Raw genomic sequence first — 230,686 nt, 5'->3', positions numbered from 1 at the left:
GAGTTCCTGGAGCATATCGAATTTTTACCAATATGATATCTATTGGAAAAGAATAAATACTCACCTCTAATTTAAATTCAATTTGGACTCTATAGACAAGCCCCCCTTTTTCAAAACCTGGAAAACTATGTACTGGTTTGTATTTGGTAATTTGGCAGTAGTCATCCTCTTGTTGTACTGGTTTAGCATCTCTTTTCGATGAGCACTATAGACTTATTGGTATTATTTGGTACACTGGGCTTGATCGTAGGCTATGGCGTATATAAAACTTTGGGAACAGATAACATAGATGGTTATTTGCGAGGAGGTAGCAGCATGAAATGGGGCACAATTGGCTTGTCTGTGATGGCAACACAGGCAAGTGCCATTACCTTTATTTCCACCCCAGGACAAGGTTATGAGAGCGGAATGGCTTTTGTTCAAAACTATTTCGGACTACCGATTGCTTTAATTATTGTGGCGGTGGTCTTTATACCGATTTATTACAAACTAAAGGTCTATACTGCCTATGAATATCTTGAGAAGAGATTCGATAAGAAAACAAGACTTTTAGGAGCATTTTTATTTCTTATTCAAAGAGGGCTTGCGGCAGGTATTACCATTTATGCACCAGCTATTATTTTGTCTACCATTTTGGATTGGAGCTTATCCTGGACCATATTATTAGTTGGTGTTCTGGTAATTATTTACACAGTTAGTGGAGGAACTAAAGCAGTAAGTCTAACCCAAAAGCATCAAATGACGGTTATATTAATCGGTATGGCAATAGCTTTCGGCTTCATTGTTCATTATCTATCAGAGTTCGTTACCCTGTCTGAAGCTCTTCATATAGCGGGAAGTTTGGATAAATTGAATGCGGTAGATTTTTCTTTAGATTTTGAAAAAAGATATACCGTATGGTCTGGAATTCTGGGCGGCCTTTTTTTAGCGCTGTCTTATTTTGGTACAGATCAATCACAGGTGCAACGCTATCTGGGTGGGAAAAATACAACAGAAAGTAGGATGGGACTGATGTTCAACGCCCTTATGAAAGTTCCTATGCAATTCTTTATTCTGCTTACAGGTGCACTGCTTTACGTTTTTTACATTTTCTACCAACCGCCAGTTCATTTCAATCAGCAAAGTCTTGCAGTTGTGGAGAAAAAAATAGGCAATGAGGATCTTGATATCATTACACAAGACCATGATTTTTGGGTCGAAAAACGTAAAGAATCGGCGGTCAAATACAAAGAAAGTCTGAAATCGGGATCCGCCGCAGATCAAGACCAGGCCAAACAGAAACTACAGCTTACGGCCGAACAGGTCAATGACTCAAGAACCGAGATGAAGCATTTGATTGCTTCAACCGACCCCTCGATAAAGATCAAAGATTCCGATTATGTGTTTCTAACCTTCATCCTCAACTATCTACCACAAGGTATCATAGGACTGCTTATAGCAGTGATATTCTCCGCGGCCATGTCCTCGACATCTGGAGAGCTAAATGCGCTAGCTTCCACAACTGTCATTGACTTTTATAAAAACCTTATTGATAAAAACGCAACAGAATCGAAGTATGTAAGGGTGTCAAAATTGATGACCGCTGGTTGGGGAGTTTTGGCAATTTGCTTTGCTTTTATGGCGCATCAGTCTGAAAATCTTATAGAAATGGTGAATATCCTTGGGTCCTTGTTCTACGGTAACATTCTCGGTATATTTCTTGTAGCCTTCTTTTTTAAGTATATAAGGGGAACAGCCGTTTTCTGGGGAGCGATTATCTCACAGGTCTGTGTAGTCTTACTTTTTTTGCGGACCGATATTGGTTATTTGTGGTATAACCTGATTGGTTGCGGAGGTGTGATTCTTCTAAGCCTGGTCCTTGAATTCCTAAGGGTACTACTCAGGCCATCAAGAGGGATGGAGTAGTAGAAATGGGCTGGTAAGATAATGTCAATTGGTAAGGTTTAGCTAAGTGATAAGCAATTTCTAAAATTCATAAATAACGCCAATGTTGGCTTGAAGGCCAAGTGTATCTTCAAAAAGCTTATTAAATTGATACTTTAGTTCAGTATTGATGCCTATATGATCTGACATCACAAAAATAGCACCAGCACCAACAGCTAGTCCTGTTTCAGAAAGACCACGACGACCACCAATAAAGCTAATGCCGGCAATACCATACACTTGTGTGGTGCCTGTCATTAGATAGTATCTACCATCGACGCTAAATACGTTGAGCTTATTGCTGTCTTTGTTTGTTAGATAATGCGAAGCTGCAACAGAGATTACATCGGTGATTAAATATTCGCCGCCAACGCCGAACCCAATCCTATAATCTCCGCCATAAGGAGAAAATAAATTGATCAATCCGGCATTGACCCTAATATCTCCCTGGTTTTGTGCTTGAGCACCATTAGTGGCAAAAAGAACAATTAAGGTTAATGAGACTAATATCGTTTTCATAGTTTAAATTATGATGAATTACTTGTAAAAAGACCGTTTACTTGCTGCAAAGTACAAAAAAAACCACGCCATTGGCGTGGTTCAATATTATAATTGAGTTTGATTCGACCTAGAACATGAATACAACTCCAGCACCAATAACCAATTGGCCGTCACCTGGTGTCTGATATTTTATCTGACCATTGATTCCCATAGAATCACTTAGGCCAAAAGTGGCACCTGCTCCAATATTTAGGCCTGTTTCTGAATCAGATAGTGGGCCAATTTCGTTCCTAATTATACCAATTCCTGCCAGACCATATACCTGAGTATCACCTGTCACGAAATAATATCTACCATCAATGTTGAATGAGGCGATGTTGATATCAGTTCCTCCTACAGTTGATTTGAAATACCAGTCATAAGAAACAGCACCACTGATTGCATCAGCGAATACATATTCAAAAGAAGGCGATAGTCCAAACCCAGCCTTGGAACCATCAGCGTCAACACCGGCTTTTGTTCCAATGACAACACCAATGCCAGCTCTCATGTCTCCTTGCTCTTGTGCCATGGCTCCATTGACGGCGAATAGACTTACTAAAGCGAGTGCGAGTAATTTAGTTTTCATAATTGTAATTTTAGGTTTAAAGATTAACCGGCATCATTGAGAATCCTCCGGTGTGATAAATAACTTACTGTAAGATTGCATTTTTTTTATAAAATGCAAGGGGTAATAAGGATATTTATGCTAATGGAATTAACTGTGAAAAGTGAGAGTATAACTAATTTTTTTCGTTTTTAGAATACTGGTTTTTGAGTATTTTTTCGGCCAACTTATTTTGTGGACTAAATTTCAAATCGTTTTGTCCACCTGTCTTGGAGTGTTTGTAATGCCATTTCCATGCGAATCCGCCGGCGAACCAATCCTCATTCCAATAAGTTTCGAAGAGTGCCCGATAGGCATTGGCCTGTCCCTGTAAATTTACCTTGTGATTAATGCCATCAGTTTTCCAATGGCCGGAAGTGCAAAAATCTACGCTTTGAAATCCGAATTCCGTGAATAGCACTTTTTTAAGATAGGCTTCGGAAAATTTTTGAAGTTGTTCCCTTATCTTAAGGTTCTCCGAAACAAGTTCGGCTATTTCCGGAGTCTTAGATTCACTGGCAGGAAAGTAGGCGTCGACACCTATATAATTCAGCTCTTCCCAAAACTTTATATTTTGGTAATTGTCCCAATTGGCTGAATAGGTGACTGGGCCATGGTAGATTGATCTTACTTGGGAAATTAAATTTCTCCAGAATGATGGGTGAGACTTGGCTATTTGACGCACTTCTGTTCCTACTGAAAGCATTTCAATATTTAGCTCTTCGGCTAATTGACTATAGTGCAAAATATATTTGGTATAACTGGCCATCCATAATTCTAAATCTGCCTGTGATTCATAATTAAGATCACCCGCCCAACCTTGCCCAATGACCCATAAATGAGGCTTTAGCATTATTTTCAGGCCTGATTGCTGAGCCAAAGTAATCGCTTGTCTTATTCCGTCTGTAGTTTCCCCAATCCACTGATTGGGGTGATCAAATTTCACTATCGGCTGAGATGGACTGCAAAAAGCATAGGGAATTATAGCCACCCAATTCGCCTTTACTGCAACAATTGGGTCATAATATTCACTTTTTATTTCATAGGGCGGAGCAACCAAACAAAGACCATTGATTTTGGGCGTAGAGTTTTGCTGCTGTGCACCGCATGAAAATAAACTAATAAGCAAGAATAGTCGAATTTTCATATCCTAGTAGAGTCATTTGGGAGCCACCAAAGCAAAAGCAAAGGAAGTAAATACAAATCAGCGAAAAGTGCAGCAATAAATGAAATACTCACAAAAAGCCCCATGTAAAAAGAAGCGCTAAAATTGGAAAAGCAGAATACAAGAAAACCTGAAGTTAAAACAATGGTAGTTATTAGAATAGGCCTTCCAGTTTCCAAGATGGCCCGTTTAATCGCATAGACTTTATTTTTTTCTCGGTCATATTCATGTTTGAACCGGCTGAGAAAATGTATGGTATCATCTACCACGATACCAAAGGAAATGGCAAATATGACAGAAGTGCTCAAATTGAGTGGAATCGCGAAATAACCCATGATAGCCGAAACGATTAAAATTGGGAATATGTTGGGGATCAAAGTGATGACTACTATACGAAAGGATTTGAACAACCAACCAGCTATCAGAGCAACAATGAACATGGCAATAAGAAGTCCTTTGATCAGGTTTGTAGAAAGAAGCGCGTGACTTTTGTCTACGAGTAAGGTTGTTCCTGTGAGTCTGTAGCCGAGCAATTCTTGATCGACAATGCCAGTCATAGCCTTCAGAAGGTTGTTGTGTTTGATTGTGGCATCCCTGGAACCCAAGTCCTGAAAATACCCCGAAATCTGAGCTTGCAATTTGTGACTCACTCTTGTTGATCGTCTTTCAGGGTGAGTGGTACGAATCCAACGAAATGCCCTATTCCATTCCTTTTCGGTTTCTGGAAGCTTGTAATAGTCTGGTGAACCCTTATGCAAACTTTGGTTGGCGAATCTGACCATTGCGGCAGGGGAGTACAAATCTCCCGCTTTGGTTTGTTCTTTGACAAGTCGTTCAATCTTATCTATTTGCTCAATGACCTCCCTACTGTAAACCTGTCTCGAGCTGTCTTTTGTCCATAAACTCAGTGTAAATGGCTTGGAGCCGGAAAATTCACTATCAAAATAAATGAAATCAGATTTAACAAGATTGTTTTTTGGTAGGTCGTTTACGAGATATGCATCTATTTGGAGACGTAGAAGCCCAATAACACCAATTACCAACAATAAGAGGGTCACCATGGTTATGGTCTTAGTTTTTCTTACAACTGTCAAAAAAACTTTTCTGAGCATAACCTCCATCATATCATGCGTACTGGGTTGGCGAAAGCTAGGTTTAACGATGAAAGTGATGGCTGGAAATAATAAATAGGTAATAATGAACGCAAAAGCAATTCCAGCGGCTGCGTAAATGCCAAGGTCTATGATTGGTTTTACATTGATTGTAACAAGTGTCAAAAAACCAACAGCCGTTGTGAATGAGGTTAATAGTGTAGCCAGTCCGACCTGCCTGACCGCATGGTTAACAGATTCATGGAGGTTGTTAGTTACAGTATATTGTTTTTGAATATGAGAAAAGAGATGAATAATGTCTGACATAGAGACTACGAGAAGAATAGTTGGGATCAAAGAGGACAGAATATCAATTTCCTTGCCCATAAGTGCTATAAACCCGATTGTTGCTACAACAGACAAGCCCGAAATGAGTAGAGATGTAGTAATCATAAAGAGATCTCTCATAAAAATGAGTAGAAGGAAGAAAATCAATACCATGGCCATAAGAATGAATTTGGTAAAATCATCCTTGACTGCATTAACAAAGGCGGATTGTGCAATTGCCTTTCCTGCCACTCGTACACGAGGCGATTGATTTTCAAATACTTGCATAATCATCTCGACATATTCATCAGCGGCCTCCTTGCTAAGGAATCGATTGTGGACAACAATAGCTTTCAGTCCCTTGCCAGATTTGGAGATAAACATTCCCCGATAGAGGGGATGTTGATACAATTTTGAACTATCCCTTTGGAGTTTGAGAGAATCATTGAGGTGTAGCAGCCGAACAGGTAGTAAACCTAAAGGTGTTTTTATTATTGACTTGATGGAGGTTGGAGATAAAACTTGGACCGTAGATTCCGAAGATGCAATTTCAGTTAGCCCGCTGTCTATACTTTTTAAGAATTCCTTATTGAAAACACCGTTTTTGGATTGAAAACCAAGCAACAGGTAATCGTTGTCATATCCGAATGTCTTTGAGAATTTTTGGTAGTAGGAGAGATCCGGGTCGTTTTTAGGAAAAAAATTTTCTAGCTCGTAATCAAATTGCAGTTTGGAGAGTTGAGAAGCAAGTAAACCCAAGACAGCTAGAGTAAGCAGAATGAAAATGATTGAGGTACGCTTGTTGATCATTGTGTGTGGTTATCTCTGATTGAGAAATTTAATGAATTCAAGTTTAATATGACCAACTAGGTAGTTGTACCTAGTTCAAATGCGGTACCTGTACCTATTTCAAGTTTCTTCAACTCAGCCTACATTTGAACTATCGATAAATAACTAATTTATTGGTGAGGGAAATAACCGACCTAACCTTTTTAAGTATTCTTTTAGTAAAGGAGTTAACAACCTAACTAACAAATTTGCTTCATTATTCTTTGGCCAGTTCATAACGTTGATCTGGCTTTTTTTATGCCTCAATGAATCCACTTTTCCCAAGTCATAATCTCTACAATTTAAGAACGTCCATGACGTTTTCTTATTAAATTGTGTAGTAAGGTTAACTTCTAAGAAAATGATGAACAATCGACTAATTACAACGAATCGACTGTTGGCATATCTGATTGCATTCAGTCTTATTTGCACTTCCTGTAGCGATGATGGCGTTGATACGCCGAGCGAACCCGCACCGGAGATTCCTCCAATCACCACGTTTGAAATGGACTTTGAATCGTTTCCTGAAGATCCTGGAGGGCGTCAAATACTGGATCCAAAAGCTGGTGCTCGTTGGGCACAGGCCAGAATCGGCATCGCGGTTTGGAATACGCTCATTGGGGTAGCTACAATAGTTCCTGTAGCAGCATTTAAGGCTTCTATTGCTCAAAGTCCTGAATTTATTGGAGATAATACCTGGCAGTGGACCTTCGATTTTGATGTTGCAGGAATCGCTCATCAGGCCAAGCTTCGAGGTACACTAGTTAGTGATGGTGTAGATTGGAGTATGCTTTTATCCAAGGAGGGTGAGTTTACAGACTATAAGTGGTATGCCGGACACGCGAATGCGACACGTACAGAAGGTTCCTGGACACTTAATTTTGGCCCTGAACAAGACAAGCCATTCTTGCAAATTGACTGGTCCAGAAATACCGACAATACTGTGGCTGAGGTTCGATATACGAGCATAGATCCCGATAATGTTGGTATTGGCAGTTATATCCATTTTGGCATTAACGAGGAGACTCCTTACAATGCATTCTATGATATTTTTGATAAAACCAATGACAATCTGGTTGAGATCGAATGGAATAGAGAAACGAATGAAGGCAGAATTAAGAATCCAAGGTTCTTCGAGGACGAGAATTATCACTGCTGGGATAGCGATTTAGAAAATGTAGATTGTTAGGCTCTTTGGTAGTACTGACATCTTAGAGCAAACATATCATGTAGAAAATATTGTGCTGATGGAGTTAAGGAAGGAGATAGGACATTAGATAGTTTTTTTTCAATTGATGATAGGGAGACATTCTTAGTTTTCCGGTAAATAGCGTAAGTCAAGTTCCTTATAATCCATGGAAAAGTACTCCTTAAGAATTGCTACGTAATAATAGTAAGGCTTGTGCTGAGAAAAAGAAGCTTTTTCATTATAGTAATTTCCGTCCTCGTCCTGTTTCAGTTTTGCGATCTTTTTCTTCGACATTTTTAGCGTGTCTATTGGGACCTTAGGATTAGAAAAGGGCTCTAATTTTCGGATCGCACCAGTTTGAAAATAATTTATATCTTCAACATACCCTGGCATATCAATTTGTATATAGGAAGTAGCTATCAGCCTTTCGATCAACTGATTACTTGACTTTATGTAACTTGTTAAAACGGGTTCAAATGTCCGAAGAACAAGTTCTTTTATGTTCAGAGCGTCAAAACCTTCTATGCCATACGCCCAGTTTTTGAAAAGTAAAGTGCCAAATAGTTTTCCATCTTCCTGGTAATGCATCGGCATTTTAGGCACTAAATCACTTGGGTTAATTATACTGTAACTCATATTGATTTTACAATATTTCACCTCATATTCTTTAGCAAACTCTTCATTACCACACATTGGGTTAGCAAAGGCGTAGGTTTTAAATTTATTCTTGGGTGAAATCTCATCTTCAGATAAGTTTTCTAAATAGGAACGGCTCAGATGTGCTAAAGCTCCACCCTGACTATGTCCAGTGATCATGATGTTGTAAATGCCTTTAGTGTTTAGGTTATTGATTTGTTCAATCAGTATTGGACTGAGTAGAATAACAGCTAAGGCGTAGCCGGAATGTACTGCGGCGGCAGTGTCCGATGCAAACTTGTAGTTGCAATCCTTGTTATTAATTTTGACTACTCCTTCACCAGGTATCATTGCTGAGTACATGTTTTCCACCCAACTGGAAGTTTTGTTCGTTGAGCCTCTGAAATTGATGACTCCTAATTTATCACTTTCGTACACTTGAAACATATTGTCTAAGCCAATCACCTCAGATGTAAATGTTTTCCGATAGTCTTTTGGTACTATTAAAGTATCTGTGCCATATAAGTCTAGAAAAGTGTAGCTGTTACATATAGCGATAAGAGCTTTAGCTTCATCCGGGTCAAAACCCTCCCTGAGTTGCGCAAAAGAAGGGTTCCTGAATCCTAAAATAAGTATTAATAATACTACTCTCATCGACTTGTTTTTTTTACTGACGGTTTTAATTTAATATTTCTTCAAACCATTAACCTCTACCTGGGTGTAAGTTGCATCCTACTGCTTTTTGGTTAGAAACTCATTCTTCAATCAAGAACCTTTCATAATTATTCAGACTAATTTACCCAAGTTGATATCTAATCCGTTTTGTTTTATGTCTTACGAATTAGTTGATGCCAGATCAAAGGAATTACCAGGCCTTTTGGAATATAACTTACGGAATATCACCATAAATGGCAATCGTCATTACCAAAAATGGTGGTTTGATTTTACTTTGGTGTTTCAATACTCGTCATATGGAAGAAGGAGTATTTTAAACAATCATTGATTTCTCTCTTCGGCTCAGGCGACGATTATCATAGGTCATCTACACCGATAAAACTACCTTCGATTCTCCATTGACAAGGGGAGAATCTCGTATGAAAAAGCTATTGATCATGGGTGGTTATGGTAATGTGGGAAAGCTACTGGCTTCCTACCTGCTGCAGCACGTTCCTCATTTTCAAATCACAATAGCTGGTCGCAATCTCACAAAAGCAAAGGAAACCGCAGAAATCTTGATGAATCAGTATCCAGGCAATGCTATATACTATTGTCGAGCTGATGCGGCTAATAAGGCTATGCTTCTGGAAGTTCTTTCCAAAATCGATATGGTAGTTGTAGCTTCAAGTTCTGTCCGCCATATAAGCCATGTGGCTGAAGCTGCCCTTGAGACCAATACTGATTATTTCGATACGCAGTTATCCTCTCCCAAAAAAATTGAAACGTTAAGAAAATACAGAGCAGGTATTCAGGACAAACAGCTCATTTTCATTACCGATGGCGGCTTCCACCCCGGAGTTCCGGGTGCAATGATCCATTGGGCCAAACAGAAATTAGGCACATTAACCCATGCCAGGGTTTATGCGGCATTGAAAATGGATTGGAGCGCATACAATTACACCTATGCTACAATAAAGGAAATGTTGGAAGAGTTTAAGTCTTTTGATCCACCATGGCTTGAAAATGCACAATGGAAAAAAACGAGTTGGACTAATATACCAAAATGGAATTTCGGAGAACCTTACGGTGAGTTGCCATGCACGCCAATGCTGATGGAAGAAATCAGATCCGCCCCTTCCCAAATCAAAGAATTGCACGATACTGGTTTTTTCATATCTGGTTTCAATCCGATAATGGATAATTTCTTGATTCCAATACTTTGGGTGGGTATACATATCTTGCCACCTTTTTTATATTGGCCATTAGGTAGATTATTCGAATGGGGAATCAAGCTTGGAAAACCACCCTTTGGGGTGAAGCTAGTGGCCGATTGCAAGGGAGAAAAAGGATCTATGCAAATTTCTGCTTTTCATCACGATGGTTATGAGATAACCGTTATTGCGATAGTTGCTTGTCTCAAACAATACTTATCAGGTTCTATTTCAACAGGTTTGCATTTACAAGCGTGGGCGGTAGAGCCAGATCATTTTTTTGATGATATGATTCATCTCGGTATTGAAGTTTCAGTTATGGATTATCAAGATGAGCCTATGAGTTAGTAATCTGGATTGAATTCATTATTAAACCCATCTTATCAAAAAACAGGAAGCATTCCCCTACATTGATTAGAAACCAAGTCGCTTTTGTCCGAACCTTGTTGACGTACGGACTTGATCAATGAAAACGTAGTTTGTAGGGCTAGAAAAGATTGTTTTTGAGCAAACACAGATGTCACGTGGAGGGCGACATTATGCAGCCGGGCTTATTTGTCGCGAGTTTATGATGCTTCACCCTTTCAAACATGATTGAAAAAAGAGTTAGTAACTGCTAGGCATTTGAATGTCATGAGGTACATCACGATCGTGCATGAGCAGGGTCAGTTTTTGGCACTATCCTGAATTGTAACTTGCACTCGTCAAGATGGGTTTTATAGACCTGTACAGTCTCATTGTGAGATATTGGAGATCTGAAAAGTTTATGTCTATATAACGCCATCACAGACTCATTAAGGTTAACCATCAAATAAATCTTTCATGGAAACATTAATAATAAACAACTTCGATCAATTTCTGGATGCACTAAACCTCTGCGACATTGGAGTTTATAGTTATGAAGAAGTCATCCATTCAGCAAACATTGATTCGGAAGATCTCTCCGAATTTACCAACTGGAGTTCGGAAGATTTTAGTGCAGTTTCAATCTTGAAAAAAAGCAACTTTGAAGTACTTCTTTATTGCTGGGAACCGGGTCAGCATACTGAAGTTGTAGAGCAAAAAGGATCGGGTTGGTTCCGGGTGATCAATGGACAACTCAACCAAGGGACCTACGCACAGGAAGGCTATATTGAACCGGAATCAATTTCAGAAAAATTGATAAAATCCGGAGAGACTACGAATCTGCCTTCCTTATATAAACTGAGCAACACCGGTGATCAGCGGTGCATGAGTGTCCATTTGCAAGTCAATTAAGTTCACTAATTTTTGCACAGAAGTTGAGATGCAAAAAAGTACTCCAAATTATCTTCCACTGCATGGTTTTCTATCGTTGAGAACTTTCTTCTTGATATAACGAATTGAACATTCGGAAAAGCGGCATTTAATTTTTTTTCGTAAATTAGATGTTGAGATACCTGGACTTATCAAAACAGTCCACTACCACGATTATTCTCATTAAGGTATGCCAATCTGCCACAACAGTTTAGGGTACTATTTACTTAAGTGTTGCTGCGAGTACTAAAAGATATTCCAGTTATCGAGTATATAAAAAAAATGCCATTGTTTTAAAAATGAGAATAGGCCATCATTGGCACAGTTAGCAAAAAATTAATTAGAAACAGGTTATAGGTTAATTTCCGGCTTGATTTCTTAAAAATATCTAAGGCAGTATGATATTGAGATCGATTACAATCATTTTGTTCTTCTATGTTACGGGCGTTCAAAATTCATTTGGACAAAAGGACAATGAGACGCCCTATTTTCTTCGCCTGACCAGCCTAAAAGGTGTGCCCATACAGGCCGTTTATGATATTAAGTTTGATCATTTGGGCTATGCATGGATTGCCTCTCGTCAGGGATTATTTAAGTATGACGGCCATCGCTTTCGAGAGATTAAATACTTCGAAACACAAGATAGTGTGGGATTTAATCCTCATGTTAAAAAAATAGAGATAGGTTCTGATGGAAAGGTTTGGATTGGTTCTCTTTTTAATGGAGTGTTCGAGTACGATTATAACAGAGGTAACTTTCAAATGGTTTTGGCACCGCATGGAGCCAAACTTCGGGATATCAGTTTGGATGACGGATCCTTGTTGACCATTTATACCAATGGTGACCTGCTAAAGTATGATTTTAGGACTAAAAATAAGGTACTGCTGTCTTCAGGCATTTATACTTACAAGGTGCTGCCGGATAAAAAAGGTGGGGCATGGGTGGCCGCTATCAATGGACTTTTGCATATACAAAGAGACTTTTTGTTGCCCAATATAAGTAGATACCTGGATGGTATGGACATTGCGTCCATGGTTTGGGATTCATCAGGATTTATTTGGCTCAGCGATGGAAATGACCTTTTTAAATTTTTCCCTGATACGGGAGATATTGAGCATTTTGAACTGAAGAACAAAAGCGAAACTTTAATCCTAAAAGTACTGAACTTGTTTGTTGATGAAAACTACCTCTGGTTGGCCAATGAAGGTAGCGGTTTAGTGAAAGTCAACAAGCAAACGGCTGAAATTTCCATCATCAGACATGATCCCCTCAACCATAACTCAATTTCTTCCAATACAGTACTATCCGTGAGAGAAGATAAGTTTGGGAATATCTGGACGGGAAACAACCAGGGAGGTGTCAATATTCTACTGGATCAATCTCATGGTATCACCTACCATAAAGGAGGTCCTGACGGTCCATCGAAGAAGGTACTATCTACCTATGTGGAACCAAACGGAGACGAATGGATTGGTACGGATGGCGAGGGCCTGTTGGCCACGATGGATGGTCAACATCGCACCTGGAACCTGACTAGTAACAAAGGCCAAATTGGCAATTATGTTCAGTTTATACTTAAGATTAGAGAAGGAACTCTTTTAATTGGGTCTTACGACTTTGGGCTTTCCATATATAAGAAGGAAACCAATCAAATAAAAAGGGTTTCATCGCTAAGTGATGGAGATCGGCGTTTTGAAATTGGACCCGATATCAGGACCATGTACAAGGATGCGAATTCCAGAATATGGATTGCATCGAAAAAGGCACTTTTCGTAACGGATAGCCTGCTCAACGTACTGAAGGTATTTGACTACAAGACCGATATACCATGTGAGATCGTGAGTTGTATAGATGGAAAAGGGACGGAAAATATCATTTTAGGTACGGTAAAAGGAGAGCTCTATGAAATAGACCTGCATGATTTGTCCTTAACGGCTCTTTCAAACAGGCTGATCTTCGAAAATGATCAGGGATTTCCAAAATTTGATGTCAACAAACTAAAAATTGATGTCAACAGAGCCGTATGGGTAGGCACTAATAATCAAGGTCTGTATACGATGTCTCCTGATCTTCGAACCATAACTAAATTTATGCGCGGAAACTTCAACGAACCATACATAAGTAGCTTGGAGTCAGATCTGTCAGGAAATATATGGTTTAGCACTTCTAATAGCGTTTATCAATACAATGTATCTAACCAAAGTCTGCTCAGTGTTTCTAATAACACCGGGTTTTATAACCATTACCTGAAAAGATCTTCTTTTAGAGATCATAGGGGAGATTTATATTTTGGTGGTACGAATGGCCTGGTGAAAATCACGCCTAAAAACGTAGAGACCAGCCCAACTTATTTACCCTCCATTATTCCGACGGATTTTTTTATTCAGAATGTGAAAATAGTCCCTTCAAAAAAAGGACCCTTACGTTCCGGAATAGAGCAAACCAGGGATATTACACTTGCCTATGACCAGTCAAGCTTTTCATTAGGTTTTACCATACTTGGACAATTGGTAGGTAGCGACTATGATTTGTCTTACAAAATGTCCCCCCTGGAATTGGATTGGCGAAGGTCGGGAAACGACAGAGTAGCCAAATACACTAACGTTCCTCCAGGTACTTACACCATGCAGGTCAAATTAGACAATTCAGAAAATGAAGAGGTAAAACCATTAAAAATGCGCATTACGGTGACGCCTCCCTGGTGGCAGACTTATTGGGCCTATGCCATTTTTGCTATAATTGTCATACTTACACTGGGGCTGTCTTATAGATACCTTTATAAATGGGCCAAGCTCAAACAGTCACTTCATTTGGAAAAAGTGCTACGGGAAAAAGAGAAGTCGCTGAACCAGATGAAAATAAACTTTTTCACTAAAATCTCGCATGAAATAAGGACGCCGTTGACTTTGATCATAGGCCCTTTGATGAAACTAAAGGAAACCTGTCAATATGATTACAAAGCGTCCAACTATATAAATATAGTTCAGTTCAATGCCGAAAGATTGACACACCTGACCGAGCAGGTCCTGGATTTGGGTAAGAAGGAAACCGGAAAACTGACCTTGCGACTCACTAACAAACCCGTGACGGAGCTTTTTGGAGAACTTACAGCTACCTACCATGAAGTGGCGCGTCAAAAACAGCTGGAATTTGAATCCATCTTTCCAGAGCATATCAATAACTTTTGGTGCGACTACGAGAAGCTGGAGCAAATTCTTTTTAACCTGCTCTCTAATGCATTCAAATATTCCCTGGCCGTAGGGAAAGTTGTCCTCAAGGTTGCTGAAAACCTAAAGGAAAGCGAATCTTACCCGGAGGGTTATCTAAAAATTGTGGTCTTGGATCAAGGCAAAGGGATTTCTGAAAATGACCTGGAGCATATTTTTGATATGTTTTACCGATCGCCAAAAGAGGAAATAGATGGATATGGCATTGGGCTGGCGTTGGTCAATGAGCTAGTAAAACTACATGGAGGGGAAATTGATGTGACTTCAAAGGTCGATAAGGGCACTTGCTTTACCGTTAAGCTTCCTTTTGGTAAATGTCACCCCAAAGCAGAAGAACAGGTCTATATCAATATAGATCACGAACAATTGCCTGAAAGTGCCACCTCACCTACAGTCAATAATGAAAATAAAGTTGAAAGTCTTCAATACAGCCTATTGATCGTTGAAGACAATTTGCAAATACTTCAATTTATCAAAGGTTTATTTATTGATAAGTATCATGTATTGACTGCCCACGATGGTCGACAAGGACTGAAAATGGCAAAACAGCATATGCCTGATGTTGTGCTCAGTGATGTAATGATGCCCGAAATGGATGGTTATGAAATGACCTACCATATTAAGAATCATGCGAAAACCTCTCATATTCCAGTGCTTTTGCTTACGGCAAGGGCTGCTGCAAACCATAAAATTGAAGGCTTGGAGAATGGAGCAGATGATTATCTGACCAAGCCATTTGATCTAAAAACACTTCAACTAAAAGTGGAAAACCTCTTAAAAGCAAGAGAAAAAGCGGAGCAATTTATTCGTCAGGAAATATTGGCAGATCCCAAACCGGTAGAAGCGCATAATGCAGAAGAAAGCTTTTTAAAAGAGTTGATTGAAGTCATTGAAGAAAAGCTTCAAGACACAGATTTGAAGATCAATGAAATTGCCAGACTCATGGGTATGAGCCATGTCGTTCTTTATCGCAAGTGCGTCTCTATTACCGGGCACACCGTAGTTGATTTGATAAAAATTACCCGATTGAAAAAAGCGGTAAAGCTTATAGAGGCTGGCCAATATAATATTAGTGGAGCCGCGTACGAAGTAGGCTTCAACGATGTCAAATACTTCAGAAAGTGTTTCAAAGCTTATTTTGGTAAAGCACCTTCCGCCTACATGAACAGTGTAAAAAAAACTAGTTAGCGCAGCCAGAAGCGCTTTAAGTAAGTTTCAACCCCTCTATTTGATTATTTTATACCCCATGCGCTCACGCTGTTTTGTGGACTTTTGAAGCGTTCGATTAACGCATTTTCAGCATGAAACAGATAACCCTTAACAGAGAAGTAAAAGATGGTCTCTGGAGGAGTTTGGAGATTAAGTAAGGAACTTATTGAGTTTGTGTTGTCGATCGAGATGTATTTTAACCAGCAAATTTTTATGAAAAGAACAGCGCATTTATTTCAACTTTTAATTTTTTCCTTTTCAGTGAGCCTCACACTTTCTTTTTGCACGGAAGAAGACACATCGGCATCAGAAACTATTGACCCTGAGGAAGAGAATGCCGAGACACTCACACTCACTCCAAACGAAAGTTTCTTCTCTCCGGTAGGTACCCTGCTGGCTAATCAAAGAGATAAAACTTCGGGCAACGAGTATAATAAAAATGAATACTACGATTACATAAAGGAATGGAAGGTGCTAAGCGACACCATATTATTCGGTGTAAAGATTGCATCCGAAGGTACTTTGCAAGTGATACTTGAGATGGGAATTCCTCAAAGTCAGGAAGGTTCCGTGGTCAATGTATATTTCGCAGATAAGACTGGCGAAGTGATCCTTAAAAATACAGGAGGAGAAACTACATATGTGCCACAAGAAAAAGTTTTGTTTGAAAACGTGGCGCCTGGCTTTTACCTGGTGAAATTGAAACTCAAATCATTGATTGATCCTAACCAGGGTGTAGGAAGGCTTACCAGAGTACATCTCACCGGTAGCGCAGTAGAAGGCGCAGAAACCGTCATGAGGAGGTATCGTCCCAAAGCTGTGCATGCGAAGTGGGGCACGGAGAGTTCTGAGCCTGTGGAGATCAGTGTACACGAGCTGACCGTTATGAATAAAACGGTGGATTGCTATCAACCGATTACTACACCGTTTGGCTATGTAGGCTCTCCATGGTCACTGGATACCGAAACGTTTAGTGGATTCAATTTTTCACTTTGGTCCTACGGAAAAAATGATCCGGTTCCTCCTTTCTATCAGGAAAGTCATTTGATTGCTGTTGGCTCAGGTTTGACATTTGGCGCGTTCGGCCATGAAGGGACAGGGGTAAAACCGAGAGGAGATCATCCTTATATTGATAACGATACCAATACGCAGACTATCGCGGTTCGGATGGAACCTGGAGAAGTTTACAATACATTCTGGAGCTATTACCTTGATCCAAGTGATGGACATTGGAAACTCTATGGTTGTGGTAAAAAATACAATAAGGACGGACTGATTGATGGGCTTTCAACGGGTGCTTTTGTGGAGGTGGCTGGCCCAGCGACCAAACAAAGAAGTGGCCACGAAATTCGAGAGTCCAGGTACAGAGGCTGGCAAATGGATACTTTGGGAAAGTGGCACCTCATCAATACTATGGAAGGAGGTACACAGCCCAATGGCCTTAGCTTTAGGGAATGGGGAAAAGTAGATAACAAGTTTTATATGAAAATGGGAGGTTGGGGCGAACCGGATACGGAAGCTACTACCGTTATACTGGATAACCCAGACCCACTTCCTGATTTCCTTAAAGGCACCTATTTGAATGAATTGTACAAGTTGCCTGCTGAATTTGCGGATCTTGATCCAACCGGAATAGGCGCAAACATGGCAAATGTAAACTTCGAGGTGACAGATTTGGGTACAAATGCGTCAGTCGAAGTATTTTGGGGTATTGCAGAAGGATTAACTAAAGAGGAAAAATGGACACAAAAAAAATCATTCACTGTAAGCTCAGGAACCAATACAGTACAAGTTGATAATCTTATGTCTAAGACTACCTACTACTATAGAATTAAAATTACCAACGATCAGGGGATCACCTGGTCTCTTGATACTCAAAAATTCACAACATTATAAACGGAATAGAATATGAAAACATGACATCTGTATAGCCACTTAACCAATCACATAGGTGGCGTTATTGATCCAATCATATGTTATAAGATAGAAACTGCTTTTACGAATAAGTACTTTTTTAATCTTTAAATAAACATTATGAAAAATTTTACACGTAAAAGCCGGGCAAAACTATTGCTCACATTGGCCATATTTCTCATGGCTTCTTTTCAAAAAACATCGGCTCAGACACTTACGATTGATGCTAACTATAGCTTCTTTTCACCGGTTGGAACCTTAAAGGCCAATGTCTCGAGTAGCACCGGAGGACTTGAATACAATAAGGGAGAGGTTATTGACTATGTCTACAATTGGAAAAACCTTGGAGACACCATTATATTTGGATGCAGGATTAATAACTCTGGGAGCCTGACAATCAAACCAAGAATGGGAGTTCCTGCCAGTCATGCAGGCTCTAAGATTTACGTCTACCTGGATGGTCGGAGAAAGACGGTCACCTTAAGTTCAACAGGAGGGCTTGGAAACTATCAGGACCAAAACAGTGTCACCTTTACCAGTGTCGGCGCCGGGTTTCATGAGATCAAACTGCAAATAAGGTCTCTTGCTGGTAGCGGAGAAGTTGGTCGGCTTAAACAGGTGAAATTGAGTGGAAGCGCAGCGGCCGGTTCGAGCAGGGAGATGCGTAGATACAGGCCTAAAGCCGTCCACGGTAAATGGAAAACGACTAGTAATAATCCAGTAGAAATAAGTGTGCATCAGGTGAAAATTGTTAGTAAAAAGTATACGCATTATTCTCCGATTACCACTCCGTTTGGCTATACCGGATCTGGCTGGGGTGGAACCGAGGACGGCGTTGGAGGATTCAAAGGGTATAATTTTTCTCTTTGGTCCTATGGGCAGAATGATCCGGTTCCTCCATTAGTTGAGTTTAGTCATCTGATAGCTGTAGGCCCGGGACTTGAGTTCGGTGAATATGGCCACGAGGGAACCGGCGTAAAGCCTAGAGGTGACCACCCTTATATCAATACAAATACCAATGTTCAAACGATTGCTGTCCGTACAGTTCCGGGTACTCCATACAATACATTCTGGTCTTATTACCTTGATCCTCACACTGGACATTGGAAGCTGTACGGATGTGGAAGAAAATTAAATGAGGATGGTGTTCTAAAATATCTTGAAGATGATATGGGTGCTTTTTTGGAGGTTACTGGTGGAACCAAAGAAAAGAGAAGTGGACATCGGGTGAGAGAAGTGCGTCACAAAGGGTGGCAATTGGATACCTCTGGGAACTGGCATAAAATAACAACATTGGAAGGTGGTACAGCTGTACAACAGCTTAGTTATCGAGATTGGGACAAAATAAATAACAATGAGTTTATTATGAAAATTGGTGGTTGGGGGCCTGTTGGCACACCCAAAGAAACCATAACCATAAGTAACCCCTCCGCAGTTCCTACCTATCTGCAGGGCGCCTATTTGGATGAACTTTATGAAATGCCGGCTGAATTTACGCATACAGCAGCTGGACAAATAACAGGAACTTCTGCACAACTGAAATATAATGTAACTAAAAAGGGAGCAAATGCGACGGCCGAGGTATTTTTGGGGACAGCTGATAAATTAACGTTTGACTATAAATGGCCCAACTCAAAATCGATCACCATTGGGTCTGGGAACAACACATTTACGCTTAATGGGCTCAATCCAAATACGACTTATAAATACCGTATTAGAATTAAAAACAATAATGGCATCACATGGTCTATGGATACCCAGGAGTTTACGACCACAGGAGGAGGCTCGGGGGGTGGAAACCCAATTCAGGGTTTACGAGCGCATTACAATTTTCAACAAAATCTTGATGATGAATCTTCATACGACCGAGACCTGTCAATAGTAGGAGGTTTTACTCCTTCATATATTTCAGATCACAATGGAGCGGCATCCAGTGCTTATCAAGCACCTGGACTGTCTGGAAATTACCTTGTTAACAATGGCTATAGAGGGGTCAATGGTACCAAGGCTCGTACAGTTACAGCTTGGTTCAAAACCAATACGAGTGGCACGAGAAAAACCATTGTTTCATGGGGTACAAATGCACAAGGTCAAATGTTTAATGTCATGATCGATGCAGGCAAGGTCAGAGTAGAAGGAGGGTCGTGCTCATTAAAATCTGTGGCCCATGGATTGGGTGACAATACATGGCATCATTTGGCAGTAACCTATGATCCGGTTGACGGGGACAAACTGAAAGATGTAAAAATCTATATTGATGGTGTGTTGAATACGAATGAAACAGACGCAGGTGCTTCGTACCGGTCAGAAATACAATCAATCAATACAGTGACCACTGGCATCAATGTGCGTGTTGGATCTGCCTCTTATAATTCCAATTATTTTTGGATTGGCGGACTAGACGATGTTCGGATTTATGCGGATGCTGCTTTATCCGCGTCTCAAATTCAGGATATTGTGAATGGAGCTGGAGCTCGTACGCTCAGAGATGGAGCTTTGGTAAGCTCAAAAAATGTTTCTGCTGGTGATATTTCACTCTATCCAAATCCGATGCAGGATTACTTCAGCATCAACGTCGGAGCCATAGCAAAGAAAGATGAGAAAGCGGCATTGGTTGCTATCTATTCATTAGCCGGTACCTTGAAGCTTTCCACAATGGCGAAAATTAAAAATGCTCACATAGATATTGAGACTAAAGATATTTTGCCTGGCGTGTACATTGTGCGCCTACATATGGATGAAATTTCTAAAACATTTAGGATAACCAAAGAATAAAGAAACTTATTCGTAATAGCGTACGCCTATGGTGGAGGTGATTTTGTTCGCAGAAAAACCTTGTAGGCGTACCTATTCGAATAACTCATTGTTAGTCGTAAGTTGAGGTTTGATACCCTGATTAAACTCTCCTAGAAGGTAGACGATTCTCAAGAGTTTACCTACGACTTTTTAGCACATTTAAGTTTACCAGATCATAATGAATTCGACTGTATGGTTGGTAGGTATATATGTATTGCACGGAAAACCTATGGCCCGCTCACTAATTATTTTTTAAATGCAGCCTCTTTCAATTCAGCAAGAAGGCTAATCCGATTTAGGTCAACTTAAGTGAAGGGGCTCTGGTGTATAGGATGTATAGGAAGACAAAGTGATTAATTCACTTTTGACTAACTACCAAATGAGTAAAGTTGATGTAGTCTCCGTTCTTGATTATCTTTAGTAAGCCTGCCTACTGATTAGAGAAGGTGTATGATTCATTAAAAGAGCAAAAAAGCCTTTAAATTCACTGTAAAGGCATATTGTCAGTTTTATACCCTTTCTTAGATCATTTTTTACCCCATCTTTTGACCCATTGTAAGGGACTTTTGAACTAAAGATTTAAAGGACTCAATAAACATTTATTATTAGAACATGGGAATTGATACAAATACAAACGATCGGCGGAAATTTCTGAAAAACACAGCAATTACTGGAGTAGGTCTTTCATTGCTTAGTCCGGAAATGCTTTTTGCTCAACAAAAGAAAAAGATCAAGTTGGCCTTTATAGGAGTAGGAGCCCGAGGAGTAAATCATGTAAGGCTTGCGCTACAGCGGACCGATATAGAAGTAACAGCTATTTGTGATATAGACAAGAAAGTATTGCAAAGGGCCAAAGACATGACCGAAGAAGCAGGTCACAAACCCGTTCTTTTTGGAGATGGCGACTACGCTTACCGCAAATTGTTGGAAAGAGAAGATGTAGACGCCGTGATCATATCCACACCATGGCTATGGCATACGCCAATGGCCGTAGACACAATGAAAGCAGGAAAGGCTGTGGGACTTGAAGTCGCAGGTGCCATGGACATCAAAGAATGTTGGGACTTAGTGAATGTTCAGGAGCAGACACAAGTGCCATTCATGATCTTGGAGAACGTATGTTATCGAAGAGACGTCATGGCCGTTTTTGCAATGGCCAAAAAAGGGTTGTTTGGTGAACTGGTTCATTTGGAAGGCGGCTACCAGCATGACCTCAGACACGTAAAATTCAACGATGGCCAGCAGTTGTATGGTGGAGGTGTTGAATTTGGTGAAAAAGGATACAGTGAAGCACGCTGGCGAACAGAACATTCAGTGAATAGAAATGGAGATTTATATCCAACCCATGGACTGGGTCCGGTGCATACCATGCTGGACATCAACCGAGGCAATCGTTATGCTTATCTGACAAGTACAGCTACAAAGTCAAAAGGTTTGCACAACTACATTGTCAACCATCCAAAAGGAGGTAAGAATCATCCTAACGCAGACATAGAGTTTAAGCTGGGAGATATAGTAACCACCGTAATCAAAACAGCCAACGACGAAACAATTACCCTAAACCATGATACTAACCTGCCCCGTCCATATTCTTTGGGATTCAGAGTGCAAGGGACAAATGGTCTATGGATGGATCTGAACAATTCGATTTATGTCGAAGGAGTGAGTCCATCGCATAAATGGGAAAGTGACGAAAAATACTTAAAAGAATATGATCATCACCTGTGGCGTAAGCATGAAAAACTTGCAGCAGGTGCCGGACATGGTGGCATGGATTTCTTTGTGCTCAATGCTTTTGTGGAAGCCTTGAAGAGAGATGCTCCTATGCCGCTCGATGTCTATGATTGTGCTACCTGGGCAGCAGTCACCTGCTTGTCCGAAGAATCAATATTGAAAGGGAGTGAACCGGTTCAATTTCCAGACTTTACTCGTGGTAGATGGATGAAGCGGAACCCCATTTTTGGAAGGGAGGAGGTGCCTTTTTGACGTAAAAGACTAAGTGAAATGAATGAGTCAGGTGCTTTATTAGATAAGGCCACCTGAATAGAAAACAACTGGCATTAAAAATTTGATGTAGTTGTCGCCAAAGAAGCAAGCATACTTGGGAGTTGCAATTTTGAAAAAAATGACCACTCTGAGTTTATAGGATAACTTGAGAGTATTGCTTTTCATGTGATGAGAATTAGGTGGAGTGAACCTGACCAAATGTTGCCAATCACCTAGGCAGGATGAACCAAAAGTTATTGGTTTAACTCATCATAGTATTTATGCTTTGGTACCTATATGCCAAAGCCCTTGTAAAAAAAACCAGACCTCAATTTTTTTTTACATAATGAAAGAAAGATGATTAAAATCGTACTAAGAAAAACTAGAGTACCTATACTCAGTAGTTTGTTGATGTTGTTAGTTCTATTGTGTCCGAGCCTGTCTCAGGCTCAGCTCTTACCAAATCATATCACGATATCAGTACCCAGGCCAGATGGCAACGGATTTGTAACCATGGAGCTTGACAAATATGACGTCAGAGACACTAACCATTGCAAGCTATATATTGATCCACAAAATCACACCTCTGCTTCCCACCCCAGTGGGGCGAATCCTTCCAATTTTAATGAGATAACGCTGAATAATACCAATTATCCGGTGAGAACCTATAGAGGTCATGTGACCCAGGAGCCCAATAGTGTGGTGATTGCGGTTATTTGGCCCGGTAATAATACGATGTCTGCGTTTACACAAGAGGGTATTCGCTACTTATGGGATATCGAAGATTTACCAGTAAGTATCAATCTGAATACGGGTCAGGGAAGTGTTACAGTGTCCAATACGCAGGCCTATACACATGCTTCGATAAACGGCAAATCTACTGGCTGGACACCAACCTTCGGTAACGCTCCGTACCCAACGCCAGGTTCAGGCTCTGGGCCTGTAACTAATGGTAATAGCGCACATGGTTGGAAATTGGTGCCTATTGGCTCAGGTTTTAAAAAATTGCAAGTTGCTTATGATGTTGAACCTGAATGGTTCAATGATGCGGGTAAGGCCAATGGGAGCAATCAAAAAATGTTTGCCATTCTTGAGCACGCAACTAATGCATTGGACTTGCAGTTTGCCCGTGATCTGGGGATTCAGCTTCGTTTGACCGGAGTAGTAAAGAGAAACGATACGGACTTGCATACCAGTGGGTCAGATGCCAGAACTACCTGGAGAGAAAATGGGCTGGCCGATAATCCGGGCGCGTCAAACGTAAAACCCAATTCTATCCCTGCACAGCAGATTGTTTATACGCAGCAAGGAGAGGGTAATCCAGTAGCTTTTCAAAGTAGAACACCCTTGGCCGGAGGTAACTATACGAAAGTACCTGTGAGATTGGATGAAAACTCAGGACTTCAGCATGAAATTTCTCATAATTGGGGTGGCGCACATTTTGTTTACCCCAATGATATCATGTCCGGAGGAGGGTCGTGGTTTGGGCCTACGACTAACCAAAGGCACGTGTACAATCGAGAAAACGCCGGTATTTCAGGGAATCTTCCAGTGGCGACCAATGCACAATATGGCTGGAATGTACATCCCTATGCAACACCAGACTTGGCAAGAGCCAATATTGGGCAGTCAATCACGATTGCTGTACTGAAAAATGACTTCGACAGCAACGGAGATGATGTGAAAATAGCCTCCTTTGACGCTATAAGCTCGAATGGAGGAACTGTGACACTAAATAATGGTAATCTGAATTATACGCCCGCACCGGGTTTCCAGGGACGAGATGAGTTCAATTATATCATTTCAGATGGGACTTTGCACAACACCACCTGGGTTCAGGTAGATGTCAATAACGGTGACTTATTGATGCGATATGACTTTGAGTCCGGAGGTGCTATTTTATCAGATCAAACAGGTTCTAATTTTGATGCAACGGCCGTAAACTTTACCGGCTCTACAGCTAACGGAAAAGCAGGCAATGGATGGAGTTTTCCTCAGCTGCCTAACGCAAATGATGATAATGACGACGATGCGCGGGCTTTTGTTTCTTTTGGAGATGTAGTCGACCCTTTCGACGGAGGACACACGGTGTCAATATGGTTCAAAATGAATTCCTATTCAGTCAATGACGGCCAGGATTGTCATATTGTTTCTAACTCTTCTACGGCTATACATAAATTGATTAGTGGATACAACATTTTCATGAATGGTAGTACAAAGAAGCTGACTTTTCAGTTGGCTGAGCAGCTTGATACCACTGATCCTGATGATAAGGGAACAGTCCTGGAAGTAATAGGAAACACTGTGCAGGCCAATACCTGGTACAACGCCGTATTGGTGGTCGATAGATCTACCAATCAAATGCGCGCCTATATGAATGGAGCACAAGTTGGTGCTTCACAATCATTAAAATCTAATGGCATGATCAAGGGCAAGCCAAACGGTGACCGATATACCTCTGGCGCTTTAGGTATATGTACTTATAAACCTAAAAAATACGCTCCATTCGTTGGTACTATGGACGAATTTAGAGTTTATGGAAGAAACTTGACTTCTCAAGAAATCCAGGATTTGTTCAACAACCCTGGCGATCCACTTGGAGGCGGAGATCCACCACCAGCTGCCCCGACAGGCTTGCTCGTTACAGCCGGAAACGGGACAGTATCACTGGATTGGGCGAATAACTCCGAACCTGATCTTGCCAGCTATGCGGTGAAAAGGAGCACAACGAGTGGAGGTGCCTATACACAAATTGCAACAGTCACCTCTAGCTCCTACACCGATAACGGTGTAACCAACGGAACGACCTATTACTATGTGGTCTCAGCAATTGATAATGGAAGCAATGAGTCTCCAAATTCAGCACAGGCACAAGGAACGCCTCAAGGATCTGGTGGAGGAGGCACATTTACCTTCAATCCAATTGACGACGCGTATGTTCGGGAAGCGGGAGCTGATAATATTTATGACCGGACTTACTTGAGAGTAAAAGCAGGAAGTGGTGCTCGCATCTTCACATTCATCAAGTTTACCGTAACCGGAGTATCCGGAAGCGTGACCGATGCAAAACTGAGGCTTTACTCAAAAGATGATATTAATACAGTTCGAGCAAGGCTGGGTGATAGCAACTCGTGGGGTGAAACGACTCTGACATGGAACAATAAACCCTCCCATGGTAATGCCATCAATACCATCAATGTGACCGCGGATACATGGAACGAGTGGGATGTTTCCAGTGCCATTACAGGTAACGGAACCTATACGTTTGTGCTTACCACGAGTACAAATGCCAATCAGTTGGATTTTCAAAGCAGTGAAGATACGAATCAGCCTGAGCTTGTGGTAACCACTGGAAGCGGTGCAAGGATTAGGACTAATGAGGTGGGCTCCAAAGAGTTGCAAGCAGATCCAAAAGCTCTGATTGTTTATCCGAATGCTGTGAACGAGGTAGCCAACCTGCAATTCTGGGTACAGCAGCCAGCACATGTAAACTTGAGCGTATTTGATGTCATGGGCAAAAGAGTGAAAACGCTGATAGACTCATCTAAAAAGGTGGGTACCCATACCATTCAATGGAATTTGATCTCCGATAGCGATCAACGAGTAATTCCGGGTTTGTATATGGCAAGACTAACAGTGAATGGAATTAGCGTTCAAACTGCCAGGATCATATTAAAAGAATAAGATGGTTTAGAACAAGAGAGGTCTGCGCATCGGTAGCCAGCGCAGACCTTCTACTTACTCTTAAATCATCAAATAATAGTTGAAGAAGAGAATAATGAAGATCTGATTCTTCCATAAAAATTGAAGTATTTCTGACTCGGTCAGAATCTAAAAGAAGAGAGATATGAAAAATAAATATTACGAAATAAGTTCAAGAAGAAATCAAAAAGTACCTATCCTGATATTCTTCCAAAGAATAATGTGCCTTTTGGCCTTTCTGATGATGCCATTTTTGGTAGTAGCAGGGGCAGCTAAACAGGGTGCTGCAGACGAAGACCTTACCGTATCAGGTAAAGTGGTCGATGAAGCGGGTGAGCCATTACCTGGTGTAAATATTATAGACAAACAAAACCCGACAAGCGGGACGGTAACGGATATTAATGGTGGATACACTATAACGGTAGATGAAAAAAGTACATTGATTTTTTCTTTTATAGGGTATAAGACCATCGAAGTTCCGGCCAATAGGACCACGATCGATGTTACCCTCGAGCCGGACATTCAATCCCTTAGTGAAGTTGTTGTGATAGGATATGGTCAGGTAAGGAAGAGTGACCTGTCAGGGGCAGTAAGTACAGTAAAGGCTGAGGATATCAATACGGTTCCTACACCTAATTTTGATCAGGCATTACAAGGCCGTGCTGCAGGAGTGTTCGTAACTGCCACAAACGGAGCTCCAGGCCAGGAAACTACAATTCGGATTAGAGGAGGAAACTCTATTACCGCTGGAAATGAGCCTTTGTTTGTTATCGATGGTCTGATTGGTGCTGGAAATTTGTCTACTATTAACCCGGAAGACATTCAATCGATAGAGATATTGAAGGATGCTTCATCTATTGCCATTTATGGGGCACGGGGAGCCAACGGCGTAGTATTGGTGACCACCAAAAGAGGCTCAGCTAATCAAAGCAAATTCTCAATACATCACTATACCGGGATTCAAAAACTACCCTCGTTTGTTGATATGATGAATGGTCAGGAATATGCTGAACTAGTTAACGAATCAGCGATAGCTGCTGGTGATGATCCTGTGTATGCGGATCCTGAACTGATTGGAGAAGGTACAAACTGGCAAGATGTAGCGACACAAACTGCACCTATTACCAGTACAACCCTAAGTTATTCAGGAGGTACTGAAAATACGCAGGCTTACATTTCTGCAAACTATTTCAATCAGGAAGGTATCATCAAAAATAGTGGGTTTAAAAGGTATCAATTTAGGGCAAATGTGACACAGAAGGCCAGCTCATTTCTGAAATTGGGAACAACGATCAATACCAGTTTTACCAGAAGAGAAAGAAACAAAACGAATTTGAACACCTTGCTGAGATTAAATCCAGCTGATTCTGTTTATAACAGCGATGGAGATTTTAACGATGAGGATTCTTTCACTGGAGCCTTTTTCAACAATCCTGTGGCGGACATTGAACAGATTACAGATCATGTGATTACCAGCCGTGTTTTTGGAGGCTTGTACGCCGAGGTTACATTTTTGAAGGACTTTACTTTCCGTCCATCGTTCAACTACAATTTGTCGAATTCTACGACCAATGTATATGAGCCAGGTACTTTGCCAGGTCGGGCTAGAAATAATGAAGGTGGATTTGCTGACATTAGGCAATCGCAGTCCCGAGATTTCCTTACCGAACACACCTTGAGTTATATTAAAACTTTAGCAGAGGATCATTCCATAAGTGCGGTGTTAGGCTTTACTTATCAAAAGGATGTTCAGCAAAGTACTAGAATCAAAGCAGACCAGCTTTTTACAGATGTTGCAGGACTCAATAGCGTGGAGTTGGCTGCAGCCGACCAAAGAGAGATTACGTCTGGACTGACCGAATCAGCGTTGCTTTCCTGGTTAGGAAGAGTGAACTATGTGTATAAAGGTAAGTACATTCTTACCCTGACCGGGAGACGTGATGGATCCTCCAAATTTGGTGTCAACAATAAATACGCTTTTTTCCCTTCAGGAGCAGTTGCCTGGAACCTGAGTGAGGAGTCCTTTATTCAAAGTATGAATATTTTTGATCGCCTGAAATTAAGAGCCAGCTTTGGTTATTCGGGTAATCAAGGAATCAGGGCTTATCAAACCATTGGTGCGCTGAGTGTAAATCAAAGCGCTGCTAGCTTTGGCGGGATTGAATTTGTCGGATTGTCACAAAGCAGATTGCCCAATCCTGATCTGAAATGGGAAACAACCAGACAATTGGATATTGGTTTGGAAGCCAGTTTCTTCGGTGGAAGATTAGGTTTTGAATTCGATTACTATCAGAAGCGTACAGAAGACCTGCTCTTAGATGTAGCACTTCCATTTCAGGTTGGCTTTGATTCGCAATTGCAAAATGTAGGAATTGTTGAAAACAAGGGCTTCGAGCTGATGGTCAACTCTACAGTTGTATCTAGCTCTGATCTAACTGTCGAGTTAGGTTTTAATATATCCAAATATGAAAATGAAGTGGTCTTTCTCAATGATGGTGTAGAGGAAATTATTTTGCAAAGAACAGGTTTGCCCGAACTCAATGCTGCATCAGCTCTAATACCGGGACAACCGCTGGGAGCATTTCTTGGCCTGGATTATTTGGGAACCTGGAAGTCTCAGGAAGAGATTGATGCAGATGGAACGATGCCCACGGCGCAGCCAGGTGATCAGAGATACGAAGACCATAATGGAGATGGTATAGTAGATGCAACTGATGCTCATGTTATAGGAAGCCCTAATCCAGATTTTTTCGGTGGAATTACCTCTACGGTGAAATACAAAGGTTTCCAATTGAATGTTTTCTTACAGGCAAGTGTTGGCAATGATTTGTACGGAAGAGTATGGAATGATTTTGCTTATGGTGATACTCGAGCCAACAACTATCAGTTCGTGGTAGATCGCTGGACACCGGAAAATTCAGATTCTGATATCCCAAGAGCGGATGCAGTACAGCATATTTTGTCTAGTACTGCAGATGTGCATGACGGGTCGTTCTTACGCCTCAAAACCGTCAATCTTGCTTATAACATTCCGCTAAAAACGAAAGCACTTAGCCAGGCTCAAGTGTATTTCACCGGAACCAATCTATGGCTGTTGACTAGCGATGAATTCAGAGGATATGACCCTGAAGTTAATAATGTAACCACCAATGGGAATGGCACATTACAAAGAGGATTTTATCAAACTGATTATCCTCAGAACAGATCCTTCATTATAGGGGTGAAAGTTGGTTTTTAATTCACAATTAAAAGAAGATAACAGATGAATAATTTATATAATAATAAACTGATAAGACTGGTTGTCCTAATGATTGTGATGACCGCGGTAAGTTGCGATGATCTCCTTGAGGAAAATCCAAAGGACTTTATTTCACCCGAAAATTTCTACCAGACGGAAGCAGACGCACTTACGGCGGTTGCAGGTATGTATGCACGTTGGTCGAGTGGAGATCTATTTGGACGTGACCTGGAAATGATTACTATGCACGGAGACCCAGCCGTTTCTCCCAATAGGGTGATTACATTGGCTCAGTCCAGATATGACTATACCTCTACGTTTGGAGATTTTGCTGACATTTGGGAATCACTCTATAGGATAATTGGAGATGCCAACAAGGCTGTGGGCAGACTGGAAGTATCTGAGCTAGCACAAGAGGACAAGGACCAATTTATTGGGGAGGCGCTATTCAACAGATCATTGGCTTACTATTACCTCTCATCGCTATTTGGTGATGTACCGCTGTGGACTGAGGAGCTAACTAATAATGCTGATGAAATTGCCAGTCGTTCAAGAACCGCAGTTTCAGAAGTTCGAGCACAGATCATTGCCGATCTTCTCAGAGCAGCTGGTTTACTTCCAGAGTCGTATGATGATAATTTCGATAAGGTGAGAGCCACAAGGTGGGCAGCCAAGGCACTGTTGGCTAAGACCTATTTGTACCAGCAAGAATGGAGTAACGCGGCTCAGCAAGCAGCCGATATTATAGCCGATTCGAACCACGATTTGCTCTCCAACTATGCAAATGTATTTACAGAAGCAAATGAATATTCTAACGAAATCATTTTTACTGTCGATTTCCAGCAGGAGTTGGTGACTACCAGTAAGGGGCAACGGTATGCACCTCGAAAGAAAGATGAAAAAAAGGCCAACAGAGAGGACTGGATGACTGGATTTGGTCATTATGTAGTGAGGCAAAGTTTTATTGATACTTATGATCCGGCTGATGATCGATTGAATGCTGTCATTCAGGATACCAATAACAATGGTGATAACCTGAACTTTACTTATCTCAGAAAGATGCAGAGAACGGCCAACTCGACAGACAAGCAAGGTCTGAATATGGTGCTGTTTAGGTTCGCAGATATTTTACTTGTACATGCTGAAGCCGCCAATGAAGACAATGATCAGGCCGGCGCGCTGACCAGTATCAATCGAGTAAGACAAAGAGCTGGGCTTGCAGATCTTTCCGGATTGGATCAAAGTCAACTTCGTTTGGCTATCAGACAGGAGCGTGCATGGGAATTAATAGGCGAAAACCAAACAAAGTTGGACTTGATGAGATGGGGTACACTGGTTTCTGAAATCAAAGCCCTACCTGCTAAAGTGGCAGCCGCCGGAGAGAAGAAGGGACTGGTCGATATGGCTCAAATTCAGGCTGATAATATTGCAGACAAACACTTGTTGTTGCCTGTGCCACAGGCAGAATTTGAGAAAAATCCAAGCTTGGGTCAGCAGAACCCGGACTGGGATGGTGGTTTGTGATTTGAGCCTTAATAAGTTTTAAAGCCTAATGTGTTGCTATGATATTGAAATCTGTTTTATTAAAAATGTTGAAAAGGATAAAAAGCATGTGCGCTGAATCAAAATATAAAAACCTCATTGCAGGTGTCCTAGGTTCTTTTTTCTTGTGGTTTTCAATATCATGTTCGGATGCCGATTCTGAGCAATTAAAGGCAGATTTTAGTGTAATAAACAGGGAATGGGTCGGTCCTGAATATTGGGCCAACCCACTCCAAGACTGGGAAATAAAAAACGGCAGTATAGTTTGTAATGTCGCCAAGCCAAACCGGGACCTTCATCTCTTGACCCATGAAGTCAGCGATGAACCAGGATATTTTATGACCAGTGTTCAGGCCAAAGTGTTGAATAGTCTTCCTCCTAGTGACGACAATTGGGTAGGCTTCAAGATCGGCAAAAAAGGAAAATTCAACGATTATCGAGATGACGCCATCTATGGCAAAGGCATAGAAATTGGAGTAACAACAAAAGGTCTGATGTTTGTGCGAAACAACGAAACCAAAGTTCTTGGTACACAAAATATAGATGCTGGATGGCTGCAAAGAGGTTTGGTGCTATCTGTATCTATAAGTGACCATGTTGAAAGTCAGGCTGAATTAGTTTTCAGCCTGACCCAAACATCGGGTGATACGATTCGCACACTGAGGTTTGATGATTGGCAAACGACTAAGTTCAATGGAAGTTTTTCTATTGTGAGTCATTTTCAGCCCCCTGAGGATAAATCAGAGCACCAGGGTACGGCCTTCCTTAATTGGTATTCTGAAGGTAGTAAGTTGAAATATTTTACCGAACGAAAGTTTGGCCCGTTGCTATTTGCACAGTATACCGAACATCAGAAAGAAGTCAAAATGAGTATTCAGATGACGCCTGTTGGCGAATTTGATGATAAAGAAGTTTCGCTCGAGCTAAAGAACAACCAGGAATGGACCAAAGTAAGTGCCTCAGCCATAGATCCTATGACTAGAACGGCTCACTTTCGATTTACAAATCCTTTCCCTATTGAGGATACCCCATTTAGAGCATGCTATTCCTACGTGGATATGAATATGGGGATCAGAACCGATACTCTTATTGGAACCATTAGAGCAGAGCCACTCCAAAAAGATGAACTTGTGGTAGCAGCCTTAAGTTGCAATCGTGACTTGGGGTTTCCGGCAAATGATTTGGTTTCGGCAATCAAATATCACAAGCCTGACCTGCTCTTTTTTGGAGGAGATCAATTGTACGAGAGCACCGGTGGGTTTGGTACTCAACGGACACCCTTGAATAAGGCTACATTGGACTACTTAAGAAAATGGTATCAGTTTGGTTGGGCGTATGGAGAGTTGACTAATAATTATCCTACGGTAACCATTCCCGACGATCATGATGTCTTTCACGGTAACCTTTGGGGAGAAGGGGGACATTCTGTGGCTGATTCTCTAGGACAAGGAGCTAAGGCTCAGGATTATGGCGGGTTCAAAATGCCTGCTACGTGGGTGAATATGGTTCAGAAATCACAGACCTGGCATTTGCCGGATCCTGTTGACCCAGAACCGGTTCAGCAAGGTATCGGAGTATATTTCACTGAGTTGAAGTACGCGGGTATCAGCTTTGCCATATTGGAAGACCGAAAGTGGAAATCAGCTCCTAAAAACTTTTTGCCTGAAGCTGGTATTTACAATGGTTGGCCTGAAAACCAATCTTGGAGTGCTCAGACACAATCTAAGGTGGAAAATGCGACATTGTTAGGCGAGCGTCAGCATCGTTTTCTGGAAGACTGGACGGCTGACTGGAGTGGAGATGCTTGGATGAAAGTGTTGCTTTCTCAAACCATTTTCCATAATATCGGCACACTTCCCAGGAGTGCCATCAATGACAATGTAGTACCCAAACTAAAAATCATGAAGCCAGGTGAGTACCCTTCAGATGATCGTCCTGTATCAGATTTTGATACCAACGGCTGGCCTCAGCAAGGAAGGGACCGGGCGATTCGAACCTTAAGAAAAGCATTTGCATTTCACATCGCAGGTGATCAACATTTAGGTAGTACCTCGCAGTATGGTGTAGATGGATACGACGATGGTGGATATGCTTTTTGCGTGCCTGCAATTTCCAATATTTGGCCAAGAAGGTGGTTTCCTTCGGAGCCAGGTATGAACCCATCTCCCGAATTCCCAAAGGTGACGGGCGGTTTCTTAGACGGTTTTGGTAACAAAATGACTGTAAATGCAGTGGCGAACCCATTTTCAACAGGCCGTAAGCCTATTGAACTGTATGATAGAGCAGCAGGGTATGGAATTGTTAGGCTCAACAAAGAGACTCGAGATATAGTCATGGAGTGCTGGCCTAGATTTCAGGACCTTTCAACAGGTGAAGGCGTGCAGTATCCCGGATGGCCAATAAAAATCAATCAGCTAGACAACTACGGAAAAAAAGCGGTGGCTTATTTACCTGAAATTGAGATAGAAGGCATGGAGAACGCAGTAATAGAAGTCATCAATGAAGCTGATGGCGAACGAGTTTATTCGGTGAGAGTCAAAGGAAAGTCCTTCAGGCCAAAAGTGTTTGATAAGGGTGTTTATACTTTGAGAATAGGAAATCCAGATGGAGAAATGAAGATTGTGAAAAATATCAAAGCAGGCTCGAATGAAAAAATCAATCTCTCTTTTTAGGTGCCAGCGATTATCCGAAGCTCAAAAGGAATCTGACCGATTTAGTTTCCCATTTAAATGAATTAAAAAATAACAATGATCATACTACAGAAACTTCACTTAACCTTATTACAGCTGATATGTTGTGTGTGCGTTATTAGCGGATGCTCGATGAAGCAAAAAACAACGCTAAACACCAAACCTAATATTATCTACATATTAGCCGACGATATGGGGTATGGCGAGTTGGGTTGCTATGGTCAGGACAAGATTGAAACGCCCAATATCGATGCACTTTCGAGAGCAGGTATGAAGTTTACAGAACATTATGCCGGAGCTCCTGTTTGTGCTCCTTCCAGATGTGTTTTGCTAACCGGAAAGCACAGCGGACATACTTATGTGAGAGGCAACGATGGCATGCCTGCAAGAGGAGATGTGTGGAACTATCTGGCTATGGCAAAAGATTCAACGCTAGAAGGGCAAAGACCCATCCCGGCAGGGACAATCACGATTGGGACAAAACTGCAGGAGGCAGGGTATACAACTGCGGTAGTTGGCAAGTGGGGCCTGGGTGGCCCTGGATCCGAAGGAGTGCCGAACAAACAGGGCTTTGATCATTTTTTTGGGTACCTCTGTCAGCGGCAGGCACATACTTACTATCCATTGCACCTCTATGAAAATGAGGAGCGTGTGTACCTAAATAATGATACTGTGGCCTTTAATACTAAACTATCGCCCAATGCAGACCCGCAAGATGAAAGCAGCTACGCGCCGTTTGCTCTAGCGGATTATTCACCCGATCTCATGTTTGACGATATTACGGATTTTGTTGATGAAAATCATCAGAAACCATTCTTCCTCTATTGGGCCACACCTATTCCTCATGCTGCAATTCAGGCACCTAAGAGATGGGTTGATTATTATGTAAATAAATTTGGTGACGAAGAGCCCTATCTAGGGGAGAAGGGGTATTTTCCGCATCGATATCCACGTGCGGGATATGCAGCCATGATTTCATATCTGGATGAGCAAGTGGGGCTTTTGATCAGGCAATTAAAGGAATTAGGCGTTTATGAAAATACACTCATTGTCTTTACTTCAGATAATGGGCCTACCTACAATGGAGGAACAGATTCTCCTTGGTTCGATAGTGCTAAGCCATTTAAAAGTGATTATGGAAATGGAAAGGGCTTCGTGCGAGAAGGAGGGCTAAAAGTCCCAATGATTGCCTCCTGGCCCGGGCATATACAGCCAGGAACCACCACAAACCTGATCTCTTCATTTTGGGATGTAATGCCTACCTTTTGTGATATTGCGGGAGTGGCTACTCCACAGGATTCGGATGGGTTGAGCATGTTGCCTACACTTGAGGGGAAGTCAGGACAGAAGGAGCATGAATTTTTGTATTGGGAATTTCCGTCCTATGGAGGACAGCAAGCAGTCAGAATGGGAAGGTGGAAAGTGATTCGAAAAAATCTTCTTAAGGATCAACCGATAGTCGAACTTTTCGATTTGGAAGAAGACCCATTGGAGACAAATAATCTTGTTGACGATCGTCCTGATATTGTAGAAAAAGCCATACGTTTATTTCAGCAAGAACATCAGGAGCCTGAGGTAGGAAGTTTTAAAATTCCCTTTTTGGGAGATCAAAAAATCTAATAATGACTAAACGTGTAGCGGAACTACCCTATTCAAAAATCGCAAAAATTACATGCCTTGCTTTAGTATTTATGAGCTGGATTTTGCCAGGATTTGGCCAGAGCCAGCCAAATATTATCCTTTTTTATGTAGATGATTTAGGTTGGAGCGATCTTGGGTACATGGGGAGTGAATTTTATGAGTCTCCTATCATAGACAGCCTGGCAGGAGAAAGCATGGTGTTCACCAGTGCGTATGCCAACGCTGCGAATTGTGCGCCTTCGCGCGCAAGTATGCTGAGCGGTCTGTACACACCCAGACATGGTGTTTATACGGTAGCCCCGGCAGCACGTGGAGCCTCATCGCAACGTAAATTGGTTCCTTATCCCACAAAAACGAAACTAGATTCTTCCTTTACCACGGTGGCAGAGATACTACAAAGAAACGGCTATAAAACAGCTCAAATTGGAAAATGGCATTTGGGAAACAAGAGTTCAGATGCTTCCAATCAGGGGTTTGATACAAGCATTGGAGGATTCAAAGGAGGCCATCCCCCAACTTATTTTAGCCCCTATAGAATTCCAGGTTTTGAAGATGGTGAAGCGGGAGAATACCTAACAGACCGACTCACAGATGAAGCATTATCTTTTATTGAAGATTATGCTGACCGACCTTTCTTTTTGTACCTGTCACATTATGCGGTTCACACACCGCTAGAAGCGAAAGAAGAAGACGAAGAGGGTTTTTCAAATAAAGTGACAAAAGATCAGCAAGACAATACAACGTATGCTGCTATGATCAAAAGCGTGGATCGGAGCCTGTCTGATCTGGTAGCCAAACTCGATGAATTAGAATTGTCTGAACAAACTTTGCTGATATTTTACTCAGACAACGGAGGTTTGGGTTCTGTTACTTCGAACAAACCCTTAAGGGGAGAGAAGGGCATGCTCTATGAAGGAGGTATACGGGTGCCCATGTTTTGGCATTGGCCAGAAAAGATCAATTCTCAGACCAAATGTGACGTGCCTGTGATTGGTATTGATCTTTTTCCTACTTTGATGGCCGTGACTGGTATAAACGAGCCTGATTTGCTGCTGGATGGAAAAGACTTAACACCACTTCTTTTTGAGAGCGGAAAACTGGAGTCAAGAAGTCTGTACTGGCATTTTCCAGCTTACCTTCAGGGTCTAAAAAATACCAAATACCCCAACGAGTTGGTCAGAGGTTGGCGAGCTGTTCCTTCCGGTGCGATACGCAAAGGGGATTGGAAACTGATAGAGGATTTTGAAACAGGAGAGTTGTCCTTGTTCAATGTGACTCAAGACATTTCAGAAAAAGTAAACCTGGCGCTTAAAAATCCTGAAAAATTGTACGAGCTGATGAGAGATTTAAAAAGCTGGAGAAAAGAAGTCAACGCACCGGTACCTAGTAAGCTGAACAGCGCTTATTTTGAATAAGCAAGACGGGTAGTCTTTGCTATTCAACGCTAATCTTAAGGCCCTGCCAACACAATGCAGGTCAGATTAGTTGATCCACCTCCCTCTTCACTCGCTCAAAAATCTCAACGGCTTGCTGTTCTGTTTCCGACTCGGTATATATTCGGATAATCGGCTCTGTGTTGGATTTACGGATGTGTGCCCATTCCTGGCCAAAGATGATTTTCAAACCGTCCTCGGTATTTAATTTTTCATCTGCATACACCTTTTGTAGTTTCTCCAAGAGACTGTCTACGTCAATCTCCGGGGTCAGCTCTATTTTGTTTTTAGCAATAAAGGAAGGCGGAGCAGCAGCCTTAAGTTCAGATACTCTTTTACCACTCTTAGCCATGTACGAAAGAAACAATGCGATTCCAACCAAGGAGTCTCTGCCGTAGTGCAGTTCAGGATAAATAATACCTCCATTGCCTTCACCACCGATGACGGCATTGACCTCCTTCATTATTTGAACAACATTGACTTCGCCAACGGCTGAGTCGTATCTTGTTTGATTGTGCTTCTCGGCAATTACACCAAGAGCAGCAGATGATGACATATTAGAAACAACGTCCCCAGGAGTCTGTGACAAAACATAGTCTCCGACAAGCACCAAAGTGTATTCCTCCCCGATAAAAGTGCCGTTCTCATCAATAATCGCCAGTCGGTCGACATCGGGGTCCACCACAAATCCTACGTCAAAGTTGCCTTTTTTGATGGTGTCACAAATATCTGTTAAGTGCTCCGGCAAAGGTTCCGGGTTGTGAGGAAAATGACCTGTAGGTTCACAATATAGCTTTTCAATTACTTCAACACCCAGTGCCTCTAATAACGGAGGAAGTGCCAATCCACCGGTAGAATTGACCGCATCCAATACCACCTTAAACTTTTTTTTTGCTATGGCTTCCTTGTCCACCAATGGAAGTGCCAGGACGTCGTCGATATGCTGCTCAATGGCATCTGGAATTTGCCGAACCTGTCCTAAATGCAATACTTCAGCAAAAGTAAAATCCTCAGCTTCTGCCTGTTCTATGATCTTTTCTCCATCAGAGCCTGACAAAAACTCTCCCTTAGCATTGAGTAGTTTAAGAGCATTCCATTGGATGGGATTGTGACTGGCAGTGACAATGATACCGCCTGCAGCTTTTTCTCTCGGCACGGACATCTCCACAGTAGGAGTGGTGGAAAGCTCAAGATCGAGTACATCAATGCCAAGTCCCACTAGTGTATTCGTAATCAAGCCTGAAACCATCTTACCGGATAAACGGGCATCCCGGCCGATGACTACTTTGACCGGCCCATCGGATTGGCCTTGTATCCATTGGCCATAAGCAGCTGCGAATTTGACAATGTCTAAAGGGGTTAGGTTTTCTGTGGGGCTCCCGCCGATTGTTCCTCTTATACCTGAAATGGATTTGATTAGTGTCATAGATTTTACAAAAATGATTCGATATTTTCTTTACTTATGATGTCTAATGGAAGAAGTATTTCCTTTGGAGCCTGTTTCTTCAATGTAAGAGCATCTGTGAGTAGTGTTGCGGCTAGTTGCGCTTGTTTTTTGGGGTTTTGATTGATTAGGAAATCAATTTCTCCGGATTCCAAATGTTTAATGTTGTCCTCCAGTAAATCGTATCCTACCAAAGAACAATGGATATGATTGTATTTAAGATATTGAGCGAAACGGTAAGTCTTGGAGGTAGTCACAAAAGCGGCAACAATATTTGGGTCATTGTTGAAAAAGGTATCCAGGTGATCAAATTGATCTTGCTGATTTTCTTCTGTGATGTTTATGGTGTGTATTTTCCAACCCTCTGTTTTCTTGTCACTGAAAAAATCTCTAAATCCCACTTCCTTTTCCTGCATATGCATGGCATTGGAAATGTTCTCATTGAAGTGCACGACTAGGATGGTCCCGCTGGTCGCGGTGATTTTATGTAGCAGACCCGCAGCTACCCGGCCACTCTGATGCAGGTCTTGTCCTACAAAGGACAGGAGATAGTCGCTATCCATATGTGTATTGAAAGTGATACAAGGGAGTCCCTTTTCTTGACATTTACTCAGGAAATCAAGGGCTTCGCGATAAAAGAAAGGAGCAAGGATGATCCCGTCGGGCTGACTTTCAAGTACCGCACCGGTCATTCTTTTGAAATCTTCTTTGTTTTTCCTGTCAAAATAGAAGTTTTCATAAGAAACATCAAACAAATCCATCCCAGATTGGGCTGCTTCAATACCAGCCAGTGGTTCCTTCCAAAATACATCGTTTTCTGGAGATGGCATGAGTACCGCGATCCTAATGAGTTGATTGGCCTGCAGCGCCTTGGCCAAAACATTGGGTTGATAATTAATCTCTTTCAGCACCTTCTCCACTTTCTTTCTGGCCACTTCTGATACTTTCCCGCGGTTGTGAATAACCCGATCAACCGTTCCCCTGGAAACCTCTGCAAGCTTAGCTATGTCCTTGGATGTATATCGCATCTTTTTCATTCGACCAAATTGAGTCGAATTGACTATTTAAGCAAATATAATTAAACTTTTGATTTAAGGTTCACGTGAACAAATTAAATGTGCACGTGCACATTTTTGCAATTTTCCTTGTTTTTTGTAGTTTGATTGTTCTCCTTTGTATCAAACAAAAGTTGAGAAGAGCCATGATACAGCAGACCAATGACATCAAAGGAGGCACCGAGCGACTACCTGTAAGAATATTTGAGTCGGATCGGGTGGCATCAATTGCCATAGCAGAACAGATTGCTGACTTGATAAGAGCAAAAGCAAGTGAGGGGAAGCCTGCCGTATTAGGACTGGCCACGGGATCTAGTCCAATCAAGGTGTATAAAGAATTAGTCAGATTGCACAAGAGTGAGGGCTTGAGCTTTAAGAATGTGGTCACTTTTAATCTTGACGAGTACTATCCAATGAAGAAAGACTCCTCCAAGAGTTACCATTACTTCATGCATCACCATTTGTTTGATCATGTGGACATCAACCCTTCCAATATCCATATCCCTAATGGTGAGTTATCCATTGATATGATCCAGGAGTTTTGCAGAACATATGAAGAAAAGATAGATAGCCTCGGAGGGTTGGACTTACAACTGCTTGGAATAGGCAGGACGGGACATATTGGTTTCAACGAGCCAGGGTCACACCTGGAATCCAAAACCCGGTTGATCAAACTAGCCTCGTTGACTCTGCAGGATGCAGCCGAAGATTTTGGTCGTCAGGAATTTGTACCTAAACGAGCCATTACTATGGGCGTCAATAGCGTTTTCAAAGCCAAACGTATTATTCTAATGGCTTGGGGAGAAAAGAAAGCTCCTATTATTAAACAAGCCGTAGAAGGGTCAGTGGACGAAGAGGTGCCGGCCACTTTTCTTCAAAAACATCCAAATGTAGAAGTGATTTTGGATGAAAATGCTGCTTTGCATCTTTCAAGGATAAAGACGCCTTGGGTTTCCTCAGTTTGTGATTGGGATGATCGATTGACCAAATCTGCAGTGATTTGGTTGAGTAAAAAGCTAAACAAACCGATCCTAAAACTCACCGACGAGGACTATCGACAGTACGACCTGAGTGATTTGTTGGCACGTTACTCGGATAGCCAGGAATTGAATGTCGAGATATTCAATCAACTTCAAAGAACCATAACCGGTTGGCCAGGCGGTAAACCAGGAGTGGATGATAAGCACAGGCCTGAGCGTGCAGAGCCTGTTCAAAAAAGATCTATAGTTTTCAGTCCGCACCCGGATGATGATGTAATCTCAATGGGAGGTACTTTCATCAAGTTGTTTGAGCAGGGGCATGAGGTACACGTAGCCTATCAAACCTCAGGAAACATTGCAGTCTTCGACGACGATGCCCGCAGGTTCATGGATTTTTATCAGGACCTTTCAAAAGAACTAGGGCTTAGCGAAAATGTCGTTTCAAAGGCACATCAAGAAGTTACAGATAGTGTGTTGAGCAAGGCAGAGGGTGCTGTGGATACCCAAATGGTACGGACTATCAAAGGTCTGATCCGAAAGGGAGAGGCAGCCTCAGGGGCTCGTCTGGTAGGTTTGCCAGACGAGCGCATTCACTTTCTTAACCTACCGTTCTATGAGACGGGCGCAGTGGACAAAAAAGGAATGGGAGAAGAAGACATTCAGATTCTTGTTGACTTGCTTCAGGAAGTAAAGCCGCACCAGGTATTTGCAGCCGGTGATCTTCGGGACCCACATGGTACGCACAAAGTATGTTTGGATATTATACTGGCTGCATTGTCCAGAGTAAAAGATGAGGCATGGGCCAAAGATTGTTACCTGTGGCTCTATCGAGGTGCCTGGCAAGAGTGGGAAGTAGAAGAAATTGAAATGGCGGTTCCCTTGAGTCCAGTGGATTTGTTGAAGAAACGAAAGGCCATTTTCAAGCACCAGTCACAAAAAGACTCGCCAGTGTTTCCCGGAGATGACAAAAGGGAGTTTTGGCAACGGGCAGAAGATAGAAATCGTGAAACGGCGAGCATTTATGACGAATTGGGACTTACCGAATATGAAGCTATGGAAGCCTTTGTGAGGTATGAATTTTGACCCATGGAAATGCTGGAGGCTTTAAATCAGTTTAGAATCTGCTGTTCTTGTTGCAGGGTTGAATCTCTCGAAGGGGAATTCATCAATGACACGTTTTGGGTGGTCAACTCCAACGGGAAGAAGGAAGATTACCTATTGCAAAGGGTCAACCATAAGATATTCAGGGATGCCAGTGTATTGATGAAAAACATTTCATCAATCTTGAATTATTTGTATTTAAATGAAGCATTTACAAAGTTCAAATCTATCAATCTCCTTGAGACAAAAGTTGGTGGTCATTATTACAGGGATCGTATGGGGTTTTATTGGAGATTATTTCAAATACCAGGCAGGCAAGAGCGACAGAAAATTACGGAGACTCGGGAGGGCGCATATGAGTGGGCTAAGGCATTTGGACGGTTTTTGTCATGTCTGGATGAGTTTCCTGTTCAAAGTCATGAAGAAATTGTATTCACTCGCAAAAGGATTTTGGACAAACTTAAAAAATTCGAACGGGCAACCGACCCATTTTTTAGCGAAAGACGAGAAGTAGTGCAAGACGAGATAGACTATGTCTTTAAATGGACCAAACAGGGAATCATCCTGGATCATTTGTTAGAGCCAGAAGAATATCCAACTATGTCATTGAATAGAACCAGGGTTGCAAACGGTTAGGCCAAATGGATTCTAGAGCCCTGAAAGGTAAGCTATAGCGCTAAATGAATATTGAAAAGAAAGAAATGAATAAACCAAGTTTAGTAGTGTTGGCGGCAGGTTTAGGTAGTCGCTATGGAAGTTTGAAGCAAATGGACCATTTCGGACCTTCCGGGGAAACCGTTGTCGACTATGCCATTTACGATGCGATTGCAGCCGGGTTTGGAAAGATAGTCTTTGTGATTAGAAAACACTTTGAAGCCGAGTTTAAAGAGATGTTCGGTCCCAAAATGGAAGGAAAGGTGCAGGTGGAGTACGTGTATCAGGAATTGGATGCTTTGCCAAAAGGGCTTAGCGTACCTGAAAGCCGCGAAAAACCTTGGGGTACAGCTCATGCCGTAATGATGGCTGCCCCAGTGATCAATGAACCTTTTGCCATTGTAAATGCAGATGACTTTTATGGAAGATCCTCATTTCAAAAGATACATGACCACCTTTCTACTTTGAATAATGAGGAATTGTCGGCTTGCCTGGTAGGTTTTGTTTTGGAAAACACCCTATCAGATCATGGAAGAGTGTCGCGTGGTATATGTCAGGTGGATGAGAATGGTAATTTGAAAGAAATTATTGAGCGCACCCATATTTTCAAAAAAGAAAATGTTGGGGCCTATTTTGAAGATGAAGGAGTAAAAACGGAATTAACAGGTAAGGAAATCGTCTCCATGAATTTGATGGGTTTTACCTCTGTCATTTTTGAGCAGATGGAAGAAGCTTTTGCTAAGTTTTACAAAGAACAATCAGGACATCCAAAGGCAGAATTTTTTATACCTACCACACTTGATAATGTGCGTAAATCGGGAATCAAAGTGCCGGTTCTGATGTCAGAAGAGCGATGGTTTGGAGTCACGTACAAAGAGGACAAGCCCATAGCTCAGCGAAATCTTAATCAACTGGTTGAGAAGGAAGTGTACCCTCACAAACTTTGGACATAACAGTAAAAGACATGAAAATCAACAAAATAATAAACCAGTTTGATATTTCCGGAGAAATACAAGACACACAACCTTTTGGAAGTGGTTATATCAATGATACCTATCGAGCAAAAAACACGGATAATGCTCAACCGGATTACTTGCTTCAAAGGGTGAATCATGAGGTATTCAAAGATGTGCCAGCGATGATGGAAAATATCCGCATGGTAACTGATCATATCAAAAAAAATAGCTCCTTGGATTGGAATCAGGAAACACTGGAAATAGTGAAAACTATTGATGGACAGCTGTTTACCAAGCATCATGACGACTATTGGCGGATGTTCGAATTCAAGAAGGGTACAAAATCATATGATGTGGTTGAAACGCCTGAGCAGGCTTATCAGGGAGCTTTTGCTTTTGGAACCTTTTTTCGACTGTTGTCCGATTTTCCGGCAGAAAAACTAACAGATACTTTACCTGAGTTTCACAATATTATTTTGAGGCTGGAAGCGCTTGAAAAAGCTGTTAAAGATGACGTTCGGGGCAGGGCGTCAAAAGTGAAAGAAGAGATCGATTTTGTTCGGGCTATTGCGTCCCTGATGTGTGAGATTGAACACCTCAAGTTGGGTGGGAAAATACCACTAAGAGTAACCCACAATGACACCAAATTCAACAATGTTCTATTAGACGAAAATGATAAGGGTATCTGTGTGATTGATCTGGATACTGTAATGCCCGGCATCGTACATTATGATTTTGGTGATGGCATTCGCACGAGTACCAATACAGCAAAAGAAGACGAAACCGACTTGCAACTGGTTAATTTCGATATGAAAAAATTCGAAGCCTTTACCGAAGGGTATTTAGACGCTTGTCGAGACATACTAACAACAATTGAAATTGAATATTTGGGTTTATCCGGCGCTTTACTGGCCTACATCATGGGTGTTCGCTTTTTGACAGACTATCTCATGGGAGATGTATATTATAAAATCGACCATGAGAATCACAATCTGGACAGGTCGCGGACTCAACTGGAATTGACCAGGCAAATAACAGAGAGGCAGAAGGACATTAAAAATGTGGTAGCACAAAAATCTAGCCTTGTCTTGTGATACATATACTCCAAACGAGCGAATGATGACACAGAAAATTTTAGTGACTGGCGGAACAGGGTTCATCGGGTCACACACAACAGTAGAACTAATAAAAGATGGCTATGAAGTAGTCATTGTCGATGACCTCTCCAACAGTAAAATTGAGGTACTCGACGGTATTCAGGAGATTACAGGTGTTAAACCTCAATTCTATCAATTTAACATCTGTGATGAAAGAAAATTAATGGATTGTCTAAAGGCAGAACAAATAGATGCCATCATACATTTTGCTGCAAGCAAAGCAGTAGGAGAGTCAGTCAGCAATCCTTTACTGTATTATCGAAATAACCTGGTCTCACTGATGAACTTGCTGGATGCCATGAGACAATTTGGAGTAGGGCACATGGTTTTCTCTTCTTCATGTACCGTATATGGTCAGCCCGACCAGCTGCCCGTGACCGAGGATACCCCATTCCAAAAGGCCGAGTCTCCCTATGGCCATACCAAGCAAATAGGCGAAGATATTTTAAGACATGTAGCGACGGCCTATCCCGAATTAAATTCAATTGCCCTGCGATATTTCAATCCGGTTGGGGCTCATGAATCAGCGTTGATCGGTGAACTGCCAATTGGGGTACCTAATAATCTTATTCCATATATCACACAAACGGCAGCAGGTCTCAGAGACGAGTTGAGCATTTTTGGAGATGACTACGATACGCCAGATGGCACTGCTGTTCGTGACTACATTCATGTAGTTGACCTGGCAAAAGCTCATGCAGTAGCGCTTGATCGACTTTTGAAGGGAGCAAATAAGGAAGACTATGAATTTTTCAATTTAGGTACAGGCAAAGGGTACTCAGTACTGGACGTTATCAAGACTTTTGAAAGGGTAAATAAAGTAAAGGTTAACTATAAAATCGTTGAAAGGAGGGATGGTGATATTGAAAAAATTTATGCCAATACCGACCTGGCCAATAATGAACTTGGGTGGAAGGCAGAACTTGGACTAGAAGATATGTTGAAATCTGTTTGGAAGTGGCAGAAGCATATGAAGGGAAAATCATATTAACTCACTTTAATCCTACTATGCCACGTTCAATTGTAATACTATGATCCGAGCCCTCATAAAGTATCTCATGTAGAAATGCTGTTTGTGAAGACACACGAAGGCAGCCAAATTTTGCTGAACTCAAAGTTGGGTTAATCAAGGTAGTAAGTGCATCGATTGAAAGATACCTTCATCAGTACCACATGAAAATACTTAAAAAGGTGTATTTCATTACACCTTAAATATGGCTATCTATGTGTCTTATTAATAACTAATTGTATCACAGGCTGTATTCGAATACAGACCCTTTCAATTGAATGAAAACCAGAGTAAACAAAGCTCAAATTATCATTCTATCATGGTTGCTATTTGCCGTGATATCCAAGACAGCCTATGCTCAAAATTTCCAGTCAGTTGTTGATTTTGAAAAAGGCATAGGATACCTACCGTTCGAGCAACAGGTAGATACTTTAACCATGATGTATGAGGAAATTGCACCTCACAATCAAAATACATCGCTAGAATATCTTGATCGAGCCATTCAAATCAGTAAGGCATTTAATTACGGAGAGGGGTTGGTACGGAGTTTAACCAAAAAGGGAAATCATTATATAAATGTGGCCGAAGATCTTAAGAAGGCTGAAGCATATTTACTAGAGGGAGTCAAAGCGGCTACAAAGCTGGACAATGATGATCTCCTCCCAGCGCTTTATAACAGGCTCGGAGGTGTAAATTTTAAATATGGAAAGCTGGATGAAGCCTTGTTCTATTTTGAGAAGGGAGAGAAAGTAGCCATTGCACTGCAGAGCGAAAAAGAGATAGTAGATTTTGCGATTAACATAAGCATCCTTCATGTACAAATGGGACATTATGAGCTCGCAATAGCCAGTTTTAGGGAGTGTTTAGATCTAAATGCAAATGATAGACAGTTGGCTATGCTTTACAACAATCTGGGAGTAACCTACTCGAGGTACGGGAATTATGACAGCGCAATTTTTTTCTATAAAAAAAGCATGAATTACTGTGAGCAAGACACAAACCCCAGACGATGTAAGGTGAACAGATTGCACAATATTGCAGTGGCACAGGTACACATGGGAAAGAATAGGGAGGCTCTTGAAAGCTTCACAGAGCTTGAAGGGTTTGTGAAGGATTCTGGCCAACAGGAATTATTCGCACAATTGTTATTCAATAAGGGGGTAGCATTCAAAAGCTTAGAAGAATATGACAGCGCCATTCTTGTGCTCAACAGGTCATTGAAGATCGCCGAAAGCAATCAGTTGGCAATACATCTGAGAAAAATTCACGACGTTTTGGCTTCATGCTATAAAGGGTTGGGACAATACGAGATGGCACTAAGTCACCGCGAAAAGTATATTGATCTGAAGGATAGTTTGTTTACGGTCGAGAACAATAAGCATATAGAGGAATTGTTAGCAAAATATGAGTCAGAAAAGAAGGAAAAGGAAATTGCCTTATTAAAAAGAGAGGGATTACAACAAGAGGTGCTATTGAAAAGTAAGCAAGCAGACTTTGAGCAAAAAAGTCTAACTGATAGCCTGCTATCGCAACGCAAGGAAAATGAGATTTTGCAGTTGAAAGGAAGAAACGAAGTGCAACAGGTGCTCATTGAGAATAGTCAAATCGAAAAACAAAGGCAGGATGGAGAGATGCTATTGTTACAAAAAGAAAAAGAACTGAAAACGGTTGAAGCTAAACGACAATCCCAGTTCAGGAACGCGGTCATTGTCGGATCTGTAATGTTGTTGATACCAGCTTTGATACTCATTTTTGTCTATCAACAAAAAATGAAGGATAAGGAATTGCTTTACGCAAAAACAGAAGAAATCAACAAGCAAAAAATTTTGGAAATCATCCGCGATCATGAGTTGAAAGCAATTAAGGCGCATATTGAAGGTCAGGAGAAAGAGAAGAAACGAATAAGCAGCGACTTGCATGATGGAATTGCCGGGAATTTGGCTGGCATTAAGTTGATGTTGTCAAAAGTTGCTGAAGACACTCAGCAAGATGATCGTCTGATGACTGTGGTGAAAAAGATTGACAACACCTATAAGGAGGTACGAGCCATTACACATCAGTTGAACCCCCCAGGAATAGGCGGTGCATCTTTTAGCCAGTTGATCAGCGATATTCTTCAGGATATTTCATCAGGAAGTTCATTTAGTATCAACTTTATCTGTCACCCTCGAAAAAAACTGGATCAACTAAACGACGATATAAAAATTGAAGTGTATAGAATTACCCAGGAATTGACCAGCAATATCATTAAGCATGCTCAGCCTCATCAGGTGGAAGTACAATTGGTTATGAATGATGATTATGTAAACCTTCTGATTGAAGATAATGGAGTTGGGTTTGATACTAACAAGGCCAGTAAGGGGATAGGCTTGTTGAGTATTCGTTCACGGGTGACTAAGTTGAACGGAACGATAGATATAGATTCTAGCGTAGGAAGGGGAACTATTGTAAACATTGATATTCCAGTAGCGAAGGAGCACGCCGTTTAAAAGTGAGAATGGATGAAGTCAGAAAAAATTAATATAGTGATTGCAGATGACCATCAGATGTTTCTTGATGGATTGACTGCCTTATTGAAAGATGAAAAAGACATCAACCTCGTAGATACTGCTTTAAATGGGAGAGAGGCATTAGAGATTGTCGGTAAATGTGACGTCGACATCCTCATCATGGATGTCAATATGCCTGAAGTAGACGGCATAGAGCTTAATAATAGCATTAAGCAAAATCATCCAAATGTTAAAACCTTGGCACTCACAAGTCATAGCGATCATTTGATAGTTTCAAAACTCACTAAAAGGAAAGTTAATGGGTATCTATTGAAAAATGCCGAGAAATCAGAACTGCTACATGCAATTCATAAGATTAATGAGGGAGAAGACTATTTCTCACAAATGGTAAAAGACAAAGTAGTGGAGAGCTTATTTTCGGATACCCGCGACAAAGAGACCCCGGAGCTAAGTAAGAGAGAAAAGGAAGTTATCAAACTCATTGCTTCACAGTATACAGCTACGGAAATAGCTGAAGAGCTTTTCATCAGCCAAAATACAGTCAATACCCACAGAAAGAACTTACTGACCAAACTCAAACTAAAAAATGTAGCCGGTCTGGTGAAGTTTGCGGTCGAAAATGGATTTGCCTGACTCTGGTCAATAACCTACACTTAAGAGCGACATTATCTGTTTAGAGTACCAATTAATTTAATATCTCACCCATTTCTGGCATTTTTTCATATCCTCTTTTTAAGTGATTTTTTTGGCAAAGCCAAGACCTACATTTGTCTTTAAATACGAACAAATTGGACTTTGCTAATATGATAGTCATGAAACTCTCTTGTGTTTTTCACAGAAAATCGAACATCCAACCCCGGAATATTTCAGATAAAAACCCCACAACAACAATTAGAATCTATTTATCTGTTATGTTCTGGCTGGCTTGTTTACCGCTCTGCGCCCAGGTGCCGACTATTACCTCTTTTTCGCCTTCCAGTGGCCCCGTAGGTACTTCCGTGATCATTTCTGGCACTAACTTTGACCCCACGCTTGCAAACAACACAGTTTTCTTCGGTGCCACGGAAGCTACAGTGACAGCCGCAACAGCTGATCAACTGACGGTGCCGGTACCTACTGGTGCTACCTATGCACCCATTACAGTTCTGGTGAATGGTTTGACTGGTTATTCTTCAGATCCATTTGTTGTGACTTTTAGCAACCCGACCATCTCTACGGCTTCATATGCGCCCTTAGAAGAGCATACAACTGGTTCGTCGCCCAGGGGAATAGCTGTAGGTGATCTGAATAATGACGGTAAGCCTGATTTGGTGGTAGCTAATGGAAGCAGTTCCACGGTGTCAATTTTTAAAAACACCAGTACCAACGGGGCAGTAAGTTATGATCCTAAGGTGGATCTTACCGCAGGGACCACCCCACAGGATGTAGCTGTAAGTGATTTGGATGGCGATGGTAGACTGGATTTGGTAGTGGCAAATCAGAGTGATCATACGATATCGATATATAGAAATACTGGAACGGGCAGCACCATAAGTTTCGCAGATAAAGTAGATTTTACAGCCGGTACCAATCCATATGCTGTGGCTATTGGTGATATTGATGGAGATGGTAAACCTGAGTTGATTACAGCCAATAGATTGAGTGACGATGTAACTGTTTTGCGAAACACCAGTACGATCGGGGCTATAGATGTCACTTCATTTGCATCCAAGGTCGACTTCCCAGTCGGATCATCGCCATATGATGTTGTTTTGGGAGACCTCGACGGTGATGGTAAAGTTGATATAGCTGTCGCTAACAGAAGCGATAACACCATATCAACCTTGAGAAATACAAGTACAAACGGGATAATTGATGCCTCCTCATTTGCAGCAAAAGTGGATCGTAGTACCGGACTAAGTCCTTATGCTCTGGCCTTAGGCGATTTAGATGGTGACGGCAAGGCTGATTTAGCAGTAGCCAATAGAAGTCAGGGGACTGTATCTGTCTTAAGAAATGCGAGCTCAGGTATAGGTGTGATTAGTTATGGCAGAATTGACTACTATTCCGGAACTTCCGCCATAGCAGTGGCTATAGGAGATTTGGATGGTGATAGCAAACCTGACCTGGCAGTGGTAAGCCAAACGGGTAGACTGGTGTCAGTATTCAAAAACACGAGTACCCCTGGAACGATTGATGCGAACTCATTTGCTGATAAAGTGGACTATGATCCAGGCTATTATATTTATGCGTTGGTCTTAGGCGACCAGGACGGTGACCACAAACCTGATATGGTGGTGACCAATCAAATCGGTCATACGATCTCAGTACTGAGGCATACCGGTTCGGATACAGCCACTGACATAACAGCCTTCTCCTTTACCGAGCAAACAGGAGATGCGCTTATCGACGCCGCAGCACATACCATTGACATAGAAGTTGAATTTGGTACGGACCTCACGGCACTGATTTCCACTTTCACACTTTCTCCAGGTGCAACGGCTAAAGTAGGTGGTACATCCCAAGTAAGCGCTACAACCACAAATGATTTCACCAACCCTGTTGTCTACGGCATCACGGCAGGAGACGGGATGACCACTCAGGATTGGACGATCACGGCGACCACCGAATCTCCAAGCACAGAAACTGATATTGTGGAATTCACTCTGGCCGAACAAACTAAGGAGGCCACGATCGATGCAATCACACATACCGTGAATTTAGAAGTATTTTCTGGTACAAATATTACCGCATTGGTACCGACATTTTCGCTTTCTACGGTGGTCACTGCTGCCAAAGTAGGGGCTGTGAAACAGATTAGCGGTATTACACCTAATGACTTCACCAATCAGGTAACCTATACCATCACGGCCGAAGATGATATGACGACCCAGGATTGGGTGGTTACACTTACCGAAGCAGCACCCATAGTTACTATTTCTTCCTTTGCTCCTATCAGTGGACCGGTGGGAACTTCAGTGGTTATCACAGGAGAAAATTTTGATTCCACACCAGCCAACAATGTGGTATACTTCGGTGGGGCAAAGGCGGAGGTAACCGCTGTATCAGCGTCAGAATTGACTGTGACAGTACCCATTGGGGCAACTTATCAACCCATTACAGTACTCACCAATGGTTTAATTGCAGAATCATCCGCTCCCTTTGAATTGACCTTTACCGCAGCCGATATCAATGCCCATTCTTTTGCGACTCATGTGGATATTGTGGCCGATTCTGAACTGTCAGAGGTCATGCTTGGCGACTTGGATGGCGATGGTCAACTTGACCTGGCTTTTGCCAATGGGACAGGTTCTGCTGTATCGGCATCGATAATGAAGAATGCGAGTTCCATAGGAAATGTCAGCTATGAACCTAAGGTTGAATTGACCACCGGATCATCTCAAGTGTCCATGTCTTTAGGAGATCTCGATGGTGATGGCAAGCTGGATTTAGCAATCGTCGATTTCCCTAATAATGTGGTATCCATATTCAGAAATACAAGTGTAAGTGGTATACTTGAAGCTGGTTCGTTTGCTGACAAGGTGGATATCACGACCGGGTCAGGCCCAGTGTCAGTGGCCATTGGAGATCTGGATGGCGATGGGAAACTGGACCTGGCTGTTACCAACAGAAGCGGCAACAGTGTTTCAGTTTTTGAGAATAGGTGTTCGGCTGGTACGATCAGTTTTGCTGAAAAAGTGGATTATGTAACCGGTGCATCCGCTTTCTCGGTTTCGATTCAAGACCTTGATGATGATAATCGTCCGGAATTGGTTGTTGCAAATAGAGCTCATCATAATGTATCAATTTATAAGAATACGAGTACTGTAGGCACAATCAGTTATGCTGACAGGGTAAGCTTTGATGTGGGGACAAATCCTGAGCATGCGGCTATCGGGGATTTAGATGGAGATGATAAGCCTGATTTGATAATTGCTAATAATGGAGGCAGCAAGATATCCGTATTGAGAAATACCACCACCAGTGGGACGATTGATGCTACATCCTTTGCGACTAAAGTGAATTTCACAACAGGGACAAGTCCGCGATCGGTGGCAATTGGAGATTTGGACGGCAATGGTAAGCAGGATATTGCGGTTGCCAATGGTGATGACAGCACGATTTCAGTATTTATGAATACAAGTACGGAAGGCGTTATTGATGCAAATTCGTTTGCCGATAAAGTGGATTTCGATACCGAAGACAGTCCGTTCTTCGTAGCGATTGGTGATCTGGATGGCGACGGTAAGAACGACTTGGTTTCAGGCAATAGCTTCAGCACATCTCTACTTAGGCACAACAGGGCAGATACTGAGATAACAGCGTTTAGCTTACCCGGTCAAACGAGCGCAGCAGTGATTGATTCAGACAATCATACCATTGTTGTTGAAGTTGAGTATACCCCGGATGTGTCAGCATTGATCCCAACTTTCACACTTTCTTCGGGAGCAACGGCTAAAGTGAGTAGTACGACTCAGGTAAGCGGTACCACGGCCAATGATTTTTCTGATCCTGTGATTTACACGGTCACAGCTGAAGATAACACGACTGCACAGGACTGGGCGATCACCGTGACCCTGGCTCCGAACACCGAGACAGATATGACAAGCTTTGGTTTGTCCGGTCACAGTGGTACTTCTGTGTTGGACGCCTCAGCACATACGGTTGGTTTAGAAGTACCTTTTGGTACCGATGTTTCATCACTAGTAGCAACATTCGTATTATCTTCCGGAGCGACAGCCCACGTGAATAGCGTAGCACAGGTAAGTGATGTCACCTTTAATGATTTTACAAGTCCTGTTGTTTACAATATCATAGCCGAAGATGGTGCAACTGCTCAGGATTGGACCGTTACCGTGACCATCAAACCTCCCGGTGTTGAAACCGACATCACGGCTTTTTCTATTCCAGAACAAATTGGAGCTGCTGCAATTGATGATGTCCATCATACCATTGGACTGGAAGTGCCTTTTGGCACAAATGTTTCTTCATTAGTACCCACTTTCACCTTGTCAACAGGTGCAACAGCCAAAATAAATTCAACAACGCAGGTAAGTGGCACCACTTCAAATGACTTTACAAGCTCTGTTACTTACAGTGTCATAGCAGAAGATGGAACAACCAACCAGGATTGGACCGTTTCGGTCACGCTTGTACCAAATACGGCAACTGATATCACTGCTTTCTCTATTCCTCAGCAAACTGAGACAGCTATCATTGATGCAATTAATCACACAGTAAATATTGAAGTCCCTTTTGGTACAGATGTTTCATCACTGGTAGCAACATTCATGGTCTCCTCCGGGGCAACAACTCAAATGAATAGCATCATGCAGGTAAGTGGTAGCACATCCAACGATTTCACAGACCCTGTTATTTACACGGTCACGGCTGAAGATGGGTTAACCACTCAGGATTGGGAGGTTGTAGTTAAAGATAAACCCAATGGAGTACCAACAGTTTCTCCCGCTACGTTCACTATAGATGAAAATGCTTCGGTAGACGAGTTTGTTGGGCAAGTCACGGCTACCGACCCGGATGATGACGACTTGACCTTTTCCATCGAATCTGGAAATGAAGGCAACGTCTTTCAAATAGGTCAAAACACTGGAAGATTGTCCGTGGTATCACCTCTTGACTTCGAAACCACACCTGAATTCAGCCTTGTCGTTGAGGTTGAAGATGGAAAAGGCGGAACTTCTTCAGCAATCATTACCGTAAGCTTGAATGATGTTGATGAGGTGTCCGTTTTAGCGATTAGCGATGCAATCAGAACAGTGGATATCTACCCGAACCCCGTTTCAAGCCTCTTGACTATTCAATGGCATAAGTTCGATCAGGCCATATTTCGTGATTTTTCCGGGCGAGAGGTTTTGAGATCACTCCAAAGAGTAGTTGATTTAAAAGATCTGCGGACGGGGATATATATCTTGACACTCGAGAGTAAATCAAATGAGCAGGTTAGTTTTAGAGTAATAAAAAAGTAGTACTTGTTGATTAATCGTTACTACAAGAATTACTGCACATAGTTTTATTAGACCGTAAGAAATCTAGGTTGATGCCATTATTTTGACAACATTTTAAGATTGTTTAACTCAGTGCATAAAAAAAGACAGTCACATTTTTGTAACTGCCTTTTTATCTAGTAGCGGGAGCAGGACTCGAACCTGCGACCTTCGGGTTATGAGCCCGACGAGCTACCAACTGCTCCATCCCGCGATGTGTATTTTACTTTGCTTTTTTGAGGCTGATAAGTCATAAATTCACCAGTTTTTCCCTCAATTGCGATGCAAAATTAGAAGTACGTCTATTAAAAAACAAGTACCTTTGAGTTTATTTTCTTCTATGAGCAAAACTAATTTTAAATCAGGGTTTGTAAGCATTGTGGGCAAGCCTAACGTTGGAAAATCTACCTTGATGAACGCCTTGGTAGGCGACAATTTGTCTATCATTACTTCTAAGGCCCAGACTACCAGACACCGAATTATGGGTATCCTTACAGGGGATGATTTTCAAATTGTTTATTCAGATACTCCAGGGTTGCTCAAACCACAATACACCCTGCAAGAATCTATGATGAAGTTCGTGAGTGCTTCGTTAGAAGATGCGGATTTGGTACTTTATGTTGTCGATCTGATGGAAAAGCATGACGATGAAGAAATGCTTGATAGAATTGCAGCCGGAGAATCCAAAGTCATTCTTGTCATAAACAAAACCGATCTAAACAAAGGTTCACGCTTGACTGATAAGATCGACTATTGGCAGCTACTTTACCCCGAAGTAGAAATAATGACGGTATCTGCGCTGAGCAAAGAAAATATTGATGTTTTGTTTGCACGTATATTGGCACTTCTCCCCGAACACCCAGCTTATTTTCCAGGTGATACATTAACTGATAAGCCCGAAAAATTCTTTGCTTCAGAGATTATCAGAGAGCAAATTTTTAAGAATTATAAACAAGAAGTCCCTTACAGTACAGAAGTAGAAATCGAGTCATTCAGAGAAGATGAGGATATTATCCGTTTGAGAGCTGAGATTTATGTAGAACGCAAATCACAGAAAGGAATCATTATTGGTAAAGGAGGGGAGTCTATTAAAAAAGTTGGTACCGAAGCCAGAATTCAAATGGAGGCATTTTTCGGAAAGAAAGTCTTTCTTGAGACCTTTGTAAAGGTGGCTGCTGATTGGCGTAAGAAGGACAGCCTACTTAAAAAATTTGGATATAAGGGTTAAGCTTAGCCGGTCATATATATTTTTTTTCTAAAAAAATGATAGGTGGAAAAACTTTCAAATTTACGTGATGCAATAAGAAAGTGCTACTTGATTTATGCTTGTATTTCTTTTTTAGCCTATTTGTGATATTGATCCTGCCAATTTCTCTATGTCCAGAATTGGGGAATTTCAGAACGATGTTCGCGAGAAAATCCGAGGAGAATTGGATCGACGGAACAGATTTGTGAATGCGGTAGAGGTGGAAAGCCAAAAAATGGAGAGAAGGATTGGAAGTACTTCGAATCTTTCGTTAGATGACCTACTTTTGTATGTATCGATTAGCCAACATAGAATTTGAAAAACCAACAAACTAATTTTCTTTGGATAGCTGTTCAAAGAGTCTACATGATCTACGTCGCTACTATGTTTTTAGTGACCTTTCTTCTAAATACGCCCGTGTTTCTGATTGCCATTCTGACAAAATCTGACCGGCTGGGCTTAATAGCGAATCATTATTGGGCGCATGCATTCTTTTTTCTCGTAGGAGTGCCCATGGAGATTATTCAAAAGGGAGACTTAGACAAAAAAGGGACATATATTTTCTGTCCTAATCATTTCTCTTTTTTAGATATCGCCATCACGCCATTCGTGCCGGTCCCATTTAAATTTGTAGGGAAGGTCTCCATAGCTAAAGTGCCTATATTAGGTTTTATATTTAGGAAACTTCATATCACGGTCGACCGGACAAGATTACGTGACAAATATGCTACCTATACCAAAAGTATTAGTGCCCTAATGGATGGTTTTTCATTGACCATTTTTCCAGAAGGAGGAATAAGATCATCAAATCCACCTTTGATGGGAAGTTTTAAAGAAGGGCCCTTTCGAATGGCTATTGAGACTGGTGTCAAAATTGTCCCCATTACACTTGCTGATAATTGGCACATTTTTCCAGATGATGGAAGATATTTTTTTAAAAGACGTAAGTGCAGGGTGGTCATTCATGAACCCATAGACCCCGCCAACTACTCTATGTCAAGGCTGAAAGATTTTCAAGAGGATGTGCGTCAACTGATTCAGAAAGAATTGAATCATCTGAATGCTATTCTCTAATTTGTAGCAAAAAAGCCCAAAGGATTGTTATATTTAATTTCAATGAGGTTACGCCTCAAAATACACCTGTAGAATTGAAAGAAGATGATAGATTTACGAAGTGACACGGTAACAAAACCTTCTGGTGAAATGCTTGAGGCTATGATGACTGCAGAAGTTGGAGACGACGTCTTTGGCGAAGATCCTACTGTCATGATTTTGGAAAATAAAATTGCCAAATACTTTGGAAAGGAAGCCGCATTGTTTTGCCCGTCTGGGACCATGACCAATCAAATTGCGGTTCGTATAAATACCCAGCCTCAGGATGAACTTTTGTGCGATAGAACTTCTCACATTTACAACTATGAAGGTGGAGGGGCGGCTTATAATTCTATGGTATCAATCAAGTTAATGCATGGCGATTTAGGTCGCTTCACCGCTAATGACGTTTTGGAAAATATCAACCCAGATGACATACACTATGCCCGAACATCGATGGTGTCAATTGAAAACACTGTAAACAAAGGGGGAGGGAGCGTATTCCCATTGGATACCATTAAGGAAATAGCCAAAGTAGCAGTGGACAATAAGTTGAAAATGCACCTTGATGGGGCAAGAGTTTTCAATGCACTGGTAAAATCGGGGGAAAATCCTCTACATCATGGAAAGTGCTTTCATACAATGTCTGTTTGTTTTTCAAAAGGACTTGGTGCACCCGTCGGCTCTGCACTACTGGGATCTAAGGAAGCAATTGCTAGAGCAAGGAGAGTACGAAAGGTCTTCGGTGGAGGAATGAGGCAGGCAGGGTATTTGGCCGCAGCCTGTATTTATGCACTGGAAAATAACGTTGCGCGACTCAAAGATGACCACCGTCGTGCCAATCAGCTCGCCAATATGTTCGAAGATAAGATGTATGTTGAAAACATAGTTTCGGCAGGTACCAATATTGTGATTGTGTCTATCACGAAAGACAAATCTGTAAAGCAGCTGCTGGAAGAATGGAAGAAAAAAGGACTATTGGCAGTACCTTTTGGGCCAAATGACATTCGATTGGTTACGCATTTGAATTTTACTGATGATATGCTCCAAAAAACCACCGAAATTCTGGCTTAACTTTTTTCTGCTTCTGCAAAGGCCTTAAATTGATTCATAAACTTTAAGGTCTGTTTGGGGAAGGCACCTTTCATAAAAATACCCATCACTTTCATGAATCCAGTGAATTGAAATTCATTTTCTGAAACCCATTTGGTTTGATTTTCATTTAGAACCTCAAACCGGTTAGAAATAACGTTGTACACTCCTTTGGTCTCATAGGTAGCGGCTAGTTCATCGGGTAAGTTGTTTTTGGTTATAGTTTCGATCATTTCAACGTCCCGCTTATCCATTTTATAATGTAATTTGGATTTAGCTCCGGGTTGGCCAGGTACACCACTTAGTGGCTCAAAACTCACTAATTCCGGCTGCCATTTACTCATGTTGTCTGGATTGTCAAATAGTTCAATCACTTCAGATCTCGGTCGGTCGATGGTAATATCAACAGTGTAGTTCATAAGTAGCGCGTTTGTACTATCTAATATAACTATTCGAAGACCAAAAAAAAAGATGACCTGCCAAAGCCGTCATTTCGACCTAGAGGGAGAAATCTCACACTTTTATGTTATGCACTCAATATTTAGATATTTCTGTACTGAGGAAGAACGAATTCCTTGCAATGCCTGAGTCGCGCAGACAACTCTTTTTGACTTTTGGGAAAGCTCTTGCAAAGTCTATACTACCACATTAATAATCCGTTTTGGAACGATGATTATTTTCTTAGGTGGCTTGCCATCCGTCCATTTTTTTACCAGATCATGGGAAAGCACCTCGGCCTCTATTTCGTCTTTTGGCTTGTCTATAGCAAAGGCAATCTTGGCCCTCACTTTGCCATTTATTGAGATTGGATATTCGTGCGTGCTTTCAGTTAGGTAGCTCTCGTTAAAATCCGGATACTTAGCCAAACTCACACCACCAGAATGGCCTAATTGTTCCCAAAGCTCTTCGGACGTGTGTGGAGCAAAAGGCGACAACGCAATCACCAATTTTTCCAGTACTTCACGCTTATTGCACTTCAAAGCCGTCAGCTCATTGACTGCAATCATCAGCGTACTCACTGAGGTATTCAAAGAGAGATTGTTGATGTCTTCTTCTACCTTTTTGATGGTACGGTGGATGATCTTTTGCTCCTCCTTTGTAGGAGTGTCATTGGAGACAACAAAGTCATCTGACTCATTGTGGAACAGTCTCCAGAATTTCCTGAGAAATTTGAACACACCATCAATGCCATGCGTGTTCCACGGTTTGAACTGCTCCAAAGGGCCTAAGAACATTTCATACATGCGCAGTGTATCCGCACCATATTTGCTCACAATGTCGTCTGGGTTAACCACATTGTAAAGTCGCTTAGACATTTTTTCAACCTCATTGCCGCAGATAAATCTTTCGTCTTCAAGAATGAATTCTGCATCTTTCAAATCAGGTCTCCATTTTTTAAATGCTTCAATATCCAACACGTCATTTTCTACCAAACTAACATCTACATGTATTTTGGTCGTATCATACTCATCCTTCAAACTAAACGAGACGTATTTGTTTGTTCCATTAATTCGGTAAGCCAGACTTGAACGTCCTTGTATCATACCCTGATTCACCAATTTCTTAAATGGCTCCTCTTCCTTCGCAAAACCTTTGTCGCAAAGAAATTTGTTCCAAAACCTGGAATAGAGCAAATGCCCTGTTGCATGTTCTGTGCCACCGATGTACAGGTCTACGTCTTTCCAATAGTCTTTTGCCTCATCGGAGACGAAAGCGTTGTCATTGCTGGCATCCATGTACCTGTACCAGTACCAGCTCGATCCGGCCCAGCCTGGCATGGTGCTTAGTTCCAGTGAATAGGCTTCAGTTGAGCCCTTAGGTGTATAAGTAAAATTATCGGCTCTGGCCAATGGCGGGTCACCATCAGCAGTAGGTAGATATTTGTCAATTTCAGGCAATACAATTGGCAAGTCCTCATCCGCTACTGGATAGGGGGTGCCATCCTTAAAGTAAATCGGAACAGGCTCTCCCCAGTATCGTTGTCTCGCAAAAATGGCGTCACGAATCCTGAAGTTGATTTTTTTACTACCAATTCCTTTTTCTTCCAAAAAAGAAATGGCTCTATCAGTGGCTTCCTGAAAGGTAAGACCCTCAAGCATGCCCTTATTAATAATCTTACCCTCTTTAGTAGGGTTTGCTTCCTCTGAAATGTCCATGCCTTCGTAAATAGGTAGGATGGACAGGTCAAAGTGCTTGGCAAAATCGTAATCGCGTTGATCACCTCCAGGTACGGCCATGACAGCGCCTGTGCCATAGCCAGCAAGTACGTAATCTGCAGCCCAGATTGGAAGTTTCTCCCCGCTAAATGGATGTATCGCATATGCTCCGGTAAAGACACCGGAAACTTTTTTGACATGAGTCATTCGGTCACGTTCCGATTTGTTTTTGGCCGTTTCAATGTATGTCTCAACTTCATCACGTTGCTCTGCAGTCGTAATTTTTTTGATAATGTCCAGTTCCGGAGCCAGTACCATAAAGGTCAGGCCATATACCGTATCTATTCTTGTAGTGAAGACGGTTATAGTGTCGTCATGTCCATCAATATTCAAAGTCATCTCTGCACCAATGGATTTGCCAATCCAATTACGCTGCATTTCCTTAAGTGGATCTGGCCACTCAATAGTGTCGAGTCCCTCGAGTAAACGTTCGGCATAAGCGGTTATTCGCATGCTCCATTGACTCATTTTTTTTCTTACTACAGGAAACCCTCCTCTTTCGGAGAACCCGTCTTTTACTTCATCGTTCGACAGTACTGTACCCATATCAGGACACCAGTTTACGGTAGTCTCTGACAGATAAGTCAATCTATACTTGAGTAAAATGCCTTGCTGTTGAGTTTCATTAAATGCTTGCCACTCGTTTGCAGTAAAATTTACCACATCTTCGTCACATGCAGCATTTACCGAAGCGTTACCACTCTGTTCGAAAATAGCGACGAGATTCTCAATATCTCTGGCCTTGTTGGAATCGTAATCATACCAGCTGTTAAACAGCTGGATAAAAATCCATTGAGTCCACTTGTAGTAGCTGGGATCACAGGTTTGAACTTCTTTGCTCCAGTCAAACGAAAAGCCAATATTTTTTAGTTGATCCTTGTATCTGTTGATGTTTTCTTCTGTGGTCACTGCAGGATGCTGACCCGTTTGAATGGCGTATTGTTCGGCAGGTAAACCAAAGGCATCAAAGCCCATAGGGTGCAGGACGTTGAATCCTTTTGTCCTTTTAAATCTACAAACAATATCTGATGCAATATAACCTAACGGATGACCAACATGTAATCCGGCGCCTGATGGATATGGAAACATGTCTAACGCATAGAATTTGGGTTTGCTTGTATTGACTTGCGCTTTAAACGACTGTTCTTTCTGCCAGTATTCCTGCCATTTTTTTTCAATTTTTTGAAAATCGTATGATGCCATCTGTTTTGTTGGTACTGTTTGATATAAGTGCGCAAAAATAATAGGAATATTGAATTAATTGGCTAGATTAAGGTAGTTGAAATAAGACCAGTGGTTGATAATTTTACAGCTTTAAGAAAATCAGTTGCTAGAGCAAACCTTTGCCCTTATTCAGTGTTGAGAAACAAAAAAGGCAGTTACCTATAATTAGGAACTGCCTTGTGAATCTAGTAGCGAAGACGGGAGTTGAACCCGTGACCTCAGGGTTATGAATCCTGCGCTCTAACCAACTGAGCTACCTCGCCGTTTGATTTTTCGAGGTGCAAATCTAGCCATTGTTTGTTTATTCACAAGTCTTTATAAAAACTTTTGATACATTCGTAGAAAATTCATACATTGAGAAAATTGGAAATCGATATTTAGGATATGAGCAAGTTCAAATTTGTAGGAGAGTATGAGATTAGGGCATCAAAAAAAATGCTATATCCATACCTGTCCTCGGCCAGTGGATTGGCTCAATGGTTTGCTGATGATGTAAATATTGATGAAGATAAAATTTTCACAATCATTTGGGATGGAGAAGAGAACAAAGCCAAAATGGTTTCTCATAGAACGAACTCTCAAGTGAAATTTGAGTTCATAACGGACGACGACGACCCCAACTATGTAGAGTTTAAGATTGATATGAATGAACTGACACAGGAAGTTTTCATTCGAGTCACCGATTATTCTGATATGGATGATGAAAAAGAACTTGAAGAGCTCTGGGACAGTCTGATGTCAGATCTAAGAGAAATTGTCGGCGGATGATCTAAGCATTTTCCAACCTGACCACTATTCCATCACAAACTGCGCATTTCCCTGCAAACAATCCAGGTTTTCCATGTTCTTCGTGACATTTAGCGCACCAGTGTCTACCGCATCCGCGGCAATGAAGTGTTGCTCTTTTCTGGCATCTATTGCAATTGTGCATGATTTGTGTTCTTTAGCTAAATATAATAAATATTAGAAATACCTCATTTGTTTATAGGTAGAGATTGAATTCTTTTTGTGTAATATTTTACAATAAATTGAACCAATTGAGCTTATTATTAGTATAGAATATGTGTGCTCTGCAAAAATTTGTACTTTTGTCTTGCAGAGTTTTTTTAAAAAATCTAGGAGTGATGATAAGAAATACCCATTTGCTAAGTAGTTGTTTTGTACTGTTAGTCTTATTGACTTTTAATAACGCTGTTGCCCAGGAGGGAAAGAAGGATTTCGTTGGTTCTGAAAATCAAGGTTGGATGGTGAATGTTGAAGAAGCTTATCAACTTTCTGAAAAAACTAATAAACCCATCTTGGCTAATTTCACCGGAAGTGATTGGTGTGGATGGTGCAAGAAATTAAAGAAGGAAGTTTTTAGCCAACCCGAATTCATTGAGTGGGCCGCGAATAATGTGATTTTGCTCGAATTGGATTACCCACGAAGAACTGCTTTACCTGAAGCGCAAAAAAGGCAGAATGCAGAGTTGCAGCAGGCATTCCGGGTTACAGGATTTCCCACCATCTGGATGTTCGATTTGGATAGACCTGATGGTAATCGTTTTCAGATTCAAGCTTATGGTAAAACTGGCTACGCAGCTGGCGGGCCTTCTGCATATATTAAGAATTTGGACAAAATGATCGAACTCAAAGAAAAGAGCGTCAACTAGTTGATTTTATCTGGAGTTAAATCCTCGCAATTTTATTTGTGTTAATTTTCTTTTAGTGTCTAAAGGGAAATCTCCCTTCATCATCCAATCATAATACCCTGGTTCTGCTTTCAAAATTTCCTCTACAGGTTTATGTCGATGCTTGCCAAAGTTGAAAACTTCAACGCCATCATCATTGGTTACGAACCTACCAGCTAAATCAACCATGTTGGCGGCTGTAACTTCATGTAAATTCTTCATGTCGTTGGCTATTTTACCAATCACTTTACCCATGGGATTTACGACCTCCTGCCCATCATACCTTTCAACTTGTGCCTTGATGACGGCTGCTGTGGCCAGGGTATCAGCTTCTGCGCTATGCGCATCTTCCAAGGATTTGCCACAGTAAAATTTGTAAGCAGCAGTTAAAGTCCGTTTTTCCATCATATGAAAAATTTTCTGTGCATCAACGAACTTCCTGTTGGATGTATCGAAATCTACATCTACTCTTTGAAATTCTTCTAATAGAAGAGGGATGTCAAATTTCAAACAATTAAATCCACCCAAATCACAGCCGCTGAGAAATTCGGCGAGACTTTTGGCTATTGATTTAAAAGTAGGAGCATCCTTTATGTCTTTGTCATAAATACCATGAATCATACTAGTCTCCACTGGGATTGGAATAGTGGGATTGATTCTCATGGTTTTTATAATTTCATCGCCATCAGGCATGATTTTCACCACTGAGATTTCGACAATTCGATCTGTCGAAATATTAGTTCCTGTAGTTTCCAGGTCGAAAACTGCCAACGGATTTTTAAGATTTAATTGCATTAATGTATGTTCTAATGGTAAATCAGCACGGGCTGATTATTGTATGATGCTAGCAGCCATAGACGCTAAATCTAATCCACCAAATGTCCCTGAGCTCATAAAGATTAAGTTCTTCTCCTGCCAGTTCATATCCAGCAAGTAGGTTTCAAGCTCTGATGAATCGGTGAATACCTTAATGTCTTTTCTGTTAAAAGATTTTTTAATATCCTCTTCAGATATTGACGCGTATTTCTTCTCTTCAATAAGTCCATTATCAAAATAAACAATGGCTTCCTCTGGAGCATTAAAAGCTCCTTTGTAGTTGCCCAAAAAATCTTTGTTCAAACTACTAAAAGTATGCAGTTCATAGCATGCAACTAGCTTTCTTTTTGGATAGAGTTCTTTGAGTGCTGATGCAGTGGCAGCGAGCTTGGACGGTGCATGAGCAAAATCTGTATAAACTGAGGTCTTGGCATTTTGCGCCAAAAGATTGTTGCGCTTGTAGGCTCCCTCAAATGAGGAAATGGCCTCATAAAACTGTTCATCGGTGATTCCTATTCTGTCAAGTATCAATCTTGCTCCTTCCATGTTTTGCATGTTGTGCTTACCAAAAAGCTTAACCGGAGTATCTCCATTGATGACAAACTGTGCATCATTTACTTTATATTTCGGAGTTTTATATGGTACAGGTTTTACGTCGTCTCTTTCTTTCGAAGCGATTTTGTTCGCATGTTTATCTTCGCTGCAGTAGATAAGAGTACCAGCCTTAGGTGTCCTGTCTGCTAATTTCTCAAATTGAGTTAGATAGCTTTCCTCGGTTGGATATACATTGATATGGTCCCAGGATGTACCGCTGATCAATGCTATATGATGATCATATTTTAAGAACTTAGGTTCTGGATCAAGAGGAGAAGTAAAATATTCATCTCCTTCTATAATGATAACGGGCGCATTAGACAATTTGATGGTCTCTTTGATGCCTTCAATTTTTGCACCAATTACGTAGTCAAAATCTTTGCCCCAATAGTTTAATACATGTATAATACAACCGGTAATTGTCGTCTTGCCATGACTGCCGGTGATTACAATTCTTTGTTTATCATCTGCCTGCGCTCTGATAAACTCCGGGTAAGACCAAATCCTGATTCCGAGCTCCTGTGCCTTTAGCAATTCAGGATTATCTGACTTGGCATGCATGCCAACGATGATCGCATCTAATGAGTTATCAATGTTGTCAGCATTCCAGCCCATTTCAGAGGGTAACAATTCATTGGTATTAAGCAGCGAAGCCGCTGGGTCATAAATTTTGTCATCAGAACCACTTACAGTCATTCCCTTGTTCTTTAGGGCGACAGCCAAACTACTCATGACTGCTCCGCCAATGGCTATAATATGGATTTTTTGATGGGCTTGACTCATGCGGTTTTTGAATTTTTTCAAAAATAAGACAATTAGTAAGGTGTGCAAATTAAACCTAAGCTTATAATTTCTACAACAATATTATAAGGTGGTAACGTTTAATATGCAGCTAACAATTGTACTTGAATTTTAATGTGGAAAGTTTGTATATAAGCCACTTGGTTTTTTGAAAGATTACACCGCCCAATTGCATAAGTTTGTTTTTGAATTTGTTGCAACATTTAGTCTAAGGTTTGTTTTAATAATATTATGGCCAATATAGATTCTCCGGATCAGGGAAACATTAAGAAAAAGGTAGGTGCACGAAAGAACAATCCTTCCAAGACGGCATTGGTACCTCTGGGAAAGATGCAACCGCAGGCTGTAGATATTGAAGAAACTGTGTTGGGTGCATTAATGCTCGAAAAGGATGCATTAACTACAGTCATCGATATTTTAAAGCCTCAGAGTTTCTATGACGACCGTCATGCTAAAATTTATGAGGCGATTGTCCAGCTGTTTAACAAGTCGGAGCCGGTAGATATTATGACTGTCACAGCTCAGCTTCGAAAAAACGGAACGTTGGAAATAGCAGGTGGAGCTTATCACATTGCCAACCTGACTACCAGGGTCAACTCGGCGGCGAATATAGAATACCATGCAAGAATTATCACCGAGCAGGCAATCAAACGAGACCTGATTAGAATATCAGCGAAAATTCAGGAAGATGCTTTCGAGGATACCGAAGATGTATTTGAGCTTTTGGACAGAACTGAGCAGGCATTGTTTGAAATTTCTGAATCAAATATAAAAAAGAACTACGCCGGCATGCAGCAGCTCATGCATGAGGCAATCATGGAAATAGAGGCCAGAAAGGAACACAAGGATGGCTTGACTGGAGTTCCCAGCGGTTTTACAGAATTGGATAGAGTGACTGCTGGATGGCAGTCTTCAGATTTGGTGATCATTGCGGCACGTCCTGCAATGGGTAAAACGGCTTTTGTAGTCTCAGCCATGAGAAATGCCGCGGTTGACTTTGGTGAGGCAGTCGCCATCTTTTCCCTGGAGATGTCTTCTATTCAGCTAGTTAACAGGCTAATTTCGGCAGAAGCTGAGTTAGAAAGTGATAAAATCAAAAAAGGAAACCTTGCCGATCATGAGTGGGAGCAGCTGGTACACAAAACGGCCAGACTAACTGAAGCTCCGATTTTTATCGATGACACGCCGGGATTATCTATTCTTGAACTGCGAGCGAAATGTAGAAGGCTTAAAGCTCAGCATGATATCAAAATGATCATTATTGACTATCTGCAGCTGATGTCGGGGGACTCTTCCAAGTCAGGTGGTGGAGCTGGAAACAGAGAGCAGGAAATTGCTTCGATATCGAGGGCACTCAAAGGTATAGCAAAGGAATTGAATGTACCGGTTATCGCTCTGTCACAGCTCAGTAGGGCAGTGGAAACAAGAGGTGGTGACAAACGACCGCAGCTTTCAGATTTGAGGGAATCGGGATCTATTGAGCAAGATGCCGATATGGTTATGTTCCTGTATCGTCCGGAGTATTATGACATCACAGAGGATGAAGATGGCCTACCAACGGCAGGAACCGGTGAGGTCATTATAGCCAAACACAGAAACGGATCCTTAGAGAATGTGAAGCTTAAATTTATTGGTCGGTTTACAAAATTTGCCGACCTGGATGGCTCTATTATGGGGGGGGACTATAGTGGAGGAAACTTTCCTTCTGCCGGAGTTCCAGCTGAATTTGACAACAGTCCTAATACGGTGACATTTCCGTCAAAAGCTAATGATGGGGATGCGTCATCAACACCTTCAGGTGAAGCACCTTTTTAAAATTTAGTAAAACATGAAAGCCTTATTACTAGTTGACGAAAGTCAGGATAAAATTGCCATTCGTGAAATCGAAAAACCAAACCCAGCGTCTGGTGAAGTACTGATTCAATTAAAGGCTGCAGCGTTAAATCATCGCGATCAATGGTGTAGAATTGGACTTTACCCCGGTATAGAATATGGTACGGTTTTAGGCTCTGATGGAGCAGGAGTAGTAGTAGCAAAAGGTGAAGGAGTCGATGACTACTGGCTAGGCAAGGAAGTAATCATCAACCCAAACATTAACTGGGGGGATAACGAGGCTGCTCAGTCTGTTGAGTATCATATCCTGGGTATGCCGTCTAACGGCACCTTTGCTGAATTTGTGTCGGTTGCGGCTGACCGTTTGATGGAAAAACCTTCACATCTAAATTTTTCTGAAGCAGCTGCATTACCACTTGGAGGCTTGACGGCATTCAGAGCGATTTTCACTAAAGCTCAAATACAAGAGAAGCAAAAAATTCTGGTTACAGGTATTGGCGGAGGTGTAGCGCAATTTGCTTTTCAATTTGCAGTGGCAGCCGGTGCAGAGGTATTTGTGACATCGGGTAGCGATAATAAATTACAAACTGCAAGAAAGCACGGAGTCTCAGGAGGATTCATATACAAAGATGAGTTTTGGGTAAAAACAGCATTTAATGAAACTGGAGGATTTGATGCAATTATAGATAGTGCTGGTGGAAGCAGTATGAACGACTACCTTAAACTAATTCGGCCAGGAGGAAGACTCGTGCATTATGGTTCGACTACAGGTTTGCCAAAAAGTCTTGATATGTTTCGGTTATTCTGGTGCCAGGCAAGTATCCATGGTTCGACTATGGGATCGGACTCGGAATTTGTTAAAATGACGGAATTTGTAAATCAAAAGAAGATCAAACCTATCATTGATTCGGTTAGAAGTTTTGATGACATCGTATCTGCCTTTGACCAAATGCATGAAGGCCGTCAGATGGGTAAGTTGGTTGTTACTTTCTAGTTTTCAAGGATTATGAATTCAACCCTTCTGTTTAGTGCCTGGTTTTGTGGGTTGCTATTGGGTACAATAGGTCGTGAACTTCCATAACCTTTGTATTCAAGCCTGAATTCATTGAGCCCTTTAGCCACCAAGTAATCAACTACTGCTTTTGCTCTTGCCTTGGATAATTTCATGTTATATTCTGCGGAGCCTACATTATCTGTGTGACCTTCAATCTCTATTTTTATCCTTCTGTGCTTTTCAAGGTAAGACAAGAGTTTATTGAGTTCCAGATAGGATGATCTTAACAAGTTAGCTTTGTCAAATTCAAAATAAATATTCTGAAGTGTGAATTTTTTTCCTACTTCGGCAGGGCCAAAATAGTCATCTTCAGGACTGGATTTGGCAATTTTGGGATCTGGGAAAATCGATTCAGTTGGATCAACAGGTCGAACCAATACATCATCTATAAAGTAGTAGGCGATCTGGGGTTGAAGATGTTTGGGTGTGCGTTTGTCTCTGACCTTTGAGAATTGACGTTTAGTTTTTTTTGTGACTAATGAAGAATCAGGATAAAAAGTTCCGATAGTCAGGGCAAGCTCTTCACCCTTGGCCGTGAAAATGCCCGAGATTTTGGTCCAACCTTCATAATCTTCAATGATCTGATCAGAAGGACTAACAATCTGAGGCTTGTAGTGCATAAAATTCATTACCTGCCAGTCGAAATTGGGCATGTCACGGGTAAAGTACATGCCCAGGTGATTAATGGCGAATTCACAATTGTCCGCTAGATTCACCCACATTTCTGCATAGTACTGATTTCCAGCTATAAGTGGTTTGGTGAGCTGAACCATGGCAAATTCACGATGATTTTCTGGCACTCGCCAGCCCCTTCCACTTTTTGAAGTGAGATAGGATATCAGGCCAATATAGGCCTCCCCACCATGTGCATTTTGCTCTCCGAAAACGTTCTTTGGTATGCTCATTAGGTCATTTTTACAGCATGCATGAAAGTAATCTGGAGATGGGTCTGCAGTGCCAAACGGAAACCAGGATTTAGTAAACTTGAGTTGGTTCATGGTGAAAGGACATTCCCAAATCTCCTCAAAGCCGGGATTGACGACCATATTCTGACTCTGAACTGACAAAGCCATCGAGAACAAAACCATCCCGAACAACATTCCATTTCTGACCATAAATGCAATATACATTCTCACGGCGATTTCTTCGCTTAGAGAATGTATATTTCAAAATGAGACGAGTAATCTTGTCACAATTTAGATTTTGGAACCGCAGATTGGTAACTCTGGAATATTTGATAATTTGGCCGTTAAAGCCTGTATATCGAGGTTCTCAAATATTGGTGGTTTCTCATTCAAAATCCGAGAGGATTTCAATTCGAAATCTGCGTATTGCCAGGCCTGCGCAAGTTGCTGGGCTACTGCATTTGCCTGCTGTGTATTATTTTGTCCTTTTAGGCTTAGAAGAAGCCCCGTGAGCGCCCATCCATTTTTTGGATATATTTCAAGGTCTTCTAAATAGGTGGTCTCTGCTAATTCAAACTGACCATTCTCTATATAAATGGCTCCGAGGATATGCCGTACGGAAAAGAACCAATCTGGCGGTTCGTTGTAATTTAGTTGGTCCTCTATACTTATAGCTTGCTTCAGTTTGTCAACCACAGAGGCGTATTGTCCTTGTTTGTTCTCGATTTCCGCTTCTAACACTAAAGTCGCGATTTTCACTAAATGATCGACTGTATTTAACTCCCAGATAGATATTTGGCTCAACTCTTCTTTGCCGTTGATAAGTTCTAGTTTCTTGAGTTCTTTAATAGAGGCCTCAAGATTGTTCATTCCTAGATAAGCCATACCTCTGGCATAGTGTCGGATTGCTCTAGGGTACAGAAGGTCGGATTCAGGCAAGGTCAATATTTTCTCCCACTGACCAAATTTCACCAGAATGTAATAAGGAATGATATAGTAGTGCTGCAGCGTGGCCCACTCTGACTGATACATCAATTGTGCATCTGCATTCTGAGCTACTTTGAAAGCTGCCTCAATAGCCTTTTCTCCCCGACCTTCTAATGTGGCCGTTGCAGCCAAAAAATGGTAATTGTGAGGGTAGTAAGCTAGCGGATAAATGCCTTGCGCTTTGCAATTGGTGATGTAGAGGCTGTCAGCTTTTACCGATAATTCTCCTGCTACTGATCCTGCATGGTAGTCTCCAGTTCTTATATAAATATGTGCCGGCATGTGAACCAAATGGCCCGCGCCTGGCACTAAGTCAGTTAGTGTGTTAGCAGCTTCAATTGCTCTGCCTGGGTTTTTGGAAGCCTCTGTCGCATGTATATAATAATGGTTGGCGCCTGGATGATTAGGATTGGCTGCAAGTGTGCGTTCCAAAATTTCTAATATTTCAATTGTCCATTCCTTAGGAGTGCCATCTGTTGTATCCCAATAGTCCCAGGGATGTAAGTCCATGAGAGCTTCTGCACACAGGGTGCTTATGTCATTGTTCTCCGGAAAGTTAATATAAACCTCCCGCATGCCATTTGCGAAATTTTCGTAGCACATCGCAAGCGATTGATCCGTTGCCTTGGGATACCGATCATCAAGCGCCTGAATCATTTGTTGCTCATAATCAGTAATGCCCTGAAGATGAGCTTTTGCTTTTTCGATATAAGCATTGGCTTCTTCAACAAGTGATGAATCCATGGCGCTATTGATATTGGGTCCTAGAACATATGCCATGCCCCAATAGCACATGGCGCAATTATCATCTAGTCGGGCTGCTTCCTTAAATGAACGCATAGCTTCAGCATGGTTCAGTCCATAGGTCAGTATAAGTCCTTGGTCAAAGAACTTCTGACTCCATTTGTTGGAAGTAGTAATCGCGAAATGATTGCCTCCTAAATTGTCAAAGAGAGGTGCTTCAAATTCGGGTTGTTTTTTTTCTTGCGTACAGGCATACATGGCCAAATACATAAGAATGGTAAAGGAAAGTGATAGTTTTCTTAACGTCATGGTACAGGTATTTAATTCCAGATCAAATCTAGGTACGTCTGGGTAGGTGGCTAAAAAACTCCTGTGTACAAAAGGTGAACATGTCAGAATTTAATCCATTATGAAGAACTGGAAGCTTATTACTTTAAAAATCTTCGTTATGGTTTAGTTTTGTGATATTGTTGATACAAAGTCGTTGATGAAGAAAGAAACTTACAACATACTCTTTTTATACACCTTACTATTTGCTGGCATTTGGGCATGCGAGGAGCAAGAAGAGCCGACGGCCAGAGATCCATTGGTGAGTATATTTTTATTGAATAAGGATAGCCTTGATAAGGTTAATATTATTGAAGACTCACTGGATGCCGAACTGGCAGCTTATGATGTGGTTATTGCAAATTTGAAGACTGACGCTGCTTCTTTGGCTGATAGTTTGATTGTACTAACTGACTCCATAGCCAATGGTGGAAATCTGGAAGCTGAGAAAAATCAAGTCATAAACGACCTGGACACACTCAACCTGTATCTGACCGGGGTGGAGAAAGAAGACTCTACAGTAAACGTTCGACGAGCCGAATGGGCCTTGACAGCAGCAACAATAAATTCGGGTTCAGTTCATATTTCCGCAATAGAAAACATAAAGAATGGACTAAGTGTTTTTTATGAAGATAGCAGTACGACTTGGAAACTTCCGTTAGATATGAATGAAGATGGTATTGACGTGAATATCACTATTGATGAAGAAATATATAACCTGGAGTTGTCCTATAATAGATCTACGACGGCGAACGAAAAAAACAGGGTGACTATAGGTACTTCAAATTTCAGTATCATAAAAACAGATTTTAACAACTCAAGCGTATCTTGCACCAATTGCGAGGCCGCAGAAACTACCGTCTATGTCGAGTTTTAAATATCTATTGGCTTTATTGTCTCTGCTGACTTTTCATGCAAAGTCTCAGGAATTCACCGGAATAGACAAGTCAGATGAACAAGCAGTTCTTTCCGAAGAAGATCAAACTCCGATTCCTTTTTTGTCTAGCGCTGCACTTTTGATAGACTATGGTAAACTTTTTGGACAGTTTTTAGATGCAGAATCAAAGTATGAATTGGGTACCCAATTTGAGCTAAAAAACCGTTTTGTAGTGCTGGGAGAATATGGATATGCAACCTTGAATCCCGCTGGCGCTTATCAAAATACAGACTACGAATCAGAGGGAAGTTATTTTAGAGTAGGGTTAGGGTACAAAATTGATATGACGACAAAGAATAACTTATACTTTTCAGTACGATATGCCAAAGCCTTATATTCAGATAGGGGTGTAATAGATATAACAAGCGCTTCTGGAATATTCAATGATCTAATCGATCCATTTGAACGTACCGGCTTATCGGCTGAGTGGTACGAATTATCCATGAGTTCTGAGGCTAGATTATGGAAAGGACTTTATGCTGGTTTTCATTTGAGATTGCGAATTATGAATAAGTATGATCAGCAAGAGCCTTTAGATGTCTATGCGATACCTGGTTATGGACGAACTTTTGACCGCTCAATTCCTGCCTTAAATCTTTATCTAAAATATGCTTTTGAGAGGTTTTAAAGAGCTTTGTTTTTCCATTTAATTTGATACTTCAAAAAACAAAAAACTAAATTGACCAGACCACTTGCAGGTCTCTTGCACTGTGTTAATTTTGCGCATGGCAGAAAAGATTATCATCCTCGATTTCGGTTCTCAATACACACAGCTAATAGCAAGACGAGTAAGAGAACTCAATGTTTATTGTGAAATCCACCCCTTTAGTAAAATTCCTGAGATGGATGACTCCGTTAAAGGTCTCATATTATCAGGAAGTCCCTGTTCAGTTCGTCAGGAAGATCATCCCGATATCAATCTTGGTGCTCTAATTGGAGAGGTGCCTATTTTAGGTGTTTGCTACGGAGCACAGCTAATTGCACACAAATCCGGTGGAGAGATTATGCCTTCAAAGATTCGTGAATATGGTAGAGCTAATCTTTCCAAAGTAGACACTACAAGCGAATTGCTAAAGGAGATTAATATTGACTCGCAGGTTTGGATGTCTCATAGTGACACTATAAAAAGTATTCCGGATAATTTTGAAATTATTGCAAGTACATCTCAAGTAGAAGTGGCAGCATTTCATAGTAAGTCACATCCCGTATGGTGCATACAATTTCACCCGGAAGTAACGCATTCAACTCAGGGTAAGATCATTCTTCGGAATTTTGTTGTTCATATCTGCAAGTGCAGCCAGGATTGGACGCCAGATATTTTCGTCGATGCCACGGTGGCAGATTTGAAAGATCAGCTAGGCAATGATCAGGTCGTACTAGGACTGTCGGGAGGAGTGGATTCTTCTGTCGCAGCTACATTGATTCATCACGCCATAGGTAAAAATTTACATTGCATTTTTGTAGACAATGGTCTGTTGAGAAAGGATGAGTTCAAAGATGTGCTCAAATCATATGAGGGCATGGGGCTTAATGTGAAGGGAGTAGATGCCTCAAAGGAATTCTATAAGGCGCTGGAAGGGCTCACAGATCCCGAAGATAAGAGAAAGGCTATTGGTAGGGTTTTTATTGAGGTCTTTGATGAGGAAGCAAAGAAAATCAAGAATGTCAAATGGCTTGGTCAAGGAACTATCTATCCTGATGTAATCGAATCAGTGTCGGTCAATGGACCGTCTGTTACCATCAAGTCTCATCACAATGTTGGAGGTCTACCAGATAAGATGAATCTGAAAGTCGTTGAACCTTTGAATACCCTTTTCAAAGATGAGGTGAGAAGAGTAGGAAGGGCGTTAGAGATCGATGAAAAAATATTGGGTCGCCATCCCTTTCCTGGGCCTGGATTAGGAATCCGAATTCTGGGCGATATCACGGCTGAGAAAGTTGAAATCTTGCAGGAAGTTGATCATATTTTTATCAATGGATTGAAGGACAATGGACTGTATGATGATGTTTGGCAAGCCGGTGCTATGTTACTACCAATTCAGTCCGTTGGCGTGATGGGTGATGAGAGGACGTATGAGAGAGTCGTGGCGCTGAGAGCTGTGTCAAGCGTCGACGGTATGACAGCGGATTGGTGTCATTTACCATATGATTTTCTGGCTGATGTTTCAAATCAAATCATCAATAGAGTAAAGGGAGTCAATCGTGTTGTTTATGACATCAGCTCGAAGCCTCCTGCAACTATAGAATGGGAATAGATTCAGAACTGATCGGACTTGATCAGTTTGTCTAATTCGCTCAAGATCAAATCGCAGAGCTTACGAAGCTCAGCGATTTGATCTGGAATCAATTCTATGTTTTTTGGAGCTTTGGCATTAGCTTCTAACTCTCTGATTAGCGTCGACAAATTATCGATGTTTAGTAGTAAAAGTGAAGGTTTCAATTTGTGCATGAGTCTTCCAACTGCGTACCAATCTTCTACTTCCCCCTTCTCTTCAATTTCGTCCAACATTTCGGGCGTATTCTTTACGATAGTCATGATCATTTCATAAATAAATTCTCTGTCATGATCGCTGATTTCATACAAGTAGGACAGATCGAGAGGAAGTTCAATTTTGTCTGAAGACATGATGGTATCGTTTTAGTCAGGGATAAATTCAGGGCCAAAATAAATAGAATTCGCCATTTGACTACTAGTATTCGCAAGAAATGAATGCTTGAATGGCTCCTGTTAATTATGATAGATAAAATCTATCATATTAGTATAGTTATTTGTAAATCAAATGTTTATTGTCAATGATATAAAGTATAAGTTTTAATTAAATCCATTGATAATTTAAATACTAACAATCAGGAAGTTTTCAATCCGAGTCTTGGTTAACTGTTTGACAAGTACAGGGAAATATCTACATATTTTGACCATGATCTGTTTTTTGGTGCAATCATAGCAGAGAAAGTAGGAGGCTTCTTCATTCCTTCGGAATCAGCATCACTTCGGTGTAACTCTTCGAGTCTTAAGAGAAATCGAGTTTAAATCTACCTCTGAATAAAGCCTTTTTTTCCATCAGCACCGACGCGTGCTACAAGAGAAGGTGGTCATATATAAACTCGTATTATGAATCTTTTTGTGCTGATAGTTGTAGGTATTTACTGTCTATTGATACTCGAAGGATTATTGAGTTATCTGATGTCTTTCAAATTTCTAGTCAAATAGAAATAGCACGCCAATTTGTACTTTGAAACTTCGCTTATCTGTAAATTGCTGCTTTAAGAAAAGTGTGTTAAATCAACATGTTTAACAACCATCCACCGAGATGGCGCAGCGATTTTTGCGGCGCATCGGTGATCCACAAAATCAAATTTAAAAAAAATGAAAAGGCCTGATTTCGACGATATATACATGGAGCTGGCAGTTAATCTTGCCAAACGCTCGCATTGCATAAAAAGACACGTAGGGGCTGTATTGGTAAAGGAAACCAGAATCATCTCTATTGGATATAATGGACCACCTGCACATACTCACAATTGCGATGAGGAATTTCCTGAAACGGGTTGTGACAGGGATTCTAAAGGGAGTTGCACATTGGCGATTCATGCTGAGCAGAATGCTATTCTTTATGCGGTGAAAAATAACGCATCTGTAGAAGGTTCTAAACTGTATGTTACACTTTCACCTTGCTTATCCTGCGCCCGCATCATCTATTCGATGGGGATTTCGGAAATAATATACCTCAAATCTTATGCTGAATACAAGGGATTGAAGTCTGACGAAGGCATTGATTTTCTGGAAAAGTTTGGAGTTTCTTGTAAAAAGTATTTAGGACAGATTGCTGATTTGACAGCTTTGATTTGAATTAGGAGAGTCTAAAAAAAGGAAGGGGCTGCCTTTTGACGTGCAACCCCTAAACCAACCTAACCTAAACTTACCTCAACAACCTTAAATGTTGTAATTGAATGCTATTCTCAATATAACGATAATCGTGCCAAAAGGATATAGCTATTCGAAATATTTTTATAACGATACAAAGATAACAAGCCGTTGCTACACACAAAAGTATTGTGCGAAAAAAAGTAAAATTTACGGGTATTCGCTATTATTAGGAGAATTACCTAGTAATATGGAACTATATCGGTCCTATTTTTATTCTACTCTTAAACTTGAGCCTAGCAGCCTATGCAAAACCATGAACATGTCGTAATTATTGGAAACGGAATATCCGGAATTACGGCTGCCCGCCATTTAAGGAAGAACAGTGATTGCCAAATTACAGTGATTTCCGGCGAAACTGACTATTTCTATTCAAGAACTGCATTGATGTATATCTATATGGGTCATATGGAGTTTGAACATACTCAGCCTTATGAAAACTGGTTTTGGAAAAAAAATAAAATCGATTTAGTCAAGGCATGGGTCACTAATATTGATCCACAAAACAAGGTATTGAAGCTAGAGGGGAAAGAGGATATTTCCTATAATTCACTCATATTGGCAACGGGTTCTGTTTCTAACAAGTTTGGATGGCCTGGCCAAGATGCTAAAGGGGTTAGTGGTTTGTACAATGCACAGGATCTTCAATATATAGAAAATCATACCAAGGATGTGACTCGGGCCGTAATCATAGGCGGAGGGCTGATAGGTATTGAATTGGCAGAAATGCTTCATTCGAGACAGATTGATGTGACTTTTCTGGTGCGGGAAAAGAACTTTTGGGACATAGTATTGCCAGAAGGTGAAGCAAAAATGATCAATCAAGAGATCCTGGATCATCATATAGACCTAAGACTGGAAACGGAGTTGAAAGAAATAGTAACTAATGCAAACGGAGAGGTTGCAGCAGTTATCACTAATAATGGTGAAAAAATCGAGTGTCAATTCGTTGGATTGACTGTTGGGGTATCTCCAAATGTAAAGTGGTTAAAAGAGACCGGACTTGAAATCAACAGAGGAATCCTTGTGAATCAGTATTTGGAAACTAATCTTCCAGGCGTGTACGCAATTGGAGATTGCGCTGAACATAAATCACCATCACCAGGAAGAAGACCTGTGGAGCAAGTTTGGTACACTGGACGGATGATGGGAGAGGTTGTAGCTCAAACTATCGCTGGGCAGAGGAATACGTATAAACCAGGCATTTGGTTCAACTCTGCCAAATTCTTCAATATAGAGTATCAAACTTATGGATGGGTCAAACCTCAGTTAGATGAAGGCCACCTACAGTTTTATTGGCAAGCGGACGATGGTAAAAAATCTCTAAGGGTTGTTTTTGATGAACAAACATTGGCTGTTATAGGGGTTAATGTACTGGGCATTCGGATGAGACACGAAGTTTGGAATGAATGGATCAGTTCAGAACTTAAGGTTAATCAAATCATGGAACGTCTGGAAGAGGCCAATTTTGATCCGGAGTTTTTTAAAAAATATGAATACAGCATCAGAGAGTCATTCAATAATGAATTTGATTCTATGGCAATTAGAAACCAACGACCTTCTTTTATCAAAAGACTTTTCGCATGAACTATAAATTAATTCAAAATACAGGCCTGATTATTTTTCTCATTGGATTTGGCTCCTTCTTATTGACGTTTAGTAGTGAGAATTATAAGTTAACAGAAACTGCCATTGATCAGGCTCTTAAGGATCCGGTAAAGACAAGTCTTGTCAAAAGTTTTGGTGAAAACGAGCTATTAAAACGAACGTACACCAATGCGTTTGATTTTAACAATAACTTAGAAAAGACTTTTCTAGAGATTAATAAATATCAGTTAGAACGGTTTGGTTTGAATAATGAGCGAATCGATCAAATTGTGAATGCGATTGAAGGAAAGAAATTTACGATGGAAGAGGCTCAGCGTGCATTCAAGACCAAAGATGCGCTGACAGGCTTTCAGTGGGAAGCATTCAAATCGTATGGTGGCTGGCTCGATGGAAGGACTTTTGGATCTGAGGAAGAGCTTCTTTCTTCTTTAGCCATAGTGCAAGACAATATTGCCAAATATGGAGTACTCAATAAAAAGGGTTTCAATGAATATGAAATAAAAGACTTGAAATATCAGTTGACAAAGGCATCCTCGGTTGGTTGGGTTTCATCCTATGCTGGAACATCTTTATTCCTTATTTATGGCTTAAGCATTCTAGGTGCATTGATTTATATTCTGCCTAACAAAAAAGTTCTAGGCCCTGCTGGTATTAAGAATGATGGTACTTTTCATAGCAAAACAACAAACAAAGGTTGGATTGGGATACTATTGGGTAGTTTTCTAATACTTTTCTATATCGTACTCTATTTCTATCCAGAATACATGACGAGCTGGATTATCATGGTTGACCCTGTAAGTCAATGGCTAAAAGGATCAGATGCGGGTCGATTCTTTCTATATGGTTTTATTTACACCCTGGCCATTTTAGTGATGGGTGTTCGTATGATGATCAAATATAGACACAGTAAATACCAGCTTTGGAGAACCACTTCTGTAATGTTCTTTCAACTGGCCTTTGCATTTCTAATTCCTGAAATATTGATAAGACTTAATCAGCCCTATTTTGATTTCAAGAATATCTGGCCATTGGATTATGATTTCTTTTTTGACAACGAGCTAAACACATTGATCAATCATGGTGGTATTGGTCTGTTTATGCTGGGCTGGGGAATCGGACTTACTCTTCTTGGTGTTCCTATTATGGTTTACTTTTTTGGTAAAAGATGGTATTGTTCATGGGTTTGTGGATGCGGAGGATTGGCAGAGACCTTAGGGGATCCTTTTCGTCAGTTGTCGGATAAGTCATTGAAAGCCTGGAAATTTGAGCGCTTTTCTATTCATGGCGTGCTGGTCTTTGCTATCCTCATGACAGTGGGCGTACTATATACCTATTGGACCGGTGAAAGTGAATTACTTGGAATGAGCTCATATAAAATCAGATCTGTTTATGGAGGATGGATTGGAGCTGGTTTTGCGGGAGTGGTCGGCACAGGTTTTTATCCACTGATGGGAAATAGAGTCTGGTGCAGGTTTGGTTGTCCTCTGGCAGCCTATTTGGGGTTGGTTCAGCGATTTAAATCGCGATTTAGAATTACTACCAATGGAGGGCAATGTATTTCTTGTGGCAACTGTTCCACCTACTGTGAGATGGGAATTGATGTAAGATGGTATGCACAAAGAGGAGAAAATATTGTTCGTTCGTCGTGTGTAGGCTGTGGAGTCTGTTCAGCAGTATGTCCGAGAGGTGTTTTGAATTTGGAAAACAGAGCCGATGATAATCGGTTTGAGACAGCAGGTCTTATTGGAAATAATAGTTTTCCTGAGATAAAAAAGTAGCTGTGAAAATTTCACAGCTACAAAATTTTAAATGTTTTGAATAAGTTTGTTTTATACGGCGAAGCTCTCTCCACAACCGCAGGTTCGTGTGGCATTTGGATTCACAAATTGAAAACCTTTTCCATTCAAACCATCGGAAAAATCCAAGGTAGTATCTAGCAGGTAGAACAGGCTCTTTTTGTCAACGATTACTTTGACACCATTCTCGCCTTCAAAAACATCATCCTTGTCAGTGATTTGATCATCGAAAGAAAGGTCATACATCAGACCTGAACAACCACCTCCTTTTACAGAGACTCTTAGGTTGTGATTATCTGTATGGCCCTCAGCCCTCTTTAATTGTACGATTCTGTTTTGTGCTTTTTCAGATACGGTCAACATATTTTGTTTATTTCTGATGGGATTTAAAATACCCATTTGAATGTCCAACTTATAATAGTAGAAAACTCTTCGTCATCCAGAAAAGTTTCACTTTTTTTGCAAATCTAACGATTTATTTAGAATCGGTTTAAATAATTGGCCTACAAATGAAACTAGAACATATCGGTATTGCCGTAAAGAATTTGAGTAATTCTAATCAGCTTTTTGAGCAATTGTTTGGACAGTCAAACTATAAGGTGGAAGCTGTCGAATCAGAAAATGTTTCTACTTCTTTTTTTCAGGTAGGAGAATCTAAAGTGGAATTGCTTGAAGCTACGGATGAGAATAGCGCTATAGCCAAATTTATAGCCAAGAAGGGAGAAGGGATTCATCATTTGGCCTTTGAGGTGAAAGATATTTACGCCGAAATGAAGAGACTTGAAGGTGAAGGTTTCGAATTGATTAACAAAGAACCTAAAAGAGGTGCAGATAATAAGTTGGTTTGCTTTCTGCATCCAAAGTCAAGTAATGGAGTGCTGGTCGAATTATGTCAGGAAATTAAAAAATAATGTCAGAGAAGCAAGGAAAAAGAACAGAAATAGGGGAGATTGGAGAATTTGGTCTGATTGATCAACTGAGCTCAAAATTTACTGTAAAAAACGAATCAACACTTAAAGGTATCGGCGATGATGCTGCTGTACTTGGATCTGGGGATCAATTACAATTACTTTCAACAGACATGCTCTTGGAGGGTGTTCATTTTGATTTATCCTATATGCCTCTCCAGCATTTAGGTTACAAGGCGGTGTCTGTAAATGTATCCGATATAGCAGCAATGAATGGTCTACCCAAACAAATTACTGTAAGTATAGCGCTAAGTAACAGATTTTCTGTCGAAGCAGTAGAGGAGCTCTATAAGGGTATTCAGTTTGCATGTGAGGACTATTCAGTTGATTTGGTTGGTGGGGATACAACTTCATCACCTTCAGGTTTGGTCATTTCTGTGAGCGTAGTCGGGGAAGTGAAAAAGGACAGTATAGTCTATCGGAAAAACGCAGAAGAAAATGATATCATTTGTGTTACAGGTGACCTGGGAGGAGCTTTTCTAGGACTTCAAGTACTTGAAAGGGAAAAGGCAGTTTTTAAGGCTAATCCTGAAATGCAGCCGGAGCTTGAGAAGTATGATTATATTGTTAAACGTCAGTTGAAACCCTCTGCAAGAATGGATGTGATTCATGAATTAAGTGATTTGGGGCTAGTACCCACTTCCATGATTGATGTGTCGGATGGTTTGGCCTCCGAGTTATTTCATATTGCCAAAAGCTCTGAAGTAGGAGTGACCATATATGAAGACAAGCTTCCTATTGCAAAAATGGCGTTCGAGACGGCGGTAGAATTTAATATTGACCCTATGACTTGCGCACTTAATGGAGGTGAAGACTATGAGCTATTGTTTACCATCGGGCAAAATGAATTCGAAAAAATAAAAAATCATCCGGACATTGCAACCATTGGATATGTGGATAAAAAAGAGAAGGGTTTGAAAATGGTGACTAAGAATAATAACACAGTTGCTCTACAGGCACAAGGTTGGAAACATTTTTAGAACAGCTAAGTTCGTATTAATACTTATAACTTCAATAGATTCTTTTTTAATCAGTGACTTTTGGCTTCATAGAAAGGTGCTGTGGTGATTTGCCAAGTCATAATTAGAGTCGATCCAATCAATTTATCCCTATTTATAGTGAGTTCTAAATTCCAATTATTTAGGGATTACCTACCTTATTTAGATCAAGTAATTTTGTTTACACTTTGCATTAACACAGAGTGGCTCTTTTAATTGCGTAATCAAAATTAAGTGATATGAATGGTATTTTTTTAGACCTGAGAGATGATGAAATAGACCTCATGTATCGGACTCCAGCCTTGATAGCCTTACTCGTAGCTGGTGCCGATGGAAAAATTGATTCCAGGGAGATGAGATGTGCGGCAAAATTTGTTTCCGAAGCGCAAGATTTTTGGACACCTTATTTTCATGAAGTAGCTGAAAGGATGCCAATAATAATGGAGCGATCGAGAAAAGAAGCAACTGAAGATTTGGATTTGACCATGACCCGAATTACAGTATCTCTTCGTCAGCTCAATAGTGTATTGCCGAAATTGGCAAGACAGGACGCCATCAAATTTTACGATTTCTTATTACGATTATCTAAAGAAGTTGCAGGCGCTTCTGGAGGCATTTTTGGCTTCAATAAAATCAGCAAAGAAGAAGAGCTGATTATAAATCTACCAATGATAGATAACCCGGCCTATTTTCAACCTTGCTAAGACATCTTGGGAGTCATATTTCATGATGGAAAGTATTTAGATTTCAAATTCGGTAAAAATATTAGCGTAATTCTGCTATTTTTTTAAAATGATCTTAACTTTGTTTAAGTTGAGAAATTGTGGTCACAAGCAGAAATGAATACGTCAATTGAAATACCAAAAAATTCAAAGGTCTATTTGAATAAACCCTATGTTCAGGTTTTCTGGAATCCGCTCAATAAGATATTAACCAGCAGATGGACAGGGTTTTGCACTTATGATGAAATAAAGGCGGTAGCACAGCGAATTATCGATGCGGTCACCTTTGAAGGTGCGAGAAAAGTACTCTACGATGCCAGAGAAATAGAAGTGTTAGATGAAGACTCTCAGCGTTTCATTGCCGGTGATTTCACAAAGGAAATGATCAAGGTTGGAATTGAATATTCTGCTACCGTTTCACCCACAGATACTTTCGCTAAATTTTCCTTAGACGATATTCAAAGCTCAATAAAAATACCGGAGGCCTCAAATAATAAATTCTTCAAGACGGTAGACGATGCTTTTGATTGGCTCAAAAGCAAGTAAGCTTAACAATCTTTAACACCCCATTTTTAACTTCTCACTCAATACTTCGTAATTTTCTTCACAGAAATTAATGACGAATGATTATGTCGAGATATATTAAAATTGGTCTGATAGCCTTTTTGTCTGCTGGAATGGGTGTGTGGATAACTTTTCAGTATATTCAATTTACTGAGCTTCAAGGGTCTCAGTTGGATTTGAAGATTTCGAAAATTGATAAGGACAATACCCACTCGCAATTCATTAATGAGAAGCAAGTCGTATCCAGGTTGCTCCCCGCCGAAGATTTTGTAGATGCTTCTGAGCAGTCAACCAATAGCGTGGTTTTTATCAAAAATCTCAGTGTTATCAATTACCGCACTGGCCATTGGATGGACTGGTTTTTCGAGCCCCGTACATCGCAGCGAATCAGTACTGGGTCGGGAGTTATTCTCTCAGAAGATGGTTATATCGTTACCAACAATCATGTGATTGAAGATGCGGACGAAATTGAAGTTGTGCACAAGAAGCGCAGTTACAAGGGAATTGTTATCGGAGCAGATCCATCCACTGATTTGGCGGTAATCAAGGTTGATGTGAATGGTCTTCCGGCTATTGCTTTAGGGAATTCTGCAAATGTGAGGGTCGGAGAGTGGGTGCTAGCAGTAGGAAATCCTTTCAATTTGACATCAACTGTTACAGCAGGTATAGTTTCGGCAAAAGGCAGGAACATAAATATTCTGAAGGATAAATTTCCGATTGAATCCTTTATACAAACAGATGCTGCTATTAATCCAGGAAATAGCGGTGGAGCGCTGGTCAATCGAAATGGCGAACTGATTGGGATAAATACAGCCATACTCTCAATGACAGGTTCCTATGCGGGGTATGGCTTTGCGGTGCCTATTGATATAGTCAAGAAGGTATTTAACGATATCGTTCAGTACGGAGAAGTACAAAAAGCCTTTTTTGGAGCTGAGTTTGCAGATATCGATAATGAAATTGCCGAAGAATTAAATATTAACGACCTAAATGGAGTTATTATCACTCATGTTCAAAAGGGTTGGGCGGCAGACGAAGCGAATATTGAAAAAGGTGATATTATTATTGAAATCAATGGGGAACCATTACTGGATAAGGCCCAGTTAGAAGAAACGATAGGATACAAATATCCGGGAGATTTGATACAACTCACATTGAAAAGGGGTAATAAGAATGTGACAAAAACACTTGAGTTTACCAACAGGGAGGGGACGAAAGAAGTATTGAAGCGCATGGTTTACGAGTCTCAATCATTGAAAGCTACCTTTGAGTCTATATCCAAAGCCGAAAGAGATTTGTTAGGCGTCGAATCGGGAATTAGGGTTGTTAGTGTTGGAAGTGGATTCTTCAGAAAATTGGATATACCAGAAGGCTTTATTATTACTGAAATTAATCACAGCAATATTGAGACACCGCAAGAACTGGAAGAAATACTAGAAAGGATAAGGGGAAAGGTGATTGTGTCTGGAATTACTACTTCAGGTAGAAAAGTTTACTACCCATATTTATTTTGATAAAGAAATTTAAAATGAAAGCCTAAATGGCTTTCATTTTAAATTTCTTTTTTAGCTCCGAGAAAGAAGACCTGAATCGCGCATCTGTATCAAGCATGTCGTTAACTGATTGGAGTGCATGAATTACTGTGCTGTGATCTCTTCCACCGAAATGGCTACCGATGCTTTTTAAAGAATGATTGGTATAATCCTTTGAGAAGTACATGGCTAATTGCCTGGCAATTACGATCTCTTTTTTACGGGTTTTAGCTTTCAAGTCATCAGACGAAACATTGAAATATTCTGAAACCGTTTTTTGAATATAATCAATGCCAACTTCTGATTCGATGTTCTTAACTATTGATTTTAAAGTTTGCTTGGCCAGCTCAAGATCAATGTCTGTTTTGTTTAGAGAAGAATGTGCCACAAGGGATATTAGTACACCTTCCAACTCTCTGATATTGGTGTCTACACTATATGCTAGATACTCTAATACTTTGTCATCAATAATCAGTCCATCATCTTGAAGTTTCTTCTGAATGATAGCTAGCCTTGTCTCAAAATCAGGGTTCTGTAAATCAGCTGTAAGTCCCCATTTAAATCTGGACACTAACCTCTCTTGAAGTCCCTGCAGTTCGGTAGGAGGTCTATCACTCGACATCACGATTTGCTTTCCATTTTGGTGCAAATGATTGAAGATGTGAAAGAAAATTTCTTGAGTCTTTACCTTATCCTTGAAGAACTGTACGTCATCAATAATCAAGGTGTCAACATTAAGGTAATAATTGGTGAAGTCTTGTAGATTATTATTCTTGAGCGCTTCAATAAATTGATTAGCGAATTTTTCCGAAGCTACATACAGCACAAAGTTGTCCGGTGATTCTTCCTTGATTTTGTTACCAATGGCCTGAGCCAAATGTGTTTTTCCCAGACCGACGCCTCCATAAATCATCAATGGATTGAATGACGTTACACCTGGCTTCGTAGCTACAGCATATCCGGCTGATCGTGCTAACCTATTGCAATCTCCTTCAATGTACGTATCAAAGGTGTTTTCGGGGTTTAAATTGGACTTTTGATAACAGCCGTCAATAGCCTGAAGCGCGAAAGGACTCGCGAAACGCTGATTTTGATCCCCCTTGATTTGTCCAAATTTAGAAATCCCGTTTTTTTGAGCCAAATTCACTGTATATGGCTGATTGGTAGAATTCCCCTGGTCTATAATTACTGAATACTCTAATTTTCCTTCTTCTCCTATTGCAGCTTGAATTGCTGCTTTAAGTACTTGCACGTAATTGTCCTCTAACCACTCATAAAAGAATTGAGAAGGAACCTGGATGGTGAGTACGGGATGTGTAAATTTTATAGGAATAATTGGTGCAAACCAAGTTTTGAAGCTTTGTTCGGGAATTTTAGACCCGACGAATTCTAAACACTTATCCCATATTTTTACATGCATTCGTTTAAAATTGTTGGTGGTTAAAAACTGATTATTTTCAACTTTCTTTCTCTAGCGGACATCAAATTTGAGGAAAAAATAATTAACAAAAAAATCAAATGAGTATTGACTTTTTGGATAATTGTTCTATCATGTATAGGCCTTTGTTTTTTTTTAAAATTCTTTGAAAAATGCAATTTTCAGAAAGATCGCTATAATCGCCTCTGAGGGCTTTATTCGCCACTTTTCAATAATTAATTGGCATTTTTTCCTTCTTCGTGGCGAACACCTTAAATTGCGAATACTACCCAAAAATTATGATAAAAGAATACAATTTTGACGAGTTTGCCATCGCTTCAAGGTCACAATGGAGAGATAAGCTCAACAAAGATCTTGGTACTGATTTGGCCGATCGAATTTCAAATTGGACATCAGAAAGAAATCTCAAGTTGTCAGCTTATCATGACAAAGAAGATGTTAACCTGGGAATGACTGTTCCGGAAGGAGTAAATAGATCATGGAAATATTTACAACCAATTGATTTAGTCGATACAAAAGAATCCGTGCAAGATGCTTTGATGAATGGCGCGGATGGACTTCTGCTCAATGACGTTCTGATTATGAGTTTGGATGCAGTATTTGAACAGGTAGCTCCAGAGCATTGCACATTGGCTGTGACCACGTCTAACGTTGAGAGTTACAAAAAAATCACAACCTGGTGTGATCAAAAAATTGGAACACAGAATCAATCTGATTTCCTGTTATTTTATAATAATGATAAGATCTCTTCAACGGTTACGACTGCGCATCAAAATTTTATGAAGGAGGTTTTTCATATTGGAAGCAGAAAAGGGCACAAAGTAATAAATCTCGATTGTGGACTTGTTCAAAGGAATGGTGGATCAGTTCAGCTCGAGTTATCTTATTTATTGACTCAAAGTGTTTATTACATAAACAGACTGATTGACGAAGGTAAGGACATCAATTCTATTTCTAATAGCTTATTTATTAGCACATCTATTGGATCAAATTTTTTTCTTGAGTTGGCGAAGTTGCGTGCGATGAAAATATTAATGACTCAGGTTCTACAGGCCTATGGTATAGAAAATTTTTCACTTCCTATACATGCCTTTACCTCATCATTGAGCAAATCCATTTTGGATGAAAACACCAACTTTCTTAGATGTACCTCTGAAGCTATGTCAGCTGTTCTTGGCGGAACTGACTATCTCACTATTATTCCACACCACAGTCTACGCTTTGCAAGCAGAATCGCTCGTAATATCTCTAATCTTTTGAAAGATGAGTCGAATTTGGCTAAGACGGAAGACCCAGCGGCCGGTTCCTACTACCTCGAGAACTTGACTGAAAAACTTGCAAGAGAGGTTTGGAAATCTTTTCTAGACATAGAAAAAAAAGGTGGCTTTGAAGCCGCTGTAAGTGAAAGGTTCTTTGAACAAGAAATTGAAAAGGATCTTGAATTTCAAAGAGCTAGAATTGCCTCGGGTAAACGGAAGCTGGTAGGGGTTAATGATTTTGGTAACGAATCTGAACAAATTCCCATCGATAAACACAGACGTGAGAGAGTGTCACTATCCCAAAATTTTGAAGAGATTAGACAACAGGTCGAAGAATATGTATTGGAATACGGCGAAGAGAAGAGACCAATTGCCTATTTGCTAGGAGTAGGAGCAGATGCTAAGATGATCAATGCCAGGTTTACGTTTGCTACAAATTTCTTTAACTGGTCAGGTATTAAGGTAAAAAAAATAGATGAAGAAGAAAAACTTGGAGTAACATCAATAATTATTTGCTGTGGCGCTGATGATGACTATGATGAGGCGACAGTTAGCCCAGCCCTGTTAGGTCTTGAATCGTCAATAATGGTTTTGGCTGCAGGAAAACACAACTCCGCAGCATCAGGGAAAATATCAAGTTGGATAAATACCAGAACCAACAGACTTGAAGGAGTTAGAAGTGTTTTGATGGAAATGGGAGTCATCAAAAAATCATCAGTTTTATGAAAAAGCCAGATTTTTCAAAAATAAGTTTTGACCAATTAGATTGGAAAACTAAAGAAAATAAAGATTTACGAGGTTCATTTAATTCGCCAGAAGGAATCGCAATTAACACACGGTATAATTCTGAAGACATAAAAAATGCAAAGCAGATTGGCTTTAGTGCTGGCTTACCACCTTTCTTAAGAGGTCCGTATTCTGCAATGTACGCATCCAGACCATGGACCATCAGACAGTATGCAGGTTTCTCAACTGCGGAAGAGTCTAATGCATTTTACAGAAGAAATTTAGCGTCAGGTCAGAAGGGACTTTCTATCGCCTTTGATTTGGCTACGCATCGTGGCTATGACTCAGATCATGAACGGGTATCAGGTGACGTGGGTAAAGCAGGAGTAGCTGTCGACTCAATATTGGATATGGAAATCTTATTTGACCAAATCCCATTGGATCAAATGTCAGTTTCTATGACTATGAATGGTGCAGTACTGCCAATTATGGCATTCTATATTGTGGCTGCTGAAGAACAAGGGGTGGATAAATCTCTTTTGAGTGGTACTATTCAGAATGACATTCTAAAGGAATTTATGGTGAGAAACACCTTTGTGTACCCACCAAAACCTTCAATGCGCATCATATCTGACATCTTTAAATACACCTCAGAACATATGCCCAAGTTCAATTCTATTAGTATTAGTGGGTATCATATGCAGGAAGCCGGAGCAACGGCAGATTTGGAATTGGCATTTACACTGGCGGATGGTTTAGAGTATTTACGAACCGGAGTCGAAGCTGGTATAGATGTGGATGTGTTGGCACCTAGGCTTTCATTCTTTTGGGCTATAGGCATGAACCATTTTATGGAAATAGCCAAGATGAGGGCAGCTCGCATACTCTGGGCTAAGATAGTTAAGACTTTTAATCCTAAAAATCCAAAGTCAATGGCATTGAGAACACATAGCCAGACCTCAGGGTGGAGTCTTACAGCCCAGGATCCTTATAATAACATAGCTAGAACTTGTCTTGAAGCCATGGCAGCTGCTTTCGGGCATACACAGTCCTTACATACAAATGCGCTGGATGAGGCGATTGCTTTGCCAACAGACTTCTCTGCTCGTATTGCAAGAAACACACAGATTTACCTTCAGGAAGAAACCGATATTACTAAAGTTGTTGACCCATGGGCAGGTTCGTACTATGTTGAATACTTAACGGATCAGTTGGCGAGAAAAGCATGGGATATTATTACTGAGATAGAAGAAATGGGAGGAATGGCTAAGGCAATAGAGACAGGCATGCCAAAGCTAAAAATTGAGGAAGCTGCTGCGAGAAAACAAGCTCGAATAGATACTGGTAAAGACGTCATTGTGGGAGTAAATAAATATCTTACAGAGGAAGAAACCGATATTGAATTACTCGAAGTTGACAATGACGCAGTTAGGAATTCACAAATCGAGAGATTAAAAAAACTTAAAGCAGATCGAGATCAAAATGCAGTAGATGCAGCTTTAGGAGAACTAACCAAGAGTGCAAATACTGGAGAGGGTAATCTTCTGGACCTATCCGTCAAGGCAGCAAGGGTCAGAGCTTCACTCGGTGAGATATCGACAGCTATCGAAGTGGCTTTTGGGCGTCATGTTCCAAAGACCTCCGCTGTGTCAGGCGTATTTGCTAAAGAGGTAAAAGACAACAAGGAGATTTTGAAAGTACAAGACTTAGTTGAAAAATTTGAAGAGTTAGATGGGCGAAGACCGAGAATCATGGTTGCAAAAATGGGGCAAGACGGCCATGATCGTGGAGCAAAGGTAATTGCTACAAGTTTTGCCGATTTGGGTTTTGATGTTGATATTGGTCCTTTATTTCAAACCCCAGAAGAGGTAGCTAAGCAGGCTACAGAAAATGATGTGCATGTGATCGGAGCATCAAGTTTGGCAGCTGGACATAAAACATTAATCCCTGCACTCATCAGCGAACTGGGAAGACTCAAAAGAGAAGATATAATGGTAATTGCAGGAGGAGTGATACCCCCTAAAGATTATCAGTTCTTATTTGATTCTGGTGTTAGCGGTGTTTTTGGTCCCGGAACTAAAATTGCCGACGCAGCTACAGATATTCTGGAAAAGCTTATCAAGCAGGTGCAGCAATAATTATTGCTGCACGTACATAATCTCCTTTACTGCTTTTACAGTTCTTTCTACGTTAGGAAGAATTTCTTCAATCAATGTAGGAGCATAAGGTAGAGGCACATCCCTGTTGGTAATTCTGTGGATAGGTGCATCCAGATGGTCAAATGCTCTTTTTTGTACAATGTGGCTGATTTCAGCAGAAATTGAAGCAAGAGGCCAGGCTTCTTCTACAATTACTAGTCTATTCGTTTTCTTTACAGATTCGATAACTGTATTATAGTCTATCGGTCTGACAGTCTTCAGGTCAATCACTTCAGCATCAATGCCTTCTTTAGCCAATTCTACAGCAGATGCATTTGCTACTTTCATGAATTTCCCAAAAGAAACGATTGTAACGTCAGCCCCTTGTTTCACTACTTCTGCCAATCCAATAGGGATTAGGTATTCGCCCTCCGGCACCTGTCCTTTATCGCCGTACATCAGTTCTGACTCCATGAAAATAACGGGGTCATTGTCCCTGATGGAAGACTTTAGAAGCCCCTTTGCATCAGCAGGATTGGAAGGCACCACGACCTTCAATCCTGGAGTGTTGGCAAACCAGTTTTCAAAATTCTGAGAGTGCTGTGAACTAAGCATACCAGCGTTACCAGTTGGACCTCTGAACACGATAGGTACATTGAATTGCCCTCCCGACATAGACATCATCTTGGCAGCACCATTGATTACCTGATCGATGGCAACTAAAGAAAAGTTGAACGTCATAAATTCAATGATCGGACGGAGTCCGTTCATACCCGCTCCAACGCCTATACCTGCAAATCCTAGTTCTGCAATTGGAGTGTCGATTACTCTTTTCGCACCGAATTCGTCAAGCATACCCTGACTGACTTTATACGCACCGTTGTATTCAGCTACCTCTTCGCCCATAAGAAATACCGATTCGTCTCTTCGCATTTCTTCGCTCATTGCCTCTCTTAGGGCCTCTCTGAATTGTAATTCTTTCATCTGTTGATTCTTTTTTATCTATCAGGTGGAATCTCCATGTCTTCGTCACTCGTCTAATTTAATAGACTAGGAACATGTTGATTTCATCTGAAATTTATTTTAACCTTATAGCTTGGGTGCGTCGTTTTTCAATAGTTTAAAAACATCCTCGGGATGAATTTTAAGACCGCTAAATTATGACAAAGGGGGCAATATCACAATCAAACGGCAATAAATAGGATGAGAGGGAAACAAAAAAGTCTCACTTCAGGTTAGAAGTGAGACTTTCCATTCAAATGATTTTTAATCTTAGTTTAGCGCCTCAGCTACCTGAGAAGCATAATTTGAAAATTCAAGATCGTTTAACGCCTTTTCTTTCAATTCAGGATCTTTTTCAATAGCCATTTTAAGACTGCTTAACATATCTGCATCGTTTCTTAGTCGAGCAGAAGCTACAGCAGAAGCATAATAAGCTTTTGCAAATTCAGCACTTTGTTCAGTAGCATTACCGAACCCTGTTACAGCATTTTCATAATCTTTGTTTAGCAATAATGCCAAACCTCTATTGAAAGCAACAGAAGTTGATTCTTTAGCAGATTTCAAGGATTCGAAAGCCGCATCGTATTCACCTCTTTTGATTTCCAAAGAACCTTTTACAGCATTCATGCCAGAAGCATGATCAGCTGATGGGTTTTTTTCCAATCCAGCAACTACTGCATCATATGCCTGATTTTTGTCGCCTTGCATTGCATAAGCTGTTGCCATGTTAGCCAATACCTCAGCCGCGTTATTTTTGTTAGATGCAATTTCCAACTGAGTAATTGCCATTTCAACTTTAGAAGTACGGTCAGCACCTTCAGCAGCAGCGGCCATTTCAAGGTATACTGCGCCCAAGTTGTTGTGTGACTGCCAACTGCCATCTTTTTTAGTAGCAGCTTTAAAAATTGCTTCTCTTTCTGTCAAAGAAGGAGTTAAAGTGGCAGCAAACATCAATTCTTCACTTGATAAAGTATCTGCACTTGCAGTTCCTTCTCCAATTTGCTTGGCCAGAACGGCAATTTCAGCATTCGTTTTCTTTTCTTTTACAGTCAAGACTTCAGTCTTGGCAGCCCTTAGGCCAGGATAGATATCTTTGAAGATAGCTTTATACGAATCTAATTTCTGCAAAGCCTTTTCTTTATCTTCGAATACACCAGCACCGTTAACTACTTTTAAAACTTCAGACTTCTGAGCGTCAGATACGCCTTCAAAAGCGCTTAAAGCATCTTTAAATGCTGTCCAATCTTCAACAACAGGCTTAAGAATAAAATTGATAGAGTCAGCCATGTCTTTGTAGTCATATCGTCTCATCTGGCTTCTGTAGTACTTTTCGATAGCCTTGGCTCTATCACCAGACAAACCTGAGTTGATAGTTTCAGTACCTTCAGGAGAGTGAGTACCAGTAATGGTTACTGTTCTAGTTACGTTTTTGTCAGCAATAAAGGCAGCAAATTCTTTTCCTTTTTCACTACGAGTCTCAGAACTTTTCAATACTGAACGTCCTTGATCAAAAAAGAAATCTACGTTAGTTGGAATTAGCTCTTCCTGATCGTTGTATCCATGGAAAGCATATGCGCTGTAGAATTCATCTTCAACTAATCGAGAAGTTGTGATGATACCCTTTGCAGCTTCGTATCTTGGAGTTTCTGCACTTTTTCCGTTTTGATCTACGGCGGTGCCTTGTACTTCTAATACCCCTTGACTCATCGCAGGGTCATACAAGAAACTATAAGAATCGCTTTTTCTTGAAGTCGTCGTTTTACTGTCAGGAAAGTCTGCGGCATCAAATGCCATTTTTCCTACTTCTACATCGTTATCACCAGATTTATAGTAGGTGGTTAGATTATATGCATATTTTTGTGGAAGCATTTTCGCTGGTAGTACCACAGACATGTCGGCTTTCACTGAGTCACCATGTAGTTCAAGTGGATTAGGTACTACGTCTACCTGCTGGGTTGCAGCAAGCTTCACCATGTTGTTCAGGGCACTACAGCCTGATAACATTGTTAAGCCTACAAAAAAGGCTATTACAACATTCGATTTTCTCATTTGAATAATTGTTTTATTAAAATTGATATAACTTTTTGTACTTATTTTCGGAATAATTGCAATAATACGGAAAAAATAAATATATCCTAAACTTATATAACACAAATAAATTGAGCGTTTTACGTTAATTTTGCATCATTATGATAGGAGTACAGGAATTTTTTGAGAAATACGCTTTTGGGGTTTGTACACGACTTGGAGAGAAGTTAAGAATTCCCACGTCCAGTATTAGATTATTCTTTATCTATACATCGTTCCTAACGTTCGGTTCGCCATTGCTAATTTATTTGATGCTGGCTTTCGTTATGAATTTCCGAAAGCACATGCGGAGACGGCATTCGCTTTGGTATTATTGAATGGAGCCCGTTGTTGAGCCTTGAATTTCATTTGCATAAACTGTTTCAAGCTAACTGTCAATTAGGATTTTATTTTTAGGTTTGCATTCCAAATTTCATCATTAATCTATGCTATTAGAATTTGAAAAGCCCATTGCAGAGCTTGAGGAAAAGCTGGCTGACATGAAAATGCTTGCATCCAACAACGATGTCGATGTGAGTGAAGCTGTCAAGTCTCTTGAGAAAAAAATCAAAAAACTTAAAAAGGATACATTTGATAATCTGACACGCTGGCAGCGGGTCCAGTTGTCTCGCCATCCTGATAGACCCTATACGCTTGATTATATTTATGAGATTACCGAAGAGTTTGTCGAAATTCATGGTGATCGAACAGTAAAAGATGACAAGGCTATGGTTGGTGGGTTTGCTTCTATTGAAGGACAAACCGTGATGATTATTGGCCAGCAAAAAGGTCGAAATACCAAAGATCGCCAGAAAAGGAATTTTGGCATGGCTAACCCAGAGGGGTACAGAAAGGCGCTACGCCTGATGAAAATGGCAGAAAAATTCAATAAACCAATTGTTTGCCTTATTGATACTCCGGGAGCATACCCAGGCCTTGAAGCGGAAGAAAGAGGGCAGGGTGAAGCCATTGCCCGAAATCTCAAAGAAATGTTCATGTTGAAGGTGCCAGTGATCTGCGTGATTATCGGTGAAGGGGCCTCGGGAGGAGCCTTGGGTATTGGTATCGGAGATAGGGTACTAATGATGGAAAATTCTTGGTATTCTGTAATTTCTCCTGAAAACTGTTCAACAATACTATGGAGAAGTTGGGATTATAAAGAGCAGGCAGCAGAAGCTTTGAAACCTACCGCAATTGATATGAAAAATAACGGTATGGTAGACGATATCATTAAAGAACCGGTCGGTGGTGCACACGTCGATGCCTCAGCAGCGGCTAAGGAACTCAAAAAGGTACTTCTTGAAAATCTCAAGGTGTTGGATAAAATTTCTCCTGAAGAGCGAATTGATAAACGGATAGAGAAGTTTAGTCAAATGGGTGTTGTGGCTTCATAGTCTGAGATATGATCAGAATACTTGCCAGGTTTATTTTTATTACCTTATTAGGCTGGACAATTAAAGGTACCATTTCTGAAAATACAAAGAAGTGTGTTATTGCGATAGCACCACATACAAGCTATTGGGATTTTTTTATTGGCGTTATTGTACGCCCAATCAAAAATCTACGATCTTCTTTTCTGGTAAAAAAGGAAGTTTATAAGTTAGCACCTATTGGATGGTTGGTTACATATATGGGAGGTATTCCGGTTGACCGCGGTAGAAATAATAGCAATTTGATCGATCAGGTGATTCGTGTCTTCAAAGAACGCGAAGTCATGAGGCTGGCCATTACACCAGAAGGTACTCGTTCTAAAGTGACGGATTGGAAAACAGGCTTTTATAGAATAGCAGTGGCAGCGAATGTACCGATTGTACTTTGTAGTTTTAATTTCGAAAAAAAAGTAGTTGAATTCATGGAGGAGTTTCATCCTTCAGGAAATATGGCCGAAGACATAGCATACATTAGAAGTCAATTTGTTGGGATTCCTGGTAAGCATCCGGAACTTGGAGTTGACTAAATCAGTATATATACCAAAGTCAATGGCATGACATTAATAATTATATTTTTGATAGTAGCCGCAACTCTTCAAGTTGGTATCTTTCTTTATTCAAGAAACCTTAAGAAGCAATGGAAGAGCGATGACGTACTGACTAAATATAATATCAAATCTCGAAGTGACTTGTTTGCAGCCTTGAATCGTCGGGATATTCCAGAAGAAGACCTGACTAAGCTCAACGATATTTATGATCAGCCGGAATAGTATGAATTCCTTCATTAAGAAAATATTCTTAATTCCCATCTGGATATATCAATATAGCATTTCTCCGTTGTTTCCTTCTTCATGCAGGTTTACTCCCACTTGTTCTCAATACACAAAAGAAGCCATTATTAAACACGGTGTATGGAAGGGGATAGGTCTTGGAATCCGGCGTATAGCCAAATGTCATCCCTGGGGATCTAGTGGCTATGATCCCGTGCCTTAATAAGCTAAATGACCTAAATCATGGATTTAGCTATGGCCACTATTTTTAAGACAACAAAACAAAGTTATCTTTGCGGTCTAATTAAACAGAACAACATTGGAAAAGAAAAAAGGATTTTATTGGTCTGAGGAGCGAGAGCCGCATTTCAGAAGGAGAAAGGAAATTCTTGCACAACATCCTGAAGTAAAAGAGCTTTATGGTATTGACAATGGCCTGAAGTTTAAAATTCTTGGTTTGGTCATTTTTCAATTGGTGACGGCACCATTTATTGCCGAAATGGCCTGGTACTGGTACGTACCGATTGCATACATTTTTGGCGCCTCTGTAAGCCATACGATTTTCCTTGCTATTCATGAACTAAGCCATGATTTGGCTTTTAAAAAGAAAGTTTATAATAATTGGTTAGCACTCGTGGCCAATATTCCTATCGTCGTGCCATATGCAATTTCCTTTAAGACTTATCACCTCAAACATCATTGGGAACAAGGTGATGAACATAACGATACTGATTTGCCCACGCAGGTAGAAGCAAAAATATTTCGAGGCTTGGTAGGGAAAGTACTTTGGGCGACCAATCAAATTTTGTTTTACGCGTTCAGACCGATGTTTGTCCACCCAATTAAACTAGAGAAGTGGCACATATATAATATTGTTTTTCAATTGGCTACGATTGGGATCTATTGGTACCTAGTCGGTACCGGGGCAATTATCTATTTGTTGATTTCTATCTTTCTGGCGGGTAGTTTACACCCTTTGGCTGCTCATTTCATTGCAGAGCACTATGTGTTTAAGGAAGGTCAGGAAACCTATAGCTACTATGGGTTTCTCAATAAATTCGCTCTGAATGTGGGATATCACAATGAACACCACGACTTTCCAAATATCCCTGGAACCCGATTGCCCAAACTCAAAGAGACAGCACCGAGCTTTTACGATAATTTGTTCGTACATAAATCTTGGATTAATGTAATCGTCCAATTTATTACAAATCCTAAAATTGGTCTTAGCAGCAGAATCAAAAGAAACAATAGCATTTAGTCTTTTAATATTCTTTTAAGTAGAATAGAAACTCTGCACTAATCCGAGTAATTTCGAGCTTGAAAACAAGTGAGAGAATATGCGAATAGTATTTATGGGGACACCTGAGTTTGCGGTGCCCAGTCTTAAAATTTTGCATGAAAATGGCTATCAAATAGTAGGAGTAATCACTGCCCCGGACAAGCCTAAGGGAAGGGGGAAGAAACTTCAAGGAACACCGATAAAAGAGTTTGCCGAAAGTGTAGGGTTGAGGATTTTACAACCGACAAATTTGAAGTCCGATGAATTTCTTGCTGACCTGTCTGCCTTGAAGGCTGATCTTCAAATTGTGGTAGCATTCCGTATGTTGCCAGAGGTGGTTTGGAATATGCCTCCGAAAGGAACTTTTAACTTGCATGGTTCTCTACTGCCGCAGTACCGAGGAGCTGCACCCATCAACTGGGCAATTATGAATGGGGAGTCGGAAACCGGTGTAACTACTTTTTTCCTTAAACATGAAATCGACACTGGAAGTATAATCTTACAAGATCAGGAACCTATTCATCCTGATGATACTGTTGGCGACGTTTACATCAGACTGATGAATAAGGGAGCTGATCTAGTACTTAAAACGGTTAGAGCTATTGAAGCAGATCAGGTAGAACCTCTACCTCAAATTGAAATACCAAATTTGAAGTCTGCACCAAAGATTCATAAAGAAACATGCGAAATCAATTGGAATCAAAACAGTGAGACCGTTAGGAATTTTATTCGTGGCCTATCTCCTTATCCTGCTGCATGGACCACTATTTCAGGTAAGAAATTTAAAATTTACAAGGCTGAGCATTCCACTGAACGAACAAGCAAGGATAGGGATACGGGAGACTTCATTACTGATAACAAAAATTATCTAGCCATCAATACCACCAATGGCTGGCTTGATATTTTAGAACTCCAAATGGAAGGAAAGAAACGGATGTCAGTAGAAGATTTACTCAGAGGATATAAATTTGACTGAAACTATAACGGATGAAAATAGCATTGATAGCAGCCATGTCCAAAAATCGAGTGATTGGAATCAACAATGACTTGCCTTGGCACCTCCCAGACGACATGAAATTTTTTATGGAAACAACTCAAGGTCACGTTGTGATCATGGGACGAAAAAATTATGATTCTCTACCGAAGAAATTCAAGCCACTTCCTAATCGTACTAATGTTATTTTGACACGACAGGGAGGTTATCAGGTAGAAGATTGTACTGTATTTCATGATATTGATGAAGCTTTTAAGTTTGCCGGAACACAAGGCGAAAATGAGTTATTTGTAATTGGTGGCGGGCAGATTTATCAAATGGCTATGGATCGAGCCGATGTCATTTATCTTACAGAAATAGATGCTGAGATAGAGAATGGAGAGGTCTTTTTCCCTGAGATGGGCGCTGATTGGCGGGAGGTATCAAGAAATCACCATCCCGAAGATGGGAGGCATCAATATTCCTTCGATTTTGTCAAATACGAAAAAATAAGAGATTGAAAGATGAAGTATTTTGAAAATAAAACAATTTGGATAACCGGCGCCTCAAGTGGAATAGGTGAAGGTCTGGTGAAATGTTTGAGTCAAGTGAAATGTAATTTGATCATTTCGGCCCGAAGGGAGGAGCAACTCACCAGGGTAAAAGACGATAATCAAAATACTGCTAGTATCGAGGTACTGCCTCTGGATTTAGCAAACGGACCAACTTTGGAAGATAAAGCAAAGACTGCTGAGACCTTATTTGGAGGTGTTGATATCCTGTTTAATAATGGAGGCATTAGTCAGCGTGATAAGGTGATAAACACCTCTATGGAAGTCCAAAGACAGATCATGGAGGTAAATTATTTTGGCACCATTGCTCTTTCTAAATATTTGCTGCCTGGTATGATAAAAAGAGGCTACGGACACCATGTAGCGGTTACCAGTGCTGTGGGTATCATTAGTACGCCTCTGCGATCAGGCTACTCAGCATCCAAGCATGCCGTTCACGGTTTCTACGATGCACTCAGATCAGAACATTATGATGATGGAATAAAGGTCACCCTCATCTTACCCGGTTATGTAAATACCAAAATATCGTATAATGCTTTAATGGGTGATGGCTCTAAGCAAAACACTTTGGATAAAGCACAAGCTGCCGGATTAACCGTAGATCAGTTAGTAAAAAGATTACTCAAAAGTGTTGCGGCACAGAAGGAAGAAAGCTATATAGGCGGATTCAAGGAAGTTTTTGGCATTTACATGAAGAGATTCTTTCCTGGTATTTTTTCTGTTTTGGTTAGAAAAATGGCGGTAACTTAAATGTATCCATTGAGTTTGTAAGCCGCAACGCCTAGCCATTCCTTGAATAGGATGGTCCAAATTTTCAGTCCGTTCAAGGATGGAATAATGATTTCATCAGGCATAAAGGAAATTTCACCACCATAGTGATCTGTCGGGAAGGTAGAGACATGCAAACCGATTTTATCAAAACACCTTTTCGCTCTATACATGTGAAAGGCACTGGTAATTAGGATAATGCTTTCAGAAGTTTGCAAGTCTAGCAATGCTGAAGAAAATCTTGCGTTTTCATAGGTGTTTCGAGCTTGATCTTCTAGTAAAACATCCACTTTAGAGACGCCACTTTGAAGAACAAAATCTTGAAGCTGATGACTTTCTTTCTTTCCTTCAAATGTCAACATCCCCGAGCCCCCGGTAATTAAAATTTTCTTGATTATACCACGCTTATAAAGATCAACAGCATGGACAATCCTATCTGCCCCTTTGTTGAACTGAATACGATCGAATGGAGGCCTATCAGGGTTTGTAATACCAGACAATACCACTCCATACATATATTTGTCATTTATAGAATTATATGGGATAGGAGCAGGTTCCCAGCTATTAATAGCTAAAGTAGCAATAAATGGGTTAGTGAAAAACAGAAACAATCCGAGGCCCAAAACTCGAAGAAAGAGCTTGTGCTTCCCATTTTTAACAAAGAAGGAAGCAATTACTATCCAGACAATAAGACTGACAGGCATAACCAGCCAATAGATTATTTTAGATAGTATAAAAAACATCGGCCTGCTTACTTACCAAAACTATTGACCACTTTTCTAAACCAATCAAAATATAATGATATAACAAGAAATAGAGACATTAGCCAAATAATCACCACGTTGAAATACAAAGTGTCGTAGTAGTTACCCACGAAGTGTTTCTTTGGAGCATAAAAATGAGATCTGATATCAAGCATATGGTGCGGTGTCGGAACATTGTAAATAGGATATATTTTTTGTATAAGCTCCGTTTTAGTCTCAAGCAGTCTGTTTTCTGCCGTACTATTTTTGAGAAAAAACACGATCGCTTCGTTTTCACTGTCTTTTCTTAATTCTGCAAACGCTTCGGCTTTTTCTTCAGAATCCGTCATAGATTTCGTTAACGCATCGCGATTTGCTGAGGCCTTTTTTAGACGGTTATTATAAATTTTACGCATGATCTTAATGAATTTTTCTGTCTCGTCGAAAACTTCCTTATTGAACTTGTCAGGGGTCAGGTCTTCCAATGACTTGAACTTGTCATTTGGTATACCTCCCAACTGCATTTCTTTTCTCAATTCACTTTGAATAAGCTTCAATTTTTCTTTTACTTTTTGCTTTTTCTCAACATCTCCAGTAGCGAAGTTGGAATGAACAAAGTCGAGATTAGCTTCTATTGCAGAATAGAAATACACGCTTTTGAATTCCGAATTTGCAATTGTCTGATCATACTCAAAGAAATTTTCCTCAAACTCATTGTCTTTGAATTGGGTCACGGCAAGCGCTTCGTAGCCCCATTTGGAAGCCATCAATTCTCCAATGATCGGCACTTTTTTGGAGTTACTCAATAGAGGGTGGAGCTTATCAAAATTGACTACCACACCACTTAATATTAATTGAGGGATTATGAGAAGAGGGATTAGAATATAGATCGTGACTGCAGAATTGAAAGCAGATGAAATATTTAGGCCCATAATATTAGCGAAGCAGGATACACTAAACATTACCAACCAAAAGGAGAATGTCATACCATTGATACCTAATACGAAATCACCAATGAGGACAAACAATAAAGACTGCAAGGCAGACAACCCAAAAAGAATAACCATTTTGGATACCAGATAGCTGAGTCTACTAAGGTTCAAAAATGATTCACGCTTAAGTATTTTTCTGTCTTTAAATATTTCTTCTGCGCTCACAGTTAGTCCCATAAACAATGACACAATGATCGCCATGAAGAAAAAGGCAGGAATGTTTGGATTCTCTTTAAATATATAATCGTTAGAGCCTTCCGGTACGTATCTAATAATAAAGGCAAGAATGAGAGCTAGTAATGGTGCTTCCAATAAATTGATAGCCAGGTATTGCTTGTTGCTAAATTTGGAAGCGATATCACGGCTAGCAAAAATCATTAGTTGTCTGATTCTTCCTGGAATTTTTAGCGTTTTTTCGGGTTCGTCCGGAGATTCTGTAGCTGGTTTGATACTTACACGTTCAGTGAAATAGCCGTTCCAGTCCTGAGGTGATATTTTTCTTTGATCTGTAAGCTTGCCATATTCATCGACTACTTTAGTTTCTATAATATTGAATATTTGCTCAGAATTGACATTACCACACTCTATACATGATCCGGCATCTTTGTCAATCAAATCAACAATATTTTTAAAATATATAACAGCTTCAACGGGGTTGCCGTAATAAATTTGATAACCTCCTACATCAAGAATAACCAGCTTATCAAACATTTTAAAAATCTCTGATGATGGCTGATGTATCACTACAAAGATCATTTTGCCTCTTAAAGAAAGCTCCTTTAATAGATCCATTATGTTTTCTGAATCTCTTGAAGAAAGGCCTGAGGTAGGCTCATCTACAAACAAAACGGATGGCTCTCTCAATAATTCTAGTCCGATGTTGACTCTTTTCCTTTGTCCACCGCTAATGGTTTTTTGAAGAGGAGATCCAACCTTCAGGTTTCTAGTTTCGCTGAGTCCCAAAGCAGACAATGTTTTATCTACCAATTGGTGAAGTTCATCATCGTTTTTATCAGCAAAACAAAGCTTGGCTGCAAAGTAGAGGTTTTCCGATACAGTTAATTCCTCTATCAGCAGATCATCTTGCGGTACATAGCCAATCACACCTTCGACCTTGCCTCTTTCCTTATTAATATCAATTCCGTTAATTCGAACCGTACCTTGGGAAGGTGTCTCGTTACCGTTTAGTACGTTGAGAAGAGTTGACTTTCCAGCCCCACTTCCGCCCATTAACCCTATTAGCTTTCCAGAGCTTTCAGCAATTGTAATATCTCTAAGTCCTTGATGTCCATTTGGAAAAGTAAAGCCGATATTTTCTGCTACAAATGATATTTTCGAATCGATTCCTTCTTCCCTATAGGCAGAAACTACATCGCTATAGTAAATTGGATCAATTTTGCTACCCCTTATTGTACTTCCAGCTGAAAATACAATGATCTTATTTTTTCTAACTGGAATGCCATTTAGTGTAAGCGCAGAATCTCCCATGTATTTCATGAAATACATTTCCAATGCCGGTAGACGGAAGAAAGCTATATATCCTGATAGAAATGATCGTTTTAGATGCTTTGCAGCAGAAGTGGAGCCGTTGGTAGTGCTATCGTCAACGATTAGGATGTTTTCTGCGTCAAGCTGCGATCTCTCTTTTGTAATCACATAAGCCTTAATGTGATCTACAGCTTTGGTTGAAAAATTGAATGACTCACCAATGAGATGAAGAAGTTCCAATTCTCTATCTGAAATTTCACCATCTGCCATTATCACTTCTAGAACTTTGAGAATAACAACTATCTTTTGCTGCTGGGTGAGTTCTTGATTGACTTGCTTGGAAAGAATGCTAATTTCTTTTTGTTCTCCAAATGATACTTCGCGATCTCCTGACATATGGCTGGTCATTTGATCGAAGAGTTGCATATATTTTATGCTCTCGTCTTTACTTAGATTTTCAAGCAAAAAGTCTTCAATTGCGTTTCTTTCGTCTTCAGTTACATCGTCCTCCTTAGCCACTATTGCCAGAAGGTGGATAATGGCTTTTAACAGTTGTTCACTCATAGTTTAGATCGAAATTTACAGATGGTTCTAATCAATAAATATAGGTCAAATTGGGGCATAAATAAAAAAAGCATTGAATAAAGGATTCAATGCTTTTTAGTCAGAGCTAATGGTAGATTACTTTACCATTTCACTTCTAATTCTTTTTACTTCAGAAATAATATCAACTAGCATATCTCGGTTAAGAGTGAAGTTAGGATCACCCTCAGCAATCTTTTTATCAATTTCAGCTAAATCTTCCTGATAGAGAACTCTCAAGATGTCAAATTCAGCTACTACTTCTGCTATGGTCTCATCACTTTTCAAATCCTTTAAAAGCCTAACAACGTCATTCAATGGCTCTTTTTGATCAATAATGATTTTCACCAATGGTTCTAATATTAGATTCCTGCTTGCCTCGGGCAATAAATCTTCAGGGTAAGTGTCTATAACCATTACAGACAAGTAAAGCCCCTCTATATAGCTACCTGAAAGTACTAAGGCAATTGTTTGCAATCTATCTGTTGCCTCTAATTTTTCTTCAGCTACATCCATGGCATAGTTGATCAGATTAGCCAAAGAGTCTCTGTTACCTAAGTTCTTTTCGAACCTTTCCATTAGCTCCAATTCGAATGCAGATGCAATTCCAATTTGATCAGCTAGTTTTTGACAGGCTTCCATATATTTTAAAGCATCCTGTACTTGATCATAAGATGATAAGTATCCTATATCAGTTGCGAATGCCCCAAGGTTCATTGCCGCTTTATCAGTAGAGTTTTCATATTTCGCCACATTGTCAAGGCTATTGATCAAATCTCCATTGAAATCCGATCCAGTAGCTTGCAAGAGGTAAGGAACCTCTGATGGAGGTGGCATATCATGCACCACTTTGTCAATTTCTTCAATGAGTTGGTTTTCAGCTTCTTCAAAGGCTTCAGCCTCGATTTCAGCAGCTACTTTTTTGGAATTACCTCCGCAAGAACAAATGAAAACGGTCAACGCTATAGCAAAGCATAGGTTGATAGTTTGTTTATAGTTGATCATAGTTTGTGTTTTATGAATTTCTCAATGCCAATTTTAATATATTTTTGAATGGATATAAAGCACTGGTTGAAATAATTTGAACCGTTGCGTTCAATTAGATCGTTTTTAAGTGTTAATCGACTATTTATCAGGATTACCGTATTTATTGCTATGAACAAAACAACAATCATCCTTGTGCTGTTCCTTCTCTTTTTTGAGCTTCCTGTGTGTTTTGCTCAAGAAAAGTATGCGACCTTCTATGCCAATGGACAGTTAAAGTCTTCAGGTGCAAAAAATGAGATGGGTAGACAAGGTGAATGGACCTACTATTACCAAAATGGGGATCTGAATGCAATTGAGAGATATGAAAATAATCAGTTGCAAGGTCTATCGATTTCCTATTTCCAGAACGGAAATAAGAAAAGTGAAGAGAATTGGAGGAAAGGTTTGCAAGATGATAGTGCTTTTTTTTATCTGGCATCTGGGAAGTTAAAAAGAAAGGGAGTTTTTCGCTCAGGTTTGTACGAAGGAATCTGGTTGTCATATCACGAAAATGGTGAGCTCAAAAGTAGTGGGACGTACCAAGCTGGGCTTCCTGATGGCCCTTGGGAAGTATACACCGAAAATGGGGTGCTATTTCAAAAAGGTAATTATAATCAGGGCGTTGAAGAGGGTTACTGGGAATTTTACGATGGTGATGGTCAATTAAATTACTCAGGCAGTTACAAGGCCGGAAAAGAGATTGGGGAATGGTTTGAGTATTCAAAAAAAGGAAAGAAGAAACTATACTTTGATTATGGGAAATAACCTGTCGATTGTTTCAGTTCAGTAAAACTGTCAGATTAAGACAATTACCCCAAGTCGGTTTGCTACTTATTTCGAGTTGAATTAATATCGAGGCGAATCATTAACCACAAGTCAGAATGAAAATAATACATACTCTTTTAGTTTGCATTTTCGTAATTTCCGCTTCCTGTTCTGAGGATAGCAAATTGGGACAAAACTTGACTCTTGACGACTTCAAAAAGTCTTTATCTGAGAATATGGGCTATACTGAATTAGTAAATACTTTTGGGGTGCCTTCAGATGATGTTGGTAGCGGTCTGCATATTTACGTCTACCCATTATTGGATCATACCAAAGTACATATTGGGTTTGCAGGAGACAATATTGTTTATGCCTATCAAATGAATTCATCTGATCAGTTAATCTATACGTTGATTGACTAGCTCGATTCAGTACATTGGCTATGGTGTCCAATGCGCATGAAATGAATTTTTAGAAGACCAAAGGGCCCACATAGTGTCATCAAATCGCCAGAGTTAAAGTTAAGTTTTCAATTGAATAAAGGATTCCAAATCAGAAGAAAAAAAATGTGAATCAAATGTTAGATTCAGCTCATTACTAAGGCCGAATTAGTCAATTTTAAACTCGACCTTTGGGGGTGTGAGGCAGTATTTATGTCATCATTAAAAACCAATGTGGCCTCAAGTGAACATTAGATTAAAGCTATTTTTCTCCCTTTGTATATTGCTCAGTTCTTTTGTACTTAAAGGGCAAAATGATAATCCGGTTCGTGCGGAAGGTACTATTCTGAAAATTAATAAGAACCAAAATCCATATTCAAGTAACCAAACCCTGTGGCTAAAAAAAAATGGATTTAGGGCCAGTGAATATGATTGGAACAATGAAGACCTCAATCGTCAATTGGACGCGTGTCTGAAGAGACAAACAGGAGCTAATATTTTTGGAGTAATAGCCGGTGCAAGTGGAATATTGACTCTTCAAAAACTTATCTCGGGTCAAGAAGGTCAGGGGGGCTATTTCTTGCTTTCAATGACTTCAGGACTCATTTCGATTGGAAAATCTAATAAATCCAAGCGTCAGGTTCGACAAATAGAAAAATGGAGATTGGCTCCAGCTTCAGATCGATTAGATACAACCTATCTGCTGGAAGAAAGTAAAAGAGAATTCAGCCTGAAGAGCCCATACAAACCTTCAAAAAACAAATATCTGATTAGAAATGGATTTGATTTGCACGCCTACACCTGGGATAATAGGGCTGTGGATTTAAATCTTGAAAAGGCTATTGCAAGCAGAAGAAGTGGTCACGTCATGTTAGGGATGGCTGGAGGAGCATTTGTTTTGGGTAGTTTTTTCAAAATGCTCTCAGCCATTGTGGAAACTGACGAGGGCAGGAATGATGCAAGTTCTATCGGAAATACATTCTTTATAGCTTCAGGCGGGATGCTGCTGACCTCAGTGATTTTCACTTCATCGGCAAAAAATAAGGTGAGAAAGGCAGAAAAGTTGAGGCGTCTGCCAAAATCTAATAAATCCAGCCTATCAATTAAAGACATGAATTGATCGAAAGTTTATATATTTCCTCACGACAACAATTAAACAAGGCAAAATTAAATCCATGAAGCAACTATATCAATTTTTGCTTTTTTTTCTTCTCAGTATATTTTTTTTCGAGGCGAATGCACAAGACTCGCTACGGGCAGAAAATACAATTTTGAAGGTGCAGCAAATAGAAAGTCCTTATGGCATGTCCAGAACCAAGTTTTTGACGAATAATGGGTTTTCTGTTGAAAATTATAATTGGGAGAATCCTGCCGTAAACTTAAAATTAGAAAGTGCTTTTAGAGACAGGGTGGCCACTCGAGTACTTTTGTGGACAGCAGTCGGTGCAGCTCTCCATGGAGCTTTTTTTTCAACAATCTCTGGAATGGCAGATACTCAGGAGAAGTACGATTCTATTAAGAGAACAAGCAATGGCCTTTTTATAGCAGCTGGAAGTTTAGTCACCGGATCGATTGTGTTTGCTACTACATCAAGAGAAAAACTAAGAAAAGCTGAACGAATCAGAGTACAATCTAAACCTAAAGAATCTACCAATTCAAAACATGATCTATACTAAAATTAGAGCTTTGATATCAATTCAAAGCTTGATCAGGCCATTCTGAACAGAACACTTGGAAAAGTGACTTTGGCTGCGGCCGTAGGATCTTTTGTGCTAGGAGGCATTTCTTATCTAATAAGCGAGATGGCCGATGATGCAGATCAAAAAAATATAATCACAAATCATTATTTAAAGCCTCGGTAGGCTTTGCAGCCGTTTCAGTTGTTTTTTCTCTCAACGCGAGAAACAAGGTTAGAAAGGCCATTGTTTTAAGAGACTAGGCAATTACCTTGTATTGGATTTCATCCATTGCTTCAAGTTTGTCCAGGAGTCCATTATCTGGTTCGATTTTCACCTTTCGAGAAAGTAGGTTGACTTGCATATTCTCCTCTTCATCTACGATGTCAAGCTTGAGCAAACTGCTGCCAGCATATTGAATAGTCAGTTTTTTTATTTCCTGGATTAATCCTTCATTCACATCCTGAAGCCTGATTCTAAGGTTTAGCCCTTTAGTTTTTTCTTCCCGAATCTCGGTAAGTAGATGCATAGACTTCACTTTGAGTTCAAGCTCTTCGCCTTTCCATCTATTTTGTACCCCACATTGAAAGTAAAGAAACCATCCTGTTTCGAAATACTCTTTGAATTTGACATAGTCGTCAGAGAATAAGAAAAAGGTAAATGAGTCGGTAAAGTCTTCCAAGGTAATGGTACCAAAAGGCTTTCCGGTCTTGGTTACGCGATGCCCTACTGCCGAAACCTGTCCAGCGATTTTGATACTGCCTTTTTTCTGAAGCTCTGTAAGATCTCCGTTAAGTTCTTTAATCGCGGTATTACAAAACTGATCAATCTCAAACTTAAACTGATCTAGCGGATGACCAGATATATAAAGGCCAACAACTTCTTTTTCAATTCGAAGTTTCTCCAATTCTGTGAATGGCTCCACGGCTGATACGGTCGGAGTTGGAGTAGATACGCCGGATTCCCCTCCAAACAAGGAAGCTTGAGCACTTGCCTCTTCCTGTTCCATTTTGTTGGCATATTTGATGGCCTTCTCGATCAAGCTCGGCTCGCCGTCATCGGTGATAAGGTATTGTCTTCTATGATAGCTTTCGAAACAGTCGAATCCACCAGATTGAGCGAGCGCTTCAAGTGTTTTTTTGTTAACCGAGCGCAAATTGATTCGGGTGACAAAATCAAAGAAATCTTCGAACTTGCCATTCTCTTCTCGTTCTTCAATGATTGAAATTGCCGCGGCCTCACCAGCTCCTTTGATGGCTCCCATCCCGAAACGGATTTCTCCCGCTTCGTTTACCTGAAAGTCAACGCCTGATTCGTTGACATCTGGGCCCAATACGGGTATTTTTCTTACTCGGCATTCTTCCATAAAGAAGCTGACCTTCTCAATATTGCTCTGGTTGTGTGTGAGCACTGAGGCCATAAACTCGGCTGGATAATGTGCCTTTAGGTAAGCCGTGTGATACGCCACAACGGAATAACAGGTGGAGTGTGATTTGTTGAACGCATAGGCAGCAAAAGCCTCCCAATCTTTCCAGACTTTTTGAACCTTAGTCTCCTCATGGCCTCTTTCGAGACAGCCTTCGACGAACTTTGGTTTGAGCTGGTCCAGCAGTGCCTGAATTTTCTTACCCATGGCTTTACGAAGCATATCGGCTTCGCCTTTGGTAAACCCGGCCATGGACTGGGAGAGGAGCATCACCTGCTCCTGATAGACCGTAATCCCGTAAGTTTCACCAAGATACTCTTCCATCCCATCGAGGTCGTAGACGATGGGTTCAGTGCCTTGCTTACGAGCGATAAAGTTTGGAATATATTCCATTGGACCTGGACGGTACAAGGCGTTCATCGCAATTAAATCTTCAAATCTATCAGGTTTTAAAGAGCGCAAATGCTTCTGCATACCGGGTGACTCGAACTGGAATGTTCCATTCGTTTCTCCACGCTGATACAGTTCATAAGTCTTTTTGTCGTCAAGCGGGATTTCGTCTGGAATAATTAGTATGTCGTGCCTCTTTTTTACATTGGAGCAGGCCGTTTTTATGATCGACAGCGTTTTTAGACCCAAAAAGTCCATCTTCAGCATGCCGGCGTTTTCTACTACGCTGTTATCAAATTGTGTTACTAGTAGATCAGAGTCTTTGGCCACGCCTACAGGTACGTGTTGGGTAATATCGCTTGGTGTTATGATCACTCCGCAGGCATGAATGCCAGTATTCCTTACCGAACCTTCAAGCACTTTGGCTTGCTGGATGACTTCCGACTTCAGACCATGACCTGCTTCCATAGCCTGCAGCTCCTTGACTTCTTTGAAGGCCTTCTCCAAACTGATGCCTGGTCTTTCGGGGATTAGTTTGGCTATTGAATCGGTTTCTGGTAAAGGCAATTCCATCACACGACCCGAATCTCTGATTGAGGATTTGGCGGCCATGGTGCCGTAGGTAATGATTTGTGCCACCTGTGTTTTGCCATATTTGTCTATGACGTACTGAATTACTTTGTCACGACCTTCGTCGTCGAAGTCAATATCAATATCAGGAAGGGATACACGATCTGGATTCAGGAAACGCTCAAATAGAAGGTCATAGGCTATCGGGTCGACATTGGTGATCCCAATGCAATAGGCGACTGCCGATCCCGCTGCCGATCCCCGACCCGGACCAACAGACACTCCCATTTCTCTGGCAGCAGTTGTAAAATCCTGGACAATGAGAAAGTACCCTGGATATCCTGTGTTTTCGATTGTTTTCAACTCAAAATCCAGCCTTTCGTCAATCTCAGAAGTGATTTCTTCGTACCGTTTCTTAGCACCTTCATAGGTAAGGTGACGAAGGAAATTATTTTCACCGCGTTTGCCACCATCTTCTTCGTCTTTAGTGTCTTTGAATTCAGCTGGGATATCAAATGCTGGAAGCAAGACGTCTCTTGAAAGCTTGTACTCTTCGACGGAATCAATCAACACCTGAATATTCTCAATGGCTTCTGGTACGTCAGCAAATAGAGCTTTCATCTCCTCCTGAGATTTGAAATAATATTGATCGTTTGGCAAGGCGTCTCGATAGGCACGACCTCTGCCTACTTCGTCATTGATACTTTTGCCATCCTTAATACAAAGCAATACGTCATGCGCTTTAGATTCCTTTTGGTCCAGATAGTACACATGGTTAGAGGCAAGCGCCTTAATGCTGTGCTTTTTAGAAAACTCGAGAAGTATTTCATTCAGGTGATCCTCTTCAGCCAGTTGATGTCGGTTAAGTTCAATATAAAGATCTTCTCCAAACTGCTCTTTCCACCACAAGAGCGCCTCTTCTGCTTTTTCTTCTCCCTGGTTTAAAGCAAGCGATGGTACTTCACAACGCAGTCCTCCTGTTAAACAAATCAAGTCTTTTTTGTATTCTACAATTAGATCCTTGTCAATTCTAGGATAAAAGCCATAAAGCCCCTCCATATGACCCAAAGAGCAGAGCTTGGCCAGATTGTGATAGCCATTTTTGTTTTTGGCCATTAGCACAATTTGAGTCATTCGGTCCGGATTGTCCTTGGTGAATTTGGTCGTTTTTCGATCTTCCGAAATAAAGAATTCGCAACCCAAAATAGGTTTGATACCTTCTTTGAGTGCCCCTTGAACAAACTGATAACCGGCATACATATTACCCAGGTCGGTAAGGCCTACAGCGGGCATGTTGAGTTCTTTTGCCTTGGCTATTAGATTCTTTATTTTGGGCGTTGCTTGCAGTACTGAGAATTGCGAGTGAACGTGTAGATGACAGAAAGGGGAGGTGATGCTTTTGGCCGCCTCGACATCTATGCCAACGCCTTTATTATCGTCCTTGACCGCAAAATTAGCAGCTGCTAAATCGGGTGCCTCGTATTTGATGTTCTCTTTGGCTGTATCATCGAGGGGAGTGATTACTCCTTCGGTCAAGAGTCCGAAGAAACACTTAGCCGTGGCATCCACATCATATGCAGCGTCATGAGCATCATCGAAACCAACACCAAACAATTTGGTATGTAGCTCCGTCAGCGTAGGCCACTTGAATTTACCACCTCGACCTGGAATAGCCACAAAATCGGTTGATTCGTCCTTGGTGTCAATCGAGTCAACTGCAGAAAGATCATTGGTCCGTTCTTTCCTCAGGTATTCTGCACCAACAATGTTGAGATCAAACTCAACATTATGACCAATCACTGCTTTGATGGTTTTCAGATCTTCTGAGAAGTTGCTTAGAACTTCATTGAGATCGTGTCCTTCCTCTTCAGCGCGTTTAGTTGAGATACCATGAATTTTCTGAGCGTTGAATGGGATAGTATACCCTTCTGGCTTGATAATGTAATTCTTATCACTAATGAGTGAGCCGTCATTTGCGTGTACCTGCCAGGCTAATTGCACCAATCGTGGCCAGTTATCTAAATCCTCAAGAGGAGCATTGTAATTCTTGGGTAATCCAGTGGTCTCGGTATCAAATATCAGGTACATGTTTTTTGCTTTTTGGCTCGAACAAAGTCAGACGAAATTGACTTTAAAGCTAGAAATTTTGCAGTGATAAACGACGGGGAAAAGACGGAAGTTTTCCACAATCTTAATAAAGCCATGAACCTTGTCAGGTTTTAGATTGCGAAGAGATTTTATCCCGCAATTATGTAAGACTTGCCTTCTTGATAATTTTTTTGGCAGAGAAAATCTCGTACTTCGTTTCGTCTATTCCTGTTTGTGATATAACTAAGAACAAATGATTGTTCAGTCAGGTGAATATCTTCAAAATGAATGCAGGGGTAATTTTTTAGTCGTTTGTTTTTTTTGATATCAATGTAACCTTCAATTTCAATCGCATGTTCCTGCAACCATTGACTTCTCTTATATCCCAGTTTGCCGGCACCCCAGATCCAAACCCGAGTTCGATCAATGGCTTTGAGATATTCAGCCAGATATTTTGTTTTGATCTGAAAAAAAGCTTCGGTTCGGTAGCGTCGATCGATTCTGGTCAGTCTCAAGTCTGAGTCAGACCAATCAAGCAGGGGAGTAGTGAGCTTTTCTATTTGATGACCTTTGGCCATAGCACGAAGAAACCATTCATAATCCTCCGGGAAATCTCCTTCTTCTAAATATCCGATATGCTCAAGGGTTGATTTTCGAAACATGAGTGTGGGATTGACTACTGGAAATTCTACAAATCGATTGTTGTAAATCTCTTCCCAAGTCTTAAGACTATTACTCCAATTCACAAAGTGATTGAAATCTTTTAGATCAGTTTGCTCTGACTTGTAGTTGACCTGTGTAGCGGAAATTGAGATATGCGGGGTGTCTTCAAGATGTTTAAGTTGCAGCGCCAGCCGCTCAGGATGTGCAATGTCGTCCGCATCCATGCGAGCGATATATTTTCCTTTTGCGGCTCTCATTCCAGTGTTGGCGGCGAAGACCACACCTTGCCTAGATTCGTTGAAAAGCCTGATTCGAGAATCGGTTTGAACTAGTTTTTCTATAATTTTAAGACTTCCGTCATCGGAATTATTGTTAACTAGAATCAACTCAAAGTCTTTGAATGTTTGACGAATAATACTTTGAACGGCCCGCTCTAAAGTTGTTTTAGCATTGTAGAAGGGAAGAATGACTGAGACAATTACGTAATGCATAAGTCTAAATTAGTCAATTGAGAAAGAGACAAAAAAAGACCGCCAATTGACGGTCTTTATAATTTCTATAACTGCATAGTTCTAAATGTTATCTGAAGAAGCTTTCGCCGCTAGATATTCTCTATTCAGTCTTGCGATATGCTCAATGCTAATTTCCTTGGGGCATACTGCTTCACAAGCTTGTGTATTGGTACAGTTACCAAATCCCTCTTCTTCCATCTGCGCAACCATATTTTCTACTCTGGTCTTGCGTTCTACCTGTCCTTGTGGGAGCAAGGCCAACTGAGAAACTTTCGCAGCCGTAAAAAGCATGGCCGAAGCATTCTTACATGCGGCTACACAAGCGCCGCAACCAATACATTGCGCAGCATCCATAGCCTTATCAGCAATTACTTTCGGAATGGCGATTTCATTGGCATCTGGTACTCCTCCGGTGTTCACATTTACATAACCACCGGCCTGAATGATTCTGTCAAAAGAACTGCGATCAACAACTAGATCCTTATGGACGGGGAAGGCCGCAGCTCTCCATGGCTCAATCACAATGATATCACCATCTTTGAAGCTTCTCATGTGCAATTGGCAAGTTGTGACTGCATCTTTTGGTCCATGAGGTTTGCCATTGATATATAGTGAACACATGCCACAAATACCTTCTCTACAATCATGGTCAAAATGAATAGGATCATTGCCGGCCCTTGACAAGTCTTCATTCAATACATCCAGCATTTCAAGAAATGACATGTCCTCAGATATATCTGAAACTTTATAAGTTTCGAATGCACCTTGATCTGTGGCGTTTTTCTGTCTCCAGATTTTTAATGTTAAGTTCATATCAATTCTTATTTATAGCTTCTTTGAGTCAATTTCACATTTTCGAATTCAAGCTTCTCTTTGTTGAGTTTTTCTTCTTTGCCTTCGCCCTGATATTCCCAGGCGGCAACATAAGAAAACTCATCGTCGATTCTTAAGGCTTCGCCTTCTGGAGTTTGCGATTCTTCTCTGAAGTGGCCGCCACAAGATTCTTTTCTGTTTTGTGCGTCATCGACCATTAATTCACCTAATTCTATAAAATCGGCCACTCTATTGGCCTTTTCAAGCGACATATTCATCTCTTCATTGTCACCAAGTACCTTCACGTTTTTCCAGAACTCTTCTTTGAGAGCTTTGATTTTTTCCTTGGCGATTTTCAAACCTTCTTCGGTCCTGGCCATGCCACAATATTCCCACATAATGTGGCCCAATTCTTTGTGGAAATCATCTACCGTCTTTTCCCCATTGATATTCAAAAGAGTATTGATTCTTTCCTTGACAGCCGTTTCTGCTTTTTGAAACTCCTCATGATCTGTTGGGATCTTGTCGTATGGCATATCTGCCAAATAGTCCCCGATTGTATAAGGCAAAACGAAGTATCCATCTGCTAGTCCTTGCATCAGCGCACTGGCGCCCAATCTATTGGCACCATGATCGGAGAAGTTGGCTTCTCCGGCAGCATACAAGCCAGGAACTGTTGTCATTAGATTGTAATCAACCCAAAGACCACCCATTGTATAATGTACCGCCGGATAGATCATCATTGGCATTTCATATGGGTCATCTCCAGTGATTTGTTTATACATATCGAAGAGATTACCATACTTGCCTTTAATTGTTTCATATCCGTCACGCTTGATTGCATCTGAGAAGTCAAGGAATACAGCCAATCCAGTATTACCCACGCCGCGACCTTCGTCACACATTTGCTTGGCATTTCGAGAAGCAACATCTCTTGGTACCAGATTACCAAACGCAGGATATTTTCGCTCCAGGTAGTAATCTCTATCCTCTTCAGCAATCTTGGCAGCATCAACTGCTTTCAAACCTTTAACGGCTGTTTTAGGAACCCAAATTCTACCGTCGTTCCTAAGTGATTCAGACATCAAAGTCAATTTAGACTGGTGATCGCCTGATACAGGAATACAAGTAGGGTGGATCTGAGTATAGCATGGATTTCCGAAGAAAGCACCTTTTTTGTGTGCCCTCCAGGCGGCTGTTACATTTGACCCCATGGCATTTGTAGAAAGAAAGAACACGTTTCCATATCCTCCTGTTGCTAAAACGACGGCATGAGCACTATGAGATTCAATTTCCCCAGTTATCAGGTTTCTGGTAACGATACCTCTTGCTTGCCCATCGACAATCACAACGTCAAGCATTTCAGTTCTGGCATGCAGCTGTACCTTGCCAGAAGCGACTTGCCTGCTTAAGGCACTGTAGGCACCTAACAGGAGTTGCTGCCCTGTTTGACCCCGAGCGTAGAAAGTACGCGATACTTGAGCTCCACCGAAGGAACGGTTATCTAATAGTCCTCCATAGTCACGAGCGAATGGAACGCCTTGCGCTACACATTGGTCAATAATATTGACCGATACCTCGGCCAGTCTGTGAATGTTAGCCTCCCGACCTCGGTAATCACCACCTTTGATGGTGTCATAAAAAAGTCTAAAAACGGAGTCTCCATCATTTTGATAATTTTTTGCGGCATTAATACCACCTTGAGCAGCGATACTGTGTGCTCTTCTCGGACTATCTTGAAAGCAGAAAGATTTCACATTGTAGCCAAGCTCTCCAAAGGAAGCAGCAGCTGAGGCTCCGGCCAGACCGGTACCCACTACGATGATATCATATTTTCTTTTGTTGGCAGGATTAACCAGTTTGCTTTTGAACTTATGTTTAGTCCATTTTTCAGCTAACGGTCCTTCAGGTATTTTGGAATCTAAAGCCATTATGTATAGGTCTTGAAGTCTTTTAAATGATTAAAATTTAATTCCGAGGTACATGCAAATTGGAATACTCGCAAATCCTAGAGGAATCAGAATGGAATAAATCAATCCTAGTTTCGAAATGAAAGGCGTGTATTTCTTATGATTAAGTCCCATTGACTGAAATGCACTTGAGAAACCATGGGAAAGATGGAAGCTCAAGAAAATCATGCAAACAACATAAAACAAGACGAATAATGGATTTGAAAAAGCAAAATCCACTATTGCGTAACCATTTTGGACAGCTAAACCATCATAAGTCAGCATGTCCAAACTACCATTTTTGAATTCATACCAAAATCCTTTAAGGTGTGCAATGATGAAAATCAAGGTGATGATACCAAGCAATGCCATATTTTTAGAAGCCCAACTACTTTTTGAATCTTTGGTGGCCACCTTATATCGAACATTTCTAGCGGCTTTGTTTTTCATGGCTAGAACTAAACCATCTATCACATGTACGATGATAAAAAAGAAGTTGCCATAAGAAACTATCTTAATGAATGGGTTATTGGCCATGCTATGGGCATAGATATTGAATGCCCGGCCTCCGTCATTGGCGAGAAGTTGCAAATTTCCGGCCAAATGAACAACAAGAAATAAAATTAAGAATAGCCCAGTCAGTGCCATCAAGAGTTTTTTGCCGACGCTGCCTGTTAGTGTTTGTGTAAACCAACTCATACTACGATTGTTGAAAATTTAGATGCTAAATGTTGCCCCAAATATATAGGTGGGGCACATAGCAAGCAATGGAATGCGAAATTCAGTTTTAGTATTTAGACTTATTATAAATTAGAGTTGGGATTTTTGAAAAAAATGCAATTCCGATGCAAATTAAATATTAAGAATGGTGCATGAATTACACCATGAATGCCGTTTATCTTATATCTTTAATGCCAAAGATTCTTTTGTCTCCTATGCGGTTTGGAACAAAAAGAGTAGGGAATGAGTTGAAAGAATTGTTTCAGCATTGAACTTCGATTATAAACCTTTGACTTTGATGAGATATCGTGCAGTACTTAGAGTATTAGGACTATTAACATTGTCTGTTGTTTTTTGCCTTGAGAAAGCAATTGCTACTCACATTAGGGCGGGTGAGATAGTGGCTATCCGAACGTCTAATTCCAGTCTTACTTATAAGTTTACCGTGATTGGATATACTGATACCGGGTCATCTGTGATATTCGGAGGAGGTGAAATTGATTTTGGAGACGGTACTATAGTGAATCTGACAGAGTCAGCAGAGAATAGTGGAACAACCCCACTTGAAGATGAGGTAGCCTATAATTTCTTTGAAATCACACACACATTTTCGGCACCCGGTAAATATACTATTCGATACAATGAAAGAAATAGAAATGCTGGTGTCCAAAATATGTCAAACTCAGTCGACACCCCTTTTTATATCGAGACGACCATACTGATTGACCCATTTGTCGGACTTAATAATACACCGGTATTTTTGGTTCCTCCAATTGACAAGGGAGCCGTAGGTGCAGCGTTCTTGCACAATCCTGGTGCGTATGATAGTGATGGAGATAGTTTGTCATATCGGATTACTACTCCCAAGCAATCTTTTGATCGTAATGTGAATAATTATTTATCCCCAAATGACCCGGAATTTTACGACGGTAATTACCTTCAAGGTAATGAAGCTCAGAATGATGTGCCGGTTTTTACAATTGATCCCATTTCTGGCAATTTGCTGTGGGATGCACCCGGTGCACCCGGTGAATACAATATTGCATTCATCGTAGACGAGTGGAGGAAAATTGAGGGGCAGTGGTTTTTGCTTGGTTCTCTGACAAGAGACATGCAAATAATAATTGAAGATACTGACAATGAGCGACCTGAAATTACCCCTCCACCTGATCTATGCGTAGAGGCAGGTAGTACAATCAATGAAATAATTACAGCTACAGATCCTGATGGCCATGAAGTTAAGATTGAGGCCTTTGGTGGACCTTTTCAGCAGGATATAAATAGCGCTACTTTTACTCCGAGTCCAGCCATTTTTCAAAATTCACCAGCAAGTGCAACATTCAATTGGCAAACGACATGCGAACTGGTAAGACGACGCCCATATGAAGTCCAATTGAAGGCCACGGATAATCCAGATTTAGGCCCTAAGCTTGTTGATTTTAAAACATGGAATATCACTGTTGTAGCTCCAGCACCCACAGGACTTACAGCTACTTCTCAACCTGGTCGCTCTGTTCAGCTAAACTGGAATTCGTATTCAGGCTGCATTGGAGCCAGTCATATGCAAATTTGGAGGAGGGTAGATTCATATGCTTTTCTTGCCGAAGATTGTGTAGTGGGATTGCCAGAGTCTGCGGGTTATCAATTGATTGACACAGTGGATGTAAGTTTAACTACCTATTTGGATGATAATAATGGGAATCGACTTGCTCCCGGGGCAGAGTACTGCTATCGCATTGTGGCTGTCTTTCCTGAGCCTGCTGGAGGAGAAAGTTATGCTTCCTCAGAATCTTGCATTGAAATGGGCCTTACTGCACCAATCCTTGTCGAAGTAGATGTAGAAGAAACGGATGATGAAGCTGGCCAAGTATTTGTAAAATGGCAATTGCCTGAAGACCTTGATTTGAATGATTATGAGTATGAACTAGTTCGGTTCGAAGGACAAGGTGGACTAACCAACCCAGATACAATTGTGACGGACATACAGTATATCCCGGGAGTCAACTTTTTGACTTTTACCGACGTCGTAGATTTAAATACTAAGAGCAGCTCCTATCATTATGTGGTCAACATGATTACATTATCAGATGATAATATTGTAGATTGGTCAGCTCCAGCTTCTACAGTTTGGTTAGAAACCTCTTCAACAACAGAAGCGCTTATTTTGAATTGGGAGGCCCTTACGCCATGGTCGAACATTGTGCAGCCTGAAGTTGGGGATCCTGCTGATAAGTTTTATCACGAGGTTTACAGGTATGCTTTTGATGGATTTATAGCTGAGGAAGATTTGACTACGGCCGACTTTACTTTTTTAACTACTGTAGACGCAGCAGTGACAGGTCTATTTTATGAAGATAAGCACGATGAGACTACAAATCCATTGGATCCGAACATTGTTTACTATTATTATGTGGAGACCAAAGGAAGTTACGGCAATGATTTAATTGAATCTCCTATAATTAATAAATCTCAGTTTAATTCAGCTCAATTGGATGATGGAGTGGCTCCAAATTGCACACCTGTTCTGACATTTGATAGTGATTTTGATTGTGCAAATTATCTATCAGATCAAAATTGCTCGTTTTCCAATTTTTTTAGAGACCTGAGCTGGACTTATGATTTTGGCAATTGCGACAATGATGTAAAAGCCTACCGAATTTATTTTTCAGAGGATGGAAGTGAGGAAGGTTTTGGTGAGAAAGGAGTTGATTATGTGGCGGAAGTGCAGGGTACGTCATTTACTCATACAGGATTGGGGTCTTTCAAGGGGTGTTATCGAATCACGGCTGTAGATAAAGCTGATAATGAAGGGGAATGGGATGTTGAGCAAACAATCTGCGCGGATAATTGTCCAAACTATGTACTTCCTAATGCCTTTTCTCCAAACAATGACAACAATAACGACAGTTTTACGGCCTATTTAACCAATAGCGTAGAAGGTATTGATATACCTCTTTGTCCAAGATTTGTTGAACGCGTAAAATTTGAAGTTTTTGATCGTTCAGGTGGTGTGATTTTTGACTTTGATTCTGACGGCTCGGGAGGTGAAGGCCAAAGTGTCAATAGTATCTTGATCAATTGGGATGGAAATACAAATACAGGCAGGGAATTGCCTTCAGGGGTTTACTATTATGGTGCCGATGTAACTTTTGACGTTCTCGACCAAGAAAATAGTCAGAAGACGATAAAGGGATGGGTCCAAATAGTCAAATAAACAACTTGGTGCTTTATGATGGTGTTTGCAGGTTTTGCAACAGCTCTGTGAATTTTATTCTAAATCATGAGAGAAATCAGAAACTCTTATTTGCACCGCTACAATCAGATTTGGGACAGTCAGTGCTAAGACAATTTGAGCTCCCTAAGGATTATACCAATAGTTTGCTATTCCTGTCAGATGAAAAGCTTTACTCGCATTCAAATGCGGCATTTAAGATTGTTAGTTTTTTAAAGATGCCGTGGCAAATTATTTTAATTCTTCGTTTCCTTCCCACGTCTATTACTGACTACTTCTACAACTTGATTGCCAGACATCGCTACAAATTAATGGGGAAAACAGAGGCCTGTGAAATTCCTGCTCCCGAAAATAAAGGACGGTTTTTAGAATGACAGTTTTGGGTTAAGTTTGCCAGCAAATTTTAATTAAACACAAAGTAAAACGAACGAGTAGGCTCAATTATTAATTTTTCAATTAGAAAATGATTGAATTTCTTGAAAGTTTCGTGTGACTAAAAAAGTAAAATCAAAACACTTGGACCGTCCATGTTCAAATATTTATCTGCTTAAGAAGTAATGATTATTTGAAAAAATGGAAGGTTCCATTTGACTATTAAAAGACAAATCATAAACAAATGAAAGCATACATATTCCCGGGACAGGGTGCGCAATTTACTGGAATGGGTAAGGACCTTTATGAGAGTTCAAGTAAAGCAAAGACTCTTTTTGATAGTGCCGATCAAATACTAGGTTTCGGCATTACTAAAATTATGTTTGAAGGTACAGCTGACGAATTGAAAGAAACTAAAGTGACTCAACCCGCAGTTTTTATTCACTCTGTAATATCTGCACTTGTCAACGAAGATTTTAAACCGAATATGGTGGCAGGTCATTCGTTAGGAGAATTTTCTGCTTTAGTGGCCAATCGTACTTTGACATTTGAGGACGGTCTTAGATTGGTGTCTCAGCGTGCACAGGCTATGCAAAAAGCTTGTGAGCTAAACCCTTCTACGATGGCAGCAATTCTGGGTCTTGAAGATCAGACCGTTGAAGAAATTTGTGAAGGAATTGATGAGGTCGTGGTTGCTGCAAATTACAACTGCCCCGGACAATTGGTCATTTCAGGATCTAATAAGGGTATAGAAGTGGCTTGTGAAAAAATGAAAGAAGCTGGAGCTAAAAGGGCATTACCGCTACCGGTTGGTGGGGCTTTTCATTCACCTCTGATGGAACCAGCAAGAGAGCAATTGGCCTCAGCCATCGAATCCACAAATTTTGCTATGCCTACTTGCCCGGTCTATCAAAATGTGGATGCTTTACCACATGACAATGTTGAGGAAATAAAGTCGAATTTGATTTCTCAGCTTACGGCTCCTGTAAGATGGACGCAATCTGTAGAAAAAATGGTAGCAGATGGAGCCACAGAATTTATTGAATGTGGTCCGGGTAAAGTGTTGCAAGGTTTAGTAAAGAAAATTCACAGAGAATCCGAGGTAAGCGGGATTTAATCTAAGTATGCTTTTACCATTTCCCAATCAAGTGGGATGGGTTTCTCATTGAAGTCATCAGGTAGTAGAAAATCTGATGACTTTTTTATTCTGTCATTTCCTAATGGATGGGTACTCAGGAATTTTAGTTTTTCGTGAAGGTCAGACTGATGTTTCGCTTTCATTTTTAGGAAGAATTGAGCCAATCTTCTCGGATTTATTTGACTGTCAAAGGCTAGCCGTAAGGCAAAATCATCTGCTTCTTCTTCATTGAGCCTATCAAATGAAGTAGATATTGTGAGCTTGCTAAGTTCTGAAATTAGCACTGGATCTCCACCAGTTATGATGCTGAACAAGACCTCTATTCCAATGGTTTTAACTAATTTTTCTACCACATGCCTGTTTTCTGCATGACCGATTTCGTGAGCAAGAATGAGTGCAAGTTCATCAGCAGAACTAACCTCCTCAATAAGACCTGAGAAGATATAAATGTTTCCATTCAAGGCAGTAAAGGCATTTACATCTGGGTTGTCGATCAAATGAAATTTGTATTCATACTGTGCAGAGTCCAAATTGGACAAAAGCCTATTCGTAATGATTTGAAGGGAAGAATCTAATGACCGATTTTGGATTACTTCAAAATCAGTCATTAGATATTCTGTCATAAGTTTGGAGAGCTCAGCTTCGTTTTCCGCCGAAATTGAAAAGGGATTTTTGAACTCTTCGTAGTCATAATAGGAAAACCCTCCCCAAACCAGCAAGAATATGGCTATAAGTATTCCTAACTCTTTCAGTGCGCCCCATTTCATAGTTTAGGCGGTAAATTTACATCGGAAGTTTGGTCTGCCTCATCACGAATTTGGTAAACCTGATGGTAACATAATTTTCCGAAAAACAGGAAATAATACATTTTACCATTTCTGGCCTTCACAGCACCAACGATGCTGAAAGCGAAGTATGCCAGGTTTAAGACTACCATCATGATCAAGTAACCAAAATAGCTATCCGTTGTTTCAAGATTGTCAAAAAGAAAAATTTGGAGCGTCCAATACATAGCGCCAGCATTGACCAAGGTTGTTGGGACTTGACTCCAAAGGGACTGTAAACTATGAAACCGCACAAATCTTGTGTTTCTTTTTTGAACAAAGAAATAAACGACCGAGGCAATTAAATTGATGATTGGTAAAGGAAGACCTGCACCTATGGCAGCAAACATCATGAGATAAGCACCCATGGCGTCTTCCTTTTCCTTTTTGCTCAACTCATTTGGTTGTTCGAGATCGTAATATTCCATATGTTATTTCCCGGAAAACGGCGGATAGTCATCGGTCATATATCCTAGATATAGTTGTACTCTCAATCCCCATCTAAGTGTGCCAACGATAAATTCGTGCCAAGACTCTGGAAACTTACCAGTAAATAGTACGCTCCACCACCCGAGGAACAATAGAACTAAGGTAGCAATGGTTCTGAAAATAAGTAGGATACCATGAGGTATCGCAACGTAAACAACACCGAAAAACAATTTAAGAAGTTGAGTCGATCTACTTAAATTGTCGGGATATGGAATGTCCAGTGTAAAAGCTGGATCCTCTCTCTCCAGTCCAAAGGCAGGATAGCCATCTGAAAGGTTATATAATCGAAGATTTACCCTGGTCGACCACTTCATAAGTTTAACCTGGTACTCGAAAAAACTTTCAGGATAACTGCCGGTAAACATGATAATCACCCAGGATATGAAGGTTAAAATAGACCCCCAAAGACCTAGAAAGGCTAAGATTAACATGTGTGGAAGTACAATGTAGAAGTATCCGAAAAAGGATCTTAGGAGTAATTCACCTCTGGAATAGGACTCCTGGTGCGTAACAGTAAATGTCATAATAGTTATTGTTTGGTTGTAAAATGGAATACCGAATATACATCGAAAATCTTATCATGACAAAATGCTGATATTCAATGGATTTACAGGGATTTTATGCCTATTGAATAGTTGCAATACATTTCAGTTCGATGGCTATTGGGGTTGGGAGGGAGTTGATTTCCACCGTTGTTCTACAGGGCTGATTATCTTTGAAATATTCAGCATAGATGCTGTTGTAGGTCTTGAAGTCTTCTTTCATATTGGTTAGAAAAACAGTTACATCAACGAGTTGATCCCAAGATGAACCTGAGGCTTCCAAAATCAATCGAATATTTTTAAATACCGAATGACACTGTGCTGCGATGTCATATGACTCGATTTGACCGCTGGCATTCAGTTCTACTCCAGGGATTATTTTTGTTCCTTTTTCTCTGGGCCCTACACCAGATAAGAATAAGAGATTGCCGACTTTTCTGGCATGAGGATAGAGCCCAACAGGTTCTGGCGCTTCATTTGAGTTTTTAATTGATTCTTCGTTCATTTCTTTGATATTGAGTTCTAGGCGTTCATTAAGCTTTCGATTTCATCTGCATGAATTGGGATGTTTTTCATCAAGTTAATATGGCCGCCCTTGGTAATTGTGATATTATCTTCTAGTCGGATACCAATATTTTCTTCGGGGATGTAGATGCCTGGCTCAACCGTAAACACCATGCCAGGTTCAAACTTTTTATAAATACTTGCTACATCATGAACATTTAGACCTAAGTGATGAGATGTGCCATGCATAAAGTACTTTTTATACGCTGGCCACTCCGGGCGTTGTTTTTCAATATCTACCTTGCTGATAAGACCTAAAGCCAGTAATTCTCTTTCCATTATTTCGCCAACGGCCTTGTGATACTCCGGAATAGCATTACCAGGTCTGAGTAATTCTGTAGCTTCATTTTTCACCCGTAGTACAGCGTCATAAACTTGACGTTGTCTTTTTGAAAATCTTCCGTTGACTGGGATGACGCGCGTCATATCTGCGTTGTAATTGGCATATTCAGCACCCACATCGAAAAGTATGATATCTCCACTTTTACACTGCTTATTGTTTTCAATATAATGCAGCACACAAGAATTACCACCGGAAGCAATGATTGGGTCATAGGCAAACCGAGTTGCTCGATTTCTTAAGAACTCGTAGGAAAGTTCAGCTTCAAGTTCGTATTCCCACACACCGGGTTTGGTGAATTCCAGTATTCTTCTGAATCCTATTTCCGTGATGTCGCATGCATGTTGTAATAACTCGATTTCGCGTGATTCTTTCACACATCTCAAATCATAGATAAGCGGAGCAATTCTTTCATATTGATGTAAAGAATATTGATCCATGCACCACTTTGTAAAGCGATCTGTCCTGCTTTCAACTTTTGATCCATTACGAATATGCTCGTTTGAGTCGAGATAAATATTGGAACTTTCCGCAAGAATAGTGTTCAAAATTGATTCAAAATCAGTGAGCCATCTAACGTTCTTAATACCTGATGATTCTTCAGCTTCTTGCTTTGTATACTTATGGCCTTCCCATATTGCGATTTCTTTACTTGTTTCCTTTATAAATAGCACTTCTCTGAACTTTTCGTCAGGAAAATCCGGAGCAAGTAGTAGAATGGATTCTTCTTGGTCTATGCCAGATAGATAAAATATATTGGGATCCTGTTTGAACGGTAAAGTGCCGTCCGCAGAGGTTGGCATTATATCACTCGAATTGAATATGGCTACTGAATTTGGCTTCAGCTTGACTTTAAGCTTGTTCCTATTTGTTGTAAACAACTCTTGGCCAATAGGTAAATACTTCATGTTGTCTTATTTAATTATCAATAGGCGAGCGCCTTATCGAGACCGTAAATCTAGCTTTTCTTTAAACGATTCTGATGGGTTAAAATAATTTTTCACCGGATTGTCCTAATCTCTATTATTTATTCGTCTTGAAAATAAATAAGAGGCAAATGCCAAGGTTAGAGAAAACATATTTTGTGAACGCCAAGTCCAGTGATTTCTATGAAGCACTAACTAATCAAACGATTATAAGTCAATGGTCAGGAGCCTCGGCAACAATGAGTGATGAGATCGGAAGTAATTTTTCACTTTGGGGAGGCAGTATAGTTGGTATCAACAATGAAGTATCATCGAACAAGCTCGTACAACAGTGGAAAGAAAGCAGTTGGCCCGAATATTCCAAGGTAGTATTTGGATGGCGTCAGGAATCAAATTTTTTGGTTGTGACTCTTATTCATGAAGATATTCCTGAAGACTCCTATGATGATATAACCATTGGATGGGAAGAACATTACATGAATCCCTTGATTAGTTGGTTAGAATCGAATAATTTATAAACTAAAATATAAAACAATGAAAGAGTATCTTTTTTTATTCAGAGGTGGTGATGCTGCCAGAACAGACCAAACACCGGAAGAAATGCAAGCGCACATGGCCAAATGGGGTGTATGGATGCAGGGGTTAGCTCAGGATAATAAATTAGTAGGAGGGCTTCCCTTGGACAAAGGAGGCAAAGTAGTAAGAAGCGCTGGTGCGGTGATTACGGATGGTCCTTTTGCAGAAGGCAAGGAAGTGGTTGGCGGCTATCTCATAGTCAAATCTGATACACTGGACGGAGCTGTAGAAATATCTAAGCAATGCCCGATATTTGAACATGAAGGAATTGTTGAAGTAAGAGAGTTGCTTCCTATGGATATGTAATTCTAATGTTAAAAGCTATGCTCAAGGAATAGGAAGATGCAATTTTCGTCTTCCTTTTTTGTTTTATCACATGACTTTCTAATTTAAACAAACCAGAACTGGTGAATTCAAGTAGCACATCTTCGAAGACCATAGTTGACAACCTATTTAGAAATGAGTATGGAAAGATGGTCTCACTTTTGGTCAGTAAATATGGTGCGCCTCATTTGACTTTGGCTGAAGATGTGGTTCAAGATGCGATGTACAAGGCCATGCAAATCTGGCCTTATGGAGAGGTGCCTTCTAACCCCGCAGGATGGATCTATCGAGTGGCGAACAATCAGATGATAGATCAATTGCGCCGAATGAACAAGCAAGAGTATACAGAGGACTCAATAATTGATCTGCAAGAGTCATCATTCGAAGCTGATATTAATCCAGATGACGTACTAAAGGACGAACTACTGAAGATGTTATTTGTATGTTGCCATCCACAACTTAATATTGAATACCAGATTATTTTAGCACTTAAAGTACTATGTGGACTAGGAATCAGAGAAATTTCTGCTTGCTTGCTCAAGTCAGAAGCTGCTGTAGCTAAATCTTATACACGAGCCAGACATAAATTGATAGAGGCCAATGCAGATTTTGAATTACCCCCAACCGATGAGCTAAAAGACAGACTATCAGTTGTGCTAAAGGTGATATATCTATTGTTCAACGAAGGTTACAAGCCGAGTCATGGAAAGAAAATCCTTAATGTTGACTTATGCATAGAGGCCCTTCGACTCAATCGACTATTGTTGGAGGCAGATTTTGGCAACCTTCCAGAGACCAATGCATTAGAAGCACTCATGTACTTTCATCTAGCTCGATCAAAGTCCAGAATGAGTGAAGGTGGATTTATCATATCATTAGAAGATCAGGATAGGTCCACATGGGATCAGGAGTTGATCAGGACAGGACATTATTTTCTTAATAGAGCGGTTGAAGAACCTGTATACTCTGAATATCATATTCAAGCAGCTATATCATCCTTGCATTGCGCTGCCAAGTCGTTCAAAGAGACCAACTGGAAAGAGATATTAAGTTTGTACGACGCTATGGTGCTACGATACCCTTCAGCCGTGGCTCAGCTCAATCGGCTAGTGCCATTAGCTCAAGTCGAAGGGTATGACATTGCCATGCGAGAGTTGAAAAAAATTGAAAAAACCGGTTTTCTTAGCAACTATTATTTGCTTTATATAATCAAGGGCCACCTGTTGGAAAAATCCAAAAAGCCGAAACAGGCAAGGGAAGCGTATTGTGCTGGAGTAGATCTTGTTGAGAATGAAAAGGAACGAGAGTACATCGCACAAAAGATTGAGGCGCTCACTAAAAAATAGATATTCATTTCTGAAAATCCTCTGTTTCCAGTATCCAAAATGTATAACTTTGTTACTTCGAATGAGGTAATATGATGGATTACGAGTTGTGGGAATTGCCCAATGGAATAAGGGTTGTTCATAGACAAGTTTCAAATACAAAAATCGCCCACTGTGCATTAATGTTGGATATTGGTAGCCGGGATGAGGGGTTGCACCAGCAAGGTATTGCTCATTTTTGGGAACACATGGCCTTCAAGGGTACCCACAGACGTAAAGCATTTCACATCATCAACCGACTGGAATCTCTAGGGGGTGAATTGAATGCCTACACAACAAAAGAGAAAATTTGTTTTTATGCGGCTGTTCTCGATAGTCACCTAGACAAGGCTGTTGAACTACTCAAGGATATTACCTTCAATTCTATTTTTCCAGATGCTCAGATTAATAAGGAACGACAAGTCATATTAGAAGAAATGGCTATGTACGCTGACAGCCCGGAAGATGCAATTCAAGATCAATTGGATGGTCTGGTATTTAAGGATCATCAGCTAGGCAATAACATTTTGGGTACATCATCTAGCGTCAAATCATTTGATCAAAAAGATTTCCTGGATTTTGTAAGTGAAAATTTGGATACCCGGCGCATGGTTTTTTCTTCAGTGGGTAATTACTCTCTTAAGAAATTGAAAAAGATTGTAGAGAAAAATCTGAAATCAATCGATAATATCAGTTGCGACAGGGAGCGCAGAGTGGTCAATGGCTATGCGCCGCAAAATGAAATTACACCTAAAGACATTACACAGGCACATGTTGGAATAGGTTGCAGAGCATTCGATATTTATTCTGAACAGAAAGTGCCATTCTTTGTGCTTAACAATATTTTGGGCGGTAGTGCCATGAATTCAAGACTTAATTTAAGTCTGAGAGAAAATCATGGTATGGTATATAATATAGAATCGAATTTTCAGGCATTTACTGACACGGGGCTCTTTTCCATTTTTTACGCCACTGAACCTGCGAATTTGGAGAAATCAATTCAGTTGGTTAAGAAGGAAATAAAAAAACTAACTGAAACAGAACTTGGATCCAAACAACTTCAGACAGCTAAAAATCAAATCAAAGGGCAGCTCGCTATGGCAGAGGAGAACAATCAGAATTTCATGCTTATGATGGCTAAAAGTATCCTGGACCACGGAAAAGTTGAAGGACTGGATGCCGTTTTTGGCAAAGTAGACGCAGTTACAAGATCACAGCTTCGAAGATTGGCAAATGAGCGACTCGACTTTGGTCAAATGAGCATTCTCAAATATTTGCCGGTTATACAGGACTAGACGGTTTGTATTAGTCTCATAAATATTTAAATTTCAATGACTAAATTGAAATGATTGAATATGAACTATTGGCTGATCAAAACTGAACCGAATACCTACTCATGGGATGATTTTGTGAAATTGGGAAGAGATCATTGGGATGGTGTGCGAAACTATGCCGCCCGTATGCACATGATGAATATGAAGGTAGATGATTTGGCTTTGTTTTACCATAGTGTAAACGAAAAGTGTGTCGTAGGTGTTGCCAAAGTGGTGAAAGAGCACTATTCTGACCCTACAACAGATGATGACAGATGGGTGGTAGTGGACTTGATTCCCGAACTAAAACTTGATCAAGCTGTTACGTTAGAGCAAATAAAAAATGACAACCGCTTGTCTGAAATGGTTCTTGTCAACAACTCCAGACTCTCGGTACAACCCGTTAAAAAGGAGGAGTTCGACATTGTTTTATCTTTAGGACAGAAATGAACCTTGATGAAGTAAGGGTTTTAGTAGCCTCAGGCTTTTTTTATGTAAGACGATGGAAATGAGAAAAACAGCTTACGTATTGGTATTGCTTATGGCAGGTCTTCAGTTCTTGGCTTTTGGCCAAAAGAGAAAGAAGGATGTAGAAGCAGATACCACAGAACAAGAGTCATTTATAGTTCAGCCAAAAAGAATTGAATTTGAAGTAGGGACTAAGGATGAAGACTTTATCATCATCTCGGCTAAAGAGCGAGGGCTACTGGTAGTAAAAGAAACGCGCAACAGAACTGAATCAGGCTTTGTTTGGGAGCTATATTTAGTGGATAGTCTGCTCAATGTGGTTTGGGATAGAGCAATTTCCATTGACTATGGAGCAATATTCTTAGGATACGACTACAGCGAAGAAGGCTTTTTCTTGCTATTTGGAAAGTCACAATACAAGCTTGATGATATGATCGTCTATCAGACCGATCTTGAGGGAGATCAGATTCTCTCGCATAGCGTCACCCTTGGTGTACCGTTGGAATTAAGTCATTTTGAGGTTGTTTCTAATACATTGATTTATGGTGGGTATTCGAATATGAGGCCAGTAGTTACGGTGGTTGACTTGGACGACCCGAAACCAAAGGTTATGCCTGGAATTTATAATAATAACAGTACAATCATTGACGTTCGAACCGATAAACGCACGAATAACTTTACCGTCGTGATGAGCGAACAAGGGCAAAATAAACAGGTTACAGTTTCCTTAAAGACCTTTACAGAAAAGGGTGAATTGGTTCATACAGAAGTTATCAGTACGGATTATGAAAAGAGCTTGTTGGATGGGGTATCGACAAGCTTCGACAACGGTACGCAATATATTGCAGGTACCTACTCCAAGCGCAAGTCTGAATTTTCCAGAGGACTATATTTGGCCAAATTGAATCTTGGACAGCAGGAATTCATTAAGTATCACGATTATGCAGACTTGGACAATTTTTTTTCATACATGAAAGCCAAAAGAGAAGAACGCATAAAAGAAAAAATTGAAAGGAAGAAAGTCAAGGGTCAAAAAGCTAAATTCAACTACCGATTGTTAATTAACGACATCGTAGAGCGAGAAAACGAGTACATATTGATTGGTGAAGCCTATTACCCTAAATATTCGAATTATGGCAGTAGCAATTTTTATGCGTCAAATAGCTTTGGCGGAAGTGATGGATTTTCAAACCCGAATTTTATAGGTTATAAATACACCCATGCTATCGTTGCAGGGTTTAGTAAAAAAGGTGAATTGCTTTGGGACAATAGTTTCGAAATTAATGACCTGCTGAGTTATTCTCTTAAGGAAAATGTGCAAATCAGTGTTGAGAAGGATCGCATTGTATTGCTCTATGTGTATGAAAATGTGATTAGATCTAAAATCATCCAAAATGACGAAATACTTGAAGGAAAAAGTTTTGACCCCATAGAACTACACTTTAAGTCTGATGAAATCCGTGATAACAATAAAGAAATGGAAGGTTTGGAAAAATGGTTTGACGGCAATTTTTACACTTTTGGGATTCAAAATATCAAAAATCTGAAAGATAAGGATGTAAAGCTCAATCGTCGGGTATTTTACATCAATAAGGTCCAATATCAATAATCTTAAATCTTCTTTCCAATTTATTTTCAAATGTGAATGGCTAGGTTCTATATTTGCCTAATCAAAGACACATGCAAAAGAGACTTCTTCTTAATAGCCACCATCTTAGTATTACCATCTCCCGTCTTTGTTATCAATTAATCGAAAATCATAATCAGTTTGAGAATACAGTCTTGCTGGGACTTCAGCCAAAAGGCATATACCTGGCGGAGAGGATCAAAGCTGAACTTGAACGAGTAATAAACAAAACTGTCCCGCTTGGTTATCTCGATATTACTTTTTATAGAGATGATTTTCGGAGACGTGATGAACCGCTGGCACCTAATGAGACCAAGGTGCCTTTCATTATTGAAGATAAGAATGTAGTGCTGATTGATGACGTTTTATACACCGGACGTTCAGTAAAGTCTGCTATGGACGCCATGGGTGCTTTTGGAAGACCAGCTAAAGTTGAGTTCTTAACCTTAATAGACCGCTCTTATAGCCGAGATATACCGGTAGAGGCCAATTATATTGGTAAACGAGTGAATACAGTTTTATCTCAAAAAGTGTTGGTAGAGCTGACTGAGCAAGGCAAGAAAGAGGATAAAATTTGGTTGATAGATAATTCTGAGAAATGAGCGAGTTGAGTAGCAAACATTTATTGGGTATCAAAAGTCTAACACCAAGTGATATTCAGTTGATCTTTGAAACGGCCGACAACTTTAAGGATGTCATTAATCGCCCGATCAAGAAAGTTCCTTCACTCAGAGATGTTACCATTGCGAATGTCTTTTTTGAAAACTCCACCCGAACTAAACTTTCTTTCGAACTGGCAGAAAAACGCCTTTCGGCAGACGTAATAAACTTTTCTTCTTCAGGAAGCTCTGTAAAAAAAGGAGAAACACTTCTGGACACCGTCAATAATATCCTGGCAATGAAGGTGGATATGATAGTCATGCGGCATTCGTCTCCAGGTGCTCCACATTTCCTATCTCAGCACATTGAAGCAAATATTGTAAATGCTGGAGATGGGACACATGAGCACCCTACTCAGGCGCTGTTAGATGCTTTTTCAATGAGAGAAAAGCTCGGTGAATTAGCGGGTAGGAAAATAGCAATCATTGGTGATATCATACATTCTCGCGTCGCCTTATCGAATGTTTTTGCACTTCAAAAGTTGGGAGCGGAGGTTATGATATGTGGTCCTGCGACATTGGTGCCAAAGTACATTACCTCTTTAGGAGTAAAAGTTGTGACAGATGTGTTTGAAGCCTTGCAGTGGTGTGATGTGGCCAACATTCTTAGGATACAACTCGAAAGACAGCACATTAAATATTTTCCATCTCTCAGGGAATACTCTCAGCATTTTGGGGTCAACAAGAAGCTCCTTGATAGACTAGACAAAGAAATTATTGTAATGCACCCTGGCCCAATCAATCGTGGGGTTGAGATTACAAGCGATGTAGCTGACTCTCACCATTCTATAATATTGAATCAGGTCGAAAATGGCGTAGCTGTTCGAATGGCTGTTCTTTACCTTTTGGCTGGAGCCAATAGATAAAAAAAAGCTCTGAGACTAATCAGAGCTTTTCTAATCAATATAAATCTAATTCTTTATTCATCCAATTTACTCAATCCATTACGGATAAGAAATTCACCGTAGAGCATTTTGAAGTCTTCTACCTCAGGTGATTGTTCCAGTATGTCTTCATACTGAGTCAAAGCATCTAGGGTCAAGCCATTGTCTTCAAAGTACGAAGCTAATATCAGTTTCCCAAGTGGACTGTCTCCTGATATTTCTGACTTCAGTTGTGTAAGTGAAGCCATCATTTCTGCTTCTTTTTCGTCAGAGAGTCTTTCTATTCCATAGTCAGGAGAAAAGAGATCTGGATTATCTTTGACTTTGATGTTAAGAATCACGAGCTGTTCGTTAGCCAGGTTTTCGTCATCTAAATTTAGCTTAATGTAGGGCTTAGTCGTCTCCGCAGATAGTAATTCTTCGTCAAAGATGTTTTTAACACTTACAATATAATAGGCGTCCTCTTCTTCAACCGAATTCCATCGAATCACGGCTTCCGGATTCAAGACGTTGACCGAAGTTGGCAACATGGCCGAAATGGCCGAACCACTTGATCTTTCAACGGCTCCAGTCGCTTTCATATTGGCTCGATAGTTCTCATTACCTCCGTCGCCGTTCATCTTTGCCAATACATAATTAGCATATTTTCCCGCTACTGATGTTTTGGAGTTAGCAAGTTTGGTTTCTAAATCCGTAATTTTTGTTACACCAGGCGCTCTAAGTTCAATAGTTCGTCCAGTTCGGTGCATCAGTCCAATGTAGGCACCGGTAGATGCAATAATCTCATCATCTTGCATAAGGGTTAGCCCGGTGCGTAAGATTACTTTTTTACCATCAGCCGCTTTTTTGACGTGGTTCACACCTTTGTTGGCCAGCACTCTAAATACAAAACTTTTGTTACTATTCTGCGCCATGCCAGAGCTGAAAATCGTAATAAACAGAAATACAAAAATGGTTCTCATTAGGATATAGTTTAGTATTTGTTATTCAAATCAGTGACAATTGAAAGTGATGACTCTTATAGGAAAGAAAAAGGTCATGTCGTTCGGGACATGACCTTTTCATCTTAAAAATCTATTTTCTTATTGCAACCCATTCTTTACTAAGAAGTCATCGTAAAGCGTTTTGAAGTCCTCTACGTCCGGCGAAGCCAAAACGGCTTTTTCATATTGAGTCATAGCATCCAATATCAAATTGTTTTCTTCATAGAATGAAGCAAAAATCAAATTGTTCAATGGGCTGTCCTCGGAAATTTCAGATTTCAAGGCTTGCAAGTTCTCATTGATTGAGGCCGCATCGTCGGAGGACATTCTTTTGATACCATAGTCACCTGACTTAATATCTTCATTGTCCTTAACCTGCACATTCAATATTACTAATCTCTCGTTAGCAAGGTTTTCATCATTAAAATTGATATTGAGACTAGTTTTGGCAGTCTCGGCATTAAAGATCTCCTCATCAAAGATGTTTTTAATACTTACAATATAAGAAGCATCAAGAACCTCTTCCGTTCCTTCCCATCTGATAATGGCTTCAGTGTTTAGAACGTCCACAGAACTTGGCAATAAGACCTTAAGAGAAGCACTACTAGTCGCTCTTTCCACGGCCCCGGTAGCCTTCATGTTTTTTCTGTAGTTAGAACTCAGATCACCCTCGCCTTCACTCATTTTGTTCATCACGAACTTAGCATATTTGTTGGCAACACTAGATTTGGAATTTGCCAATTTAGTCTCAAGGTCTGTGATTTTGGTAATACCGGGGTTTCTCACCTCGATGGTCCTTCCCGTCTTGTGCATCAATCCGATGTACGCACCGCTTGCAGCTATTAGCTCATCGCCAGACATTAAGGTTGCTCCCGTTTTAAGAGGTACAGTTTCTCCACTTTGTCCCTTTTTTACCTGATTGGCTCCTTTGCTTGCCAATACTCTAAAAACAAAACTTTGTCCGTAGCTGGTATTGACTAGAAAGAATATCAGAAGAGTAGATGTTATGAATAATTTAGTTCTCATGATATATATAGATTTATAGATTACAAATTTACAATTTCTTTAGTTCACGAAGTTCTTTTCGACCTTCTTTTGTAAAAAGATTAACAAAGACACCAAAGAATACCTCCAGTGCATCCCCTACAATAAGCACAGCAACAATGGATAAGGTAGTATCGATTTTATAGTTAAAACTATTGAATACGAAAAGACCTAAACTAAATAACGCTGCGGCTTCTATTAATTGTATAAGTTTCGATAATCCGTCATACCACTTAGGCATGACTTTATAGATGACGGTAAACAAAACGATGTTTAGGTATAAAATTACAAGTGCCAATATGTAGCCTATGTTTTCGCTCATTTCATTTATGTAACTCTCAGACATAATCATCGAAAAAGCATTGGCATGTACTACACCACCAAACATATCAGCATGGGTTTTACCTACATAGTTTTTGTTGAGCGGAGTGAAGTATTTATCATCAAGTGCCTTTCTGTCGCCCAATTCACTACCCATATAGCAGAATATAACCGCCTTATCTTTTATGAGTTCGGGAGCAAATTCCATATTTAATACCTGGTACCAATCTAAAGCGAAGTAACTGATAGCATACTCTGTGGCACCATAATCAAATATATTGCCACGATAATTGATAACTTCTACGTCCTTATCTCTTGCTAAAAAACGTGCTACTTTAGCGCTGTCCATGTGTTGAGCGATTTTGACCGAAAAGGCCAGCTCTTCCTGTCCTTTTACACTTTCGCTTACCGCAAATTCTCGGCACATTTTTAGATCATCCTGATCTGCGGCGCCTGTAATAAAATTGACAAATGCAGTCTCTCCGTAACCGAATAGTGGAGGATATGAGACTTCAAGTGAGTCAAAATCATCATCATCGTCAACGTTGAGTAGTTTGCTATACATGACCAGATTTTCAACTCTGGAGAAAGCATCAGATAGTTTTAAATCGCCTAAAGTGTCTTCTTTTGGATACTTAAAAACCATATCCATGCCAATAACCTTTGGCTCGGCTGAATTAATGATATTTACCATGTCTGCAATACCTGACCTAGGTAAATCTCCAATATTTATCAAAATTAAATTTTCTTCCGCCAGGGGGTCCTCACGCAACTGTGAGAATACAATGTCGGTGCTTTCCATATCCTCAAAAACAGCACCTATGGGGTCAAAAACATCAAATATTTTGAAGGCGGTTACTTGGGAAACTAAAAAAGCTAAAACGAGTATAAAGAAAAGCCCATAAATAGTTTCAAGCCAGAATCGTTTGAACATGTCAGTTAGTTAAGATTATTAAGTGTTCTCTATTTAATATGTATTTGGAACAATTGGTAACCTTTCTCTCAATCAAATTTAAAGCTAAACTAATCTTAGATAAATTCAATTATTAATCGACCAACCTTTCCAAATTATCTATAAACATAGGAAATCCACCTATAAGAACTATCGGGATAAGGAAATTTTTGATATTTATCTACGACCTGTTATATCATTGCTATATTTAAATTTTTTATGCATAAATTTTGAATGAAGAGATTTAGCCTTGAGTACTATCTGGATGGATTGCGAGCACAAAACACGGTGGTATTAGCTCAATCCATAACGCTGGTTGAGAGTCGAAAAAGAACTGACCAGGATTTGGCCGATCAACTTCTTAATCATATCTTAAATCAAGAATCGAAATCTGTTCGGATTGGAATTACCGGTACCCCCGGTGTGGGGAAAAGCAGTTTTATCGAAGGTTTTGGGACTTATTTGACTAGCAAAGGAAAAAAATTAGCTGTTTTGGCCATCGATCCGAGTAGTCAACGTACTGGAGGTAGCATCTTGGGTGATAAGACAAGAATGGAAACATTGAGTAGAAATCCCAATGCATTTATACGACCCTCTGCGTCTGGTAGTACGCTTGGCGGGGTCAATAATAAGACCCACGAAGCCATCTTGCTCTGTGAAGCTTCAGGTTTTGATGTCGTTATTGTGGAAACGGTTGGTGTGGGACAATCTGAGACGCTCGTAAATGATATGGTTGACTTTTTCCTGCTTATGATTCAGCCAGGGTCCGGAGATGATCTGCAAGGGATTAAGAAAGGCATCATGGAAATGGCGCATGGCATAGTCATAAATAAAGCGGATGGCGACCAGGAAAAGCTGGCTAAGCGCTCCAAAACTGATCTTTTGAATGCCCTGCATCTGTTTGCGGCAAGCGAAACGGGCTGGTCAACTAAGGTGGAATTATGTTCTTCATTGGAAAAGAAAGGATTTGACCTTATATGGCAAATGATCTTGGATTTTCAGCATATAATGATCGAAAATGGTCTATTCCAAAATAACAGGAGTAATCAAAACGTCCGCTGGTTTGAAAATCGGGTGAATTTTGGTTTGATTCAACACTTATCTGATCATACCGCACTAAAAAAAAATATAAAAGAATTGAGAAGTAAAGTTCAAAGCGGTGAACTTTCAGTTTCTATGGCCACAACAGAAGTATTGACAATCGTCAAACAGCTTTTGACTTAGCCAAACCCAGATCGGCAAACTCAAATGCGGTCTTAACTTCTTGCCCAGATTGAAGTTTATGTTCGTACGTGTGCACTAACACCTCATTTACTTGAACAAAAATAGGATTTCGGAAAATGGGGCCGTCGAAGGCATAGGAGTGAAACTCACCATTTTCACCACAAGGATCTATTTCAGAACCAAATGTATCGAGCATAGCATGACTATATTCTTTGCCACATATGCTGTTGGGGAATAGCGATTGCTTGGCACAACAAATCAGTGTTTTGAAGTCATTGGATAAAAAAGAGCTAGCGAGGTCTTTGGTTTGCCTTTTCCAAAGGGGATAGACTCCTGTTAGACCATTTTTGTGCAATAGTTCATCACGATACCTTTTCAAGTCTTCTAAGAAAATATCTCCAAATCCAATGTGATTAATGCCTTGAGACTTTAGATCAGAATAATAGGCATTTAACGCTTTTTCGTAGTTCGCATTGGTGGAATCCGGCTCGATGGAGATAAAACGAATAGGCAGCCCAATAGAATCAGCTTGTGCACGTATTAGCTCTTGAGAAACACCATGCATAGATACTCTACCGGTTTCGCTAGAAACAGCAGTATGCAACTCTACAATAACATATTTATCATCATTCATAAGATGATGGAGCATCAAGCTGGAATCTTTGCCACCGCTCCAACTAATTGCCAATGGAATTTTTGTCATACTTTGTTGATATAATCGACTGAGAAAATGGATTCATTGAGACTGATTTTTGTAATACTGCCATAATCTACCCGTAAGGTAAAAGTGTCCTTTAAAGGAAGATTGAGTACATAAGATAGAATTGCACGGATTGGTCCCGCATGAGTGACAATGCCAGTCGACTTTCTGTTTTGTGAGATAATACCTTTGAAAATTTCTACTACTCTGGTTTTAAGTTGCTCGTAGGATTCACCATTACTCGGGCCTTGAGTGATGTAGTTTTCCATCCACTGGTTGACGGCAGGCTGTGAAATGTCTTTCCACTTCTTCATCTCCCAATCTCCAAAACTGAGTTCCATCAATCTTGACTCTTCTTGGACTTTCACATTAAAACTCTTAGCTAACTTTGAGCAACGTTTCAATGGACTAGAAAAGATGTAATCCAGTGGTTGTTCAAATTTTTGATGAATATTGCTGGCTTCTGCATCGAAAGTGGGTGCCAGGTCAAGGTCGGTTTGACCATAGCAAATGTCCTTGTCCACTTGAGGAGTAGTGTGTCTGATTAGATATAATTCCATAGCGATAAAACCAATAGGTAAAAGGTAACTTCTGATATTTGTTGTAGTGCTCCTAAGCAATCTCCCGTATATCCGCCGATCCATTTTTTAAAATAGCCGGACAGATACAATTTAACCAAAATAAGAACAGGAATACCGGTTAGTAAATACAGATTTTGGAAATAGATCAACGGGGCAATGCCCATAGCGATTGCTGCCAAAAAACTTCCCTTTTTCATTTGCCTGGCGACGGGTTTAGCCTTCGAATCTTCGTTTTCTCTTGCATACTCATCCGAGAATATCATAAACACCGAGTTGAGGCGACTGATACTATGTCCCGTGATAATAATAAAAACAAGCGTTGTCGCCTGAAGATGATTGCTCAATTCCCATAGCAAAAGGAATTTGAAAAGAATAATAAGTAACATGCCCAAGGCCCCGTAGGCTCCAATAGCTGAATCCTTCATGATTTTGAGGATTTTCTCCTTAGTCCATCCTCCCCCAAACCCGTCACAAACGTCTGCAAACCCATCCTCATGAAATGCCCCTGTAATTAAAATGCTTGAAATCATAGATAAAATAATGGAGATACTGAATGGTAATATTTGCGCTGAGCCGTAAAATACGAGCCCTGCAAACCCTCCAACAATCCAACCGATTAAAGGAAAATACCTGGTTGCCTTGTTGAGCATTTCAGAGGAATGGTCAACCCATTTGGGGCATGGGATACGTGTATAAAACATCACAGCTGTAAGAAATATGGACCATTCTTTTTTCATGCGTTATTCTTTGTTAGAAACGCCTGCACTTTCAAAGCTGGCCATTTGATTCATGAATGCCACACTGGACGCCAGCAGGGGATAGGCTAGTGCACAGCCTGTACCTTCACCCAATCTCATATTCATCTTAAGGACTGGATTTGCCCCAATATATTCTAGCATTTGTCTGTGACCTGATTCGTCTGATTGGTGGCAGAAGATCGCATAATGTCTGATGTTTGAATTGAATGACTGAGCGCAGAGATAGGCTGCACAGGCTATAAATCCATCTACCAGTATGATCATTCCAAGACTAGCGGCTTGCAACATCGCTCCGCACATCATGGCGATTTCAAATCCTCCAACGGCCTGTAGCAGTTCTCTTGTTTCGGAAATCCCTGAATGTTTCGTTTGCACTTGTACCAAAACGTTTACTTTTTTTCTCCATCCTTCGTCGTCCACACCGGTACCGCGCCCTACACATGTTTCAATAGGTATTTGACAAATGTGGCTCATGATCAGACTCGCTGCTGAAGTATTCCCAATACCCATTTCGCCAAACCCAATAATGTTGGAGCCTTCCTCTTGAATCTCAGTTACAATCTCTGATCCCCTTTGCATGGCCAGCTTCAATTGCTCTAACGACATGGCTGGTTCGGTTAGTGAATTCTTTGTACCCATCCCGATTTTTGCATCAATAAGGCCAGGGCGATTGCCGAAATCAAAGTTGACCCCTGCGTCTACAATTTTAAGGTCAATCTGGTGCTGCTCACTAAAAACATTGATAGCGGCTCCACCTCCGAGAAAATTCAACACCATTTGATGGGTGACTTTTTGAGGATAAGCACTTATGCCTTCATTGGCCAGACCATGATCTCCTGCCATTACAACAATAGTCGGTTTGATTAAATTCGGGGTCAAGGTTTGTTGAATTTGACAGATTTGCCTTGCCAGGAGTTCTAATTGGCCTAAAGCACCAATTGGTTTTGTTTTTAGATCTATTTTGTGATCAATTTTAGCATTTAGTTGCTCGTCAGGTTTTGCAATTTCAAAATCTATCATTATTTTAATTTTATAGGAAGGCCTGACACCATGAAATAAGCTTCATCAGCAATTTTAGCAATATGCTGATTCATCCAACCTTGAAGTTCTACAAAGTCACGACCAATTTGAGTATTGCCATGAAGTCCCATGCCAATTTCATTGGAGATTATAATCAGATGCCCTGGATAAACTTTCAGTTTTTCGAATTCGCCTTTGGCCAATGCAAGTGCCTCGTCTCGATTGGATTTTGTTTTGGAAAAAAAATTGGACAGCCACAAGGTGACACAATCGACCACAACGACCCGATTGAGTGGAAGGCATCGACTCAGTTCAAGCGGTTCTTCAATATTAGTCCAACGCTCATCGCGTTCTGCCTGATGTCTTTTGACCCGTTCTTCAAAATTTCCGTCATAGACCTGAGCGGTGGCAAGATAAATCGGATTGTCAGCCAATTCTAGCGCCATTTGCTGTGCATAACTGGATTTACCAGAGCGTTCTCCACCTGAAATGTAAGTGATCATTGCAGTAGACTGGTTTCTATGAAACAATAGTTTTCCGTTTTCACTTTTTTCCCTTTAGAGACTTTAATTTCCTCTTTGAAAAGCGGGCAATTCAAAACCAAGGTATGGTATTCTCCATTCTCACCACACACATCTACACCTTTTTCTTCGAGTTTTTGAATCAGATCGTGAGAGATTTCTTCACCCAAAAAGTCCAACCCGAGTTCGTGATTACAAGAAACGATGATGGCCTTGATACCTGCATCAATCATAGATTCAACAAGTTCGCGCCTACTGCCTTTCCATAATGGTAGGAAAGCCTCGAGTTCAGCAGCAGCAGATACCTTCTCTTCCCACTCCCTATGTTTTTCTATGTCGATATCGCCATAGACCATGCCATCAATTTGATGTATTTTCTTGATGAGTTGAAGGTTGGAAATAAAGTTTTCTTCATAGGTAGTCCATGAGGCAGAAGCCAGTTGAATTGGAACGCCAAGTGCTTTGGCCTGAGCGCAAAGGACCTCTTGAGTTAATCCATGAGATTTCGAATAGGCCTGATTCTCGTCCATCACATTCATGACTACTTTGAGGGTGTCACCATTAGCCAATTGTTGCATGAGAGCGAAACAACTGTCTTTACCACCACTCCAGGAACAACCTATATTCATAATATATTTAATGATGCTGTCTCAGAATTCGACCAAGCCCGTTGTATTGAGAGGAGTGAGATATCTCAAGAGGCATTGTGACCCGATAGAGAACGCTCCGTTTCAGCGGACCGAGTTGTACCTCCTTCAAATTGGAGAGGCTAATTCTGAGACAGCACATATTTAAAATTTATAATTTAAACCAACTGTGGTATTTCTTCCCCTACTGGTAAAGCCGTAGATACCATCAAAATCTTCATCCAAGATGTTGTTGATTCCGCCATAGATTGATAGGTTCTGATCCATTAACTTGTAATTAGCAAAGAGATCTACCAGGCTGTAGGCTTTCAGATCTATCTCTGAAAAAGATCCAAAATCAAAAATTGTTCTTTCTCCGGTATAATTGTATTTCAAAGACACATCCAGGCTTTCAATTAAAGCCATCGTTACGCTAGCACCAAGTTTTACATTTGGGATTCGATAAAAGGTGGTTTCGTCATCGGTGGTTACGTATGCATAATTGGTACGTAAGTTTATTTTTTCGTTGACGGACCATCTTGCATCCACTTCTAAGCCTTTTACTACACGTTCACTAGTGGTATTATTATAAATGCCACCTATCCAATTGCCATCTGAATCAAAAAGACTCTCAAATTGAATTGGATCGTTTTCATCTCTTCTGAAGTAGACAGTGTTTAGCTCAAGAGATTTTCCCAGGTAGAATGAAAGGCCACCTTCATAGTTGGTCGACGTTTCAGGCTTCAAATCAGTATTCCCATAAATGGAATAAAGTTGATAAAGACTTGGTGTGATATAACTGGTTGAAATAGATCCGAGTAATTTAATGGTTACATCTTGATCAATAAATAGCTGGTACGATGGATTGATATTATATACAAACTCAGAACCGTATTCGCTGTGCGTATTAAGTCTTACTCCGGCATGCACATTGAACCCTGAACTATGATCGAAAAAAACTGAAGCAAAAGGGTCTACCAGATTAAAATCATCATAGCCGGTGTCGGGCTCAACGACTTGTTTGGCAGACAGTTTTTGATAATTTACGCCTATCAATGTTTTTATTTGTTCTGTAACTTGATGCTCGTGAGTGATTTCGGTCTGCAAGTTTTTCGATTTGTATTCTGAAGGGAATGAACTTATGAATTCCCTTGTACCGGTATTCAGGAGCAAGTTTACTTTTACATTTCCAGAGCCGTAATTGTAAGTAGGAGTAATGCCAACTCTAAACTGGTTACTATTATTTTGATTTTCGGCATCGACAAACGCAGACCCATCATAATCAGCAGAAAATTCATTGTAACCGGCATTAAATCCCAAGTTCAATTGGTCAGTGACCTGCAGTCCTAATTTAAGTGCCCCGTTCTTTTGATTCATGCCATCCTTTTGAAAGTCGACAGTTGAGTTCTCATCGGATGCAGCTGAAAAACCCTCAGCATCCATAAAGCCCCCGCTTACGGCATAACTTAGTTTGTCTTGTGTACCATTGACATTGGCAGAAAGTTGATGGGTTTTATAAGAACCAAAACTATAATCAACTTGTCCGTGGGTGCCATCGGATGCAGCTTCTTTCAATTTGATATTTATTACCGCAGCCGAGGCCCCGGTTCCGTACAAAGTGCTCAATCCGCCTTTTAGTACTTCTATAGACTCTATTTGGCCAACAGGTAGAAATCTGAGATCGAAAGAAGCATCAATGCCAGACGGGTCATTTAACGGTACACCATCAACAAGTATCAATGTGTTTTTATTTCGCCCGCCCCGTACAAAGTAACTGATGTTTGTACCCGGAGCTCCAAAGTTGCCATCCATTTGTATCCCAGGCACCTCATTGAGTAAATCGGCTACAGATTTGCCTGCGTTTTGTTCTATATCCTTAGCAGTTAACTTGTAAATGCTCTTTCCGGACTTTTCAACAGGGATTTCAAATTTGGTACCTGTTACCACCACTTCATCTAGTGATATGGTGGACAATTCTTCTTCTTGGGCGCTTGCCCAAAATCCAGTCATCAGAAATGCTCCAATGACGCACAAATTTTTGAGATTAATTTTTAAGACTCTCATAGTAAATTTTTAAATGGTTAAAAAAACTATGAGCCTTTGTTAGAAAAAGGGAATAGCAGAATGATTCATGCCGCAGTTCACTTCACTTTTCTCCCGAAAGCTCAGATAAATAGTAATTATCGGCAGGTCTCCTGGCTCTTCGATTATTTTGATTGGCCTTCCCATGACCGATGAAAGTCACAGTGGCTTAAGGGATCAAAATTGAAATCATCTTGAATGATGACGTCTTCGAATTACAGTTGCGGGAACAGCTTTGGAGTTTGTGCGGTGCACATCACCAAATTCCCTTTTAATTCATCCAGAACGTATTCCTTCAGAAACCAATAATTGCCGCAAATCTAGGTAAATAATCGAGGATCGGAAACAATAAAGAAGAAATGCGGTTATTCATCGATTGAGTACAATTGTTGTTATTTGGTGGCCGCAAGTAGCCGTCAGTCATCAATAAGAACCCTGAATATAAAGAACAGGTTTATAGTAGTCGATGAAAATAATTAGTAATAAATTTACTTTTTATGCAACTAAATGTAGAAGACCATCATCTTATAGTTGTGAAACCGTAACGACCGTTTCACGTCTTTAAAGAAGAAATCATAAAGAACCAAAGATCAAAACTCGACTATCATGGGATTATTAGGGCTGTTTAAAAAAGAAAAAAAAGGGAAGAAAGCTACCCAGTGTAGCGTGTGTAAATCACACATGGAAAGAAACGAGGGGTATGCATTGACTACATCCCAGGTAATTACCAGTAAAACTTATTGGGATCATAAGATGGTTGAACCTGAGACGATGTCTTATACTACTCAACATTTCAAGGACAAGGATGAAAATGCCACTAAAATGAGAGGTATCATCTTCGAAAAAACGGCTGAAAAAGATCAGACCTGGATGACTTGCGATACTTGCATTAAGCATTTTGACGTAGATCATGAAGAAACCAAGGTATTGGCTGGAGAATGGTGGAATGCTGAAAATGGTCATAAAATCCCAAATGCAGGAAGAGCCATAGATCATCTGCCGAACGAAGATTATGAATCAATCAAGAACTATGCTACCATGGAAGCTGGTTCTACCTTGATCAGATTATAGGCCTGCAGTATTATTTTCTAAAAGGATAAGTGTTTATTTGCGCGATGAATAGATACCTATCCTTTTTTTTATGGCTATTTTTTCTGGTAGGCTGTACAAGTAGCCCCAAAAAAGCACCAATTAAGGCTTATAAGCCTTCAGGCGGTATTCTTTTTGCCGAGCGATTCCAAATAGAATATAAGGAGGGTGTCAAGTTGATTACCATTGACAAACCCTGGCAGGGTAGTAAAGAACCCATCAAATACCTACTGTACAAGGATTCTATCCCGAATGTTTTTGTTGACGATAACTCATATGTTAAGATTAAAGTCCCGGTTCGGACCATTGTTTGTAACCTGACGACGCAGCTGGCACTTATGGAGGAGCTAGGTGTATCTGACAGGCTGATTGGTTTTGCCCAGACTCAGTTTATTTACTCTCCAGCATTTATTGAGAAGGTGGACAATGGAATCGTGAAAGAAGTGGGACCGGACGGTAGTTTGGACATAGAAAGCATTTTAAACTTAAATCCCGATATAGTTTTGGCCTTTAGTTCGGGTAATGAAAACAGGCAGCTGGAAAAATTGCGCGAATTGGGTGTAAACGTAGTCATGAATGCCGGATACATGGAGACAACCGTGCTAGGTCGCTATGAGTGGATTAAATTTCTTGGCCACCTCACGGGAACAGAAGATATCGCTACACGCATATTTGACGAAAAGGTGATCGCTTATGATTCATTGGCGCAACTTGTAAAAGGGAAAGAAGGGCCAGCAGTCATTACAGGAACATTGTACGGAGGCACCTGGTTTATGCCGGCCGGCGACAACTACGGAGCGAATATTCTAGCGGCTGCAGGAGGGAATTATTTATGGAAAGAGGACCAAAGTACCGGTTGGTTAAGCATGGATTTTGAATCTGTGTTCGAACAAGGGTATGATGCCGACTATTGGATTGGGGTAGCCAGTTACAGCTCATTAGGTCAACTGTTAGAGTCTGACGCGCGATATGCGGAGTTTGAGGCCTTCAAAAAAGGAAATGTGTACGCCTATATGGCCCGGGTCAACGAAAATGGCGCCAATGACTACTTTGAGTCAGGCAATGTCAATCCTGACAAATTGTTGGCAGATCTTATTAAGATTTTGCATCCGGAGTTATTGCCAGATTATGAACTCTATTATTATATGAAGTTGGAATAGGCTAATCTTTTCTTGTAATTTCGTAAAAATCTCCATTCCCTGTTTTGAATAGACCTCTTGTCATACTGATTGCCATCTTTGTTATCACATTCTTATTGGACGTGATGTTTGGCTCTGTTCTTATTCCTTTGGAGGCCATTTGGAACATACTAATGGGACACGCTGTGGAACATCCTGCCTGGGAACGGATTGTATTCAACTACAGGTTGCCGAGGGCAGTCGCTGGTGTGCTAGCCGGTAGCGCACTAGGGTTAAGTGGGCTGTATATGCAGACCTTCTTTCGAAACCCACTGGCCGGACCGTATGTGCTGGGAATCAGTGCTGGTGCCAGTCTGGGTGTGGCTCTTGTGGTATTTGGAGAATCCCTTTGGCTATTGTTTGGCCTTCAGTTTACCTCCGGTTTTTCTATGGCAGTGGGCGCTATTATTGGCTCATTCCTGGTTTTTGCAGTGGTTTTATTTTTTTCAGCCAAAGTCAGAGACAACACCTCACTGCTTATCATTGGCTTGATGTTTAGTAGTGCCACCAGCGCCATTGTGAGCATTCTTCAGTTTTTTAGCAATCCTGAAGACGTCCAGTCGTATTTGATTTGGACATTCGGAGATTTAGGTAGTGTAACAGTCAACGAACTACAGATCTTGTTTCCTCCTATAGTCATAGGCTGGCTAGGATCCGTATTTCTGATCAAGCCTCTAAATATATTTTTGTTGGGCAATCAGTATGCGAAGAACGCAGGCCTAAACATGACGTTGGCCAAATACGGTGTTATCAGCATTACGGCATTGCTATCAGGAACGGTTACAGCTTACTGCGGTCCTATTGCTTTTGTTGGGTTAGCCACACCACATATTGCCCGTATGATTTTGGATACTTCAGACCATCGATTACTTATCCCATTTGTGGGGTTCCTGGGAGCAATTATTCTAATGTTTTGTGATATTATTTCACGGATGCCCGGATTCTCTCATTCTCTGCCATTAAATGCCATCACGTCAATATTGGGCGGGCCTTTGGTTATTTGGTTAATCGTCAAACGAGGTAACATCTCAAACAGCTTCTAGATGACAACGCTAAAGATCATAGGGCTGAATATTGGGTATGGGACTAAAGAAATTGCCAGGGAAATTGATCTGACCCTGGCTGGTGGTCAGTTGGTCTGTTTGCTTGGACAAAATGGAGTAGGAAAGTCTACCTTGTTGCGGACGCTTTCAAACTTGCAAGAGCCTTTGGCCGGCGAAATCAAACTTGATGATAAAGACATAAAAAGGCTGGATCGTCGGGAACTCGCCACTCGCTTAGGAATTATCACTACCGAAAAAATCGGTATGTCTAATATGACAGTTCGTGAGTTGGTGGCACTCGGACGCTATCCCTATACCAACTGGATAGGAAAGGAATCTGTAGAAGACACAGAGAAAATAGAAGAGGCTATTTCCAGATGTAAGATCAATTATATAGAAAATGCCAGATTATCAGCTATCAGCGATGGGCAGTTTCAGAAAGCCATGGTCGCCAGGGTTTTGGCCCAGGATACGGAAATTATCCTAATGGACGAACCTACCGCACACCTGGATGTAGTAAACCGCGTCGAAATGTTTCAGTTACTTGAGACCATTAAAGAGGAAACCGGAAAATCTATTTTGATATCAACGCATGAATTGGACTTATCCATGCAGTTTGCCGACGAGCTTTGGCTGATGAATTTTAATCAGCCGATTATCACAGGAGCTCCGGAAGACCTGGGGTTGAAAGGGGAGATTGAGAAAGTATTTTTTCATGAGGAATTTGTTTTGGACAGCCGAACCGGGCAGGTGAGAATGAAGCATACACCGTCCCGTTACTTTCATCTGACGGGGGAAGACAAATGTGTTTCGTGGGTACAGAAAGCACTCGAGCGCAAGGGATATGGTCTTCGCTCAGATGGAATGACCATCGAGGTCGAACTCAAAGAAAATGTACTGGTCTGGAAACTTCAATCAAAAGAGGGGACTTCTATCCATCGTCTATTGGAAATCATTCGAGACTTATGAGCCAAATTAGAAAAATAAGAGAAGAGGAAATCATATTGGCCAAACATCTACTGGTATTGGGCAAAAAGAACCCCGACGAATACAGTTTTCCGAAGGAAGTGGATGAATATGAAGGGGGAGTAATGGGAAGTATCAACTTTACACTGGGTGATTCGGGCGATTATGCCGGTGATATCGTGCAGGTCGAGTACCATGACCAAGATGGTATTCGCGTATTAATCACGTTGACACAAAATAGCAAAGGAGAACTTTTGGATATGGATTTTTGGAAAGAGAATTTCACCAAACTGCTTCAGTATCCAAAACCGGTTGAAGTAAGTGTCAATACTCGTGGTATTTAGATCTCTATCGTTACTTTGGTTCCCTTTCCAAGCATACTTTTCACAGTTATTTTGCCCTGATGCATGCGGACTATTTGTCGTGATAAACTCAGTCCTATTCCTGAACCTTCTTTTTTGGTGGTAAAAAAAGGCACGAATATGTCGTCAAGGACGTCTGGAGCTATTCCGCAGCCGTTGTCTTCTACGACCACTTGGGTCCGATGATTGGAAGTAGACGAATGGACGCTTATTTGACCATTTTCTACACCGTCGAAGGCCTGTATGGCATTAAGCATTAGATTGAGAATGACCTGTGAGAATAGCTCTCCATCAGCCTGAAAATAAAGTTCATTTTGCTTATAGTTTAACTCTATGTTTTGCGCTTCCAGGGTAGCGCTTAGCAGTATGACACTATCATTAATCAGATCATTAAGGTTGATTTTTTTGATTTTAAGCGGTTTTAGCTGAGTCAGATGTTTATACGACTCCACGAATTGCGTTAATCCCTGACTTCGATTTTCTATCGTTTTCAACCCCTTGAAAATATCCTTTTTGGATTCATCACTTATAATATCATGAATCTTATCGTTTTCATCAATCATCATTTGCGAAATGACGCTGGCCAGCGTCGCAATCGGAATGGCTGTGTTCATGATTTCATGAGTGAGTACTCGAATCAATTTTTGCCAGGACTCCAATTCTTTCTCTTCCAGTTCCTGTCTGATGTCTTGAAAAGAGACGATGGTAAAAGAGGAGGTTTTAATATTGAAATAAGATTTTTTAATAGCCAGCGTGGTCAAATTACCATTTAGCGTCATCTTGTAAGCAAAGTTGACCACCGTGTGATCTGATACTTTTTCTTCAAGCTCAGGGTGATCCTGGAAAAGTCTCTTGACTTTCCTAAAATGGGGAATGTGAAAAAGGTCCCGTGTAGCCTGGTTACTTATTTCTACATTTCCATTTTCATCAAATACAACAATGGCAATGCTGATATGTTCCATTACAGTCTGAAGCAGCAAGTGTTCTGAAGCCCGTTTACTGTTTAGTTGATGAAAAATTTGTGCTATGTCTCTATAGAGCAAATTGAAATTGAACTTGCTATCGTGTCTACCGGATATGGACCCTTGAGAAAAGTCGCCTTGTCTGATAGCCTCTAGAAAGTTGAAAAGTTCCTTTTTCGATCGTTCGATATATCGTATCAGATTGAACACACCGAGAAAAAAGAAAAACACACCCCAAATGCCGAGTAACCAAAATTCGGTTTGTGTGATCAGATAAGCAGCCCCAAATCCCGTGATAAAAATGAAGACCAAACGAAGTATGATAGAAATTCTTGAAGTCAAAATCTAGAGGGCTAGTTGATATTTTTTTATTTTTCTGTAAAGCGTGGTTCTCCCCATGCCAAGAGATGCAGCGGCTTTCGATAAATTTCCCTGATGCTCAGTGACTGCTTTTTTGATGGCTTTGATCTCCCAATCAGATTTGTGCACAGGGCTTTCATAGGTATCTGTTGATACTTCTTTGAGTGCAAGATCTTCTGCTTCAATGATCAACTGATCTGTGAGGATAATGGCTCGCTCTATGGTGTGCTGAAGTTCGCGCACATTTCCCGGCCAGGGATAATCTTTCATCATTCCATGGGCAGATGAAGAAAATTCTATATTCGGCTTGTTGTACTTTTTACTATATAACTGCAGGTAGTGATTAGCAATGGGCTCCACATCCTCTTTTCGCTCACTTAGATCAGGAATATTGATGGTAATGGTATTGATCCTGAATTGCAGATCCTGGCGAAACTCTTCTTTTTCTACCATCAGGTCCAGGTTTGCATTGGTAGCACAGATCAGTCGAATATCGACTTGAACGGAATGTTCGCCACCCAGCGGATGAATCTCACGATTTTGGATGACAGAAAGAAGCTTAGCCTGCTGCGAAGGAGAGATGTTGGCCATCTCATCGAGAAAAATGGTGCCGCCATCTGCCAGTTCGAATTTCCCTTTTTTGTCGGTATGTGCATCAGTAAATGCTCCTTTTTTGTGACCGAAGAGTTCTGATTCAAATAAACTCTCAGCCAGGGCACCCAAATCAACTTTAATAAAAGGTTGATTGGCACGATTGGACTGCTGGTGAATTTGTTTGGCAATGAGCTCCTTACCTGTTCCGTTAGCACCCAGGATCAGCACGGAGGCATCTGTCTTGGCGACTTTATTAGCCGTCTGGATCACTTTTTCCATGGCAATTGAGGCAAATATCAGAGGCGTGGCCGACCCGATGATTCTATTTAATTCGCTTTGCTTTTCACGAAGTTCATTGACCTCTTTTCTTGATTTTCTTAGTTGGTAGGTGTTGATTGCTGTGGCTAGTAGTTTCTCCTTTTCCCAGGGCTTTACCAGAAAATCAATCGCGCCCAATTTCATAGCTTCTACCGCCAACTGAATATCGCCGTAGGCTGTATTTAGGATAACATGAGATTCAGGAAATTTCGATATGATTTCCCTTAACCAAAAAAGTCCTTCCTGACCGGTAGTGGCTCCTTTGGCAAAATTCATGTCCAGGAAGATCACATCCGGGTGCCAGGACTCAATCACGTTCAGAATACGCTTGGGGTCGGCTTCCGTTCTAATATCCTTGAACTTTGACTTTAGGGCCAATTGAGCCGTAAAAAGTACGTCCTTGTCGTCATCAACTATTAATATCCTACCACTTAGCTTGCTCATATTTGAGTATTAGAATTAAAGCAAATCAATTAAATGTTTCATATTGAAACAAGTCCGTGTTTCAATATGAAACAGTTGTAGCTTATTTTTATAAGTCAATTTTTGTAAATAGCTTATAATGAGGTATATAGGAGTTTGGCCTTGTTTTGGACTTGTGATGCGAAAATAGAATGATCATGATCAAGAATTTTATCAAAGTTGCTTTTCGAAATCTAGTCAGGAATAAACTCTATACCACCATTAATGTACTTGGTTTGGCTCTGGGTATTGCAGCCTGTCAGATGGTGCTCAACTATGTCTTGCACGAAACAAGCTATGACAACTGGCACAGTAAGAAGGATCGGATTTATAGATTGATACAGGAAATAGATAGGCCTGATGATTTTTTGAAGTATGCCAAAGTCCCTCATCCGGTGAAACCACTTTTGCTACAGGAATTTCCCGAAATAGAGCAGGTCACAAGGATTTATCCTAGTGCTATTATTGGTGGGAAAATCAAAATGAAATACCAGGAACAACAATACTATGAGGAGGATATCTTTATGGTTGATCCTAACTTTTTTGAAGTGTTTGACTTCGAGTTTTTGGAAGGAAATGAGGCAACTGCTCTGATTCACCCAAATAGTTTAGTACTTACAGAAAAGTCAGCCAGGAAATATTTTGGAAGTACATCTCCCTTGGGTAAAACCATAGATTATAACGGACGAACCAATCTGGAAATCACTGGCGTAATCAAACATGTACCGGAAAATTCTCATATGCAATTCGACTTTTTGATTCCCATGGAATATCAAAGAGATACATGGGTTAGAAATTTCAACTATGATTTTGAGGAGGATTGGATGTGGTCCGGGGCAGCAGTTTACCTACAGCTCAAATCGGGTGTAGATCACAACCAGTTGACTGGCAAACTGCCCACATTTGTTGATACTCACTTTCGCGGAGAGAAGCAGGAAAGGACCACGCTTGATCTTCAACCATTGACAGATATACATCTTGATTCTGATATGAAGGGAGAGATCGGTATTAGCGGAAGCAAAAGCCAATTGTATGTGTTCACCATTATTGCGATGCTCATCCTCATGGTGGCAGCCATCAACTTCATGAATCTGGCAACAGCGAAATCTGTAAAACGGGCCAGGGAAGTAGGTATCAGAAAGGTGATGGGCGCACGACGAACTCAATTGATCTATCAATTTATAGGAGAGGCTTTGGTTATCGCATTGATTGCCATGCTGCATGCCTATTTGATTGCCAATTTGGCCTGGCCAGTGTTCAATCACTTCACTGATAAGAATTTGTCCTTTATGGCTTTTATGACCAATCCAATGATTCTGACAGGAAGCTTTGGAATCACCTTCTTGACTGGTATTCTGGCTGGTGTTTACCCTGCTTTTTTCTTATCTGCATTTCAGCCTGTGAGAACATTGAAAAATGATTTTAAAGGGAATGGAAGCCTTTCGCTCAGAAAAATACTGGTGCTGTTTCAATTTGTGATTTCCATTGTTTTTATCCTTGCCATTCTCGTAGTTGGCAATCAGCTGGATTACTTGAGAAATAAGGATTTGGGCTTCAACAAGGAAGCGATCATCACGATCAACGATCAAGGGAATGCCGGTAAGAATTTCAATGTATTGAAGCAGAGACTGCTGACGAACCGAAAGATAAAAGATGTATACCGTGGGCAGATTCTGGGAGGCACGGTATGGTCTAATTCCGTAGTACCTCAAGGCTTTCACGACGACGAAGCCATTTCTGTCAGTATGCTCTATACAGGGGATAATTTCACAGATCTATTTGAAATTTCCGTGCTAGAAGGGCGAAAATTTGATAAGTCCATTGATATCGACAATGACAACGAAAGGTGCGCTTTCCTTATAAACGAGGCTGCAAAAAGGAGGTTTGGATGGACAGAAGACCCAATTGGCCGAGAGGTTCAATGGATAGGCGGTAATGATAATAAAACCCTGGTCAAGGGAAAAGTAGTGGGGGTGGTAGAGGATTTTAACTACAGATCGCTCTATGAAACAATTGAGCCTATCATCATTATTTTCAGCAATTGGGGGCATATAGCAGTAAAGGTAGATACGGAAAACATTCAGGAGAGCATTGCATTTATCCGGGACGAATGGGAACTGCAAGCCCCAGGCTGGGACTTTGACTTTAGCTTTTTGGATAAAACCCTGGATGCACAATATAAAAAGGAAGAGAACCTGTCACAGGTCATTCGATACTTTGCCGGGCTCGCCATATTCGTTTCCTGTTTAGGTGTGGTTGGTCTGGTGTCGTTTATCGTAGAACAGAAAAGAAAAGAAATTGCCATTCGTAAAACACTTGGAGCATCAGTAAGGCATGTATTGAGCCTGATTTCCTCAGGGTTTATAAAACTCGTTCTGGTATCAAGCTTAATAGGCTGCCCTATAGCCTATTTTCTGATGCAGGATTGGCTGGAAAATTTTGCCTATCGAACTGAACTGGGGCTCGATATTTTTGTCCTGGCCATGATCGGTAATTTGCTAATTGTTTTAATTACTATCACCTCGCACACGCTGCACGCAGCTACAGAAAATCCTGTTAAATCATTGAGACAAGAATAAATCTAGAAAATGGTAAGTGCTTATATAAAAATTGTATTTCGTCAGTTGATCAAAAGCAAAGACTTTTTGGTCATCAATGTACTGGGATTGGCAGTAGCTCTATCTGCTTGTCTGATTATCTGGCAATTTGCCAACTATCACTTGAATTTCGATTCATTTTATGGCCAGGGAGATCAGCTATACCGTGTGTCTTGCCACATCAGGCAAGGAGATATCGAAGATTCACACTCAGCGGCGTTGTCGACCTTGATTGGCCCGACGGCCAATGATCAACTACCCGAAGTGGAGACCTATGGTAGATTCTGGAACATCAGCTATATGAACCATAGCCTGATCTACAAGAATGAGGACGAAATTAGCATGTTCAGCGAAAAGAAAGTTTATCTGGTAGACGCCAGTGTTTTCGATTTGTTCGAGCTTGATTTTGTTTATGGAAGCGCACTTGCATTCGAGGGCAACAATAAAATGGTGCTCTCCGAAAGTTCGGCCATTAAATATTTTGGTCAGAATGACCCTGTGGGTGAAACGCTGACCTTGGCGAGCAACATGGGCGACCATGAATACGAGGTGGTAGGTGTCGTTCGGGATTTGCCGACCCAAACACATGTGCAATTTGATTTGCTCTTGACCTTTGATGCCCACAAAAAGTACTATGAAAACTCAGCCAACTGGCAGCGCTTCAACACCATGAACTATCTGAAGCTTAAAAAACCGGAAGAGGCTGAGGAGGTAGCCGCCGCCATTCAACTAATGATAGATGAAAATGTAACGGCAAAAAAAGACCAACGGGGATACGAATATGAAATCTATTTGGAAGCCATCAAGGATATCCATCTCTATTCTAAGGTTAGCGACTCCTTCAAGACCGGCGCAGATGCTACATTGATTTATGCATTGATAGGGATTACTGTTCTGATTCTGGTCATCGCTTGGATTAATTATCTGAACCTGGCCATGGTCCGCGCCTTTGATCGAATGAGAGAAATTGGTGTCAGGCGTGTGTTTGGTGCTAACAACAAGCAGTTGGCGTCTTTGTTTATCATGGAGGCGCTGCTGGTCAACCTAATAGCGTTTGTGCTGGCGCTGACCCTCTCTCAGTTGGGATCGCCATATGTCAGTCAATTGACTGATTTACAGATTGCTATTTTCAGTCAGCCGCTTGTTTTGATGGCACTGTTGGCCACTGTCTTGTTTGGTGCAGTCATTACAGGCCTATACCCTCTGGCATTACTGAAGGTACTGAAAACCGCAGACGTACTGACGGGTAGAAAAATTAGATCCATAGGCAGACTACAGTTGCGGCAAATGATGATCCTGTTGCAGTTTACTGTTACCTTCATTTTAGTCGCAGGTACAGTGACCATATACAAGCAGATTACTTTTATGAAGTCCGCCGACTTGGGTATCAATATAGATGATACGCTTATTATCAAATCTCCTCCGGCCAATGTTCACAATTCGGAAGATGAAGGTCAACAGGCTTATAACTTATTCAAAACGGATTTGGTAGATCAATCTGCCGTCCGGGCGGTCACCAATGCAGGTGAAGCACCTGGTGAACCCATCAGCTGGAGAGCAACCTCTGTCAGACTCAAAAATGCTTCGGAGAACATCGGTATCAATACAGGTTTGGTCTCCATGGGTTTGAACTATCGTGAATTCTTTGACATTGAATTGCTCGCCGGCCGATGGTACCGACCAGGTGATAGTCCATGGCGCAAGAAAGATTGTGTGATCAATCTGAAGCTGGCTAAAAGATTGGGTTTTGAAAAGCCGGAAGATGCTGTTGGAGCTGAGATTGCGGGATTTTTTGCTCCTGTAATTGTGCGCGGTGTAGTTGAAGATTACCATCATGAGTCCCTGCATGCTGGTTTTGAGCCGGTCATCTACATTTTAAGTGACTGGACAGAATACTATTTTGTGAGATTGAATATTGACAGACAACAGACGCCAGAACGGCAATTTGAACAATTGAAATCAACCATGGCAATTGTAGAAGCAGCCTGGGACCGGGCTTTCATCACACCTATGGATTATACTTTTTTGGACGAAAAGTTCAATCAACAATATCATGAAGATGAGCGTTTGGGTAAAGTTTTTGGCATGTTTGCCTTACTCGCTATTTTTATTGCTGCCCTGGGTTTGTACGGTATGTTTAGCTTTTCCCTAAGGCAAAAAGTAAAAGAAATAGGTATCAGGAAGGTACTCGGTGCTCATGTGATAGACCTGACCAGACTGCTTACAGCTAACTACCTAAAAATCCTATTGATCGCTTATTTGATCTCTGTACCATTATATCTGTACCTCACAGATGCCTGGTTAAATAACTATACTTTCAGAATAGAAAAGGGCCTCTGGATTTATTGGATGCCATTGGTACTGATTATCACCATTTCGATATCAGCTGTCATCACGCGGTTGATCAAATCCATCAATGACAATCCTATTAAGGCCTTAAGACAAGAATAATCATTTCATAGATGCTATATAATTATATCAAAATCGCAATTAGAACGATCCAGCGAGATAAGTTTTTCTCCATTATTAATATCCTAGGTTTGGCAATTGGAATGGCCACCAGCTTGGTTATTTATCAATATGTATCCTTTGAAAAAAGCTTTGATGGCTATCATAAACTGTCGGATCAGATTTTCAGAATCCGAGTGGAGGGACAAACATATGCCGGAGAAATGCAATTTCAAAGTGCCAGATGTTATCCAATTGTCGGACCGACGGTAAAGGAGCGTTTTCCTGAAGTGGAAGAGTATGCCAGAGTTTTTCCTTGGAAAATGATCCTATCCCAACAGGATGATAAGATTGGGAAAAGAGAGTTCAATGAAGATAAAATGTGCTTTGTGGATCCATCATTTCTCGACTTGTTCGATGTCAAGATAGTCAGCGCCCATGGTGAAACACTACTTGAAGAACCCAACACTTTTCTGATTTCAGAGCGTATGGCTGAAAAGTACTTCGGGGAAACAGATCCGGTAGGGAAGACCTTATTGGTTAATGGAACAGATCCGGTTGAAGTGGAAGGCGTATTTGAAAATATTCCGAAAAACTCTCATTTGCAATATGATTTCCTAACCGCCTATCAAACGCTTGGAGGAGGGCACTTCGAGAACAGTTGGGGCTGGAACAATGTGTTCGTCTATTTGAAAATACAGGAAAATGCAGATATTGTAAAGCTGGAAGCCAGTTTTCCCACCATGATAGATGAGTACAAAGGCGATTACTTTGAAGCCACGCAATATCGAGAGGACTTGTATTTGCAACCGCTGAAATCCATCCATTTGAATTCTAATTTTCAGGACGAAGCCAGGGTCAATGGCGACGGAAAAACAGTGAAATATTTGGGCATGATTTCAGTCTTTGTGCTGTTGCTAGCATGGATTAACTATATCAACCTGACTACTGCCAAAAGCATCCAAAGGGCAAAAGAAGTTGGCGTAAGAAAAACTACAGGTGCGTCCAGAAGTTCCTTGATTACTCAGTTTTTAATGGAAGCTTTTTTAATGAATCTCATATCTATCGTTCTTGCCTTGTCACTCGTACAGCTTTTTGTGCCTCTATTCAATGCCTTTGCCGAAATGAATATTCCGTTTGATCTGTGGACCAACGCGCAGTTTTGGTTTCTGCTCACCGGTGTGCTTTTCACGGGTAGCTTGCTTAGTGGTATTTATCCAGCCTTGGTGTTGTCCGGATTTGATCCCATACGGGTATTGAAGGGTTCCTTTACGAAATCCAAAGAGGGGCAAGGAATTAGAAAATTGCTGGTAGTGTTTCAATTTGCTTCTACCGTGATTCTTGTGATAGGGACAGCGGTGATCTTCTATCAGATAGAATATATGCGGAACAAAGATCTGGGGATTGACCTGGAACAAACACTGATTATCAAAGGAACCAATATTTACGAGGGCGATTCCGTTGGAGGGGAAGCTTTGTTGGAGCAAAAAATCAATCTTTTCAATCAACACCTGCAAAGCAGCCCGGCTATCGAAAATGTATCTGTTTCCGAATATATTCCATCCGTTAGTCCACATGGATGGGGAGGATACATCAGGAGGTCGGGTGCAGACTTAGCAGAAGCGCGAGCCTATCAGTTACAAGAAATTGATCATAATTATTTAGATCTGTATGGAATTGATCTTGTAGGCGGAAGAAACTTCAATCAGGATAAAATTACTGACAATAGAAAACTACTCATCAACGAGTCTGCCATGCGTAATCTGGGGTTTACTACTTCTGAAGAGGCCATTGGAGCCTTTGTCATTTTTCCTTTTGTCGGACAAAATGATGAAGAAGGAGAGGTCATTGGGGTTATGAAAAACTGGCATCAGAAATCACTTCATGATGAAGTATCACCCATTATTTTCAGCTACAATCCTTCCCAATTTTCTTATGTTTCGGTGAAAATCAATACTAAAGCTTTAAATGAGGATGTTCAAATGATAGAAGAGACCTGGCAGTCCGTGTTTGCAGGAGTTCCTTTCGACTATTTTTTTGCTGACGATAGTTTTAACCAACAGTACAAATCCGATCAGCAGTTTGGTAAGATTGTACTGTTGTTTTCAGTCCTTTCCATTTTCATTGCAATATTGGGTCTGGCGGGACTTTCAGTTTTCAACTGTGCACAACGTATCAAGGAAATTGGCATACGAAAAACACTTGGAGCCCCTATTTTTCATCTGATATACATATTGTCTTCTGAAGTTCTCTTATTGGTTGGTTTGGCAGCAATCATAGGAATTCCGATTTCTTACTTTGCCTTCGATAGCTGGCTGGCTGAATTTGCATTTGCGGCATCTGTTTCCCACTGGGTGTATGTGCTTCCTGTACTCGGTATTCTATTGGTTTCTATATTAATCATCGGAATTCAGACGGTGAAGACGGCTCTGGGCAATCCTGTGGATTCACTCAGGTATGAGTAGCCCTACTGTTGCTTATGTGTTTTGCGAAAGCGGCTCGCTTTGCGGTGTGATGAAAATCAGAAGTTTGACCATTCAATACAATCGAATTGCCCAGAAATGATTTTTTTTCATGGGTTCGTTTCTGACTATAATTTCTATATTTGAGAAAGAGTCAAAAACTTATTTAAAATAAAATCTAATGATCAAACTAAAAGACATAGACAAGTACGTCGATTCTAAGTTTCAGCGCCTGTTTATCCTCAAAGGCATAGATCTTGAGGTCAAGCAGGGTGAATTTGTAAGTATCATGGGGCCGTCAGGTTCGGGTAAATCGACCTTGCTCAATATCATAGGCATGCTTGATAAGCCATCGGAGGGAGAATATTACTTTCTGGACGAACCCGTGCACAAATTCAGTGAGAGGAAAACTTCCAAACTTCACAAAGAGTACATCGGATTCGTGTTTCAGGCCTATCATCTCATCGACGAACTGAACGTTTATGAAAACATAGAAACGCCGCTTCTTTATAGAGGAGTAAAAGGAAAAGAAAGGGCCAGTATGGTGGCTGAAATGTTGGACAGGTTTCAGATGGTTGCCAAAAGAGACCTGTTCCCGGAGCAGCTTTCCGGAGGGCAGCAACAACTGGTTGGCGTGGCCAGAGCATTAATCGGGGGACCTAATCTATTGCTCGCAGACGAGCCAACAGGAAACCTTCACTCTGAGCAAGGCGAAGAAATTATGCAACTATTCAAAAAGCTAAATGATGAGGGAATGACCATTATTCAGGTGACACATTCTGAAAAATGTGCTGAATACGGATCTCGCATCATCAGGCTTGAGGATGGAGCCATAGTCAGTGATGGCAAATAAGCTTTAGGGCCAAATTATTGAAAACCGAAGTCACTCGCTTCGGTTTTTTTTATTTAGAACAAGGAGTTGTAATAGCTAACCACCGCAATTAAATGGTTCGGGTTGGATAAATCGGATTTATTTTCTTTTATATACCCCTTTAGTTCCTCTTGAAAACCCTGTAGAGCTTTAATGAAAGCCTTTTTTGAAAGCTTTATTCTTGAAATTTTACCACTTTCATCCCGGAGATAAAACTCATTTGTACGACTGAAGCGATCTTTGATTTTCCCATCACTATTGATCATACTGTTTTTGGTGGCCCGCTTTATTTTGACATCTGGCCGTCCCAATAGGGCGTTTTTATCATCCAAAAGAATTAAATAAAAGTCTCCTGACCTCACTTTGCTCTTCTGATCTGGTTTCGGTGGGATATAGTAGAAGGTAAATACGGTGTCCTTATTCTGCAGTTTATAAGAAGTAAGAAATTTGGAGAGGATAAGTGTAGAGTCCTTGGTGAATGGATTTCTGTAGATGATTTGATCGGTGAACAAGTTAAGTTTAAGGTCCACGTCTGTGTATTGGTCTCCCTTAATAGTGGTCAATTCGCCTTTGGTCCAATCATCAAACAAGTAAGGACTTCCCACAATTACTAAACCTGAAGTTTCGCTATCTACTTCAGAGGCCCACTGGCTAAAAATAGACTGGTCAATTGGGTTTAGGGGCACACCCTGCACGGGTACTACCTGTGCATAGTCCAAATGATAAACTAATAAGGCAAGAACCAGAATAAGTTGTCGCATAGGTTTTTAGGTTTGAACATATAACAAACATTTATTGGTCTTCCATTAGCTTCTGTAAAATTACGATCATAGATTTATCCGTAATCCAACGCTCTGTTTAATTGTGCATGCCTATATTTGATTTTGTATTTACCCTGGAAATAATTTAACTAATTCCATAGCTATGGATTGCAAAAAACACACCGCCAAAATTCTCATTTTTATAGTTTCGCTTGTTTTCATTGATACAGCAATGGCTCAAATGCCGGACGAGGATAAGAAACAATTCGAAGAATCTATTAAATGGCTGGAGACAAATCTGGCCTATGTCTATCAAAATAAAAGTACAGGAGAATGGTGGAATAATAACTTTTTCTATAATCCGGAAAATCAAGAAATCAATATAAAAAATGCCAGCTCCGATGTCCCGAATGCAACAGATAAAGACGTTTATTTTGATAGGATAGTAAATTTAAAAGAGTTGGATATGGCCTCCGTGAGAATCGATCATGCCTATTCAAACAAAGGAAGAATAGTAAAAGGGAAAGTATTGCATGTAGATGTGATCGGCAAGACCAAACGAATTCAAAAGCTGTATAATGGAAAACCTTCCTTCAAAGAATTCTTTCTTCAGGTATCTTTTCCAGCTGCCAATGATAGTTTGTTTGCCAAAGCGGACCAATGTAAGAAGCACTTTGAAACCATACTGCAACTGTCTACAAAGGTTTACCCAGCGGTTGATTCACTTCAAAATACAAACTACTTGTTTGATTTGATACCAGGCTTATATAATGGTTCAAACAATAGCCGTTGCGAAATAGTGGAGCTTTTCCCTCATTCATTGGAACTGAAATTCTTCAGAAACGACAAACTCTATAAGAAAAGTGTCATCAGCTATGACGAGTCTAATCATCATTTTATCTATTGGATGGTCAATGTAGCCGGCAGTAGTCATTTCGAACTCAATCTCGACTTTGAAAACAATATTAAGCTTGAAGCAAATGCAGAGAACTATAAGCTTATATTTCCAAATAGCAATCAGTTCTCTATATTGGATGAGGGAGCTACTGTTGACTATAATAGAATAGGTTTTTGATTACTAGATTTTGAAAAAATCCGCTATTCTAATCGGTTTGAGTATTGGGCTGCTACTCAGTTTTTTAAATGCCCTGGACTATTTCCATCTTGTAAGAGTGCTGTCATTTGAATATTATGCAGCAGCCATTGGGCTTTGTTTTATGGCTTTGGGGATTTGGGCTGGATTCAAGCTTGCGAATCCTAACAAAATGCCACAAATAACCTCCGAAGTATCTGTAGAAAATGGGAAGAAAATTAATTTGAGTGAGCGCGAAATAGAAGTGCTTGTTGAGTTGAACAATGGCTTGTCAAATCAGGAGATTGCAGACAAGCTTTTTGTCTCTCTCAATACGGTCAAAACCCACATCAGCAATCTTTATCTCAAACTACATGCGAAACGCCGCACGCAAGCTTTGGCCAAAGCCAAATTGCTGAAAATAGTTGAATAATGGTCATTTCATACTTTTGGGTGAGCTGTATTTCTGTTCATTAGTATACATTTGACTTGAATCAAAACGATAAAACAATGAAAAATCTGGCCTTCAAGTATGGAATCATCTCCTCAGCTGTTATGTGTACAATGGTAGTTATTCCATTGTTTATCTGGGAAACCCCGGCAGAAAATAAATATGGTGAGGTGCTTGGTTATGCCGCCATGATTTTGGCTCTCACCGCCATCTATTTTGGCATAAAGGAATACAAAACTGAGCTGGAAGGCGAACTGTCTTTTAAACAAGCCTTTATTTTTGGCACCTTTGTCAATTTTGTAGCCGCGTTGGCTTTTGGTATTTTCTCTTATGCGTTGTATGCCTGGTTGATGCCTGATTTTCTTCAGCAGTACCTGGATCATTCTATAGCGAAAGTAATGACTGATACTTCTTTGACCGAAAGTGAGCGGGCCACTCAGATCAAATTTATTAATGATAGAGAGGATTTCTTTTTGAGTCCTGCACTTGGTGGCTTGTTGATGTTTGGTACCGTCTTTCCAATTGGATTGGTGATGACCTTGATTTCATCATTTGCATTGAAAAGCAAGTAGCACTACCGAAGGAAACATCTCAAGTAAAACGTAGGATAAAAAAAAAGAGAGCTGAGAGGTTCCCTTTCCACTGGCGCAGATGTCATCTCTGTGTAGCTAGATTGAGATTCACAATCCAAAACCCCTCCATTTTTCATGACAAATATCAAATGTGGATAACTATCCAAAGAAAATTTTTACCAACTCAAATTCTGTGATTAGCACCGTGCCAGCATTTTTTATTGTCAGAACTTGTAGATGGCATCGATTGTAAAGAAAAAGATGAATAAGCCGAAACCATCAGAAGGAAGACAAACGGCATGACGGCATTAATTTTCCTTTCCATCCGTAAGTATCCCAATAAATGAGACTAAAAAAGCTCTTGAAGAACACTTCAAGGGCTTTGGTTTATTTTGGAACTGTAACTTAAGAATCCGCCTTGGGCAGAATGTTCGTTACAATCTTAACTCTTTCGGGGTTGTTGGTTGCATTGCTCATGATGGTGATCACCTTGTTTTGATGACCGATTTTGCCTGTGCTGTTGAAAGTCACCTCGATTTTGCTCGATGCACCGGGTACGATCGGCTCGCGTGGCCAGCTGGAGGCTGTACAGCCACAGGTAGTCAATACGTTGGAAATCACAACAGGTGCATCGCCCGTGTTCGTAAACTCAAAAGTGTATTCCACTCTGTCACCTTGCTCGATGTCGCCAAAATCATGAGACATTTCCGAAAACTTAATAAATGGTCCCGGAGGGGTAGGGTCAAGCAATTCGGCATCCTGTGCCGAGGCAGCCATAGATAAAGAGAGAAGTACAACCAGTGTTAATAAATATTTTTTCATCGCTAGTTTATTAATTTTCTTACTTAACGTAATTCTAAAAGAATTTGGTGTCAAAATTAACCAGAAAAAGTTCATTTTTTGCTCGGGTGATGGCAGTATATGTCCATCGAATAAAATCATCGTCCAATTCTGCATCGCCCAAATAGCCCTGATCTACAAAAACAGCATCCCACTGACCACCCTGACTTTTGTGACACGTCAGGGCATAGGCATATTTTACCTGTAGCGCATTTAGGTATTTGTCTTCCTTCATAGCCTCTTTTTGTTTTTTTCGAGTCAGATCTGCATAATCAATCAAGACGCTTTTGTATAAGTTTTGATTTTGCTCCTGCGTCAAAGCCGGGGTATAGCTATGTAGCCCATCCAGAATGATCTTCGCCTCAAATGGCTCAGCATCGGGGTAATCTGTCAATCTAATCTCTACATCAGCGAATCTGAGTCCGTGCAAATCTTCGAACTTTTTTATTTTCAGAATCTCTATAAAATCTCCATTGGCCAGAAAGCCTGAAGGTACCTGATCGGTAGCGAAGTTGTAATTGTTTCGGGAGATCATGAGTAGGTCACCCGCATCCAGCTCATCCTCCTTGTAGAATAAGGTATTACGGATATAATGATTGTACATCACCGCGTTCTTGTTGGATCTGCAGATGATCAAGGTATTCTCCAGCCCGTATTTGTCATGTGCATAACGCAATCCATCTTCCAACCTTTCACCCGTCATACGATAAATGTCCGGACGCGATTTGGTATTGAACTTAATCTTCTTTTCTTTTTGAAACAAGCTGTTTCGCAGGCCTGTGGCATTTAAAAGAATACCGCTATTTTCTGCCTGCCTGGTGATTTCGGTCAATACACTTTCGACAATGTTCAACTGATACACGTTGGCCAGATGCGTGGGATCCAGGGCCATGCTTTTCTCCTGATGAACAGGTGGAAGCTGAGCGGTGTCTCCTACAAGCAATAGCTTGTTTCCTTCTTTTTCAAAAACGTACTGTATCAGGTCATTCAACAGACTCTTGTTATTATAATCAGCCTCAGAGCTGATCATAGAAGCCTCATCCACAATAAAAATTGTATTGGATTGGTAATTTTTTGTTTGGCTAAACACCGGGCCACTCGATTCCTGACTGGACTTGGCCTTATATATTCGTTTATGTATGGTAAAGGCCGTTTTCTTGGCGTACTGACTGATTACCTTGGCGGCACGTCCTGTAGGAGCGAGCAGTACAAATTTATAGTTGAATAGTGGGAGGACTTTTACCAGGGCAGCCACTATAGAGGTTTTACCCGTACCGGCATATCCTTTCAGTATCATGGTAGGTTTGGTTGTCCTGGCAGCGACAAATTGATCAATAGCTACGAATGCCCTGGATTGACTTTCAGTCGGCTCGTGTTCAAATTTGTTTCGTAATATTTCGGAGGGTAATGGCAATTGTATATGTTTAATCTACCGCAAGTATAGCCACCACTGATAATGGGATCAGAAGAAATCAAAAGTATTTTTGGAAACAGGATACGCATCCGTGTAATGGGCCTTTTGGTGAAGGAAGATCAGGTCCTTCTGGTGGATCATTCCGGACTGAACGCTGAGGATGAGTTGTGGCTGCCTCCGGGTGGCGGAGTGGAGGTAGGAGAAAAAGTTGCCACTGCTTTGATGCGTGAATTTCAGGAAGAAGTAGGATTACGGGTTAAAGTCGGAGAGTTTTTGGGTGTAAATGAATTTATTGCCAGCCCTTTGCATGCTATTGAGCTATTCTTTGTAGTGGAGCAAATCGGTGGTAGATTACAGTTAGGTTTTGACCCTGAAATAAAGGGACATTCCATTTTGAAAGAGGTGAGATGGATGAATATTAATGACCTTAAAATGATACCCAAAAGTTGCCTTCATTGGCTATTACAAGACATTGAAACTATAGACGATCTATTTGCCAAACAGGGATTTTTTAATATTGGAAATAATCCGTAAAATAGCATTTGCTTAAGGCAGAATTACTCTAAAAAATAATTATACTTGCAAAAAATCGAAATTCAAGCATGGAGAAGACAAAAATAATATCAATAGGTTTTTTCGTCCTATCGCTCTTGTTGGCGATATTCTTAGGTAGAAGTATCTTCACTTCTATAAACGAAGCTGATAGAATAGCCAGTATGGAGGCAAAGATCATTAATAAGTTGATGATGATCAGAGAAGCACAAATCGGTTATCAGGCAGTGAATGGTCAGTACACAAGTGATTGGCCTAAATTGAAAAATTTTATTGATTCAGGTCAATTTTATCTGACTTCCAGAATTGAGACTATCATTCCTTTATCTTATGGTGCCGATAGTGTGGTTGTGGAAATAGACACCTTGGGAACCGTGGCCGTCAGAGATTCTTTGTTCTCACCTGCAAAATATCCAAACTTTGATTTGGCAACCTTATCGATTGTACCAGGAACTCAGGATAAAGAATTTGCCATGTGGGCAGACAAAATTGAGAAGAGCAACGTTAGAGTGGACGTAGTAGAAGTGTGGAACACTTCACCCGTTGACCCTAAGAGAAAGGAAGACAATGAATCGAGAACCAAGAAGCCTTTAAGGTTTGGTTCAAGAACAAGTATCACTACTGCTGGAAACTGGGAATAACATAAGATTTGGAAGCTATACATAGCGCAACATACAAACTCGTAAAAAGAATCAAAGACAGTGATTTTGATGTAGACCAACTGCACAATTACTGTCTTTCGATGCAAATAGGGATTCGTGATTTTCAATTGTGTATCACAGATACCCGAAATCATACCTGTCTTTTAATTGAAGATTATATCCTTCAAGACGTCAAAACTATCAATGCCAGATTACAGGTGCTGGCCAAACTTTTTGAAAACCATCACCTTTTGATGGCTGGTTTTTGGCACTCGATTAAGCTTTCGCTAAAGAGTCATAAGTTTTCGTTGGTGCCGGCAACCCATTTTGTAGAAGAATCGGTTAGAGATTATCTTTTGCTCAATTGCACGATCAATGATAGTGTCGAGGGAGAGTATACCTACAGACATTCTTCTTCGAATGTGGTCAACGCCTTTGCTGGTGATAAACGCCTGGTAAGTTGGATCAACTCTCTCTATCCAAATAAAGAAATTGAGGTTATACATCAGGGTAGCACACTGATAGAAGGAATTTTAAAGAGCAATACCCAAAATGATTCCAAGGTTGTATACAGCATTTTGGATCGCGGTATCATGCACATCTTCGTGTCAGAAAACCATAAACTTCACTACTATAATCAGTTTTCCATCAAGGAGGCTAAGGACTATGTGAAGTATATCATGTTGGTGTTTAAGGAGTTCAACCTTAGCCAACGTACACAAAAGGTCGTTCTCTGGGGTAATGTGACTCAAAACTCTGAGCATTATAAGATGTTTTCAAAGTATATAGGAAATATCTCTTTTGGAAAACGTCCCTCACAGCTCAAGTTCAACTATCATTTCGATGAGTTGGCTGATCATCAGTATTTTGATCTGCTAAGCGTTTATTTATGTGACTAAACTGAGAACCATGTCGGAAAAAAAGATTGCTCTTTTCCCGGGTTCCTTTGACCCTTTCACCAAAGGGCACGAAGACATTGTGCGAAGATCCCTGAAATTATTTGACGAGGTGATTATTGCAATTGGATACAACAGTGCCAAATCGAGATATTTCGAGGCAGATTATATGGTAGACAGAATCAAGTCTGCTTTTTTGCCTGAAGATCGCATGTCGGTGATGGTGTACAACGAGTTGACGGCTGATCTGGCCCAAAAAACAGGAGCATCCTATCTTGTTAGAGGTTTAAGAAATACTACAGATTTTGAATATGAAAACAGCATATCTCAGGTCAATAGATATTTGAATGATCATTTAGAAACCGTCTTTTTGATTACCGCTCCAGAGTATGCGCATATTAGTTCTACGATTATTCGGGAGGTTCATAAATACGATGGAGATATCAGTCCATTTATTCCTTACAAACTTTGATATTTCAATTCTCCAAGTTCATCTAGTAGGTCTCGGTATTTGTTCACTACGCGCTTGATCGTTTTGTAGGAGTGCAATACAGCCACGTCTACCTCATTGGCATTCATCCAGACAGTCTTTTGAATGTTCTCAGCTTTCTGAGGCTTCATTTTCGAATCGTCGAGGCAGGACATCCTATACCACGTAGTCTTTTTGAGTACATATTTCTTGTTGCGGATATAGGTATGCCACGTGGAGCAAATAAATTCTTCAGATTTTACCTTTACGCCAGTTTCCTCCTCTACCTCTCTGATCGCTCCTTCACGACGTTTTTCTTTTTTCTCTAGCTTACCTTTAGGGATATCCCAAAGGTCATGTCTCAAAATCAACAGGATTTTGTCATCCTTTTCTACAATACCACCGGCAGCTTCTACGATGTTGAATTTTGACTTGAGATATTCTTGCGCTTTGATCTTGTTCTTAACTCTGATTTCAATTTGCTTTATTTTACTGTACTTTGTGTCAGTCATGATGTGCAGCAGTCTGTTGATGGCCTCATGAGACTTCTCTTTGATCAACACTTTTCCTTTGAGTTTGATAGCTTGAATATCATCTGTATCACTATCTAAAACAACATCGAATTTCTTGTTAGATTGGTGCTGATTACCGCGAATTCTGACCGGAATGTCGTTTATGTATATTTTCATAGCCTATTAAGTACTTGGCGAACATGATAAAAAATCCTTGAGTTTCACAATATTCTTCAAGATATTTTAGGCTCATTATCATTTGATAACAGTCCGTAATGATAAGCAGAAGCTTTTTCAAAATCCTGATTGGCCTCACCGAGCCAGCTATTTCATTGAAGACTTCTTACCCGTAATCTCTTTCCCTGTAGATTTTAACTGTATACTAAAGTATGATGGAGATGAAAAATAATACGACCGGAATGTTAAAAGCCCAGTAATATAAACATGAGGTACCATGTACCTACAGCCGCTATATAACCGAGTAATGCAGGTAAGGAGCCCTTTTTGAAATAATCATTGAATGTGAGCGTGTCTACCTGACCCATGGCAGCTACGCCTGCTGCTGATCCTATTATCAGAATACTTCCACCTGTACCTGCCGTAATGGCTAGGAGAATCCAATAAATAAAATGGATGCCGTCTGGCAGCATCTTAATGGCGGCAGCCGTTAGGGGTACATTATCAAAAAAGGAAGAAAGAAGTCCCAGGGAAGTATGTCCGGTAATTAGGGCGCCGGGGTTGTTTAATATATCGCTTCCGAAAATGGATTGAGCCATGATGTCCAATGTTCCCGCATACTTAAGCGCATCTACGGCTAGCAGTATGCCGACAAAGAAATAGATGGTAGCCATGTCTATTTTCTTGACCAGATTTACAATGTCTCCGGCCTTCTCTTTCAACTTACCTCTTTTAAATTTCACGTCAATCACAATGGCTATGATGCCCAGTCCAAAGAGGATACCAAAGAAAGGAGGCAGGTGAAGCATATTGATCAAAACAGCTACGCCGAATGTTGAAAAGCCGATAATAATGAGCCCCCATTGTGTTGGGAGACCATTTTTCAGATCTCTTCCTATTCGGTCCTCATATTCAATTTTCGCAGTAAGTATGGCCTGCGGAACTATCCAGGCGACTATTGAGGGTAGAAAACCGTAAAGCACGATCTGCCAGGCAGTAAACTTATCAGCCAACCATAGCATAATTGTAGTAACATCACCAACCGGGGACATAGCGCCTCCTGCATTAGCGGCAATTACGGTGTTGATCACGAAAATATTGAAATTCTGTTTTTTGATATACAGGTATCTGCCAATATGAATCATGACAAGTGTACTCGTCAAATTGTCCAAAAGGGCTGAGGCAAAAAATGTAATAAGGCCTAGAATCCAAAATAACTTTCTATTGGAAATATTGAATTTCATCAGGCGCACTTCGACCCAGGTAAAGAACCGAAAATGACCAAGCATTTCTACAATGGTCATAGCACCCATAAGGAAAATAACCAGTTCAAAAATTTCAGCAAAACTATCGCTTAGTGGGCCATGAAGCTGAGCTTTAGTCTGACCAAAGGCAACCGCCATCCACATAATGGTGCCCATAAATAGCGCTAACCAACTTTTGTTTACTTTAAATTTATGTTCGAAGGCAATGCCAATGAAGCCAACAAAAAAAATAGCTAGGAGAATAATTGAGAAAGTGTCCATTTTATCAAGCAGAGGCTTTTATTAATAAATATTAATAGCGCCCGTCGATGTCAGATATTATCTAGGATAACAGGAACTATTTTTGTGCGAATTTAGTATTGAGCCTTGGTTGTTGTAATGACTTTTGAAGCGCGCAAAGGTATTATAAATCAGTCCATCTTATTTGGATTTATAAAATAAAATACAACCCAGGGATATTGATAGGAGAAGGTGGAGAGTTTTCGGAATGGTGTGGTTTTATGATTGGCCCGATAAATCAACAATAGTCTCGGATCATAATTTAAAATATGACTAATTTCGCCACATGATGAACAATGAATCAAATCTTCCGCTAAGTGCTCAAATAGCCACAGAATTATTAGAGATCAAAGCCATCAAACTTCAGCCGAAAGACCCTTTTACCTGGGCTTCTGGATGGAAATCCCCAATTTATTGTGACAATCGAATGACCTTATCGTACCCATCCTTAAGGACATTGATTAAGAATGCATTTGTAAAAGAAATAAAAAGCAGATATCCGGATACAGAGGTTATAGCTGGAGTTGCCACTGCGGGTATTCCTCAGGGAGCGCTAATAGCTGAGGAAATGGGCTTGCCATTCATCTACGTAAGAGACAAGGCCAAATCACATGGCCGAACGAATCGAATAGAAGGACAGGTACAAGAAGGAAAGAATGTATTTGTAGTGGAGGATCTAATTTCTACCGGAGGTAGCTCAATCAAGGCGATCGAAGCACTAAGAGAGGCAGGTATGAAAGTACTTGGGCTGGGTGCTATTTTTACCTATGGTTTTCCTCATGCAGACCGAAACCTGATGCAGGCGAATGTATCTCACTTCACCCTGTCTGATTATCATTCTTTGCTTGATATAGCGGCTTCTTCCAATTTAATTAAAAGTGAGGAGTTGGAATCTCTGAATTCCTGGAGAATGGAGCCTGAGAATTGGAGAGGGTAATTACTTCAAAGTTTAAAGTCATGAGTTTAAAGTTGAAAGTATTTTTTTCATAATCAAAGTTCAACTTCCGACTTATACTTTCTACTTTTTGCTTTCAACTCCTAATACTTCTCCATCACACCTAATCCGAATAAGGCGAAATCGTATTTCACTGGATCCAGTGGATCCAGTTGGCGCAGATTATTGGTAAGCTCTAGAGCTGCTTGCCAATCAGTTTGTTTTCGCTGTAGCAACCCTAATTTTCTGGCGACGCGTTCTACATGAACGTCGAGTGGGCAAATCAATTGAGTGGGGTCGATGGTATTCCAAATCCCAAAATCAACGCCTCTTTTATCCTTTCGTACCATCCATCTCAGATACATATTGAGACGCTTGCAGGCAGACTTTCGCTTAGGTGTTGAGACATGCTTTCTTGTACGATCTGGAGCATCTGGCATCGCAAACATGCTATTGTGAAAGTTGGTCAGGTAAGTTTCGATGTCTCCAGTTTGATCTTCAGTAAAAGCAGTTTCAAGTGATTGATGCCTTTTGTAGTGATGATTGAGGAAATCAATAAAAAACAATGTATCAGTAGGATTGAACGTACGATGCTTAAAACTAAGAAATCTTTTCAAGTCATTCTCCTGATGATTCAGGATAAAATCATGAGGTGACCCATCCATCATTTGGATTAGCTCATTGCACTTATTGATGATGGTTTTGCGTTGCCCCCAAGCCAGTGTGGCAGCAAATAAGCCGGCAATTTCAATATCCTGTTTTTTAGTAAACTGGCGAGGTATCGAAATTGGGTCTTCAGCTACAAAAGATGGCTGATTGTATTTTTCGTAATTGTTATCAAGAAAATGTTTTAGTTCGCTATTCATTTTCCAGATAGCTAACCGTTACGGGCGTCTTTAGGTCTCGGGCGCCAAGTGCCTTATAGGCGGCAGAAGATAGGCGCATGAGGAGTGTTCGGTTCATTGCGCTTTCCGGAAGTTTGCCTACCACGCGAGCTTTAATGGATTGATTGGTCATTTGATTCTTTACTTGAATGGTCGACCCTAGCGGGGCAGTTCGGTGAAGTGCGAGAAATTTTTTGGTATAATCTGTGTCTTCTATTTTCATGACAAACCCTTCTTCTATGGTCTGTTTTCCACCCTCAACCTCATTCGTTTTGGTTTTAAATTGACTATTGTCAGTCCTTACATAAAGGGTGTCAAGTTTCGGGACTTCAGGCGTTTTTGGTCGGACAGAATCGATAACTACCTTTTCAACCGACTTGACTGACAGGCTATCCCTATATATCTCGCTTTCACCAGATACAATCAATTTCTGACCTATAGAAAGGGAGAAGTTTGATAGCCTATTCCATTGCTGGAGATCTTCGATCTCGACCTGATACATTTTTGAAATTCCGAAAAGGGTCTCAGAAGGCTTTACAACATGATGTTTGGTAATTTTTGAAGCTTGATCAACGGCATTGTCCTGAATGGTGCCAGACTTGACCAGGAGTGTGTCGCCTATGCTCAATGTCATATTTTTCAGATCATTAAGTGCAACAAGAGAGTCCAGAGGAAGGCCATACAGCCTTGAAATTGCAAATAGGGTTTCTCCCTGTCTGACTAAGTGAAAATTGTCAGAGACAACGGATTCGATTTTCGGTTCGACTTTCCTTTTCTTCTTGACGAGGGGTATCCGAATCTCGTCATACATTTTCAAACCATCTTTCAAGGAAGTGTTTTGTTTATGTAAGTCCTCAATAGTTACTCCATAGCGTCGGGCAATTGAGTATAAGGTTTCTTTAGGCTCTGCTCTGTGAATGATAAACTTTTTCCCTTTTACTTTTTCCGTTCTCAAGCTGTCAGTTGGATTGATGGAGTAAACCAGTTGAGCGAAACTCATGACTATAGTGAAAAGGAGTAGTCTAAACATCATATATATTGAGGGTATTTTTTTGTGTAACAAATATGGTCTTATTTCTAAATACAAAGAAGGTATCCTTACCAATTCCGGTCAACTGATCTTCAAGCAAAATACATTCCAGCATTTGACCATCAGTTTCCAGAATGGCCAATGAATTGACTAAGCCTTTTTCTGATTCTTCGTAAAACGAGATTAAAAACTTATCGTCCGTCTTCAGATATTCAATTTGCCTACAAGGAACAATGTCGTGAGTACTGAAATATTGTACGAACCATTGGAAATATTCTGATGCCTCCGGATATGCTATGGCATATTGTATTTTAGCTAAGTGATCAATATTATCAACAATGGCCGGTTCATGCTTCATTTCAGTTCCTGAATCCAAGTCCAGATATATCTTTCTACTGGTGAAATTTGGATGAGGAATCTGAATCCAGCCAGGTCCGGATTGAATAATTTTGGTATTAGTCAGGCTAAAGGTGGGATCACCGCCATCCCAATTAAAACTGAGTATATTGGATTGATCCGGATTGTTTTGATCTGAGTATTGATTGAATAAAAGGCTATCCGTTGTGTATGATTTCAGTACCAGTCCACTGTATTCAGGACCGAAGGCTATTGCCTTGACAATCTCCAGGGGGATGAAAGATAGAAGAAGAAATGTTTGTTGTTTTAATGTTGCATCTGCGGTTTCTATCAATAGCAAATTCTCGTCTGCTCCGGGCAGAATCGATTTAATAGGAAAATCAAAAGTTACTTGATGATGATGGGTTGATTTTTTAACCGCCAAAATTTAATATTCGTTTAAGTGATATGGCAAATAATAAATATCTTTCAGGCAAATCTAAAAGTAATCCTTGATGTATAGACGTCTACTTGTTGTAATCTTACTATTCTTAAGTTCTACTGTGGTCAGTCAGGCACAAGATAGTACCTCGACAAAACCACTGGTGTTTCTGATGAAATTGGATGCTGACATAGATCCGCGAACCAACAGATACACAGAGCTGGCATTGGAAGATGCCGTAGAAAGAAATGCCGATTATGTGGTCATAGAGATGGATACCTATGGTGGAGCCCTCAACGACGCAGATGATATTCGCACCAGAGTGTTGGAATTTGAAAAACCCATTTACGTTTTTATCAATAAGGATGCCGCATCTGCCGGAGCGTTGATATCCATAGCCTGTGATAGCATATATATGGCAAAGGGTGCAAGCATAGGAGCTGCTACAGTGGTAACCCAGGATGGTGCCGCAGCCCCGGATAAGTACCAGTCATACATGCGCTCCATTATGCGCTCAACTGCCGAAGCGAATGGCAGAGATCCCAAAATTGCCGAGGCGATGGTAGATCAGGATGTGGAGGTGGATAGTATTTCTACAGAAGGAAAGGTAATCACGTTCTCTACCTCAGAAGCTATCAAGCATGGATTTTGCGAAGCCGAGGTCAAAGGTCTTGATGAAATCATGGATCGGTCCGGAGTAGCTGAATATGACTTGTTTGAGTATGAGTTAACCGCTTCTGATAAGATAATAGACATTTTTATTAATCCGTTCGTAAGCGGTATTTTGATACTGGTGATTCTAGGAGGTATATATTTTGAATTGCAGACTCCAGGTGTTGGATTTCCAATTCTAGCCGCTTTGATTGCACTGGTTTTATATTTCACCCCATACTATTTGAATGGTTTGGCGGAGAACTGGGAAATCATCATTTTCTTTTTGGGTGTGGTGTTGCTTGCGGTAGAGATATTTGTGATTCCAGGATTTGGAGTTGCCGGGATATCCGGCATCACGCTGATGATGGCGTCTTTGATCCTGGTGATGCTCAACAATGACTGGTTTGATTTTTCTTTTGTGCCTGAGGGCGAGTTGACGACTGCCATGTTAGTAGCTTTTTTAGCTGTGGCAGGTGCTTTCGTTGTTATGTTCATTGGTGGAGTTAAACTGACCGAGTCGAGAGCGTTCAAAAGAATTGCGCTTGAAACTACACTTGATAAAGCTGACGGGTATACGTCAAACTTTAAAAAGGAGAGCTTTATTGGTAAAAATGGCATTGCTTATACCATTTTACGCCCGAGCGGGAAAGTAGAAATAGACAACGAAATTTACGATGCCTATACACGAGGAGGGTACATCGAACAAGGTACTGATATTGTAGTGATTGCAGAAGAAGGCACCTCACTCAAAGTAAAAGCTGTTTCCTGATTCACATGACAAGAGAAAAACTATTGAAGATCATCTATTGGACGCTCTTTAGCGGAGCTGTTATATTTCTGTATTTCAGTCTGCGTACGCAGTATTATCAATTAGAATATAGCTTGGTAGCTCTGGCCTTGTGGGGTGGAGCTTTCTTTTTGAATCGATTTGTCAAAAAAGAGGACGCTTCAGAATAGATGAGAGCACTACGAAAGACTAGAAAATGTTTGAATTGCGGAACCCCACTTGACGAAGTATATAACTATTGTCCCAATTGTGGTCAGCAAAATGATGACAAGAATGTTTCCTTCAAAGATTTGTCCAGGGACCTTTTTGAAAATTTTTTCTCTTTTGATTCCAGACTGGCTCACACCTTCGTTCCGTTTTTTTTCAAGCCAGGCCATCTCACCAATGAGTTTAACAAAGGGAGGCGATTTACTTATGCCAATCCCATTCGGTTGTACATTATCGTTAGTGTCTTTTACTTCTTTGTTTTGAATGTAATAGTAGGAGATGCCACTCGTGAGTTTGATGCAGCCATGGATTCACCTGAAGCTGATTCGGTGCAAACAGCTGTTTTAGCAGAATTGGACTCTTCCGATATCAATATAGACAATGGTCCTGTTCAATTCAATATGGCGAGCGAAGACAGTTCTCAGCTATGGCCTATGAATAATGGGCAATGGCAGTTGTTTTTTGAACTTAAAGACAGAGATGAATTAAGCGAAGATCAGTTTTTTGATTCTCTTCGAGTTGAAAACAGACATGCCTTTACCCAATATACAGTCAGGCAAATCATTCGTGTATATAAAAAAGACAAGGAGCATCTGACTTCGAAGATTGTTCAGAACCTCTCCTTGATGATGTTTATTATGATTCCTGTTTTTGCCTTACTGTTGAAGCTACTATACGTAAGGAGAAAGATTCTCTATATCAATCATCTTATTCATACGATTCATATCCATACGTTTGCTTTTTTTATTTATGGAATGACCATGGCGATTGCGTATTGGGGTGTTGATAGTGACAATCTTCGAGGTTGGATGTTTTTTGGATCGGTGGTTTTGGTGTCCACTTATGCTTATTTGTCTTTTAAAAATGTATATGGACAGAAGTGGTTCAAAACATTGATCAAATTTTGGTTGACCGGATTAATTTATTTTTATGTGGTGATATTTGCATTGTTTGTGGAGATGTTTGTTTCGTTTTTGGTTTTTTGATCGCTACCTTAGAATACTATTATTATGAATATGCATGAGAGAGAAACGGTTAATTATACAGCCTTCTAAATTGTTAATACACCGATTAGGTTTCATATTGGTTATTTTTCTATTAGTTATTTCTACAAGCACTTTAGGACAAAATCGATCAGAAATTGATTCACTTCTTCAGGTTGCATCAACTGATATTCCCGATAAGGATAAAGTAGATATCTACGTGGCAATTGCTAGGCAGTATTCAAATACCGATTCAGTCAATACAACTACATACGCCGATCAGGCTATAAAACTAGCTGATCAAATTTCGTATCATGAAGGAAAGGCCCAGGCATTGTACCAGATTGGGTGGGTGACCATGATCATGGGACATTATACGGAAGCAGAGCCGTATTTTGAGCAAATGCTTGCTTTAGCTAATACCAACGACTACAAAAAGGAAAAAGCAGATGCTCTAAATGGTATAGGACAAATCAATAGCTACCTGGGCAACTTGGAGAAAGCGTTGGAGTCTTTCTTTCAATCACTGCAATTGAGAGAAGAGTTAAAGGATAAATCCGGAATATCCGGAAGTCACAATAATATCGGCATGCTCTATATGCACAAAGGTAATTTTGAAGAAGCCTTAAAGCATTATTTGCAAACGCTTGAGGTCCGAAAAGAATTGAACGATAAGCCAAACATAGCTTTGGTATCCACTAACATAGGCATTATTTATGAAAAGCTTGGCGAGTACGAAAAAGCCTTAGACTTTCAATTGGATGCCCTTAGACTTGCCAAAGAAGTTGGATATACCCGAACAATGGCAATAGCAGAAACAAACCTTGGGCATCTCTACGCCGAATCTGGTAAATATCAGCGGGCCGTTGAGCACCTGCATGAGTCGATGAGATTAATAGAACAAATGGGTTCAGAATCAAATAAGCTGTACCCATTATTGATTTTGGGACGCACCCACTACAAGATGGGGCAATATGGCTTGGCACGAAAATATATTTCACAAGGAATTGAGTATGCCAAACAAACAGGCCTGATATCCAGTATCCAAGCCGGCTCAGAACAGTTGGTGTTGGTTGAAGAAGCAGCTGGTAACTACAAAGCTGCCTATGAAGCACATGTTCTTTATAAACAAATGCAGGACAGCCTAAATAATGAGGATGTAACCAAAAGAATCACCCGATTGGAAGCCGAATACGAGTTTCAAAAGGAAAAAGACTCAATTCAATTCGAAAATGAGAGATCATTGATGGCTAAAAACACCGAGATCCAATTGCTCAATGAGAAGGAAAAAGTATCGCGCTTGCGGATGTTGGGTTTTGTTGGTTTTTCTGCCTTTATCATCACCATTGGCTTTTTCATAGCCAGGTCTAAGGTCCGGGCCAAGGAATCTCAGGCCATAGCGTTGAGAGAGATCGGTGCTTTCAAAGAAGCCATGACCGGCATGATCGCTCATGATCTCAAAAACCCGTTGAGCATTATTTTGAATAATAAGGATGTAGATAAGAATCAGCGTACAGCCAGGCAGATGCTCCAGCTCATCAATAATATGCTGGATGTGCAGAAGTTTGAAGCCGCACGAATGCCATTGGATCTCAAGATGGTAGATTTAGAGTCGTTGGTCACATCTGCCAGGAAGCAAGTAGAAATGCTGGCCGGCCAGAGTAATATTAAAATAACAGTTGATACCCAATCTCTTCAGGTGAACGCTGATCATGAAATTTTGGAACGGGTATTGGTCAACCTTTTGACCAATGCTATCAAATACTCTCCGCTCAACAGCGAAATAAAGGTATCTGTTAGAGAAAAAGAGGGTCAAGCTGAACTGTCTGTAGTAGATGCAGGTAGCGGAATTGCCGAAGAGGATCAGGAGCTGGTCTTTGAATCTTTCGGACAATCCGATCCCCGGATGTCCGGAGGAGTGGGGTCCACCGGATTGGGACTTACCTTCTGTAAGCTGGCAGTGGAGGCTCATGGCTCCCGATTGGATCTGGTTTCTGATAGGGGAAGGGGTACCACTTTTTCTTTTAACCTTGACTTGTTTTCCAAAAGTGAAATGGAAGCCGCAGAAGTCAGGACGCCACAATTGTACCTGACTATGTCGGCAGATGAACAACAAGCTATAGCTGCTTGCATCCCCAAGCTCAAATCGCTCAACCTATATCAGATCAGTGAAATCGAAAGGGAATTAGAAGTTTTGAAAGGCAGTTCTGATAGAGTTATCAATGATTGGGTAGATGCTGTATTAGACGCAGCCTACACTGGGAATGGTCAACGCTATGAAGAGCTGCTGAAAGAAGCTGAACGACTCAATTAAGTTGCATTAAAAAATCTCTCAGACTTTCTTCTTCTTTGATATCCAATCTCTTTTTGAGCCGATACATCGCTGTACGGATGCTGGCAGGAGTTACGTTGAGTAAATTGGCGATTTCCTTCGTGTCCATACCGAGTTTCAAATAAGCACAAAGCTTCAGATCCTTTTGCGAAATATCATCACCCTTTGCTAGTAGAGATTGAAAGAAATGTGGGTGTACCTCTTCAAAATGAAGTTTGAAAGTGGCCCAGCTGTCATCGAGTTCTAAATGGTGATGAAGCCTCTTTTTAATTTGGTTAATGTGAGTCAAAAGCGATTCCTCTTTCGAAGATCGATCGGTATCTTCTATCGGCTTGGCTAGCTCACTGAGATCGTCATGAAAACGTTGAATCACGCTGTTTTTTTCTACGATCAGCATGGAGGTGGTACTGAGTTTTCGGTTCTTCAGGTCGATCTCATTGGAAAGTAGTTGTTTGATTTCTTCTTGCTGTCTCTTTAGTCTTAGGGTAGAATTTATACGTGCCTTCAATTCTACGAAATCAATCGGCTTGCGCACATAATCCCAGGCACCAGCTTCAAGGGCCATTTGAAGATTTTCCGAGCTGGTCATTTCTCCGGTTGCCATGATTACAGGAATATCAGCCGTATCTTCATGTTTTCGAATCGAACGCGTGGCCTCTAAACCATTGAGTTCAGGCATGTCCCAGTCCATTAAGATCAAATCTGGCTTTTCTAACTTGGCGACCTCAAATGCTTCTTTTCCATTACCAGCACGAAAAACCTGCCATTCATACTCGTTCTTATTGAGGTGATCTACAATCAGCCGTACGATATCTGGCTGGTCATCGGCAATCAAAATACTACTCTTTCTCATAGGTGGATTTAAATGAGCTAAAGGTAACCTAATTTCTTTTTTTAAACCTCAATTCAACATCGTAATGTATAGCGTGATACTTTGTCTATACAATATAGCACACCTGTTATACTTTGTCTATGGCTGTTGTTTCCGGTTTCATTTCACCCACTGCAGTTTTGCATAACTGCCTTTCTATTAAACCATAATACTAAAATTTTCAATCAACGAAATAGGGTAATTGCAAGATTCCCTGTAATAGCAGAAGAAACTAAAGAAAGCCATGGAAAAAAAAGAAAAACCAAAGCAATGGAAGTTGCTGATCGCCTTGTCAGTGCTATTAGCCTTATCAGGGCAAATACACGGACAAAATCTAAAAATAAGCTCTGTATCGTTAAAAGGCGATGATGTGATCATCAACTATGACCTTTTAGATGAAAACCTCCAGCATAAATACACCCTGAGTTTGTATAGTTCGCAGGACAACTTTGTTCAACCACTGAAAATGGTGGAAGGAGATGTTGGCATCGATCAAAAGATTGGTGGAAACAAGCGGGTAGTTTGGCATGCCAAAGATGAACTCGGAGAGCAGTTCAAAGGAGATGTTTCTCTTGAAGTCAAAGGGAGAATTTATATTCCATTCGTTACCCTGAATAATTTTGCCGATATCAGCTCAATCAAAAGGGGGAAAGACTATAATGTCACCTGGACGGCAGGTCGTGGTAGTAATGTGCTGACCTTCGACGTGTTCGATAAAAAGGGGGAAATTGTCCACACCTATACGAACATTGCTAATGTCGGTGAATATCAAATGCAAATGCCTAAGGATGTTAAGCCAGGTAAAGATTACAAGATTAGAATAACCGATCAGAAGAATAAAGAAGACGTAGTTTTCACACCAAATTTTAGCATTAAAAGGCGTATTCCGCTTTTTGTTAAAGTAGGTCTTGCTGGGCTCATAGCATCTGCTATTTACCTTACGACCAGTAATATACAGGGCGAATCGGCCCCTGGAGAGGTACCATTATTGCCAGATCCTATCACTCCATTTTAAAATCTAGAATATGATGAAGACATACATAACAGCTATACTATTTTTTATCGGGAGCATCACAGGGCTATACGGTCAGGTGGTCGTAGATGAAAATTTTGATGCTTCTAATAGCAATTGGGCAGGATCTTCCGGTTCAGGTGGTACATATTGGCAGTGGGGAGACCCTATAGGGACACTTATTAACGATGACAATGGAGTAGGCGGGAACGCATGGGTAATTGGATTAGCTGGAGATTTCAATATTCAGGAATTTGAAGCTATCTACCTAACCTCACAGGCCTATAACCTTTCCAGCGTCTCTACTTCCGGATTGGTCTCAATGGCCATTTACCGCGATTTGGGAACTTTTAACGGTGGCTTTGAAGATTTAAATGATGCCGTAGGTTTCCAGTACAGCATTAACGGAGTTGATTGGAACATTCTAGACGCAAGTGGGTCAGGAACCAATTGGTACAACGATGCGATGATTGGTGGATGGACACTTAATTCAGGGGGGTGGGTGACTGCAACGCACGAACTTCCTGCTGAAGTTTTAGGTCAGGCTTCTGTGCAATTTCGATTTATCATGTTTTCAAATGCCCCAACTGGAGCTTATGGGAAGGAGGGGTTTGCCTTTGATGATTTTCAAATCCTTTCAGGAAACACTGGCACGGATATACTCACTATGTCTGTATCAGGAGAATTATTTACTTCAAATGTTGATAATGCTTCCAAAACTGTAACGCTATTTGTGCCTGATGGTACAGATGTCACCAATTTATCACCAACTTTTACGCTTTCTTCCGGGGCTACGTCGAGTATTACTTCAGGAACACCTCAGGATTTTACTTCTCCGGTTACATATACCATTACCGCCGAAATCACCAGCATTGCTGAGGCCTGGACTGTCCAGGTGGTGAACCCAACACCGACGATCAGTCTTTTCCCGAATTCAGGAAAAGAAGGAACTGTAGTTTCGATTTATGGAAGAGGCTTTAGCAGCACTATAGCCGACAACAGTGTCTCGTTTGGAGGAGTGAGTGCTACCGTAACTTCTGCGAGTACAAATAAGCTGGTAGTGGCTGTACCGGCAGGAGTCAGTTTAGGTATTAATGAAGTAAGCGTTTCTTCTAACGGACTCAATTATTTCAGTGAACCAAACTTCACAGTAGTTTCTTCCGGAACTTCAGGTGTATTCACTGATTACAAGCTAAGTGATTTTGATCTGGCCATATCTAAGGCTATTTCATTAGAGGTCGCCGATTTTGATGCAGACGGAGATTTGGATTTTGCCTATGATGACGGAGCAACACTGAAGATCGCCACCATACAAGATGGAGGTATTGTCAGTACTGTTTCCGTGGCCAGTGGTAGATCTGTGACCACAACCACTTTGATTTTAGAAGTATCAGATGTAGATAAGAATGGCTACCCGGATATCATAGCGGGAGGAGCTAGGCTAGGATGGTTCAAAAATAATGGAGATGGTACCTGGTCTACGGAAAATATAATTGATGGAAGTGCTTCCTCTACATCGGTTATTGTTTTCGATGCCGATACTGATTTTGACGAAGACATCATTTCTGGTACATCACTTTACAAAAATAGAGGTGATGAAACATTTGGTCTGTCCAATGCAACGATTCCCGATGCTTCTGGAGTTCCCATTGACTGGGATGAAGATGGTGATATCGATTTGATCACTTATGGAGAAGATGACATGACATTTGATCAATCCATTCTTCTATTGATAAATGACGGCGCCGGTTCTTTCACGAGCAGTACACTAACTACTACTGGCTTATCACAGATAGGAGGTGTGCAAGTAGGTGATTTAGATAATGATGGCGACCATGATTTTGTGTATGCTGATTTGAATCAGGGTGCAAGTACAAATGCTATAGGCTATATCCTAAATAACGGCGATGGAACCTTTGCTACTGAAGTCTCTATTGCGGCAGGCTCCACTCCTCAGAATAACAAAAAATTACAACTGGGAGACCTCAATGGTGATGGGTTTTTGGATATTGCCAGGACTACAGATGATGGATTTGGAAATGGATGGTTTTATGTCTACATGTCTAGTGCAGCACTTACCTATTCGGAGACAGAATTGGATGGTAGTATAGCTGGTCAGGACGTTGAACTGATAGACATTAACAAGGATGGTGACTTAGATCTCTTGCAGGAAGCATCTGCATCAGGAGGCTATTTTCCATTGTATGTTCAAGGAAGCACAGATTTAAACATCGCAAGCTTTTCTTTTGCGGAGCAAACAGGACCTGCCAATATCAATGGTACCGCGTTCACCGTAGATATTGAGGTGAACTCGGGAGCAGATCTTACCGCTTTGACCCCGACCATTGGACTTCCGTCCGATGCAGTTTATGTCAATCCCGCTTCTGAAGTAGCTAACGATTTTTCAAGTACCGCTACATATACCGTTAGGACGGTGGATAATCGATCGGCCACTACTCAGGATTGGGCGGTTACGGTTACTCAAGTACCTTCAGTGCCGGTTCCTTCCGCAAGTTCGGTCGAACAAACTACAGTTTCCATTTCATGGTCTGAGATTGGATCGGCAGCCACCTATGAATTGCAACTCAGCGAGGCACCAGATTTTAGCACAGTGGTTAGTGGTTATGATCCATTGGTGATCAATACTGGGGCAGGGGCAACAGCGAATGCTTCTCCAGCAGATCTGTCAGCCGGTACAACTTATTATTATCGGATAAGAGCTAAAAACGCAAACGGAACCGCTTCGGCATATTCATCCGGAGCATCTTTTCTCACCAAACCAGCTACTCCAACGGCCTTGCCAGCAACAAACATTCTAACGAATTCATTTGTTGCCAATTGGAGTGCAGTGACTGGTGTCACAGGATATGTACTTGAAGTATTTGATCAAAATGATAATTTGGTTTTCACAACCAATACTACAGCAACCAATGTATTGGTAGATCAGGACCAAAGTGGAAGTGCTCTGATCCAGGGAACATTGTATAAGTACTCGGTTTATTCGAGTAACGCCACGGGAAATTCACCGAAATCCAACGTGATTTCTGCCACTTCAAATATTCCACCCAATGGGTTGACATTGGATGGAGGATCAGTGGCTGAAAATCAAGTGGTGAGTACTTTCGTAGGAACATTAATCACCGAGGATGATGACGACCCCACCGGACCGTTTACCTACCAATTAGCTGGTGGTACAGGTGATGCTGATAATGCCTCCTTCGCCATTGATGGAATTAATTTGGTGACCAACGAAGTTTTTGACTTCGAGAGTAAGTCGAGCTATTCAGTTAGGGTTCAGACTACCGACCCTAAGGGAGCAACCTTTTCGTCCCAGTTGTCAGTAACGGTTACTAATGCCAATGACGTGCCTTCAGCTATTTTTCTGGAAACATCGGCCTATAATCTTACAGGATATGACCCTGAATTCACTGGAGTTGGGATCTTTTCTACCACCGATGAAGACGCGGATGATAACAACACCAATATAGCGTTGGAGTTGACTCAGGGGGGTGATTCTTTTGAAATAGCACAAAATCCGAATAACGGAAATGAGGTGACCTTCCTGAGAACTGGAGCAGGAGTTCAGTTTACCAATGAGGTGGATCTTGTAGTCCCAATTACTGTGAAAGCAACGGATAATGAAGGAGCCAGTATTACCCGGAGTTTTGAAATTACGGTTAAAGCTTTTGTTGATACCGAGCCGCCTGTTTTTGAGCAATTTACTCCACCTAATCCAACCACATTCCTGATTGGAGCTGATTATGATAGTTTGGCATTGACGGCTAAGGTCGCTGACTTTAGAATTGGAGAAGTTCGATTATACTCCAGACTGTTAAACGAAGCAGAGTTTACTAGTAAGGTATTAGTGGAAGATCAGGGCCTATATACAGACTCTGTTGGAAGGGATGACTTGGGGATTGCCGGAATTGAATATTATTTCGAAGCCATTGATCAGGAAGGAAATAAAAGTATTTCAGAACCCAAAAACCTGGCACTTGCCTTTCCTGCAGAGGGAGAAAATGCGCCTAAAGTTGAGTCTGTTACCAAGTTTGGAAGAACGGTCGATAGCTATCAGATCATTTCGATTCCATTTGCTTTCAACGACCCTACAGCCAAAAGAGTGGATGCCATTTTTAATGAATACAATGGAGATCAGATCAACAGGGAGTACCGAATCATAAAATGGGATGCGACCAGTGGCACTAACGGTGAGCTAGTCAATTTGGATGCATCATCTACTATCGAATTGGGACAGGGCTACTTCTTTATCTCATCCAAGGAAAGACAGATTACGATCGAGCGTGCAAATATCAATTTGCAAGATCCATTCCCTCTTGAGTTGAAACAAGGATGGAACCTGGTAGGGAACCCGTACAACTTGAATATTAATTGGACATCCGTGCGATCCAACAATAGTGCTAATGATATTGTTGGTCCGTTAAGGGTTCTGAATCCTGAAGACCCGGAAACATGGCCGGAAAGCGATGTTTTAAAAACATTGGAAGGGGCATTCGTCTTTTCTTCACAAGATATCATACTAAATGTCAGCTATACGGATGCCTCCATCTCTTTCGGTGGTGGAAGAGTGCGAGATCAAGTGGACGAGGCGGAGTGGTTTCTGCCCATCACGCTCAAACAAAAAGGAGACTTTAGAAAAGGAGGCATCGGAATGGATAGCGGTGCCAGCACAGCGCTTGATAAATATGATGAAGTTGTGCTCCCAAAATGGTTAGAGTATTTGGAGATGGCTTTTCTTCATCCGGGAGAAAAATTCGAAAAATACAACAAGGACGTAACCATGTCAATGGATTCAAAAGTTTGGGAATTTGACGTCTCATCCAGCAGCAATGGATCCTCTACTTTGGAGTGGGATGAGTATGAATCTCAGGTGACGAACCTTAAACTTTATGATGTGCAAAAAGGTATTGTAATTGATATGACAGAGCAATCTTCTTATCAGTTTGAATTAAGTGAAACTGCCAGGTTCAAAATTCTATACAGTACTGATCCAAGTAAAACATTTGATTTCGACCAGGTAGCACTGCTCAATCCTTATCCAAATCCGTTTGAGCATGCATTCACCTTACCATTGCACATTCCGAAGAGTAATGGAGAGCAATCCATACAGATCAACTTATTGGACATCAATGGAAGAGTCGTTTGGGCCGGAGAGCAAAAGGAGATACTGGCTGGCACACATAACATTGAGGTAGAAAGACCCATTGGCCTGAAATCAGGTTTGTATTTTGTAAAAATGAGCCTGTTCAGCCAATCAGATATCAATGTGCAAACGAAACGGATCGTACTGAAATAATGATCCCATAATGAAATTGAATAAAGAATAGAATATACACACATGAAAAATATTTTAGTAAACTTTTCGATAACTGTTGTGTTGGCCTCCATAGCAACTGTAGGCCAAACACAGATCGTATCTGATCAGACAAACGCGATCAGGTTGGACTTTGAACAATCGACTAATGAACATGGAATCACTCTGCCTGTGATTACCTGGGAGCACCCTACCAGGGAATATACCAATGCACAGGAAAACAAAGCAAATTTTGCAGCATCAATTGAGTCCAAAACGCCTTTGACTGAGGTTAAACTAACCTTGGGCAAGCAGCGAGGAGGTATGGCATTGGCGACCAAGTCTATCGAATTGCCCGAGAATACCTTGAAGTATAGGTTAGAAAAGGATATGAGGTTGATGGATGGAGAAAATGTGATAAGCCTGGTCGTGACCAATGCAGAAGGCGGGACAGTGGTTGACTACAGAAATGTATTGATTGGTCATGACGCTATTTCAAAAGCGATAGATATCAATAGGAAGGACTATGCCCTTTTTATAGGTACGGATAAATATGATCATTGGTCAGATCTGGTTAATCCGGTATATGACGTAGAAACGATATCAGGAATACTCTCTGAGAACTTCAATTTTGAGACAGAGGTATTGACCAATCCTTTACAGGATGAGTTTTTAGTAAAAATCAAGGAGTACACTCAAAAAAAATATAAGCCGCAAGACCAGCTAATGATTTTCATAGCCGGTCATGGGCATTTTGATGAGTCCTTCGGTGAAGGATATATTGTGACAAAAAGTAGTCTTGAAAAAGACGAAGCAAAAACGACCTATATACCTCACAGTGTGCTGCGTAATATCATAAATAATATACCATGCGACCATATATTGCTAGTCATGGATGTATGTTTTAGCGGAACTTTTGATCCCGTGATTGCCAGAAGCAGGTCTACTGTGTATGAAGACTTGGATGATGCTGAGCTCTTGGTAAGAAAACTGTCAAAAAAGACCAGAAGGTACCTGACCTCAGGAGGTAAAGAATATGTTTCGGACGGTATTCCTGGCCAGCACTCACCCTTTGCACAGCGATTCATTGAGATATTAAAATCAAGAGGAGGTGAAGACAGAATTATCACTTTACATGAAATTTATCCAGTCATGCAACGATTGAAGACGCTACCACGAACCGGAGAGTTTGGTCAAAATGAAAAGGACAGTGATTTTGTCTTTGTTGCGAAGTAACAAGACACTGGCTGTTTAGCGGTGGACCCTTGGGGGGCTGCCTGTTTTAGGACTTAGCAATTTTAGTAATAATAATTTAGGTGGAGCGGCAGGGGTGTAGATCCTTGCCGTTTTTTTTACTTAGCTGGTTATCATTGCTAAAGTCATTTCAGCAAGGAACCTTCTAAGAATCTAGCTCACTTTTCTTTGCAGGAAGATTCCCTCCGGGAGTGACCATAAATTTTAATGTTCGTTTTTTTAAGTCATTCCCGCAGGGAATCTTCCTTGAAAGGAAACAGGTTGTTGTAAACTGAAGACTCCCTTCGTCGGGAGTGACTGTAAATTTTTAATGTTCGTTCCCCAAGTCATTCCCGAAGGGAATCTTCCTGCAAAGAAAATAGCTCAAGAAAAACCGAAGACTCCCTCTGGGAGTGACATACTCAGATGGTGTGGACTTAGTAGAATTAAAAAAACACCCGAAAAACAGCATTAGGAGTGATACCCAGCGAATGTCTTTGGACCACCTGCTTAAGTTCAATTCCACCTTCGCCTTCATCTTCCGCTCTATAAATCATAGAAAGTGGAATTTTGCGGTCATAAAGATTTAACACGGATAGCCCAAATCGCCCCCTCCATTTGCCCTCCTTAGAGAAATTGAAGTCATATATTATTGAGACATCCAGTCGATGAAAGTCTTCCAATCGGCTACTGTTTACATCGCCGAATGTGGCAAAAGCGGTGTTACTATCATAACTAGCAATAGGCGTAAGTGGTTCTCCAGTTCTGTAGGACCACCCCAATGAAAATTGCCAATTGTTTAATTGATAAGTATTGGATATTCTGAAATTATGGGTGATGTCATTGTTACCAGGAAATGCATCGGATCGTAGTGCATCAAATTGATAGACAATATCATTGTAAGTATATCCAGCCCAGATGCGATAGTTTTCTATTTTCTTTTTGATCAAAATATCTACTCCTAATATATCGCTTGTCCCCTCTGATAACTCGATGATGGGGTTGCTAAATCCATTGGTGTAAGAAGTGAGTCCGTTTATTTTTTTAAAATAGCTGTCAGTATCGATGGTCCAGCCGTTGTAATCAACCAAAAGGCCTGCAGAGAACTGAGTGCTGCTTAGGATAGGGAACTGTTCGTCATCAGAAAGTGTCCAAAGGTTGTTTTCGAGCCTCAGTTCCGTTTGGTTAAATTCTACTAATTGACTGATGGGCTGATATCTTCTTTCGGCAGAGGCTTTTAGTCTTACAGCTTGCGAAAGTGGATACTCAAGGTTCAATCGAGGTTCTCCATAAAATTGCCCCAAAGACGAATATTGTACGCCCCGAATACCGATACTTAACAAGCCCGAATTACCAAAGGAATGCTTGTATTCTGCATACAAGGCATGAGAAGTATTAAGTTTTTGTTCTTTGCTTTCAAAATTGTCTTCTAAATTATCCGGTTCTAGCGGTTCGCTTTTAGCTATATTGATCAGTACATCGGCGTTGGTGTATTGATAACCCACAGCCGCAATATGACCGTTTGGGAAATAATGGGTGAGGTTATAATCGATACCAAAATCAGAAATCTCATTATTCCTGGTATTAGATTCCTCAAGCATGTTGTCCACGATCTCCACATTGAGATAGTCGGAGGTGTACTCAGAAAAATAGGCCTTAAGGTCATGTCTCCACAGATCGGAGCCTTGTTTTCTCCAATGAACACTTAGCCCCTTATTTTGTGTAAGCAAGTCATCATCACGTATTTCGCCACCATTTTCAAATGAAAAATCCAGACGATTCCTGGTTAATAGGCCACTGATGGCTATTTGATCGGTGTCAGATGGTTTGACCAGCACCTTAGCGTTAATGTCGTGGTAATAAAAGCTATTAGAACTTGTATTTATATCGAATTCGTCATCGCTGATTATTTCAATAACCTCATTATTGGCATTAGTTACCACGCCACTATTTTTGAAGATCTTCGTGGCATATCCGTCGTAAGTAGGAGATTTCCAAACATCAGCGTAAGACCTTCTGGCAAACAAGTAAACGGCCACTTTGTCCGAAACCGGAGCTTTGAAAAAGCCATCTACGCTCAATCCGTCAATTCCAAAACCGCCCTGAGCTTTTTTCGGTATCTCATTACCTGTAGAAATATCTATCACACCAGCTACGCGGTCCCCATAGGCTGGACTCGCTCCCGATTTGAATATTTTGGCCTTTTGCGTGGCGTAGGGATTGAAAGCCGAGAACATACCATAGAAATAGCCTGTGTTGTACAGCTTAATATTGTCCAAAAATATAAGATTTTGATCAGGGGCTCCACCACGGATTTGTATTCCTGTGGCGGACTCATCCAGACTAGTAATACCTGGAATGAGCTGAATACTTTGCGCAATATCAGGGGTGACCAGTCCCGGTAGAATGCCTAATTTGTCAGTATCTATTGAAACAGAGCCATCCTCGTATTTGTCAATACCCGTGGTGACATAGCCTAGAATGATGACTTCATCCAGAGATTCCGGACTAGGATCCAAATAAATATCTCTGCAGCGCGCTCCTAAAGGAATACTGATGGTTTGATCACCGTATCCAATATACTTGACCCGAAGACTAACATCAGTTGAGCTCGTGGATTCAAAACTAAAGTAGCCGGTAGAGTCAGTAGTAACGGCCTGTTCGGTACTGCTAATGACCGTGGCCAAAGTCAAGGGCTCTTTCGTTTCTGCGTCGTAGATGCGTCCACAAATCTGCTTATTTTGGGTAATAATGATCTGTTGGCTGGAAAGTTGTTCCAATTGCAACCCTGTTTCGTAAGAGATCACTTTCACGAGTTCATCAATAGTCACTTCCTTATAGTTTAAGGTTATTTTCATTGAACCAATGAGTTCTTTCGAATAAGAAAAAATGATATCAGTTTTGGACTCTATGTCGGATAGTACAAGTTGTAATTCTTTATCCTTATAAGACCCGGAGAGGAGCTGTTGAGAATATGCGTATTTCGAAATTGTAAAAAGCAAAAAAAAGAGTAAAACTCGTTTCATTCGAAGCTGGTTAAAGTAAGTCTATTGTAATCTAACGACCCATTCCGCGGCATCCAATTGATAATTTATTCCCATGGGCACAAGGGTAGATCGTAGTGCTTTGTCCAGATCGCTGTGAATGAAGCTTCCGGAAAACAACCCAGATAAATTTTTGTTATTCGTTTCAAACGCTACACCATATTGAATTTGTATTTCGTCAATCACTTCTGATAAAGTGGCATCTTTAAAAATGCTTATACCGTTCATCCAGCTTGGGAGGCCAATATCGGGATTCGTTCCTTCAACTTTTCCATCTGATATTTGGAGTCCTGTGCCTGCTTCAAGAATATAATGATCCGAAACTGAAGGTCCTACGTATTCCACCTTTCCTTCAAAGCAATCCACTGTAAAACGTTTAGGTCTTGCACGAATGTTGAATTTTGTGCCTAGGACTGATGTGATCCCATATGAAGTAGCTACACGAAAGCCATCCCCTTTCTCAACAATAAAAAAGCCTTCTCCCTCCAGATTAACCTTTTTGTCGTTCAACCAAAAGAATCGCTTATGACTTAGCTTTGATTCTGCATTCAATCGAACCTTGGAGCCATCAGGCAACACAATTGAAAGCTGCTCGCCGTAAGACGTCGTATACGTTTTAGATGAGAAAAGCAGTGTAGAGGCTGTCACTAAGACAGACACCGATGCGGCAATGGCCCACCGAGCCAAGGTTCTCCTCTTTTTATCAAAAACGATTTTCTCATTGACTTCGATCAGAGAATTTTCTTTATTAATTGGAGGAGCGCTAAACTTCTGGGACTCCTGATTGATGCGTTCAAAGTCCTTGAAAGCTTCAGACTGCTCAAATTCAGCCAGTTCCTCAGGGCTTAGTTCACCTGCCGCCCATCGCGCTAAAAATGTCTCGTCTGATTGATACTTTTCCATGATTCGTCAGGTCTGAATTCCTACTTAATTAATACTTGCTTTACTTTCATACAGTTGATAATGAATATACCCTATTAATAATCATATCTTAATATGACCACCAAGCAGCTCTCTGAGCTTGATAAATGCCAGACTCATTCTTCTTTCGACTGCTTTTACCGTTACGTTGGCAATTTCAGCTATTTCCTTATAGGATTTTTTATCAATGCGACTGAGTAGAAAAACTTCTCGTTCTTTTTCGCTCAATTGATTAATCGCATGCTCCAGTTTTACTTTGAATTCCTCCTCTTCAAGAATGAATTCAGGGCTTTCCTGATTGCTATGATCGTGCATAGTCGATTGATGCCTTAGGACTACTTTCTGATGGGCCAGCTCATTGAGGAAAGCGTTGTTACAAATCTTGAAAACGTATTGCTTGGCCGTTTCGAAAATTACTTTTTTGCAGTGATTCCACAACTTAATAAAGGCATCTTGGGCGAGATCTTCAGCCAATTGCAAATCGCCACATTTATAGTACAGGTAGTTTCTGGCAGCTTCGAAGTTTTCGTTGAAAATAAAATCAAAATTTTTCTTCTCGCAGACAGATCGCTTTTTGTCGGACATCAATTAGGTTCTCATAGGCTTTAATGCCCAAAATTATAGAAATAGTTGAAACCATGAAATATCTGCCCGCCGGTCTTAGTTGAATTTCCTATTTCATAGGAACATTTCCTACCTATTCATACTACTGTGATACTTTGTCTATGCCTTGTCACAACATGGTGATGTTTTGTCTATGCAGCCCTTTTTTAAGTCCTATTCATGCCAAATAGCTTTGTTGCTTTCAATAATGAATTTACTGAGCACCTGTTTTTCAGACCAGCGTCAGTCAGAAAATTCGACAATTGAAAATAAAAAATAGGGTAACTCAGGTGATCCCTGTATGAAGATTGAAACTACAAAACTATTAAGCTATGAAGAAAGGAAATCTCTACTGCCTGCTATTCTTATTTATGTCGTTTTCGGGCTTTGCTCAAAATGAATTTATCTCGACTTGGAAAACAGATAATACCGGAACCTCCTCTGACACGGAAATTACGATTCCAATGGTAGTTTCCAGCGGAAGCTACAGCGTAGATTGGAATAACGACGGAACTCCTGATGAAACTGGAATTACTGGAAGTGTAACGCATGACTTTGTTTCTGCCGGCACGTATACGATTCGTATCACAGCTACTACAAGTGATGCGATGCATATGTCTTTTTCCAATGGTGGAGATAGATTGAAGATAACAGACATCAGCCAATGGGGAAATATAAAATGGGCGACCTTTAACAATTCCTTCTTTGGTTGTGCCAATCTTGATATCAGCGCAACGGACGCACCTGATTTAACCGCTGATAATAATCAATACGCAGAGGCATTCATGGGTTGTACCTCGTTAACCGGCGGCTTGTCGAATTGGGATATGTCCGGTGCTGTTATTACCAGAAATATGTTCAACGGGGCAACGAGCTACAATGAAAATATCAGTGGTTGGACGGTGTCTAGCGTCACTCTTTTTTCTGGTATGTTTCAAGGGGCCACCAGTTTTAATCAAAATATTAGCTCCTGGACAATATCAAGTGGAGGTTTCTTGGCTTTCAACAACATGTTCAATGGAGCTACAAGCTTCAATCAAAACCTGGGTGCCTGGAACATGGTAAGAACCTGGGAGGCACCAGGTATGCTGGCAAATAGTGGTATGTCAGTGACCAACTATGATGCTACACTACTAGGTTGGAGTAGTCAAACGCTAGCTTTTAATCCGCCAAGAATACCATTCAGCGCTGCTAATGTATACTATTGCGATGATACAGGACGAGCAGCATTGATAGCTTCGGGGTGGCCAGTAACTGATGGAGGTCCTGACCCGGCTGACACTGACTCGGATTTAGATGGCATTGGAGATGCTTGTGATAACATAGTCAATGCGAGTCTGGCTATAAGTGCACCGAGTGCTTCAACAACAGAAGGAGAAGACGTTACCTATACGATCACCTACAGTAATGCCGCCAGCATTACACTTGCAGATGGAGATATTACGGTAAATACTACAGGAGATGCAAGTGCTACAGCAGTTGTTTCTGGTAGTGGCCCGACAACTCGCACCGTGACTTTAACAAGCATCGGCGGGACCAATGGAACATTTGGAATCAGCATAGCGGCAGGTACTGCTGATAATGCAACCGCTAATGGCCCAGCTGTTGCTATTGGTCCTTCTCAGACGTTTGCGTTCGCCGATGCAGATGGTGATGGGGTCTTTGATAGTGTAGATAGCTGTCCAAATGGTATAACTGGTGTGCCGGACGCTTCCGATCCAGACTTAGATGGAGATGGATGTAAGAATAGTGAAGATAGCGATGATGACGGTGATGGAGTGGACGATGCCACGGACAACTGTCCGCTAACTGCGAATGCAGACCAGTTGAATACAGATGGTTCAGCTGACGGTGGCAATGTTTGTGATGTAGATGATGACAACGATGGGATTTATGATGAGTTTGAAATTGAATTAGGGACAAATCCACTAGATGCAAGTTCTGTACCTATGGAGAAAAGTATTGTACCTGTTGGTGCCACGGCAAGTTCGCAGTTTAATGCAGCCTACCCGCCTACCCAAACCATAGGATCATCCAACCTAAATGCGGCCGGAGCAGGGACCGGCGGACTTACCCGACTCAGGAGGCATGCAGCCGTTCCCAATGGAGCAGGCATGTGGTTATCCGCCAATGATGGTTTACCCATCACACTTACCTATGATATGGGAGCTCAGGGTGCGGACATGGATGGAGCGTACTTTTGGAACTACAACCAAAATAACTTTTCAACCTTTACTCCGGGAATTAACGCTTTTACCATGGAGTATGCCTCTGTAGATGATCCCACGAATTTCATTAGCATAGGGGATTATAACTTAGCCGCGGCTGATGGTGTCAACCCCGTTGCAGCGCAACTTGTGAGTTTTAGTAGCCTTGGGGATGTGCGTTATATCAAAATCACGATCAACAGTAATCACGGAGGGGGTGGTTTTGCCGGCCTTTCAAAGATCCGATTCCAGGATATCGATTCTGATGGAGATGGCATGATCAATAGTGTGGATACTGATGATGATGGTGATGGCATCCTGGATGCTGCAGATAATTGTCGTTTGACTGTGAATGCGGATCAGGCAGATGCAGATCTGGATGGCGTTGGAAATGTTTGTGACAATATTGTAAATGCAAGTGCTGTAATTGGTGCACCTGTATATGATGGCACAGACATCACCTACACGGTGACCTATAGTAATGCAAACAGCATCACTATATCCGACGCGGACGTGACAGTCAATGCGAGTGGAGATGGAACAGCAACAGCTACCGTATCAGGGACAGGCTCAACAACTCGGACTGTTACATTATCCAGTATTTCGGGTTCTACAGGAAATATTGGTATAAGCTTATCGGTAGGAACTGCCGATAATGCCACGGCCGATGGACCAGCAGCGGCTGTAGGCCCGTCTGCAACGATAGGCTTCCAATCCATAACCTTCGGAGCTTTGGAAGATAGGGTTGCGGGTGGTGTGGATTTTGATCTTGCGGCTACTGGTGGAGCTTCGGGTAATGATGTCACGTATGCAAGCTCAAACTCCTCAGTGGCGACGGTCAGTGGAAGTACAGTTACAATAGTGGGTGCAGGAGTTACCAATATCACGGCTTCTCAGGCTGGAAATGGCAGTTACATAGCAGCAGCAGATGTGGTTCAAAGCCTTACAGTAAAAGGCACCCAAACGATCACTTTCAATGCACTGGCAAATAAGACCTATGGAGATGCCACTTTTACCGTAGGTGCAACTGGTGGTGACACAGGTAATCCCGTCACCTTTGCAGGAGACGATGCGTCAGTTGCTACAGTCAGCTCCTCGGGAGAGGTGACAATAATTAGTACCGGTTCTGTAAATATCACCGCCAATCAGGCAGGAGATGCCAGCTATGCCGCAGCGGACCCTGTCGTACAAAGTTTGACCGTTGATCAGGCAGACCTCTCGGTCAGAGCCCAATCTTTGGATGTAGAAAAAAATGCCGGTTCGCTTCCCGCAATAACCTTTGAATATCGTGGTTTTGTAAATTCCGACGGAACGGATGGCGATACGGATATCAGTGGGCTTGTTGGAGTCGCTGATTTGAATACGCTCTCAGCGACAGCTCCGGGAATTGATTATACAACTGCCGGCAACAGCTACGATCTTGTCCCTGATTTGGGTACAGCGAGCACTACAAATTACAACCTGGTGATTGATGCTACGCAAGGACAAGCCACAATAGTGGATTCACCACCTGTTATTACATTAATTGGAAGTGCAACCGAAACGGTTATTTTGGGAGGAACTTATACAGATCCTGGAGCTACCGCTTCTGATTTAGTAGATGGTGATCTCACGGCAAGCGTTGTGACTACCAACCCGGTGGATGTAAATACTTCCGGTTCTTATACCGTCAGATACAACGTAACTGACGGATCTGGAAATGTGGCTGTGGAGGTTACAAGAACGGTTGAAGTAGGTTTAACTTCCGAACCAGGGTTACATTTGGACGGGCAGATTGGGAGCTACGATTATATCTCCGTTCCTGATGACGCCAGCTTAGATTTTACCAATGCCTTTACCTACGAAGCCTGGGTGAATTTTGATCAAATAACGGTTTCAAATGCTGGCTATGGATGGAGAAGCTTATTTGCCAAATCGCGATACACAGAATCTTATGGGCTGATGGTATACGCGCCGGATGGAACATTACGATTTTATCATGATGGTTTTGGAACAGGCATAACGGATTATAATTGGTCCGGAACTTTGGCAGCAGATGCGTGGTACCATGTGGCGGTGACTTTTGATGGTACAAAGACTGCTATTTATATTGACGGCGTTGAGGTGTCTTCTCAGACAGCAGCGGCCGGAAGCCTTACACCAAATAACAATGTGCTAAAAATCGGAATTTCAGGTACTGACCCTTATGCTTTTGACGGAAGTATGGACGAAGTGAGGTTCTGGAATATTGCGAGAACAGAAGCAGAGATCATCGCCACAAAGGATGCTGAATTGAAAGGTAGTGAAACCGGATTAGTCCTGTATTACGATTTTAATGAAGGAGTCATAGGAGGAGACAATACGGCACTTACCACTATTAAGGACAGAAGTCTAAATGGAAATGATGGAGATTTAGTTGGTTTTGCTTTGACCGGAGCAGCCGGAAACTTTGTCAGCTCAGGGCACAATAGAATTGCAACACCCTATGAGGATCAAGTCATTACATTTGATGCGCTGGCTGATAAGAATTTTGGAAATTCTGATTTTGCCCTTTCGGCTACAGCTTCTTCCGGACTCCCAATGACCTCTTATAGTAGTTCTAATACTGCAGTGGCTACAGTTTTAGGCTCTACAGTCACCATTGTAGGTGCAGGAACTACAACAATCACAGCTGTTCAGGACGGCGGTGCCAGCCATAGAAAGGCAGAGACGAGTCAAAGCCTGACTGTTCTGCCCTTTGCTACATCGATTGCCTTAAACCTACCTGGTTCTGATTCGGAATATACCGGAACGGGAATTGGGGTAACACCGACGGCCAATGACGCGAGCAGTGACCCAACTTTAGCTATTTTGACGGAATACAGTGTGGAGGGAGCTAATACATTTTCGACAACCCTTCCAGTGAATGCAGGAACGTATGATGTAAGGGCAAACCTGGACAGCGAACCCAACTATGCTGCTGCCGAAGCAACTGGTAAATTGACAATCATGCCATTGTCGACAACTATTAATCTTAATTTACCGGGAACTAATCCTGTTTATTCGGGCGCAGGTCAGGGAATTTCTCCTACTGCCAATGATATAGATAGTAACCCGACACTCGTTTTAGCAACAGAATACAGTGTGCAAGGAGCCAACACCTTCGTATCTACAGTTCCTGCGAACGCTGGAGTGTATGACGTACGAGTGAATCTTGATGCAGCGGAAATAAATTATTCAGCCACCGAAGCAACAGGCATTTATACAATTGACAAGGTTACCTTAGACGTAAGGGCGCAATCATTGACTGCAGACTACAATACAGGAGTATTGCCAACTGCTACATTTGAATACCGTGGATTTGTCAATGGGGATGGTACAGACGGAGCGACCGATATCAGTTCGCTTGTAGGGATTGCTGATTTGAACACAATAGCTGTTTCCGCTCCCGGTATAGACTATACATCTGTTGGTTCATCATATGGCTTGACAGTAGATGTTGGCACTGCCTCTTCTACAAATTATGATTTCCAGTCAGACGCTGTACAGGGACAGGCAACTATTGTGAACTCTCCACCTGTGATTACCTTATTAGGCGATGCTACGACTAATGTGGTTATAAATGATAATTATGTGGATGCAGGGGCTACGGCTTCAGATCCATCCGATGGTGATATCACAGCCAATATTGTTACGGTCAATTCAGTCAATACTGCTGTGCTAGGTAGTTATACTGTGACTTACAATGTGATGGATCAAGCAGGACAAGCCGCTCCAGAGGTTGTTAGGACGGTGGTAGTAGTAGCACAACCCAATGCACCTGTAGTCGATAACGCTACGTTTGCAATTGCTGAATACACCGTACAAGGCACAGGTAGTGATAATGGGACTTCTGTAGGTACTGTAGTAGCTAGCGATGCAGATGGAGATAATTTGAGCTTTGCGATAACAACTGGCAATACAGATGGTGCTTTTGGTATTAGCAATACTGGTGAAATTACAGTAACCAATAGGGCAGCAGTTGATTTTGAAACCAACCCAACCTTTGAACTGGTTGTGACGGTAACAGACGATTCACCTATCAATCAGTCTGGCACAGCTACAATTACAATCAATCTAAACAACATTTCTCCAAACGATTTTTGCACCAATGCCATTACCGTGGGAGTTGGAACAGTAACTGCAGGAAGCACAAATGATGCGACAAATGACGAAAACATAGCCGCAAGTTGCGGAGGAAATGATACGAGCTCGAGTGATGGAAGTGTTGGTGTTTGGTATCATATTGTCGGAAATGGGGAGACTATCAAGGTAAGTACATGCAGCGGTAGCAAATACGGCTTTGACGACACCAGTTTGAGTATTTATACAGGATCTTGTGTGAGTGGACTGACATGTCTGGGAGGAAATGAAGATGCCGGAATTGACAATACCTGTGGTTCTTCTGGCTACCAAGCAGAAACCAAGTTTAATTCAACATTAGGTGTTGATTATTATATTTTGATTGACGGTTATAGCTCGGATGCCGGTGATTTTGATTTGACAACATCCAGTACGCCTACCCCAGCGCCACCAGCCAACGACAATTGTGCCCAAGCTGAAGCATTAACTGTTTTTGCGGCGAGTACAGGTACAGCAACTACCGGGACGAATAAAGATGCAACAAACTATTCCGGGGTGGTAAATTGCGATGAGTATGCGAATATCAATGATGTATGGTACACATTCAATTCAGGACCGAATACACGCGTAGATGTTACAACGGCGTTGGTTGGTGCGGGTTCGCTAAGTTTCGAAATGTATGCAGGTTGTGGAGCAACCGAAATGAGCATATGTGGATCTACAGGTACTAAACAAGTATCGGTAACTCCCAATACTGATTATGTCATTCAGTTTTGGAATAAGGTAGCAGATGAAGGGACCTTTACCGTTTTGGTCAATGACGGCCCAAATACGGCAGCTACGGTAAGTACGTCAACCAAAGATCTAAGTAGATATAGTACGGATGGTGACCTGGTCGAAACTGTAACAGTAACAGACGCAGAGAATCACAGTCAGCTATTGTCTATATCTGCAGGAAATGATGAAGGAATCTTTGCAATTGATGCCTCAGGTAAAATTACAGTGGTTGATGCCAATGCACTGTCCACTTCAGCTACTGCGACATTTACTTTGACAATTCTTGCTGCCGACCAGGGGCCCGGAACTATTTCTTCCACTGGTACGACGACCATAAATATTATTGACAATGCTTCTCCAACGATCACCGCTGAGACCGTAGCATTGGATGAGAATACAGCTAACACTACTGAGGTATTGACAGTGACGGCCTCAGACGGTGATGGAGATCCGCTTTCATTCAACATTAAAAGTGGCAACACAGGCAATGCTTTTACCATTGACGGTTCAGGCATCATCACGGTTAATGATGTCAATCAATTGGATTTTGAAACTAACCCATTCTTTGCTTTAGAAGTGGAAGTGACAGGTACAGGTACATTGACTTTGAGTAGTACTGCTATCATTACCATTAATTTGAATGATATCAATGAAGTATCAGTTGTAAATGCTGGAACTGCCACCATCGGGACATCGATGAGCGCGGGAGAAATTGTTTCTACAGTTACATTTACCGATCAAGATACCGGTCAAAGTCACACCTTTTCAATTAGTTCAGGGAATACGAATTCAATTTTTCAAATTGATGCAATATCAGGAGAACTATCGATAGCCGATGCCGCGGCATTATCCGCCGGAGGAGCAAATTCCTACACTTTGACTATTGAGGTTTCGGACAATGGATCACCTGTTCAGACCGGATCAAATACCATGACTGTTTCGGCCTTTGTAAACAATGTACCCGTGATAGTGGCAGCTAGCCTCGCAATTGATGAGAACTCAGCGAATGGTACTACTGTTGGAACGGTGCAGGCCACTGATGCAGAAAATGATAACATCACCTTCACTATAGCTGATGGAAATGGTTTGGGAGGTTTTATGATTACTCCAGCAGGAGAAATTCAGGTAGCTAATGTGGCAATATTGAATTTTGAGGTTAACCCCGTATTTAATTTGACGATTAAGGCGCAAGATGACGGTGCGGGTAATCTGTCAGGTTTTGAAACAGTATCAATCAATTTAAACGATGTCAACGAAACACCTGTAGTTAGTAATACTACCTTTGGTATTAGTTATCAAAGTGCCAATGGACTTTCTGTTGGCTCGGTAACAGCAAGTGATCCTGAAAACGATGCGCTGAACTACACCATTACAACAGGTAATGAGGATGGTATTTTTGCTATTAATGCCACTACCGGGGAAATCGCAATTGCAAGCGGCTCTTTGCTCAACCCTGCAACGAAACCAACACATACGCTAACCGTTCAGGCAGCGGATGCTGATTTTTCACCTACTGGTACGTTTACGATTAACGTCTATGGTAATGAATTCCCCGCTTTGGATGTGACCACATTCAACGTTGATGAAAACACTGGAGACGGTACGTTGATAGCTACGTTGTCCTCTAGCGATGCCAGTGGTATCAAATCTTTTGAGATCGTTTCTGGAAACGAGAGTGGGGCGTTTGCATTCGATGCAGTAAGTCATCAGCTTACTATCAATAAGTCCTCCGAATTAGATTATGAGACGGTTCAGCAATTCACTCTTCAAGTGAAGACCACAGATAATGGACTTGGAAATCTTCAAACAACTGAAACAGTGACTATTTCATTGAACGACATAAATGAATTTGCCCCTTCGGTTTCTTCATCAGTAAATGCTGTGAATGAAAATACGACTTCTGGCACAGTAGCTATAGTTTCTGCAACAGATGATGATGTTTTGCAAACATTGAGCTATTCAATTGCCTCAGGGAATACGGGCAACGCATTCAGTATTAACAACTCAGGAATGATTACAATTAGTAATGCATCAGCCTTGGATTTTGAAACGAACCCATCATTTAATCTGACTGTAGATGCAACTGATAGTGGAACACCATCGAATACCACATCAGAGAATCTTACAATCAACTTGACGGATGTAAATGAAGAGCCGGTATTGAGTGCAATAGGAAATCAATCTGGTGATGAATTAGTTGCACTTTCATTTACCGCTGGCGGATCGGATGTAGATACCGGGTCTTCACTTACCTATAGTATTGATGCGACTTCTGTTGCCAATGGGATGAGTATTGATGCACTCTCAGGAGCTTTCAGATGGACACCTGCTGAAGATCAAGATGGAAGTCATTCAGCGACTATAACTGTTAGCGATGGAACTTTGGAAGCCAGTGAAACCATTTCGATTACCATTTCGGAAGTGAATAAAGCTCCCGTGCTCGCATCGATTGGAGACCACGTCACATCCGAAGGTGTTGAGCTGACATTTACGGCAATTGCGTCTGATGTTGATTTACCTGTCAATGCGTTGACTTACAGCCTGGATGCTACGTCGGTTTCAAACGGAATGACCATTGATGCTTCTTCCGGTGCTTTCAACTGGACACCTGACGAGTTACAAAATGGAACTTACAGCGTAACTGTTACAGTGAATGATGGCGTGCTTGAAACAAATGAGACTATTAGCATAACCGTTTCGGAAGTGAATGTAGCTCCTGTTTTGGCATCTATCGGAGATCAGAATACAGATGAGGGAGTCGAATTGACTTTTGTGGCTTCTGCCACCGACGTGGATTTGCCTCTGAACAACTTGACATACAGTTTGGATGCTACCTCTATATCCAATGGTATGACGATTAATGCTTCTTCCGGTGCTTTCAGCTGGACACCGACATCATCACAAGTGGGTACATTCTCGGTGGAAGTCTCCGTATCGGACGGTACATTATCTGTTTCCGAAATCATTACTGTTACAGTTAATAGTGTGCTTAGTGTAAACCATTCGATCGCGGAAAAACTAATAGTCTATCCTAATCCAACTTCGGAGCAGTTTGAGATATCTTCAACTGGCGATATTGAATTAGAAGTTTATGACCTGGATGGCACAATGGTTAAGAGAGCTGCAACCAACAGACCCATAAACATTGGGGATTTGAAAGTGGGTCTGTACTTGATCAAAGTAGAAGACCAGGTATTAAAGTTAATGGTAAACAGATAAGAATAACCCTTGCCAGGCGGGTCACTGTGAGCTACTATCGGCCAGACTTGGGAGGGGTTTGCAAATTTTAAATCGCAACAACGATAAAGAAGCTGTCAGAAGGACAGCTTCTTTCACTTTCAAAGACTTCTTATCGGGTCATTGGTTTACTTAAATGTGCTGACACAGATCCGTTTTCCTCCGATACAAACGCTTTTTAAAGTGGCGCAAATACATTTCTCAGTGGTACAATCACGTTTCCAAGCGATACAATCACACTTTCTTGTGACGCAATTGCGTTTTCTGTTGACACAAACACATTTTTTAGTGATACAAATGCATTTTCCCATGACACAGACGTGTTTCTTAGCGACACAATCGCATTTTCTTGAGGCGTCCTAAAATAACTTGAGGCGTCCTGAAAAAAGTTGACAGGTTTTACATTAATTCTGTTATTGGTTTACAATGATATTGATTAATCCTAATTGTACTATACAGCGATTACTTTAATCCTGTATTGAGTAAACAGCGGTGGGGTTAGCCCTTGTCGCTGTTTTTTTTGAGGTGAAACGTGAAAATCATGAACGTTGACCGTACATGTCGTTTGTTCAGTATTTCAGCTTTCGGGAAGCAATGGCCCACCTGTCTTCATAGGAGAGCAATTATTAGAATGGAATTGCACAAAATCTAACAAGTGCTGCACAAAATCTAATTCTCTATCAGGCAATTTTGACTAATCGCAGTTAGATGCAATCGGTACTTACGGTATACCGAAAAAGTAAAATAGGGTAGGGCTAGATCTGCCTGTATAAAAAGATGAGAAACCAATAAACGAACAAAGCTATGTATCAAGAGGTAATTGAACCAGAGACGACTCCAAGAGATAATCGCATCACTTCGTCCATTCCACCATTTGCAATGCAATATTCGCCGGCTATTCCTGAATTGCTCATGCAGCTTAATATCAGCCTCGCACTGACCACCTATCAGGCGGGCAAGCTGGTAACGATCAGTCCCAAGGATGAAAATAGCCTCATTTCGCTTCCCAGAACGTTTGAAAAGCCCATGGGTGTGGCTCTCGACGGTGATCGCATGGCCATTGCCTGCAAAGATGAGGTTATCTATCTCGAAAACTCAAAAGAGCTGGCCAAACATTATCCTAATAAGCCTAATACTTACGATAATCTTTTTGTGCCTAAGGTGACTTACCATACCGGGCAAGTGGATATGCATGACCTGGCTTTTGGCAAAGAAGGACTTTGGGCTATCAATACATCATTTTCCTGCCTGTGTCAGGTGGATGAGAGCTTTAATTTCATGCCCAAATGGAGACCAAAATTTATATCTGATTTGGTATCGGAAGACCGGTGTCATTTGAATGGCTTGGTCATGCAAGAGGGACATCCCAGGTATGTCACCGCCTTAGGGCAAACCGATACTCCTCAAGGATGGAGAGACAACATCACTACAGGAGGAGTGCTGATTGACCTCAGAACCGATGAAGTTATTGTGGACCGTTTGGCTATGCCGCATTCTCCCATGTTCTACAATGGAGAATTGTACTTGCTACTTTCAGCTTCCGGCCAACTGGCTAAAATTGACATTGAAAGTAAGCGATTAGAAGTAGTAAAAGACCTTGAGGGTTTTTGCCGGGGCATGGATATTATCGGTGATTACGCATTTATTGGTATGTCCAAGCTGAGAAAAAACTCTTCCACATTTGCGAAGTTGGACTTTGCCGAAAAAGCGGATCAGGCAGGAATTAAAATTGTGCATTTGCCTACCAAGGCTTTGGTTGGAGAAATTGTCTACCAATCCAGTGTAGATGAAATCTACGATGTAAAAATACTTGAAGGCATGCTTAGACCTAACGTGCTGAATACTATCAACCCGCTACATAAGTATTCTTTGTCTATTCCAGGTAAGACTTTTTGGGCCAAGACCGGGCAAGAACCAGAAAACTCAAATCAATAAATCGACAATTTTTTAAGAGGTAAAATAATGAGAAAAGAAAAGTACCTATTCAATCAACTGCTATTGCGATACAACAAGTATCGACGCAAAATGCAGCGGCTGACAGTGACAGGACGCAATGCTCGTCGGCAAAATATTATTCGAAAGCATATCGAGCGCTTGCGGGCAAAACTTGAAGATCTGTATGCCAGTATTCAAGTAGCCACGGCTACTGCAATGTTATCAGGTGCTATGTTGGTAAGCACTTCGGATTCGCTGGCACAAAGTACACCTACCTTTCAGACAGCACAGAGGAATCTTTTTGGACTGACGGATATTGGGAGTTATGCAAAGACTGCTCTGGTAGATCTTGATGGAGATGGTGATCTTGATGTATTCGCCGGCAACAACACTACTGATTTTAGTTTTTTTGAAAATACGGGTACTGCCACAAATCCTGCTTTTGGACCTGTACAAACCAATCCTTTTGGCCTAACAGGTATCACGTCTGCTTCTGGTATGAAACTTGTCTCACCGGCCTTTGCGGACATGGATAATGATGGGGATTTAGACTTGCTAACTACGTATAAAGCCGGTGATTTTCAATTTTTTGAAAACACAGGTACAAAGACAGCTCCTGCCTTTGGCCCTTTGCAAGTCAACCCAATGGGACTGGCTGCAGTCGGGGAGTACGCGTCGCTGGATATAGCAGATTTGGATGGCGATGGCGATTTTGATGTGTTAACCTTGGATCCGAATGCCACATTTAAATTTTTCGAGAATACAGGAACAAAATCTACTCCTGCTTTTGCAGCTGCTCAAGACAATTCTTTTGGCTTGAGTACCAGTACGATTAACAACTATGCGGTGTTGAGTATATTGGACATTGATTCAGATGGTGATTTTGATGTCTTGGGATCAGAACACTATGATACTCAAATTTACTTTTTTGAAAATACAGGTACCGCCACGGCTCCTGCTTTTGCGCCTCAGCAGTCCAACCCATTTAGGATGCAGGTTGTTTCAGACCTCAATGTGGGTTATACCTATCGGGTCGCACCCGTAGGAGGTGACTTGGACGGTGATGGAGATCTGGACTTGCTCGGAGGGGATTCTTATGGCAATTTTCAATTTTTTGAAAATAAGTACCTCAATTTCGATCCAGTCCAGTCCAATCCGTTTGGATTAACGGATATCGGAAGCTATTCCGCACCGGCCTTTGTAGATATCGACAATGATGGCGATTTAGATGTTTTTAGCGGTAATAATTCTTCCGGCAACGGAGAATTTGTTTTTTTTCAGAATGATGGAAGCAGTTCATCACCGGCCTTTGCTGCAGCTCAAACCAATCCCTTTAGTTTGACCTCTGTGGCAGGTGGTTATTCTGCACCCACTTTTGTAGATATTGATGGTGACGGTGATTATGACCTGATATCAGGAGCTAATAATGGTCAGTTTAGCTTTTTTGAAAATACTGGCACGGCTACCTCGCCAGCTTTTGCTGCAGCAGTTTTAGACCCTTTTAATCTCACCGATATAGGAAACAGGTCTGCTCCGACATTTACTGATTTAGATGGCGATGGAGACCTGGATCTGCTGTCAGGTAATAGTTCTGGGACTTTTGACTATTTTGAAAATACAGGGACTGTTAATGCTCCAACTTTTGGCACGGTACAAAACAATCCTTTCTCACTCACCGATATTGGAGACAACTCCATGCCTGATTTTGCAGATATAGATCAAGATGGTGATTTTGATCTGATAGCAGGACAGGGTTACTATGGCAATTTCTTTTTCTTTGAAAATACAGGCACCAATACCTCGCCTTCTTTTGGTAATTCAATAAGAAATGCGATGGGTCTGGGTTATACGGGTTATTATGCAAATGTATCCTTTGGGGATATTGATAATGACGGAGACCTTGATGTACTTACCGGAAGACAAGGTGGTGATTTTAGGTTTTTTGAATTTAAGGCACCGGCTGTTTTCACTTCAGAGAACGAAGCGAATGTAATTGAGAATAGTTCAGGAACCGTATTGGATGTCAATGCCCATGACGGAGTCGGTGGAGCCAACGATGCAAACATTACTTATGAATTGACCGGAGGAGCTGATCAGGCAAGATTTGCTGTTGATGCCGCCACCGGTTCGCTGTCATTCGTCTCTGACCCTGATTTCGAAAATCCACAGGATTCAGATACGGATAACTCTTATGAAGTGCAGGTTCAGGCCACCAATACAACTGTAAGAGCCTCATTTAGACAAACCATAGTATTGACAGTAACTGACGAAACACCTTCGGTGACGCTAACAGTGACTGCCGACAATGCCACCAGAGTCTACGCAACAGAGAACCCATCGTTGTCCTTGACATATAGCGGGTTTCTATCAGGAGACGACGAGACGGCACTTAGTACAGCGCCAGTGGTCTCTACAGCAGCCACCAGTACAAGTACTGTAGGGTCATATGATCTTGTGCCTTCTGGAGGAGTGGATGAAGATCGATACTTGTTTAACTATGTCAATGGCACGCTCACTATTGAAAAGGCAGAGGCAACGGTGAATTTGGCCAGCTTGAGCCAGACTTATGATGGATCACAAAGAGTTGTAACTGCTACTACAAACCCAACCGGGTTGACTGTAGATTTTACATATGATGGTTCAGCTACTGCACCAACTACTGCGGGTAGTTATGCTGTTACGGGAACGATTGATAATGTGAATTATCAGGGATTATCGAATGGTACTTTAAGCATAGCAAAGGCAGCAGCTACTATAACATTGAGCAATCTGGAACAAGAAGCAGATGGAACTAGTAAAGAGCCTATCGTAACAACTGATCCTTCAGGCTTGGTATATTCATTGACTTTTGACGGAAATACCGAAAAACCAACGGCTGCCGGACAGTATGAGGTGTTGGCCACTGTGGATGATACCAACTACGAGGGTCAGACGGAAGGTACTTTTGTTTTAACTGCCGTTTTGGATGTGATTGAAGGACTAAGGCCCGTAAGTGTTTATCCAAACCCTGCTACTGATAAATTTAAAGTATCAACCGTAGAAAGTTCGGAATTGGGTGTGTATGATCTCAATGGAACCCTTTTGATCAGAGCATCGACCAATCAATTCGTTGACGTGCGAAACCTGAATAATGGCGTCTACCTGGTACTAGCCAAAAATAAAATCATGAGATTGGTTATAGGCAAATAATCAGGAAAGTAAATTTTAACTCACAACAACAGCAAACAGCGATGGATAGTTCTCATCGCTGTTTTGTTTAAATGAGCAATACACAGGATAGCAAATAGAATAGGTTTTTAACTAGTCCGGGGGGAAGTCGATTCTATTTCTCCCTGGTTTTTAAAATTTAGATTAAAAAAATTTAGATGAGTTGAGGTTTATAGATTGGCCAGGGTGAATGTCTACTTCGGGTGGAAGATTGCCCTGGTCACCTTTTGACATCCTAGATAACCAACTTGAGCTACTTCATCCATGAAAGTACGAATTTTGTTTCAAATGTGTCTGGCTCGCCCTGGCATTGGCAAAAAAACCTGAAGAAGCACAATTAGCGTGTAAAAGGCTCTTTACCAAATTGCCTTTGATATTGAGTTTTAAACTCTGTCCCATTTTTCATGCCGATGGCCTGCGCTGCTTCAAGTAGGGTAGATACCTTACTATTTTGTATTAGGTGCTGCACATATTCCAACCGGATGGTTTTTATATAAGTTTTTGGAGGTTTGCCAGTCAGGTTTTTTATGAGTGTGTGCGTCTTTCTGGTGCTTGCACACAAGGCATCTGCCAATACATCTACCGTTAGATTTGGGTCACTGATTCGTGCAACTACGAGATTGTGTATTTTGGACAGTATATCCTTTTCTACATCTGTTTTTAAGTTATTGTCTTTGGTAATGTACTCCCAAGAACCTGAGTGACTGGTTTTTGAAATCAGGTTTTTAATTCGCTTATGAAATTCCTGTACGTTGAAGGGTTTATTTAAAAAATCATTAACGCCCAGCTCTAATACTCTCATCTTGTCTTCATCAGAAGTCCTGGCTGAAACGACCATGATAGGAATTTTTGAGTATTCAGTATTTTGTTCCAATGCTTCTATGAGTTCAAAACCATCCATCCAGGGCATCATAAGGTCTGTAATGATCAAATCGGGGATCCCCTTTTGGAGAATTTCCAATGCTTGCTTACCATGGCTGGCTTCTTTTACTTTGAAATCTGAGCCAATCACATCAATGATATAGTCCCTTACCGCCTGATGATCTTCCACCACAAGGATTTCCGGCCTGTCTGATTCATCAAGGTCCACGTTTTGATAGACAGGTTGCACGATCTGTTTGTCATCAGGTACATTCGATATTGCCGCTTGTTCTTCTGAAATAACCTGATCTAAATGATAAGGCAGAGAGAAGGTGAATGTAGTGCCGGTGCCTTCGTGGGATTCAACTGAAATGCTACCTCCATGAAGGCCAATTAATTCTCGGACCAGCGTGAGCCCAATACCAAACCCTTCTTTTTCACTATAAGGATTAGCAGAAGACTGATAAAAACGATCAAAGATATAAGGCTGGTCGCCCTCCTTGATACCCATACCCGTATCGTTGACGGTAATTAGGGCATGATGTTCTTCTCCTTCAACGGACACCGTTATGGTATCTCCCTGCCGGGTAAACTTGAATGCATTGGACAAGAGGTTATTCAGAATCCTTTGATAGTGCCTTTTGTCAAGATGAATAAGGTCTTTACCTGCTGTTTTGTTTTCAAATTTGAGGTATTTCACTTCCATATCGGCACGAGACGAAAACAGCTCAACTATGGCATGAGTAAATGCTGAAAGGTTTACAGCCTGCCATTGGACTTCAAGCTGACTTTCTTCGATTTTGCCCAGGTTTTGAATTTCTTCGCTCATGTGGTGAAGGGTTTCTGCATTTTCCAAAATCTGCTGCAGATGCTTTTCGGACTTCTTGGTTAGGTAGCTTCTCTCATCTCCAATGATCTGTTCGGTTCTTCCCTTGATTAAGGTAAGTGGTGTTCTGAAATCATGATTGATATTGGCCAAAAACCGGGTTCTGAACTCATCCAACCTGTTCAGCTTGTTGTTCTTAAGAAAAAGGTCGTGGTTTAAGGCCTCTAACTTCTGTCCCGTCTTTTTCTTGTTGTACAGTGAAAAAGTAATGCCAATTGTGATGAGTACAATAAGAGTCAAAGCTATGAGTGTATTCCGTTGTTGTATTTGGGCCTGGAATTTTTCCTTTTCCAGTTTCAAAGTTGCTTCGTTTTGTTCGATCCGAAGTTGTTGCCTTTCTTTCTCTGATTTATAGCGTTCCTCGTGTTTGGTCACTTCTCGAATATTTGCTTCATTGAGCAATTCTGTTTTGGTTTTTTCATAGAGTTCGAAGTACTCCAGGGCTTTCTTATAGTCTCCGCGTCTTTTGTACAGTTCGTGAAATCTCAGAGCGGCCTGTTCGATCTCAGGCTTCAGGTCACTCTCCAGAGCCAGTTGGTAGGCTGCTGTGAGATGGCGCTCTGCTGCGCCCAACCTTCCTTTTCTCAGTTCAACTTGCCCAATCAGTAGTTTGGCTACCGACAACGTTTTGGGTTGCTGTGTCTGGGTGCTTACGGCGACAGCCTCCTGTGCATAAAGGTAAGCGGAGTCCAGTTGTCCCGTATTGAAGAACAGTTGTCCCATCCCTATGAGTGGATTCGCTCGATGGTTCTGAGATTCAGGAGCATAGGCCTTTTCCAGAGATTTCCGGTAAAAAAAAGACGCACTATCCACCTCTCCCTGTTCTTCTTTGATCAGCCCCATGTTGTTGTACAGTTGGACTAGCCTAAAATCGTCCTCCAATTCGGTTTGGATCTTTTCTGCCCGACGGTAAAATCGAAGTGCATTCTCATTGTCATGAATTTGTCGATAGATCAATCCAATGTTGTTCAGCGAAGAGGCAAAAGCTGCTTTGTCTCCAAGCCTTTCATCGATCGTGGCAGATCGTAGGATAAACTCAATTGCACTGCTGTTGTCGCCCCTGTTAAGTTTGATCAGTCCAAGATTGTTGGTCACAGAAGACAATCCAGTAGAATCATTGGACAATACCAATTTCGGAAGTGACTGTGAATAGTAATGCTCCGCACTATCCAATTCTCCTTTCACATGAAAGCCAACACCAATTAGATACAATGCCTTAGCTGTTTGAGCGGCCAAATCATTGGTAGTGGCTAATCGATGTGCTTCTTTCATCCAGAGTATGGCCGAGTCGGTATGGATATAGCGTAACTCTTCAGATCTTTTTATTAACTCTTCGATCCTCAAACTATCTGAGACAGATTGTGCTACTGCACTATTCAGCACTAAAACAATCAGGAAATGAAGGGCTAAAATGGACTTTTTCAATCGTTGTGCTGAAGTGGTGATCCTCAAAAATAGGGAATGTGGAATAACACTTCCGTTGATTCCTGAACAATTGCAGAAAATCTAAAAAAACCGACCGAAAATCTAATCTCCTGCTATTCAATTTTGGCGCTGGAGTTATGAACAGCCATTCTTAAGTTCAACCAGCTAGTTGTTCATTTCCAATTTTAAGTCACTAAAAACAAATGTATGAAATGGTCATTGACAGGATTCTTCCAGTGGATCCAAAGTGCACGTTTTTGTCAACTTCGTGTAGTTCAAGTAAAGTTTTTTCTTTTTTCAGTATTAACGCTCTGCCTGAATATTAATAGGTTGGCAAACGCCCAGGAGTATCTTTCACACGATGCTTTCAGTTCATCTTTTGATTTTAAAGATGCAACAATAGATGCTTCAGGTAATATTTACGTGATTGGTAGTTTCTCCAATACCATTGATTTAAACCCTGGAGTGGGGACAGTAAATGTGTCTACTACCAATCAGTGGGACTACGATATTTGCGTCATCAAACTGGACGCCAATGGTAATTATCTGTGGGGGCATGCCATCGGTGGTGATGGCGAGGACAGGGCCACATCACTGGCTGTCGATGGTGCAGGAAAAGTCTACATAACAGGTTATTTCAATAATAAAACCGGCGATCTGGGAATAGACTTTAATCCGACTGGAGGCGGAACCCTCACTTCGTTTGGTGGCTCGGATATTTTCGTCTGGATATTGGATGCAAGTGGAGGTTTTGTCTATGCCAGAAACTTTGGCGGAACAGGCAATGATACCGGAGAGGCCATTGATTTGGATGCCAGTGGAAACATATTCACCCATGGCCTTTTTTATGGCACGTCCGATTTTCAAAACAACGGCGGGAGTGTCAATGTTGTCGCCAATGGAGATCGGGATGTTTTTACCATGAAGATGGACTCCAACGGGGATTACCTATGGGTTAAACATTGGGGGCAGGGTTATACCAACAACGGGAGTATAGATGACAATCCTGGTAGCATGAAGGTTGATTCGCAAGGAAATGTGATTACAGCCATGGCGGCATTCAGACCAATAGATATGGACCCAAGTGCAGGTACCGATACACCTCCTGTTTGGCAAGGAAGTTATGATATTTATACCATCAAGTTGGACAATGATGGAAATTATGTTTTTGGCCGACAGTCAGGAGGTAATGGCACAGAGCTTTTTCACGAGGTTATTACAGATACAGATGATAATATCATTATCATGAGTAGGTTTGATAATACCATTGATCTAAATTTTGAGGCTGGTGATGATACTGTGACGCCTGAGGCAGGTATTGACTTCTTCATCGTCAAAATGTCTTCTTCAGGAGCATACCAATGGGGAGCCACCATCAGCGAGAGCTACCAATACCAGGATTTTGCTATGGCTACTGATAAACATAATAATGTCTACATTTCAGGACGTTTTGGTGATGCACCCATGAAGTTACTGGATCAGTCCAAAGCAACCGTAGCGGAGTTCACCCCGAAAGCCGCAAGTGATGGATTTCTTGTCAAACTCGACGCCAATGGTAACTTTTTTTACGCCGAACAAATGATGGGCGATGGTGATGTTGCGATTGAAAAAATATTGGTGGATGACAACCTGGACATGACATTGGTAGGCTTGTTTACCAATACTACTGACATGGACGTGAGCCATGGTACTACCAATCAGTTGGGTAGTGGTATTTATGTCAGTAATTATGCGCAAGATGTATATTTCACTTCTGCTTCAGAGGTAGATGTTCCTGAAAATCAATTATCGGTTCTGACAGTGGCGGCAAAAGATATGCAGGATCCATCCGCAACCCTTCCCATTACCTACTCCATTACCGGTGGCACGGATCAGGCATTGTTCAATATTGATGGAACATTCGGTATCCTGAGTTTTAAAGACCCTCATACCTATCAGGCAGGATCCAATGACTACCAGGTAGAAGTTACTGCTCAAAATACTAATGAATCAAATACACAGTTGATCACAGCGACGATTGTAGATGTGATACCTCCTTCGATTAGTATTGCGTCCATTGCTTCCAATCCCACCAGGCAGTCAACAATACCTGTCACCGTGACTTTTAGTGAAGCGGTCACCGGCTTTGAGGAAGCCGATCTTACGATCAACGGAGGTACGGTGAACAGTTTTACTGGATCGGGAGATACTTATACTTTTGACTTGACATCATCCAGCTGGGGAACGATGACCGTAGATGTGGCTGCAGGTGCAGCTGTTGATGTAGCCAACAATAACAATACGGTGGCTTCGCAATTTAGTATTGTGTATATGACGCCTGTGACCGTAACTAATACGAGCACCAGCGGTGCGGGAAGTCTGGATCAGGCGATCCAGGATATGATCAATTCCAGTGGAGCCATAGATAGTATCAAATTTGATCCCAGTCTGAAAGGACAAACAATCAGCGTTACCGAACAATACAGCCTATCTGCTGAAAGCCTTGCAATATTCGGTGATGTAGATAACGATGGAATAGCTGATATCACGTTACAGAGTGATGGCACCAATCACAGATTTTTCGCCTTGTCGGGAACAGCTGACATTACCTTAAGTCATCTAGAAGTAGGGAGTTTCAGTACTACTAGTGACGGAGGAGTATTCCATATGTCTGAAGGTACTTTGACTCTTGAGAATTGTGTGATTAAGAACAATGCGGCAAGATCTGGAGGAGTAGTTTACTACACAACCGGAAGTGGAAATATAAACATTAGTAAATCTATCTTTTCGGGTAATTCAGCAACCAGTCAGGGAGGGGTAATTTATCAGTTATCATTTTTTGGAGTAAATACCGTCATTGAGAATTCCCTATTCTTTGACAATAGTGCCCCAAACAGTAATGGGGGTGTGGCATACGTTGAGTTTGGCTCGAATTTGATATTGCGTCATGTCACTTTAACCAATAATAGTGCAAAGTTTGGTGGTGGAGCGATTTATAATTCTAACAACGTAACGACGGAAAATTCCCTGATTGTGGGTAACCATTCTGAATCAGGGTCAAACAACGTTCAAAATTCCAGAACATTCCACAATGCAGGAGGAAGTATCCTGGGGGGTGAAGATGGGGCTTCAGACGATGTTGTTGATTATTTTGTAGATGCTACTAATGGAGATTACAACTTAATCTTAACCAGTCCAGCAGTGAACGCCGGAGTGAATTCCTTGTCTACTATTGCCGGTATTACAGCGGATATTGTGGGTAATGTAGTGCCTTATGATGGCATCGTAGATATCGTAGATGCTGGGGCTTATGAGTTTCAGGGTGATCCACCAATAGGTTTTGAGTCTGAAAGTGTTATTAATTCGAATACCATGACGGTCACGTTTACATTCAACAGAGCCGTTACCGGGCTGGATAATGCTGATTTTTCAACGAAAGCAGGTGCCCTTTCGCTTGCTTCACTCACCACATCGGATAATGTAGAGTATACTGCCACCTTTACGCTAAGTGACTTGACCGAGAAAGTCATTGATACGGTGTATATGGATGCAATGGTAGAAGATGTGCTTAACAACATGGCCCAGGTTAAAGATACCCTTGCCTATGTTTTCTACGTCCCTGTAGCTCACGTGACCAACACCCAAACCAGCGGTGAGGGATCATTAGATCAGGCATTGCAGGATTTTATAGATTCCAAGGGTACAGTAAATACTGTTGAGTTCGATCCGAGCTTGAGTGGAAGCACAATTATGATTACCAAAAACTACAGCTTTATCCAAGGTACACTATTAATAGATGGGGATATTGATGATGATGGTATCATTGATATTACGTTACAAAGCGACGGACAGAACCATGGGCTTTTTAACGTAAACGGGTCTACGTCCTTGACATTAAATAAAATCAGAGTCATAGATTTTAGTCCCTCATCCCAGTGGGGTCCGGTGGCACTAGTCAATTCGAATGCGGCTTCGCTGACTATGACGGGCTGTGAGATTAGAAATAATAGTACTGGTGGCCACGGTGGCCCTATTTATTGCGAAAACGGAAATGTGAGTATCAAACAATCCATTTTTAGCAATAATTCAGCAGTTTGGGGAGGAGCTGTTACTATTTATTCTGGCGGGACGACTATCATTGAAAACTCATTGTTCGAGGGAAATAGTGCCAATACCGGCGGAGCTATTTATGGTCGAAATGGAGCTAACATTACCGTAAGACACTGTACTTTTTCCGATAACTCTTCAACTGGTAATGGGGGAGCGATTTACAACCTGAAGACCCTCAAAGTAGAAAATTCCCTTTTTGTTGCCAATACAGCTGGAGGCACCGGAGACAATATTCAGAATGACAGCTCCTTTGACAATGTAGGAGGAAATATCCTGGGTGGTGAAGAAGGTGCTTCAAATGATATAGCAGACTACTTTACCGACGCCACGAATGATGATTACACGCTGTATAGAAGAAGCTTGGCTGCCGACCTTGGGGTAAATTCTTTGGCAACAGATGCAGGTATTACTACAGATTTGTTAGGGAATGCCAGGCCATTTGCCGGTAATGCGCAGGTAGTAGATGTCGGGGCGTATGAACTGCAGGCCGATCCTGATTTTGTAGCACCTACGGTAAGCATCAGCTCTACGGCTGCAGATCCGACCAATTTGGATCCATTTCCAATCACCATCGAATTTAGCGAAGAGGTGGGCGGATTTGAGTCAGGCGATATTGTGGTCGCAAACGGTGCTGTATCAACCTTTAACACGGTAGACAACATCACATTCACGGTTACTATTTCACCTGTAAGTGAAGGGGCTGTGACCGTAAATGTGGCAGCAAACGTAGCGGCAGATGTCGCAGATAACTCTAACACGGCTGCCGAACAATTCAGTATCGATTCGGATCGAACTGCTCCTAAAGTAAATATTACTACAACGGCCGGGGCGACAACGAATGTTAGCCCCATTCCCGTCACTGTAAACTTCGATGAACCCACGACCGGTCTCGAAGAAGGAGAACTTATCATTAGTGGCGGAACCGTATCTAATTTCAGTATTACCATGGGAGGTTATTCCTTTGATTTGATTCCAACCGGAGAAGGTATTTTGACAGTCGATATTGATGAAAATTCAGCCATGGACCTGGCAGGAAACGGCCATGTGGCTGCCGAACAATTCAGTATCACCTACGATCTAACGGCGCCTTCGCTTAGCCTTTCTACCACGTTATCAAGTCCAACCAATACCAACCTGATTCCTGTCACAGCAACGTTCAGCGAAGCAGTCACAGATTTCGAGTCCTCAGATCTGACAGTGACAGGAGGGACAGTTGCCAATTTTGCAGGTTCAGGCGCTGACTATTCCTTTGATTTGATTCCTTCGGCAGATGGAGAATTGACTGTAAATGTAAATGCCGATGTGGCCATGGATGTCTTGGGTTATGGAAATAGCGCTTCAGCTCAATTGGCTATTAACTATGACAGTACAGCTCCTACGGTAAATATCGCCACAACCTCAACGAGCCCAACTAATGATAATCCGATTCCCGTGACGGTGATGTTTAGCGAAACGGTGACTGGCTTTGAAGCAGGAGATGTTGTTGTTGTTGGTGGGACAGTCAGTAATTTCTCGGGATCTGGTGATGCTTACACTTTTGACCTAACGCCAACTGAAGACGGCACATTAACTGTAGATGTGGCAGCTTCGATGGCAGTAGACGCATCAGGAAATGGTAATCTAGCGGCTCCTCGCTTGAGTATTGAAAATGATGCAACGGCACCTGTAGTGACTATTGATTTATTAGACACAAATGATCAGACACCCAAACTGACCGGAACCGTAAATGATAATGAAGCGGTTATTTCAATCACCATAGATGGACAAACCCTGACCGCTACTAACAATGGTGATGGGACCTGGACACTTATGGATGATCAACTATCTGAAATCAATTTTGGAACCCACAATGTGATTGTCACAGCGACAGATAAAGCCATGAATATAGGGTCTGATATGACTGTGGATGAGTTAACCATTTCTCCTATTACCGGTTTAAAAGGGATAGAAAATCATTTGGTAGTGTATCCTAATCCAACTTCAGATGGGTTTTGGGTATCAGCAGCTAGACAATCAGGGTTGGATGTATATAGCCCCGATGGCACCCTTCTGATCAAATCTGAAACCAATCAATTCATAGATATTCAAAACCTTAACAATGGTATTTATTTGGTGATAGTGGAGAATAGGACCGTGAGATTGATTGTCAATAAATAAGTGTAACCAAAAACGAATTTTAACTCACAACAACAACAGCGGTGGTGAGGAAGATTTCTCACCACTTTTTTATTGCATTCGAAATTTTAAGGAATGAGTCAGGCATCATCTTACTATCCGAATGTAAAATTAAAAAAGGTAGGGTATTTCCTCCTTTAGCGGTATTACATATAACACAGGATAGCAAATAAGAATAGGTTTTTAATTAGTCCGGGGAGGAAGTCGATTCTATTTCTCCCTGGTTTTTTAAAATTTAGATTAAAAATTCAGATGAGTTGAGGTTTATGGATTGGCCAGGGTGAATGTATGCTTCGGGTGGAAGATTGCCCTGGTCACCTTTTACACCCGATGTCATCGTTTGTTTTTTTACAAACTACTTTTTGATAAATATCTAAAAAGTTGGACTAAGACATACTCTTCTGTATTTGTAGGAAATGGTGAGCTGCTAAATCTTATGAACTACAGAAGAGTTTTCTTTTTTTAAATAGGGTATTTCCTGATCAGGCGGTAGTGCTTGTATTACAGGTTATTTAATAACAGTAGGTGAATGGGCTAGGAGGAGTATTCTTCCTAGTCACTGTTCAAAATGGATGATTACTTTAATGTGTATTGATTTTTGGATTATAGATCAGGGTGAGTTCGTGTTTCAGGTGGATGCATGGACTGCCCTGGTTTCATCTTAGGCCTTGTTAAACTAGGGTAAGTGTGTGTTTAACTGTAGTACAACTAGAACGAGATTAAATGAATATGAAAAAGGTAATTGGGGTATTGATGCTGACTGCTCTTGCGTGGCAATCTCAGGCCCAAAACTGGCTTACGGACATTGACATGGCCAAACAGATAGCAGAGGATGAAAATAAGAAGATAGTATTGGTTTTCGCTGGATCAGATTGGTGCGGGCCGTGCATCAAGTTAGAACGCAGCATCTGGGAATCTGAAAAATTTAAAAATTATGCGGCCGAAAACTATGTTTTAGTCAAGGCTGACTTTCCCAGAAAGAAGGCGAATAAGCTTCCGAAAGAGCTACAAGCACATAACGATGCCTTGGCCGAGCGCTACAATCAAAATGGATATTTTCCCTTGGTGCTGATTTTGGATTTTGCGGGAAAAGTACACGGCACCACAGGTTATAAGAACATCACGCCTGGCGAATACATAGAGTTACTTAATTCATTCAAGAGCTGATGAAGAATTTCTGGTTTTTGGTTTTGATTGCTATGTCCACTACTACCTGGGCACAGCAAAAATTTGATAGTACGTTGACCCTTATGGGGAGCAAGTTTGATATAACAGTGATAGCTAATTCTGAGGAAGAGGGATCGCAGTACATCGATTTGGCCATTGCAGAAATAGAAAGAATCGAAAGACTCATATCTTCCTGGGATCCAAACTCACAGACTTCAAATATCAATCGAAATGCTGGTAAGGCCCCTGTGAAGGTTGATAAGGAACTTTTCGATTTGATTGAAAGGTCGATCAAGATATCCAATCTTACTGCTGGCGCATTTGATATCAGCTATGCCAGCATGGACAGGATCTGGAAATTTGATGGCAGTATGATGGGTAAACCGGACGCCGAAGTCATTAAAAAGTCAGTTGAGAAAGTGGGTTACGAAAATATCATTCTGAATCGGGAGAAGAGTACCGTATTTCTAAAAAAACAAGGAATGAAAATCGGATTTGGTGCCATCGGTAAAGGCTATGCGGCAGATAAGGCCAAACTGTTGTTGATTGAAAAAGGTGTGAAAGGCGGAATCATCAATGCCTCCGGGGATTTGAATACTTGGGGAAAACAACCCAATGGAGAACCATGGATGGTAGGAATTACTAACCCTCTAAATAAGAACAAAGTGTTTTCCTGGATGCCTGTCGATAATCAAGCGGTGGTTACTTCAGGGAATTATGAAAAATATGTACTGCTGGATGGTCAACGATATTCACATATTATTGACCCCAGGACCGGTATGCCGAGCAAGGGAATCGTAAGTGCAACCGTATTTGCCAAACAAGCTGAACTGGCGGATGCATTGGCGACCTCACTTTTTGTGATGGGAGCGGAGGTAGCCTTGGACTTTACCAATCAACTGAATGGTGTCGAATGCATACTCATCGATGACCAAAACAAGATATACACTTCGGATAATATTGATTTAAACAAAACGTCGGAATGAAAAAGATATATGGTATAGCGCTGATGATGTTGGTAGCTGCGAGCGGATGCTCAGTTGTCAAGGAATATCAAAAGGTAAATCTGAATGATCCTGACATGGAACTGGCTGCCCATAAAAGTGAAAGATTTGAAACCATATTTCAAATCTATAGAGAAGGAGCTTCAGGAGCCAATGGAGGAAAATCAGGTGGAGGATGTGGATGTAACTAATATGATGAGGACCTACATAATTATTCTTTTTTCTTTACTCTCTCTTTCCGCTTGGGCGCAAGAGAGTGACTCTACCAGTCACTATAAAAAACGTGTGCTGGATGCTACTGAAATAGACCTGCTCTTCAGTTATTATGAGCAAGATGGTAATAACTCAGCAGTGAGTGGTGGTGTGGGCAATGAGCACTTGACAGATGTAACGCCAACCATCATCGTTTCAATGCCCGCAGGACCTGATGGCGTACTAACGATCGACGCCGGAATTTCAGCCTATTCATCTGCTTCTTCAAGCAATATCAATCCGTTCAACAGTACCGGTGCCTCTCAAGGTGGTCGCTATGAGGACGATGATGATGACGACGACGATGATGAAGGGTATGGAACAGGTACCGGAACCCCAATCGGAAGCCCATGGGTGGCTTCATCAGGGGCTTCCAAAAGTGATGCCCTTACCAGTTTGAATGTGAGTTATGCACATAGCTCAGACGATCGCAATAATATTTGGAACATGAACGGCAGTATTTCGCGTGAATATGATTACTCGTCGTTTGGATTTGGCGGTGGATTCGCCAAGCTGATGAATCAGAAAAACACAGAGTTGAGCTTCAAGGCTCAAGTCTATCTGGATCAATGGAACCCTATTTATCCAACCGAATTACATGAGTATGAAACTTACGGGCAAGAATTCTTATCCAGTGGTTTTTTTAGCGGTGTCACCGTATACGATCAACAGGGAGTAGCTTCTACCTCCTATTTACCATCGGCTTTCAGTGCTGTTCAGGACAAAAAGAGGAATTCATACGCCTTGTCGGTTGGGTTTTCTCAAATCCTTTCGCGCAATTTTCAGATTTCACTTTTCGTGGATGCGATCCGTCAAGAAGGGTTGCTGTCTACTCCTTATCAAAGAGTGTACTTTGCTGATGTGGAGAATTATTTCATCGGAGATACACAGCAAATCAGTGTCTACGAAAGCAAACAAAATACAGGAGTATACCAGCTAGCGGATGATGTTGAACGACTGCCGTCTACGAGATTGAAAATCCCGATAGGCGTAAGGGCAAATTACTACCTGACCGAATTTTTATCATTACGGACCTACTACAGATATTACCAGGATGATTGGGGACTGACAGCACATACCGCAAGTATCGAACTGCCGATCAAGATAGGAAGTAGGTTTACTTTTTATCCGAACTATCGATACTATGAGCAAAATCAGGCAGACTATTTTGCACCATTTGATACACATCTTTCAACGGAACAGTACTATACATCAGATTATGACCTGTCAACTTTTGACAGCCAGACATTGGGTATGGGCATTAGTTATAAGGACATTTTCACCTCTATGAAGATTGGAAACATTGGTCTGAAAAGTATTGATGTCAGATATCAAAACTATCAAAGAAGCAATGGACTGAATGCCAATATCGTTTCGTTTGCGTTCAAGTTTGTCGTGGATTAATTAAAGAATAGTGAATTTGCCGGATAGTTAATGCCGTTGGCGGACTATCTAGCAAATTTGGGTATTAATACTCTTGTATAGAACCGACTCACCAAATTTCCATAAACCAGGCACAACGTATGTATCATCGAAATATGAATACTGGTGCCAAGCACAAGGTGATTGATGACCTCAAAAGACAATAGGATAGAAACCAAAAACCATCCTCTACAGCGCAAGAACGAAAACGCCCCGATAATGGCATAAAAGCCCACCGAGCCGCCCATCCAGTTGCGTTCAAATCCATATTGAAAGTACTCGTTGTCTGGCCACCAACTAATTCCAATGTTGAACAGTATAGCAAAGGTGATACCTATCAAGATATGTGTGATAAAAAACACGAATACCGTGAACCGAGAGCCATATTGAGATTCGAAAGATTGAATGATGATCACGATGCCAATGATGGAAACAAAAAGCAGATGTTCGATTCCATTGTGAATCCAAGCCGATGTGATTAGGCTCTGAATAAAACCAATTGGATCGGTCTTAATTTTTATGAGCCATATGGCCTGGTCACACAAGAGGTTGAGTTGCCATGTCGAATGGCAATCCCTATTCGAAGCAAAGCCTAGTAGCATCACCAGCATCCAACTAATCAACAGATAGGCAAAAGAGAACTTTCTGGATAAAAGGACTTCCTTCACTGATAGACCTTGGCCACTTGGGTTTGCCCAGGGCCAAACAAAAGGCAATAACCTTTTATCCGACACCTGTTGCGAAATATCTCCTAATCTCATTTATGAATTTTCAACACGTAAACTTTTCTTGCTACCGGATACACCGGATAAGCCCATCTGGAAATAGTTACCGTTTCCACTAGTTCCAGGTTATTTTTCAAAAAGAAATCTCTCCATTGGTTATGGCTTCTGAAAGAATCATTGCCCTTGTCCCATGGAGAAGTATTGAGGTGAATAGCGCCTATTAAAGCATCGAATTTATTTTGGATCACATCTTCCGCGATAATGATATAGTTTCTGGTCACCCTAATACAATCACTTATTAGTTCCTGTTGCACGTTAGTATGATGCAAGACGAACATGAGCAAGGAGGTGTCAAATGCATTGTCGCGATAGGGAATGTCCTGTCCATTGAAAAGTCGAATGTTATGATTCTGTTCTTCTTCGGATTTGTCGACTACATCTATGGAAGTGACCTGATGTTCCTTACCTCTGAGAAATTTGGAATAACTACCATTGCCGGCACCAATGTCCAGGCATTTTGTTCCATAGTACTGTTTAATCAATTCGTATTTGTAATGAAGAAAATAGTCCTTCTTTTGGCCTAAAATTTTTGAATAAGCGATTTCCAAAAGCTTCCTGCTATTGGGAATTTCCTGATAGATTAATGTTTTTGTTGGTGTTTCCATTTTGAAAAAGACATAAGTTTTACTGCCTCCAAAAAAAATGGAGGTGCAGATGAAAGAATAATTTTGTGATTTGTTTAACCCGTTCGAACGAAACTGAATCGAATACCCTGCGGCCTACGGTTCGTTTTTCATATCATAAATCTTGGTTTGATATTTTTAAAACATTTCTGAACAATCGAATTATGTTTTGGATCCAATAACCTGGTAGTGTATAGTACAAGTGAACCGTAAACAGTTTTATGAATTTTTTTTTAATACTTTGAAGGGGACATTACCTTTTTCTTGTCTACAGTATGTAATGAAGACCAATAACAATCTAGAAGTATATACCCTTTCCGAGGCAGATGTTTTCGTCAAAAGCTGGGAAAGTGAAGCTGTATCATATATCCAGCGCATGCTTTATTGGAATAGAGAGGACGCCCAAACACTCTACCACGACGCATGTATTCTCGTTTTGGATCAGCTAAAGAAGGGGCGGATAGACTCAATAGCGAAAGGCTACCTTTTCAAAACTTGCAAGAACTTAGGTGCAAACACCTGGCGAAACGTCCAAAGGAAGAAGAAATACTACGAACAATATTGTATTGAAGAACGAACAAGGTTCCAAAATTCAGTGAATGAAAAGTATGGGATCACGTTGTTTGAAGAACCAGATGAATATTATTTATTTGAGTCGAAAAAGGCCCTTCGTGCATTCAGTCTACTGAATGAAAAGTGCCAAAAAATAATAGCTTTGAAGTATGTAGATGGAAAGGCGCATAAAGATATAGCAGATGATTTGGGTCATATTGGTTCGGAAAGCAGCGCCAAAACCACACTCAGTCGGTGCATAAAGTATTGGAAGAAAATATTTAAAGATTTACCCAAATGACGAAGCGCTCTGAAAAAAATGAATTGATCGATAAGTTCCTCAGAGAAGAGCTGACTGAGGGTGAATTGGTGACCTTCCGCAAATTGTGGGATAGCGATCCTGCCTTTGTTAAAGAGGTGCAGGACTATTCTCGTATGACGATCGCTTTGAAAGCCGTTGATCGACTTGATGAACACAAAAAAAAGACGCGTACCGCATTTATAGCACCTTTCAGAAAGGCCTTTTTTAAGTATCAATCCGTGGCAGCTATCTTTTTATTGGCCATTATGTTGCCACTCTACCTGCTGCTCCAAGGGCAAAAAAGAGCCATCACCGCGAAAAGCCCTGAAATTAAAATGTTAGCACAAAATCATTTTATTAAGGATCGTTTGAATAATCGTTTGGCTCAGGATGAAAATATAGGACTTTCGGAAGCCATCTCTGTCTATGCAGAAGGTCAGGTACAAGAGGCTATCACTTTAATTAGGCAAGTTGAAAAAGAAAATGCTCGACACTACCCGTTGATCTTGGCGGATCTTCACTTTGAAATGGGTCAACCTGACAGTGCGATATATTTCTATAGTATAGGATTAAAAGATAATCCCAAGGATTCTTCCGCATACTGGAACAGACTAATGGCGAAGATGGCGTTTGGGAAGCTTGCAGAGGTAAAAGAAACGTTGAATGTGCTGTCAAAATCCGAAAATGCTCACTTTCGTGACAAGGCGGACCAGATCCTGACGAGCATAGAATAAGGCAAGCGTAGATTTTCGGGGAAGACGATTTCAAGTGAAAGAAGAACTATATATACATAATTTGAAATCCGCTTTCAAATCAGCAATTGTTGAATAGTTTTGCCGCCTAATCCCAATGCAATGCTAGAAGCAGTAATATTTGATATGGATGGTGTCATCATGGACAGTGAGCCTATTCATTACGAAACGGAATTTGAAATTCTAAAAAGATTCGGTGTGACCGAGTATCCAATCGAGGAGCACGCCAAATATGTGGGTATGCGAACCCGGGACCTTTGGGACGGTCATATCACAAAGTATGGATTGGACGCAACCTCAGAGGAGCTTACTGTTGAAGGGGATGAGGCTTACATTGGTGCCTTGAAAGAGAATGATTTTAAACCCATTGCTGGATTAATTGATCTGCTTCAACGCATAAAATCGGGCAATATCAAAATGATTGTAGCTTCTTCAGCATCAAGGGAGAATATTAAGTTGGTTTTAGATAAATTCGCCATCTCAGATTTCTTCGAAGGCTATGTAAGTAGTCAAGATGTGAAGAAAACGAAACCCAATCCTGATATTTTTCTGCTCGCAGCAAAGACATTGGAAGTGAATCCCGAAAACTGCGTAGTCATTGAAGATGCCAAGCATGGTGTTCAGGCGGCTGTATCCGCAGGCATGAAATGCATTGGTTATCGCAATCAAAATTCTGGAAATCAGGATTTGAGCAAAGCAGATATTATTCTTGATTCACACGACGACATTGACCTGAAATTGTTAGAAGAATTGACAATTGATGTACTAAAACACTAATTTAATTATGTTTCCAAAAGTTAATCCCGCAGAAACCAAATCGTGGGAAGCCTTAGAAAACCATTACGAGGACATATCAAAAGATCCTATTATCGATATGTTTGAAAAAGACCCCGAGCGGTTCAACAAGTTTTCTATACAGTGGAATGATTTTCTACTCGACTACTCTAAAAACATTTTCTCAGATAAGACCAAGTCTTTATTGATGCAATTGGCCAATGAATGCCAACTGAAAGACGCTATCGAAGCCATGTTTAATGGAGAGAAAATCAATGAAACTGAAGATCGGGCAGTTTTGCACACTGCACTAAGGAGCAACAGCAATGAGGCACTTGAGGTAGATGGTGAAAACGTTCGACCGTTGATTCAAAAGGAACTTCAAAAGATGGAAGCCTTTACCAAGAAACTTCATGCCGGTGAGTTAAAAGGATTTGACGGAAAGGAAATTAAGAACATTGTCAATATTGGAATTGGCGGATCTGATTTGGGACCATATATGGTGACTGAGGCCTTGAAGCCTTATCAAAAGGAAAACGTCAACTCTTATTTTGTATCCAATGTGGATGGTTCTCATCTGCACCAGGTATTGCAGCAGGTGGATGCGTCAGAAACTTTATTCATCATTGCATCTAAGACCTTCACGACTCAGGAAACCATGACCAATGCCCATTCGGCAAAAGACTGGTTTTTGAAAATGGCAAAAGATGAAAGCGCTATTGCCAAGCATTTCATAGCCCTTTCTACTAATAAAAAAGCAGTAGAGGCATTTGGTATCGATTCGGCTAATATGTTCGAATTTTGGGATTGGGTTGGTGGTCGTTATTCGCTATGGTCCTCTATAGGGATGTCTATTGCATGCGCGATCGGGTTCGATAATTTCAGGTCATTGCTCGATGGAGCGGAGGCCATGGATGAGCATTTTAGAGATACAGCATTCGAAGATAACTTACCTGTGATCCTGGCCATGCTTGGTGTATGGTATAATAATTTTTTCGGTGCAGAATCTCATGCAATCTTACCCTATGACCAATATCTACATCGCTTCGCCAGCTATTTGCAACAAGGTGATATGGAAAGCAATGGTAAATTCATAGACAGAAACGGTGAGCCTATTGCCATTCAGACTGGGCAGATCATTTGGGGAGAGCCTGGAACAAACGGACAGCATGCCTTCTATCAGTTGCTTCATCAAGGTACCAAATTGATTCCTTCTGACTTTATTGCAGCTGCACAAAGTCAAAACCCTATCAGCGACCATCATGAGAAACTATTGGCTAATTTCTTCGCGCAGACCGAAGCACTCATGAAAGGAAAACTTGAAGAACAGGTGATAGATGAATTGCTTAAACTAGGAAAAGAAGAAGAGGAGATTGATGCTTTGTTGCCGTTCAAAATATTTGAAGGTAACCAACCAACCAACTCAATCTTGATAAAGAAGATTACTCCTTATAACCTGGGAGCATTGATCGCTATGTATGAGCATAAAATCTTTGTTCAGGGAGTGATTTGGAATGTGTTTAGCTTTGATCAATGGGGAGTGGAATTAGGTAAGCAGTTAGCTGGTCAAATTTTACCAGAGCTAAAAGGAGAGGAGAAAGTATCCTCGCACGATGGGTCAACCAATAGCTTGATTAATCAGTGGAAGGCGTGGAGGTAATTCGATACTAAACATCAATTAGGCTTTTCTAAAGTTATCAACTTTAGAAAAGCCATATAAAAGAATAAATATGAGACTAGCAGTAATCGCTCATGACGGAAAAAAGGCAGAAATGGTGGCCTTCTTGTTAGAGAATAAAGATCGTATCATCGATGCGGACATTGTAGCTACAGGAACTACCGGGTCGCATGCGGAAAAAGCAGGGCTGAAGGTACATAAGTTCCTGTCTGGCCCAATGGGTGGGGATGCTCAAATTGCGACGATGGTAGCTGAAGGTAAGTTGGACTTGATATTCTTCTTTCGTGACCCCCAGGGAAAACATCCGCATGAGCCGGATATTCAAATGTTGATGAGATTATGCGACGTACACAACATTCCGTTTGCTACAAACCCGGCTGGTGCTCAGTTATTATTGAATGGTTGGCCAATGGGCTGATTGATTTTGTCCGAACAAGAATCTATTTTCCAGAGTAATCCCTGGCGCCGAAAATAGTACTTCCAATGCGAACCATGGTACTCCTTTCTTCTACTGCAATTCTATAATCACCGCTCATTCCCATAGAAATGTCTTTGAGGTCCAATTGGGGGCGTGAGTACGTTGATTTCAGATGATCGAAAAGAGATTTCAATCCGGAGAATTCCGACCTTACCTGCGCCTCATCTGTCGTATTGGTAGCCATGCCCATCAATCCGACAATAGAAATACTTGTCAGTTCGTCCAATAAGTCAGAGGCCAAAAACTCTTCAATTTCATTTATGCTGAAACCAAACTTGGTTTCTTCTGCAGCAATATGAATCTGAAGGAGACAGGGTATTACACGGTCATTCTTTTTGCCCTCTTTGTTTATTTCCTTCAAAAGCTTCACCGTATCGACACCGTGAATCAGATGCACAAAAGGAGCGATATACTTTACTTTATTACGCTGCAAGTGACCAATCATATGCCATTCAATATCTTTTGGAAGTACGACTTGTTTTTCTACCAATTCCTGAACCTTATTTTCCCCGAAAACTCTTTGTCCCGCGTCGTAGGCTTCCATGATCAGATCATTCGGCTTGGTCTTGCTCACAGCTACTAGTTTCGCTGATGTGCCTTCAAGTTCTTTTCGAATGGTATTTAGTGACTCTGTGACTGACATTTTTGTTACTTATTTCTTAATGGTGAATTAACAAAATAACAATTAACTTAGAGTAGTTCATCTTATTATTTCTTCTAATTTGATGCAACTATTTTAGTCAACCAGTAGTTCAATCATCATGGCGATATTAGGCACCCTTCTCAAGCGTGGGATTAGGCTTCGAGAAAGTTTGGAACAAGATTATACTTCCTCTTTTGACCTGCAGAAAACAGAGTTGCGGAAATTACTGATTGCCGCAAAGGATACTTATTTTGGTCGCTACTATTATTTTAAAACCATATTGAATGGTTTTAAAGATCAGGATCAAGATCTTTTTTACCAATACTACAAAAGCAATGTCCCCATCCATGATTATAATGCCATTAACGATGAATGGTGGTCCAAATCAAGAGAAGGCATAAAGGATGTTACCTGGCCAGGTAAGGTTAAATACTATGCACTGAGTTCCGGCACATCGGGTGCTCCATCTAAATACATTCCAGTAACAAAAGAGATTCTAAAATCTATGCAGCGTACTGGGGTTCGGCAACTCCTGGCGTTATCCAAATTGGAAATAGATTCGAAATATTATGAAACCGACATTCTGGTAATCGGAGGAAGTACTGATTTGAAATTCAATGGTACCTACTTTGAAGGAGATTTGAGTGGGATAACCACCAGCCAAATACCGATTTGGTTGCAGCGTTTTTGCAAACCTGGAAAAAAAATTGCCAAAGCTCCGGACTGGGATTCCAAACTGGATGAAATTGTCCATAGAGCGAAGGACTGGAATGTAGGGGTAATCGTAGGCGTGCCCGCCTGGATTCAGCTACTCATGGAAAAAACCATTGCTCACTATCAGGTAAAAACTATTCATGACATCTGGCCTAACCTTAAAATATTTGTACATGGAGGCGTTTCCTTTAAGCCATATAAAAGAGGATTTGAAAAACTATTAGAAGAACCCATCCACTACATGGAGACCTATTTGGCCTCGGAGGGTTTTATTGCCTTCCAGGACAAGCCCAAGCATTCCGCCATGAAACTGGTATTGAATAATGGAATCTTCTATGAGTTTATTCCCTTCACAAATAAGAACTTTAACATGAGCGGAGATCTATGCGCGAATCCTGAAACGCTAAAAATCGATGAAGTCAAAGAAGGACAGGAGTATGCGCTGTTGCTCAGTACCAATGCAGGAGCCTGGAGGTACCTGATCGGTGATGTTATTGAATTTACTAATGCAAGGGAAGTCGAAATTGTCATAAAAGGCAGAACCAAGCATTTCCTGAGTCTGTGCGGCGAACATCTATCCTTAGATAACATGAATGAAGCGCTGGAGATGACGGCCAGCCAATTGAATGTTACAGTGAAGGAGTTTACAGTCTGCGGCGAATCCTACGATACCTTATTTGCTCATCACTGGTATATCGGTACCGACGATCCGGTAAATCAGGGGAGGTTCAGGAAAATTTTGGACAAAAATCTCATGTCTCTCAACGATGATTATAGAGTAGAACGATCAGCAGCGCTAAAAGAAGTACTGGTGGAATTCTTGCCAACCAGTCTATTTTATTCATGGATGAGCAGTCAGGGCAAAGCAGGGGGTCAACACAAATTTCCTCGCGTACTCAACGGAGATAGACAAAAACACTGGAATGATTTCATTGCAGCGAAGCGCAATCCAGCAGAATAAGCAAAGAGATTTATTATTATCTGTAAATAATTATATTATTTCTTGATATAGTTCGTTTCGATTAATATTTACAATAATATTGTAATAGATAATCTACTATTAATCTAACTTATTAATCACCTGTTATGCCTTTACCCGCCTTAGTCGGAACATTGGGGAGAAAGCGAGCTGCTCATTTACTCCGGCGAGCAACGTTTGGATCCACGAAAGCACAAATTGATCAGGTAGCTGCAATGACAGCCAGCGAAGCAATGGACCTTTTGTTCATCATGAATGATTTGGCTGAGCCTGAACTGCCGATAGACCCTGAAACGGGAATAGAGTGGATATCCACGCCAACCACAGATGCCAATTCTGGAGAGAGTGATCTAAGAAGTTATTTGAAATCCTGGCATTTTGGTCAGTTATTAAGCTTGGGAATTGCCTCAGACCAAGCCATATCCTATGCTACGAGAGAAAAAATCACATTCTTGTTTCATACCATTTTTACTACGATAGAGTCTAAGGTCAATAGCAGCAAATCCATTTATTATCAGAGTTCGCTTTTTAGAAAATACAGTTTTGACGACAACGGAGATCCTGATTTCAATTTCAAGGCGCTGTCTAAAAAGATTTGTGTAGAGAATGCCATGCTTAGGTATTTGGACGGTGACACGAATGTATTGGGTAGTCCAAATGAAAATTTTGGCCGTGAATTTCTCGAACTTTTTTCTATCGGACGAGGGTTGGAAGGGTCGTTATCACCACTGCCTGCTCCAGGTGACTATTTTAATTATACTGAGCAGGATGTACAAGCCGCGGCATTAGTTTTCTCAGGATTTAATATTGACACTAGTTACAGTAATATTGATCCTGATACCGAATTACCCAAAGGCATTGTGAGAGGTGGGACGATTGCCTCATCTCACGACAATACGACCAAACAGTTTAGCTATAGATTCAACGACGCCACAGTAACTCCGAATATTGATTTGTTGCAAGGAGGGTCACCAACTGAAGAAAGCGCACTTGATGAAATAGATCAGCTAGTGGAAATGATTTATAATACCTCCAACGAGGCAGCAAAGAATATTTGTCGTAAAATCTATCGGTTTTATGTGTATTACAACATCGACCAGACCTTGGATGATGATATCATTGAAAACCTAACCCAAACCTTCATCAATAGCGGGTACAAAATTCAGCCGGTTCTCATGGATTTGTTTCAAAGCGAACATTTCTATGAAGCAGGGGCAGGTACCGCCAACGACAATTTTGGAGGCATCATCAAATCTCCAATGGATTTGATTCTTGGTACTCTTAAACATCTTGAGGTAACGATACCAGACTACCAGACGGACCTGGCAAATTATTACACCTTCATGGGTAATTTACAGCGTTCGATGGAGAGCCAGGGTATGGTTTACTATGAGCCATCTGAAGTGGCAGGCTATCCGGCCTATCATCAATTTCCGATATATAATAGAAGCTGGATTTCTACCAACTACTTGGCCGAGCGCTATCAGTTTGTGCAACGATTAGTTGATAACATGGATGGAATGGAGCCAGGAGGAGTGGGAGTAGATGTTGTACAATTTATAAAGGATGAATTTTCCGCAGTGGCGGCCGATGCTAACGACCTTATCATCGAATTGTGCAGGTACTTTTTGCCAGTCAACGACAATCTGACCTTCGATGCAGCAGCAGATGACTCCTCAGAAATCACAGCCGAGAGGCTCAATTATTTTCTAATGGCTTTTCTGTATTCTCCACAGATTGATGCTGACCCGGAAGGTTCCTGGACGTTCAGGTGGAATAATCTGGTGGATGATGAGGTGGTCACCCAACAGTTGAAGAATTTAATAAATGCACTTTTGCAATCGCCTGAATATCAACTTTCCTAAAGCTTAGTCAGATGAAAAGAAGAAATTTTCTAAAGAAGATACCATTGGCAGCAAGTGTCCCATTTGCGATTAGCGGCGTGCCGATCAATCTGATTGCTAAGAGTAGTTACTTCCGCCAAATGGCAGCTAGTAGCACTAATGATCGCGTGATTGTGATTCTTCAGCTGCTCGGCGGCAATGATGGCGTCAATACTATCATTCCGGTGGAACAATACGATCAGTACTATAGTCGAAGGGCAAATATTGCAATTCCTGCCAACAACGGCGCCAGAAGGTATATACCTCTCGATGGTACCTTAGCCTCAGCCGATCAGGTAGGATTACATCCCGATATGCTAGGGGTGAAAGAACTCTATGATCGTGGCAAAATGGCTATTGTGCAAGGTGTTTCTTACAAGAACAACAATGGATCCCATTTTCGTGGACGTGATATATGGAATATGGGTGGAGGAGTCGATGATTTCTATTCTTCCGGTTGGGTAGGGCGATATTTACAGAGTAATTATGCGCCGCAGGTCTATCCGGACGATTTCCCAAATACCGAAATGCCCGACCCTCTGGCCATAGAGTTGGGCAGTGATGTATCGTTGGTTTTTCACCAGCAAGGAAACATACCTTCATCTATTTCATTAGGAGGAAATCCAGCGAGCTTTGCGGATTTAATAGAAAATTTAGACGGATTTGTGGATCAGGGAAGCGACCCCAGGGGACGTCCGCCGGAGTATTTACTCAATTCCCCATATTGGAACGAGATGAACTGGATATTGGGATTGGAGGATAAGTCGGAAGACTATGCTGCTCGATTATTGGAAATTTATAATAATGCATCGGCTACCTCTGTTACTTATCCGGAAGTATATCCATTCAATGCACCAAATGGCAGTAAAAGAAACCGTCTGACCCCCCAATTACAGCTGGTAGCACGACTTCTTGATGGAGGCGGACCAGGACTTGGGGCAAAGACAAAGGTGTTTTTGGTGAAAATTGGTGGGTTCGACACACATGCCGATCAGGTCGAAAATTATGACCCAACAATGGGTAATCATGCCTCTTTACTCTATCACATCTCCTCTGCGATGAAAGCCTTTCAGGATGATTTACGAGCCAGGGGTATTGAAGATAGAGTGTTGACGGTAACCATGTCCGAATTTGGAAGAAGAATTGCCTCAAACGGCAGCTATGGTACTGATCATGGCACAGGCGGGCCCATGCTCATATTTGGAAAAGGGGCCAATCCAGGTGTCTATGGTACAAATCCGGATATGTCAGCCAATAACGTTGGGATGCAGTTTGACTATCGCCAAATCTATGCGAGTATCTTAGAAGATTGGATGCAAGTGGATAAAAGCGTAATCACCAACGATATTTTCTTTAACAACTATATCGACGGAACCGATGATGACGGGCAATCTTTGGTTAAAGCCGAAGTTTCCAAATCGGTAATTACAGGTGTAGAGGACTTTATTACACATCGCTTTCATTTAAAGGAATGCTATCCTAATCCGGCGATAAAAGAAACTAAAATAGGGTTTTACCTAAATACCCCAGCGCAGGTCAGTTTGAGCCTGTATGATAAGAAGGGAAGACTGGTACAGAAAATCCTTCAGGAAATGAAGGAGGCCGGAGAACATGAAGCAATTCTCGATGTTTCTGACCTATCGCCGGGGGTATATATTTATAGAATAAATGCTGGATTGCTGAAAGATTCAAAAAAACTAATTGTAAAGAACTAAACCTATGCACCATTTGATTCGAGTCTTGTTTTCTCTTTGCCTTTTAATTGCTGGCCAGAGCATGGCGCAGAAAAGAGATAAACCTAAAAAACCGCTGAATCCTAATCAGAAATTTCTCCAGACCCAATTTTGGATCGGATTGAAAGGAGGTCCCAACCTGACCAAGGCCAACCCCACCGAATTCTATTCCACCTTTGAGGGATTAGATTTTGTGGATACCGAGCTTGAAAAGGACTATGATAACTTTAAGACGCTGGGTTCTCAGGTAGGTCTGGAGTTTGTGTTTTATCATCGTGGGTTTTCTGTTGCATTTTTTCCTAACTATTCACGATTCAATTTTACCTATCACAATTCTTATACTTATGAATCTGCCAGCAATCCCGGCGATCAGGTTATTCTGAATTATGATCAAAAAAACCATCTTGAGTACATCGATTTACCACTCATGTTCAAATATGATTTGTTTCAGGAAAAGATCAGGCCTTTCGTTCAGTTAGGGGCTTACTATAGTAGGTTACTCAACGCCAATAAGGAAGTGATTATTGAAAATAATGATATCGCATCAGGAGCTGTTCTGCCTTATCAACCCCCGGCCATCATAGTCGGCGCCAAGGATATATTTATTGGCTCTTCTTTGGGAATCATGGCGGGTGTAGGTGTGCACTATGACCCCGGTAATGTTCGTCTGTCGATGGACATCAATTATAGGTACGGTCTCAATAATATTGCTAGTGCGTCGAACCGATTTTCAGATAATCGGCTGGCCGCGTCCGGAGACGCTTTAGATGACCTCACACTGGACAATCTGACAATGAATGTGGGTGTGTTTTTCCCCATGCGATTTATTAGTAAAAGTTTTAATTCTGATTTTTAGCTTGCCATGCACAAAAACTTTACACATATACTTACAAGCCTGGTTGTAGTCATCGCCATTACCTCTTGTGATATCGGAGACAACAAGGACGTAAACCCTGCCTCTTCCTTTCTGAAAATCTATGATAGCCATCAATTTGATCATGCCATAGGCCCGGTCGATGTGGTACAGACGGATACAGAAGGCTATTTATTGCTAGGAAATTATAGACGGGATGACACCAATTTTTTGGGTACTTATATCGCCAGTGTAGATAGCAGAGGCGAGTTTATACGCAATACTTATGTGCAGGGTAGTAACGTACATCCGGTAGGTAAATTTCTGTTGTTGGGAGGTCAGCGTTATTTTGTCAGTATGGATGCCGTAGGTCTACAAGGGTATCTCAATCAGGTCGATGATTCAGCCAGAGTCGTGAGTACGATTGCTCTTGGCGTTACCTATCCCATGTATGCGGAAAACGATGGAACGGATCAGTTTATCTTGTTGAGCTATAACTCTGTAGACGCAACCACCGTGCTCTCTTTGGTAAGTGCAGATGGCTCAATTGCCAATCAAAGCGCGTTTGGAATAGGAGCGGGCCAGTCAGTTGAGGAACCAATTATTGATCATTTTACGCGCACAGGAAGAGAACTGCCCTTTTTTGCAGGGCGAGCCAGCAGCGGTCTGTATTACTTAAATGGGTTTTATAACTATACATTGTCGCTGCTGTTTAGCGACTTGAGTGATAATAATCCAACAGGGGTAGTGCAAGGCCAACAAGACGAAGGAGGCGTGAGTGGGTTACTGTCATTAGATGGTGGCCAATTCGCCGTCTCTCGTTTTAATTTTGGAGACAGCTATACCAATGCACTTGCCACACTGAATGCCAGTGGAACGACTTCTTCAAATGACATTCAAAGCAACCCTATGCTGGAGTGGGAAGTGGATGCAAAGGTAAAAATGATAAGTTTGACCCTTGACGGTG

The 230,686-nt window shown here is 41.0% G+C and carries 170 protein-coding genes, 2 tRNA genes and 1 riboswitch (2 of these 173 cut by a window edge); of the genes, 111 read left to right on the top strand and 61 right to left on the bottom strand.

Annotated elements, in window-relative coordinates; translation table 11 throughout:
* Both ABJD64_RS06190 and ABJD64_RS06185 read left to right on the top strand, forming a co-directional pair.
* Nucleotides 1–56: the 3' end of a PIG-L family deacetylase gene (locus tag ABJD64_RS06190; RefSeq protein WP_348179752.1), read on the top strand. It extends 2,425 nt beyond the left edge of the window; 56 of the gene's 2,481 nt are visible here — the last part of the coding sequence; its start codon lies off the left edge, out of view; the stop codon is at nt 54–56.
* Nucleotides 57–198: 142 nt separating this feature from the next.
* Complete coding sequence (locus ABJD64_RS06185; RefSeq protein WP_348179751.1) at nt 199–1,905, top strand: sodium:solute symporter; 1,707 nt, start codon at nt 199–201, stop codon at nt 1,903–1,905.
* A gap of 60 nt (nt 1,906–1,965) precedes the next feature.
* On the opposite strand, the gene ABJD64_RS06180 is transcribed toward ABJD64_RS06185, so the two are convergent.
* From ABJD64_RS06180 to ABJD64_RS06165, 4 genes are all read right to left on the bottom strand, one after another.
* Nucleotides 1,966–2,442 carry an outer membrane beta-barrel protein gene (locus ABJD64_RS06180; protein ID WP_348179750.1) on the bottom strand — a complete coding sequence of 159 codons (477 nt, stop codon included), beginning with the start codon at nt 2,440–2,442 and terminating at the stop codon, nt 1,966–1,968.
* Between the two features lie 109 nt (nt 2,443–2,551).
* Nucleotides 2,552–3,052 carry an outer membrane beta-barrel protein gene (locus ABJD64_RS06175; RefSeq protein ID WP_348179749.1) on the bottom strand — a complete coding sequence of 167 codons (501 nt, stop codon included), beginning with the start codon at nt 3,050–3,052 and terminating at the stop codon, nt 2,552–2,554.
* 154 nt (nt 3,053–3,206) lie between these two features.
* Complete coding sequence (locus tag ABJD64_RS06170; RefSeq protein WP_348179748.1) at nt 3,207–4,217, bottom strand: hypothetical protein; 1,011 nt, start codon at nt 4,215–4,217, stop codon at nt 3,207–3,209.
* Nucleotides 4,214–6,463: an MMPL family transporter gene (locus tag ABJD64_RS06165; RefSeq protein ID WP_348179747.1), complete on the bottom strand. Its 2,250-nt coding sequence runs from the start codon at nt 6,461–6,463 to the stop codon at nt 4,214–4,216. The genes ABJD64_RS06170 and ABJD64_RS06165 overlap by 4 nt, the downstream gene beginning before the upstream one ends.
* A gap of 379 nt (nt 6,464–6,842) precedes the next feature.
* Here ABJD64_RS06165 and ABJD64_RS06160 point away from each other — a divergent pair, with 379 nt between their 5' ends.
* Nucleotides 6,843–7,670, top strand: a complete 828-nt coding sequence (locus tag ABJD64_RS06160) for a hypothetical protein (RefSeq protein ID WP_348179746.1) — start codon at nt 6,843–6,845, stop codon at nt 7,668–7,670.
* Nucleotides 7,671–7,793: 123 nt separating this feature from the next.
* On the opposite strand, the gene ABJD64_RS06155 is transcribed toward ABJD64_RS06160, so the two are convergent.
* Entirely contained in the window at nt 7,794–8,960 is a 1,167-nt protein-coding gene (locus ABJD64_RS06155; RefSeq protein ID WP_348179745.1) for a hypothetical protein, read from the bottom strand.
* Nucleotides 8,961–9,400: 440 nt separating this feature from the next.
* On the opposite strand from ABJD64_RS06155, the gene ABJD64_RS06150 reads away from it, so the two are divergent.
* The 12 genes from ABJD64_RS06150 (at nt 9,401) to ABJD64_RS06095 (ending at nt 36,809) form a co-directional block, all read left to right on the top strand.
* Complete coding sequence (locus ABJD64_RS06150) at nt 9,401–10,522, top strand: saccharopine dehydrogenase NADP-binding domain-containing protein (RefSeq protein ID WP_348179744.1); 1,122 nt, start codon at nt 9,401–9,403, stop codon at nt 10,520–10,522.
* Nucleotides 10,523–10,996: 474 nt separating this feature from the next.
* Nucleotides 10,997–11,431 carry a hypothetical protein gene (locus ABJD64_RS06145; protein ID WP_348179743.1) on the top strand — a complete coding sequence of 145 codons (435 nt, stop codon included), beginning with the start codon at nt 10,997–10,999 and terminating at the stop codon, nt 11,429–11,431.
* Between the two features lie 416 nt (nt 11,432–11,847).
* Nucleotides 11,848–15,864 (top strand): ATP-binding protein, encoded by a 4,017-nt coding sequence (locus tag ABJD64_RS06140; RefSeq protein ID WP_348179742.1) that lies wholly within the window; start codon nt 11,848–11,850, stop codon nt 15,862–15,864.
* 234 nt (nt 15,865–16,098) lie between these two features.
* Nucleotides 16,099–17,781, top strand: a complete 1,683-nt coding sequence (locus tag ABJD64_RS06135; protein WP_348179741.1) for a DUF3472 domain-containing protein — start codon at nt 16,099–16,101, stop codon at nt 17,779–17,781.
* Nucleotides 17,782–17,919: 138 nt separating this feature from the next.
* Complete coding sequence (locus ABJD64_RS06130) at nt 17,920–20,574, top strand: LamG-like jellyroll fold domain-containing protein (protein ID WP_348179740.1); 2,655 nt, start codon at nt 17,920–17,922, stop codon at nt 20,572–20,574.
* A gap of 633 nt (nt 20,575–21,207) precedes the next feature.
* A complete protein-coding gene (locus tag ABJD64_RS06125) occupies nt 21,208–22,581 on the top strand; it encodes a Gfo/Idh/MocA family oxidoreductase (RefSeq protein WP_348179739.1) in 1,374 nt (457 codons plus the stop codon).
* A gap of 357 nt (nt 22,582–22,938) precedes the next feature.
* Nucleotides 22,939–26,265 (top strand): LamG-like jellyroll fold domain-containing protein, encoded by a 3,327-nt coding sequence (locus tag ABJD64_RS06120; protein ID WP_348179738.1) that lies wholly within the window; start codon nt 22,939–22,941, stop codon nt 26,263–26,265.
* Between the two features lie 163 nt (nt 26,266–26,428).
* Nucleotides 26,429–29,521, top strand: a complete 3,093-nt coding sequence (locus tag ABJD64_RS06115) for a TonB-dependent receptor (protein WP_348179737.1) — start codon at nt 26,429–26,431, stop codon at nt 29,519–29,521.
* Nucleotides 29,522–29,545: 24 nt separating this feature from the next.
* Nucleotides 29,546–31,045 (top strand): RagB/SusD family nutrient uptake outer membrane protein, encoded by a 1,500-nt coding sequence (locus ABJD64_RS06110; RefSeq protein ID WP_348179736.1) that lies wholly within the window; start codon nt 29,546–29,548, stop codon nt 31,043–31,045.
* A 65-nt stretch (nt 31,046–31,110) separates the two neighbouring features.
* Nucleotides 31,111–33,735, top strand: a complete 2,625-nt coding sequence (locus ABJD64_RS06105; RefSeq protein WP_348179735.1) for an alkaline phosphatase D family protein — start codon at nt 31,111–31,113, stop codon at nt 33,733–33,735.
* 150 nt (nt 33,736–33,885) lie between these two features.
* Nucleotides 33,886–35,373: an arylsulfatase gene (locus ABJD64_RS06100; RefSeq protein ID WP_348179734.1), complete on the top strand. Its 1,488-nt coding sequence runs from the start codon at nt 33,886–33,888 to the stop codon at nt 35,371–35,373.
* Between the two features lie 2 nt (nt 35,374–35,375).
* Complete coding sequence (locus ABJD64_RS06095) at nt 35,376–36,809, top strand: sulfatase (protein ID WP_348179733.1); 1,434 nt, start codon at nt 35,376–35,378, stop codon at nt 36,807–36,809.
* Nucleotides 36,810–36,870: 61 nt separating this feature from the next.
* Here the strand turns inward: ABJD64_RS06095 and glmM are convergent, their stop codons facing one another.
* Nucleotides 36,871–38,253, bottom strand: a complete 1,383-nt coding sequence (glmM, locus tag ABJD64_RS06090) for a phosphoglucosamine mutase (protein WP_348179732.1) — start codon at nt 38,251–38,253, stop codon at nt 36,871–36,873.
* Between the two features lie 5 nt (nt 38,254–38,258).
* Nucleotides 38,259–39,308: a LacI family DNA-binding transcriptional regulator gene (locus ABJD64_RS06085; RefSeq protein WP_348179731.1), complete on the bottom strand. Its 1,050-nt coding sequence runs from the start codon at nt 39,306–39,308 to the stop codon at nt 38,259–38,261.
* 65 nt (nt 39,309–39,373) lie between these two features.
* On the opposite strand from ABJD64_RS06085, the gene nagB reads away from it, so the two are divergent.
* The 8 genes from nagB (at nt 39,374) to ABJD64_RS06045 (ending at nt 53,659) form a co-directional block, all read left to right on the top strand.
* Complete coding sequence (gene nagB / locus ABJD64_RS06080) at nt 39,374–41,389, top strand: glucosamine-6-phosphate deaminase (RefSeq protein WP_348179730.1); 2,016 nt, start codon at nt 39,374–39,376, stop codon at nt 41,387–41,389.
* Nucleotides 41,390–41,392: 3 nt separating this feature from the next.
* Complete coding sequence (locus ABJD64_RS06075) at nt 41,393–42,043, top strand: hypothetical protein (RefSeq protein WP_348179729.1); 651 nt, start codon at nt 41,393–41,395, stop codon at nt 42,041–42,043.
* A 65-nt stretch (nt 42,044–42,108) separates the two neighbouring features.
* Nucleotides 42,109–43,014 (top strand): sugar phosphate nucleotidyltransferase, encoded by a 906-nt coding sequence (locus tag ABJD64_RS06070; protein ID WP_348179728.1) that lies wholly within the window; start codon nt 42,109–42,111, stop codon nt 43,012–43,014.
* A gap of 11 nt (nt 43,015–43,025) precedes the next feature.
* Complete coding sequence (locus ABJD64_RS06065; RefSeq protein WP_348179727.1) at nt 43,026–44,111, top strand: aminoglycoside phosphotransferase family protein; 1,086 nt, start codon at nt 43,026–43,028, stop codon at nt 44,109–44,111.
* Nucleotides 44,112–44,136: 25 nt separating this feature from the next.
* The gene (gene galE, locus ABJD64_RS06060; protein WP_348180398.1) at nt 44,137–45,165 is read left to right on the top strand and encodes a UDP-glucose 4-epimerase GalE; all 1,029 of its coding nucleotides are present in this window, start codon (nt 44,137–44,139) and stop codon (nt 45,163–45,165) included.
* 296 nt (nt 45,166–45,461) lie between these two features.
* On the top strand, nt 45,462–47,672 hold the full coding sequence (locus ABJD64_RS06055) for a sensor histidine kinase (protein WP_348179726.1): 2,211 nt from the start codon (nt 45,462–45,464) through the stop codon (nt 47,670–47,672).
* Nucleotides 47,673–47,684: 12 nt separating this feature from the next.
* On the top strand, nt 47,685–48,326 hold the full coding sequence (locus ABJD64_RS06050; protein ID WP_348179725.1) for a response regulator transcription factor: 642 nt from the start codon (nt 47,685–47,687) through the stop codon (nt 48,324–48,326).
* 179 nt (nt 48,327–48,505) lie between these two features.
* Complete coding sequence (locus ABJD64_RS06045) at nt 48,506–53,659, top strand: FG-GAP-like repeat-containing protein (RefSeq protein ID WP_348179724.1); 5,154 nt, start codon at nt 48,506–48,508, stop codon at nt 53,657–53,659.
* Nucleotides 53,660–53,818: 159 nt separating this feature from the next.
* Here the strand turns inward: ABJD64_RS06045 and ABJD64_RS06040 are convergent.
* Nucleotides 53,819–53,891: transfer RNA gene (locus ABJD64_RS06040), tRNA-Met, on the bottom strand.
* Between the two features lie 126 nt (nt 53,892–54,017).
* Between ABJD64_RS06040 and era the strand changes: the two genes are divergently transcribed.
* The 4 genes from era (at nt 54,018) to ABJD64_RS06020 (ending at nt 57,089) form a co-directional block, all read left to right on the top strand.
* Nucleotides 54,018–54,905, top strand: coding sequence for a GTPase Era (era, locus tag ABJD64_RS06035; RefSeq protein ID WP_348179723.1), 888 nt, complete (start codon nt 54,018–54,020; stop codon nt 54,903–54,905).
* Between the two features lie 148 nt (nt 54,906–55,053).
* Nucleotides 55,054–55,242 (top strand): hypothetical protein, encoded by a 189-nt coding sequence (locus ABJD64_RS06030; protein ID WP_348179722.1) that lies wholly within the window; start codon nt 55,054–55,056, stop codon nt 55,240–55,242.
* A 47-nt stretch (nt 55,243–55,289) separates the two neighbouring features.
* Nucleotides 55,290–55,997, top strand: coding sequence for a lysophospholipid acyltransferase family protein (locus ABJD64_RS06025; RefSeq protein WP_348179721.1), 708 nt, complete (start codon nt 55,290–55,292; stop codon nt 55,995–55,997).
* An 84-nt stretch (nt 55,998–56,081) separates the two neighbouring features.
* Entirely contained in the window at nt 56,082–57,089 is a 1,008-nt protein-coding gene (locus ABJD64_RS06020) for a GntG family PLP-dependent aldolase (RefSeq protein WP_348179720.1), read from the top strand.
* On the opposite strand, the gene ABJD64_RS06015 is transcribed toward ABJD64_RS06020, so the two are convergent.
* The 3 genes from ABJD64_RS06015 to ABJD64_RS06005 form a co-directional block, all read right to left on the bottom strand.
* On the bottom strand, nt 57,086–57,526 hold the full coding sequence (locus tag ABJD64_RS06015) for an SRPBCC family protein (protein WP_348179719.1): 441 nt from the start codon (nt 57,524–57,526) through the stop codon (nt 57,086–57,088). The two genes, ABJD64_RS06020 and ABJD64_RS06015, sit on opposite strands and share 4 nt — an antisense overlap.
* 216 nt (nt 57,527–57,742) lie before the next feature.
* Complete coding sequence (gene leuS / locus ABJD64_RS06010; RefSeq protein ID WP_348179718.1) at nt 57,743–60,526, bottom strand: leucine--tRNA ligase; 2,784 nt, start codon at nt 60,524–60,526, stop codon at nt 57,743–57,745.
* Between the two features lie 210 nt (nt 60,527–60,736).
* Nucleotides 60,737–60,810: transfer RNA gene (locus ABJD64_RS06005), tRNA-Met, on the bottom strand.
* A 121-nt stretch (nt 60,811–60,931) separates the two neighbouring features.
* Between ABJD64_RS06005 and ABJD64_RS06000 the strand changes: the two genes are divergently transcribed.
* The gene (locus ABJD64_RS06000) at nt 60,932–61,315 is read left to right on the top strand and encodes an START-like domain-containing protein (RefSeq protein WP_348179717.1); all 384 of its coding nucleotides are present in this window, start codon (nt 60,932–60,934) and stop codon (nt 61,313–61,315) included.
* A gap of 356 nt (nt 61,316–61,671) precedes the next feature.
* Nucleotides 61,672–62,199, top strand: coding sequence for a thioredoxin family protein (locus ABJD64_RS05995; protein ID WP_348179716.1), 528 nt, complete (start codon nt 61,672–61,674; stop codon nt 62,197–62,199).
* A gap of 6 nt (nt 62,200–62,205) precedes the next feature.
* On the opposite strand, the gene ABJD64_RS05990 is transcribed toward ABJD64_RS05995, so the two are convergent.
* Together ABJD64_RS05990 and ABJD64_RS05985 are read right to left on the bottom strand one after the other, a co-directional pair.
* Nucleotides 62,206–63,012 (bottom strand): 3'-5' exonuclease, encoded by an 807-nt coding sequence (locus tag ABJD64_RS05990; protein ID WP_348179715.1) that lies wholly within the window; start codon nt 63,010–63,012, stop codon nt 62,206–62,208.
* Between the two features lie 36 nt (nt 63,013–63,048).
* On the bottom strand, nt 63,049–64,431 hold the full coding sequence (locus tag ABJD64_RS05985) for a Mur ligase domain-containing protein (protein WP_348179714.1): 1,383 nt from the start codon (nt 64,429–64,431) through the stop codon (nt 63,049–63,051).
* A gap of 228 nt (nt 64,432–64,659) precedes the next feature.
* On the opposite strand from ABJD64_RS05985, the gene dnaB reads away from it, so the two are divergent.
* Nucleotides 64,660–66,243: a replicative DNA helicase gene (gene dnaB, locus ABJD64_RS05980; RefSeq protein WP_348179713.1), complete on the top strand. Its 1,584-nt coding sequence runs from the start codon at nt 64,660–64,662 to the stop codon at nt 66,241–66,243.
* A gap of 13 nt (nt 66,244–66,256) precedes the next feature.
* Nucleotides 66,257–67,255, top strand: coding sequence for a zinc-binding dehydrogenase (locus ABJD64_RS05975; RefSeq protein WP_348179712.1), 999 nt, complete (start codon nt 66,257–66,259; stop codon nt 67,253–67,255).
* On the opposite strand, the gene ABJD64_RS05970 is transcribed toward ABJD64_RS05975, so the two are convergent.
* Complete coding sequence (locus ABJD64_RS05970; protein WP_348179711.1) at nt 67,252–68,445, bottom strand: OmpA family protein; 1,194 nt, start codon at nt 68,443–68,445, stop codon at nt 67,252–67,254. The genes ABJD64_RS05975 and ABJD64_RS05970 overlap by 4 nt on opposite strands.
* A gap of 66 nt (nt 68,446–68,511) precedes the next feature.
* The gene (locus ABJD64_RS05965) at nt 68,512–70,260 is read right to left on the bottom strand and encodes a hypothetical protein (protein ID WP_348179710.1); all 1,749 of its coding nucleotides are present in this window, start codon (nt 70,258–70,260) and stop codon (nt 68,512–68,514) included.
* 178 nt (nt 70,261–70,438) lie between these two features.
* Between ABJD64_RS05965 and ABJD64_RS05960 the strand changes: the two genes are divergently transcribed.
* The 3 genes from ABJD64_RS05960 to guaA all read left to right on the top strand — a co-directional run bounded on the left by ABJD64_RS05960 (nt 70,439) and on the right by guaA (nt 73,470).
* On the top strand, nt 70,439–71,155 hold the full coding sequence (locus ABJD64_RS05960) for a hypothetical protein (protein ID WP_348179709.1): 717 nt from the start codon (nt 70,439–70,441) through the stop codon (nt 71,153–71,155).
* Nucleotides 71,142–71,843, top strand: coding sequence for a DUF6048 family protein (locus ABJD64_RS05955; protein ID WP_348179708.1), 702 nt, complete (start codon nt 71,142–71,144; stop codon nt 71,841–71,843). Before ABJD64_RS05960 ends, ABJD64_RS05955 begins: the two co-directional genes overlap by 14 nt.
* A 97-nt stretch (nt 71,844–71,940) precedes the next feature.
* On the top strand, nt 71,941–73,470 hold the full coding sequence (guaA, locus tag ABJD64_RS05950) for a glutamine-hydrolyzing GMP synthase (RefSeq protein ID WP_348179707.1): 1,530 nt from the start codon (nt 71,941–71,943) through the stop codon (nt 73,468–73,470).
* A gap of 2 nt (nt 73,471–73,472) precedes the next feature.
* Here guaA and ABJD64_RS05945 read toward each other — a convergent pair whose 3' ends face one another.
* Nucleotides 73,473–73,841: an Hpt domain-containing protein gene (locus ABJD64_RS05945; protein ID WP_348179706.1), complete on the bottom strand. Its 369-nt coding sequence runs from the start codon at nt 73,839–73,841 to the stop codon at nt 73,473–73,475.
* Nucleotides 73,842–74,582: 741 nt separating this feature from the next.
* On the opposite strand from ABJD64_RS05945, the gene ABJD64_RS05940 reads away from it, so the two are divergent.
* The 3 genes from ABJD64_RS05940 (at nt 74,583) to ABJD64_RS05930 (ending at nt 78,526) form a co-directional block, all read left to right on the top strand.
* Nucleotides 74,583–75,065 (top strand): dCMP deaminase family protein, encoded by a 483-nt coding sequence (locus tag ABJD64_RS05940; protein WP_348179705.1) that lies wholly within the window; start codon nt 74,583–74,585, stop codon nt 75,063–75,065.
* 321 nt (nt 75,066–75,386) lie between these two features.
* Nucleotides 75,387–76,727 (top strand): FAD/NAD(P)-binding oxidoreductase, encoded by a 1,341-nt coding sequence (locus ABJD64_RS05935; RefSeq protein ID WP_348179704.1) that lies wholly within the window; start codon nt 75,387–75,389, stop codon nt 76,725–76,727.
* Entirely contained in the window at nt 76,724–78,526 is a 1,803-nt protein-coding gene (locus ABJD64_RS05930) for a 4Fe-4S dicluster domain-containing protein (protein ID WP_348179703.1), read from the top strand. The genes ABJD64_RS05935 and ABJD64_RS05930 overlap by 4 nt, the downstream gene beginning before the upstream one ends.
* 51 nt (nt 78,527–78,577) lie before the next feature.
* On the opposite strand, the gene ABJD64_RS05925 is transcribed toward ABJD64_RS05930, so the two are convergent.
* A complete protein-coding gene (locus tag ABJD64_RS05925; RefSeq protein ID WP_348179702.1) occupies nt 78,578–78,907 on the bottom strand; it encodes an iron-sulfur cluster assembly accessory protein in 330 nt (109 codons plus the stop codon).
* Between the two features lie 146 nt (nt 78,908–79,053).
* Here ABJD64_RS05925 and mce point away from each other — a divergent pair, with 146 nt between their 5' ends.
* The 5 genes from mce (at nt 79,054) to ABJD64_RS05900 (ending at nt 83,310) form a co-directional block, all read left to right on the top strand.
* Nucleotides 79,054–79,455 carry a methylmalonyl-CoA epimerase gene (gene mce, locus ABJD64_RS05920; protein WP_348179701.1) on the top strand — a complete coding sequence of 134 codons (402 nt, stop codon included), beginning with the start codon at nt 79,054–79,056 and terminating at the stop codon, nt 79,453–79,455.
* Nucleotides 79,455–80,492, top strand: a complete 1,038-nt coding sequence (gene thiL / locus ABJD64_RS05915) for a thiamine-phosphate kinase (RefSeq protein WP_348179700.1) — start codon at nt 79,455–79,457, stop codon at nt 80,490–80,492. Before mce ends, thiL begins: the two co-directional genes overlap by 1 nt.
* A 257-nt stretch (nt 80,493–80,749) precedes the next feature.
* Nucleotides 80,750–81,214 (top strand): hypothetical protein, encoded by a 465-nt coding sequence (locus tag ABJD64_RS05910; RefSeq protein ID WP_348179699.1) that lies wholly within the window; start codon nt 80,750–80,752, stop codon nt 81,212–81,214.
* Between the two features lie 135 nt (nt 81,215–81,349).
* Nucleotides 81,350–81,778: a hypothetical protein gene (locus ABJD64_RS05905; protein WP_348179698.1), complete on the top strand. Its 429-nt coding sequence runs from the start codon at nt 81,350–81,352 to the stop codon at nt 81,776–81,778.
* A gap of 83 nt (nt 81,779–81,861) precedes the next feature.
* Nucleotides 81,862–83,310, top strand: coding sequence for a trypsin-like peptidase domain-containing protein (locus ABJD64_RS05900; RefSeq protein ID WP_348179697.1), 1,449 nt, complete (start codon nt 81,862–81,864; stop codon nt 83,308–83,310).
* A 22-nt stretch (nt 83,311–83,332) separates the two neighbouring features.
* On the opposite strand, the gene dnaA is transcribed toward ABJD64_RS05900, so the two are convergent.
* Nucleotides 83,333–84,748, bottom strand: coding sequence for a chromosomal replication initiator protein DnaA (dnaA, locus tag ABJD64_RS05895; RefSeq protein WP_348179696.1), 1,416 nt, complete (start codon nt 84,746–84,748; stop codon nt 83,333–83,335).
* Between the two features lie 296 nt (nt 84,749–85,044).
* Between dnaA and ABJD64_RS05890 the strand changes: the two genes are divergently transcribed.
* Nucleotides 85,045–86,751, top strand: coding sequence for a methylmalonyl-CoA mutase family protein (locus ABJD64_RS05890; protein WP_348179695.1), 1,707 nt, complete (start codon nt 85,045–85,047; stop codon nt 86,749–86,751).
* Entirely contained in the window at nt 86,748–88,889 is a 2,142-nt protein-coding gene (scpA, locus tag ABJD64_RS05885; RefSeq protein ID WP_348179694.1) for a methylmalonyl-CoA mutase, read from the top strand. Before ABJD64_RS05890 ends, scpA begins: the two co-directional genes overlap by 4 nt.
* On the opposite strand, the gene ABJD64_RS05880 is transcribed toward scpA, so the two are convergent.
* Entirely contained in the window at nt 88,890–89,891 is a 1,002-nt protein-coding gene (locus tag ABJD64_RS05880) for a pyruvate dehydrogenase complex E1 component subunit beta (protein WP_348180397.1), read from the bottom strand.
* A gap of 270 nt (nt 89,892–90,161) precedes the next feature.
* On the bottom strand, nt 90,162–92,045 hold the full coding sequence (locus ABJD64_RS05875; protein WP_348179693.1) for a hypothetical protein: 1,884 nt from the start codon (nt 92,043–92,045) through the stop codon (nt 90,162–90,164).
* 35 nt (nt 92,046–92,080) lie between these two features.
* On the opposite strand from ABJD64_RS05875, the gene ABJD64_RS05870 reads away from it, so the two are divergent.
* From ABJD64_RS05870 to ABJD64_RS05830, 9 genes are all read left to right on the top strand, one after another.
* Nucleotides 92,081–92,296, top strand: a complete 216-nt coding sequence (locus ABJD64_RS05870) for a PspC family transcriptional regulator (protein WP_348179692.1) — start codon at nt 92,081–92,083, stop codon at nt 92,294–92,296.
* 108 nt (nt 92,297–92,404) lie between these two features.
* Entirely contained in the window at nt 92,405–93,352 is a 948-nt protein-coding gene (locus ABJD64_RS05865; RefSeq protein WP_348179691.1) for an acetyl-CoA carboxylase carboxyltransferase subunit alpha, read from the top strand.
* 8 nt (nt 93,353–93,360) lie between these two features.
* Entirely contained in the window at nt 93,361–93,915 is a 555-nt protein-coding gene (locus ABJD64_RS05860; RefSeq protein ID WP_348179690.1) for a 1-acyl-sn-glycerol-3-phosphate acyltransferase, read from the top strand.
* A 27-nt stretch (nt 93,916–93,942) separates the two neighbouring features.
* Nucleotides 93,943–94,158 (top strand): hypothetical protein, encoded by a 216-nt coding sequence (locus ABJD64_RS05855; RefSeq protein WP_348179689.1) that lies wholly within the window; start codon nt 93,943–93,945, stop codon nt 94,156–94,158.
* A 1-nt stretch (nt 94,159) separates the two neighbouring features.
* The gene (gene yidD / locus ABJD64_RS05850; RefSeq protein ID WP_348179688.1) at nt 94,160–94,381 is read left to right on the top strand and encodes a membrane protein insertion efficiency factor YidD; all 222 of its coding nucleotides are present in this window, start codon (nt 94,160–94,162) and stop codon (nt 94,379–94,381) included.
* Nucleotides 94,382–94,477: 96 nt separating this feature from the next.
* Nucleotides 94,478–95,419: a fatty acid desaturase gene (locus tag ABJD64_RS05845; protein ID WP_348179687.1), complete on the top strand. Its 942-nt coding sequence runs from the start codon at nt 94,478–94,480 to the stop codon at nt 95,417–95,419.
* A 79-nt stretch (nt 95,420–95,498) separates the two neighbouring features.
* The gene (gene fmt, locus ABJD64_RS05840; protein WP_348179686.1) at nt 95,499–96,416 is read left to right on the top strand and encodes a methionyl-tRNA formyltransferase; all 918 of its coding nucleotides are present in this window, start codon (nt 95,499–95,501) and stop codon (nt 96,414–96,416) included.
* 11 nt (nt 96,417–96,427) lie between these two features.
* Nucleotides 96,428–96,934 carry a dihydrofolate reductase gene (locus tag ABJD64_RS05835; protein WP_348179685.1) on the top strand — a complete coding sequence of 169 codons (507 nt, stop codon included), beginning with the start codon at nt 96,428–96,430 and terminating at the stop codon, nt 96,932–96,934.
* 3 nt (nt 96,935–96,937) lie between these two features.
* Nucleotides 96,938–97,735: an SDR family NAD(P)-dependent oxidoreductase gene (locus tag ABJD64_RS05830; protein ID WP_348179684.1), complete on the top strand. Its 798-nt coding sequence runs from the start codon at nt 96,938–96,940 to the stop codon at nt 97,733–97,735.
* Here ABJD64_RS05830 and ABJD64_RS05825 read toward each other — a convergent pair.
* From ABJD64_RS05825 to ABJD64_RS05815, 3 genes are all read right to left on the bottom strand, one after another.
* Nucleotides 97,732–98,496 carry a YdcF family protein gene (locus ABJD64_RS05825; protein WP_348179683.1) on the bottom strand — a complete coding sequence of 255 codons (765 nt, stop codon included), beginning with the start codon at nt 98,494–98,496 and terminating at the stop codon, nt 97,732–97,734. The two genes, ABJD64_RS05830 and ABJD64_RS05825, sit on opposite strands and share 4 nt — an antisense overlap.
* An 8-nt stretch (nt 98,497–98,504) precedes the next feature.
* Entirely contained in the window at nt 98,505–101,540 is a 3,036-nt protein-coding gene (locus ABJD64_RS05820; protein WP_348179682.1) for an ATP-binding cassette domain-containing protein, read from the bottom strand.
* 117 nt (nt 101,541–101,657) lie between these two features.
* Entirely contained in the window at nt 101,658–102,563 is a 906-nt protein-coding gene (locus ABJD64_RS05815) for a hypothetical protein (protein ID WP_348179681.1), read from the bottom strand.
* A gap of 150 nt (nt 102,564–102,713) precedes the next feature.
* Between ABJD64_RS05815 and ABJD64_RS05810 the strand changes: the two genes are divergently transcribed.
* The 4 genes from ABJD64_RS05810 to ABJD64_RS05795 all read left to right on the top strand — a co-directional run bounded on the left by ABJD64_RS05810 (nt 102,714) and on the right by ABJD64_RS05795 (nt 105,465).
* Entirely contained in the window at nt 102,714–103,349 is a 636-nt protein-coding gene (locus ABJD64_RS05810) for a toxin-antitoxin system YwqK family antitoxin (protein WP_348179680.1), read from the top strand.
* A gap of 116 nt (nt 103,350–103,465) precedes the next feature.
* Nucleotides 103,466–103,771, top strand: a complete 306-nt coding sequence (locus ABJD64_RS05805; RefSeq protein ID WP_348179679.1) for a hypothetical protein — start codon at nt 103,466–103,468, stop codon at nt 103,769–103,771.
* A gap of 262 nt (nt 103,772–104,033) precedes the next feature.
* A complete protein-coding gene (locus ABJD64_RS05800) occupies nt 104,034–104,909 on the top strand; it encodes a hypothetical protein (protein ID WP_348179678.1) in 876 nt (291 codons plus the stop codon).
* Nucleotides 104,910–104,964: 55 nt separating this feature from the next.
* Nucleotides 104,965–105,465 (top strand): hypothetical protein, encoded by a 501-nt coding sequence (locus tag ABJD64_RS05795; protein WP_348179677.1) that lies wholly within the window; start codon nt 104,965–104,967, stop codon nt 105,463–105,465.
* A 259-nt stretch (nt 105,466–105,724) separates the two neighbouring features.
* Here ABJD64_RS05795 and dnaE read toward each other — a convergent pair whose 3' ends face one another.
* From dnaE to ABJD64_RS05770, 5 genes are all read right to left on the bottom strand, one after another.
* The gene (gene dnaE / locus ABJD64_RS05790; RefSeq protein WP_348179676.1) at nt 105,725–109,939 is read right to left on the bottom strand and encodes a DNA polymerase III subunit alpha; all 4,215 of its coding nucleotides are present in this window, start codon (nt 109,937–109,939) and stop codon (nt 105,725–105,727) included.
* Between the two features lie 149 nt (nt 109,940–110,088).
* A complete protein-coding gene (locus ABJD64_RS05785; RefSeq protein WP_348179675.1) occupies nt 110,089–111,093 on the bottom strand; it encodes a glycosyltransferase family 2 protein in 1,005 nt (334 codons plus the stop codon).
* 81 nt (nt 111,094–111,174) lie between these two features.
* A complete protein-coding gene (locus ABJD64_RS05780) occupies nt 111,175–111,927 on the bottom strand; it encodes a succinate dehydrogenase/fumarate reductase iron-sulfur subunit (RefSeq protein WP_348179674.1) in 753 nt (250 codons plus the stop codon).
* Between the two features lie 8 nt (nt 111,928–111,935).
* Complete coding sequence (locus tag ABJD64_RS05775; protein WP_348179673.1) at nt 111,936–113,858, bottom strand: fumarate reductase/succinate dehydrogenase flavoprotein subunit; 1,923 nt, start codon at nt 113,856–113,858, stop codon at nt 111,936–111,938.
* 30 nt (nt 113,859–113,888) lie between these two features.
* The gene (locus ABJD64_RS05770; protein WP_348179672.1) at nt 113,889–114,575 is read right to left on the bottom strand and encodes a succinate dehydrogenase cytochrome b subunit; all 687 of its coding nucleotides are present in this window, start codon (nt 114,573–114,575) and stop codon (nt 113,889–113,891) included.
* Between the two features lie 319 nt (nt 114,576–114,894).
* Between ABJD64_RS05770 and ABJD64_RS05765 the strand changes: the two genes are divergently transcribed.
* From ABJD64_RS05765 to fabD, 3 genes are all read left to right on the top strand, one after another.
* Nucleotides 114,895–117,810, top strand: coding sequence for a gliding motility-associated C-terminal domain-containing protein (locus ABJD64_RS05765; protein ID WP_348179671.1), 2,916 nt, complete (start codon nt 114,895–114,897; stop codon nt 117,808–117,810).
* Nucleotides 117,789–118,202, top strand: coding sequence for a DCC1-like thiol-disulfide oxidoreductase family protein (locus ABJD64_RS05760; protein WP_348179670.1), 414 nt, complete (start codon nt 117,789–117,791; stop codon nt 118,200–118,202). Before ABJD64_RS05765 ends, ABJD64_RS05760 begins: the two co-directional genes overlap by 22 nt.
* Nucleotides 118,203–118,444: 242 nt before the next feature.
* The gene (gene fabD / locus ABJD64_RS05755; RefSeq protein ID WP_348179669.1) at nt 118,445–119,317 is read left to right on the top strand and encodes an ACP S-malonyltransferase; all 873 of its coding nucleotides are present in this window, start codon (nt 118,445–118,447) and stop codon (nt 119,315–119,317) included.
* Here the strand turns inward: fabD and ABJD64_RS05750 are convergent.
* The 5 genes from ABJD64_RS05750 to ABJD64_RS05730 form a co-directional block, all read right to left on the bottom strand.
* The gene (locus tag ABJD64_RS05750; protein ID WP_348179668.1) at nt 119,314–120,105 is read right to left on the bottom strand and encodes a M48 family metallopeptidase; all 792 of its coding nucleotides are present in this window, start codon (nt 120,103–120,105) and stop codon (nt 119,314–119,316) included. The two genes, fabD and ABJD64_RS05750, sit on opposite strands and share 4 nt — an antisense overlap.
* The gene (locus ABJD64_RS05745) at nt 120,102–120,590 is read right to left on the bottom strand and encodes a DUF4870 domain-containing protein (RefSeq protein WP_348179667.1); all 489 of its coding nucleotides are present in this window, start codon (nt 120,588–120,590) and stop codon (nt 120,102–120,104) included. The genes ABJD64_RS05750 and ABJD64_RS05745 overlap by 4 nt, the downstream gene beginning before the upstream one ends.
* Before the next feature lie 3 nt (nt 120,591–120,593).
* On the bottom strand, nt 120,594–121,175 hold the full coding sequence (locus ABJD64_RS05740) for a DUF4389 domain-containing protein (RefSeq protein ID WP_348179666.1): 582 nt from the start codon (nt 121,173–121,175) through the stop codon (nt 120,594–120,596).
* 100 nt (nt 121,176–121,275) lie between these two features.
* A complete protein-coding gene (locus ABJD64_RS05735; RefSeq protein ID WP_348179665.1) occupies nt 121,276–121,698 on the bottom strand; it encodes a RidA family protein in 423 nt (140 codons plus the stop codon).
* 17 nt (nt 121,699–121,715) lie between these two features.
* Nucleotides 121,716–123,005 (bottom strand): aminopeptidase P family protein, encoded by a 1,290-nt coding sequence (locus ABJD64_RS05730; protein WP_348179664.1) that lies wholly within the window; start codon nt 123,003–123,005, stop codon nt 121,716–121,718.
* A 149-nt stretch (nt 123,006–123,154) separates the two neighbouring features.
* Here ABJD64_RS05730 and ABJD64_RS05725 point away from each other — a divergent pair, with 149 nt between their 5' ends.
* The 8 genes from ABJD64_RS05725 (at nt 123,155) to ABJD64_RS05690 (ending at nt 130,220) form a co-directional block, all read left to right on the top strand.
* Entirely contained in the window at nt 123,155–123,541 is a 387-nt protein-coding gene (locus ABJD64_RS05725; RefSeq protein WP_348179663.1) for an SRPBCC domain-containing protein, read from the top strand.
* Nucleotides 123,542–123,557: 16 nt separating this feature from the next.
* Entirely contained in the window at nt 123,558–123,905 is a 348-nt protein-coding gene (locus tag ABJD64_RS05720) for a YciI family protein (RefSeq protein ID WP_348179662.1), read from the top strand.
* Between the two features lie 101 nt (nt 123,906–124,006).
* Complete coding sequence (locus ABJD64_RS05715; RefSeq protein ID WP_348179661.1) at nt 124,007–125,269, top strand: sigma-70 family RNA polymerase sigma factor; 1,263 nt, start codon at nt 124,007–124,009, stop codon at nt 125,267–125,269.
* A 71-nt stretch (nt 125,270–125,340) separates the two neighbouring features.
* On the top strand, nt 125,341–126,582 hold the full coding sequence (locus tag ABJD64_RS05710; RefSeq protein WP_348179660.1) for a pitrilysin family protein: 1,242 nt from the start codon (nt 125,341–125,343) through the stop codon (nt 126,580–126,582).
* 60 nt (nt 126,583–126,642) lie between these two features.
* Nucleotides 126,643–127,050: an EVE domain-containing protein gene (locus ABJD64_RS05705; RefSeq protein ID WP_348179659.1), complete on the top strand. Its 408-nt coding sequence runs from the start codon at nt 126,643–126,645 to the stop codon at nt 127,048–127,050.
* Between the two features lie 58 nt (nt 127,051–127,108).
* Nucleotides 127,109–128,677 carry a hypothetical protein gene (locus ABJD64_RS05700; protein WP_348179658.1) on the top strand — a complete coding sequence of 523 codons (1,569 nt, stop codon included), beginning with the start codon at nt 127,109–127,111 and terminating at the stop codon, nt 128,675–128,677.
* 71 nt (nt 128,678–128,748) lie between these two features.
* Complete coding sequence (gene pyrR, locus ABJD64_RS05695) at nt 128,749–129,297, top strand: bifunctional pyr operon transcriptional regulator/uracil phosphoribosyltransferase PyrR (RefSeq protein ID WP_348179657.1); 549 nt, start codon at nt 128,749–128,751, stop codon at nt 129,295–129,297.
* Entirely contained in the window at nt 129,294–130,220 is a 927-nt protein-coding gene (locus ABJD64_RS05690) for an aspartate carbamoyltransferase catalytic subunit (protein ID WP_348179656.1), read from the top strand. Before pyrR ends, ABJD64_RS05690 begins: the two co-directional genes overlap by 4 nt.
* 53 nt (nt 130,221–130,273) lie before the next feature.
* On the opposite strand, the gene ABJD64_RS05685 is transcribed toward ABJD64_RS05690, so the two are convergent.
* The 3 genes from ABJD64_RS05685 to ABJD64_RS05675 all read right to left on the bottom strand — a co-directional run bounded on the left by ABJD64_RS05685 (nt 130,274) and on the right by ABJD64_RS05675 (nt 133,520).
* Nucleotides 130,274–131,200: a hypothetical protein gene (locus tag ABJD64_RS05685; protein WP_348179655.1), complete on the bottom strand. Its 927-nt coding sequence runs from the start codon at nt 131,198–131,200 to the stop codon at nt 130,274–130,276.
* A 120-nt stretch (nt 131,201–131,320) separates the two neighbouring features.
* Nucleotides 131,321–132,247: a hypothetical protein gene (locus ABJD64_RS05680; RefSeq protein ID WP_348179654.1), complete on the bottom strand. Its 927-nt coding sequence runs from the start codon at nt 132,245–132,247 to the stop codon at nt 131,321–131,323.
* A 28-nt stretch (nt 132,248–132,275) separates the two neighbouring features.
* On the bottom strand, nt 132,276–133,520 hold the full coding sequence (locus ABJD64_RS05675; RefSeq protein ID WP_348179653.1) for a CHASE2 domain-containing protein: 1,245 nt from the start codon (nt 133,518–133,520) through the stop codon (nt 132,276–132,278).
* 252 nt (nt 133,521–133,772) lie between these two features.
* Between ABJD64_RS05675 and meaB the strand changes: the two genes are divergently transcribed.
* Entirely contained in the window at nt 133,773–134,762 is a 990-nt protein-coding gene (meaB, locus tag ABJD64_RS05670; RefSeq protein WP_348179652.1) for a methylmalonyl Co-A mutase-associated GTPase MeaB, read from the top strand.
* On the opposite strand, the gene ABJD64_RS05665 is transcribed toward meaB, so the two are convergent.
* From ABJD64_RS05665 to ABJD64_RS05635, 7 genes are all read right to left on the bottom strand, one after another.
* Nucleotides 134,743–135,465 carry an ATP-binding protein gene (locus ABJD64_RS05665; RefSeq protein ID WP_348179651.1) on the bottom strand — a complete coding sequence of 241 codons (723 nt, stop codon included), beginning with the start codon at nt 135,463–135,465 and terminating at the stop codon, nt 134,743–134,745. The genes meaB and ABJD64_RS05665 overlap by 20 nt on opposite strands.
* Nucleotides 135,462–136,022, bottom strand: a complete 561-nt coding sequence (gene cobC / locus ABJD64_RS05660; protein WP_348179650.1) for an alpha-ribazole phosphatase — start codon at nt 136,020–136,022, stop codon at nt 135,462–135,464. The genes ABJD64_RS05665 and cobC overlap by 4 nt, the downstream gene beginning before the upstream one ends.
* On the bottom strand, nt 136,007–136,780 hold the full coding sequence (locus ABJD64_RS05655) for an adenosylcobinamide-GDP ribazoletransferase (RefSeq protein ID WP_348179649.1): 774 nt from the start codon (nt 136,778–136,780) through the stop codon (nt 136,007–136,009). Before ABJD64_RS05655 ends, cobC begins: the two co-directional genes overlap by 16 nt.
* A gap of 3 nt (nt 136,781–136,783) precedes the next feature.
* A complete protein-coding gene (gene cobT, locus ABJD64_RS05650; RefSeq protein WP_348179648.1) occupies nt 136,784–137,821 on the bottom strand; it encodes a nicotinate-nucleotide--dimethylbenzimidazole phosphoribosyltransferase in 1,038 nt (345 codons plus the stop codon).
* Entirely contained in the window at nt 137,821–138,324 is a 504-nt protein-coding gene (locus ABJD64_RS05645) for a bifunctional adenosylcobinamide kinase/adenosylcobinamide-phosphate guanylyltransferase (protein ID WP_348179647.1), read from the bottom strand. The genes cobT and ABJD64_RS05645 overlap by 1 nt, the downstream gene beginning before the upstream one ends.
* Nucleotides 138,321–138,971 (bottom strand): diphthine--ammonia ligase, encoded by a 651-nt coding sequence (locus tag ABJD64_RS05640; RefSeq protein ID WP_348179646.1) that lies wholly within the window; start codon nt 138,969–138,971, stop codon nt 138,321–138,323. The genes ABJD64_RS05645 and ABJD64_RS05640 overlap by 4 nt, the downstream gene beginning before the upstream one ends.
* A 162-nt stretch (nt 138,972–139,133) precedes the next feature.
* On the bottom strand, nt 139,134–141,032 hold the full coding sequence (locus tag ABJD64_RS05635) for a TonB-dependent receptor (RefSeq protein ID WP_348179645.1): 1,899 nt from the start codon (nt 141,030–141,032) through the stop codon (nt 139,134–139,136).
* A 103-nt stretch (nt 141,033–141,135) separates the two neighbouring features.
* Nucleotides 141,136–141,372, bottom strand: a riboswitch (cobalamin riboswitch).
* Nucleotides 141,373–141,656: 284 nt separating this feature from the next.
* Here ABJD64_RS05635 and ABJD64_RS05630 point away from each other — a divergent pair.
* The 5 genes from ABJD64_RS05630 to ABJD64_RS05610 are packed head-to-tail and all read left to right on the top strand — an operon-like array spanning nt 141,657 to nt 145,670.
* A complete protein-coding gene (locus tag ABJD64_RS05630; RefSeq protein WP_348179644.1) occupies nt 141,657–142,121 on the top strand; it encodes a hypothetical protein in 465 nt (154 codons plus the stop codon).
* A gap of 44 nt (nt 142,122–142,165) precedes the next feature.
* Entirely contained in the window at nt 142,166–143,299 is a 1,134-nt protein-coding gene (locus ABJD64_RS05625; RefSeq protein WP_348179643.1) for an ABC transporter substrate-binding protein, read from the top strand.
* A gap of 44 nt (nt 143,300–143,343) precedes the next feature.
* Nucleotides 143,344–144,360 carry an iron ABC transporter permease gene (locus tag ABJD64_RS05620; RefSeq protein ID WP_348179642.1) on the top strand — a complete coding sequence of 339 codons (1,017 nt, stop codon included), beginning with the start codon at nt 143,344–143,346 and terminating at the stop codon, nt 144,358–144,360.
* The gene (locus ABJD64_RS05615) at nt 144,361–145,329 is read left to right on the top strand and encodes an ABC transporter ATP-binding protein (RefSeq protein ID WP_348179641.1); all 969 of its coding nucleotides are present in this window, start codon (nt 144,361–144,363) and stop codon (nt 145,327–145,329) included.
* Nucleotides 145,326–145,670: a hypothetical protein gene (locus tag ABJD64_RS05610; RefSeq protein ID WP_348179640.1), complete on the top strand. Its 345-nt coding sequence runs from the start codon at nt 145,326–145,328 to the stop codon at nt 145,668–145,670. The genes ABJD64_RS05615 and ABJD64_RS05610 overlap by 4 nt, the downstream gene beginning before the upstream one ends.
* Here the strand turns inward: ABJD64_RS05610 and ABJD64_RS05605 are convergent.
* Both ABJD64_RS05605 and ABJD64_RS05600 read right to left on the bottom strand, forming a co-directional pair.
* Complete coding sequence (locus tag ABJD64_RS05605; protein WP_348179639.1) at nt 145,667–146,992, bottom strand: ATP-binding protein; 1,326 nt, start codon at nt 146,990–146,992, stop codon at nt 145,667–145,669. The two genes, ABJD64_RS05610 and ABJD64_RS05605, sit on opposite strands and share 4 nt — an antisense overlap.
* 3 nt (nt 146,993–146,995) lie before the next feature.
* Nucleotides 146,996–148,366, bottom strand: coding sequence for a sigma-54 dependent transcriptional regulator (locus ABJD64_RS05600; RefSeq protein WP_348179638.1), 1,371 nt, complete (start codon nt 148,364–148,366; stop codon nt 146,996–146,998).
* A 176-nt stretch (nt 148,367–148,542) separates the two neighbouring features.
* Here ABJD64_RS05600 and ABJD64_RS05595 point away from each other — a divergent pair, with 176 nt between their 5' ends.
* From ABJD64_RS05595 to ABJD64_RS05580, 4 genes are all read left to right on the top strand, one after another.
* Nucleotides 148,543–150,963, top strand: a complete 2,421-nt coding sequence (locus ABJD64_RS05595; protein WP_348179637.1) for an ABC transporter permease — start codon at nt 148,543–148,545, stop codon at nt 150,961–150,963.
* A gap of 45 nt (nt 150,964–151,008) precedes the next feature.
* On the top strand, nt 151,009–153,432 hold the full coding sequence (locus ABJD64_RS05590; RefSeq protein ID WP_348208194.1) for an FtsX-like permease family protein: 2,424 nt from the start codon (nt 151,009–151,011) through the stop codon (nt 153,430–153,432).
* A gap of 11 nt (nt 153,433–153,443) precedes the next feature.
* The gene (locus tag ABJD64_RS05585) at nt 153,444–155,894 is read left to right on the top strand and encodes an ABC transporter permease (protein WP_348179635.1); all 2,451 of its coding nucleotides are present in this window, start codon (nt 153,444–153,446) and stop codon (nt 155,892–155,894) included.
* A 178-nt stretch (nt 155,895–156,072) separates the two neighbouring features.
* Complete coding sequence (locus ABJD64_RS05580) at nt 156,073–156,744, top strand: ABC transporter ATP-binding protein (RefSeq protein ID WP_348179634.1); 672 nt, start codon at nt 156,073–156,075, stop codon at nt 156,742–156,744.
* A gap of 53 nt (nt 156,745–156,797) precedes the next feature.
* Here ABJD64_RS05580 and ABJD64_RS05575 read toward each other — a convergent pair whose 3' ends face one another.
* Nucleotides 156,798–157,523 (bottom strand): hypothetical protein, encoded by a 726-nt coding sequence (locus ABJD64_RS05575; RefSeq protein ID WP_348179633.1) that lies wholly within the window; start codon nt 157,521–157,523, stop codon nt 156,798–156,800.
* A 163-nt stretch (nt 157,524–157,686) separates the two neighbouring features.
* Between ABJD64_RS05575 and ABJD64_RS05570 the strand changes: the two genes are divergently transcribed.
* The 3 genes from ABJD64_RS05570 to ABJD64_RS05560 all read left to right on the top strand — a co-directional run bounded on the left by ABJD64_RS05570 (nt 157,687) and on the right by ABJD64_RS05560 (nt 159,618).
* Complete coding sequence (locus ABJD64_RS05570) at nt 157,687–158,598, top strand: hypothetical protein (RefSeq protein ID WP_348179632.1); 912 nt, start codon at nt 157,687–157,689, stop codon at nt 158,596–158,598.
* 10 nt (nt 158,599–158,608) lie between these two features.
* A complete protein-coding gene (locus ABJD64_RS05565; RefSeq protein ID WP_348179631.1) occupies nt 158,609–159,028 on the top strand; it encodes a response regulator transcription factor in 420 nt (139 codons plus the stop codon).
* Nucleotides 159,029–159,105: 77 nt separating this feature from the next.
* The gene (locus tag ABJD64_RS05560; RefSeq protein ID WP_348179630.1) at nt 159,106–159,618 is read left to right on the top strand and encodes a DUF4199 domain-containing protein; all 513 of its coding nucleotides are present in this window, start codon (nt 159,106–159,108) and stop codon (nt 159,616–159,618) included.
* A gap of 405 nt (nt 159,619–160,023) precedes the next feature.
* On the opposite strand, the gene ABJD64_RS05555 is transcribed toward ABJD64_RS05560, so the two are convergent.
* Together ABJD64_RS05555 and ABJD64_RS05550 are read right to left on the bottom strand one after the other, a co-directional pair.
* Nucleotides 160,024–160,440: a DUF1573 domain-containing protein gene (locus ABJD64_RS05555; RefSeq protein ID WP_348179629.1), complete on the bottom strand. Its 417-nt coding sequence runs from the start codon at nt 160,438–160,440 to the stop codon at nt 160,024–160,026.
* A 34-nt stretch (nt 160,441–160,474) separates the two neighbouring features.
* Nucleotides 160,475–161,872: an AAA family ATPase gene (locus tag ABJD64_RS05550; protein ID WP_348179628.1), complete on the bottom strand. Its 1,398-nt coding sequence runs from the start codon at nt 161,870–161,872 to the stop codon at nt 160,475–160,477.
* Between the two features lie 42 nt (nt 161,873–161,914).
* Between ABJD64_RS05550 and ABJD64_RS05545 the strand changes: the two genes are divergently transcribed.
* From ABJD64_RS05545 to coaD, 4 genes are all read left to right on the top strand, one after another.
* A complete protein-coding gene (locus tag ABJD64_RS05545) occupies nt 161,915–162,406 on the top strand; it encodes an NUDIX hydrolase (protein ID WP_348179627.1) in 492 nt (163 codons plus the stop codon).
* A 68-nt stretch (nt 162,407–162,474) separates the two neighbouring features.
* Nucleotides 162,475–163,065, top strand: coding sequence for a hypothetical protein (locus ABJD64_RS05540; protein WP_348179626.1), 591 nt, complete (start codon nt 162,475–162,477; stop codon nt 163,063–163,065).
* 8 nt (nt 163,066–163,073) lie between these two features.
* The gene (locus ABJD64_RS05535; RefSeq protein WP_348179625.1) at nt 163,074–163,964 is read left to right on the top strand and encodes a DUF3822 family protein; all 891 of its coding nucleotides are present in this window, start codon (nt 163,074–163,076) and stop codon (nt 163,962–163,964) included.
* 10 nt (nt 163,965–163,974) lie between these two features.
* On the top strand, nt 163,975–164,433 hold the full coding sequence (coaD, locus tag ABJD64_RS05530) for a pantetheine-phosphate adenylyltransferase (protein ID WP_348179624.1): 459 nt from the start codon (nt 163,975–163,977) through the stop codon (nt 164,431–164,433).
* Here coaD and ABJD64_RS05525 read toward each other — a convergent pair.
* Nucleotides 164,421–165,119, bottom strand: a complete 699-nt coding sequence (locus tag ABJD64_RS05525; RefSeq protein ID WP_348179623.1) for an NUDIX domain-containing protein — start codon at nt 165,117–165,119, stop codon at nt 164,421–164,423. The genes coaD and ABJD64_RS05525 overlap by 13 nt on opposite strands.
* A 245-nt stretch (nt 165,120–165,364) precedes the next feature.
* Nucleotides 165,365–166,645 (bottom strand): sodium:proton antiporter NhaD, encoded by a 1,281-nt coding sequence (gene nhaD, locus ABJD64_RS05520; RefSeq protein WP_348179622.1) that lies wholly within the window; start codon nt 166,643–166,645, stop codon nt 165,365–165,367.
* A 304-nt stretch (nt 166,646–166,949) separates the two neighbouring features.
* Between nhaD and pyrE the strand changes: the two genes are divergently transcribed.
* A complete protein-coding gene (gene pyrE / locus ABJD64_RS05515; RefSeq protein WP_348179621.1) occupies nt 166,950–167,600 on the top strand; it encodes an orotate phosphoribosyltransferase in 651 nt (216 codons plus the stop codon).
* A 101-nt stretch (nt 167,601–167,701) separates the two neighbouring features.
* On the opposite strand, the gene ABJD64_RS05510 is transcribed toward pyrE, so the two are convergent.
* From ABJD64_RS05510 to ABJD64_RS05500, 3 genes are read right to left on the bottom strand one after another with little or no spacing between them, the layout of a single operon-like run.
* Nucleotides 167,702–168,463: a TIGR02757 family protein gene (locus ABJD64_RS05510; RefSeq protein ID WP_348179620.1), complete on the bottom strand. Its 762-nt coding sequence runs from the start codon at nt 168,461–168,463 to the stop codon at nt 167,702–167,704.
* Nucleotides 168,456–169,514, bottom strand: coding sequence for a LysM peptidoglycan-binding domain-containing protein (locus ABJD64_RS05505; RefSeq protein WP_348179619.1), 1,059 nt, complete (start codon nt 169,512–169,514; stop codon nt 168,456–168,458). The genes ABJD64_RS05510 and ABJD64_RS05505 overlap by 8 nt, the downstream gene beginning before the upstream one ends.
* The gene (locus tag ABJD64_RS05500; RefSeq protein WP_348179618.1) at nt 169,504–170,292 is read right to left on the bottom strand and encodes a hypothetical protein; all 789 of its coding nucleotides are present in this window, start codon (nt 170,290–170,292) and stop codon (nt 169,504–169,506) included. The genes ABJD64_RS05505 and ABJD64_RS05500 overlap by 11 nt, the downstream gene beginning before the upstream one ends.
* Before the next feature lie 70 nt (nt 170,293–170,362).
* Between ABJD64_RS05500 and ABJD64_RS05495 the strand changes: the two genes are divergently transcribed.
* The 4 genes from ABJD64_RS05495 (at nt 170,363) to ABJD64_RS05480 (ending at nt 175,234) form a co-directional block, all read left to right on the top strand.
* The gene (locus ABJD64_RS05495; protein ID WP_348179617.1) at nt 170,363–171,712 is read left to right on the top strand and encodes an NfeD family protein; all 1,350 of its coding nucleotides are present in this window, start codon (nt 170,363–170,365) and stop codon (nt 171,710–171,712) included.
* Nucleotides 171,713–171,717: 5 nt separating this feature from the next.
* Nucleotides 171,718–171,900 carry a hypothetical protein gene (locus ABJD64_RS05490; RefSeq protein WP_348179616.1) on the top strand — a complete coding sequence of 61 codons (183 nt, stop codon included), beginning with the start codon at nt 171,718–171,720 and terminating at the stop codon, nt 171,898–171,900.
* A complete protein-coding gene (locus tag ABJD64_RS05485) occupies nt 171,901–172,923 on the top strand; it encodes a DUF3667 domain-containing protein (RefSeq protein WP_348179615.1) in 1,023 nt (340 codons plus the stop codon).
* A 97-nt stretch (nt 172,924–173,020) separates the two neighbouring features.
* Complete coding sequence (locus tag ABJD64_RS05480) at nt 173,021–175,234, top strand: tetratricopeptide repeat-containing sensor histidine kinase (protein ID WP_348194959.1); 2,214 nt, start codon at nt 173,021–173,023, stop codon at nt 175,232–175,234.
* On the opposite strand, the gene ABJD64_RS05475 is transcribed toward ABJD64_RS05480, so the two are convergent.
* The gene (locus ABJD64_RS05475; protein WP_348179613.1) at nt 175,227–176,105 is read right to left on the bottom strand and encodes a response regulator; all 879 of its coding nucleotides are present in this window, start codon (nt 176,103–176,105) and stop codon (nt 175,227–175,229) included. The genes ABJD64_RS05480 and ABJD64_RS05475 overlap by 8 nt on opposite strands.
* Nucleotides 176,106–176,367: 262 nt before the next feature.
* Here ABJD64_RS05475 and ABJD64_RS05470 point away from each other — a divergent pair, with 262 nt between their 5' ends.
* The 3 genes from ABJD64_RS05470 to ABJD64_RS05460 are packed head-to-tail and all read left to right on the top strand — an operon-like array spanning nt 176,368 to nt 183,682.
* Nucleotides 176,368–177,138 (top strand): Ser-Thr-rich GPI-anchored membrane family protein, encoded by a 771-nt coding sequence (locus ABJD64_RS05470; protein WP_348179612.1) that lies wholly within the window; start codon nt 176,368–176,370, stop codon nt 177,136–177,138.
* Nucleotides 177,139–177,148: 10 nt separating this feature from the next.
* Entirely contained in the window at nt 177,149–182,449 is a 5,301-nt protein-coding gene (locus ABJD64_RS05465; RefSeq protein ID WP_348179611.1) for an FG-GAP-like repeat-containing protein, read from the top strand.
* A 42-nt stretch (nt 182,450–182,491) separates the two neighbouring features.
* The gene (locus ABJD64_RS05460) at nt 182,492–183,682 is read left to right on the top strand and encodes a caspase family protein (RefSeq protein WP_348179610.1); all 1,191 of its coding nucleotides are present in this window, start codon (nt 182,492–182,494) and stop codon (nt 183,680–183,682) included.
* 443 nt (nt 183,683–184,125) lie between these two features.
* On the opposite strand, the gene ABJD64_RS05455 is transcribed toward ABJD64_RS05460, so the two are convergent.
* From ABJD64_RS05455 to ABJD64_RS05445, 3 genes are all read right to left on the bottom strand, one after another.
* A complete protein-coding gene (locus ABJD64_RS05455) occupies nt 184,126–186,705 on the bottom strand; it encodes a TonB-dependent receptor (RefSeq protein WP_348179609.1) in 2,580 nt (859 codons plus the stop codon).
* Nucleotides 186,706–186,726: 21 nt separating this feature from the next.
* The gene (locus ABJD64_RS05450; protein ID WP_348179608.1) at nt 186,727–187,626 is read right to left on the bottom strand and encodes a FecR domain-containing protein; all 900 of its coding nucleotides are present in this window, start codon (nt 187,624–187,626) and stop codon (nt 186,727–186,729) included.
* A gap of 81 nt (nt 187,627–187,707) precedes the next feature.
* The gene (locus ABJD64_RS05445) at nt 187,708–188,229 is read right to left on the bottom strand and encodes a sigma-70 family RNA polymerase sigma factor (protein WP_348179607.1); all 522 of its coding nucleotides are present in this window, start codon (nt 188,227–188,229) and stop codon (nt 187,708–187,710) included.
* A 350-nt stretch (nt 188,230–188,579) separates the two neighbouring features.
* Between ABJD64_RS05445 and ABJD64_RS05440 the strand changes: the two genes are divergently transcribed.
* From ABJD64_RS05440 to ABJD64_RS05430, 3 genes are all read left to right on the top strand, one after another.
* A complete protein-coding gene (locus ABJD64_RS05440; RefSeq protein ID WP_348179606.1) occupies nt 188,580–198,530 on the top strand; it encodes a cadherin domain-containing protein in 9,951 nt (3,316 codons plus the stop codon).
* 822 nt (nt 198,531–199,352) lie between these two features.
* Nucleotides 199,353–200,483 (top strand): TIGR03032 family protein, encoded by a 1,131-nt coding sequence (locus tag ABJD64_RS05435; RefSeq protein WP_348179605.1) that lies wholly within the window; start codon nt 199,353–199,355, stop codon nt 200,481–200,483.
* 27 nt (nt 200,484–200,510) lie between these two features.
* Complete coding sequence (locus tag ABJD64_RS05430; protein ID WP_348179604.1) at nt 200,511–203,672, top strand: MBG domain-containing protein; 3,162 nt, start codon at nt 200,511–200,513, stop codon at nt 203,670–203,672.
* Between the two features lie 355 nt (nt 203,673–204,027).
* On the opposite strand, the gene ABJD64_RS05425 is transcribed toward ABJD64_RS05430, so the two are convergent.
* Nucleotides 204,028–206,862: a response regulator gene (locus ABJD64_RS05425; protein ID WP_348179603.1), complete on the bottom strand. Its 2,835-nt coding sequence runs from the start codon at nt 206,860–206,862 to the stop codon at nt 204,028–204,030.
* Between the two features lie 207 nt (nt 206,863–207,069).
* On the opposite strand from ABJD64_RS05425, the gene ABJD64_RS05420 reads away from it, so the two are divergent.
* The 5 genes from ABJD64_RS05420 (at nt 207,070) to ABJD64_RS05400 (ending at nt 216,953) form a co-directional block, all read left to right on the top strand.
* Nucleotides 207,070–213,108 (top strand): Ig-like domain-containing protein, encoded by a 6,039-nt coding sequence (locus tag ABJD64_RS05420; protein WP_348179602.1) that lies wholly within the window; start codon nt 207,070–207,072, stop codon nt 213,106–213,108.
* A gap of 747 nt (nt 213,109–213,855) precedes the next feature.
* Nucleotides 213,856–214,293: a thioredoxin family protein gene (locus tag ABJD64_RS05415; protein WP_348179601.1), complete on the top strand. Its 438-nt coding sequence runs from the start codon at nt 213,856–213,858 to the stop codon at nt 214,291–214,293.
* The gene (locus ABJD64_RS05410; protein ID WP_348179600.1) at nt 214,293–215,279 is read left to right on the top strand and encodes an FAD:protein FMN transferase; all 987 of its coding nucleotides are present in this window, start codon (nt 214,293–214,295) and stop codon (nt 215,277–215,279) included. Before ABJD64_RS05415 ends, ABJD64_RS05410 begins: the two co-directional genes overlap by 1 nt.
* A gap of 23 nt (nt 215,280–215,302) precedes the next feature.
* Nucleotides 215,303–215,488, top strand: coding sequence for a DUF4266 domain-containing protein (locus ABJD64_RS05405; protein WP_348180396.1), 186 nt, complete (start codon nt 215,303–215,305; stop codon nt 215,486–215,488).
* Nucleotides 215,406–216,953 carry a DUF3570 domain-containing protein gene (locus ABJD64_RS05400; protein ID WP_348179599.1) on the top strand — a complete coding sequence of 516 codons (1,548 nt, stop codon included), beginning with the start codon at nt 215,406–215,408 and terminating at the stop codon, nt 216,951–216,953. Before ABJD64_RS05405 ends, ABJD64_RS05400 begins: the two co-directional genes overlap by 83 nt.
* Nucleotides 216,954–216,997: 44 nt before the next feature.
* Here ABJD64_RS05400 and ABJD64_RS05395 read toward each other — a convergent pair whose 3' ends face one another.
* Together ABJD64_RS05395 and ABJD64_RS05390 are read right to left on the bottom strand one after the other, a co-directional pair.
* Nucleotides 216,998–217,732, bottom strand: a complete 735-nt coding sequence (locus ABJD64_RS05395) for a hypothetical protein (RefSeq protein WP_348179598.1) — start codon at nt 217,730–217,732, stop codon at nt 216,998–217,000.
* Nucleotides 217,729–218,361: a class I SAM-dependent methyltransferase gene (locus tag ABJD64_RS05390; protein WP_348179597.1), complete on the bottom strand. Its 633-nt coding sequence runs from the start codon at nt 218,359–218,361 to the stop codon at nt 217,729–217,731. Before ABJD64_RS05390 ends, ABJD64_RS05395 begins: the two co-directional genes overlap by 4 nt.
* Before the next feature lie 298 nt (nt 218,362–218,659).
* Between ABJD64_RS05390 and ABJD64_RS05385 the strand changes: the two genes are divergently transcribed.
* The 5 genes from ABJD64_RS05385 (at nt 218,660) to ABJD64_RS05365 (ending at nt 222,854) form a co-directional block, all read left to right on the top strand.
* Complete coding sequence (locus ABJD64_RS05385) at nt 218,660–219,232, top strand: sigma-70 family RNA polymerase sigma factor (RefSeq protein ID WP_348179596.1); 573 nt, start codon at nt 218,660–218,662, stop codon at nt 219,230–219,232.
* On the top strand, nt 219,229–219,966 hold the full coding sequence (locus ABJD64_RS05380) for a tetratricopeptide repeat protein (protein ID WP_348179595.1): 738 nt from the start codon (nt 219,229–219,231) through the stop codon (nt 219,964–219,966). Before ABJD64_RS05385 ends, ABJD64_RS05380 begins: the two co-directional genes overlap by 4 nt.
* 120 nt (nt 219,967–220,086) lie before the next feature.
* Nucleotides 220,087–220,761: an HAD family phosphatase gene (locus tag ABJD64_RS05375; RefSeq protein WP_348179594.1), complete on the top strand. Its 675-nt coding sequence runs from the start codon at nt 220,087–220,089 to the stop codon at nt 220,759–220,761.
* A 7-nt stretch (nt 220,762–220,768) separates the two neighbouring features.
* Nucleotides 220,769–222,418: a glucose-6-phosphate isomerase gene (gene pgi, locus ABJD64_RS05370; protein WP_348179593.1), complete on the top strand. Its 1,650-nt coding sequence runs from the start codon at nt 220,769–220,771 to the stop codon at nt 222,416–222,418.
* Nucleotides 222,419–222,488: 70 nt separating this feature from the next.
* Nucleotides 222,489–222,854 carry a methylglyoxal synthase gene (locus tag ABJD64_RS05365; protein WP_348179592.1) on the top strand — a complete coding sequence of 122 codons (366 nt, stop codon included), beginning with the start codon at nt 222,489–222,491 and terminating at the stop codon, nt 222,852–222,854.
* Between the two features lie 22 nt (nt 222,855–222,876).
* On the opposite strand, the gene ABJD64_RS05360 is transcribed toward ABJD64_RS05365, so the two are convergent.
* Nucleotides 222,877–223,557 carry a YggS family pyridoxal phosphate-dependent enzyme gene (locus ABJD64_RS05360; RefSeq protein ID WP_348179591.1) on the bottom strand — a complete coding sequence of 227 codons (681 nt, stop codon included), beginning with the start codon at nt 223,555–223,557 and terminating at the stop codon, nt 222,877–222,879.
* A gap of 118 nt (nt 223,558–223,675) precedes the next feature.
* Here ABJD64_RS05360 and ABJD64_RS05355 point away from each other — a divergent pair, with 118 nt between their 5' ends.
* The 5 genes from ABJD64_RS05355 to ABJD64_RS05335 all read left to right on the top strand — a co-directional run.
* Complete coding sequence (locus ABJD64_RS05355; protein WP_348179590.1) at nt 223,676–225,232, top strand: GH3 auxin-responsive promoter family protein; 1,557 nt, start codon at nt 223,676–223,678, stop codon at nt 225,230–225,232.
* A gap of 125 nt (nt 225,233–225,357) precedes the next feature.
* Entirely contained in the window at nt 225,358–227,115 is a 1,758-nt protein-coding gene (locus ABJD64_RS05350) for a DUF1800 family protein (RefSeq protein ID WP_348179589.1), read from the top strand.
* An 11-nt stretch (nt 227,116–227,126) separates the two neighbouring features.
* The gene (locus ABJD64_RS05345) at nt 227,127–228,848 is read left to right on the top strand and encodes a DUF1501 domain-containing protein (protein ID WP_348179588.1); all 1,722 of its coding nucleotides are present in this window, start codon (nt 227,127–227,129) and stop codon (nt 228,846–228,848) included.
* Nucleotides 228,849–228,909: 61 nt separating this feature from the next.
* On the top strand, nt 228,910–229,722 hold the full coding sequence (locus tag ABJD64_RS05340; protein ID WP_348179587.1) for an outer membrane beta-barrel protein: 813 nt from the start codon (nt 228,910–228,912) through the stop codon (nt 229,720–229,722).
* Nucleotides 229,723–229,728: 6 nt separating this feature from the next.
* A protein-coding gene (locus tag ABJD64_RS05335) for a hypothetical protein (protein WP_348179586.1) crosses the window boundary here: on the top strand, nt 229,729–230,686 show its 5' portion. It continues 248 nt past the right edge of the window; 958 of the gene's 1,206 nt are visible here — the first part of the coding sequence; the start codon lies at nt 229,729–229,731; the stop codon falls past the right edge of the window.

Origin of the sequence: Reichenbachiella sp. (assembly GCF_039944555.1) — a bacterium.
Classification (GTDB): domain Bacteria; phylum Bacteroidota; class Bacteroidia; order Cytophagales; family Cyclobacteriaceae; genus Reichenbachiella.
The sequence above is the reverse complement of the archived record's forward strand: the minus strand, read 5'-3'. Positions and strand labels throughout refer to the sequence as shown.

What these genes read in the sequence shown, in the direction of transcription:
- ABJD64_RS06050 (WP_348179725.1), top strand. Translation starts at nt 47,685, where the DNA reads ATGAAGTCAGAAAAAATTAATATAGTGATTGCAGATGACCATCAGATG.
- ABJD64_RS05410 (WP_348179600.1), top strand. Translation starts at nt 214,293, where the DNA reads ATGAAGAATTTCTGGTTTTTGGTTTTGATTGCTATGTCCACTACTACC.
- ABJD64_RS05505 (WP_348179619.1), bottom strand. Translation starts at nt 169,514, where the DNA reads ATGATGTTTAGACTACTCCTTTTCACTATAGTCATGAGTTTCGCTCAA.
- ABJD64_RS05780 (WP_348179674.1), bottom strand. Translation starts at nt 111,927, where the DNA reads ATGAACTTAACATTAAAAATCTGGAGACAGAAAAACGCCACAGATCAA.
- ABJD64_RS05725 (WP_348179663.1), top strand. Translation starts at nt 123,155, where the DNA reads ATGCCAAGGTTAGAGAAAACATATTTTGTGAACGCCAAGTCCAGTGAT.
- ABJD64_RS05455 (WP_348179609.1), bottom strand. Translation starts at nt 186,705, where the DNA reads ATGAAACGAGTTTTACTCTTTTTTTTGCTTTTTACAATTTCGAAATAC.
- ABJD64_RS05345 (WP_348179588.1), top strand. Translation starts at nt 227,127, where the DNA reads ATGAAAAGAAGAAATTTTCTAAAGAAGATACCATTGGCAGCAAGTGTC.
- ABJD64_RS05380 (WP_348179595.1), top strand. Translation starts at nt 219,229, where the DNA reads ATGACGAAGCGCTCTGAAAAAAATGAATTGATCGATAAGTTCCTCAGA.
- ABJD64_RS05510 (WP_348179620.1), bottom strand. Translation starts at nt 168,463, where the DNA reads ATGAATAGCGAACTAAAACATTTTCTTGATAACAATTACGAAAAATAC.
- ABJD64_RS05360 (WP_348179591.1), bottom strand. Translation starts at nt 223,557, where the DNA reads ATGTCAGTCACAGAGTCACTAAATACCATTCGAAAAGAACTTGAAGGC.
- ABJD64_RS05585 (WP_348179635.1), top strand. Translation starts at nt 153,444, where the DNA reads ATGCTATATAATTATATCAAAATCGCAATTAGAACGATCCAGCGAGAT.
- ABJD64_RS06115 (WP_348179737.1), top strand. Translation starts at nt 26,429, where the DNA reads ATGAAAAATAAATATTACGAAATAAGTTCAAGAAGAAATCAAAAAGTA.
- ABJD64_RS05825 (WP_348179683.1), bottom strand. Translation starts at nt 98,496, where the DNA reads ATGTTTTTTATACTATCTAAAATAATCTATTGGCTGGTTATGCCTGTC.
- ABJD64_RS05575 (WP_348179633.1), bottom strand. Translation starts at nt 157,523, where the DNA reads ATGCGACAACTTATTCTGGTTCTTGCCTTATTAGTTTATCATTTGGAC.
- ABJD64_RS05900 (WP_348179697.1), top strand. Translation starts at nt 81,862, where the DNA reads ATGTCGAGATATATTAAAATTGGTCTGATAGCCTTTTTGTCTGCTGGA.
- ABJD64_RS05975 (WP_348179712.1), top strand. Translation starts at nt 66,257, where the DNA reads ATGAAAGCCTTATTACTAGTTGACGAAAGTCAGGATAAAATTGCCATT.
- ABJD64_RS06160 (WP_348179746.1), top strand. Translation starts at nt 6,843, where the DNA reads ATGATGAACAATCGACTAATTACAACGAATCGACTGTTGGCATATCTG.
- ABJD64_RS05340 (WP_348179587.1), top strand. Translation starts at nt 228,910, where the DNA reads ATGGCGCAGAAAAGAGATAAACCTAAAAAACCGCTGAATCCTAATCAG.
- ABJD64_RS05965 (WP_348179710.1), bottom strand. Translation starts at nt 70,260, where the DNA reads ATGACGTTAAGAAAACTATCACTTTCCTTTACCATTCTTATGTATTTG.
- ABJD64_RS06110 (WP_348179736.1), top strand. Translation starts at nt 29,546, where the DNA reads ATGAATAATTTATATAATAATAAACTGATAAGACTGGTTGTCCTAATG.
- mce (WP_348179701.1), top strand. Translation starts at nt 79,054, where the DNA reads ATGAAACTAGAACATATCGGTATTGCCGTAAAGAATTTGAGTAATTCT.
- galE (WP_348180398.1), top strand. Translation starts at nt 44,137, where the DNA reads ATGACACAGAAAATTTTAGTGACTGGCGGAACAGGGTTCATCGGGTCA.
- ABJD64_RS05775 (WP_348179673.1), bottom strand. Translation starts at nt 113,858, where the DNA reads ATGGCTTTAGATTCCAAAATACCTGAAGGACCGTTAGCTGAAAAATGG.
- ABJD64_RS06100 (WP_348179734.1), top strand. Translation starts at nt 33,886, where the DNA reads ATGAAGCAAAAAACAACGCTAAACACCAAACCTAATATTATCTACATA.
- ABJD64_RS05675 (WP_348179653.1), bottom strand. Translation starts at nt 133,520, where the DNA reads ATGTTCAAACGATTCTGGCTTGAAACTATTTATGGGCTTTTCTTTATA.
- ABJD64_RS05905 (WP_348179698.1), top strand. Translation starts at nt 81,350, where the DNA reads ATGAATACGTCAATTGAAATACCAAAAAATTCAAAGGTCTATTTGAAT.
- dnaB (WP_348179713.1), top strand. Translation starts at nt 64,660, where the DNA reads ATGGCCAATATAGATTCTCCGGATCAGGGAAACATTAAGAAAAAGGTA.
- ABJD64_RS06095 (WP_348179733.1), top strand. Translation starts at nt 35,376, where the DNA reads ATGACTAAACGTGTAGCGGAACTACCCTATTCAAAAATCGCAAAAATT.
- ABJD64_RS06135 (WP_348179741.1), top strand. Translation starts at nt 16,099, where the DNA reads ATGAAAAGAACAGCGCATTTATTTCAACTTTTAATTTTTTCCTTTTCA.
- era (WP_348179723.1), top strand. Translation starts at nt 54,018, where the DNA reads ATGAGCAAAACTAATTTTAAATCAGGGTTTGTAAGCATTGTGGGCAAG.
- ABJD64_RS05970 (WP_348179711.1), bottom strand. Translation starts at nt 68,445, where the DNA reads ATGTATATTGCATTTATGGTCAGAAATGGAATGTTGTTCGGGATGGTT.
- ABJD64_RS05475 (WP_348179613.1), bottom strand. Translation starts at nt 176,105, where the DNA reads ATGAGAAAGAGTAGTATTTTGATTGCCGATGACCAGCCAGATATCGTA.
- ABJD64_RS06105 (WP_348179735.1), top strand. Translation starts at nt 31,111, where the DNA reads ATGTTGAAAAGGATAAAAAGCATGTGCGCTGAATCAAAATATAAAAAC.
- ABJD64_RS05795 (WP_348179677.1), top strand. Translation starts at nt 104,965, where the DNA reads ATGAAGCAACTATATCAATTTTTGCTTTTTTTTCTTCTCAGTATATTT.
- ABJD64_RS06165 (WP_348179747.1), bottom strand. Translation starts at nt 6,463, where the DNA reads ATGATCAACAAGCGTACCTCAATCATTTTCATTCTGCTTACTCTAGCT.
- ABJD64_RS05435 (WP_348179605.1), top strand. Translation starts at nt 199,353, where the DNA reads ATGTATCAAGAGGTAATTGAACCAGAGACGACTCCAAGAGATAATCGC.
- ABJD64_RS05375 (WP_348179594.1), top strand. Translation starts at nt 220,087, where the DNA reads ATGCTAGAAGCAGTAATATTTGATATGGATGGTGTCATCATGGACAGT.
- ABJD64_RS05855 (WP_348179689.1), top strand. Translation starts at nt 93,943, where the DNA reads ATGACATTAATAATTATATTTTTGATAGTAGCCGCAACTCTTCAAGTT.
- ABJD64_RS05445 (WP_348179607.1), bottom strand. Translation starts at nt 188,229, where the DNA reads ATGTCCGACAAAAAGCGATCTGTCTGCGAGAAGAAAAATTTTGATTTT.
- ABJD64_RS05350 (WP_348179589.1), top strand. Translation starts at nt 225,358, where the DNA reads ATGCCTTTACCCGCCTTAGTCGGAACATTGGGGAGAAAGCGAGCTGCT.
- ABJD64_RS05355 (WP_348179590.1), top strand. Translation starts at nt 223,676, where the DNA reads ATGGCGATATTAGGCACCCTTCTCAAGCGTGGGATTAGGCTTCGAGAA.
- ABJD64_RS06000 (WP_348179717.1), top strand. Translation starts at nt 60,932, where the DNA reads ATGAGCAAGTTCAAATTTGTAGGAGAGTATGAGATTAGGGCATCAAAA.
- ABJD64_RS05890 (WP_348179695.1), top strand. Translation starts at nt 85,045, where the DNA reads ATGATAAAAGAATACAATTTTGACGAGTTTGCCATCGCTTCAAGGTCA.
- pgi (WP_348179593.1), top strand. Translation starts at nt 220,769, where the DNA reads ATGTTTCCAAAAGTTAATCCCGCAGAAACCAAATCGTGGGAAGCCTTA.
- ABJD64_RS05945 (WP_348179706.1), bottom strand. Translation starts at nt 73,841, where the DNA reads ATGTCTTCAGACAAAATTGAACTTCCTCTCGATCTGTCCTACTTGTAT.
- leuS (WP_348179718.1), bottom strand. Translation starts at nt 60,526, where the DNA reads ATGGCATCATACGATTTTCAAAAAATTGAAAAAAAATGGCAGGAATAC.
- ABJD64_RS06015 (WP_348179719.1), bottom strand. Translation starts at nt 57,526, where the DNA reads ATGAACTACACTGTTGATATTACCATCGACCGACCGAGATCTGAAGTG.
- meaB (WP_348179652.1), top strand. Translation starts at nt 133,773, where the DNA reads ATGAAGAGATTTAGCCTTGAGTACTATCTGGATGGATTGCGAGCACAA.
- ABJD64_RS06085 (WP_348179731.1), bottom strand. Translation starts at nt 39,308, where the DNA reads ATGAAAAAGATGCGATATACATCCAAGGACATAGCTAAGCTTGCAGAG.
- ABJD64_RS05415 (WP_348179601.1), top strand. Translation starts at nt 213,856, where the DNA reads ATGAAAAAGGTAATTGGGGTATTGATGCTGACTGCTCTTGCGTGGCAA.
- ABJD64_RS05420 (WP_348179602.1), top strand. Translation starts at nt 207,070, where the DNA reads ATGAAATGGTCATTGACAGGATTCTTCCAGTGGATCCAAAGTGCACGT.
- ABJD64_RS05835 (WP_348179685.1), top strand. Translation starts at nt 96,428, where the DNA reads ATGAAAATAGCATTGATAGCAGCCATGTCCAAAAATCGAGTGATTGGA.
- ABJD64_RS05385 (WP_348179596.1), top strand. Translation starts at nt 218,660, where the DNA reads ATGAAGACCAATAACAATCTAGAAGTATATACCCTTTCCGAGGCAGAT.
- ABJD64_RS06020 (WP_348179720.1), top strand. Translation starts at nt 56,082, where the DNA reads ATGATAGATTTACGAAGTGACACGGTAACAAAACCTTCTGGTGAAATG.
- nhaD (WP_348179622.1), bottom strand. Translation starts at nt 166,645, where the DNA reads ATGGACACTTTCTCAATTATTCTCCTAGCTATTTTTTTTGTTGGCTTC.
- ABJD64_RS05440 (WP_348179606.1), top strand. Translation starts at nt 188,580, where the DNA reads ATGAAGAAAGGAAATCTCTACTGCCTGCTATTCTTATTTATGTCGTTT.
- ABJD64_RS06150 (WP_348179744.1), top strand. Translation starts at nt 9,401, where the DNA reads ATGAAAAAGCTATTGATCATGGGTGGTTATGGTAATGTGGGAAAGCTA.
- ABJD64_RS05935 (WP_348179704.1), top strand. Translation starts at nt 75,387, where the DNA reads ATGCAAAACCATGAACATGTCGTAATTATTGGAAACGGAATATCCGGA.
- ABJD64_RS05485 (WP_348179615.1), top strand. Translation starts at nt 171,901, where the DNA reads ATGAGAGCACTACGAAAGACTAGAAAATGTTTGAATTGCGGAACCCCA.
- ABJD64_RS05580 (WP_348179634.1), top strand. Translation starts at nt 156,073, where the DNA reads ATGATCAAACTAAAAGACATAGACAAGTACGTCGATTCTAAGTTTCAG.
- ABJD64_RS06130 (WP_348179740.1), top strand. Translation starts at nt 17,920, where the DNA reads ATGAAAAATTTTACACGTAAAAGCCGGGCAAAACTATTGCTCACATTG.
- ABJD64_RS05940 (WP_348179705.1), top strand. Translation starts at nt 74,583, where the DNA reads ATGAAAAGGCCTGATTTCGACGATATATACATGGAGCTGGCAGTTAAT.
- ABJD64_RS05430 (WP_348179604.1), top strand. Translation starts at nt 200,511, where the DNA reads ATGAGAAAAGAAAAGTACCTATTCAATCAACTGCTATTGCGATACAAC.
- ABJD64_RS06055 (WP_348179726.1), top strand. Translation starts at nt 45,462, where the DNA reads ATGAAAACCAGAGTAAACAAAGCTCAAATTATCATTCTATCATGGTTG.
- ABJD64_RS06030 (WP_348179722.1), top strand. Translation starts at nt 55,054, where the DNA reads ATGTCCAGAATTGGGGAATTTCAGAACGATGTTCGCGAGAAAATCCGA.
- ABJD64_RS05570 (WP_348179632.1), top strand. Translation starts at nt 157,687, where the DNA reads ATGGATTGCAAAAAACACACCGCCAAAATTCTCATTTTTATAGTTTCG.
- ABJD64_RS05910 (WP_348179699.1), top strand. Translation starts at nt 80,750, where the DNA reads ATGAATGGTATTTTTTTAGACCTGAGAGATGATGAAATAGACCTCATG.
- ABJD64_RS05765 (WP_348179671.1), top strand. Translation starts at nt 114,895, where the DNA reads ATGAGATATCGTGCAGTACTTAGAGTATTAGGACTATTAACATTGTCT.
- ABJD64_RS05860 (WP_348179690.1), top strand. Translation starts at nt 93,361, where the DNA reads ATGATCAGAATACTTGCCAGGTTTATTTTTATTACCTTATTAGGCTGG.
- ABJD64_RS06125 (WP_348179739.1), top strand. Translation starts at nt 21,208, where the DNA reads ATGGGAATTGATACAAATACAAACGATCGGCGGAAATTTCTGAAAAAC.
- ABJD64_RS05820 (WP_348179682.1), bottom strand. Translation starts at nt 101,540, where the DNA reads ATGAGTGAACAACTGTTAAAAGCCATTATCCACCTTCTGGCAATAGTG.
- ABJD64_RS06045 (WP_348179724.1), top strand. Translation starts at nt 48,506, where the DNA reads ATGAAACTCTCTTGTGTTTTTCACAGAAAATCGAACATCCAACCCCGG.
- ABJD64_RS06140 (WP_348179742.1), top strand. Translation starts at nt 11,848, where the DNA reads ATGATATTGAGATCGATTACAATCATTTTGTTCTTCTATGTTACGGGC.
- ABJD64_RS05870 (WP_348179692.1), top strand. Translation starts at nt 92,081, where the DNA reads ATGATAGGAGTACAGGAATTTTTTGAGAAATACGCTTTTGGGGTTTGT.
- ABJD64_RS05555 (WP_348179629.1), bottom strand. Translation starts at nt 160,440, where the DNA reads ATGAAAAAATATTTATTAACACTGGTTGTACTTCTCTCTTTATCTATG.
- scpA (WP_348179694.1), top strand. Translation starts at nt 86,748, where the DNA reads ATGAAAAAGCCAGATTTTTCAAAAATAAGTTTTGACCAATTAGATTGG.
- ABJD64_RS05630 (WP_348179644.1), top strand. Translation starts at nt 141,657, where the DNA reads ATGGGATTATTAGGGCTGTTTAAAAAAGAAAAAAAAGGGAAGAAAGCT.
- ABJD64_RS05770 (WP_348179672.1), bottom strand. Translation starts at nt 114,575, where the DNA reads ATGAGTTGGTTTACACAAACACTAACAGGCAGCGTCGGCAAAAAACTC.
- fmt (WP_348179686.1), top strand. Translation starts at nt 95,499, where the DNA reads ATGCGAATAGTATTTATGGGGACACCTGAGTTTGCGGTGCCCAGTCTT.
- ABJD64_RS05810 (WP_348179680.1), top strand. Translation starts at nt 102,714, where the DNA reads ATGAACAAAACAACAATCATCCTTGTGCTGTTCCTTCTCTTTTTTGAG.
- ABJD64_RS06185 (WP_348179751.1), top strand. Translation starts at nt 199, where the DNA reads ATGAGCACTATAGACTTATTGGTATTATTTGGTACACTGGGCTTGATC.
- ABJD64_RS06025 (WP_348179721.1), top strand. Translation starts at nt 55,290, where the DNA reads ATGATCTACGTCGCTACTATGTTTTTAGTGACCTTTCTTCTAAATACG.
- fabD (WP_348179669.1), top strand. Translation starts at nt 118,445, where the DNA reads ATGAAAGCATACATATTCCCGGGACAGGGTGCGCAATTTACTGGAATG.
- ABJD64_RS06075 (WP_348179729.1), top strand. Translation starts at nt 41,393, where the DNA reads ATGGAAATGCTGGAGGCTTTAAATCAGTTTAGAATCTGCTGTTCTTGT.
- ABJD64_RS06145 (WP_348179743.1), top strand. Translation starts at nt 10,997, where the DNA reads ATGGAAACATTAATAATAAACAACTTCGATCAATTTCTGGATGCACTA.
- dnaA (WP_348179696.1), bottom strand. Translation starts at nt 84,748, where the DNA reads ATGCATGTAAAAATATGGGATAAGTGTTTAGAATTCGTCGGGTCTAAA.
- ABJD64_RS05465 (WP_348179611.1), top strand. Translation starts at nt 177,149, where the DNA reads ATGATGAAGACATACATAACAGCTATACTATTTTTTATCGGGAGCATC.
- guaA (WP_348179707.1), top strand. Translation starts at nt 71,941, where the DNA reads ATGGCAGAAAAGATTATCATCCTCGATTTCGGTTCTCAATACACACAG.
- cobC (WP_348179650.1), bottom strand. Translation starts at nt 136,022, where the DNA reads ATGGAATTATATCTAATCAGACACACTACTCCTCAAGTGGACAAGGAC.
- ABJD64_RS05745 (WP_348179667.1), bottom strand. Translation starts at nt 120,590, where the DNA reads ATGGAATATTACGATCTCGAACAACCAAATGAGTTGAGCAAAAAGGAA.
- coaD (WP_348179624.1), top strand. Translation starts at nt 163,975, where the DNA reads ATGTCGGAAAAAAAGATTGCTCTTTTCCCGGGTTCCTTTGACCCTTTC.
- ABJD64_RS06175 (WP_348179749.1), bottom strand. Translation starts at nt 3,052, where the DNA reads ATGAAAACTAAATTACTCGCACTCGCTTTAGTAAGTCTATTCGCCGTC.
- ABJD64_RS06120 (WP_348179738.1), top strand. Translation starts at nt 22,939, where the DNA reads ATGATTAAAATCGTACTAAGAAAAACTAGAGTACCTATACTCAGTAGT.
- ABJD64_RS05365 (WP_348179592.1), top strand. Translation starts at nt 222,489, where the DNA reads ATGAGACTAGCAGTAATCGCTCATGACGGAAAAAAGGCAGAAATGGTG.
- ABJD64_RS05685 (WP_348179655.1), bottom strand. Translation starts at nt 131,200, where the DNA reads ATGAGAACCATTTTTGTATTTCTGTTTATTACGATTTTCAGCTCTGGC.
- ABJD64_RS05735 (WP_348179665.1), bottom strand. Translation starts at nt 121,698, where the DNA reads ATGAACGAAGAATCAATTAAAAACTCAAATGAAGCGCCAGAACCTGTT.
- ABJD64_RS05710 (WP_348179660.1), top strand. Translation starts at nt 125,341, where the DNA reads ATGATGGATTACGAGTTGTGGGAATTGCCCAATGGAATAAGGGTTGTT.
- pyrR (WP_348179657.1), top strand. Translation starts at nt 128,749, where the DNA reads ATGCAAAAGAGACTTCTTCTTAATAGCCACCATCTTAGTATTACCATC.
- ABJD64_RS05925 (WP_348179702.1), bottom strand. Translation starts at nt 78,907, where the DNA reads ATGTTGACCGTATCTGAAAAAGCACAAAACAGAATCGTACAATTAAAG.
- ABJD64_RS05750 (WP_348179668.1), bottom strand. Translation starts at nt 120,105, where the DNA reads ATGAAATGGGGCGCACTGAAAGAGTTAGGAATACTTATAGCCATATTC.
- ABJD64_RS05655 (WP_348179649.1), bottom strand. Translation starts at nt 136,780, where the DNA reads ATGAAAAAAGAATGGTCCATATTTCTTACAGCTGTGATGTTTTATACA.
- ABJD64_RS05595 (WP_348179637.1), top strand. Translation starts at nt 148,543, where the DNA reads ATGATCAAGAATTTTATCAAAGTTGCTTTTCGAAATCTAGTCAGGAAT.
- ABJD64_RS06155 (WP_348179745.1), bottom strand. Translation starts at nt 8,960, where the DNA reads ATGAGAGTAGTATTATTAATACTTATTTTAGGATTCAGGAACCCTTCT.
- thiL (WP_348179700.1), top strand. Translation starts at nt 79,455, where the DNA reads ATGTCAGAGAAGCAAGGAAAAAGAACAGAAATAGGGGAGATTGGAGAA.
- ABJD64_RS05680 (WP_348179654.1), bottom strand. Translation starts at nt 132,247, where the DNA reads ATGAGAACTAAATTATTCATAACATCTACTCTTCTGATATTCTTTCTA.
- ABJD64_RS05490 (WP_348179616.1), top strand. Translation starts at nt 171,718, where the DNA reads ATGACAAGAGAAAAACTATTGAAGATCATCTATTGGACGCTCTTTAGC.
- ABJD64_RS05460 (WP_348179610.1), top strand. Translation starts at nt 182,492, where the DNA reads ATGAAAAATATTTTAGTAAACTTTTCGATAACTGTTGTGTTGGCCTCC.
- ABJD64_RS06065 (WP_348179727.1), top strand. Translation starts at nt 43,026, where the DNA reads ATGAAAATCAACAAAATAATAAACCAGTTTGATATTTCCGGAGAAATA.
- ABJD64_RS06070 (WP_348179728.1), top strand. Translation starts at nt 42,109, where the DNA reads ATGAATAAACCAAGTTTAGTAGTGTTGGCGGCAGGTTTAGGTAGTCGC.
- ABJD64_RS05740 (WP_348179666.1), bottom strand. Translation starts at nt 121,175, where the DNA reads ATGACATTTACTGTTACGCACCAGGAGTCCTATTCCAGAGGTGAATTA.
- cobT (WP_348179648.1), bottom strand. Translation starts at nt 137,821, where the DNA reads ATGATAGATTTTGAAATTGCAAAACCTGACGAGCAACTAAATGCTAAA.
- ABJD64_RS05390 (WP_348179597.1), bottom strand. Translation starts at nt 218,361, where the DNA reads ATGGAAACACCAACAAAAACATTAATCTATCAGGAAATTCCCAATAGC.
- ABJD64_RS06170 (WP_348179748.1), bottom strand. Translation starts at nt 4,217, where the DNA reads ATGAAAATTCGACTATTCTTGCTTATTAGTTTATTTTCATGCGGTGCA.
- ABJD64_RS05395 (WP_348179598.1), bottom strand. Translation starts at nt 217,732, where the DNA reads ATGAGATTAGGAGATATTTCGCAACAGGTGTCGGATAAAAGGTTATTG.
- ABJD64_RS05545 (WP_348179627.1), top strand. Translation starts at nt 161,915, where the DNA reads ATGGGATCAGAAGAAATCAAAAGTATTTTTGGAAACAGGATACGCATC.
- dnaE (WP_348179676.1), bottom strand. Translation starts at nt 109,939, where the DNA reads ATGTACCTGATATTTGATACCGAGACCACTGGATTACCCAAGAATTAC.
- ABJD64_RS05645 (WP_348179647.1), bottom strand. Translation starts at nt 138,324, where the DNA reads ATGATCACTTACATTTCAGGTGGAGAACGCTCTGGTAAATCCAGTTAT.
- ABJD64_RS05995 (WP_348179716.1), top strand. Translation starts at nt 61,672, where the DNA reads ATGATAAGAAATACCCATTTGCTAAGTAGTTGTTTTGTACTGTTAGTC.
- ABJD64_RS05450 (WP_348179608.1), bottom strand. Translation starts at nt 187,626, where the DNA reads ATGGAAAAGTATCAATCAGACGAGACATTTTTAGCGCGATGGGCGGCA.
- ABJD64_RS05405 (WP_348180396.1), top strand. Translation starts at nt 215,303, where the DNA reads ATGATGTTGGTAGCTGCGAGCGGATGCTCAGTTGTCAAGGAATATCAA.
- ABJD64_RS05955 (WP_348179708.1), top strand. Translation starts at nt 71,142, where the DNA reads ATGTCGAGTTTTAAATATCTATTGGCTTTATTGTCTCTGCTGACTTTT.
- ABJD64_RS05705 (WP_348179659.1), top strand. Translation starts at nt 126,643, where the DNA reads ATGAACTATTGGCTGATCAAAACTGAACCGAATACCTACTCATGGGAT.
- yidD (WP_348179688.1), top strand. Translation starts at nt 94,160, where the DNA reads ATGAATTCCTTCATTAAGAAAATATTCTTAATTCCCATCTGGATATAT.
- ABJD64_RS05720 (WP_348179662.1), top strand. Translation starts at nt 123,558, where the DNA reads ATGAAAGAGTATCTTTTTTTATTCAGAGGTGGTGATGCTGCCAGAACA.
- ABJD64_RS05495 (WP_348179617.1), top strand. Translation starts at nt 170,363, where the DNA reads ATGTATAGACGTCTACTTGTTGTAATCTTACTATTCTTAAGTTCTACT.
- ABJD64_RS05865 (WP_348179691.1), top strand. Translation starts at nt 92,405, where the DNA reads ATGCTATTAGAATTTGAAAAGCCCATTGCAGAGCTTGAGGAAAAGCTG.
- ABJD64_RS05785 (WP_348179675.1), bottom strand. Translation starts at nt 111,093, where the DNA reads ATGCATTACGTAATTGTCTCAGTCATTCTTCCCTTCTACAATGCTAAA.
- ABJD64_RS05990 (WP_348179715.1), bottom strand. Translation starts at nt 63,012, where the DNA reads ATGCAATTAAATCTTAAAAATCCGTTGGCAGTTTTCGACCTGGAAACT.
- ABJD64_RS05665 (WP_348179651.1), bottom strand. Translation starts at nt 135,465, where the DNA reads ATGACAAAAATTCCATTGGCAATTAGTTGGAGCGGTGGCAAAGATTCC.
- ABJD64_RS05625 (WP_348179643.1), top strand. Translation starts at nt 142,166, where the DNA reads ATGAATAGATACCTATCCTTTTTTTTATGGCTATTTTTTCTGGTAGGC.
- ABJD64_RS05560 (WP_348179630.1), top strand. Translation starts at nt 159,106, where the DNA reads ATGAAAAATCTGGCCTTCAAGTATGGAATCATCTCCTCAGCTGTTATG.
- pyrE (WP_348179621.1), top strand. Translation starts at nt 166,950, where the DNA reads ATGATGAACAATGAATCAAATCTTCCGCTAAGTGCTCAAATAGCCACA.
- ABJD64_RS05470 (WP_348179612.1), top strand. Translation starts at nt 176,368, where the DNA reads ATGGAAAAAAAAGAAAAACCAAAGCAATGGAAGTTGCTGATCGCCTTG.
- ABJD64_RS05540 (WP_348179626.1), top strand. Translation starts at nt 162,475, where the DNA reads ATGGAGAAGACAAAAATAATATCAATAGGTTTTTTCGTCCTATCGCTC.
- glmM (WP_348179732.1), bottom strand. Translation starts at nt 38,253, where the DNA reads ATGACACTAATCAAATCCATTTCAGGTATAAGAGGAACAATCGGCGGG.
- ABJD64_RS05930 (WP_348179703.1), top strand. Translation starts at nt 76,724, where the DNA reads ATGAACTATAAATTAATTCAAAATACAGGCCTGATTATTTTTCTCATT.
- ABJD64_RS05700 (WP_348179658.1), top strand. Translation starts at nt 127,109, where the DNA reads ATGAGAAAAACAGCTTACGTATTGGTATTGCTTATGGCAGGTCTTCAG.
- ABJD64_RS05730 (WP_348179664.1), bottom strand. Translation starts at nt 123,005, where the DNA reads ATGAAGTATTTACCTATTGGCCAAGAGTTGTTTACAACAAATAGGAAC.
- ABJD64_RS05760 (WP_348179670.1), top strand. Translation starts at nt 117,789, where the DNA reads ATGGGTCCAAATAGTCAAATAAACAACTTGGTGCTTTATGATGGTGTT.
- ABJD64_RS05600 (WP_348179638.1), bottom strand. Translation starts at nt 148,366, where the DNA reads ATGAGCAAGCTAAGTGGTAGGATATTAATAGTTGATGACGACAAGGAC.
- ABJD64_RS05640 (WP_348179646.1), bottom strand. Translation starts at nt 138,971, where the DNA reads ATGAATATAGGTTGTTCCTGGAGTGGTGGTAAAGACAGTTGTTTCGCT.
- ABJD64_RS05830 (WP_348179684.1), top strand. Translation starts at nt 96,938, where the DNA reads ATGAAGTATTTTGAAAATAAAACAATTTGGATAACCGGCGCCTCAAGT.
- ABJD64_RS05615 (WP_348179641.1), top strand. Translation starts at nt 144,361, where the DNA reads ATGACAACGCTAAAGATCATAGGGCTGAATATTGGGTATGGGACTAAA.
- ABJD64_RS06180 (WP_348179750.1), bottom strand. Translation starts at nt 2,442, where the DNA reads ATGAAAACGATATTAGTCTCATTAACCTTAATTGTTCTTTTTGCCACT.
- ABJD64_RS05610 (WP_348179640.1), top strand. Translation starts at nt 145,326, where the DNA reads ATGAGCCAAATTAGAAAAATAAGAGAAGAGGAAATCATATTGGCCAAA.
- ABJD64_RS05960 (WP_348179709.1), top strand. Translation starts at nt 70,439, where the DNA reads ATGAAGAAAGAAACTTACAACATACTCTTTTTATACACCTTACTATTT.
- ABJD64_RS05690 (WP_348179656.1), top strand. Translation starts at nt 129,294, where the DNA reads ATGAGCGAGTTGAGTAGCAAACATTTATTGGGTATCAAAAGTCTAACA.
- ABJD64_RS05815 (WP_348179681.1), bottom strand. Translation starts at nt 102,563, where the DNA reads ATGATCAACTATAAACAAACTATCAACCTATGCTTTGCTATAGCGTTG.
- ABJD64_RS05635 (WP_348179645.1), bottom strand. Translation starts at nt 141,032, where the DNA reads ATGAGAGTCTTAAAAATTAATCTCAAAAATTTGTGCGTCATTGGAGCA.
- ABJD64_RS05525 (WP_348179623.1), bottom strand. Translation starts at nt 165,119, where the DNA reads ATGAAAATATACATAAACGACATTCCGGTCAGAATTCGCGGTAATCAG.
- ABJD64_RS05805 (WP_348179679.1), top strand. Translation starts at nt 103,466, where the DNA reads ATGAAAATAATACATACTCTTTTAGTTTGCATTTTCGTAATTTCCGCT.